The 228221-nt window shown below is 60.0% G+C and carries 205 protein-coding genes, 1 tRNA gene, 1 other RNA gene, 4 pseudogenes and 1 riboswitch (2 of these 212 cut by a window edge); of the genes and pseudogenes, 93 read left to right on the forward strand and 118 right to left on the reverse strand.

Annotation, left to right across the window (positions count from 1 at the left end):
* The 3 genes in view from PRZ03_RS08250 to PRZ03_RS08260 are tightly spaced (at most 18 nt apart) and all read left to right on the forward strand, a layout consistent with a single transcriptional unit that may run on beyond the window.
* Positions 1-875: the 3' portion of an ABC transporter permease gene (locus tag PRZ03_RS08250; RefSeq protein ID WP_263533728.1), read on the forward strand. 61 nt of this gene lie to the left of the window's left edge; the window shows 875 of its 936 coding nt (coding positions 62-936); its start codon lies beyond the left edge, outside the window; it ends in the stop codon at positions 873-875.
* Between the two features lie 18 nt (positions 876-893).
* Positions 894-1877 (forward strand): ABC transporter ATP-binding protein, encoded by a 984-nt coding sequence (locus PRZ03_RS08255; RefSeq protein WP_263533729.1) that lies wholly within the window; start codon positions 894-896, stop codon positions 1875-1877.
* Positions 1874-2860, forward strand: coding sequence for an ABC transporter ATP-binding protein (locus tag PRZ03_RS08260; protein WP_273599836.1), 987 nt, complete (start codon positions 1874-1876; stop codon positions 2858-2860). Before PRZ03_RS08255 ends, PRZ03_RS08260 begins: the two co-directional genes overlap by 4 nt.
* A 7-nt stretch (positions 2861-2867) precedes the next feature.
* On the opposite strand, the gene lptM is transcribed toward PRZ03_RS08260, so the two are convergent.
* A complete protein-coding gene (gene lptM / locus PRZ03_RS24055; RefSeq protein ID WP_409993940.1) occupies positions 2868-3077 on the reverse strand; it encodes an LPS translocon maturation chaperone LptM in 210 nt (69 codons plus the stop codon).
* 57 nt (positions 3078-3134) lie between these two features.
* Between lptM and cyaY the strand changes: the two genes are divergently transcribed.
* Positions 3135-3464, forward strand: a complete 330-nt coding sequence (cyaY, locus tag PRZ03_RS08265; protein ID WP_273600073.1) for an iron donor protein CyaY — start codon at positions 3135-3137, stop codon at positions 3462-3464.
* Here the strand turns inward: cyaY and PRZ03_RS08270 are convergent.
* Positions 3454-5838, reverse strand: a complete 2385-nt coding sequence (locus PRZ03_RS08270; RefSeq protein WP_273599837.1) for a penicillin-binding protein 1A — start codon at positions 5836-5838, stop codon at positions 3454-3456. The genes cyaY and PRZ03_RS08270 overlap by 11 nt on opposite strands.
* Positions 5839-6157: 319 nt before the next feature.
* Between PRZ03_RS08270 and PRZ03_RS08275 the strand changes: the two genes are divergently transcribed.
* The 12 genes from PRZ03_RS08275 (at position 6158) to PRZ03_RS08330 (ending at position 23885) form a co-directional block, all read left to right on the forward strand.
* Positions 6158-7195, forward strand: coding sequence for a pilus assembly protein PilM (locus PRZ03_RS08275; RefSeq protein WP_263534073.1), 1038 nt, complete (start codon positions 6158-6160; stop codon positions 7193-7195).
* Positions 7192-7851 carry a PilN domain-containing protein gene (locus PRZ03_RS08280; RefSeq protein ID WP_273599838.1) on the forward strand — a complete coding sequence of 220 codons (660 nt, stop codon included), beginning with the start codon at positions 7192-7194 and terminating at the stop codon, positions 7849-7851. Before PRZ03_RS08275 ends, PRZ03_RS08280 begins: the two co-directional genes overlap by 4 nt.
* A 7-nt stretch (positions 7852-7858) precedes the next feature.
* Positions 7859-8557, forward strand: a complete 699-nt coding sequence (locus PRZ03_RS08285; protein ID WP_263533733.1) for a type IV pilus inner membrane component PilO — start codon at positions 7859-7861, stop codon at positions 8555-8557.
* 20 nt (positions 8558-8577) lie between these two features.
* A complete protein-coding gene (locus PRZ03_RS08290; protein ID WP_273600074.1) occupies positions 8578-9081 on the forward strand; it encodes a pilus assembly protein PilP in 504 nt (167 codons plus the stop codon).
* Positions 9078-11264, forward strand: a complete 2187-nt coding sequence (gene pilQ, locus PRZ03_RS08295) for a type IV pilus secretin PilQ (RefSeq protein ID WP_273599839.1) — start codon at positions 9078-9080, stop codon at positions 11262-11264. Before PRZ03_RS08290 ends, pilQ begins: the two co-directional genes overlap by 4 nt.
* Before the next feature lie 65 nt (positions 11265-11329).
* Positions 11330-13765: an Ig-like domain-containing protein gene (locus PRZ03_RS08300; RefSeq protein WP_273599841.1), complete on the forward strand. Its 2436-nt coding sequence runs from the start codon at positions 11330-11332 to the stop codon at positions 13763-13765.
* Between the two features lie 17 nt (positions 13766-13782).
* Positions 13783-14343 carry a shikimate kinase gene (locus PRZ03_RS08305; protein WP_273599843.1) on the forward strand — a complete coding sequence of 187 codons (561 nt, stop codon included), beginning with the start codon at positions 13783-13785 and terminating at the stop codon, positions 14341-14343.
* A 57-nt stretch (positions 14344-14400) separates the two neighbouring features.
* The gene (gene aroB / locus PRZ03_RS08310) at positions 14401-15522 is read left to right on the forward strand and encodes a 3-dehydroquinate synthase (RefSeq protein WP_273599845.1); all 1122 of its coding nucleotides are present in this window, start codon (positions 14401-14403) and stop codon (positions 15520-15522) included.
* Positions 15523-15532: 10 nt separating this feature from the next.
* Positions 15533-16687, forward strand: a complete 1155-nt coding sequence (locus PRZ03_RS08315; protein ID WP_273599846.1) for a deoxyguanosinetriphosphate triphosphohydrolase — start codon at positions 15533-15535, stop codon at positions 16685-16687.
* Between the two features lie 69 nt (positions 16688-16756).
* Positions 16757-17479 carry a transposase gene (locus PRZ03_RS08320; RefSeq protein WP_273599848.1) on the forward strand — a complete coding sequence of 241 codons (723 nt, stop codon included), beginning with the start codon at positions 16757-16759 and terminating at the stop codon, positions 17477-17479.
* Between the two features lie 117 nt (positions 17480-17596).
* The gene (locus tag PRZ03_RS08325; protein ID WP_273599850.1) at positions 17597-22408 is read left to right on the forward strand and encodes a glutamate synthase-related protein; all 4812 of its coding nucleotides are present in this window, start codon (positions 17597-17599) and stop codon (positions 22406-22408) included.
* A gap of 10 nt (positions 22409-22418) precedes the next feature.
* Entirely contained in the window at positions 22419-23885 is a 1467-nt protein-coding gene (locus PRZ03_RS08330) for a glutamate synthase subunit beta (RefSeq protein WP_273599853.1), read from the forward strand.
* A gap of 25 nt (positions 23886-23910) precedes the next feature.
* Here the strand turns inward: PRZ03_RS08330 and PRZ03_RS08335 are convergent, their stop codons facing one another.
* The 7 genes from PRZ03_RS08335 to PRZ03_RS08365 all read right to left on the reverse strand — a co-directional run bounded on the left by PRZ03_RS08335 (position 23911) and on the right by PRZ03_RS08365 (position 32221).
* Positions 23911-24162 (reverse strand): hypothetical protein, encoded by a 252-nt coding sequence (locus PRZ03_RS08335; RefSeq protein WP_273599855.1) that lies wholly within the window; start codon positions 24160-24162, stop codon positions 23911-23913.
* A gap of 445 nt (positions 24163-24607) precedes the next feature.
* Positions 24608-28888: a pilus assembly protein gene (locus tag PRZ03_RS08340; RefSeq protein WP_273599857.1), complete on the reverse strand. Its 4281-nt coding sequence runs from the start codon at positions 28886-28888 to the stop codon at positions 24608-24610.
* Between the two features lie 49 nt (positions 28889-28937).
* On the reverse strand, positions 28938-29612 hold the full coding sequence (locus tag PRZ03_RS08345; RefSeq protein WP_273599859.1) for a pilus assembly PilX family protein: 675 nt from the start codon (positions 29610-29612) through the stop codon (positions 28938-28940).
* The gene (locus PRZ03_RS08350; protein WP_273599861.1) at positions 29606-30640 is read right to left on the reverse strand and encodes a PilW family protein; all 1035 of its coding nucleotides are present in this window, start codon (positions 30638-30640) and stop codon (positions 29606-29608) included. The genes PRZ03_RS08345 and PRZ03_RS08350 overlap by 7 nt, the downstream gene beginning before the upstream one ends.
* Before the next feature lie 9 nt (positions 30641-30649).
* Positions 30650-31156: a type IV pilus modification protein PilV gene (gene pilV, locus PRZ03_RS08355; protein ID WP_273599863.1), complete on the reverse strand. Its 507-nt coding sequence runs from the start codon at positions 31154-31156 to the stop codon at positions 30650-30652.
* A 13-nt stretch (positions 31157-31169) separates the two neighbouring features.
* Complete coding sequence (locus PRZ03_RS08360; RefSeq protein WP_273599865.1) at positions 31170-31787, reverse strand: GspH/FimT family pseudopilin; 618 nt, start codon at positions 31785-31787, stop codon at positions 31170-31172.
* A complete protein-coding gene (locus PRZ03_RS08365) occupies positions 31781-32221 on the reverse strand; it encodes a type IV pilin protein (RefSeq protein ID WP_263533748.1) in 441 nt (146 codons plus the stop codon). Before PRZ03_RS08365 ends, PRZ03_RS08360 begins: the two co-directional genes overlap by 7 nt.
* A 295-nt stretch (positions 32222-32516) precedes the next feature.
* Here PRZ03_RS08365 and PRZ03_RS08370 point away from each other — a divergent pair, with 295 nt between their 5' ends.
* The 6 genes from PRZ03_RS08370 (at position 32517) to PRZ03_RS08395 (ending at position 36476) form a co-directional block, all read left to right on the forward strand.
* Positions 32517-33353: an ABC transporter ATP-binding protein gene (locus PRZ03_RS08370; RefSeq protein ID WP_273599868.1), complete on the forward strand. Its 837-nt coding sequence runs from the start codon at positions 32517-32519 to the stop codon at positions 33351-33353.
* Positions 33350-34138 (forward strand): lipid asymmetry maintenance ABC transporter permease subunit MlaE, encoded by a 789-nt coding sequence (gene mlaE / locus PRZ03_RS08375; protein WP_273599870.1) that lies wholly within the window; start codon positions 33350-33352, stop codon positions 34136-34138. Before PRZ03_RS08370 ends, mlaE begins: the two co-directional genes overlap by 4 nt.
* Before the next feature lie 25 nt (positions 34139-34163).
* On the forward strand, positions 34164-34652 hold the full coding sequence (gene mlaD / locus PRZ03_RS08380) for an outer membrane lipid asymmetry maintenance protein MlaD (protein ID WP_273599872.1): 489 nt from the start codon (positions 34164-34166) through the stop codon (positions 34650-34652).
* Entirely contained in the window at positions 34649-35425 is a 777-nt protein-coding gene (locus tag PRZ03_RS08385; protein ID WP_273599874.1) for an MlaA family lipoprotein, read from the forward strand. The genes mlaD and PRZ03_RS08385 overlap by 4 nt, the downstream gene beginning before the upstream one ends.
* 73 nt (positions 35426-35498) lie before the next feature.
* The gene (locus tag PRZ03_RS08390) at positions 35499-36149 is read left to right on the forward strand and encodes an MlaC/ttg2D family ABC transporter substrate-binding protein (protein ID WP_409993941.1); all 651 of its coding nucleotides are present in this window, start codon (positions 35499-35501) and stop codon (positions 36147-36149) included.
* Between the two features lie 12 nt (positions 36150-36161).
* Positions 36162-36476 carry an STAS domain-containing protein gene (locus PRZ03_RS08395; protein WP_273599876.1) on the forward strand — a complete coding sequence of 105 codons (315 nt, stop codon included), beginning with the start codon at positions 36162-36164 and terminating at the stop codon, positions 36474-36476.
* On the opposite strand, the gene PRZ03_RS08400 is transcribed toward PRZ03_RS08395, so the two are convergent.
* Together PRZ03_RS08400 and zwf are read right to left on the reverse strand one after the other, a co-directional pair.
* A complete protein-coding gene (locus PRZ03_RS08400; RefSeq protein WP_263534075.1) occupies positions 36473-37330 on the reverse strand; it encodes a MurR/RpiR family transcriptional regulator in 858 nt (285 codons plus the stop codon). The genes PRZ03_RS08395 and PRZ03_RS08400 overlap by 4 nt on opposite strands.
* 2 nt (positions 37331-37332) lie before the next feature.
* Positions 37333-38778, reverse strand: coding sequence for a glucose-6-phosphate dehydrogenase (gene zwf / locus PRZ03_RS08405; protein ID WP_263533755.1), 1446 nt, complete (start codon positions 38776-38778; stop codon positions 37333-37335).
* 245 nt (positions 38779-39023) lie between these two features.
* On the opposite strand from zwf, the gene tal reads away from it, so the two are divergent.
* From tal to PRZ03_RS08420, 3 genes are read left to right on the forward strand one after another with little or no spacing between them, the layout of a single operon-like run.
* Positions 39024-39968 carry a transaldolase gene (tal, locus tag PRZ03_RS08410; RefSeq protein WP_273599879.1) on the forward strand — a complete coding sequence of 315 codons (945 nt, stop codon included), beginning with the start codon at positions 39024-39026 and terminating at the stop codon, positions 39966-39968.
* Between the two features lies 1 nt (position 39969).
* Positions 39970-41613 (forward strand): glucose-6-phosphate isomerase, encoded by a 1644-nt coding sequence (gene pgi, locus PRZ03_RS08415; RefSeq protein ID WP_273599881.1) that lies wholly within the window; start codon positions 39970-39972, stop codon positions 41611-41613.
* The gene (locus tag PRZ03_RS08420; RefSeq protein ID WP_273599883.1) at positions 41610-42221 is read left to right on the forward strand and encodes an HAD family hydrolase; all 612 of its coding nucleotides are present in this window, start codon (positions 41610-41612) and stop codon (positions 42219-42221) included. Before pgi ends, PRZ03_RS08420 begins: the two co-directional genes overlap by 4 nt.
* On the opposite strand, the gene PRZ03_RS08425 is transcribed toward PRZ03_RS08420, so the two are convergent.
* From PRZ03_RS08425 to PRZ03_RS08465, 9 genes are all read right to left on the reverse strand, one after another.
* Positions 42210-42401, reverse strand: coding sequence for a DNA gyrase inhibitor YacG (locus tag PRZ03_RS08425; protein WP_263533758.1), 192 nt, complete (start codon positions 42399-42401; stop codon positions 42210-42212). The genes PRZ03_RS08420 and PRZ03_RS08425 overlap by 12 nt on opposite strands.
* A 109-nt stretch (positions 42402-42510) precedes the next feature.
* Positions 42511-43266 (reverse strand): cell division protein ZapD, encoded by a 756-nt coding sequence (gene zapD / locus PRZ03_RS08430; protein ID WP_263534077.1) that lies wholly within the window; start codon positions 43264-43266, stop codon positions 42511-42513.
* A gap of 117 nt (positions 43267-43383) precedes the next feature.
* Positions 43384-43986, reverse strand: coding sequence for a dephospho-CoA kinase (gene coaE / locus PRZ03_RS08435; protein ID WP_273599886.1), 603 nt, complete (start codon positions 43984-43986; stop codon positions 43384-43386).
* On the reverse strand, positions 43983-44909 hold the full coding sequence (locus PRZ03_RS08440) for a prepilin peptidase (protein WP_273599888.1): 927 nt from the start codon (positions 44907-44909) through the stop codon (positions 43983-43985). The genes coaE and PRZ03_RS08440 overlap by 4 nt, the downstream gene beginning before the upstream one ends.
* Before the next feature lie 7 nt (positions 44910-44916).
* Positions 44917-46131 carry a type II secretion system F family protein gene (locus tag PRZ03_RS08445; protein ID WP_273599889.1) on the reverse strand — a complete coding sequence of 405 codons (1215 nt, stop codon included), beginning with the start codon at positions 46129-46131 and terminating at the stop codon, positions 44917-44919.
* A 23-nt stretch (positions 46132-46154) separates the two neighbouring features.
* Positions 46155-47876, reverse strand: a complete 1722-nt coding sequence (gene pilB, locus PRZ03_RS08450) for a type IV-A pilus assembly ATPase PilB (protein WP_273599892.1) — start codon at positions 47874-47876, stop codon at positions 46155-46157.
* A gap of 138 nt (positions 47877-48014) precedes the next feature.
* Positions 48015-50795, reverse strand: coding sequence for a CHASE domain-containing protein (locus tag PRZ03_RS08455; RefSeq protein ID WP_273599894.1), 2781 nt, complete (start codon positions 50793-50795; stop codon positions 48015-48017).
* Positions 50795-53104, reverse strand: a complete 2310-nt coding sequence (locus PRZ03_RS08460) for a PAS domain-containing sensor histidine kinase (protein ID WP_273599896.1) — start codon at positions 53102-53104, stop codon at positions 50795-50797. The genes PRZ03_RS08455 and PRZ03_RS08460 overlap by 1 nt, the downstream gene beginning before the upstream one ends.
* Before the next feature lie 31 nt (positions 53105-53135).
* On the reverse strand, positions 53136-54011 hold the full coding sequence (locus PRZ03_RS08465; RefSeq protein WP_273599898.1) for a phosphate/phosphite/phosphonate ABC transporter substrate-binding protein: 876 nt from the start codon (positions 54009-54011) through the stop codon (positions 53136-53138).
* A 233-nt stretch (positions 54012-54244) separates the two neighbouring features.
* Between PRZ03_RS08465 and PRZ03_RS08470 the strand changes: the two genes are divergently transcribed.
* Positions 54245-54610: a response regulator transcription factor gene (locus PRZ03_RS08470; RefSeq protein ID WP_263533766.1), complete on the forward strand. Its 366-nt coding sequence runs from the start codon at positions 54245-54247 to the stop codon at positions 54608-54610.
* A gap of 11 nt (positions 54611-54621) precedes the next feature.
* Here the strand turns inward: PRZ03_RS08470 and PRZ03_RS08475 are convergent, their stop codons facing one another.
* The 17 genes and pseudogenes from PRZ03_RS08475 to PRZ03_RS08565 form a co-directional block, all read right to left on the reverse strand.
* Positions 54622-55782, reverse strand: a complete 1161-nt coding sequence (locus PRZ03_RS08475) for a protein-glutamate methylesterase/protein-glutamine glutaminase (protein WP_273599901.1) — start codon at positions 55780-55782, stop codon at positions 54622-54624.
* Positions 55779-56396, reverse strand: coding sequence for a chemotaxis protein CheD (locus PRZ03_RS08480; protein ID WP_273599903.1), 618 nt, complete (start codon positions 56394-56396; stop codon positions 55779-55781). Before PRZ03_RS08480 ends, PRZ03_RS08475 begins: the two co-directional genes overlap by 4 nt.
* A complete protein-coding gene (locus tag PRZ03_RS08485; RefSeq protein WP_263533769.1) occupies positions 56389-57201 on the reverse strand; it encodes a CheR family methyltransferase in 813 nt (270 codons plus the stop codon). Before PRZ03_RS08485 ends, PRZ03_RS08480 begins: the two co-directional genes overlap by 8 nt.
* Positions 57202-57230: 29 nt before the next feature.
* Positions 57231-57779 (reverse strand): chemotaxis protein CheW, encoded by a 549-nt coding sequence (locus PRZ03_RS08490; RefSeq protein ID WP_263533770.1) that lies wholly within the window; start codon positions 57777-57779, stop codon positions 57231-57233.
* Between the two features lie 13 nt (positions 57780-57792).
* Positions 57793-60507 (reverse strand): methyl-accepting chemotaxis protein, encoded by a 2715-nt coding sequence (locus tag PRZ03_RS24160; protein ID WP_458296232.1) that lies wholly within the window; start codon positions 60505-60507, stop codon positions 57793-57795.
* Positions 60508-60572: 65 nt separating this feature from the next.
* Complete coding sequence (locus PRZ03_RS08505) at positions 60573-62294, reverse strand: methyl-accepting chemotaxis protein (RefSeq protein WP_409993947.1); 1722 nt, start codon at positions 62292-62294, stop codon at positions 60573-60575.
* Positions 62289-63059, reverse strand: a pseudogene (locus PRZ03_RS24060) (CHASE3 domain-containing protein); the annotation flags it as partial. The gene PRZ03_RS08505 and the pseudogene PRZ03_RS24060, both read right to left, overlap by 6 nt.
* Before the next feature lie 57 nt (positions 63060-63116).
* The gene (locus PRZ03_RS24065) at positions 63117-66002 is read right to left on the reverse strand and encodes a methyl-accepting chemotaxis protein (RefSeq protein WP_409993942.1); all 2886 of its coding nucleotides are present in this window, start codon (positions 66000-66002) and stop codon (positions 63117-63119) included.
* A 68-nt stretch (positions 66003-66070) separates the two neighbouring features.
* Entirely contained in the window at positions 66071-67582 is a 1512-nt protein-coding gene (locus PRZ03_RS24070; RefSeq protein ID WP_409993948.1) for a methyl-accepting chemotaxis protein, read from the reverse strand.
* 18 nt (positions 67583-67600) lie between these two features.
* Positions 67601-68560, reverse strand: a pseudogene (locus tag PRZ03_RS24075) (MCP four helix bundle domain-containing protein); the annotation flags it as partial.
* A 73-nt stretch (positions 68561-68633) separates the two neighbouring features.
* Positions 68634-71108 (reverse strand): methyl-accepting chemotaxis protein, encoded by a 2475-nt coding sequence (locus PRZ03_RS23955; RefSeq protein WP_338109598.1) that lies wholly within the window; start codon positions 71106-71108, stop codon positions 68634-68636.
* A gap of 18 nt (positions 71109-71126) precedes the next feature.
* Positions 71127-73397: a chemotaxis protein CheA gene (locus PRZ03_RS08540; protein ID WP_273599909.1), complete on the reverse strand. Its 2271-nt coding sequence runs from the start codon at positions 73395-73397 to the stop codon at positions 71127-71129.
* Positions 73388-73777 carry an STAS domain-containing protein gene (locus PRZ03_RS08545; protein ID WP_273599910.1) on the reverse strand — a complete coding sequence of 130 codons (390 nt, stop codon included), beginning with the start codon at positions 73775-73777 and terminating at the stop codon, positions 73388-73390. The genes PRZ03_RS08540 and PRZ03_RS08545 overlap by 10 nt, the downstream gene beginning before the upstream one ends.
* 39 nt (positions 73778-73816) lie before the next feature.
* Entirely contained in the window at positions 73817-74179 is a 363-nt protein-coding gene (locus PRZ03_RS08550) for a response regulator (RefSeq protein WP_273599912.1), read from the reverse strand.
* Positions 74180-74220: 41 nt separating this feature from the next.
* Positions 74221-74721 carry a hypothetical protein gene (locus PRZ03_RS08555; protein ID WP_273599914.1) on the reverse strand — a complete coding sequence of 167 codons (501 nt, stop codon included), beginning with the start codon at positions 74719-74721 and terminating at the stop codon, positions 74221-74223.
* 422 nt (positions 74722-75143) lie between these two features.
* Positions 75144-75668 carry an outer membrane lipoprotein gene (locus tag PRZ03_RS08560; RefSeq protein WP_273599916.1) on the reverse strand — a complete coding sequence of 175 codons (525 nt, stop codon included), beginning with the start codon at positions 75666-75668 and terminating at the stop codon, positions 75144-75146.
* A gap of 100 nt (positions 75669-75768) precedes the next feature.
* The gene (locus PRZ03_RS08565; protein ID WP_273599918.1) at positions 75769-76326 is read right to left on the reverse strand and encodes an HNH endonuclease; all 558 of its coding nucleotides are present in this window, start codon (positions 76324-76326) and stop codon (positions 75769-75771) included.
* A gap of 281 nt (positions 76327-76607) precedes the next feature.
* Here PRZ03_RS08565 and PRZ03_RS08570 point away from each other — a divergent pair, with 281 nt between their 5' ends.
* The 7 genes from PRZ03_RS08570 to PRZ03_RS08600 all read left to right on the forward strand — a co-directional run bounded on the left by PRZ03_RS08570 (position 76608) and on the right by PRZ03_RS08600 (position 84810).
* Positions 76608-77339, forward strand: coding sequence for a TetR/AcrR family transcriptional regulator (locus PRZ03_RS08570; protein WP_273599920.1), 732 nt, complete (start codon positions 76608-76610; stop codon positions 77337-77339).
* 28 nt (positions 77340-77367) lie between these two features.
* Positions 77368-79158: an acyl-CoA dehydrogenase C-terminal domain-containing protein gene (locus PRZ03_RS08575; protein ID WP_273599922.1), complete on the forward strand. Its 1791-nt coding sequence runs from the start codon at positions 77368-77370 to the stop codon at positions 79156-79158.
* Positions 79159-79211: 53 nt separating this feature from the next.
* Positions 79212-79649 carry a DUF2147 domain-containing protein gene (locus PRZ03_RS08580; RefSeq protein WP_273599924.1) on the forward strand — a complete coding sequence of 146 codons (438 nt, stop codon included), beginning with the start codon at positions 79212-79214 and terminating at the stop codon, positions 79647-79649.
* Between the two features lie 45 nt (positions 79650-79694).
* Positions 79695-82091 (forward strand): 3-hydroxyacyl-CoA dehydrogenase/enoyl-CoA hydratase family protein, encoded by a 2397-nt coding sequence (locus PRZ03_RS08585; RefSeq protein ID WP_273599926.1) that lies wholly within the window; start codon positions 79695-79697, stop codon positions 82089-82091.
* 75 nt (positions 82092-82166) lie between these two features.
* Positions 82167-83381, forward strand: coding sequence for an acetyl-CoA C-acyltransferase (locus tag PRZ03_RS08590; RefSeq protein ID WP_273599928.1), 1215 nt, complete (start codon positions 82167-82169; stop codon positions 83379-83381).
* A gap of 83 nt (positions 83382-83464) precedes the next feature.
* The gene (locus tag PRZ03_RS08595; RefSeq protein WP_273599930.1) at positions 83465-83995 is read left to right on the forward strand and encodes a DUF1569 domain-containing protein; all 531 of its coding nucleotides are present in this window, start codon (positions 83465-83467) and stop codon (positions 83993-83995) included.
* 50 nt (positions 83996-84045) lie between these two features.
* Entirely contained in the window at positions 84046-84810 is a 765-nt protein-coding gene (locus tag PRZ03_RS08600; protein WP_263557162.1) for an enoyl-CoA hydratase, read from the forward strand.
* Here the strand turns inward: PRZ03_RS08600 and PRZ03_RS08605 are convergent.
* On the reverse strand, positions 84794-85213 hold the full coding sequence (locus PRZ03_RS08605) for an acyl-CoA thioesterase (protein ID WP_263533784.1): 420 nt from the start codon (positions 85211-85213) through the stop codon (positions 84794-84796). The genes PRZ03_RS08600 and PRZ03_RS08605 overlap by 17 nt on opposite strands.
* A gap of 61 nt (positions 85214-85274) precedes the next feature.
* Between PRZ03_RS08605 and PRZ03_RS08610 the strand changes: the two genes are divergently transcribed.
* The 6 genes from PRZ03_RS08610 (at position 85275) to PRZ03_RS08635 (ending at position 91352) form a co-directional block, all read left to right on the forward strand.
* Positions 85275-87149, forward strand: coding sequence for an ABCB family ABC transporter ATP-binding protein/permease (locus PRZ03_RS08610; protein ID WP_273599933.1), 1875 nt, complete (start codon positions 85275-85277; stop codon positions 87147-87149).
* An 18-nt stretch (positions 87150-87167) separates the two neighbouring features.
* Positions 87168-88079 carry a LysR substrate-binding domain-containing protein gene (locus tag PRZ03_RS08615; protein WP_273599934.1) on the forward strand — a complete coding sequence of 304 codons (912 nt, stop codon included), beginning with the start codon at positions 87168-87170 and terminating at the stop codon, positions 88077-88079.
* Between the two features lie 117 nt (positions 88080-88196).
* Complete coding sequence (locus tag PRZ03_RS08620) at positions 88197-89093, forward strand: amino acid ABC transporter substrate-binding protein (RefSeq protein ID WP_273599935.1); 897 nt, start codon at positions 88197-88199, stop codon at positions 89091-89093.
* Positions 89094-89186: 93 nt separating this feature from the next.
* Positions 89187-89930 (forward strand): amino acid ABC transporter permease, encoded by a 744-nt coding sequence (locus tag PRZ03_RS08625; RefSeq protein ID WP_273599936.1) that lies wholly within the window; start codon positions 89187-89189, stop codon positions 89928-89930.
* Complete coding sequence (locus PRZ03_RS08630; protein WP_263533789.1) at positions 89930-90595, forward strand: amino acid ABC transporter permease; 666 nt, start codon at positions 89930-89932, stop codon at positions 90593-90595. The genes PRZ03_RS08625 and PRZ03_RS08630 overlap by 1 nt, the downstream gene beginning before the upstream one ends.
* Before the next feature lie 22 nt (positions 90596-90617).
* Complete coding sequence (locus tag PRZ03_RS08635) at positions 90618-91352, forward strand: amino acid ABC transporter ATP-binding protein (RefSeq protein ID WP_263533790.1); 735 nt, start codon at positions 90618-90620, stop codon at positions 91350-91352.
* Positions 91353-91494: 142 nt separating this feature from the next.
* On the opposite strand, the gene PRZ03_RS08640 is transcribed toward PRZ03_RS08635, so the two are convergent.
* Positions 91495-92853 (reverse strand): methyl-accepting chemotaxis protein, encoded by a 1359-nt coding sequence (locus PRZ03_RS08640; protein WP_273599937.1) that lies wholly within the window; start codon positions 92851-92853, stop codon positions 91495-91497.
* Positions 92854-93188: 335 nt separating this feature from the next.
* Between PRZ03_RS08640 and pyrC the strand changes: the two genes are divergently transcribed.
* The 4 genes from pyrC to PRZ03_RS08660 are packed head-to-tail and all read left to right on the forward strand — an operon-like array spanning position 93189 to position 97538.
* Positions 93189-94247: a dihydroorotase gene (gene pyrC, locus PRZ03_RS08645; RefSeq protein WP_273599938.1), complete on the forward strand. Its 1059-nt coding sequence runs from the start codon at positions 93189-93191 to the stop codon at positions 94245-94247.
* A gap of 59 nt (positions 94248-94306) precedes the next feature.
* Positions 94307-94999, forward strand: coding sequence for a DUF3025 domain-containing protein (locus PRZ03_RS08650; RefSeq protein WP_273599939.1), 693 nt, complete (start codon positions 94307-94309; stop codon positions 94997-94999).
* A 26-nt stretch (positions 95000-95025) separates the two neighbouring features.
* Positions 95026-96561: a S1 family peptidase gene (locus PRZ03_RS08655; protein ID WP_273599940.1), complete on the forward strand. Its 1536-nt coding sequence runs from the start codon at positions 95026-95028 to the stop codon at positions 96559-96561.
* The gene (locus PRZ03_RS08660; RefSeq protein ID WP_273599941.1) at positions 96516-97538 is read left to right on the forward strand and encodes an FHA domain-containing protein; all 1023 of its coding nucleotides are present in this window, start codon (positions 96516-96518) and stop codon (positions 97536-97538) included. The genes PRZ03_RS08655 and PRZ03_RS08660 overlap by 46 nt, the downstream gene beginning before the upstream one ends.
* Positions 97539-97601: 63 nt before the next feature.
* On the opposite strand, the gene PRZ03_RS08665 is transcribed toward PRZ03_RS08660, so the two are convergent.
* From PRZ03_RS08665 to PRZ03_RS08675, 3 genes are all read right to left on the reverse strand, one after another.
* On the reverse strand, positions 97602-98423 hold the full coding sequence (locus PRZ03_RS08665; protein WP_273599942.1) for a rhamnan synthesis F family protein: 822 nt from the start codon (positions 98421-98423) through the stop codon (positions 97602-97604).
* A 125-nt stretch (positions 98424-98548) separates the two neighbouring features.
* Positions 98549-99466, reverse strand: coding sequence for a cysteine synthase A (gene cysK, locus PRZ03_RS08670; protein WP_263533797.1), 918 nt, complete (start codon positions 99464-99466; stop codon positions 98549-98551).
* On the reverse strand, positions 99456-99755 hold the full coding sequence (locus PRZ03_RS08675) for a helix-turn-helix domain-containing protein (RefSeq protein ID WP_273599943.1): 300 nt from the start codon (positions 99753-99755) through the stop codon (positions 99456-99458). The genes cysK and PRZ03_RS08675 overlap by 11 nt, the downstream gene beginning before the upstream one ends.
* Before the next feature lie 50 nt (positions 99756-99805).
* Between PRZ03_RS08675 and rnpB the strand changes: the two genes are divergently transcribed.
* An RNA gene (gene rnpB / locus PRZ03_RS08680) (RNase P RNA component class A) lies at positions 99806-100182 on the forward strand.
* Here rnpB and PRZ03_RS08685 read toward each other — a convergent pair.
* Positions 100177-101136, reverse strand: a complete 960-nt coding sequence (locus tag PRZ03_RS08685; protein WP_273599944.1) for a Gfo/Idh/MocA family protein — start codon at positions 101134-101136, stop codon at positions 100177-100179. The genes rnpB and PRZ03_RS08685 overlap by 6 nt on opposite strands.
* Positions 101137-101237: 101 nt before the next feature.
* Here PRZ03_RS08685 and PRZ03_RS08690 point away from each other — a divergent pair, with 101 nt between their 5' ends.
* Both PRZ03_RS08690 and PRZ03_RS08695 read left to right on the forward strand, forming a co-directional pair.
* Positions 101238-102443 (forward strand): multidrug effflux MFS transporter, encoded by a 1206-nt coding sequence (locus PRZ03_RS08690; protein ID WP_273599945.1) that lies wholly within the window; start codon positions 101238-101240, stop codon positions 102441-102443.
* A 33-nt stretch (positions 102444-102476) separates the two neighbouring features.
* Positions 102477-103532 (forward strand): carbonic anhydrase, encoded by a 1056-nt coding sequence (locus PRZ03_RS08695; protein WP_273599946.1) that lies wholly within the window; start codon positions 102477-102479, stop codon positions 103530-103532.
* Between the two features lie 10 nt (positions 103533-103542).
* On the opposite strand, the gene PRZ03_RS08700 is transcribed toward PRZ03_RS08695, so the two are convergent.
* From PRZ03_RS08700 to PRZ03_RS08720, 5 genes are all read right to left on the reverse strand, one after another.
* Positions 103543-104277, reverse strand: a complete 735-nt coding sequence (locus tag PRZ03_RS08700; RefSeq protein ID WP_273599947.1) for a substrate-binding periplasmic protein — start codon at positions 104275-104277, stop codon at positions 103543-103545.
* A gap of 32 nt (positions 104278-104309) precedes the next feature.
* On the reverse strand, positions 104310-106619 hold the full coding sequence (locus tag PRZ03_RS08705; RefSeq protein ID WP_273599948.1) for an ATP-binding protein: 2310 nt from the start codon (positions 106617-106619) through the stop codon (positions 104310-104312).
* A 150-nt stretch (positions 106620-106769) separates the two neighbouring features.
* On the reverse strand, positions 106770-107339 hold the full coding sequence (locus tag PRZ03_RS08710) for a DUF1415 domain-containing protein (protein WP_263533804.1): 570 nt from the start codon (positions 107337-107339) through the stop codon (positions 106770-106772).
* A complete protein-coding gene (locus tag PRZ03_RS08715) occupies positions 107332-108420 on the reverse strand; it encodes a M14 family metallopeptidase (RefSeq protein ID WP_273599949.1) in 1089 nt (362 codons plus the stop codon). Before PRZ03_RS08715 ends, PRZ03_RS08710 begins: the two co-directional genes overlap by 8 nt.
* On the reverse strand, positions 108417-109613 hold the full coding sequence (locus PRZ03_RS08720; protein WP_273599950.1) for a M20 aminoacylase family protein: 1197 nt from the start codon (positions 109611-109613) through the stop codon (positions 108417-108419). The genes PRZ03_RS08715 and PRZ03_RS08720 overlap by 4 nt, the downstream gene beginning before the upstream one ends.
* Before the next feature lie 146 nt (positions 109614-109759).
* Here PRZ03_RS08720 and PRZ03_RS08725 point away from each other — a divergent pair, with 146 nt between their 5' ends.
* The 3 genes from PRZ03_RS08725 to PRZ03_RS08735 are packed head-to-tail and all read left to right on the forward strand — an operon-like array spanning position 109760 to position 113184.
* Complete coding sequence (locus tag PRZ03_RS08725) at positions 109760-111802, forward strand: molybdopterin-containing oxidoreductase family protein (RefSeq protein WP_273599951.1); 2043 nt, start codon at positions 109760-109762, stop codon at positions 111800-111802.
* Positions 111799-112860 (forward strand): aminopeptidase, encoded by a 1062-nt coding sequence (locus PRZ03_RS08730; RefSeq protein ID WP_338109599.1) that lies wholly within the window; start codon positions 111799-111801, stop codon positions 112858-112860. The genes PRZ03_RS08725 and PRZ03_RS08730 overlap by 4 nt, the downstream gene beginning before the upstream one ends.
* Before the next feature lie 3 nt (positions 112861-112863).
* A complete protein-coding gene (locus PRZ03_RS08735) occupies positions 112864-113184 on the forward strand; it encodes a polyhydroxyalkanoic acid system family protein (protein ID WP_263533808.1) in 321 nt (106 codons plus the stop codon).
* A 53-nt stretch (positions 113185-113237) separates the two neighbouring features.
* Here the strand turns inward: PRZ03_RS08735 and PRZ03_RS08740 are convergent, their stop codons facing one another.
* A complete protein-coding gene (locus PRZ03_RS08740) occupies positions 113238-113489 on the reverse strand; it encodes an acyl-CoA-binding protein (RefSeq protein WP_263533809.1) in 252 nt (83 codons plus the stop codon).
* 116 nt (positions 113490-113605) lie between these two features.
* Between PRZ03_RS08740 and PRZ03_RS08745 the strand changes: the two genes are divergently transcribed.
* Positions 113606-115027, forward strand: coding sequence for a wax ester/triacylglycerol synthase family O-acyltransferase (locus tag PRZ03_RS08745; RefSeq protein ID WP_273600077.1), 1422 nt, complete (start codon positions 113606-113608; stop codon positions 115025-115027).
* 14 nt (positions 115028-115041) lie between these two features.
* Here PRZ03_RS08745 and PRZ03_RS08750 read toward each other — a convergent pair whose 3' ends face one another.
* From PRZ03_RS08750 to PRZ03_RS08760, 3 genes are all read right to left on the reverse strand, one after another.
* Positions 115042-115392, reverse strand: coding sequence for a hypothetical protein (locus PRZ03_RS08750; protein WP_273599952.1), 351 nt, complete (start codon positions 115390-115392; stop codon positions 115042-115044).
* 214 nt (positions 115393-115606) lie between these two features.
* A complete protein-coding gene (locus PRZ03_RS08755; protein WP_273599953.1) occupies positions 115607-116380 on the reverse strand; it encodes a hypothetical protein in 774 nt (257 codons plus the stop codon).
* A gap of 18 nt (positions 116381-116398) precedes the next feature.
* The gene (locus PRZ03_RS08760) at positions 116399-117052 is read right to left on the reverse strand and encodes a TetR/AcrR family transcriptional regulator (protein WP_263533812.1); all 654 of its coding nucleotides are present in this window, start codon (positions 117050-117052) and stop codon (positions 116399-116401) included.
* Between the two features lie 171 nt (positions 117053-117223).
* On the opposite strand from PRZ03_RS08760, the gene PRZ03_RS08765 reads away from it, so the two are divergent.
* From PRZ03_RS08765 to PRZ03_RS08845, 17 genes are all read left to right on the forward strand, one after another.
* The gene (locus tag PRZ03_RS08765) at positions 117224-118144 is read left to right on the forward strand and encodes an ABC transporter ATP-binding protein (RefSeq protein ID WP_273600078.1); all 921 of its coding nucleotides are present in this window, start codon (positions 117224-117226) and stop codon (positions 118142-118144) included.
* On the forward strand, positions 118141-118914 hold the full coding sequence (locus PRZ03_RS08770) for an ABC transporter permease (protein ID WP_263533813.1): 774 nt from the start codon (positions 118141-118143) through the stop codon (positions 118912-118914). The genes PRZ03_RS08765 and PRZ03_RS08770 overlap by 4 nt, the downstream gene beginning before the upstream one ends.
* A gap of 100 nt (positions 118915-119014) precedes the next feature.
* The gene (locus tag PRZ03_RS08775) at positions 119015-119281 is read left to right on the forward strand and encodes a BolA family protein (RefSeq protein WP_263533814.1); all 267 of its coding nucleotides are present in this window, start codon (positions 119015-119017) and stop codon (positions 119279-119281) included.
* 60 nt (positions 119282-119341) lie between these two features.
* The gene (gene hisG / locus PRZ03_RS08780) at positions 119342-119980 is read left to right on the forward strand and encodes an ATP phosphoribosyltransferase (protein WP_273599954.1); all 639 of its coding nucleotides are present in this window, start codon (positions 119342-119344) and stop codon (positions 119978-119980) included.
* Between the two features lie 18 nt (positions 119981-119998).
* A complete protein-coding gene (gene hisD, locus PRZ03_RS08785; protein WP_273599955.1) occupies positions 119999-121321 on the forward strand; it encodes a histidinol dehydrogenase in 1323 nt (440 codons plus the stop codon).
* Between the two features lie 2 nt (positions 121322-121323).
* Positions 121324-122208, forward strand: a complete 885-nt coding sequence (locus tag PRZ03_RS08790; RefSeq protein ID WP_273599956.1) for a substrate-binding periplasmic protein — start codon at positions 121324-121326, stop codon at positions 122206-122208.
* Positions 122209-122308: 100 nt separating this feature from the next.
* Positions 122309-122533: a CopG family transcriptional regulator gene (locus PRZ03_RS08795; protein ID WP_263533818.1), complete on the forward strand. Its 225-nt coding sequence runs from the start codon at positions 122309-122311 to the stop codon at positions 122531-122533.
* Positions 122530-122976 carry a PIN domain-containing protein gene (locus PRZ03_RS08800; protein WP_273599957.1) on the forward strand — a complete coding sequence of 149 codons (447 nt, stop codon included), beginning with the start codon at positions 122530-122532 and terminating at the stop codon, positions 122974-122976. Before PRZ03_RS08795 ends, PRZ03_RS08800 begins: the two co-directional genes overlap by 4 nt.
* On the forward strand, positions 122973-124055 hold the full coding sequence (gene hisC, locus PRZ03_RS08805; RefSeq protein ID WP_273599958.1) for a histidinol-phosphate transaminase: 1083 nt from the start codon (positions 122973-122975) through the stop codon (positions 124053-124055). The genes PRZ03_RS08800 and hisC overlap by 4 nt, the downstream gene beginning before the upstream one ends.
* Complete coding sequence (gene hisB, locus PRZ03_RS08810; RefSeq protein WP_273599959.1) at positions 124052-124648, forward strand: imidazoleglycerol-phosphate dehydratase HisB; 597 nt, start codon at positions 124052-124054, stop codon at positions 124646-124648. The genes hisC and hisB overlap by 4 nt, the downstream gene beginning before the upstream one ends.
* Before the next feature lie 2 nt (positions 124649-124650).
* Positions 124651-125298, forward strand: a complete 648-nt coding sequence (gene hisH / locus PRZ03_RS08815) for an imidazole glycerol phosphate synthase subunit HisH (protein ID WP_273599960.1) — start codon at positions 124651-124653, stop codon at positions 125296-125298.
* Positions 125299-125319: 21 nt separating this feature from the next.
* On the forward strand, positions 125320-126063 hold the full coding sequence (gene hisA / locus PRZ03_RS08820; protein ID WP_273599961.1) for a 1-(5-phosphoribosyl)-5-[(5-phosphoribosylamino)methylideneamino]imidazole-4-carboxamide isomerase: 744 nt from the start codon (positions 125320-125322) through the stop codon (positions 126061-126063).
* 17 nt (positions 126064-126080) lie between these two features.
* Positions 126081-126842 carry an imidazole glycerol phosphate synthase subunit HisF gene (hisF, locus tag PRZ03_RS08825; protein WP_273599962.1) on the forward strand — a complete coding sequence of 254 codons (762 nt, stop codon included), beginning with the start codon at positions 126081-126083 and terminating at the stop codon, positions 126840-126842.
* Positions 126839-127462: a 16S rRNA (guanine(966)-N(2))-methyltransferase RsmD gene (rsmD, locus tag PRZ03_RS08830; protein WP_409993943.1), complete on the forward strand. Its 624-nt coding sequence runs from the start codon at positions 126839-126841 to the stop codon at positions 127460-127462. Before hisF ends, rsmD begins: the two co-directional genes overlap by 4 nt.
* Positions 127463-127504: 42 nt before the next feature.
* Positions 127505-128005 (forward strand): pantetheine-phosphate adenylyltransferase, encoded by a 501-nt coding sequence (gene coaD, locus PRZ03_RS08835; RefSeq protein ID WP_273599963.1) that lies wholly within the window; start codon positions 127505-127507, stop codon positions 128003-128005.
* A 10-nt stretch (positions 128006-128015) separates the two neighbouring features.
* Entirely contained in the window at positions 128016-128267 is a 252-nt protein-coding gene (locus tag PRZ03_RS08840) for a YfhL family 4Fe-4S dicluster ferredoxin (protein ID WP_263533827.1), read from the forward strand.
* A gap of 127 nt (positions 128268-128394) precedes the next feature.
* On the forward strand, positions 128395-128853 hold the full coding sequence (locus tag PRZ03_RS08845) for a DoxX family protein (protein WP_263533828.1): 459 nt from the start codon (positions 128395-128397) through the stop codon (positions 128851-128853).
* Here the strand turns inward: PRZ03_RS08845 and kce are convergent.
* The 7 genes from kce to PRZ03_RS08880 are packed head-to-tail and all read right to left on the reverse strand — an operon-like array spanning position 128843 to position 135723.
* On the reverse strand, positions 128843-129661 hold the full coding sequence (kce, locus tag PRZ03_RS08850; protein WP_273599964.1) for a 3-keto-5-aminohexanoate cleavage enzyme: 819 nt from the start codon (positions 129659-129661) through the stop codon (positions 128843-128845). The genes PRZ03_RS08845 and kce overlap by 11 nt on opposite strands.
* On the reverse strand, positions 129658-130053 hold the full coding sequence (kal, locus tag PRZ03_RS08855; protein WP_273599965.1) for a 3-aminobutyryl-CoA ammonia lyase: 396 nt from the start codon (positions 130051-130053) through the stop codon (positions 129658-129660). The genes kce and kal overlap by 4 nt, the downstream gene beginning before the upstream one ends.
* A complete protein-coding gene (gene kamE, locus PRZ03_RS08860; protein WP_273599966.1) occupies positions 130050-130820 on the reverse strand; it encodes a lysine 5,6-aminomutase subunit beta in 771 nt (256 codons plus the stop codon). The genes kal and kamE overlap by 4 nt, the downstream gene beginning before the upstream one ends.
* 1 nt (position 130821) lies before the next feature.
* Positions 130822-132369: a lysine 5,6-aminomutase subunit alpha gene (gene kamD, locus PRZ03_RS08865; RefSeq protein ID WP_273599967.1), complete on the reverse strand. Its 1548-nt coding sequence runs from the start codon at positions 132367-132369 to the stop codon at positions 130822-130824.
* A complete protein-coding gene (kamB, locus tag PRZ03_RS08870; protein ID WP_273599968.1) occupies positions 132350-133453 on the reverse strand; it encodes a lysine 5,6-aminomutase reactivase subunit KamB in 1104 nt (367 codons plus the stop codon). Before kamB ends, kamD begins: the two co-directional genes overlap by 20 nt.
* Positions 133446-134489: an L-erythro-3,5-diaminohexanoate dehydrogenase gene (gene kdd / locus PRZ03_RS08875; protein WP_273599969.1), complete on the reverse strand. Its 1044-nt coding sequence runs from the start codon at positions 134487-134489 to the stop codon at positions 133446-133448. Before kdd ends, kamB begins: the two co-directional genes overlap by 8 nt.
* A gap of 19 nt (positions 134490-134508) precedes the next feature.
* Positions 134509-135723 carry a KamA family radical SAM protein gene (locus tag PRZ03_RS08880; protein ID WP_273599970.1) on the reverse strand — a complete coding sequence of 405 codons (1215 nt, stop codon included), beginning with the start codon at positions 135721-135723 and terminating at the stop codon, positions 134509-134511.
* Positions 135724-135887: 164 nt separating this feature from the next.
* Here PRZ03_RS08880 and PRZ03_RS08885 point away from each other — a divergent pair, with 164 nt between their 5' ends.
* Positions 135888-136355 (forward strand): Lrp/AsnC family transcriptional regulator, encoded by a 468-nt coding sequence (locus PRZ03_RS08885; RefSeq protein ID WP_273599971.1) that lies wholly within the window; start codon positions 135888-135890, stop codon positions 136353-136355.
* 75 nt (positions 136356-136430) lie between these two features.
* Here the strand turns inward: PRZ03_RS08885 and PRZ03_RS08890 are convergent, their stop codons facing one another.
* From PRZ03_RS08890 to PRZ03_RS09005, 24 genes are all read right to left on the reverse strand, one after another.
* Entirely contained in the window at positions 136431-138176 is a 1746-nt protein-coding gene (locus tag PRZ03_RS08890) for an SUMF1/EgtB/PvdO family nonheme iron enzyme (protein ID WP_273599972.1), read from the reverse strand.
* A gap of 120 nt (positions 138177-138296) precedes the next feature.
* The gene (locus PRZ03_RS08895) at positions 138297-138836 is read right to left on the reverse strand and encodes a histidine phosphatase family protein (RefSeq protein WP_273599973.1); all 540 of its coding nucleotides are present in this window, start codon (positions 138834-138836) and stop codon (positions 138297-138299) included.
* Positions 138826-139623: an adenosylcobinamide-GDP ribazoletransferase gene (locus tag PRZ03_RS08900; protein ID WP_273599974.1), complete on the reverse strand. Its 798-nt coding sequence runs from the start codon at positions 139621-139623 to the stop codon at positions 138826-138828. Before PRZ03_RS08900 ends, PRZ03_RS08895 begins: the two co-directional genes overlap by 11 nt.
* A 77-nt stretch (positions 139624-139700) precedes the next feature.
* Positions 139701-141251 carry a DUF3369 domain-containing protein gene (locus PRZ03_RS08905; RefSeq protein WP_273599975.1) on the reverse strand — a complete coding sequence of 517 codons (1551 nt, stop codon included), beginning with the start codon at positions 141249-141251 and terminating at the stop codon, positions 139701-139703.
* Between the two features lie 151 nt (positions 141252-141402).
* A complete protein-coding gene (gene cobT, locus PRZ03_RS08910; protein ID WP_273599976.1) occupies positions 141403-142440 on the reverse strand; it encodes a nicotinate-nucleotide--dimethylbenzimidazole phosphoribosyltransferase in 1038 nt (345 codons plus the stop codon).
* Complete coding sequence (locus PRZ03_RS08915) at positions 142428-143228, reverse strand: ABC transporter substrate-binding protein (RefSeq protein ID WP_273599977.1); 801 nt, start codon at positions 143226-143228, stop codon at positions 142428-142430. Before PRZ03_RS08915 ends, cobT begins: the two co-directional genes overlap by 13 nt.
* The gene (locus PRZ03_RS08920) at positions 143225-144766 is read right to left on the reverse strand and encodes a cobyric acid synthase (RefSeq protein WP_273599978.1); all 1542 of its coding nucleotides are present in this window, start codon (positions 144764-144766) and stop codon (positions 143225-143227) included. Before PRZ03_RS08920 ends, PRZ03_RS08915 begins: the two co-directional genes overlap by 4 nt.
* Positions 144763-145773, reverse strand: a complete 1011-nt coding sequence (locus PRZ03_RS08925) for an aminotransferase class I/II-fold pyridoxal phosphate-dependent enzyme (protein WP_273599979.1) — start codon at positions 145771-145773, stop codon at positions 144763-144765. Before PRZ03_RS08925 ends, PRZ03_RS08920 begins: the two co-directional genes overlap by 4 nt.
* Positions 145770-146714 (reverse strand): adenosylcobinamide-phosphate synthase CbiB, encoded by a 945-nt coding sequence (cbiB, locus tag PRZ03_RS08930; protein ID WP_273599980.1) that lies wholly within the window; start codon positions 146712-146714, stop codon positions 145770-145772. The genes PRZ03_RS08925 and cbiB overlap by 4 nt, the downstream gene beginning before the upstream one ends.
* A 3-nt stretch (positions 146715-146717) precedes the next feature.
* Entirely contained in the window at positions 146718-147287 is a 570-nt protein-coding gene (cobO, locus tag PRZ03_RS08935; RefSeq protein ID WP_273599981.1) for a cob(I)yrinic acid a,c-diamide adenosyltransferase, read from the reverse strand.
* A gap of 17 nt (positions 147288-147304) precedes the next feature.
* Positions 147305-148606 carry a cobyrinate a,c-diamide synthase gene (locus PRZ03_RS08940; protein ID WP_273599982.1) on the reverse strand — a complete coding sequence of 434 codons (1302 nt, stop codon included), beginning with the start codon at positions 148604-148606 and terminating at the stop codon, positions 147305-147307.
* A 5-nt stretch (positions 148607-148611) separates the two neighbouring features.
* Positions 148612-149484: an ABC transporter ATP-binding protein gene (locus tag PRZ03_RS08945; RefSeq protein ID WP_273599983.1), complete on the reverse strand. Its 873-nt coding sequence runs from the start codon at positions 149482-149484 to the stop codon at positions 148612-148614.
* On the reverse strand, positions 149481-150485 hold the full coding sequence (locus PRZ03_RS08950) for a FecCD family ABC transporter permease (protein ID WP_273599984.1): 1005 nt from the start codon (positions 150483-150485) through the stop codon (positions 149481-149483). The genes PRZ03_RS08945 and PRZ03_RS08950 overlap by 4 nt, the downstream gene beginning before the upstream one ends.
* Before the next feature lie 10 nt (positions 150486-150495).
* Complete coding sequence (locus PRZ03_RS08955; RefSeq protein ID WP_273599985.1) at positions 150496-151395, reverse strand: ABC transporter substrate-binding protein; 900 nt, start codon at positions 151393-151395, stop codon at positions 150496-150498.
* Positions 151392-151961 (reverse strand): bifunctional adenosylcobinamide kinase/adenosylcobinamide-phosphate guanylyltransferase, encoded by a 570-nt coding sequence (gene cobU, locus PRZ03_RS08960; RefSeq protein WP_273599986.1) that lies wholly within the window; start codon positions 151959-151961, stop codon positions 151392-151394. The genes PRZ03_RS08955 and cobU overlap by 4 nt, the downstream gene beginning before the upstream one ends.
* A gap of 15 nt (positions 151962-151976) precedes the next feature.
* Positions 151977-153902 carry a TonB-dependent receptor plug domain-containing protein gene (locus PRZ03_RS08965; RefSeq protein ID WP_273599987.1) on the reverse strand — a complete coding sequence of 642 codons (1926 nt, stop codon included), beginning with the start codon at positions 153900-153902 and terminating at the stop codon, positions 151977-151979.
* 85 nt (positions 153903-153987) lie between these two features.
* Positions 153988-154226, reverse strand: a riboswitch (cobalamin riboswitch).
* Positions 154223-154708: a hypothetical protein gene (locus PRZ03_RS08970; RefSeq protein ID WP_273599988.1), complete on the reverse strand. Its 486-nt coding sequence runs from the start codon at positions 154706-154708 to the stop codon at positions 154223-154225. Its footprint overlaps the riboswitch before it by 4 nt.
* Positions 154705-155379 carry an aminoacyl-tRNA hydrolase gene (gene pth, locus PRZ03_RS08975; protein WP_273599989.1) on the reverse strand — a complete coding sequence of 225 codons (675 nt, stop codon included), beginning with the start codon at positions 155377-155379 and terminating at the stop codon, positions 154705-154707. The genes PRZ03_RS08970 and pth overlap by 4 nt, the downstream gene beginning before the upstream one ends.
* 86 nt (positions 155380-155465) lie before the next feature.
* Positions 155466-156086 (reverse strand): 50S ribosomal protein L25/general stress protein Ctc, encoded by a 621-nt coding sequence (locus PRZ03_RS08980; protein WP_263533854.1) that lies wholly within the window; start codon positions 156084-156086, stop codon positions 155466-155468.
* 168 nt (positions 156087-156254) lie between these two features.
* Positions 156255-157217, reverse strand: coding sequence for a ribose-phosphate pyrophosphokinase (locus tag PRZ03_RS08985; protein ID WP_263533855.1), 963 nt, complete (start codon positions 157215-157217; stop codon positions 156255-156257).
* 85 nt (positions 157218-157302) lie between these two features.
* Positions 157303-157379 (reverse strand) — tRNA-Gln (locus tag PRZ03_RS08990).
* 80 nt (positions 157380-157459) lie between these two features.
* Positions 157460-158479 (reverse strand): 4-(cytidine 5'-diphospho)-2-C-methyl-D-erythritol kinase, encoded by a 1020-nt coding sequence (gene ispE, locus PRZ03_RS08995; RefSeq protein WP_273599990.1) that lies wholly within the window; start codon positions 158477-158479, stop codon positions 157460-157462.
* Positions 158480-158505: 26 nt separating this feature from the next.
* Positions 158506-159045 (reverse strand): lipoprotein insertase outer membrane protein LolB, encoded by a 540-nt coding sequence (locus PRZ03_RS09000; protein ID WP_273599991.1) that lies wholly within the window; start codon positions 159043-159045, stop codon positions 158506-158508.
* Complete coding sequence (locus tag PRZ03_RS09005) at positions 159042-160850, reverse strand: tetratricopeptide repeat protein (protein ID WP_273599992.1); 1809 nt, start codon at positions 160848-160850, stop codon at positions 159042-159044. The genes PRZ03_RS09000 and PRZ03_RS09005 overlap by 4 nt, the downstream gene beginning before the upstream one ends.
* An 85-nt stretch (positions 160851-160935) precedes the next feature.
* On the opposite strand from PRZ03_RS09005, the gene mutM reads away from it, so the two are divergent.
* Genes mutM through PRZ03_RS09020 form a run of 3 tightly spaced genes read left to right on the forward strand, consistent with a single transcriptional unit; the run spans position 160936 to position 163109 of the window.
* Entirely contained in the window at positions 160936-161769 is an 834-nt protein-coding gene (gene mutM, locus PRZ03_RS09010; protein WP_273599993.1) for a bifunctional DNA-formamidopyrimidine glycosylase/DNA-(apurinic or apyrimidinic site) lyase, read from the forward strand.
* Positions 161754-162785, forward strand: a complete 1032-nt coding sequence (mutY, locus tag PRZ03_RS09015) for an A/G-specific adenine glycosylase (RefSeq protein WP_273599994.1) — start codon at positions 161754-161756, stop codon at positions 162783-162785. The genes mutM and mutY overlap by 16 nt, the downstream gene beginning before the upstream one ends.
* 15 nt (positions 162786-162800) lie before the next feature.
* On the forward strand, positions 162801-163109 hold the full coding sequence (locus tag PRZ03_RS09020) for a hypothetical protein (protein ID WP_263533861.1): 309 nt from the start codon (positions 162801-162803) through the stop codon (positions 163107-163109).
* Between the two features lie 4 nt (positions 163110-163113).
* Here the strand turns inward: PRZ03_RS09020 and rapZ are convergent, their stop codons facing one another.
* The 3 genes from rapZ to PRZ03_RS09035 are packed head-to-tail and all read right to left on the reverse strand — an operon-like array spanning position 163114 to position 166641.
* On the reverse strand, positions 163114-164040 hold the full coding sequence (gene rapZ, locus PRZ03_RS09025) for an RNase adapter RapZ (RefSeq protein WP_263533862.1): 927 nt from the start codon (positions 164038-164040) through the stop codon (positions 163114-163116).
* Complete coding sequence (gene recN, locus PRZ03_RS09030) at positions 164037-165731, reverse strand: DNA repair protein RecN (protein ID WP_273599995.1); 1695 nt, start codon at positions 165729-165731, stop codon at positions 164037-164039. The genes rapZ and recN overlap by 4 nt, the downstream gene beginning before the upstream one ends.
* A 34-nt stretch (positions 165732-165765) precedes the next feature.
* Positions 165766-166641, reverse strand: coding sequence for an NAD kinase (locus PRZ03_RS09035; RefSeq protein ID WP_263533864.1), 876 nt, complete (start codon positions 166639-166641; stop codon positions 165766-165768).
* An 82-nt stretch (positions 166642-166723) separates the two neighbouring features.
* Here PRZ03_RS09035 and hrcA point away from each other — a divergent pair, with 82 nt between their 5' ends.
* Complete coding sequence (gene hrcA, locus PRZ03_RS09040) at positions 166724-167743, forward strand: heat-inducible transcriptional repressor HrcA (protein WP_263534082.1); 1020 nt, start codon at positions 166724-166726, stop codon at positions 167741-167743.
* Between the two features lie 828 nt (positions 167744-168571).
* On the opposite strand, the gene PRZ03_RS09045 is transcribed toward hrcA, so the two are convergent.
* Positions 168572-169291, reverse strand: coding sequence for a hypothetical protein (locus PRZ03_RS09045; RefSeq protein WP_273599996.1), 720 nt, complete (start codon positions 169289-169291; stop codon positions 168572-168574).
* Between the two features lie 724 nt (positions 169292-170015).
* On the opposite strand from PRZ03_RS09045, the gene PRZ03_RS09050 reads away from it, so the two are divergent.
* The 7 genes from PRZ03_RS09050 (at position 170016) to PRZ03_RS09080 (ending at position 176296) form a co-directional block, all read left to right on the forward strand.
* The gene (locus tag PRZ03_RS09050) at positions 170016-170744 is read left to right on the forward strand and encodes a PEP-CTERM sorting domain-containing protein (protein WP_273599997.1); all 729 of its coding nucleotides are present in this window, start codon (positions 170016-170018) and stop codon (positions 170742-170744) included.
* Positions 170745-171158: 414 nt separating this feature from the next.
* On the forward strand, positions 171159-171884 hold the full coding sequence (locus PRZ03_RS09055) for an Lcl C-terminal domain-containing protein (protein ID WP_273599998.1): 726 nt from the start codon (positions 171159-171161) through the stop codon (positions 171882-171884).
* 1430 nt (positions 171885-173314) lie between these two features.
* Positions 173315-174016: an orotidine-5'-phosphate decarboxylase gene (pyrF, locus tag PRZ03_RS09060; protein ID WP_273599999.1), complete on the forward strand. Its 702-nt coding sequence runs from the start codon at positions 173315-173317 to the stop codon at positions 174014-174016.
* Between the two features lie 102 nt (positions 174017-174118).
* Positions 174119-174589 carry a hypothetical protein gene (locus tag PRZ03_RS09065; protein WP_273600000.1) on the forward strand — a complete coding sequence of 157 codons (471 nt, stop codon included), beginning with the start codon at positions 174119-174121 and terminating at the stop codon, positions 174587-174589.
* A gap of 105 nt (positions 174590-174694) precedes the next feature.
* A complete protein-coding gene (locus tag PRZ03_RS09070; RefSeq protein ID WP_273600001.1) occupies positions 174695-175270 on the forward strand; it encodes a hypothetical protein in 576 nt (191 codons plus the stop codon).
* A gap of 87 nt (positions 175271-175357) precedes the next feature.
* Complete coding sequence (locus tag PRZ03_RS09075; protein ID WP_273600002.1) at positions 175358-175759, forward strand: hypothetical protein; 402 nt, start codon at positions 175358-175360, stop codon at positions 175757-175759.
* A gap of 159 nt (positions 175760-175918) precedes the next feature.
* On the forward strand, positions 175919-176296 hold the full coding sequence (locus PRZ03_RS09080; protein ID WP_273600003.1) for a hypothetical protein: 378 nt from the start codon (positions 175919-175921) through the stop codon (positions 176294-176296).
* Between the two features lie 112 nt (positions 176297-176408).
* Here the strand turns inward: PRZ03_RS09080 and PRZ03_RS09085 are convergent, their stop codons facing one another.
* The 3 genes from PRZ03_RS09085 to PRZ03_RS09095 all read right to left on the reverse strand — a co-directional run bounded on the left by PRZ03_RS09085 (position 176409) and on the right by PRZ03_RS09095 (position 178392).
* Complete coding sequence (locus PRZ03_RS09085; RefSeq protein ID WP_273600004.1) at positions 176409-176648, reverse strand: hypothetical protein; 240 nt, start codon at positions 176646-176648, stop codon at positions 176409-176411.
* A gap of 152 nt (positions 176649-176800) precedes the next feature.
* Positions 176801-177190 (reverse strand): hypothetical protein, encoded by a 390-nt coding sequence (locus tag PRZ03_RS09090; RefSeq protein ID WP_273600005.1) that lies wholly within the window; start codon positions 177188-177190, stop codon positions 176801-176803.
* A gap of 590 nt (positions 177191-177780) precedes the next feature.
* Positions 177781-178392 carry a hypothetical protein gene (locus PRZ03_RS09095; protein ID WP_273600006.1) on the reverse strand — a complete coding sequence of 204 codons (612 nt, stop codon included), beginning with the start codon at positions 178390-178392 and terminating at the stop codon, positions 177781-177783.
* Between the two features lie 302 nt (positions 178393-178694).
* On the opposite strand from PRZ03_RS09095, the gene PRZ03_RS09100 reads away from it, so the two are divergent.
* From PRZ03_RS09100 to PRZ03_RS24080, 3 genes are all read left to right on the forward strand, one after another.
* The gene (locus PRZ03_RS09100; RefSeq protein ID WP_273600007.1) at positions 178695-180710 is read left to right on the forward strand and encodes a hypothetical protein; all 2016 of its coding nucleotides are present in this window, start codon (positions 178695-178697) and stop codon (positions 180708-180710) included.
* 113 nt (positions 180711-180823) lie between these two features.
* On the forward strand, positions 180824-182797 hold the full coding sequence (locus tag PRZ03_RS09105) for an AAA family ATPase (protein WP_273600008.1): 1974 nt from the start codon (positions 180824-180826) through the stop codon (positions 182795-182797).
* Positions 182794-183057: a thermonuclease family protein gene (locus PRZ03_RS24080; RefSeq protein WP_409993944.1), complete on the forward strand. Its 264-nt coding sequence runs from the start codon at positions 182794-182796 to the stop codon at positions 183055-183057. The genes PRZ03_RS09105 and PRZ03_RS24080 overlap by 4 nt, the downstream gene beginning before the upstream one ends.
* Before the next feature lie 148 nt (positions 183058-183205).
* Here the strand turns inward: PRZ03_RS24080 and PRZ03_RS09110 are convergent, their stop codons facing one another.
* Positions 183206-184555: an HNH endonuclease gene (locus PRZ03_RS09110; RefSeq protein WP_273600009.1), complete on the reverse strand. Its 1350-nt coding sequence runs from the start codon at positions 184553-184555 to the stop codon at positions 183206-183208.
* A gap of 431 nt (positions 184556-184986) precedes the next feature.
* On the opposite strand from PRZ03_RS09110, the gene PRZ03_RS09115 reads away from it, so the two are divergent.
* Positions 184987-186426 (forward strand): hypothetical protein, encoded by a 1440-nt coding sequence (locus tag PRZ03_RS09115; RefSeq protein ID WP_273600010.1) that lies wholly within the window; start codon positions 184987-184989, stop codon positions 186424-186426.
* Between the two features lie 399 nt (positions 186427-186825).
* Here the strand turns inward: PRZ03_RS09115 and PRZ03_RS24085 are convergent, their stop codons facing one another.
* Complete coding sequence (locus PRZ03_RS24085) at positions 186826-187026, reverse strand: DUF429 domain-containing protein (protein ID WP_409993945.1); 201 nt, start codon at positions 187024-187026, stop codon at positions 186826-186828.
* Positions 187027-187227: 201 nt separating this feature from the next.
* On the opposite strand from PRZ03_RS24085, the gene PRZ03_RS09120 reads away from it, so the two are divergent.
* Together PRZ03_RS09120 and PRZ03_RS09125 are read left to right on the forward strand one after the other, a co-directional pair.
* On the forward strand, positions 187228-191463 hold the full coding sequence (locus PRZ03_RS09120; protein WP_273600011.1) for an NACHT domain-containing protein: 4236 nt from the start codon (positions 187228-187230) through the stop codon (positions 191461-191463).
* 252 nt (positions 191464-191715) lie between these two features.
* Complete coding sequence (locus PRZ03_RS09125; protein WP_273600012.1) at positions 191716-192450, forward strand: SOS response-associated peptidase; 735 nt, start codon at positions 191716-191718, stop codon at positions 192448-192450.
* A gap of 514 nt (positions 192451-192964) precedes the next feature.
* Here PRZ03_RS09125 and PRZ03_RS09130 read toward each other — a convergent pair.
* Entirely contained in the window at positions 192965-193297 is a 333-nt protein-coding gene (locus PRZ03_RS09130; protein ID WP_273600013.1) for a single stranded DNA-binding domain-containing protein, read from the reverse strand.
* A gap of 328 nt (positions 193298-193625) precedes the next feature.
* Here PRZ03_RS09130 and PRZ03_RS09135 point away from each other — a divergent pair, with 328 nt between their 5' ends.
* Positions 193626-195287, forward strand: a complete 1662-nt coding sequence (locus PRZ03_RS09135; protein ID WP_273600014.1) for an SEL1-like repeat protein — start codon at positions 193626-193628, stop codon at positions 195285-195287.
* Between the two features lie 301 nt (positions 195288-195588).
* Here PRZ03_RS09135 and PRZ03_RS09140 read toward each other — a convergent pair whose 3' ends face one another.
* The 8 genes and pseudogenes from PRZ03_RS09140 to PRZ03_RS09170 form a co-directional block, all read right to left on the reverse strand.
* Positions 195589-196824, reverse strand: a complete 1236-nt coding sequence (locus PRZ03_RS09140) for a replication-relaxation family protein (protein WP_273600015.1) — start codon at positions 196822-196824, stop codon at positions 195589-195591.
* Between the two features lie 1204 nt (positions 196825-198028).
* A pseudogene (locus PRZ03_RS24090) lies at positions 198029-198127 on the reverse strand (PEPxxWA-CTERM sorting domain-containing protein); the annotation flags it as partial.
* A 246-nt stretch (positions 198128-198373) separates the two neighbouring features.
* A pseudogene (locus PRZ03_RS09145) lies at positions 198374-199171 on the reverse strand (hypothetical protein); the annotation flags it as partial.
* Positions 199172-199409: 238 nt separating this feature from the next.
* Positions 199410-200507, reverse strand: coding sequence for a PEP-CTERM sorting domain-containing protein (locus PRZ03_RS09150; RefSeq protein ID WP_273600017.1), 1098 nt, complete (start codon positions 200505-200507; stop codon positions 199410-199412).
* A 262-nt stretch (positions 200508-200769) separates the two neighbouring features.
* Positions 200770-201519, reverse strand: a complete 750-nt coding sequence (locus tag PRZ03_RS09155) for a PEP-CTERM sorting domain-containing protein (RefSeq protein WP_273600018.1) — start codon at positions 201517-201519, stop codon at positions 200770-200772.
* Positions 201520-201786: 267 nt separating this feature from the next.
* Entirely contained in the window at positions 201787-202890 is a 1104-nt protein-coding gene (locus tag PRZ03_RS09160; RefSeq protein ID WP_273600019.1) for a PEP-CTERM sorting domain-containing protein, read from the reverse strand.
* 90 nt (positions 202891-202980) lie between these two features.
* Positions 202981-203697, reverse strand: coding sequence for an Lcl C-terminal domain-containing protein (locus PRZ03_RS09165; protein ID WP_273600020.1), 717 nt, complete (start codon positions 203695-203697; stop codon positions 202981-202983).
* A 387-nt stretch (positions 203698-204084) separates the two neighbouring features.
* Positions 204085-204426 carry a low molecular weight protein tyrosine phosphatase family protein gene (locus PRZ03_RS09170; protein ID WP_273600021.1) on the reverse strand — a complete coding sequence of 114 codons (342 nt, stop codon included), beginning with the start codon at positions 204424-204426 and terminating at the stop codon, positions 204085-204087.
* A gap of 248 nt (positions 204427-204674) precedes the next feature.
* Here PRZ03_RS09170 and PRZ03_RS09175 point away from each other — a divergent pair, with 248 nt between their 5' ends.
* The gene (locus tag PRZ03_RS09175) at positions 204675-205889 is read left to right on the forward strand and encodes a phospholipase D family protein (protein WP_273600022.1); all 1215 of its coding nucleotides are present in this window, start codon (positions 204675-204677) and stop codon (positions 205887-205889) included.
* 243 nt (positions 205890-206132) lie between these two features.
* The gene (locus PRZ03_RS09180) at positions 206133-206759 is read left to right on the forward strand and encodes a hypothetical protein (protein ID WP_273600023.1); all 627 of its coding nucleotides are present in this window, start codon (positions 206133-206135) and stop codon (positions 206757-206759) included.
* Between the two features lie 249 nt (positions 206760-207008).
* Here PRZ03_RS09180 and PRZ03_RS09185 read toward each other — a convergent pair whose 3' ends face one another.
* The gene (locus PRZ03_RS09185; protein WP_273600024.1) at positions 207009-207380 is read right to left on the reverse strand and encodes an HNH endonuclease; all 372 of its coding nucleotides are present in this window, start codon (positions 207378-207380) and stop codon (positions 207009-207011) included.
* Between the two features lie 419 nt (positions 207381-207799).
* On the opposite strand from PRZ03_RS09185, the gene PRZ03_RS09190 reads away from it, so the two are divergent.
* The gene (locus PRZ03_RS09190; protein ID WP_273600025.1) at positions 207800-208294 is read left to right on the forward strand and encodes a hypothetical protein; all 495 of its coding nucleotides are present in this window, start codon (positions 207800-207802) and stop codon (positions 208292-208294) included.
* Between the two features lie 265 nt (positions 208295-208559).
* Here PRZ03_RS09190 and PRZ03_RS09195 read toward each other — a convergent pair whose 3' ends face one another.
* From PRZ03_RS09195 to PRZ03_RS09205, 3 genes are all read right to left on the reverse strand, one after another.
* The gene (locus tag PRZ03_RS09195) at positions 208560-209342 is read right to left on the reverse strand and encodes a hypothetical protein (protein WP_273600026.1); all 783 of its coding nucleotides are present in this window, start codon (positions 209340-209342) and stop codon (positions 208560-208562) included.
* Positions 209343-209545: 203 nt separating this feature from the next.
* Complete coding sequence (locus PRZ03_RS09200) at positions 209546-210076, reverse strand: hypothetical protein (RefSeq protein ID WP_273600027.1); 531 nt, start codon at positions 210074-210076, stop codon at positions 209546-209548.
* 139 nt (positions 210077-210215) lie between these two features.
* Positions 210216-210779 carry a hypothetical protein gene (locus tag PRZ03_RS09205; RefSeq protein ID WP_273600028.1) on the reverse strand — a complete coding sequence of 188 codons (564 nt, stop codon included), beginning with the start codon at positions 210777-210779 and terminating at the stop codon, positions 210216-210218.
* Positions 210780-211182: 403 nt separating this feature from the next.
* On the opposite strand from PRZ03_RS09205, the gene PRZ03_RS09210 reads away from it, so the two are divergent.
* Positions 211183-211806, forward strand: a complete 624-nt coding sequence (locus PRZ03_RS09210) for a hypothetical protein (RefSeq protein WP_273600029.1) — start codon at positions 211183-211185, stop codon at positions 211804-211806.
* A 451-nt stretch (positions 211807-212257) separates the two neighbouring features.
* Positions 212258-213724 (forward strand): hypothetical protein, encoded by a 1467-nt coding sequence (locus PRZ03_RS09215; protein ID WP_273600030.1) that lies wholly within the window; start codon positions 212258-212260, stop codon positions 213722-213724.
* 53 nt (positions 213725-213777) lie between these two features.
* Here the strand turns inward: PRZ03_RS09215 and PRZ03_RS09220 are convergent, their stop codons facing one another.
* The 8 genes from PRZ03_RS09220 to PRZ03_RS09255 all read right to left on the reverse strand — a co-directional run bounded on the left by PRZ03_RS09220 (position 213778) and on the right by PRZ03_RS09255 (position 220040).
* A complete protein-coding gene (locus tag PRZ03_RS09220; RefSeq protein WP_273600031.1) occupies positions 213778-214302 on the reverse strand; it encodes a hypothetical protein in 525 nt (174 codons plus the stop codon).
* Between the two features lie 319 nt (positions 214303-214621).
* Positions 214622-214819, reverse strand: a complete 198-nt coding sequence (locus PRZ03_RS09225) for a DUF7706 family protein (RefSeq protein ID WP_273600032.1) — start codon at positions 214817-214819, stop codon at positions 214622-214624.
* Between the two features lie 1104 nt (positions 214820-215923).
* Positions 215924-216673, reverse strand: a complete 750-nt coding sequence (locus PRZ03_RS09230; protein WP_273600033.1) for a type IV toxin-antitoxin system AbiEi family antitoxin domain-containing protein — start codon at positions 216671-216673, stop codon at positions 215924-215926.
* A 269-nt stretch (positions 216674-216942) separates the two neighbouring features.
* The gene (locus PRZ03_RS09235) at positions 216943-217638 is read right to left on the reverse strand and encodes a hypothetical protein (protein ID WP_273600034.1); all 696 of its coding nucleotides are present in this window, start codon (positions 217636-217638) and stop codon (positions 216943-216945) included.
* A 58-nt stretch (positions 217639-217696) separates the two neighbouring features.
* Positions 217697-217987, reverse strand: coding sequence for a hypothetical protein (locus PRZ03_RS09240; RefSeq protein ID WP_273600035.1), 291 nt, complete (start codon positions 217985-217987; stop codon positions 217697-217699).
* Between the two features lie 18 nt (positions 217988-218005).
* The gene (locus PRZ03_RS09245; RefSeq protein ID WP_273600036.1) at positions 218006-218488 is read right to left on the reverse strand and encodes a hypothetical protein; all 483 of its coding nucleotides are present in this window, start codon (positions 218486-218488) and stop codon (positions 218006-218008) included.
* Positions 218489-218566: 78 nt separating this feature from the next.
* Entirely contained in the window at positions 218567-218986 is a 420-nt protein-coding gene (locus tag PRZ03_RS09250) for a hypothetical protein (protein ID WP_273600037.1), read from the reverse strand.
* A gap of 361 nt (positions 218987-219347) precedes the next feature.
* Complete coding sequence (locus PRZ03_RS09255; RefSeq protein ID WP_273600038.1) at positions 219348-220040, reverse strand: hypothetical protein; 693 nt, start codon at positions 220038-220040, stop codon at positions 219348-219350.
* A 448-nt stretch (positions 220041-220488) separates the two neighbouring features.
* Between PRZ03_RS09255 and PRZ03_RS09260 the strand changes: the two genes are divergently transcribed.
* Entirely contained in the window at positions 220489-221154 is a 666-nt protein-coding gene (locus PRZ03_RS09260; RefSeq protein ID WP_273600039.1) for a hypothetical protein, read from the forward strand.
* A 12-nt stretch (positions 221155-221166) separates the two neighbouring features.
* On the opposite strand, the gene PRZ03_RS09265 is transcribed toward PRZ03_RS09260, so the two are convergent.
* Positions 221167-221493: a hypothetical protein gene (locus PRZ03_RS09265; protein WP_273600040.1), complete on the reverse strand. Its 327-nt coding sequence runs from the start codon at positions 221491-221493 to the stop codon at positions 221167-221169.
* A 310-nt stretch (positions 221494-221803) separates the two neighbouring features.
* On the opposite strand from PRZ03_RS09265, the gene PRZ03_RS09270 reads away from it, so the two are divergent.
* A complete protein-coding gene (locus tag PRZ03_RS09270; protein ID WP_273600041.1) occupies positions 221804-222976 on the forward strand; it encodes a hypothetical protein in 1173 nt (390 codons plus the stop codon).
* A 186-nt stretch (positions 222977-223162) separates the two neighbouring features.
* On the opposite strand, the gene PRZ03_RS09275 is transcribed toward PRZ03_RS09270, so the two are convergent.
* The 4 genes in view from PRZ03_RS09275 to PRZ03_RS23960 are tightly spaced (at most 37 nt apart) and all read right to left on the reverse strand, a layout consistent with a single transcriptional unit that may run on beyond the window.
* Positions 223163-226246 (reverse strand): type I restriction endonuclease subunit R, encoded by a 3084-nt coding sequence (locus PRZ03_RS09275; protein ID WP_273600042.1) that lies wholly within the window; start codon positions 226244-226246, stop codon positions 223163-223165.
* A gap of 1 nt (position 226247) precedes the next feature.
* Positions 226248-226550, reverse strand: a complete 303-nt coding sequence (locus PRZ03_RS09280) for a hypothetical protein (protein ID WP_273600043.1) — start codon at positions 226548-226550, stop codon at positions 226248-226250.
* A 37-nt stretch (positions 226551-226587) separates the two neighbouring features.
* Positions 226588-227466 carry a GIY-YIG nuclease family protein gene (locus PRZ03_RS09285; protein ID WP_273600044.1) on the reverse strand — a complete coding sequence of 293 codons (879 nt, stop codon included), beginning with the start codon at positions 227464-227466 and terminating at the stop codon, positions 226588-226590.
* Positions 227463-228221: the 3' portion of an HNH endonuclease gene (locus PRZ03_RS23960; protein ID WP_273600045.1), read on the reverse strand. Its footprint extends 471 nt past the window's final position; 759 of the gene's 1230 nt are visible here — the last part of the coding sequence; the start codon falls outside the window, past its right edge; its stop codon occupies positions 227463-227465. Before PRZ03_RS23960 ends, PRZ03_RS09285 begins: the two co-directional genes overlap by 4 nt.

Raw genomic sequence — 228221 nt, forward strand, 5'->3', positions numbered from 1 at the left:
TCTGGCATTCTTTCCGCTCGTCGCCGGTGGCGATGATGGCGGCGGTGATTGCCTTTGTTTGCATTTTCTGTGCGCTGTTTGCGGAATTCATTGCCCCGCACAACCCCTTTGATCTGGCTTCGCTGGAATTGATGGATGCGCGCCTGCCACCCGCTTGGATGGAGGGTGGTAGCAGCAAATACCTGCTCGGCACTGATGATCAGGGGCGAGATTTGCTGTCGGCGCTGATGTATGGCGCGCGTATCTCTCTCTTCGTCGGCTTTGCTTCGGTGCTGTTGTCGATGACGATAGGCGTTGGCTTGGGTCTGCTGTCGGGCTTTGTGGGCGGCAAGGTCGATGCCTTCATCATGCGCATCTGCGATGTGATGCTGTCCTTCCCGTCCATCCTGATCGCCTTGCTGATCGACGGCGTCGGTCGCGCGATGTTCCCGAACGCGCATGACAGCTTGGCTTTCCTGGTCTTGATTTTGGCGATCTCGTTAACCGGTTGGGTGCAGTACGCGCGCACGGTGCGCGGCACGACCATGGTGGAGCGCAACAAGGAGTATGTGCAGGCGGCCCGCGTGATCGGCGTGGCGCCTGGGCGCATCATGCGCCGCCATGTTTTGCCCAATGTCCTTGGGCCGGTGCTGGTGTTGGCGACCATTCAAGTGGCGGCCGCCATCATCACCGAGGCCACGCTGTCGTTTCTCGGAGTCGGCGTGCCGCCGACCAGCCCCTCGCTGGGGACCTTGATCCGCGTCGGCAATGACTTCTTGTTCTCGGGCGAATGGTGGATCACGATCTGGCCCGGTGCCATGCTGGTGCTGATCGCGCTGAGCGTGAACTTGCTGGGCGACTGGCTGCGCGATGCGCTCAACCCTCGCCTGCGTTGATAGTTAACTCTTTCCCTCATGACCCAAGCTCTTCTTGAAGTCCGCCATCTGCGGGTCGAATTCCCCACCCGCCACGGCACTTTGCTGGCGCTGGATGACATCAGTTTCGATATTGCGCCAGGCGAGATCCTGGGCGTGGTGGGCGAGTCCGGTGCCGGCAAGTCACTGACCGGCGCGGCCATCATCGGCCTGCTCGACCCACCGGGGCGTATCGCCTCGGGCGAGATCTTGCTTGAAGGCCGGCGCATCGATAACTTGCCCTACGACGAGATGCGCAAGATCCGTGGCCGCCAGATCGGTGCCATTTTTCAGGACCCGCTGACCTCGCTGAATCCGCTCTACACGGTCGGGCGTCAGCTGATCGAAACCATCACCACGCACTTGAACTTGAGTGAAGCGCAGGCGCGCAAACGTGCCATCGAGCTGCTGGAGCAAACCGGTATACCTGCGGCGGAAGCGCGCATCGACCAGTACCCGCATCAGTTCTCGGGCGGCATGCGTCAGCGGGTGGTGATCGCGCTGGCGCTGGCCGGCAGCCCGAAGTTGATCGTCGCGGATGAGCCGACCACCGCCCTGGACGTATCCATCCAGGCGCAGATCATTGCCCTGCTCAAACGCGTCTGCAAGGAGCAAGGCGCGGCGGTGATGCTGGTCACGCACGATATGGGTGTGATCGCCGAGACCTGCGACCGCGTGGCCGTGCTCTATGCCGGCCGGGTCGCCGAAATCGGGCCGGTGCACAGTGTCATCCATAAGCCTGCCCACCCCTATACCGCCGGCCTGATGGGTGCCATTCCTGTGATGGACGAGGACCGCGAGCGCTTGTTGCAGATTGACGGCGCGATGCCGCGCCTGAACGCGATTCCAAAGGGCTGCGCCTACAACCCGCGTTGTCCGCAGGTGTTCGATCGCTGCCGGGTCGAACGGCCGGAGCTGACTATCGTTGGTGACACCGGTGCCGCTTGCTGGCTGCACAGCGCAACTCAAGGAGTAGCCGTATGAGCGCGCCCTTGGTTGAGGTGAAGGATCTGGCGAAGATTTTCGATGTTTCGCCGCCCTGGTTGAACCGCGTGATCGAGCGCAAGCCCCGGCAGTTTGTGCATGCGGTAGACGGCATCAGCTTCAGCATCGAGCGTGGCAAAACGCTCGCCTTGGTAGGCGAGTCGGGCTGCGGCAAGAGCACGGTGGCGCGGCTGCTGGTGGGCCTGTATGAGCCGACCCGAGGCACGGTGATGTTTGACGGCATTGATACCGCGAAGACGCTGGCCTCAAGCGGCGCCCTGGCCCTGCGCCGGCGCATGCAGATGATTTTCCAGGACCCCTACGCGTCTTTGAATCCGCGCTGGAAGGTGCAAGACATCGTGGCCGAACCGCTGCGTGAGCATGGCTTGGTGGCAGGCTTGGAGGCGCAGCGAGCGCGGGTCGGCGAGCTGCTGACTTCGGTCGGATTGTCGCCACTGGACCGCGAGAAGTTCCCGCATCAATTCTCCGGTGGTCAGCGGCAGCGCATTTCGATTGCGCGTGCGCTGGCGACGCAGCCCGAGTTCTTGGTCTGCGATGAGCCGACTTCGGCGCTGGATGTGTCGGTGCAGGCGCAGGTGCTCAACATCATGAAGGACTTGCAGCGCAGCAATGGGCTGACTTATCTCTTCATCTCGCACAATCTGGCGGTGGTGCGGCATGTGGCGGATCAGGTCGGCGTGATGTATCTCGGCCGCTTGGTCGAGTTGGCCGACAAGGCCGAGCTATTCGCTCGGCCGCGACATCCCTACACGCGCATGTTGCTGGATGCGATTCCCGACATCCATATGACCGGCCGGGCGCGCACGCCGGTACAGGGCGAAGTGCCCAATCCGCTCAATCCGCCGAGTGGCTGCAGTTTTCACCCGCGCTGCCCGCTGGCGACCGAGCGCTGCAAGGTAGAGCGCCCGCTGATGCGTCAGTTCAAGGGCGTGGCGGTCGCCTGCCACGAGGCTAGCGCTTAAGCCTTCTTCAAGGCTTTGCCGGGCTGGACGCGGCCGCTGCCGAGGCCGCTGGCTCGGGCAGGCGCAGCGGGCCCTTTTGACCGCAGCCCTGTAGCAAGGCCGAACATGCCAGCAGAGTCAGCAGCAGGGCGGCCGGCCTGCGTCGTTTTGACCCTGTACGCGTAACGGCCAAGTTTGGCGGGAATACACTGACCAGCATCTTGTACGTTTTCATCATTGCGGAAGTTTATCGCCCATGTCTGCTCCTATCCCATCAACGCCTCCGGCCACACCACTGACTGACGTCGAGTACCTTGCCAAAACGCGGGCGATGCTGGATCACATCGAGGCCAAGATTGATGAATGGCTGGACAGTGATGTGATCGATATCGATAGTCATCGCAGCGGTGGTTTGCTGGAGTTGAGTCTGCCGGGCGGCAGCAAGATCATTCTCAACACCCAGGCCCCCTTGCAGGAACTGTGGATGGCCGCGCGCGCGGGCGGCTTCCACTTTCGCTATGTGGACGGGCTGTGGCTGGACACCAAAACCGGTGCCGAGTTTCTCAGCATGCTTGCCGCCCAGGCCAGCGCCCAAGGCGGTAAGCCGCTGAACTTCAGCGTTTGAACATATCGAGAATGCTTTTCTTCTCGTCTTCGCCGGCTGCCTTGGGCAGGTGAGCCTCGTCGTCACTGAGTGCAGGTACGCCATCTTTGCCGCTGAATTCGTCGAAGTACCACTCGCCGTTGACGTTCAACACACCTTCGGGCGCCGAGGGTTCTGAAACCGCCACGCCGCGCAGCGCAAAGCCCATGTATTCGATCCAGATCGGCAGCGACAAGCCTCCGCCGGTCTCGCGGTCACCTAGCTTGCGTGGCTGGTCGTAGCCAATCCAGACCACCGCCACCACTTCTTTTTGGTAGCCGGCAAACCAGGCGTCCATCGAGTCATTGGTGGTGCCGGTTTTGCCATAGATGTCAGGGCGCTTGAGCTGCGCCTGCGCCTTGGCGGCGGTGCCGCTGCGCGTCACTTCTTGCAGCAAGCTGGTCATCAAGAAGGCGTTTCTTGCTTCAATGGCCCGCGACTCTTCGCCCAGTTGGGTGGGCGGCGCCTCGAACAGCACGCGGCCCTTGTTGTCCGTCAACTTGGCGATCAGTTGCGGTGCCACCCGGTAGCCGCCGTTGGCGAACACCGCATAGCCCTGCGCCATCTGCATCGGTGTGACCGAGCCCGCACCCAGCGCCATCGTCAAATAGGCCGGGTGCTTCTCGGCCTCAAAACCAAAACGTGTCAGCCATTGCTGGGCAAAGCCGACGCCGATCGAATTGAGGATGCGGATCGAGACCATGTTCTTGGACTTGGCCAGGGCCCGGCGCAAGGGCATGGCGCCCTCGAAGGTGCCGTCATAGTTCTTCGGCTCCCAAGGCTGGCTGCCGGTGGTGGACGCGCTGAAGAACAGCGGCGCGTCGTTGACCACGGTGCTTGGCGTGAAGCCTTTCTCCAACGCTGCGGAATAGATGAAGGGCTTGAAGCTGGAGCCGGGTTGGCGCCAGGCCTGCGTCACATGGTTGAATTTGTTCTTGGCGTAGTCGAAACCGCCGACCATCGCGCGGATGCGACCGTCGCGCGGGTCCATGGCAACAAAGGCGCCTTCAACCTCGGGCAATTGCGTGATCGTCCATTCATCCTTGCCGCCTTTGGTGGACTTGATGACGCGAATCACGGCACCGCGGCGAATGCGGGTCTTGGGGTTGCCCTTGTCGCTTAAGCCCGAGGTCGCGGGTTTGAGGCCTTCACCGCTCAGCGTCAGGGTTTCGCCACTTTGCAGCGCTGCAACGACCTTGCGGGGGTCGGCTTCAAGCACCACAGCGGCCAACAACTCGTCATTGGCCGGATGGTCCGCCAAGGCTTCGGCGACACGCACGTCGAGGGCCTTGGGGTCCTTGGGCAGATCAATATAGGCTTCGGGTCCACGGTAGACCTGGCGGCGCTCGAAATCCATGATGCCGCGGCGCAGCGCCCGGTAAGCAGCCGTCTGTTCGTCCGAGCGCAGAGTCAAGTAGACGTTCAAGCCGCGCGTGTAAGCCTCGTCACCGTACTGGTTGAACATCAACATGCGCGCTGCTTCGGCGACATATTCAGCATGCTGCGGCGATTCACTGATCGGCTTGAAGACCAGTTTTTCGGCCTTGGCAGCGTCGCGTTGCTCTTCGGTGATGAAGCCGTTCTCCAGCATCCGCTCGATGATGTATTGCTGGCGGATGGTGGCGCGTTTGAGGTTGTTGATTGGGTTGTAGGCGGACGGCGCCTTGGGGAGCCCGGCCAACATCGCGGCTTCCGCGACCGAGATGTCGCGCAGCGGCTTGCCGAAATAGACCTCGCTGGCTGCAGCGAAACCGTAGGCCCGGTGCCCCAGAAAAATCTGGTTCATATAGATCTCGAGAATCTCATCCTTGCTGAGCGCGTTCTCGATTTTCAGCGACAGCAAAATCTCGTAGATCTTGCGGGTCAAGGTCTTCTCGGTCGAGAGATAGAAATTGCGCGCTACCTGCATCGTGATCGTCGATGCGCCCTGGCTGCGCGACTCGCCAAAATTTGCCATTCCGGCGCGAATGACGCCTAGATAGTCGACGCCGCCATGCTGATAAAAGCGCGCGTCCTCAATCGCCAGCACGGCATCCTGCATGCGCTTGGGAATCTCTTTGATGGTCAGGAAGTTGCGGCGTTCCTCGCCGAACTCCCCCAGCAAAACGCCGTCGCGGGACAAGATGCGCATGGGCAGCTTGGGCCGATAGTCGGTCAAGCCGCTGATGTCGGGCAGGTTCGGGTAAGCCATCGCCAGCGCCAGGGCGATCAGCAGCAGCCCCGAAAACACGGCGGCCAGCGTCAAACCAATCAGCCAAGAAACCGTGCGGCCAAGGACGGACAGGGCGGTGCGCCGGTGTACGGGTGGAGTCTCGGACGTGGGAGTTCGAGGGGCAGTCTTTTTGGCTTCGCTCATGGGCCTCCGCATTGGGTCGGCGGATTATAGAAAGCTCGCCCGGCAGTTCCCTGCAGCTCGGTGAAATGTCGGTGCGAAAGGGTCGATTTGCTGTTGTTTTGCTCAAGCTCTCGTTTCCCCCGCTTTTTCGGCCCTTCAGGCCGGCCGGAAGGCGTGTATGTTTCGCAACGTGGCGTTACTTGCTGTGACCTTGTTTCCGTAGGGCTCCAAGGTCTTTGCTGCTAGCATTCAAATAACTTATTAATAGTCCGGCGATAAACGTTGGGGGATTCACGTCGTGGGAATACTTGACGTCTTGAAAGGCCGTAAACATCCGGCCATGATTGGCCTCGATATCAGTTCGTCCAGTGTCAAATTGGTCGAGTTGGGGCGCAACGCCAGCGGCGAAATGGTGCTGGAACGTTTTGCGACCGAGCCGTTCGAGAAAGGCTGGATTACCGACGGCCAGATCGAGAAATTCGATGAAGTGGCCGACGCGGTGCGCCGCGTCGTGGCCCGCAGCGGCAGCAAAACCCGCGATGCGGTGTTGGCGATGCCGCAGTCCGCCGTCATTACCAAGAAGATCATGTTGCCGGCCGGTTTACGTGATGAGGAACTGGAGATTCAGGTTGAGGCCGAAGCCAACCAGTACATCCCTTTCTCACTCGATGAGGTCAGTCTGGACTTTTGTGTGATCGGCCCCAGTCCTACCTCTGTGGGTGATGTTGAGGTCTTGATCGCTGCTTCACGCAAAGATCGGGTGCAAGACCGCCAAGGTCTGGCCGAGGCTGCGGGCCTGCGGCCGGTGATTCTGGATATCGAATCGCACGCTTCGCGCATGGCGATGGGCCGCTTGATTGCCAATCTGCCGAATGAAGGTAAAGATGCTTTGGTGGCTTTGTTTGAGATCGGCGCCGATACGACCAGCCTTAAGGTCTTGCGCGACGACGAAATGTTGTACGACCGTGACCAGGCTTTCGGCGGCTCGCAGCTGACGCAGCTGATTTCGCGTCAATATGGGTTTTCTTTCGAAGAAGCCGAGCAAAAGAAACTCAACAACGATTTGCCCGAGGACTTCAGCACGGCGGTTTTGAATCCCTTTGTTGATAGCCTCTCGCAAGAAATTGGCCGTGCCTTGCAGTATTTCTTCACCAGCACGCCTCACCATAAAGTGCATTACGTGATGCTGGCCGGCGGCACGGCGACGCTGTCGGGCTTGAAGGAGCGCGTCACCGAGTTGACGGGTTTCGCCTGCATGGTGGTCAATCCTTTTGAGAATATGGCGCTGGGTGCGCTGATTCGTGAACCTAAATTGCGCCGTGAAGCACCGGCCTATTTGACGGCTTGCGGCTTGGCCATGCGGAGGTTCTTCCAGTGATTCTGATCAACCTGCTTCCTTACCGGGAAGAAAAGCGCAAACGTCGCAAGACCGCGTTCTTTGTCGGGCTTGGTGTCGCAGCCGCAGTCGGCGCCGCCATCGTCGCTGCTGCCTATATGCTGGTGCAGCATATGACCTCGGAGCAGCAGCGCCGCAATCAGTTCTTGACGGTGGAGATCGGCCGGCTTGACGATCAGATCAAAGATATTGCCAATTTACGCTCTGAAATCGAATCGCTGAAGTCGCGTCAACGGGCGGTTGAGGATTTGCAAACCGATCGCAATACGCCAGTGCAATTGTTGAACGAGTTGGCTCGCCACACGCCCGAGGGCGTCTATTTGACCTCGATTCGGCAGGCCGACAAGGTCGTCACCATCACCGGCATCGCGCAAACCAATGAGCGCGTGTCGGAGTTCTTGCGCAATACCTCGCGCAATTCAGAATGGCTGGATAAGCCCGAACTGGTCGAAATCAAGGTGGCGAATTTGAGTACCAACAGCCGCGATCAGAAACGTTTGTACGATTTCTCGATGCGGGTTTCGATCAAGGAGCCGAACCGCGAAGCAGGTGGCAAGCCCGGTGCGCCAGGTTCGTCGGCTTCGGGTGCGGCAGGTATGTCGGCTGCTGCGAGCCCGCTCGCGCCCAACCAGTCCTGAGGCAAGCATGGCGACCAAGGCGTTTTCAGTGAAGTTCGAGCCCGGAGTCTGGTTCGAGGGCGTGGCCGATCAGTTTCGTGGCCTGAATACCAGCGAGCCGGGGCAATGGCCTTGGGCGCCGAAGCTGGCCGCGTTTGCGGCGGTGGCCGTGCTGGTGATGGTGCTGGGCTGGGTGTTTATGTTGGCGGATGTGCAGTCGGCGCTGGACGCCGAGCGTGAGCGCGAACCCGTCCTGCAGCAAGATTACAAAGGCAAGCTGGCCCAGGCGGTCAATTTGCCTGAATTGCGCAAGCAAAAAAGCCAGGTTGAGGAATATGTGACTCAGCTGGAAAAACAATTGCCCGGCAAGGCCGAGATGGATGCGCTGCTTTCCGATATCAACCAGGCAGGCATTGGTCGCGGCTTGCAGTTCGAGTTGTTCCGCCCAGGCCAAGTGGTGGTGAAAGACTATTACGCCGAGTTGCCCATTGCGCTGCGGGTGTCCGGGCGCTACCACGACATCGGCGCTTTTGCTGCCGACGTTTCCAATTTGTCACGGATTGTGACCTTGCACAATTTGAACGTTTTGGCCCCCACCGGCAAGGATGCAGCCAGCGGCAACCTGAGCATGGAGGCGACCGCCAGAACCTACCGCTACCTTGATGCGCTTGAGGTGGCCGATCAGAAAAAGACTGCGGCCAAGGCTGCAGCGGGAGCCAAAAAGTGAAGGCGCGACTGATCACCGTGATGCTGCTGGGCAGTTTGTTGGTGGCTTGCTCGGCCGATATGGATGAGTTGAGCCAATGGATGGAACAGCAAAAACGCGAAGCCAAGCCCACCATCAAACCCCTTGTGCCGCCCAAGAAGTTTCTGCCGCAACCCTATGAGGCCGCGGCCGGTGTAGACCCCTACAGCCCTCAAAAGCTCAGTGTTGCGATCAAGCAGGAAGCGGCTCAGCCCAATTCTCTACTCAGCGCTGAAATGAATCGGCGCCGCGAGCCCTTGGAAGCCTATCCGCTGGACAGCATGTCCATGGTCGGCAGCATGATGCGCCAAGGGCAGCGTTATGCCTTGTTGAGAGCCGACAACCTGCTTTACCGCGTTAAAGATGGTGAGCATCTGGGTTTGAACTTCGGCCGGGTGATGAAAATTTCAGAAACCGAAATCACGCTGCGCGAGGTCGTTCAAGACGCCGCCGGTGAATGGGTAGAACGCACAAGTACCCTCCAGCTTCAGGAGCAGGGACGATGAAAATATTGCAGCAGGAGACATTCGGCATGGGCCATTGGCGCGCGTTGGGAATAGGTGTAGCAGCATTGTTCAGCGTATTGCTGGCGACGCAGGCGCAGGCTCAAATCAGTATTCGTTCAATCAACAGCGTGCAACAAGCGGGCGTAGAAGTGGTGCGCATCGAGATGTCGCAGCCCTTGACCGAGTTGCCCAAGGGCTTCACGGTGCAAACGCCCCCGCGCATCGCTATTGACTTGCCCGGCGTTGTGAACGGTATCGGCCGCTCCTTGGTGGAGGTCAATCAAGGCAATCTGCGCTCTGCCAATGTGGCCCAAGCCGGCGATCGCACGCGGGTGGTGTTGAATCTGCGCCAGGCTTCGGGCTACCGCGCGGAGTTGCAGGACAATGCTTTGTTGCTGGTGTTGGAGTCCGCGCCTGGTGTGGCCAAGAGCCCAGGCGAGCCGCTTCATTTTGCCGCCAGCTTGAATGCAGAAACGCAGCTGCTGCGCGATATTGACTTCCGCCGTGGCCAAGACAATGCGGGCCGCATTGTGGTCAATCTGCCCAGCAATCAAGTCGGCGTCGACATTCAGCAGCAGGGTCAGAATTTGGTCGTGGAGTTTTTGCGATCCACTCTGCCTGAGGGCTTGCGCCGCAAGCTCGATGTGTCGGATTTCGGCAGCCCGGTGCAGACGATCTCGACCTCGCAGGTGGGTGACCGCGTACGCATGGTGGTGGAACCCAAGGGTGCTTGGGAACACAGCGCCTACCAAAGCGACAACCAGTTTGTGCTGGAGCTCCGGCCGCAGAAGCTCGACCCGAACAAGTTGACGACCGGTCCCGGCTTTGCCGGCGATAAGCTGTCCTTGAACTTTCAGAATATTGAAGTACGCGCGCTGCTGCAGGTGATTGCCGACTTCACCAACTTCAATGTGGTCACCAGTGACTCGGTGACGGGCAATGTGACCTTGCGCCTGAAAGATGTGCCTTGGGACCAGGCGCTAGACATCATCATGCAGGCTAAAGGCTTGGGCCTGCGCAAGTCCGGCAATGTGCTGTGGATTGCCCCCAAGGACGAATTGGCTGCCAAGGAAAAACTGGACTTGGAGTCTCGCGCCCAGATCTCACTGTTGGAGCCTGTGCGCACGCAAGCCATCCAACTCAACTACACCAAGGCTGAAGAAGTGGCCAAGGGTTTGAATGGCCAAAATGTGGGCGGCAGTAGCAGCGGTGGCGGGGCCGGCGGCCAGAACTCTTCACGCATCTTGTCGCCGCGCGGCAGTGTGATGTTTGAGACGCGAACCAATCAATTGTTCGTGACCGATATCCCGGCTAAGTTGGAAGAAGTGCTGGCCATGATTGCCAAGATCGACATTCCAGTGCGGCAGGTTTTGATTGAGGCGCGCATTGTTGAAGCGGATGACAAGTTCGGCCGCTCTTTGGGTGTAAAGCTGGGCTTCAATGATTTGCGCGGCCAGCAAGGCGGCATACCGGGCCGCAATGTGGGCGGTAATCAATATGTGGTGGCCGGCGGTAACTACAACGGCGTTGGATTCAGCACCAAGCAGACGGGCGAAAACAACTTTGCCAACACGCAGTTTGTCAACTTGCCAGCCAATGTGTCCTCTGACGCTTTCGGTGGTGCAACAGCCGCAAACTTTGCACTGTCGCTGTTCAGTTCTACTGCTAATCGTTTCTTGAACCTTGAACTGTCGGCGCTGGAATCCGACGGCAAGGGCAAGATTATTTCCAGCCCGCGGGTCATTACCGCCGATCAGGTCAAGGCCTTGATCGAGCAGGGCGAGGAGCTGCCCTATCAGGTGGCCACGGCCAGTGGCGCAACCTCGATTCAGTTCCGCAAGGCAAATCTGAAACTGGAAGTCACGCCGCAAATCACGCCCGAGGGTAATGTGATTCTGAATGTGGACATCAACAAGGACAGCCGCGGCACTTTGACGCCACAAGGTTTTGCCATCAACACCAAGCATGTGCAAACGACGGTTCTGGTTGAAAACGGCGGCACGGTGGTGATTGGCGGCATCTTTACGCAAGACGAACGGGATGATATTTCCAAGGTGCCGGTCCTGGGTGACGTGCCATACCTGGGCAACCTATTCAAGACCAAGTCGCGCTCGTCGATAAAGACCGAGTTGCTGATCTTCCTGACACCCAAGGTGGTCAGTGATAGGGCAACCGTTCGATAAACGGCGACAAATAAATTGGGAGTTGCCGCATGAAATTGATGCGCGCATTGCAGGAGTAAGCAGAGATGAGTAGCAGTAAAACGTTTGAAAGCCTTGGCCACCGCTGTGCGCAAGCTTTGCTGGGCCTGGCTATGGCTGCGGTTTTGGCTGCATGTGGTGGTGGCGGCGGAGATGCCGGCAAACCGATTTTTCAAGATCCCAATACGCCGGTAACGCCGCCTGTGGCATCGAGCTTGGTGGACTTGGCCTTGGTGGTAGACAAGCAAACGGTGCCCAATACTGGCGCGGAGGTGGTCACTTACACCGTCACGGCGCTCGGAGCAGGCAATGCCGCATTGATTGGCGCAGAAGTGCCGGTTACGGTTGAAGTGGATGCCGGGGCCGTCGTGACACCTTCTGCCAAGACAACCGATAAGACCACGGCCAAGATAACTGCCGTCGTGGCATTGATCGATAAGACAAGTCGTACTGTCACATTGACGGCCAAGAGTGGCACTGTCAGCAAGAAGCTCAGTTTCAATGTGGTGGACAGTGTCACCGGCAGTGCCGTGGCGGATCTTTCGGTCGTAGTGGACAAGGTCTCTATCCCCAATACGGGCACCGAAGACGCCAGCATCACAGTCACGACGCTGGACGCGGCTCGGTCGGCGATTGGCGGCGTTGCGGTCACCATGCAAGTGGTCGATGTCGGTGATGCGGTGGTGCTTGATCCAGGTAACACGACGACCAGCGTGAGTTCCGGGCAACTGACGCGTCGCTTGAAACTGCAGAACATCAAGACCAAGCGAACAATTGCCGTCAAGGCTACCAGCGGGACCGTGTCGCGCACCATCACGGTGGATGTCGTTGATCCTCCGGCAGGCACCGTCTTGACTGCCAGCGATCTGACGCTGTCCATCAGCAAGAACAGCATCAATAACTCCGGCAGCGAAACGGTCGATGTGATTGCACGTGCGGTTGACGTCAATCGCAATGCTTTGGCAGGCATCGATGTAATCTTCCGGGTTGATAGTGATGCGGTGCTCACGCCAATCTCTACCAAGACCGACGCAAAAGGAGAGGTCAGGGCCACTGTGGGCATAGGTGCGAATCGCACCGTACGGACCATTACCGTGTCGGCCGAGAGCGGCACGCTGAAAGGTGTTCGTTTGTTGAGTGTGACCGGAGCAAAACTGCAGGCAACAGTTAATCAACCTAATCGCTTGGTGGGTGAGCAGGGCACGGTCGATTACAGCTTGTTGGATGTGAATGGCAGTCCAATCGATGGCGTAGAGATTGTCGCCACGGGCCCAGGTGCGGCCACCGGTCGTGGTGTGACGAATGGGCAAGGCAAGTGGACATATTCCTATAAGGCCGAGGGCAACGGAAAGATGTCGATCAAGGCAGTGGGCGGCGCTGGGGATACTCCGGTCGAATCCTTTGTTAATGTCGCCTCAAAGCCTGCCGCACTGGATCCGGCAGTGAAGATTTTGTCGGCAACCATGACCATGGATACCCTGGTGGTTAAAGTCAACGAGATTGGAAAAGACGTAAATCGAGCCGAGATCAGGATTTTGTTCCGCGGTGAAAAAAATGCGCCGATTGAGAATGTTCGTGTCCATATTGGATTGGGTGCGAATAATAGTTCGACCGATGGGCGTTTTAGCGTGAGTGAGAGTGATCCGCCATTGTTGTCGGATAAGAATGGTTTGGTTACATTGAGCTTCATTCCCGGAGAGCGCGCTAGCCCGACCGAGGGCGTAAAGATTCAAGGTTGTTATGGAAGAACAGACGATCTGGGTACGACGGCGAGTGGTTGTCTGAACGGCCTCGCGATAAATCCGGTGAACTTGACCATAGTCGAGACGCCCGTTTCAATCTCTATCGGCGGCGATGATGTACTCACGATTGGTGATGCCGGTTTGACCTATATTGCCAAGTTCACCGTGCTGGTTGTTGACTCGGCGGGTAACCCTAAGTCGGATGTCCAGGTTACACCGGTCGTTGACTTATTGGGTTATGGCAAGGGCTACTATGTATATGATGGGACCAGTAAGAAATGGGGCATTCCGCTGGATTTGACATTCGTGCCTATATTTCTGCAGTGCCCAAATGAAGATAGACTGGATCCTGATGGAGCAAGAAATGGCACCCTTGAGGCGGGTGAGGATATCAACGGAAATCTCCAGCTTGATCCTCGAAAATCAGATGTTTCAGTTGCTTTGGAAGGTAGTACAAAAACCGATAAGAACGGTTTGGCGACTTTGAGGATTGAATATCCAAAAAGTATGGCCTCTTGGGTTCGGTATATGATTAAGGTCAGTGCGCCCGGTGTACTGAGTCCACCAGCTTGGTATGGTCGCTATGAAGAGCGCTGGTTGCCGACATTGACTGCTGCGATCAAGAATGAGAGCGCACCAGCGTTTCAAATCAGCCCATACGGGATTGATACGTCCGGTTATGTCAATAGTTCGACCGATCCTTTGGTTCCGATCGGCGCCGGTTGCTTCAGCAAGAAGTAGTTTGCGGGATTAGTCGTTTGATCATCTCTCTCGTCGGCATGCCCGGCGGTGGCAAATCCACCGTCGGTCGTGCTTTGGCGCGCCAGTTGGGCATGCGCTTTGTCGATACCGATGCTGAAATTGAAGCCCGGCTGGGCGAGGCTATTCGCAGCTTTTTCGACCGCTCGGGCGAGGCGGCCTTCAGGGACATCGAGTCTGAAGTGCTGAGCGAGATACTCGCCCGGGAGGGCGAGTTTGTCTTGGCCACCGGCGGGGGGATTGTTCTGCGCGATGCCAATCGCGATTTGCTGCGCCGGCATTCCACGGTCTTGTATTTGCGCTCCACGCCGGAAGAGCTTTTTCGGCGCTTGCGCCACGACACCCAGCGCCCGCTGCTGCAGGTGCGCGATCCGCTGGCGAAGTTGCGAGAGCTCTATTTGCAGCGCAATCCACTCTATCGACGTTGCGCTCATTTCGTGCTGGAAACCGGCCGTCCCTCGGTCAACGGTCTCGTCAATATGGCGCTGATGCAGTTGGAGTTGGCGGGTCTGGTGGACCCTGGCCGAGTAGCCGCCACGGTGGGGGCGGAAAAGCATTGATGGGGGTTCCTTGATCGTCAGCCGTGTGAGTGCTCCTCGCCCCGTACACTTGTCGCTATGACAGCCCCCAAGACCCCTTCTTTCGCAGTTCAGCCTCAGATTGTTCCTATCGCTCTTGATGAGGGGCAGCGAGGCTATGACATTCTTATCGGTGCAGGCCTGCTGGATGAGGCTGCAGCTTGGGAGGGCCTGCCCAAGGCCGCTGCGGCCTTGATTGTCAGCAATGAGACCGTTGCGCCGCTCTATCTGGCGCGTTTACAGCTGCGTCTGGCTGCGCAATATGCGCGCGTGGAAACCGTGCTTCTGCCCGACGGCGAACGCTACAAGGATTGGGCATCTCTGAACCTGATCTTCGATCACCTGCTTGAGACCGCGTCCGACCGAAAAACCGTGCTGTTTGCACTCGGCGGCGGCGTGATTGGCGATATGACCGGCTTTGCGGCCTCGGTTTATATGCGTGGCGTGCCTTTTGTCCAAGTGCCGACGACCTTGTTGGCGCAGGTTGATTCTTCGGTCGGCGGCAAGACCGCGATCAACCATCCGCTGGGCAAGAATATGCTTGGCGCGTTTTATCAGCCGGCGCGTGTGATTGCCGATCTGGATACCTTGGACAGCTTGCCGCAGCGTGAGTTGTCGGCGGGTTTGGCCGAGGTCATCAAGTACGGGCCGATTGCCGACGCCGCTTTTTTGGCATGGATTGAGCTGAATCTTGACGCCTTGCTTGCGCGCGACAAGTCGGCGCTGGCCTATGCCGTCAAGCGCTGCTGCGAGATCAAGGCTTGGGTGGTGGGGCAGGACGAGCGCGAGCAGGGGTTGCGGGCCGTTCTCAATTTCGGGCATACCTTTGGCCATGCCATCGAAACCGGTCTCGGTTATGGCGAATGGCTGCACGGCGAGGCGGTTGGCTGCGGCATGGTGATGGCGAGCGATTTGGCTGTGCGTTTGGGCTTGATGCCGGGTGAGTTTTTGCCGCGTATGCGCACGCTGATTGAACGCGCTGGGCTGCCAGTTGTCGGGCCTGCTTTGGGTGCGCAGCGTTATCTGGAGTTGATGCGGGTCGACAAAAAGGCCGAGGGTGGGGCGATTCGCTTCGTTTTGCCTGAAGGGCTGGGCAAGGCCGGCATGCATGCGGCGCCCGATGACTTGGTGGCGCAGGTATTGGCCAGCCACGTTGCCTGACTACCTGGGTATGCCCGCAGTGCTTGTGCCTCAACTCGCGCCTTATGCCTGCGACCCTGCGCGCAGCCGCGGGCGCCGAGTCTACGAGACGCCAGCACCAACGCGCAGCGAATTCCAGCGCGACCGGGATCGCATCATCCACAGCACCGCATTCAGGCGCCTCGTCTACAAGACGCAGGTGTTTCTGAATCACGAGGGCGATCTGTTTCGCACCCGTCTGACCCATTCGTTAGAGGTGGCCCAACTGGGTCGCTCAATTGGCCGCAGCTTGCGCCTGGACGAGGACTTGATCGAGGCCATTGCCTTGGCGCATGACCTGGGTCACACGCCGTTTGGCCACGCCGGGCAGGATGTACTTGACGAATGCATGAAGGCCCACGGTGGCTTCGAGCACAATCTGCAGTCGCTGCGCGTTGTGGATAAGTTGGAGCAGCGTTACCCGGCGTTTGACGGCCTCAATCTGTGTTTTGAAACCCGTGAAGGTATTTTGAAACATTGCGCACGTCGCAATGCACTGTTGTTGGAGGCGGCCGAGCCGGGTGGGGTGGGTGAGCGTTTCTTGCTCGGCCAACAACCGAGTTTGGAGGCGCAACTCTGCAATTTGGCCGATGAAGTCGCTTACAACGCTCACGATATTGACGATGGTGTGCGCTCGGGCTTGTTGGCTTTGGAACAGTTGGAAACAGTACCACTGGTTCAGACCTATTTGCGCGAGGCGTTGCAGGCCTACCCTGGCTTGAAGGGCAAGCGACTGCTGGCTGAGACCATTCGGCGCATGCTCTCCGCGCAGGTGTACGACATCATTGACGCCACCACTGCGGTCTTGGTGGACCTGGCGCCGGCAGATGTTCAGGCGGTACGCGGGGCTGGCCCGCTGCTGCGCTTCAGCACCGAAATGCGCGCCGCCAGCACCGAGCTGAAGCGTTTTTTGTTCGCACAGCTGTACCGGCATAGCCAGGTTCAGTCCACCCGGCATCGCGCCGAACAAGTGCTGCGCGACCTGTTCGGCATCTACGCAGCCGACCCGCAGCAAATGCCGGCCGAGTATCTGCAAGAAATCGATCAAAGCGACCTACCGCGCGCTTGTGCCGACTACATCGCTGGCATGACAGATCGCTTTGCGATCAGAGAGCACCACCGATTGACTGGGCAGTCCTTGTTCTAGCAAGTCCTAGCAGGACTTTAAAATGGGGTCAGGTTCATTTATTGCGCCCCCTCAGCCGGGCGGATCCCCATGGCCAGACTCCCTCGCCTCATGCTTGCCGGGCAGGCGCACCACGTCATTCAGCGCGGTAACAATCATCAGCCCATCGTTCTCGACGATGCGGATCGCCAACATTATTTGAATCAACTGCATGAGTGCGCTGCGACGCAAAAGGTGGCGATTCACGCCTATGTGTTGATGGACAACCACCTTCATTTGCTGGCGACGCCCGAGGTGGATCAGGGCATTAGCCAGATGATGCAGGCGCTCGGGCGCCGCTACGTGGTCTGGTTCAATCACAAGTACGGCCGCAGCGGCACGCTGTGGGAAGGGCGCTTCCGGGCTGCCTTGATCGATAGCGAGCGCTACTTGATGGCCTGCATGCGCTATATCGAACTGAATCCGGTGCGGGCTGGCATGTGCGCAAGCTCCGAGGCCTACCCCTGGTCCAGTTGCGCCCATCATTTGGGGCGGCGCAGCGATCCTTTGATCAATGACCATGCCTTATTCTGGTCCCTGGGCAACACGCCGTTCGAACGTGAACTGGCTTATCGGGAGTTGCTGGATCAAGGGTTGCCCGAGCCAGAGCGCCTGCAGTTCCATGATTCGGCGATGAAGGGGAGGCCCATCGGTTCGGCAGAATTTTTGAAGAGTTTGGCCGACAAGACCTTGTTGCCGCTTGTGCTCAGGCCCCGCGGCCGCCCTAGAAAAACTCAATCGGAAGCCGAATTAAATCAACCTGACCCTATTTAAATGGGGTTGCTGGTGTGTTTTGAAAATTAAATGAACCTGACCCTATTTAATTTGACTTGATGACTTTGCTGCGCTGCAGTAACCTTCGGGCCGTAATGGATTACCGAGGACCGCGCCATGACCCGATCGACCCAGGCCGAAGCAGCATTGCAGCAAACGCAAGCGCTTGTGCAGCAACAAGCTGAAAAGCAAGATTTGGCCGCCCATGGCCTGTACCGGCCACAGAACGAGAAGGACGCTTGCGGTCTCGGCTTTGTGGCGCACATCAAGGGCCAGAAGGCGCACTCGATTGTTCAGCAAGGCCTGAAGATCCTTGAAAACCTCGATCACCGGGGCGCGGTTGGTGCCGACAAGCTGATGGGGGACGGCGCCGGCATCTTGATCCAGATCCCGGATGAGTACTTCCGTGCCGAGATGGCCCGCGCCGGCACAGGCCCCGATGGATCGGTGGGCGTGGAACTGCCACCCCCCGGCGAATACGGCGTCGGCATGATCTTCCTGCCCAAGGAGCATGCGTCGCGCTTGGCTTGCGAACAAGAATTGGCCCGCGCGATCAAGGCCGAAGGTCAGGTCTTGCTGGGCTGGCGCGATGTGCCGGTTGATGCCGAAATGCCGATGTCGCCGACCGTGCGCGCCAAAGAGCCCATCATTCGGCAAATCTTCATCGGCCGTGGCCCGGACATCATTGTTCCCGACGCCTTGGAGCGCAAGCTCTACGTCATCCGCAAGACTGCCAGCAGCGCCATCCAGGCGCTGCAACTGACCCACAGCCGCGAGTACTACGTGCCCAGCATGAGCTGCCGCACCATCATTTACAAAGGCCTCTTGCTGGCCGACCAAGTCGGCAGTTACTACAAAGACCTGGCCGACCCGCGCGTGGTTTCCGCCATCGCGCTGGTTCACCAGCGCTTCTCGACCAATACCTTCCCCGAGTGGCCACTCGCCCACCCATACCGCATGGTCGCCCACAACGGTGAGATCAATACGGTCAAGGGCAACTTCAACTGGATGCGCGCCCGTGAAGGCGTGATGAAGTCGCCGGTGCTGGGTGACGATCTGGACAAGCTCTACCCGATCAGCTTCGAGCACCAGTCCGACACAGCGACCTTCGACAACGCAATCGAGTTGTTGACCATGGCCGGCTATCCGCTGGCGCACGCCGCCATGATGATGATCCCGGAAGCTTGGGAACAGCACGAGATGATGGATCAGCGTCGCCGTGCGTTCTATGAATACCACGCCGCGATGATGGAACCCTGGGACGGCCCGGCCGCCATGGTCTTCACCGACGGCCGCCAAGTCTGCGCCGCGCTCGACCGCAATGGCCTGCGTCCGGCGCGCTACTGCATCACCGATGACGACTTGGTCATCCTCGCGTCCGAGAGCGGCGTGCTGCCCATCCCTGAGAACAAGATCGTCAAGAAATGGCGCCTGCAGCCCGGCAAGATGTTCCTGATCGACCTGGAACAGGGCCGCATCATTGACGACGAAGAGCTGAAGAACCAATACGCTAACGCCCGTCCTTATCGGCAGTGGATCGAGAACGTGCGCGTCAAGCTCGACGACATCGCGGTGCTTGACGCCAAGCCGGTCGCCTTTGAGTCGACGCTCTTGGACCGTCAGCAAGCCTTTGGCTTCACGCAGGAAGACATCAAGTTCTTGATGGCGCCTATGGCCATCAACGGCGAGGAAGCGCTGGGCTCCATGGGCAATGACTCGCCCTTGGCCGTCTTGTCATCCAAGGACAAGCCGCTGTTCAACTACTTCAAACAGTTGTTCGCCCAGGTCACCAACCCGCCTATCGACCCGATCCGCGAAGCGATCGTGATGTCGCTGAACAGCTTCATCGGCCCAAAGCCGAATCTGCTGGACATCAATGCGGTCAACCCGCCGATGCGCCTGGAAGTGTCGCAGCCGGTGCTGGACTTCAAGGACATGGCGCGCCTGCGTCAGATCGAAGCGCATACCCACGGGAAGTTCAAGCCCTATGAGCTGGACATCACTTATCCACTCGCCTGGGGCCATGAAGGCGTCGAGGCGCAGCTCGCTTCGCTTTGCGCCGAGTCGGTCGACGCGATCAAGAGCGGCCACAACATCCTCATCATCACCGACCGTGGTTTGAGCGAGAGCCGGGTGGCTATCCCTGCTTTGCTGGCGCTGTCCGCCATCCATCACCACTTGGTGCGCGAAGGCCGCCGTACGACAGCCGGTTTGGTAGTTGAAACCGGCAGCGCCCGCGAGGTGCATCACTTTGCCGTGCTGGCTGGCTTCGGTGCCGAGGCGGTTCACCCTTACCTCGCGCTGGAAACGCTGAGCGAGATCGCTGCCGGTTTGCCTGGCGATCTGTCGGCCGACAAAGCCATCTACAACTACATCAAGGGCATCGGCAAGGGCCTGTCCAAGATCATGTCCAAGATGGGCATCTCGACCTATATGTCTTACTGCGGCGCGCAGATCTTCGAGGCCATCGGCCTGAAGAGTGACTTCGTCGAGAAGTACTTCCGCGGCACACCGACGCAGGTCGGCGGCATCGGCGTGTTCGAGGTGGCCGAAGAAGCGATTCGCTTGCACCGCGCCGCTTACGGCGATGACCCGGTGCTGGACAGCATGCTGGACGCAGGCGGCGAGTACGCCTGGCGCGCGCGCGGTGAAGAACATATGTGGACGCCGGACGCGATCGCCAAGCTGCAACACAGCGCCCGCAGCGGCAAGTTCGACACCTACAAGGAATACGCGCAAATCATCAATGACCAGAGCAAGCGTCACATGACCTTGCGCGGCCTGTTCGAGTTCAAGTTCGATCCGAGCAAGGCGATACCGCTGGACGAAGTTGAGTCGGCGAAAGAAATCGTCAAGCGTTTCGCCACAGGCGCGATGTCCTTGGGCTCGATCAGCACCGAGGCGCATGCTACTTTGGCCGTGGCGATGAACCGCATCGGGGGAAAAAGCAATACCGGCGAAGGTGGCGAGGATCCTGCGCGTTATCGCAATGAGCTGAAGGGCATCAAGATCGTTGCCGGCACCAAGGTGTCCGACGTGATCGGCAACAAGGTCATCGCGGTTGATTACGAGCTCAAGGAAGGCGATTCGCTGCGCTCCAAGATCAAGCAGGTCGCGTCCGGCCGCTTCGGGGTGACGACCGAATACTTGGTCAGCGCCGATCAGATCCAGATCAAGATGGCGCAAGGCGCCAAGCCAGGCGAGGGCGGCCAACTGCCTGGCGGCAAGGTGAGCGAGTACATCGGCATGTTGCGTTACTCGGTGCCGGGCGTGGGCTTGATTTCGCCGCCGCCGCACCATGACATCTATTCGATCGAGGACTTGGCGCAGCTGATTCACGATCTGAAGAACGTCAACCCACGCGCCGATGTGTCGGTCAAGCTGGTGTCTGAAGTCGGCGTAGGCACGATTGCTGCGGGCGTCACCAAGGCCAAGGCCGATCACCTGGTGATCGCCGGCCATGACGGCGGCACCGGCGCATCGCCTTGGTCCTCGATCAAGCATGCCGGCACGCCTTGGGAGTTGGGCTTGGCCGAAACGCAGCAGACCCTGGTCTTGAACCGTCTGCGCGGCCGTGTGCGTGTGCAGGCCGATGGTCAGATGAAGACCGGCCGTGACGTCGTGATCGGTGCGCTCTTGGGTGCCGACGAGTTCGGCTTCGCCACCGCGCCGCTGGTGGCCGAAGGTTGCATCATGATGCGCAAATGCCATCTGAACACCTGCCCGGTCGGCGTCGCCACGCAAGACCCTGTCCTGCGCGCCAAGTTCACTGGCAAGCCCGAGCATGTCGTCAACTTCTTCTTCTTCATCGCCGAAGAAGCGCGTCAAATCATGGCTCAGCTGGGCATGCGCAAGTTCGATGAGTTGATCGGCCGCAGCGACCTGCTGGACACTAAAAAGGGCATCTCGCACTGGAAGGCCAAGGGACTGGACTTCAGCCGCGTCTTCCACCGGCCCGCGCTGGCGCTGGACGTCGCGCGCATCCACAACGATGTGCAAGACCATGGCCTAGAGCGCGCGCTTGACGTCAAGCTGATCGAGAAGTGCTTGCCTGCCTTCGAGAAGGGCGAGAAGGTCCAGTTCATGCAAGAGGTGACGAATGTGCGCCGCACCGTCGGCGCCATGCTGTCGGGCGAGCTGATTCGCCGCCGCCCCGAAGGCTTGCCGGACCACACCATCTTCATCCAGATGGAAGGCACCGGCGGCCAGAGCTACGGCGCCTTCCTGGCCCAGGGCATTACCTTCTACTTGATTGGTGACGCGAACGACTACACCGGCAAGGGTCTGTCGGGCGGCCGCGTGGTGGTTCGCCCCAGCATCGACTTCCGGGGCGATGCGACCAAGAACATCATCGTCGGCAACACCGTCTTGTACGGTGCGACGCGCGGTGAGGCATTCTTCCGTGGTGTGGCCGGCGAGCGCTTTGCGGTTCGCCTGTCGGGCGCCTCGGCGGTGGTCGAAGGGACTGGCGATCATGGTTGTGAATACATGACCGGCGGCACCGTCGTCGTCTTGGGCAAGACCGGCCGCAACTTCGCTGCTGGCATGAGTGGCGGCATCGCCTATGTGTATGACGAGGACGGCTTGTTCGCCAAGCGTTGCAACCCATCCATGGTGGCGCTCGACAAACTGCTGCCCGCCGCCGAGCAAGAAGCCACGGTCGACCGCGCAGTCTGGCACCACCTGGGCGAAGCGCCGGCTCAGACCGACGAGGCCATCCTGAAGAAGATGCTGGAAGACCACCACCGTTGGACCGGCAGCCAGCGCGCCCGTGATCTGCTGGACCATTGGGCCGATTCACGCGCCAAGTTCGTCAAGGTGTTCCCGCATGAATACCGCCGCGCTTTGGGCGAGATGCATGCCGCCAAGCAAACAGTCGAAACCATTGAGCAAGCCAAAGCGCCTGCAAGCAAGCCAGTCAAGGCCTAAGGGGAAAGTCATGGGAAAAATCACCGGTTTCATGGAAATCGAGCGTCTGGAAGAGGGCTATGAGCCTGTCAGTGCGCGCGTCAAGAATTACAAAGAATTCGTCATCGGCTTGAGCGCCGATCAGGCCAAGCTGCAAAGTGCGCGCTGCATGGATTGCGGCACGCCGTTTTGCAACAGCGGCTGCCCGGTCAACAACATCATTCCGGACTTCAACGATCTGGTCTATCAAGGCGACTGGGCTAACGCCATCACCGTGCTGCACAGCACCAACAACTTCCCCGAGTTCACCGGCCGCATCTGCCCCGCACCTTGCGAGGCTGCCTGCACGCTGAACGTCAATGATGACGCGGTCGGGATCAAGTCGATCGAGCACGCCATCATTGACCGCGCCTGGTCTGAGGGCTGGGTCAAGCCAGTGCTGCCCAAGGTCAAGACGGGCAAGACCGTGGCCATCGTCGGCTCCGGCCCGGCCGGCATGGCCGCAGCCCAGCAGTTGGCGCGCGCCGGCCATAGCGTGACGCTGTTCGAGAAGAACGACCGCGTCGGCGGCCTGCTGCGTTACGGCATCCCCGACTTCAAGATGGAGAAGAGCCACATCGACCGCCGCGTTGCGCAGATGGAGGCCGAAGGCGTGGTTTTCCGAACCGGCGTGCTGGTCGGCACGCTGCCTGCAGACTCCAAAGTCACCAACTGGGCCAAGGAAAGCATCAGCCCTGACGAGCTGAAGGCGCAATTCGACGCCGTGCTGCTGACCGGCGGCGCCGAAAATTCGCGCGACTTGCCCATGCCCGGCCGTGAGCTGAGCGGCATCCATTTCGCGATGGAGTTCCTGCCGCAGCAGAACAAGGTCAATGCCGGCGACAAGTTGAAAGGTCAACTGCGCGCCGACGGCAAGCATGTCGTCGTCATCGGCGGCGGAGACACTGGCAGCGACTGCGTGGGAACGAGCAACCGCCATGGTGCCAAGAGCGTCACCCAGTTCGAGGTGATGCCGCAGCCGCCTGCAGAAGAGGACCGGTCCATGACTTGGCCTTACTGGCCGCTCAAGCTGCGCACCTCCAGCAGCCACGAAGAAGGCTGCGAGCGCGAGTTCGCGATCTCGACCAAGGAATTCTTGGGTGAGAAAGGCAAGCTGACCGGCGTCAAGACCGTGCGGGTCGAATGGCAGGGCGGCAAGATGGTTGAAGTGGCCGGCTCCGAGCAAGTCATCAAAGCCGATCTGGTCTTCTTGGCCATGGGTTTTGTATCGCCGGTGGCGACCGTGCTGGATGCTTTTGGCGTCAACAAAGACGCCCGCGGCAACGCCAAGGCCACCACCGACTTCACAGGCGGTTACAAGACCAATGTGGACAAGGTTTTTGCCGCCGGCGATATGCGGCGCGGTCAGTCCCTGGTGGTCTGGGCGATCCGCGAAGGCCGCCAAGCGGCGCGAGCGGTCGATGAGTTCCTGATGGGCGGGAGCGACTTGCCGCGTTGATGGGCGTTTTGTTTAGCCAATAGGGCTATTCCGACAAACAGCGCTGCGTAGTCGCAATCGCAGGTTCCAGCGGGCGGATGTCCACCGCCTGCTGTTCCACGAACAGCACTTCAAGACATAGGCGTGCGCTTTGAGCTACTTGCCCTGCCATGCCGGGTGCAAACCGTGCTGTGGCCAGTCCGTCCTTGACGGCGGTGACGAAGGGCTCGTAGACCTGATCTCCGGCGCGCGCGTCGCGCAGTGCAGGTGGCAGGGCCAAGGTTTCAATGGAGCTCATGGCTCCAGTGGCATCAAGGCCAACCAAGACCCGCAAGCGTAGGCGCCCACCAGGCAGCGGCGCATCGGGATATGCGATCAGGACCTGATCTTGTTCGGCGGTCAGCAGCACAGGCCAGCTGTCAAGCTCGGCAGCCTGTGTTGTATCGCTTGCCTGGGCTTGGATGGTTTCTGCGGGAGCCGGCCGCTCATTCTTCGAGTTAGTCGCCCCAGGTTCAGGCGCGGTATGCGCTTGAAGCTGCAGGCCTTGCGGTGGCGGCAGCAATCTCAGCGCCGTTTGATGACTGCCGAACGAGCCACGACGCGGTGTTTCACTCGCCCCGCCCGACCCTTGCCATTTCATCGTCAAAAAGCCTGCGTGCAGTAGCAAGGCCAATGCCGCGGACCATAGCAAGCTTTTCGAATGAGTGTGGTGGCTCGGCGGCATCGGTGGGCGGCAATGCAGCTTAGTTTTGAATCAGGTCTCGCCAGGACAGACGTCGGGTGGCGCTGGTTGAAGGACTGACCGGCGCGGGCGTCGAGACCGTACGATTGTCCGACAGTCGGCTCACGCTGATCACCTTGTTATTGGGCAGCTTGATCAAGGCCGGACGCGTAGCGATCGCGTTACCCAGCGGGACACTGACGACGCCATTGGCGGTCGAAACAGGCGCGCCGGTGGCGTAGTCGAGAAAGTTGGCGAAGCTCGAACCACCGACCTTGCAAACATTGCCCGTTTCGATCACGTTGGAGTTGACCACCAAGGTGCCCAGTGCCAACTGTGGGTCGGTGTTGACGCGTTCGCGCGAGGAGGGCAGATCCACATACCAACCGCCGTCGCTGGCCAGATTGACGACCTTTGGCACTTCAACCGTACGCACATCCGTGCTTTCCACGCAGGCCGAGCTATTGGCTGGGCACTTCTTGCCGCCGGTGATGACTTGCTGCACAAATTTATTGGCCGGCAGGCGGGGGTCGCCAAAGTCGCTGGCGCTCAGTCTGTCCTTGACCGCGTAGATGGACTGCTGCTCGGCATCGCTCAGGTCAGACACGCCCAAGTAGCGGCCGGTGCCCACATAGACCATCGCGTAACTGCCGACTTGGCCCAGTTCAGGGCGTGACGTGATGGGCTGAGCCGTGCCGGCTTCATTCTTCAAAGTGGCGAGTCGTTGCGCGTTATAGCCTCCGCCGAGGATGCCGTTGACGTCGAAGCGCCACAAATTGCCGAACTCATCTCCGCCGTAGACGCGCTGCACGGTGTTGTCCACGTCACCGTTGTCGACCCAAGCGCGGATATGCGTCATGCCGCTGGCTGCGCCGGTGCCGCCGGCGCTGGTGGCGATGCTGCGTATCAATGTGCCGGTAGTGGCGTTGAGCACAAACAGCCGCCCCTTGCCGTCGCCGGGGGAGGTGTTGTTATAGCCTGACCCGAAGAACACCGCCCATGTGCCATCCTTGAGCTTGCCGATTTCGGGCTTGCCCATGCTCAGACCCAGGTTGTCGTCGGTGAACTCCCACAATGCTTTCGGATCTGCCGGGTCTGTCACGTCCAGTGCGTAGTAGCCCCGGCCGCCAGCGCCCAAACCGCCCACCAAGAGGGTGCGCCATTGCGTCCCGTCATAGACGTCTTGCACGGTCGGGGTGCCGTCCACGAAGTACTCGTGCTTGGTCGCGTATTCCATGTCTGCCAGCCGATAGAGCTTGGGCAGCATCAGCGTCGGGATGAAGGCCCAGGCCTCCTCGCCGGTAGCCGAATTGAAGGCATGCAGCATGCCGTCATTGGCGCCGACGTAAACCATGCCTGCGCGAGCATCGACTGTGGCCTTGTGGGTCTCGTAACCGGCGTCGGTGTAGGTGAATGAAGCCTTGTCTACAAAAACGGCTTCGGAGTTGACGATGTCACCGAGCAGATGGGCCCGCCGACGGAAGTACTTCAGGGGCTGGCCTACCTCGGTCAGCTCGCCTTCATTGCTGCGTTCGCCGCGCAAGTACTTCACCAGCGCCTCGCCGCCTGCGGCGGTTTGCTCGGTGTCGGCCAGGCAATACGGGCCAAAGCTGCAGAACTGGCTCAGTTCCCGGCCGCTTGTTTTGACATAGCTCTTTGAGAAAAAGTCCTTCTCGCTGGCGCTCAGCGTGCCCCAGGTGAAGAGCTTGCGCTTCTTTGACTCTCCTGCCGCGAACATATAGATGGTGCGGCTGGTGTTTGCATTGAGCTTGTCTCGCGCGGACCAATCGTAGGTGCTGCCATCAACAGTGCCGAACTCGATGTCGAGGCGCTGGCTTTGCAGTTCTCCCGACCATTCTCCCGAACTGAAGTTCGAGACGAAAACCTGGTTGTCGCCGGCCGCCACATTCGGGTTGCTGGTGGTGGCCGCAGCTGCCGCTTTGGTCTGTACGTCAATGGCCGCCAGCGCGCTGGCCAAGCCGGTGAAAAGCGTGGTCGGGTCGGAAGCGCTGAAATAGGTGCCATCGCCGTTGACCGCAGCGTGCCAAAGGTCATCGATCGTCGTCAGCGTGTTGCTGATTGGGCTCGGCCAGGTGCAGCTTCCTGTGGTCTGCCAGCTGCAGACGCCACCCGACGGGTTGGCGGGCGAACCTTCCCGCACCGCGTAGAAGTCACCGCTGGTGTCGGTTCGGTAGGTCGAGCGGAACTGCATATAGCCCGATGCGCCAAGACCCAGCGTGAAGGTCTTCATGTTCTGAACGACGTCAGCGCCACTGGGGCCGGCGCCGTTGCCGCATACATCGGTGGTGCCGTTCAAACAGGCAGCGCTGTTGTTGGCGCCTGTGCGCAGATCGGTCCTGAAGTAATAGGACGCCACATCGGCCAGGGTGTTGCCGGTGCCGGTGGTGTCCAGCATCGGGCGCGCCAAGGCGCTGTCTTGGTCGCCGATCTCGGTGCTGTTGTCGAGCTGCAGCGGATCACTGCTTTCATTCCAGAAGCCGTCGGTAGAGAGAATCGTGAAGTTTCTCTGGCAGGAGTATTCCATCGGGTCGGTCGTGGTGACGCCGTTGAGGCTGCTGCCGTTGTATTTGCCGCCATACAGTCGACCGGCCTTGGACAGCGCGCTGCGCAGAGGCGTCGAATTATTGGGTTTGGCCTTGTTCAGTTTGCTAAACCAGTTGGTTTTCTGCGTGCTCTCAAAGACGCCCAGATTGAGGAAATCGGAGCCCGTGTTGTTGTTGATGCTCATATAGCCAACGCGCCGGTTGTTGGTCACCGGCGCGAAGGCGCGGCTGGCCGAGGACTTCATCGATTGCATGCGCGTGTGATAGTAAGTCCACCAATTGGCGAAATTGGTCATCTCTTCGGCGTAGCTGCATGTCGCGCCGGCGCAGTCTTTGCGGCTGGCCGCTTTAGGGTAGGTTGTACGCGAGGGAATGATGTCGACGCGTTCGAAACTCCCCGGAAAGCCAGCCGGGATCGCCGCAACCTCCGGGACTTCTGCGGTGTAACCTGAAAATGCCACTGGGCTAGGTGAGACGGAGATGATGCAGGAGGAGTTGGAGCCCGCAGATCTCGTCATCGAGACCGAGCCGGTGAAGTCGCCGGCCGACAGCGGCGCCGAAATGGTCACTTTGCTGCTGCTGACCACCGCTGTGTAGCCGGTGGAGCCTGATCTGCTATTGATGCCGTCTCTGACTGATGTGGCCAGAGTGCCGGACGAGTTGGTGGTCCCGGTAGCGACGCCTCCGAGCAAGTCCACGCCGGTCACCACGACGCTGCCAATGCCTGCCTTCTTGCTGCTGCTGCAGCCGGACAATGAAAACGTGAATGAGGCCTTGGCGGGATTTGCCGGTACAGCGTCGACCTTGGCGACACCCGCCGACGCGTACTTGGTCGGATAGCGCGCCGCCGTGTAGACGTCGGTTCGAACTGCTTGGCAGCTACCCGCCGCCGGCGTGATGGCGCGTGCGTTGGTATCGCTATTGCACCAGCGCACCGGCGCCGGAATTGTGAATGCGCCACCCGCCCCAGACTGGCAATTGCGCAGATTGTCGGAGTCGCAATACTCGGACGGCAGGATGCGGTAGTAATGTGGGCCCCAACTTTGATTGGTCACAACCGTGGCGGCATCGGGCGCGCCCGTCGCCAGCTTGCCGGTGCCGCTGGCCGTGGTGGCGTTGAACTTGGTGTAGAGCTTGCCATCGACCCTGCCTGGCAAGACATAGTTGCCGTTGCGCAGGCAGTCGGAGAAGGTGCCGTCATCCACACACCATTCGGTGTCCGGATATTGGGTCAGCAGATTGATGCTGGAACTGTTCTGCACCTGGTAGGCGTCGTTGCGAACACTGGTCCAACTGGTCTGGCTGGCCAGGGCGGTGCCGGAGGCATCCACCGGCGGTAGATAGACGGTGGCCGGGTTGTAGGCCATGCCGTTGAAACTGCTGGTCAGGAAGGGCGGGTGGCCGCGCCTGCTGCCGAACGGGGCGGTGCCGCTCCAGCAGGTGGTCGAGGTGTTGCCGCCTTGGCAGCAGCTGTTGCCGAAGTCACCGGTGTAGGTGGCACCGGTGTTGATGCCGGCGCCCTTGGATCGGCACAGCCCGCCTGCCGTGTGGTCGGGCATGAAGTCGAAATCCATCGAGCCCGAGTCATCAAGGATGAATAGCAGGTTCGCTTTGACGCTTGTCGGCGAGGCGACCAGCAAGGGCGAGGAGGAAATGTCGGTCGCACGAGCGCTTGGCAAGCCTAGGCTCAGGGCAACCGCAAGCAAGGCGCCAAAGCGCAAGGAGTTGAAGAGTTTCATGGGAACCTCATGAGCGGGCTGATTCGGGCATGCTGCTGGGGACATAGCATCAGATTGCGACCACGGCTTGGACGAAGCTGACCGCATTGCGCGGGCCTTGGACACGCACCGTGATGCGGTAATAGGTCTGGCTAGGCACCAATAACTTGATGCCGCTGGATTTGCTGCTGGTCTGCGTTGACGAACTCAGCGTGGCCGAGCTCTCGCAATTGCTCGCCAGTGGGTCGCCGGCGAAAGCGCACAGCCTGTGAATGACGAAGGACACGGTATTGCCTGCGGCATCTACCGGCAGTGTGTTGACCAAGTTGTTGGCGACCAGCGTGGCATTCCAGAAAGCTTCCCAAGTTTGCTGTGTCACCGGATCGGGGTCAGCACGGGAGGCGCGGTAGCTATAGGGCTCGGCGCCGCCTGCTGTGATGTTCCCAAACAACTTGTTCGCGGGCGTCGGCGGCGCTGTGGGCTTCGCGGGGTCAATGGTCTGTTCGCGTGACTTTTGTTCCAGCCAAGCGACTGCCCGCTCGACGCCCATATCTGAGGATTGCGTGGCCGACTGCTGGAACGCCAAATTGCCGGCAACGCGGTTGCTCGTCAGTACCGAACGCATCAGACCTATGGTGGCCAGTGACATCGCGACCAAGACAATGATGGCCAGCAGCAGGACGATGCCGCGCTGCTGCTGGCGCACGGGCGCGACAGCAGCCGCATGGAGTTTTGAGTTCAACATCCCGTGGGTACTCCCTGCCAAGCCACATTGCGCAGCGGCACCGTGGTTTCAAAGGTCTTGTAGCGGTATCGTTTCCAGTTGCCGGTGAGTCCGATGGGCGCGCTGGCGCCAGCCGCCCAGGCCGGTGCAGAGGCGGTGACATCACTGGATTCGAGTTGGCCATTGCGGGCCACCAGCACCAAGCGTGTGGCCAGAATGCAGTTCCAGCCGGCCGCTGTGGTGGGTGTGGTCTGGTCATAGCCATCAAGCACGGCATCTGGGGGAAGGGTGCTGTCGCGGCCATATTCGGCCCGCAAACTGACCACGCCGTCCGCAACCTCAGCCCAGTTGGCTGCCGTGGTCAGGCGGCAGTTCTGGGTCAGGAAATCGCAAGTCGTCAGACGTCCGTTGCGCACCGCATAGGCGACGACGCGGGGAGTCGTGCCCCAGTTGTAAAGAGTGCCGTTGGCAACGCCGGCCGTGCCGAAAGCGACAGTGACATTCGGCGCCACAGGGGCAGCAGCAACATTGCTCAGCAGCAGCCCGCAAGGCGCTTGACGCACGGCTGGCGCGGCAATGACGAGGTCACCGACGCGAAACGCCGATGGTGTGCTGACGGAATAGATCGCCGCACCCGCCTGGGTATTGATGCGGTCGCCTTCGGGCGATCCCAGTCCGCTGCCGTAAACGATCAAGAGGGTATCGGTGCCGGCGTCGCCAGCAGGGATGTCGGCATGATTGATGGTCAAAGGCGCCAGCCCGTTGAGGGTGACACCGGCTCGCAGCAGCAAGTCGCAGTTCAGTAAGTTGGGGTTGGTCAGGCCCTGGCCAGCTTGGCGCAGGTCACGCTGCAGCACCGTCAAGGCGATCGCGCCAATCGTCTGGGCGTCGTCGCCGCCTGTGGTCGTACGCCGGGCACCCTCTGACATCTTGAAAACTTGCATCACGACGATCACGGCGGCCATCGCAACGACGATGCCCACCATCAGCTCTATCAAGCTGAAGCCCTTAGACCGCCTGTGGCGCTGTTGTAAGTATGTGGCCTGCACCTTGAACTCCTATTTGATTTCTGTGACCACAATCAAGTTGCTGGGCGGGTCGCCGCTCGGATCCGAAGGTGATTTCCAGCGCAAGGTAATGGTGACCCGGTTGCTTGGGGTCAGCCCAACGGCAGGTGCGCTGGCGCCGCCCCCGACCAAGGCGGGCAGCGGGTTGACCTGCGCGATGGTTACCAGCGGCGGGTAAGTCGCGGCGCCCGGCAGTGCGGCGGCCACGCGGGCCTTCCAAGCCGTGTACTGGGCGCCACCAGCGGCGCTTCCAAAGCCAGCCGTCAACGCGGCAAAGCTGCGGTTAGAGACCCACATGGTCCCGATCATTTCGTTTGCCAACAGCGTGGCGTCGGCTCGGTACTTGGCTTGGCCCGATTGTTTGACCGCATTTGCTTGCAGGCCTACCAAGCCGAGCACACCGAGTGCGAAGATCAGCAGTGCGACCAGCACCTCGAGCAGCATGAAGCCGCTGCAGCCGGCTGCAGCTGAACTTTGATGAAGGGTTTGGCGTGTCATTTTCTTCCCCTGCTCAGCAAGCTTGCGGGTCGCCGACGGGATAGCGGGGGTTGCACATCCGCACTTGGCCGGCGGGAGAGATAAGCACGCGCAGGCAGGTCAGGTTTCCGCCGCCGGCGGCACAGTCGTCATCGCTGTTGGTGTTGTTGACGTTAATGGTGATTGCTGCAGCTGGCGCTGGCGCCAAACGACCCAGGCCGTTGAAGATGACGTTGCTCGCGCTTGCGGTCACGGTGGTGTTGCCGGAGCCGTCACGGCCAGCGCGTGTTTGCAATATCGCGGGCTGAACGGTGTCGGACGGCGCTGAGTTGCAACTGCCCTCGACCGAGTCGTTTGCGGCACCGGCATCGGCCAGATCCACGACCCAGCTCGTACCATTTAGACTCAGCACGCAGGTCGCATCCACTGAACTGGTCAGCTGAAAGCGCACCGTCGTGTTGCGGGTGGTTGCCTCTGATTTGGCGTACTGCAGGCCCGACACGATGGACTCAGCAGTTGTGCGGATGCGGGTGTTTTGCAACCAAGTCGAAAAGGCTGGTGCGCCAACAGCCATCAGGACCGCAGCGATGGTGAGGGTCACCATCAGCTCGATCAGCGTCATGCCGCGAAACTGATGCTTCATATTCAACATATGCCGCCCTTCTTGGTCACCCAGCAACTGGTGGATGTACTCCAGCCGGAGGGCACCGAGCTGGTCGCCTTGCTGCCGGTTTGGTTGACAGTGAAGGTGAAGCCGGACATGGCGTCCTTGCCGACGGCTTGCAGGGAAAACGCCGTCGCGCTCGCGCTGGCGCAGCTGAAATCGAAAAACCTGCTGGTGCTGCTGTCGGTGGTGCAGCCCGGCGCATTCACATAGGTACGGTTGTCTTGGTAAAACTGCTCCATTTGCACTTGCAAGGTGGCTAAGCGGGCGGTGGCGTCCGGGATGCGGCCACGCACCACATAGTCGGAGTAAGCCGGAATAGCCACAGCGGCCAAGATACCGACGATTGCCACCGTGACCATCAATTCGATCAAGGTGAAGGCGCGTTGACGGGTCTTGGCGGCAGGCTTTTGGTGCTTCATGGTGAGAGTTCTCCGTTGCTTGGGTGAATTGTGGATGGGCTCGAATCAACTGGCTTGCCGCCCATCGTCACGATGAATGCGCTCATCGGCTCAAGGTTTTCAGTCGTGAAAATCTTCACGAAATCGACAAATTGTTTCAAGCGCGCCTTGCGTCGCGAGCCGCGCCACGGGGCAGACCGGCGTCTCGCGCGGGGTTTGCAAAAGGCCTCGACGGGCCTGGAAAGCAGCTACTCGTACTTTCCCCTATGATTGAGTTCTTTGCATCGCGGGGCTGCAGACCTCGGTTACGCGCCCCATGGCACTCAAGTCCCCTCTATCGGCAGATAACGCCGTGCCATTAATTGAATTGCGTGATGTCACCTGTGGCTACGGTGATCGGATCATCTTGGAGCAGGTCAATCTGGTCGTGCCTCGCGGCAAGGTGCTCGCGCTGATCGGCACCTCGGGCGGCGGCAAAACCACCGTGTTGCGCTTGCTTGGCCGGCAGATTCGCCCAATTAAAGGGCAGGTCTCGTTTGATGGCCTAGACATTGCGCCCTTGAACCTCACCGACCTTTACGCCGTTCGGCGCCGCATGGGCACTTTGTTCCAGTTCGGTGCCTTGTTCACCGATCTGTCGGTGTTCGAGAACGTCGCATTTCCCTTGCGTGAGCACACCAAGCTGCCCGAGGCCATGATCCGCGATCTGGTGCTGATGAAACTCAACGCGGTGGGCCTGCGTGGCGCACGGGATTTGATGCCGTCCGAGATTTCCGGCGGTATGGCCCGGCGGGTGGCCTTGGCACGCGCCATCGCTTTGGATCCCGATCTGGTGCTGTATGACGAGCCCTTCGCAGGTCTGGACCCGATTTCGCTGGGCGTGGCGGCGCGTTTGATCCGTGATTTGAACGACGCCCTAGGCCTGACCAGCATCATCGTGTCGCATGATTTGCATGAAACCTTCGCGATTGCCGATGAGGTCGCCATGATCGCCAACGGCCGGGTGGTGGCGCAAGGCACGCCGGACGAATTGCGGCGCAGTGAAGACCCATTGGTGCGCCAGTTCGTGGGTGCCGAGCCCGAAGGGCCGGTGCATTTCCATCAGCCGGCCATGCCTGTGATGGATGACTTTGGTCTGGGTGCGCGCGCATGACGATAATTTCAAGCAAGCTGGCGGGCATTGGCCGCGCGCTGCGAGTCAAGCTGGCCGATATTGGTGCGGCCACGCGTTTGTTTTTTCAGATTCTGGCCCGTTTGCCGCAAAGCCTGCTGCGCTTTGGTTTGGTGCGTGATCAGGTGTATTTCCTCGGCAATCACTCGGTGTCATTGATCGGGGTGGCCGGTTTGTTTGTCGGTTTTGTGCTGGCGCTGCAGGGCTATTACACGCTGCAGCGCTATGGTTCGGCCGAGGCGGTGGGCTTGTTGGTGGCCCTGAGCTTGGTGCGGGAGTTGGGGCCGGTGGTGGCTGCGCTCTTGTTTGCGGGCCGGGCCGGCACCTCGCTGACGGCCGAGATCGGCTTGATGAAGGCGGGCGAGCAGTTGACGGCGATGGAGATGATGGCCGTCGACCCGCTGACCCGGGTCTTGGCGCCGCGCTTTTGGGGCGGTGTGATCGCCATGCCCTTGTTGGCCGCTTTGTTTTCCGCCATCGGCGTGGTTGGCGGCTGGCTGGTGGCGGTGGTGCTGATCGGCATCGACGACGGCTCGTTCTGGTCGCAGATGCAGGGCGGTGTCGATGTCTGGGCCGATGTCGGCAACGGCGTCATCAAGAGCTTGGTGTTTGGTGTGACGGTGACATTTGTGGCGCTCTTGCAGGGCTATACGGCCAAGCCGACACCCGAGGGTGTGGCGCAAGCGACAACGCGCACCGTGGTGGTTTCTTCCTTGGCGGTGTTGGCACTCGACTTTGTGCTGACCGCCATGATGTTCTCGATTTAGTTTTTGTTGGAATTTGGAGTTGAGCATGCAACAAGCCTCCAGGCATGACGCAGCGGTTGGATTTTTCGTGCTCTTGGGCGGCGCAGCGCTGTTGTTCCTGGCACTGAAGGCCGGCAATTTGCTGAGCCTGAACTTTGACGAAACCTATCAGGTCAGTGCCAAATTCGACAATATTGGCGGTTTGAAGAGCCGCGCCTCGGTCAAAAGCGCCGGCGTGGTGATTGGACGGGTCGAGTCGATCACCTTTGACGACAAGACGTTCCAGGCCAAGGTCTTGATCAGTCTGAACAAAAAAGTAGCCTTCCCCAAAGACAGTTCGGCGAAGATCTTGACCGCCGGCCTGCTCGGCGAGCAATACATCGGCCTGGAAGCCGGGGCGGACGAGAAGAATTTGGGTCCAGGCGATGCGATCAAACAGACTCAATCGGCGATTGTGTTGGAAAACCTGATCGGTCAGTTCTTGTACAACAAGGCCGCAGACTCGGGTTCGGCCGCAGGAGAGGCCAAGCCATGAACGTTGCGGGCTTTCCGGCTGCGCACAACTTGCCGTGGCGAGCTTTACTGCTCTGCCTTGTGTTGGTCTTGAGCGGCTGCGCCAGCTTGCGCAGTGCCCCGGGTAGCGCCGGTCAAAAGCTCGATCCCTGGGAGCCGTGGAACCGCAAGGTCTTCGCCTTCAACGAATCGGTGGATGAGAATTTGCTCAAGCCTGTGGCGACCGTCTACAGCAATATCGTGCCTGCCCCGATTCGCCAGTCGGTCGATAACTTTGTCAACAATGTGGCCGACGCTTGGACGACCGTCAACCTGGTACTGCAGTGGCGCCTGAAGGCCAGTGTTGAGCAAGGTATGCGCTTTGCGGTCAATTCAACCCTGGGTTTTGGCGGCCTGATCGACATTGCGACCGAAGTTGGACTGGAGCGTAAATCCGAAGATTTGGGCAAGACTTTTGGCCGCTGGGGCACGGGCACCGGCGCCTATATTGTCTGGCCGCTGCTTGGCCCCTCCTCGGTGCGAGACACCTTGGCCATGCCGTTTGACTGGCAGATGTCGCCGGCCTTTTTGTTCCGCGACGGCAGCAGCAAGCTGGCGATTTACAGCCTGCAGACCATCAACGCACGGTCCAATTTTTTACGCGCCAGCGAGATGCTTGAAGGCATCGCTCTGGATAAGTACACCTTTTACCGGGACGCTTTCTTGCAGCGACGCGGCAATATCGGGACTGATGACGAGTTTGAAGTCCTGGTTCCCGAAACAAAGCCGGAGAGCAATCCGCAAGCTGGCCCCTGAGTAGCGCAAGTGAAACCAATCTTGGGCTGAGGCGTTGGATGCTTCGGCCTGTTGAAACGAAGGAACCGAATTGATGAACGCTAGCAAATTCTCTTTGACCAAACGTGTGTTCTTGGGCGCTGCCTTGGCGTCGGCCATGACTTTGGGTGCGCCGGCGATGGCGGCCGACGCCAGTGCACCGGATCTGCTGATACGTCAGCTTTCCTTGGAGACCCTGGAGGCCGTCAAGGCCGATAAGTCGATTCAAGGCGGGGACCTGCAAAAGATCATCGCTCTGGTGGACGGCAAGGTGATGCCGCATGTGAACTTTCAGCGCATGACGGCGTCGGCAGTTGGGCGCTTTTGGCGCCAGGCCACGCCCGAGCAGCAAAAGCGCCTGCAAGATGAGTTCAAGACCTTGCTGGTGCGCACCTATGCCGGCGCCTTGACCCAGGTGAAAGATCAAACCATCGCCCTGAAGCCTTTGCGCGCAGGAGCCGATGACACCGAGGTGGTGGTGCGGACCGAGATTCGCGGCAAGGGCGATCCGATTCAGCTCGACTATCGCCTGGAAAAGGTCTCGGGCGTCTGGATGATTTTTGATGTCAATGTGCTGGGCATCTGGTTGGCCGATCAGTACCGCAATAGTTTCGCGCAGGAAATCGGTGCCAACGGCATTGACGGTTTGATCAAGACCTTGGCCGACAAGAACCAAAAGGCCTCCAGCGCGGCGGTCAAGGTCTGAATGTCGGCCGATATGCTCAAACTCCCGGCTTCGGTGCGAGTCGACGCGGCGCCCGCATTGTGGGCCGGCCTGCAGTCCAGTCTGCGGGCCGAGGCGGCTCAAATCGTCAATGGCGCCGGCGCTGAGCTCAATGTTGATGCTGGTGAGCTGCAGCAGTTCGACTCGGTCGTGTTGACGCTCTTGCTCAGCGCCGCTCGCCTTTGCAAGGAGCTTGGCGTGCAGTTGCGGGTGCTGAATGTACCGGCCAAGCTGCAAGAGCTGGCGCGTGTTTATGGCGTGGCCGAACTGCTTTGGCCCGAATCGCCTGAAGCCGGGCAGGGCACTTAAACGTAGCGCTTGCTGCGCAGGTTCTTCTTGATCTCTTGCAGCATGGGCCGCAGGGTAGAGCCCAGACGCAGCGCCACGCCGGTCGTCAGGATGTCGATCGCGATCAGGTGCAAGAGCCTCGACACCATCGGACTGTAACGATCAAAATCCTCGGGGTGATCGACGGCCAGCAAGACCTGACCCTGGCTCAAGCCTACAGCCGCCAGCGGTGAGCCGCTGGCGGTGATGATGATGATGGTGGCGCCCTTTTTGCGCGCAATTTCGGCGGCGTCCAGCAGGTCGCGGCTGCGCCCCGAATTGCTGATGATGACGGCGCAATCGCCCGGCTGCAACATGGTGGCGCTCATCAACTGCACATGGCCGTCACTGCAGGCGGCGGTGTTGACGCCCAGGCGGAAGAACTTGTGCTGCGCATCCTGCGCCACGATGCCAGAGTTGCCCACGCCGTAGAACTCGATCCGGCGCCCATTTCGGCCAGCCTCGGCCAGCGCGTTGATGGCGATCTCGAAGGCATGGCTGGCGGCGTCGTTACGGTAATGCAGCAAGGCCGCGACCGCGTTGTCGACCACCTTGACGATCAGGTCGGCCGGCTTTTCGTCCTCGTCCACCGCCCTGTGCACAAATGGCACGCCCTCGTTGACGCTGCCGGCCAGCTTGCGCTTGAAGTCGGTCAGGCCGTCATAGCCGACGCTGCGGCAAAAGCGCACCACCGTTGGCTTGGAGACATGCGCCCGGTCGGCCAACTCGCTGACCGGCAGATTGGCAAACGAGCGCGCATCGCTGAGCAATAACTTGGCGACACGCTGCTCGGCCGGCGGCAGGGCGGGTAATGCCGCCTTGACTCGCTCCAATATGCTCACTGCTCTTCCGCCCATGCAAAGCCATCTCGTGCGACTAAGGCACTGGCCGCTGCAGGGCCCCAGGATCCGGCCGAATACGGACGCGGGCCGGTGCTGTCTTGCTTCCAGGCGTCCAGAATCGGCTCGACCCAGCGCCAGGCCTGCTCTTGCTCATCGCTGCGCACGAACAGGTTCAGGCGGCCGGCGATGGCGTCCAAGAGCAAGCGCTCGTAAGCGCCGACGCGATTGGCCGCAAAAGCCTTGTCGAAGTCCAGATCCAGTGACACCGGCGTCAATGCCTCGTTGTCCGCACCGCCCTTGTGGGCCAGCAATTGCAGCTCCAGCCCGTCTTCCGGCTGCAGCTTGATGACCAGGCGATTGGGCTGATTGGCGCCCGGGAAGATCGGGTGTGGCACCGGCCGGAAATTGATGACGATTTGCGCATCGCGCGCGGCCAGGCGCTTGCCGGTACGCAGGTAAAAGGGCACACCGGCCCAGCGCCAGTTTTGCACCTCGGTGCGCAAGGCGACAAAGGTCTCGCATTGGCTGTCGGCAGGCACTTTGGCTTCGTCCAAATAGCCGGGTACGGCCTGCCCGCCGTTGTTGCCGGCGCGGTATTGGCCGCGCACCACATCTCTGGCCACGCTTTCGACCGTGAAAGGCTTGAGCGAGCGCAGCACCTTGAGCTTTTCGTCGCGGATCGCGTCGGCGTTATTGGTCGACGGCGGCTCCATCGCGATCATGGTCAGCAGCTGCAGCGCATGGTTCTGGATCATGTCGCGCAAGGCGCCGGTGCCGTCATAGAAAGCGCCACGCGTGCCCACGCCCAGGCCTTCGGCTAAGGTGATCTGGATATTGGCGATGCTCTCGCGGCGCCACAGCGGCTCGAACAAGGCGTTGCCGAAACGCAGCGCCATCAGGTTTTGTACCGAAGGCTTGCCCAGGTAATGGTCGATGCGGAAGGCCTGCTCTTCGGCAAACACCGAGCGCACCACACGGTTGATCTCTTGCGCGCTGGCGAGGTCATGGCCAAGCGGCTTCTCCAGCACCACGCGCACGCGCTTCTCGTTCAGGCCGGCGGCGCCGAGCTGCTCGCAGATTTGGGTGAACAGATGTGGGCTGGTGGCTAGGTAGAGCACCACCGTGTCGGCCGCGCGCTCGCCCAACCATTCCTTCAAGCGCTGGTAATGCTCGGGTTGCGACAAGTCCATGCGGCGGTAATGCAGCAGCGCGGCGAACTTCTCGAACTCTTCGTCATTTGGGCGCTTGGAGCCGTCGACTTCCCGGAAGCGCTCTTTCAGCCATTCGCGGTAACGCTCGTCACTCATCTCGTCACGGGCCACCGCCAAAATGCGGCCGCCGGCCGGCAGCTTGCCGTGGCGGAAGGCCTGGAACAGCGCCGGCATCAGCTTTCTCCAAGTGAGATCGCCGGTACCGCCGAAGAAAACGAGATCGAATGACATGAGTCAGGCCTTATCTATTGCAGCGCGCCAAGAATTTTCAGGCGGCACTTGATGTAACTAAGTTTCTAGTTTTATGATGCCGGAGTTTCTTGCAAAGGTCAATACCGAAGTCCCTAGAGGCGGTGTTCATGGGGCTATTTCTTTTTTTGATCGTGTAACTGGCGTCCTTGTCTCGCCTATTGGCGAGGTGCGAACAGCGGTTCTAATACGGTCTGGCTAGCCTTTTTGCAGAAAGACAAACAATCATGAATCAACTGGACCAACTCAAATCCCTGACCACCGTGGTGGCCGACACCGGCAACTTCTTGCAGCTGGCGCAGTTTGCGCCGCGTGACGCCACCACCAATCCCTCCTTGATCCTGAAGGCGGTGCAGTCTGCCGACTATGCGCCGCTGCTGACCGACACGGTCGCCGCCCACAAAGGTTTGGCGCTGGACGAGATCGTGGACCGGGTGCTGGTGCGCTTTGGTCTGGAGATTTTGAAGGTGGTGCCGGGCCGCGTCTCGACCGAAGTGGACGCACGCCTGAGCTTTGACAAGGCCGCCACCCTGGCACGCGCCCGCCGCATCATCGGCCTGTACGAGGCCGCCGGTATCTCGCGCGAACGCGTGCTGATCAAGATCGCCTCGACCTGGGAAGGCATTCAAGCCGCCCGCGAATTGGAACTGGAAGGCATTCACTGCAACCTGACCCTGCTGTTCTCCTTCTGCCAGGCTGTTGCCTGCGGTGAGGCCGGTATCCAGCTGATCTCGCCTTTTGTCGGCCGCATCTACGACTGGTACAAGAAGAGCGCCGGTGCGGCTTGGGACGAGGGGCAACAAGCCGGTGCCAATGACCCTGGCGTCAAGTCGGTCGCGCAGATCTTCAACTATTACAAAATGCATGGAATCCAGACCGAAGTGATGGGTGCGAGCTTCCGCAATGTCGGCCAGATCCAGGCTTTGGCCGGCTGCGACTTGCTGACCATCAGCCCCGATTTGCTGTCCCAGTTGCAAAAGCTCGACGCCGCCTTGCCGCTGGCGCTGGACGCCGCTGCGGCCAAGCAGCTGGACTTGCCAAAAGTTTCTTTCGATGAAGCGGCGTTCCGCTTCGCCCTCAACCAGGATGCCATGGCGACAGAAAAGCTGGCCGAAGGCATCCGCCTGTTTGCTGTTGACTCGGCCAAACTGGATCAGATGATTGTGAGTTGATATGTCCTTGCCTTCACCCGTCGCATCGCGTTGTGATCAAAGCCCCGCTTGGGGTTTGCTGCAGCAGCATTTCCAGACCGCCGGCCGGCAGTTTGACCTGCGCCAGGCCTTTGCCGCCGACGCCGGTCGTTATGCCGCCTGGACACTGACGGCGCCCGAGGTGTTCGCTGATTTGTCCAAGAACCGCATCGACGCCGACACCCAGGCTTTGTTGCTGCAACTGGCCAGAGACTGCGGTTTGGAGGCCAAGCGCGATGCGATGCTGGCGGGTGAGGCTATCAATCTGACCGAGGGCCGCGCGGTGCTGCACACGGCGCTGCGTGCGCCGGCAGGCCCGGAATATTTGTTCAGCGAGGAGGTGCAAGCCTCGCTCAGCAGCATGCTGGCTTTTGCCGAAACGGTGCGAGATACGGCCAAGAGTGGCTTCACCGATGTCGTCCACATCGGCATCGGCGGCTCGGACCTGGGCCCGGCGATGGTGGTGCGGGCCTTGCAAGCCTACACGCAGCAGGGATTGAAGCTGCACTTTGTCTCCAACGTCGACGGCCATGATTTGGCGCCGGTGTTGCGCGACTTGAAGCCAGAGACGACGCTGTTCGTGATCGCCTCCAAGACCTTCACGACGCAAGAAACCTTGGCCAATGCCATGGCAGCCAAGGCCTGGTTTTTGGCCGCCGGTGGCACCGATGTGGCGCGCCATTTCGTCGCCACCAGCAGCAATACGGCGGCGGCCGGCGCCTTTGGCATCACGACGACCTTTGGCTTTTGGGACTGGGTCGGCGGGCGCTATTCGCTCTGGTCGGTCATCGGCCTGCCGATCGCCATCGCCATCGGCGCCGACAACTTCCGCGCGCTGCTGGCCGGCGCGCACGCGATGGATCAGCATTTCGCGCACGCGCCGCTGGAGCAAAACCTGCCCGTGCAGCTCGGCTTGCTGGACATCTGGTACCGCAACTTCCACGGCTTCAGCAGCCGCAGCGTCGCGCCCTATCACCAGGGCCTGGGTCGTTTGCCGGCCTATCTGCAGCAGTTGGAGATGGAGAGCAATGGCAAGGGTGTCGACCTTGAAGGGCAGACCCTGCCTTATGCAACCAGCCCGGTGGTCTGGGGTGAGGCGGGCACCAACGGCCAGCACGCCTACTTCCAGATGCTGCATCAGGGCACGGATGTGATTCCAGTCGAGTTCATCGCGGTCAAGACACCCAATTTCGGCGCCGAGGTGCAGGGTGAGCTGAAGACCTTGTTGCAGGACCAGCATCGCAAGCTCTTGGCCAATTGCCTGGCGCAATCGCAGGCGCTGATGCAGGGCAAGTCTTTTGAAGAGGCGCTGCAGGAATCGGCGCCGACGGCATCCAAAGAGTTGGACGCCGCGACCGTGGCGCGCCACCGCAGTTTCCCCGGCAACCGGCCGAGCACGACGCTGGTGCTGGAGCGGCTAACACCCAGTTCCCTGGGTGCTTTGATTGCGCTGTACGAGCAGCGCGTGTTTGTCAGCGGTGCGCTGTGGGGCATCAACAGCTTCGATCAATGGGGCGTCGAGTTGGGCAAGGCCTTGTGCGGAGCTTTGCTGCCGCGCCTGAGCAGCGGTGACACCAGCGGCCTTGATGCCTCTACCGCTGGACTCTTGAAACACCTGACGGCATGAATATCGTCTTTGATTTTGGTGGCGTGGTGTTTCGCTGGCACCCGGCCAGCTTCTTGGCGCGGGTCTGGCCGCATCGGGTTGCCGACCTGGAACAGGGCGCTACTGTGGCGGAGCAGTTCTTCGAGAACTACGGCGGCGACTGGGGCGCGTTTGATCAGGGTTTGATCGATGCAGACACTGTCATCCAGCGGATCGCCGCGCGTACCGGATGGCCGGAGGCCGAGGTCGCGCAGGTCCTGGCTGCAGTGCCGGATGAGCTGCAATTGCAATCAGATACGGCCGCGCTGATCACCGAGCTGAAGCAGGCCGGCCATCGGCTGTTCTACTTGTCGAATATGCCCGAGCCCTATGCCGATCATCTGGAGCAAGCTCACCCGCTGCGCGAGTGGTTCGAGGCCGGAGTCTTCTCGGGTCGTGTCAAGCATTCCAAGCCGCGTACAGAGATCTTCAAGATCGCGTCGGAACGCTTTGGCCTGGCGCCCGAAGCCTGTGCGTTTCTGGATGACCATCCGGCCAATATCGAGGCGGCTCACGCCTTGGGCTGGCAGGCCCTGCTGTTCACGACCGCCGCGCAGGCCCGGCAGGACTTGTCCGCCTTAATGCGGTAGCGAGTCGTCTTCCACCGGCGGGCTGGCTGGCACGGCGAAGCTCTCGCTGGCCCAGGCGCCGAGGTCGATCTGCCGGCAGCGTTCGCTGCAAAAAGGGCGCCATAGATTGCTAGGCGCAAAGATCGAGTCGCCGCCGCAGGTCGGGCAGCGGACGATCTTGGGTGAGGGGGCGGGTGTCATCGCGATGTTGTCTGTGTTGCCGAGTGGCGCCCATGGAACCGGCTTTGCCGGGTCATCGGGCGCGCCCCCTTGAGGGGGTGGCGCGAAGCGCCTACGGGGGTGGGCCAAGTCACGCGCACAGCGTCAGCTCGAAGCTGGCGTCCTGCTGGGTGGATTTGAGGCGGCCGTCTTCGTCCTGGCGCATCATGCGGATCGAGATCATCAGGCGGTGCCCGCTGATTTCGGGCACCAGGCCCAAGCTCGGGTCAATGCGCATGCGCAGCAGCTGGAATACCCGACCGGCGCCCAGACTTTGCTGGAATTGCCCGGCCACGGCCGCCACCTTGTGCGGTGTGCCGGAGTCACGCAGCAGGCCCAAGAGCACTTGCAGCGCTTCGGCAAGCGGCATCAGGCTCTGCGTCCACAGCATCAGGTCGTTACGCCGGCGCACCGGCAAGAACTGCTGCCAGGTGTAGTAGGCCGGCAGATCGAATTCGCAAGTGCCGCCGGGAATGCTGATGCGGCTGCGAATGCTCATCAGCCATTCATTCGTGCTCAGGCAGGCGCCTGCCTTGCCGACCAGTTGATTCAAGCCTGCATAGGCCTTGTCGATGCGGGCGATCACGTCGTCCAACAGCCCTTCGGCAACGCCGGGGTTGCCTCGATAGCCATTGAGCTGGGTTTTGTGACGCTCCAGTTCCTTGAGCAGATCTGACTTCAGATCGGCCCGCGAGGCCACATCGATGATCTCGAACATCGTGACCAGGGCGAAGTGGTGATCGAGCGGAGTTTCGCGCGCCATCAGCTGACCGAGGCGGTCGAACAGATGCTCCAGACGCAGCATCGTGCGGATGCTTTCGTTGAATGGGTACTCGTATAGGACCAAGGCGGTCATCCCTATCGATCAGCTTGAGGTCATGGCGCCGTGCACGCTGCACAGCTAACCCGCTAATTGTTTCACAGGCCGGGCAGCCTTAGCCAACAATGTCACGCTGGCTCGCGGTTATTTAGCAGGGTGCCAACGGTCGGCCAGGTGCAGGACTTGCGCTTTGAGGGCCCCGAGGCTCAGCCCCTCGTTGTAGATGAGGGCATCCGCACTGGCGCGTCGCTGGGCTCGGCTGGCTTGGGCTGCGAGCACAGCTGCGGCCGCAGCAAGCGTCCAGCCCGGGCGAGCAGCGACCCTGTCCAATTGCGTCTGCTCTGTACAGTCAACCACCAGCACCCGCGCAACGCGATGGCGCCAACGGCCGGATTCGACCAATAAAGGCACATCAAAGATGATCAACCGGGCGCCGGTCTGCTCGGCTGCCGCGCTCTCGGCCAGAGTCTGCGCGCCGATCAGCGGATGCAAAACAGCCTCCAAGCGCTGCTTTGCGCTCGGGTCTGAAAAGGCCAAATCACGCATGGCGACCCGGTTCAGGGCGCCCTCTGTAGTCAGCATCGCGGGGCCAAATTCGGTGGCGATGGCCGGCATGGCCGCTCCCCCCGGTCCGCTGAGCTGACGCGCTATCGCATCGGTGTCGATCACGGCCGCGCCGGCCTCACGCAAGAAATTCGCAACCGTGCTTTTGCCGCTGCCTATGCCGCCGGTCAAACCTATTTTCATGCCCAGCCGAGCCACCCGAGTACGCGTGGGGCACCGGCAAAAAGCACCACAAAACCGCCGCCGGCCAAGAAGGGGCCGAAGGGCACATAGCGGCCTTCACGCAGATTGGCATTCATCTTCATGCCAATGCCGACGATGGCGCCAATCACCGATGCGCCCAACACAATTGGCAGCACCATCTGCCAGCCGAGCCAAGCACCTAAGGCCGCCAGCAATTTGAAGTCGCCATAGCCCATACCCTCCTTGCCGGTTGCCAGCTTGAACAGCCAATAGACCGACCACAAAGACAGATAGCCGACCAAGGCACCTGTCAGCGCATCGCCCAAAGGAATGGTCAGGCCCAGCAGCGACGCGGCCAGACCTGCCCAAAGCAGCGGCTGATTGAGGGAGTCGGGTAGGAGTGTGGTGTCCCAATCGATCGCAGCCAAGGCCAATAAAGTGGCACCGAAGCCGCACCAAAGCAGTGTGCTGGGCTGTGCACCAAAACGCCAGGACAGGGCGGCAAAGAGCAGGCCGCAGCTCAGCTCAATCAAGGGGTAGCGGGCGGAGATGGGGGCCTTGCAGGCCGAGCATTTACCACCCAGCCGCAGCCAGCCAAGCAAGGGTAAGTTTTCATGCCAAGCCAGTTGATGGCCGCATTTGGGGCAGCGCGAGCGGGGCAGGGCGATGCCCAATGCCGGCAGCTTGCCCAGCCGTTCGCTCAAAGCGTTAGCGGCGCCGGCGAGCTTTTCGGCCTCCGGCTTGGGCAGGCCGCTGGCGCGGTTGAGTTCAGCCGCATCGCCCAATTGGGCGGCTGCATCCGCCAGCCACTGCCGCTCAAGAATCAGCGGTGTGCGGTGGATCAGCACATTGAGAAAGCTGCCTATGCACAGGCCGAGCAGACCCAAGACCCAGGGCGAAAGCAGGAATTCGTAGTCTTGCATGAGTGAATTAAACGACTTGTCCGAGTTTGAAAATAGGCAGATACATGGCCACCACAATGCCGCCAATGATGGTGCCCAGAATCACGATGATGAAGGGCTCCATCAAGCTGGCCAGCGCATTGACGGCCTCATCAACCTCGTCCTCAAAGAACTCGGCCGACTTGGCCAGCATATGGTCGAGCGAGCCCGACTCTTCGCCGATGGCGGCCATCTGCAAGACCATGCTGGGGAAGATGCCCGTGGCCTGCATCGAGGTGGTCAAGGCAGTGCCGGTCGACACGTCGCGTTGAATTTTCTCGGTTGCTTCCGAAAAAACGGCATTGCCGGCCGCACCGCCGACCGAGTCCAGCGCCTCTACCAATGGCACGCCGGCGGCAAACATGGTGGACAGCGTGCGGGTCCAGCGTGCCACCGCCGATTTGTAGAGCAGATCGCCAAACACGGGGATTTTCAACAAGATGCGGTCCATGGTGGCCTGCATCTTGACCGAGCGCTTCCATGACTGGAAGAAGAAATAAAGCCCGCCGCCGAGACCGCCAAAGATCGCCCACCAGTAGGAGACGAAAAACTCAGACATGGCGATAACAACCAAGGTCGGCGTGGGCAAGGTGGCGCCAAATGAGTTGAAAACGTCCTTGAAGGCTGGCACCACGAAGATCATGATCACGGCCACCACCACAAATGCCACCGACAACACGGCGATCGGGTAGGTCAGCGCCGACTTGATCTTGTTTTTGAGCGCCATGGTTTTTTCTTGATAGACCGCCAAGCGGTCCAGCAGCGACTCCAAGATGCCGGCCGCCTCGCCGGCTTCGACCAAATTGCAATACAGCGCATCGAAATACAGCGGGTGCTTGCGCAAGGCGGTCGACAAACTGGTGCCGGTTTCCACGTCTTGGCGGATGTCGCTCAACAGGCGAGTGAGTTGCGGGTTGGTGCTGCCGCGCCCGACGATCTCGAATGACTGCAAGAGCGGCACGCCGGCCCGCATCATGGTGGCGAGTTGACGGGTGAAGATGGCGATGTCTTTTTGCTTGATCGCTTTGCCGCCGCTGGTGCGGCGTTTTTTGACCTTGCTGACCAAGATGCCTTGGCGGCGCAGCGTGGCGCTGACCATGGCCTCGCCGCCGGCGCGGATCTCGCCCCGCACAATTTTGCCGTTACGGTCCTTGCCTTCCCACTCGAAAGTGGCTTCGTTAACCGGTTTGGGTTTTGTCGCCATATCCATCCACTCCCGGATTCAATTTATTCATTGGTGGCCGCCAAGACCTCTTCCAGCGTGGTCACGCCCAGCTTGACCTTGACCAAGCCGAACTGGCGCAGGTCGCGCACGCCCTCGGACCGGGCCTGCACCGCGATATCCATGGCCGAGCCTTCGGCCAGGATGATGCGCTGAATCGGCTCAGAAATTGGCATCACTTGGTAAAGTCCCACCCGCCCCCGGTAACCGCTGTTACAACTTGAACAACCGACCGCACGGTATTGCTTCCAACTGCCGTCCAATTCTTCTTCCAGAAAGCCCGCCCTCAGCAAAGCCTCACGCGGATATTCGGCCGGCGCCTTGCAGTTTTCGCAGAGCCGGCGCACCAAACGTTGCGCAGTAATCAGCAGCACGCTGGAGGCGATATTGAAAGGTGCCACGCCCATATTCAAGAGCCGGGTCAGCGTCTTCGGTGCGTCATTGGTGTGCAGCGTTGACATCACCATATGACCGGTTTGTGCGGCCTTGATGGCAATGTCGGCGGTCTCCAGGTCACGAATCTCGCCCACCATGATGATGTCCGGGTCCTGGCGCAGAAATGACTTCAGCGCGGCCGAAAAGCTCAAACCCGCCTTGTCGTTGACATTGACCTGGTTGATGCCGGGCAAGTTGATTTCGGCCGGGTCTTCGACGGTCGAGATGTTGACGCCCGGCTGATTGAGGATGTTCAGGCAGGTGTACAGCGACACCGTTTTGCCGGAGCCGGTAGGTCCCGTCACCAACACCATGCCGTAGGGGCGCGAAATGCAGGCGAGCAAGCGCTCCTTCTCGATCTTCTCGTAGCCCAGCGCCTCAATACCTAACTTTGCGGATGAGGGGTCCAAAATCCGGATCACGATCTTTTCGCCAAAGAGTGTCGGCAGCGTGCTGATGCGGAAGTCGATCGATTTGGCGCCGAACTTCAGCTTCATGCGGCCGTCTTGCGGCACCCGGCGCTCGGCAATGTCCAGCCTTGAGAGCACCTTGATGCGCGAGGCCAGCTTGTCCTTGATGGCGATCGGCGGTTGGGTGATTTCGCGCAGCTCGCCGTCGACCCGAAAGCGCACACGGTAGTGATATTCGTAGGGCTCGAAATGCAAGTCCGAGGCGCGCATATTGATCGCGTCGACCAGCATCTTCTGCAGAAAGCGCACGACCGGTGCATCTTCCACATCGCCGAGCTCGGCGGCTTCCGGCGCTGGACTGGCTTCGCCCTCATCGATGTCGAAGTCAAAGTCGCCGCCGGCCATGGACTCCAGCGTCTCGCTCGCGCTGCTGCTTGAGCCGGCCAGCATCTTGGCCAGCTTATCGTGCTCAACAATGATCCACTCAGGTGCTAACTGAGTGGCGAACTTGATCCGCTCCACCACTTCCTGATCGGTCGGGTCGGCGCCGCCGATGAAGAGCCGGCTGCCGCGCCGCCCCAGCACCACCACCTGATATTGCAAGGCCAGCTTGCTGTCGATGATGTTGTGCGGCATGCGCTGCGCATCCATCGCATTCAGATCGAGCAGCGGCAAGGCCAGCGCCGTCGACAGTGTGTGCGCCAAGTCGCTGGAAGACACCACGCCGGCCGCGATCACCGAGTTGACGAAACTGATCTTCTTTTCGCGTGCTTGGCGGGCCAAGTCCTCGGCCACCTTGGGCGCCAGCTTGCCCGCATGTACCAACATGCGTGCCACGCCCGAGAGGGCTGACTGGGGCGGTTCGGCCAAGGTGGCATCCATGGGAAAGGTGCTTCAGTCTAAAAATGTTTGCATTTCACACTGTAAACCGCCAGGCAGCGGCGCGCAGCATGTCAAGTGTGTCTAAGCTCACGATTAGGCCAGCACATCTTGAGTCATGGACGCCAGAACAACAAGGGTTTAGCCCGGTAGGAGCGTCGATTGAGGCGGGCTGAGCTCGGCCTGACTGATCGGCAGCAACACGCGCACCGTGCTGCCTAGCCCCGGTTCGCTGGTGATTTTCAGTTCTCCGCCTTGCAAGTCGAGGATGTCTTTGACGATGCTCATGCCCAGCCCGGCGCCCAAGACCGTGCCGGATTTGTCGGCGCGGTAAAAGCGCTCGGTGATGTGCGAGAGCTGCTCGGCGCTCATGCCGATGCCGTGATCCTGCACCTCGAAGCAAACTTGTGTGGCCGTGGAGCCAAGCATGCGCAACTGCACCGCGCCACCGGCGGGAGAATATTTGTAGGCGTTCGAGAGCAGGTTGCGCAACACATGCAGCACGCTGTTGGCGTCGATCTTGACGAAGCAGGGCGCCGCAGCCAGGTCGAGCTCCACCGCGGCGCGGCCCTCGGGCACTTCAAACTGTTCCACCGCCTGTGCCAGCACCGCACCGAGTTCGACTCGCTGCAAGTTGAGGTCCTTGTCGCCGCGCGCCTCCATACGCGCCAGGTCAAGCAAGTCATTGATGATGGCCACCATCACCTGGCTTTGGCTGTAGATCTTCTTCAAGAACTGCTTTTGCCGCTCAGGCGCCATATCGCGCGAAATCAGCAGCTCGCTGAAGCCGTAAATGCTCGCCATCGGCGTGCGCAACTCATGCGCAGCGGTATGCAGGAACTCGCTTTTCATTCTGTCGACCTCGACCTGGTGGCTGACGTCGCGCAGCTGCAAGACCTGTGCGATCTCGATGCTTTGGCCTTGGCGCAAGGTCAGCTCCAGCACCCTGTGCGTGGGCCGTTCGAGTTCGATCACATGGCTGGCCTCATGCAGCTGGGCCATGCTCACCCTCGCTGCAGACTCAGCCCCTTGTTGCGCCAGCAAGGCCAGCAAGGCGTCGGCCTCCAGGCCCAGCACGGCGGCGCTGCTCAGGCCGGTCAGCGTGTTGAAGGCCGGGCTGATGTAGCGCACCAGGTGCTGCGCATCGAAGGACACAAAGCCGTCCGGGCTGAGCGCAAAGATGGCGGCCAGTTGCTCGCTGCGCAGGCGCATCTCGGTCTCGGCCTGTTTTTGCCGGCTGATGTCGGTATGGATGGCCACAAAGCGTTCAACTTGGCCGCTGGCGTCGAGAAATGGTGCGATGGTGGTTTTGACCCAGTAGGCCTGCCCTTGTTTATTCAAATGACCCAGCTCGCCCGACCAGAGCTTGCCCCGAAAGATCTGCCCACGTGCGTCGTTCAAGGTCGCCAGTGACTCCGGCAGTGTGGCCACGATATCGAAGCGCTCACCCAGCAACTCATCTCTGCGGTATCCGCTGACCAGGCAAAACTCGTCATTGGCGTAAGTGAACAAACCTTTGGCGTCGGCGCTGGAGACCAGTGAGTGGTGCTTGAGGGTGTCGAGCAAAAACTGGTGTTCGCGCAGCGCGGCTTCGGCCTCGGTGCTGGCCTGGCGAAAACCGGCCGTCATTTCGTCGGCGATGAACAAGGCGCGGGCGCGGCCGATACCAAACAACCACAGCACCATCACGCTCATCATGCTCAGGGCGACCCCGCCCACGCCGGCCCAAAAAGGCTTGCCTTCGATCACCAAGGCGTCAAATTGATGGGTGCTGGTCAGCAGCAAGGTCAGCGGCTGCCCGCCAACGAAAATGGTCTGCGAGACCTGGAACATATGCTCTTGCTGGTCGGCGCCCGAGGCCGGGCCTGGTGCTTCCCGGGGGCGCTCGCCGTCAAGTTCAAACAGCAAGGCCGCAGGCACTGTGTTGCTGCCTTCGAACAACTTGAAGCTCAGCAGGCCTTGCGTGTTGTGACCGATATCGGCGAGCAGTTCGCTCAGCTTGATCGGCGCATAGAGCAGGCCGGCGCTGGCAGCCAAGCGCTGCGGCTCGGTGCTCAGTTCGGCGCCGATGTGATGCAAGGGCAAAAGAAACAAAAAGTCCGAGGATCGGATGCTGCTTTGCGGGTTGGGGATGGGCTTGAGAAAAGGTGTCAACGTAGCTTGCCCGCTGCGCAGCGCGCGCTCGGCGGCGGCGCGGCGCACCGGCTCGGCGCCAAGATCGAAACCCAGCGCGGGCAAGTTGTTCTCCAGCGGCTCGATGTATTTGACGATGAAGAGATCGGCGGCGTCACCGGACGTCGAGAGCTTGAGCTCATGTGTGCGTGTTTGTTCACGCTGCAAGAAGTTCTCCAACTCGTCCCGCTCGACTCGCTCGATGAAGCCGAAGCCGCTCACACCTGGGAAGTCCCGCAGCATATTGCGGGCCACCACATAACGCCTGAACTCATCTTCATAAAACTGCAGCCGAGCCTCGAACAGGGCGGCCAGCCCACGCAAGCCCTTGGCGGGCAGATCAAAGCGCAGCTTGACATCACCGGCCAGCAGCTCCACCAGGTGATCGAAGCGTGCTTGCGCGGTGCTTTTGACGCTTTCAATCTGGTAATGCACCAGGCCTGCGCTCAGCGTCAGGCCCAGCGCGAAGACGGCGCAGCAATTCAAAATCAGTGGGCGCAGGCGTCGGCCTACCCGCTCCGCCATGCTTTGCCTGGCCAGCCGAATGCCGCGCCACACCATCAAGGCGCAAACCGGCAATGTGTAGAGCAGCAGCTCCGCCCAAACGCCCAGTTCCCAACGCTGCTCCTCCAGGACTGCCCTGAGCCAGAGTCGCTGCAGCACATTGGCCAGCAAGAACAAGCCGGCCACTTCCAGCAAGACGCGCAGCGGGTAGGCCCTGCTATGAAGCCACTGCAAGCCCTGGCGCATCACGTGCCCTCTGTGAGCGAGGCATCCAGCCTTGGCAAGCTCAGGCGCACCGTGGTGCCTTGGCCGGGTTCGCTGCTCAAGCTCATCTGGCCGCCAAGCAGGTCAATGATTTCTTTGACGATGCTCATGCCCAGTCCGGTGCCGAGTACGGTGCCGGACTTATCGGCCCGGTAGAAGCGCTCGCTGACATGCGACAGCTCCTCCGGCGTCATGCCTATGCCTTGATCCTGCACTTCGATGCAGACGCACCTGCTGTCTTCGGCCGGGTCGGCAAACACCTGCACCCTGACTTCGCCGCCGTCGGGTGAGTATTTGTAGGCGTTGGAGAGCAAATTGCGCAGCACCTGCTGCAGCTTCTTGCGGTCCACATGGACCTGGACCTGTGGCAAAGCGAAATTCAGCAGCGGCGCGTTGCGCTCGGCCGGCGGCGGGTAGTCCTGCACCACCTCATCCACCAAGCTGTTGAGCTCGCAGCGCTCAAGTTCGAAGTCCTTGCCTCGGCGCGCTTCGATGCGGGCCAGATCGAGCAACTCATTGAGGATGGCGATCATCGCCTCGCATTGACGGTAAATGCGCGCGAGCATCAGCTTTTGCTTCTCGGGCGACACCTCGCGCGTCATCAACAGTTCGGTGAAGCCGTAGATGCTGGCCATCGGCGTGCGCAACTCATGCGCGGCGGTGGACAAGAACTCGCTCTTCATCTGTTCAACTTCGACCTGATGGGTGACATCGCTCAGGTGCAGCAGCTGCGAGACGTTTTTTTCTTGCCCCTCGACCTGGTTTTCCCCCGGCCTGCCTTCATGCAGGCTCAACTCCAGCACCCGGCGGGTCGGCCGCTCCAGCTCAATGCGCTGCTTGCCCTGGCGCAGCTGAGAGAACTCCAGTCGCAGCGCGCTTGGCGGGCAGTTGGCCGTCATTTGCTGCATCAGCTCATCTTCGTGCAGGCCCAGCCCGGTTCCGGCTGCGAGCCCGGCCAAACGTGCGAAAGCGGGGCTGATGTAACGCGTCACCCGATCGGCATCGAAGGACACAAAGCCGTCCGGGCTGAGCGCAAAAATGGTCGCGAGTTGCTCGCCCCGCTCGCGCAGGCTGGCCAGCAGGGTCTGCACCAGCTGCAGGACGGCGCTGATGTCGTCGCTACTGCCGCTGCTCTGCGTGCCGCTGGTAGGCGCCTGCAGCATGCTGCGCAAGGTCTGCAAAGCCCTTGCCCGCTCGCTCAACTCGCTCTGCAGGCGGTCCTCGAGCGCTTGTTGCTCGGTGATGTCCCGAAATGCCAGCACATAGCCGGCTACCTGGCCGTCTGCACCGCTGATCAAAGACACGCTCAGATCCAGCACCTTGAAGCGGCCCATGGCCTGTGTCTTGGTTTGAGCCAGGGCTTGCGCGTGGGCGGGGCGCACGCGCACAGTCCAGCTCTTGGCTGAGCCCGAATCGCGCGGCAGCTCGGCCGGCAGCTCGGGCACCAAGCTTTGAATCAATTGCCCCAATAGAGCCGCTTGCGTGCGACCCAGCATCTCGGCCAAGACCGGGTTGGCCAACATGATCAGCCCCGCTGCGTCGGTGGTGGCGATGCCGTCGCCGATGGCCGCCAAGGTGACGGCCGCCCGCTCACGCTCCAGCTGCAAGGAGTGCGCCGCTTGATTCAGCACCTCAAAGGTTTTGCGGAACTCCAGCGGCGCATCCTCCGACAGCATCGGGCTCAGGACCCCGCCCGCCACCTGCATCTGCTCACCAAAGGCCTGGATCTGGCCCAAATTGCCTAACCAGTGTTTCAGGGGCCACCAGACCAGGCCCAGGCTGGCCAGCAGGCTCAGGCCCGCCAAGCTCAGGGCGAAGATCGTCTGCTGCCAAAAATCGCTGGCGATCTGCTCGCTGTTGAAGTGCAGGCGCAGCACGCCATAGTCCTTGCCACCCGCAGCGATGGTGAGGTTGAGGTCACCGAGTTGCTCGTCGATGTCATGCTCCAACCAGAGCGGCGCCCGCGAGCGCGGCGTCGCGTGGGCGCGCCGCTCGATGCGCCCGCCCTTCAGGTCGATGAAGAGCGCGGCCCCGATGTCGGCATGTTTGGCGCTGCGCTCCAGGGCTCGCTCAATCGTCTCGTAGTCTCCGATCACGGCCGAATCGCTGACCACGGGCCCGAGCAGGCTGATCAGGGTATCGGCCGAATCTTGTGCGCTGTTGATGCTGTTGCTATAGCTGCGGGAGGCATACCAGCCCATCGCCCCGCCCATGAAGATCAGCATCGAAATCAAATAAAGCAGGAACACCCGCCCGATCAAACTGGACGGTAGCAAACGGCTGAGCAGCATGGCGGAGGATCAAGCCTGGAGGATGCCTTGCCTAGCGCAACTGCGCCGGGGCCGTCTGGTAGAACTTGCGATAAGGCGCGTACTCGCTGCCATCGGAGTTGATGAAGTAGGCCTCTTGGGTCAGACCAATATGCTTGGAAACCTCTTGCAAAATGGCCTGGCCTTTGGGGTCTTTGTGCATGCCGGCGAAGGCCTTGGCCACGGCCTGAACGTCTTTTTCCGGCACCTTGGCCGCAGCCATCAAAGCCAGGTCGTGCAAGGGCTCCGAGCTCCACAGCACCCGGAACTTCTTGCCTTCACGGCGGGCGTAGTTCTCGGCCAGCTGAGAGTTGACGCCGGCTGCTGCGACCCGGCCGCTGAAGAGCTGGGCCAAGGCGCTGTCGGTATTGCCGGCAAACACCACCTTGGCATCGACTTTTTGGTTCAAGAGCTGGGCGTAAGGCACTTTGTAGGACACAAAGGCCTCGGGGCCGGGGTAGACCACGTCTTTGCCGCCGAGCTGGGTCAGGTCGGTGATGGTGGACTCGGCCGGCACGATCAGCTGGCCGTGGATGGGCGGCGTCAAGCGGCGCCCGAAGACCTTCCAGCCGAGCTTGTCGCGTTCCGGGCTGAACAGATGGTTGCTGAAAACAAACTCCACCTCTTGGGCCAGCACATAGGCGGTGGTGTCGGCCGAAGTGCGGCCGATTTTGAGCACCAGCTTGACGCCGCTTTTTTCCGACACATAGGCGACGATGGGGTTCCAGTAGTCTGCCGACAAGGCGATGCTGGCTTGATTGACCGGCGAGAAGCGGTAGGCCTGCTCTTCGGCGGCCTGCGCTGTCAAGCCGCACAAGGGCAGGGCCAAGCCCAGTGCCAGCTTCATTGCCAAGCGCTTGGCGGCGGAAAAAACAGGGTTGGTCTTCATGCGACTTGGCTCCGGTCGGATTCTTTTGAGAAGGCGCGCAAGCTGCGCAGCCATGCGCGGCACGCTCCAGGTATACCCATGGCTTTCGGCCTCACTCGGTGCAAACTTTAGCCGGGCGAAAAGAGCTTGTCTTTCGGGTGCAGTTTGACCGATGTCAGACCGATTTGGTGGCCCTGTAACCGTAAATTTCAGGCATTATTCGAGGCAATGACTATTCGGTTCAGGACGCGTCTATGAAGAAGATTTTGATCGTTGAAGACCAGGACGAAATCCGCGAGCTGATTCGTGTGACCTTGGAGTTTGACGATTACGAAATCGACGAGGCGCCTAACGGCGATATCGGACTGGCCAAGGCCGGCAGTTTCTTGCCCGACTTGATCTTGTTGGACGTGATGATGCCCGGCGGGCTCAACGGCCTGCAGGTCTGCGAAAAGGTCAAGGCCGACCCGGTGATGCGTGCCTCCAAGGTCATTTTGTTGACCGCACGCGGGCAAGAAAGCGACCGTCAAGCCGGCTTGAGCGCCGGTGCCGACGAGTACCTGATCAAGCCTTTCAGCCCGATGGAGCTGATGAAGGTCATCGACAAGGTGCTGGCCTGAGCGGCGCAGCCTCATGAGCCAAAGCTGACAGCTCCCGGCGCCATACCGCTTAATTTGAGCAGAGCTGCGGCCATATCGCTCAAGGCCACCACATGCTGGGCGGCGCCGAGCTCGGCGGCTGCCTTGGGCATGCCGTAGACCACACAGCTGGCTTCATCTTGCGCCAAGGTCATGGCGCCGGCTTTGCGCATCTCCAACAAGCCGCGTGCGCCGTCGTCGCCCATGCCGGTGAAGATCGCCCCGATGGCATTGCGCCCGGCGCAATGTGCGACCGATTTGAACAAGATGTCGACCGAAGGCTTGTGGTGGTTGACCAGCGGCCCATCGCGCACTTCCACCACATATTGGGCGCCGCTGCGCTTGAGCTGCATATGCCGCCCGCCCGGGGCGACCAGCACGCGGCCGTTGATGACGCGGTCGCCATCCTTGGCTTCCATCACTTCCAGGTCGGTCACGGTGTTGAGCCGTGCGGCAAAGGAATGGGTGAACTTCTCCGGCATATGTTGCACCAGCACGATGCCCGGGCAGGTGCGGGGCAGTTGCTTGAGCACCGATTCAATGGTCTGTACCCCGCCGGTGGAGCTGCCGAAGGCAATCACGCGGTCTGTGGTTTCGGCCATGGCCATGGCGCTGATGGCCATGATGGGGGAGGGCCGACTCGCGCGGCCCGCACTCATTTGCTGGGTTTGCAGGCCTGAGCCCTGGCCGGCAATTTGACTGGCCATTTGCCCTGCCATCTGGCTGGGCAAGGCGCGCACATTGGCGCGCGCCGCTGCCCGCACCGCGCCCACCAGGCCATTGCCCGGGTCTTCCAGAAAGTCGCGCAAGCCTATCTTGGGTTTGGTCACAAAGCCGACCGCACCGGCCGCCAAGGCCTGCATGGTGGTTTCGCAGCCGGCCTCGGTCAGCGTCGAGCACATCACCACCGGCATCGGGTGTTCGCTCATCACGCGCTTCAAAAACGTAATGCCGTCCATGCGCGGCATCTCGACGTCCAGCACCAGCACGTCGGGCCAATCCGCCTCTAATTTGGGCCAGGCGAACAAGGGGTCGCTGGCGGTGATGCTGACCCGGATGCCGGCGGCCTCCAACAAGCCGCTGAGGTGCTTGCGCACCACGGCCGAGTCGTCAATGATGGCGACGCGCAAGGGCGCTTGGTTGGGTGCGCTCATTTGCGGGCGCCCAAGGTACCCGGCGCGCCTGGCGCTTGGCTGCGTTTGACCTCGACCCGGCCGCTGGCCAGATCAATCACGACGGTGCGCGGCACGTTGTCGCCGACATCGACATCCTTGAGCTGAAAGCCGTTGTTGTCGATCAAGGCCCAGCCTTGCTCGATATTGCGCTCGCCGACATTGAATTTGACGTTCATGCCGTCGGGCATGGTGTCGGCCCCGCCGTAGAGATGGGCGATGTAATCACTCGGCTTGGTGCCGGTGCGGGCGATGCTCTGCAGCAATAGCTCCACCGCCTCGTCTCCATAGCGGCCATCCAAAGGGCCTTGGCCTCGGCTGGCCCGGCTGGGCAAGAGGAAATGGCACATGCCGCCGTAGCGCTTAAGCGGATGCCACAGCGTGATCGCAACACAGGAACCCAGCAGGGTCTTGAGCGTGGCGCCCTGACCAAAATGCCATTGCCCCGGCATCAGATTGATGATTTGCGGGATCGCGTTGAGGGTTGAAAACGCCGACAGCGGAGCTTTCACCGCAGCGGCGGGGCGCACGGGCGGCGCATGCTGCCCGAGAGGTGTGTTCCCTGCCGCTGAATGGGTTGGCTTGTGCTTATGCATGTTGATAGATTGCCGGTGCTATAGCCTTGAGAGGAAGGTTCAGCGCCGCGAGTGACTCCGCATGTCCAGGGTATAGCACGCCGCCGGGCTTGAGTCGTTCGATCACCCGGGTGACGATGGCGGTTTTGGCGGGTCCGTCGAAATAGATCAAGACATTGCGTAAAAAAATCACGTCAAACATGGGCAAGGCCGGCAGCGTTTGCATCAGGTTGGCGCATTGGAACTGCACCCTGGCGCGCAGTTCGCGCTGAATCAAAATTTGCCCTTCGTAGGGCCCGAAGCCTTGCAGGCAAAAGCGCTTCAAAAAATCCTGCGGCACATTGCGCGCGCGCTCCATCGGGTAGAGGCCCTGGCGCGCACTCTCCACCACGCTGGTGGAAAGGTCGGTGCCGCGGATGGACCAGGGCCGGCTGCCCTTGTTCAGGCCAAACTTGTCGGCCAAGGTCATGGCGATGCTGTAGGCCTCTTCGCCCGAGGACGAGGCGCCGCTCCAGACCAAAAACTCCGAGCCATCACGGTGCGCCTCGGCCCGCTTGGCCAGGTCTTCAAAATGCTGCGGCTCACGGAAGAAATAGGTCTCGTTGGTGGTCAGCTTGTCCACCACGCTGACCAGCATGGCCTCGGGCATCTGCCCACGCACCATTTTTTGAACGAAGACATTGATGTCGTCTTCGCCCGAATCGGTGCTGAGCTTTTGCAAACGGCTTTGCACCAAGGCATGCTTGCTTTCGACCAACTTGATGCCGGAGATACGGTGGAACAGCGCCGTGATGGCGTTGAAGGATTCGACGGTGAGTTGGGACATGATGGCTGCGAGGGACTGTTTAGGCCTGTTCAGGCCAGCTGTGCATCGGCGATCAAGGCCGACAGTGCCACCGGCGACAAGACTTGATCTAGATTGAGCAGCGCCGCGTAACCACTCGCCACATTGACCATGCCGGCCAGAAACTCGCCCGCCACGCCCACGCCCAAGCTGGGCACAGGCTCGATCCGTTTGGAGTCCACGTCCAGAACCTCGAACACCGCGTCCACCAGCACGCCGGCAATCAAGCGGTCGAAGTCGTCATCGCCCTTGGCCTCCACCACGATGATGGCGGAGCGGCGGCCTATCACGGTGGGGCCAAAGCCAAAGCGCGCACTGAGGTCGATCACCGGCACCACCGCGCCGCGCAGATTCATCACCCCGCGCACAAAGTCGGGGGTCTGCGGCAGCGGCGTCATGCGCCCCACCTCGAGGATTTCGCGTACCGCCTCAATCGGCACCACCAGGGTTTCATGCCCGACGGCCAAGCGCAGCATCTGGCACATCGGGCCGGCAGCGGCTTGTTCGGCGATAGCGCCGCGCAGGCGGTCGGCCGGGGCTTCGCGTGTGGATCTGCTCATGCTGAGTCCTCAATCAAAAACGTTTGAAAAACGATTCATCCACTTCGCCCCCACCGGGCTTGACGGGCTTGCTCGGTCTGCCCTGACTGCTGGCGGCAGGGGCCGGGCTGGGTGAGGCGCTCTGTGTGTTGCCTTGTGAGCTGCCATGTGAGCTGCCGCTTGGCGCTTTGTATTGCTGCAACTTTTGCGCAACCGATTGAGGGCGCTTGGGCGCCGCCATGCCGGCCTTGCCTGGGGCGCTGTGATGGGGGCTGAACTTGTCGGCGCTGTTGTCGGTATGGCGCGCGGCCCTGTCATCGGCCAGCTTGAAAAAGGCCATCTGGTCTTGCAACTGCGCCGCTTGCGCCGACAGCTGCTCGGCCGTGGCCGACAGTTGCTCGGAGGCCGAGGCGGTTTGCTGCGTGGTGGCCGAAAGATGGTTCATCGCTGCATTGATCTGCGCCACGCCCTCGGCTTGCTCGCTGGACGCAGCCGAAATCTCCTGCACCAGCTCCGAGGTCTTCTGGATCGAGGGCACCATATTGCTGAGCAGCGTGCCGGCCTGCTCGGCCATTTGCACGCTATTTCCCGCCAGCGTGCCGATCTCCTGCGCGGCCACCTGGCTGCGCTCGGCCAGCTTGCGCACCTCGGCAGCCACCACCGCAAAGCCCTTGCCATGTTCACCCGCTCGGGCCGCCTCGATCGCTGCATTCAGGGCCAGCAAATTGGTTTGATAGGCAATGTCATCGATGATGGAAATCTTGGTGGCGATTTGCTTCATCGCCTCTACCGTTTGATTGACGGCTTGCCCGCCTTGTATCGCCTCTTTGGCCGCCTGCGTAGCCATGCCGTCGGTCAGATTGGCGCTGTCGGAGTTCTGTTTCACCGACGATGCCATCTCATGCAGCTGCGCCGTGGTCTCTTCGACGCTGGCGGCTTGCTGCGAGGCCGAATGCGACAGGCTCTGCGAGGTTTGTGACACCTGATCCGAGGCGCCGCTCAGCTGATCGGCCGCAGTGCGTACCTCGCGGATGGTGCTGCTGACGGTGTCGACCAGGGTGTTGAACTTTTCGCCCAGCATGCGGAAGAAGGGCTCCTTGCCTTCGAGCGGTACACGCTGTGCGAAGTCGCCATGGGTGGCGCCGTCGACCATGCCTCCGATCTCGTTCTCCACCGCAACTTCCAGCGTGCGGTCTTTCCACTCCACCACCGTGCCCAGGCGCACGCCTGCGCTGTCGTTGATCGGGTTAGCGGTCAGGCCGAAGGTGAGGCTGCTGACCTTCAACTCGGTCTTGTACTCGCCCTTCAAAGCGCCGAGCAGATTGCGCTGATGCGCCGGGTTACGGTGGAACTGGTCGAAGTTGGAGCCGACGATGGCGCGCGCATTGAATTGCGGCAAGACCTTGCGCAGCTCGCCCTCATTGCGTTGCATCATCTGGGCGGCCGAGGCGTTGTTGTAGATGATGTTGCCGTCGGGGTCGGCGATCATCACATTGGTGGAGCAGATGTCCAGTGCTTGCTTGACCCGCGAGTTTTCGGCCGCCAGCAAGGCCTCGCGCTCCAGCGCCGCCAACTCGGCCGTCATGTCCTTCCACTCGACCACAGTGCCCAGGCGTTTGCCGGCAGTGATCACCGGATTGACGATCAAGTCAAAGCGCCGCCCGCCTATGGTCAAGCGGGTTTTGTGAGCGCCTGTCAAGCGGTCGAGCATGCCGCGCTGATGGGCCGGGTTCTTGTGGAAACCGTCGATATTGGTGCCCATCAAGGTGGCCGCGTTGAAGTTCGGCAGGTCTTTGCGGATATCTGCTTCGGCGGCAGCCAGCATCGCGCGCAGCGAGGCGTTGCCGTAGATGATGTTGTAGCCGGGGTCGGCCACCATCATATTGGTGGCGGCCACATCCAGGGCCTGGCGGATGCGCTCTGCATCGTCCGCGCGTTTCTTGGTGTCAGCGAACTCGAAGCCCAAGCGGGTCTGTACACGTTTCAGCGCCAGCATCATGGCCGCTAACTCATCGCGGCCACTGACTTCGACGACACCGTCAAAGCGACCCTGGCCGAATTGCTCAAACTGCCCACCAGCCCGGCTCAGCGTGCTGCTCAGACGCACAGCGGTGGCTCTCAGGCCCCACGCACCCAAAAGCAGCAAGGCCAGCGCAGGCAGCCCCAACCCAATATTCATGTTCGGCCAGGCCAGACCCAGACCCAGACCGCCGGCGATCAGCAGCAACGCGCAAGACAGGGTTTTGCTGCCCAGACTCAAAGCCCCCAGGCTGCGCTGCAAGCTGTCGATCATGCCGGGACGCACACCTTGACCTTCACGTATGGCCCAACCCTGGGCCTTGCCTTCCTTGAACTTGCGGTAGAGCGCGTCGGCGGCGGCGACTTGCTCGCGCTCGGGTCGGGTGCGCACCGACATATAGCCGACCACCGCCTCGCCCTCCTTGACCGGCGTCGCATTGGCCAGCACCCAGTAGAAGTTGCCGTTCTTGCAGCGGTTCTTAACCAGACCGGTCCAGGGCCTGCCGTCCTTCAACACCTTCCACATATCGTCGAAGGCTTCTTCCGGCATGTCCGGGTGGCGCACCAGATTGTGTGGCTGGCCGATCAACTCGGCTTCCGCGAAGCCGCTGGCCTCGATGAAGTCATCGTTGATATAGGTGATGCGGCCCTTCAGGTCGGTGCGTGACACGATGGTCATGCCTTCTCTCAGCACATATTCCTGCTGAGTGACGGGGAGATTGCTGCGCATATTGCTGTCTCGCTTTCTTATTGCTGTTTTTCTCGCTCGCTGTGAAACCTGATGCGAACTTCCCTTCAGTGCCGGTTTGGCCTGCGTTTGTTGCCGGAGGCGGCAGCGGCAGCACCGTCATCATCGGCCAGCCTGAAAAACGCCATCTGCTCTTGCAACTGCGCCGCTTGTGCAGACAACTCCTCAGCCGTGGCCGAGAGCTGCTCCGACGCTGACGCCGTCTGCTGCGTCGCGGTGGAGAGGTGGTTCATCGCACCATTGATCTGCGCCACGCCTTGCGACTGCTCGCCCGAGGCGGCCGCAATCTCCTGCACCAGCTCCGAGGTCTTCTGGATCGAGGGCACCATATTTGTGAGCAGCGTGCCGGCTTTTTCGGCCAGCTTGACGCTGTTGGTGGCCAAGGTGCCGATCTCCTGCGCGGCCACCTGGCTGCGTTCGGCCAGCTTCCTGACCTCGGCCGCTACCACCGCAAAGCCCTTGCCATGCTCGCCGGCGCGGGCCGCTTCGATCGCCGCGTTCAGTGCGAGGAGATTGGTTTGGTAGGCAATGTCGTCAATGATGGAGATCTTGGTGGCAATTTGTTTCATCGCGTCGACCGTCTGGCCGACTGCTTGGCCGCCTTCGATGGCCTCGCGTGCCGCCTTGGTGGCCATGCCGTCGGTCACATTGGCGCTGTCGGAGTTCTGCTTCACGGAAGCCGCCATCTCCTGCAGCGAGGCGGTGGTTTCTTCGACGCTGGCGGCCTGCTGCGAGGCCGAATGCGACAGGCTCTGCGAAGTTTGCGAGACCTGATCCGAGGCGCCGCCGAGCTGATCGGCCGACACCCGCACTTCGCGGATGGTGTTGCTGACGGTCTCGACCAGCGAGTTGAACTTCTCGCCCAGCATCTTGAAGAACTCGGCCTTGCCTTCCAAGGCGATGCGTTGGGTGAAGTCGCCGCCATTGGCCGCGTCCACCATGGCGCCCACCTCGACCTCGGCCGCGAGTTCGGCCGTGCGGTCGCGCCATTCCACCACCGTGCCCAGGCGCTTGCCGTCGGTGTCCATGATGGGGCTGGCAATCAAGCGAAAGCTCGCTGCAGCGACCTTGATCTCGGCCACATGCTCGGTGGTCAATCGGTCGATCAAGCCGCGCTGATGGGCGGGGTTTTTGTGGAATCGGTCGAAGTTCATGCCGATCAAGCGGTTCGAGTCGAACTGCGGCAGCTGCTTGCGGATCTCGCCTTCGTTAGAGCGCAACATCAGAATCAGCGACTTGTTCATGAAGACGATCACGCCATCGGCATCGGCAATCATCACATTGCTGCTGGTCGCGTCGAGCGCCTGCTGCACACGGCGGCCTTCGCGGCCCATTTGCAGTTCACGCTCCAGCGCTGCCAACTCATCGGTGCGGTCGGTCCATTCGACGATCGTGCCGGTACGCGTGCCCTGGGCGTCTCGCACATGGCTGATGACCAAGTCCATGGTGCGTGAACCGAGCTTCAGGCGCGCATTGTGGGTGCCTTGCAAGCGTTCCAGCATGCCGCGCTGGTGGCTTGGGTTTTTGTGAAAGTCATCGATATTGCTGCCTATCAGTTTGCTGGCGTCGAAGCGCGGCAAGTCTTTTCGGATCTCGCTTTCGTTCTTCTGCAACATGGTCATCAGCGACTTGTTGCCGTAGATGATGTTGAAGTTCACGTCGGCCAGCATCACATTGGTGCCCGAGGTGTCCAGCGCCTCCTTGACGCGGCCGTTCTCGGCGCTGATCAAGGCGTCGCGCTCATTGCGTGTGCGCAACTCGGTCTGCATCACGGCCAAGGCGGCCAAGACCTTGCCCGGCTCGTCCTGCCCATCGGTCGGGATATCGTTGTTCAAATTGCCTTGGCCAATGGCGTTGGCGGTGGCGATGGCTTCTTGCAGCGGGCGGGTGACGCCGCGAGTGACCCAATAAGCCAAAAATGCGGCCAGCAAGCAGCCGATGATGGCGCCGTAAAGCAACACGGCCGACGTGAAATCGCGCAGGGATTCCATCGTCGCGTTGCGCGTGACCAGCAGGCCGCGCTCGGCGCCATCAAAGTCGGCCAGCATCTTGCGCATCGCGTCCATCTGGGTTTTGCCCGACCCGACAACGGCAATCACGTCGCCGTACTTCGACAGATTGGTGTCCACGGCGCGGCGCACGGCGATGCTGGATTCGACGGAAGTTTTCAGCCATTCCGCCTGCGCGCTAGCGATCTTGTCCAGCCTCACTTGCTGTTCCGCATTGTCGGAGGTCAACTTTTTGGCCTTGGCGTGAGCTTCTGAAAAGGCAGCTTTTCCTGCGATGAGGGGCTCTAGAAATTCATCCTTGCCGGCAATCATGAAGCCACGTTGGCCGGTCTCGATATTGACCAAGGCACCCAACATATTGCTGCCCTGTTCCAAGACCGCGCGGGTGTGTATGTTCCAACCGTTGGCCTCGGAGTAGCGCCCAAGGTTGACCCGGCTCAGCGCAATGACAGCCACAAGAATGATGACGACGAGCGTGAACGCGCCTGCCAACCTTTGTCCTACGCTCAGTTTGGATATCGACATTTTTAAGGCTCCAAGGGTGTGCCTGGGGGGCAGGAAAAAATTGGATCGAGGCAGAAATCAGCGCTTGCCGGGTCTGCGTTTGTCCTGGCTATGGTGACTGCTTGAACCGCCGTTTGAATCTTCTGCAAGGCGGAAAAAGGCCATCTGTTCCTGCAACTGCGTGGCCTGCGCGGACAACTGCTCGGCGGTGGCCGACAACTCTTCCGAGGCCGAGGCGGTCTGCTGCGTGGCGGTGGACAGATGATTCATCGCGCCATTGATCTGCGCCACGCCTTGCGACTGCTCGCCCGAGGCGGCCGCAATCTCCTGCACCAGCTCCGAGGTCTTCTGGATCGATGGCACCATGTTTGTGAGCAGCGCCCCTGCCTTTTCGGCTAGCTGGACGCTGTTGCCGGCCAAGGTGCCGATCTCCTGCGCGGCCACCTGGCTGCGCTCGGCCAGCTTGCGCACCTCGGCCGCCACCACCGCAAAGCCCTTGCCATGCTCGCCTGCTCTAGCCGCTTCGATCGCGGCGTTCAAGGCCAGCAGATTGGTCTGGTAAGCGATGTCATCAATGATGGATATCTTGGTGGCAATTTGCTTCATCGCGTCCACTGTCTGGCTGACGGCTTGTCCGCCTTCCATCGCCTCGCGCGCGGCCTTGGTCGCCATGCCATCGGTGATATTGGCGCTGTCGGAGTTCTGTTTCACCGAAGCGGCCATCTCCTGCAGCGAAGCGGTGGTTTCTTCGACGCTGGCGGCCTGCTGCGAGGCCGAGTGCGACAGGCTTTGCGAGGTCTGCGAGACTTGGTTGGATGCGCCGCCGAGCTGATCGGCCGACACCCGCACCTCGCGGATGGTGTTGCTGACGGTCTCGACCAGCGAGTTGAACTTCTCACCCAGCATCTTGAAGAAGGGCTCCTTCCCCTCGGTTTCGATGCGTTGGGTGAAGTCACCGCCATTGGCCGCGTCCACCATGGCGCCCACTTCAACTTCGGCCGCCAGTTCGGCCGTGCGGTCGCGCCACTCCACCACCGTGCCCAGGCGCGCGCCGTCGCTGCCCATGATGGGGCTGGCGGTCAAGCGGAAGCTGGCCGAGGCGACCTTGATCTCGGCCACATGCTCGGATGTCAGCCGTTCGATCAGCCCACGCTGGTGGGCTGGATTCTTGTGGAAGCGGTCAAAGTTCATACCGATCAAGCGGTTCGAGTCGAACTGAGGCAACTGCTTGCGAATCTCGCCCTCGTTAGAGCGCAGCATCAAGACCAGCGACTTGTTCATGAAGACGATCACGCCGTCGGCGTCGGCAATCATCACATTGCTGCTGGTTGCGTCCAGCGCCTGTTGTACGCGTTGGCCCTCGCGGCCTTTTTGCAGCTCGCGCTCGAGCGCCGCCAGCTCATCGGTGCGGTCGTTCCATTCCAAAATCGTGCCGGTGCGCTGCCCCTGAGCATTGCGAACATGGTTGATGACCAGATCAAAGGTGCGGCTGCCGGCTTTCAGGCGAGCCGTGTGCGGGCCTTGCATGCGCTCCAGTACGGCGCGCTGGTGGCTCGGGTTTTTGTGCATATCGTCGACCGTTTTGCCGATGATGTTGTGCACATCGAAGTTCGGTGCGGCTTGTTTGAAGTCGACTTCGAATTTCTTCAGCATGGTCATCAGCGCGCGGTTGCCATAGATGATGCGGTAATGCTCATCGGTCAGCATCACATTGGTGCTGGTGTTGTCCAGCGCCTCTTTGACGCGGCCGTTTTCGGCGCTGATCAAGGCATCGCGCTCAATGCGCTCACGCAGATTGCTCTGCATTTGGCCCAAGCTGCTGAGCAGATTGCCCACTTCGTCGCGGTTTTTGTCTTCGGTGTTGAAGGCCAAGTCGCCTGCGGCCACGGCGCGCGCTGCATCCACGGCGCGCTGCAAGGGTAGGGTGACCGAGCGCACAATCGCCGCGCCTAACAGCATGGACAGCAAGACCAATGCACCCAAGGCCACGCCGCCAACATTACGTTGCCAAGTCAAACTCTCTACGCGTTCGTGCAGCAACTGCTCCAGATTGTCAGTGACGGTTTTGAACAGCGCGAACTGCGCATCGGTCGCCAAAGTGCCTTGGGCGAACAGCTCAGCGGCGCTGATGCTGGGCTTGCCGCTAGCAATTTGTTGGTCGACTTGCTTGAGAAAAACTTCCGCTTGCCTTTGCGCGTCTTGGCTTGACTGGCCCAGTGTTTTAACTAGCTGAGGATCACTTTTCAAGGCCTTTTCCATTTGCCGTTGATTGCGTAAGCGCCAAAACTCAGACTTTTCCCGCAGATTGCTCAGAGCAGCCAATTCGTTAGAGCCAAGCGCTTGGCCATTGTTCAAGAGCTTGACCATGGCCGAGCCCTTGCCGCGCACCAGGGCGATGGACTCGGTCAGTTGCGGGATGTACTCAGCCATCGCGGTGATCAAAAAATAGGTCGCTTCTTCAGGGTCGAGTGAGAGCCCTGAAGCGTCGGCAATGCCTTCGATCAGCAGCAAGGTCTCTCCGACCAATTCGGTGTGCGCGGCGAAGCTGGCTGCGGGTTCGATGCTCTTGGCTGCCACCTGACTTTGTAATTTGAGCAAGCTCGCTTGCAACGCGGTGGCGCGCTGCAAGCTCGATTTGTAGGCGATTTGATCCGATGGGAAGGCCTTCACCAGCAGGTCGAATTGAACTGTCAAATCAGCCTGCGCGCTATTCAACTTGGACTGAGCTGCGGTGTCGCTGGCCAATACTAAGCCCGATAGGCCGCGCTGAATTTGCATCAAGCGGAGCACCTGTACGGTTGGGCGCAAGGGGTCGAGGCCATCATCTTCTGCAGAAGCGGTGTTCACTTGCTTCGCTAAGTTCTTCAGCACCATCGTGGATGGAACCCCGCAAGCCAGCAACGCGAGCACGGCGAGCAACACAAAGCGTTGCCAAAGCATGAGTTTGCGCAGCACTGAAAGCATGATCGGACTTCCTTCTTTTTTGACGATGATCTTGAGGGTGTGAAGGGTGTGCTGGGTCTTGGCTGGCTTCAGCGTTGGCCGCTCGATGGGCGGTGGCTTTGGCTGGCGGCAGAGCGGCTCGCCCGCGAGTCCTCGGCCAACTTGAAGAAAGCCATCTGCTCTTGCAACTGCGCAGCCTGCGCGGACAACTGCTCGGCGGTGGCCGACAACTCTTCCGAGGCCGAGGCCGTCTGCTGGGTCGCGGTGGACAGATGATTCATCGCGCCATTGATCTGCGACACGCCTTGCGACTGCTCGCTGGACGCTGCCGATATTTCCTGCACCAGCTCCGAGGTCTTCTGGATCGAGGGCACCATATTTGTGAGCAGCGTGCCGGCTTTTTCGGCCAGCTTGACGCTGTTGACGGCGAGGGTGCCGATCTCCTGCGCGGCCACTTGGCTGCGCTCGGCCAGCTTGCGCACCTCGGCCGCCACAACAGCAAAGCCCTTGCCATGCTCGCCGGCTCTGGCGGCTTCAATCGCCGCGTTCAAGGCCAGCAGATTGGTCTGGTAAGCTATGTCATCAATGATGGAAATCTTGGTGGCGATTTGCTTCATTGCGTCCACGGTCTGGCTGACCGCTTGACCGCCTTCGATCGCTTCCTTGGCCGCTTTGGTGGCCATGCCGTCGGTGAGGTTGGCACTGTCGGCGTTTTGCTTCACCGAGGCGGCCATTTCCTGCAGTGAGGCGGTGGTTTCTTCGACGCTGGCGGCTTGCTGCGAGGCCGAATGCGACAGGCTTTGCGAGGTCTGCGAGACCTGATCCGAGGCGCCGCCCAGCTGGTCGGCCGACACCCGCACTTCGCGGATGGTGTTGCTGACGGTCTCGACCAGCGAGTTGAACTTCTCGCCCAGCATTTTGAAGAAAGCGGCCTTGCCTTCGAGAGCCACGCGCTGCGAGAAGTCGCCCTGTGTGGCCTTGTCAACCATGCCACCAATTTCGTTTTCAACCGCTACTTCCAGCGTGCGGTCCGACCATTCGACCACCGTGCCCAGGCGCTGGCCTTGGCTGTCGTTGATCGGGTTGGCAATCAAGGAGAAGGTCAGGCTGCTGACCTTGATTTCGGTCTTGTACTCGCCCTTCAGGCTGCCCAGCAGATTGCGCTGATGCGAGGGGTTACGGTGAAATTGGTCGAAATTGCTGCCGACGATGGCGCGCGCATTGAATTGCGGCAAGACCTTGCGCAGCTCGGCCTCGTTGCGCTGCATCATCTGCGCGACCGAGCTGTTGTTGTAGATGATGTTGCCGTCCGGGTCGGCGATCATCACATTGGTGGAGCAGATGTCTAGGGCTTGTTTGACGCGCGCGTTCTCGGCCGCTAGGGCCAGCTCACGCTCACGTGCGAGCAGCTCTTGGGTCATGTCGCGCCACTCGACCACCGTGCCTAAGCGCTTGCCGGCGGCATCAACAATTGGGTTGGCGATCAGGCCGAAGTCCAGGCTGGAGACCTTGATCTGCGTCTTGTACTCGGTCTGCAGCTTGGCCAGCATGCCGCGCTGATGGGCTGGGTTCTTGTGGAAGACATCGATATTGGCGCCCATCAGCTGGCGAGAGTTGAAGTTGGGCAGCACCTTCTTCAATTCGGCTTCGTTGCCCTGCATCATCTGTGTGACCGAGCGGTTCATGTAGATGATGTTGAGGTCCACATCTGCAATCATCACATTGGTCGAGCAGACATCGAGTGCCTGCTTGATGCGGCCGGTTTCAGCGGCCAGCGCGGCGTCGCGGTCGTTGCGATTGCGCAGCTCGGTCTGCATATCGGCCAGCGAGGCCAAGACCTGACCGGGTTCGTCTTGGCCGTCGCTGGGGATCTGGTTGTTCAAGTCACCCTTGCCGATGGCGCTGGCGGTCTTGATGGCCAGGCCCAGCGGCCTGGTGATGCTGCGGGTGACCAGCCAGGCGGCGGCGCTACCCACAGCCAGGGCCAAGATGGCCAAGCCCATCAAGAGGCGCTGCGCCGACTGATAGGCCTGGTCTGAATGTTCAACATCGGCGGCCGCACGTTTGTCTTGCAGGGAGACGAACTCGTCAATCGCATCCTGCCAGAGTTTGGCGGCTGGGCTGGCCTGCTCCAGCAGCAGCTTGGTCGCTTCTGCGTCCTTGTTGCCGGTCGCCAACTCCATCACTTGATTGGTCAAGGGGCGGGCCAATGCAGCCTTCTCGCCAATGTGGGCAAGGGCTTTTTTGCCACCCTCATCGAAGGGCAGCTTCTCCAACTCTGCTCGTGCCGCATCGTATTTTTTGCGGGCCTCCTCAATCTTGACCCGCTCATGTTCAATAGCGCTGGCCTCGGTCAGCAAGATCATGCTGCGCGCGACGCGCTGGACGATGTGCACGCTCTCCGACATATGGTTGACCAAGGCCGTCTTGCGGTGCACATCGTGGACCAAGTGTTCCAGCGCCCTGTTGCTTTCTCTGACTTCATGCAGGCCCAGGCCGACGCAGGCTAAAAGCAGTGCCAGCACAAGTGCAAAAGCCAAGCCAAGTCTTTGTCCGACTTTGAAATTTGAGAGTGACATTTGTATTGTTCCAGTGCCGTGCTTGTGAACGAATGAGCAGGAGTGATCGACTTGGCCTGGCTCGGATTGGGTTTCAGCGTGTTCCTGGTCTGCGCTTGGTGTTGCTGCTGCCGCCTGTGTCGTCGGCCAGCTTGAAGAAGGCCATCTGCTCCTGCAACTGCGCCGCCTGCGCGGACAGTTGCTCAGCGGTGGCCGACAACTCTTCCGAGGCCGAGGCCGTCTGCTGGGTCGCGGTGGAGAGGTGATTCATCGCGCCGTTGATCTGCGTCACACCTTGCGACTGCTCGCCGGAGGCGGCCGCAATTTCCTGCACCAGCTCTGAGGTCTTCTGGATCGAGGGCACCATATTTGTCAGCAGGGTGCCGGCCTTCTCGGCCAGCTGCACGCTGTGGCTGGCCAGCGTGCCGATCTCTTGCGCGGCCACCTGGCTGCGCTCGGCCAGCTTGCGCACCTCGGCCGCCACCACGGCAAAGCCCTTGCCATGCTCACCCGCTCTGGCCGCTTCGATCGCCGCGTTCAGCGCCAAGAGATTGGTCTGGTAAGCGATGTCATCAATGATGGAAATCTTGGTGGCGATTTGCTTCATCGCATCCACCGTCTGGCTCACCGCTTGCCCGCCTTCCATCGCCTCGCGCGCGGCCTTGGTGGCCATGCCGTCGGTGATATTGGCGCTGTCGGAGTTTTGCTTCACGGAAGCTGCCATCTCTTGCAGCGAGGCCGTGGTTTCTTCAACGCTGGCGGCTTGCTGCGAGGCCGAATGCGACAGGCTTTGCGAGGTCTGCGAGACCTGATCCGAGGCGCCGCCCAGCTGATCTGCCGAGGTGCGCACTTCCTGGATGGTGCTGCTGATCGTGGCTATCAAGCCGTTGAACTTCTCGCCGATCTGACGGAAGAAGCCTTGCTTGCCATCGAGTGCGATGCGCTGGCTTAGGTCGCCGCTGGTGGCGGCGCTGGTCAGGCTGTCGAACTCGGCCTCGGCTGCGAGTTGGTCGGTGCGGTCCAACCATTGGCCCACGGTGCCTACAGTTTTGCCTTCGGCGTCGCGAATCGGTGAGGTGGTGATGTCGTAGTTGCGGCCGCCCAGCAGCATCGAGCTGTAGGCGGTTTCGCGCAGGTTTGTCAGGCGCTCGATGGCGGCAGCCGAGTCGCGGTAGAACATGCCGATCGAGCCGCCCAAGACGCGGTTCACGTCAAAGCCGGGCAGCTCGCTGCGGAAGGCAGCTTCATCGCGACGCAGCACCGTCATCAGCGCATCGTTGACGTAAACGATGGTGCCGTCCGCTGCGGAGATCCGCACCGGCATGGCCGCCACATCGAGTGCTTGCTTGATGCGGGCGTTCTCGGCTGCCAGCGCTTGTTCTGCCTGGCGGGCGGCCAGCTCTTGCGTGATGTCACGCCATTCCACCACCGTGCCCAGGCGCTGGCCGGAGGCGTCGATGATGGGGTTGGCCATCAGGCTGAAGTCCAGCTTGGAGACCTGGATTTGGGTTTTGTATTCGCTCTGCAACTTGGCCAGCATGCCGCGCTGGTGACCGGGGTTTTTGTGGAAGCCGTCGATATTGGTGCCTATCAACTGCCTGGAGTTGAAGTTGGGCAATGACTTTTTCAGCTCCGCCTCGTTGGCCTGCATCATCTGCGTGACCGAGCGGTTCATATAGACGATGTTGAGCTCGGTGTCGGCAATCATCACATTGGTGGAGCACACATCCAGCGCTTGCTTGATGCGGCCGTTTTCGGCCAGCTGCAGCGCGTCGCGCTCATTGCGGGCACGCAGCTGGTCTTGCATAACGGCCAGTGAAGCCAGCAGCCGGCCCGGTTCGTCTTGGCCGTCGGTCGGAATATCGTTGTTCAAGTCGCCCTGGCCCACGGCGGAAGCGGTCTTGATGGCCCGAACCAGCGGCTGCGTGATGCTGCGCGTGACCGCCCAGGCGGCGCCGATGGCGATGACAAAGGACGCCAGGGTCAAGCCGATCAGCAAAGTTCGGGTCGAGGCATATTCTTTGGCAGAGTCTTCTGCATCGGCGCGGGCGTCATCGACCTGCAGCTTGACGGCCTTGTCGACGGTGGCTTGCAAAGCCTTGCCGGCCGGGCTTGCCTGTTGCAGCAGCAGCTTGGTGGCGTCCTCGTCCTTGTTCAGTGTGGCGAGGTCTATGACCTGGTCTACCAGGCCGCGCGCCTTGGCGGCCTGGGCGCTGGCCAGTTCCAGGACCTGCTTGTCTTCATCGCGGGTCGAATTCTTGGCCAGTGCCTGCTGCGCTTGATCGAAGAGCTTGCGCGCCTCCATGATCTTCTTGCGCTCGCCGGCGATGGCATCGCTGTCGGTGTACAGAATCATGCTGCGCACGAGGCGCTGCTCGACATGGCCTTGTTCCGACATTGAATTGAGCTCCACCATGCGGCTGAAGTTCTCATCGATCACATGCTCGAGGGCATGGTTGGCGGCGGCCAAATCACGCAAGGCCCAGACGGCAGTGGCGGCAAAAAGCGCCAGTACCAAGGCAAATGCCAGGCCCAGTCTTTGGCCGACCTTCATATTCTTCAACACCATGATGCTTCCTTGCGACAGTTAGCGTTGCTTGTCCGGCAGAGCGGGTGTACTTGCCTGAACGGCACCCGCGCCATGGCGCTGGCCGCCCCTGATGGCGGCCGCGAACAGCCCCGATACATCCAACAAGAGTGCGACCTCGCCCGAGCCCAGAATGGTCGAACCCGCCAGCGCTTTGAGGTGCTGGAAGATGCCCGACAGCGGCTTGATGACGGTCTGGTGCTCGCCCAGCAAGCGGTCAACGATCAGGCCAACGCGGGTCGGCCCGTCGCGCACCACCACCACGCTGCGGCGACGGCCATGTTCGGCCTCATGGCCGCTTGCGCTGATGCCGTAAAAGCGGGCCAGATCCAGCCAGGGCAGGATTTCGCCGCGCAGGTCAAACGTGCCGCTGACGCGCCCGTTCTGCTTGGCGCATTCGGCCGGCACATCGATGCACTCGGACACCGCCGCCAGTGGCAGTACATAGTTGACGCCACCGACCATGGTCAAGAAGCCGTCGATCATCGCAAGCGTCAGCGGCAGCCGGATCTGCGTCAAGGTGCCGTGGCCGGCCGTGCTGCTCAGCGTGATGGTGCCGCGCAGCGACTCAATGCTGCGCTTGACCACGTCCATGCCGACGCCGCGCCCTGAGAGATCGGTGACTTGTTCGGCGGTGGAGAAGCCGGGCTGGAAGATCAGCTGCCAAACCTCGTGGTCGGACAGCACCTGGCCCGGTGCAATCAGCTCCCGCTCGACCGCTTTTTTCAGGATGCGATCACGCGCCAGGCCGCGCCCATCGTCGCTGACCTCGATCACGACCGCGCCGGCCTCGTGATAGGCGTTCAGTGCCAAGCGGCCGGCGGCGGGCTTGCCGGTGGCCAAGCGCTCATCGAAGGTTTCCAGGCCATGGTCCATGCTGTTGCGCACCAGGTGCATCAGCGGATCGGCAATCGAGTCCACCATGGACTTGTCCATCTCGGTGTCACCACCGCTGACGACCAGATCGACTTCTTTGCCGAGTTGCTTGGAGACATCGCGCACAACGCGCTGGAAGCGCGCAAAGGTTTCGCCAATCGGCACCATGCGCAGAGCCAAGGTGCCGTCGCGGGTTTCTTGCACCAGGTCCATCACGCGCTGGGTCGCTTCCAGCAAGACCTCGGCGCCTTCCTGGTGGGCAATCATTTGCGCGCCGGAGCCGGCAATTACCAACTCGCCGATCAGGTCGATCAATTTATCGAGCTTGTCGGCACGCACGCGCACAAAGCGGGTTTCATCGCCGGCACGGCGGTCGCGGCCCCCTTCGCGGCGCTCACCTTCACCGCTGCGGCGGTCGCTGACTTTTCTTTGCGCCCCTTCAGCGGGTGCGGCGCGGCGCTCGATATGGGGCACCAAAACGGGTGCTTCTTCGCTGGCCGGCGTGCCCACCACTTCGACGCGCAGATCGAAATGCATGCCCATCGCGCGCCAGCAGTCGAACAGGACGGCACGCGCCTCGGCGTCGTCGCCGCAGCGCAGCGTGGCGAGGGTCTCAAAAGCGGCCGGGGCGGCGTCGGGCGGCAGGATCTGGATGCTGCTGTCTTCGGCCGCGAACTCAAAGACGCGGGAGATGTCTTCCAGGCTAGCGGGGCTTTCAAAGCGCAGCTCAAAGCCCAGATAGCAGGCCTCGGCGTCGAGTGCCTCCAAGGCGGGCAAGGTCTCCGTCAGGGCAGTGATCGCCTTCACCTCGCCGAGGGTGGCCAGGTAGCGCAAGAAGGACAAGGGGTCCAGGCCATTGCGCAGCGCGTCCGCAAAAAAGCGCAGTGACAAATGCCAGTACTGCTGGGCTTGCGCCGCTGCAGTTGCGGCAGCAGGGGCTACAGGCGCTTCGGCAATTGCGGCAGGCGGGGCGGTGGCTTCGGGTGCGCCCAAGAGTGCACGCAAGCGGCTGGCCAGGGCGGCGCTGCTGGCGGCCACGGCCGGGTCGCTCTCGCCGCTTTGCACTTCGCCCAGCAGCAGTTCGATTTGGTCGCGGCTTTCCAGCAGCGCGGCGACGACATCGCCGTCCAGCTGGCGCTGGTTGGAGCGCAAGGCCTCCAGCAAGGTCTCTGCTTCATGGGTGAAGGTGACCACCGCGTCGCAGCCGAACATGCCGGCTGTGCCCTTGATGGTGTGGGCGGCGCGGAAGGCCGAGTTAAGGCTCTCCGAATCATCCGGGTTGTTCTCCAGCACCAGCAGGCCTTCTTCGAACTGGCGCAGCATTTCTTGCGCCTCGTCCAGAAAGCCGGCCCTGGCAATGGCCAGAATCTCGGCATCGTCGTCGGTCATTGACATGGGAGCTCCTCGCTAGCGGTGCCGCCTGCGCCCAGCTCTGCGCTGGTCGAAGGCCTCAGGTTCTTCAAGTCGGCACCCAGGCCGTAGCAGCGCAGCGCGGCCAGGACCACGGCACTCGGCGCCAGCAGCGTCAACTGCCGCTCGCGCTCTTGCATGCTGCGCTGCGTGGCCAGCAGCAACTGCACGGCAGAGCTGTCGAAATCGCTGACACCGCTGAGGTCGAGGCTGAGGTTGCGCCCATCCAGCCGGCTCAGGGTTTCCAGCAGCAGGCCATGGGTGTCGGCCGCTTGCGCAATGGTCAGCTCCGGGCCCAGGTCCAAGCTGTGTGGCAGGGCAGTGGCGGCTATATCGGCCGCTTGATCGTCATTCGAGTCCGACATGGCTTGCTCCGCTTGAATTCAACACAAGGCTGGCAGTGCTTACACGCAGAGCTTGTTGACCGCATCAACCAGTTGCGAGGGCTGGAAGGGCTTGGTGATCCAGGCCTTGGCGCCGGCGGCGCGGCCTTCCGCCTTCTTGGCTTCTTGCGATTCGGTCGTCAGCATGATCACCGGGGTGAACTTGTAGGCGGCAATGGACTTCACATGGCGCAGGAATTCCAAGCCGTCCATATTGGGCATATTGACGTCGCAGACGATCAGGTTGATCTTGCCGTCAAGCTTGGTGCAGGCGTCTTTGCCATCGACCGCCTCGATGACGGTGTAGCCGGCTTTCATCAGCGCCAATTTCACGACGGTGCGGAAGCTGCCGGAGTCGTCTACGACCAAAATGGTTTTACTCATGGTGGGTCCTCTTCTAGTGCTTGCTAATTTGCAGTGGGGAATCAAAAAAATTCGACGTTGTCTTGCCGAGGCGCTGGTGGCTTGCCGTGGTGGAACAGGTGTTGCTCTTCGGTCGTGAAGCTGGCCTCGAAAGCGGCCGCCCAAGCCTGCCGCTCGGCCTCGCCAGCGGTGTTCATATGGGGTAACTCGGCGCTGAAGCGCTCGATGTTTTTGTGCAGGATGTCGACCATCTGGGACAAGCGATCGGCGAACTGCAGGCCGTGCAAGGCGCGTTCACACTGGGCTTGGAGGTCGGTGTCGATTTGCTGCAGCGCTTCGGTGTGTGCGCTGTCGGGGGGGAGTTCGGCGAACTTGCTGTGCAGCTGATCCTGCAGCTCAAAAATGCTGGCGAAGTTGCTCAACAACTCGACCGAGCCGCTCTGCAGCGTGGCCTGAATCGCCTCCAACTGACGTGCCCAGATGGGCGCGATGTACTCGGCCATCGGCGCCACACCATGGGCGGCCGGGTCTGGATGCATTGCCGCTGCGGGGCTATGACTCATTCACTGCCTTTCAAGGACAGACCATGACTTATCGTTGCGGCTGGCACAACACCGCATCAGTTCGCTAGTTTCACCGCTGCGCACTCCCGGTGAAGCCAGGAAATGTGATCAATTTAACAAGCAATACGGCGGATGTAATCAAAAAAACTGTTCCCGCGCTGCCGGTGGTGCTCGCAGCAACGCCGCAGGCGCGAACGGCTCCAATAGACGGCCAAACAGATTGGACCGTCCTTAGCGCAGAACTATAAAAGGGTTGCCGAGCGGCGGTAATCGGACGCACACCTGAGTCTGTGGGCGAAAACACCTGAGGGCGGGCAGGCTCGGCGCATCCCGCGCCGGCCGAAAAATTTTCAGATCAGCGGCGCGCCCCGCTGGGAGCGCGGGGCGCGGCCTTCAAAGATCAGAGAGAGGTGGGTGCCGGCTCAGTGGCTGGCGGCGGGCGCGGCTTGCGGCACGCTGGAGTTCGCGTTGGCGCTGGCGGCCAACTCGGGCGCCCGCGTCACACGGGTCTTGCCGCTGGTGGTGATCAAAATGACTGCGTCACCGGGCTTGAAGCTGTCGGCGCCCTTGGCTTGCACGACGGCACGCCGCTCGCCGTTGCGCAGTTGCAGCAAGATCTCCACCGCTTGCTCCTGCGTGCCATTGCGTTCGATGGCATTGCCAATCATGGCGCCTGCGACAGCGCCCAGCACGCCAATGATCTGGCCCTCCACCCGGCCGCCGACCGTGGCGCCGGCAATGCCGCCGACCACGCCGCCCGCGACGGCGCCGCCACCGCTTTGCGAACCCTCGACCGTGACATTGCGGACCGACAAGACGCTGGCGTCAAGCACCTGCGAAAGGCTTTGGGTGTCGCGGCGTTGGATCACGTCCGGGCTGCTGGTCGAGCAAGCACTCAATGCTGCCAAGGCGATCAGGCCGGCTGTGACAAGGGCGAATTTCTTCATCTGACGGTACTCCAGGGAACTTGACTCCGCTCAACGCGGCGCAAGCGGCCGTCGTTGACAGACGAAGATTGTCGTTCAGGATCCGAAAGAGACCGGAGCGTCAGCCATGCAAGCGACTGGACCGCGGCACGCTGGCCAGCAAGAACTCCATCTGATCGGCCAAGATACGGCGGCCCCGCAGAATCATGTCTTCATGCAAGCTCGGCACATAGGGCAGATAGAGCAGGCTCATATGCGCCTCCTCGGGCAGGCGGCTGCCTTTGCGGCCGTTGCAGCCCCGGCAGGCGGTGATGCAATTCATCCAGCTGTCGGAGCCGCCGCGCGAGCTGGGCTGTATATGTTCGCAAGTCAGCGCATCGACGTGAAAGCTGTGGCCGCAATAGGCGCAGATATAGCGGTCCCGTGCGAATAACTTGGCATTCGAGAGTGCCGGGGCCTGGCGCCAAGCCCGACTGGGGACGCTGCCGCGCACCGCGATGATGGGGTGGACCTCGATGCGTGACTGCATGCCGGTGCGGCGCTGCAGGCCGCCGCGCATCACTTGGCAGGGGTCGCCCAAGGTCCAGGCCACGCCGTCGCTGGCGTAGATCGCAGCCGCTTCACGCGTCGTGATCCAAGCTTGTGGTCGACCAGAAATATCCAGTTGAAGCACGTCCAAGGCGATGACCTCCTAAGCGGAGCGTACTTCATTACCGCGCACCGACTCAAGTGCAATGCGGGCGAGGGCTGATCGGTGGATGCGAAGCCACGCTGTCAAAGCTCGGTCACGAAGACTGCCGAAACTATTGCGCCGCGTGAACTTCTAGGCGGCGGCCCCTAAAAATTTGCAGCAAATAGTTAGGCGTTCTTCTCCAAGTTTCTGCAAAATAGAACGATCGTTCGTTTTATTATGACGACCCTGACTTCACGAGAACATTGCCTGTGTCTGCTTTTGCACCCATGAACACCTCGCCTGACTCGGCCGCTGAGCCTGGGCTCAAGCCTGCGCGGGTGGTGCGTTCGCTGCAAAAAGGCATGCACACCCGCGCCATCATTCTGGAGGCGGCCTTGGGGCTGGCCTCGCATATGGGGCTGGAGGGCTTGTCGATTGGCGCCCTGGCCGATGTGACCAAGATGAGCAAGTCGGGCGTGTTCGCCCACTTCGGCTCCCGCGAAGAACTGCAGATCGCGGTGGTGAAGGAATATCACGCCAAGTTCGAGGAGGAGGTGTTCTTCACCGCCATCCGTGAGGAGCGTGGCCTGCCGCGCCTGCGCGCTTTGTATGAGCGCTGGGTGCGCCGCGTCTCGGTCGAAGTCGATTCGGGCTGCATCTATATCAGCGGCGCGGTCGAATTTGACGACCGGCCCGGCCCGGTGCGCGACGCCTTGGTCGCGATGGTGCGTGACTGGCATGGCGCGCTGCACAAGGCGATCGTGCTGGCGCAAGAGGCCGGCCATTTGCACGCTGACGCCGACGTCTACCAAATCTTGTTCGAGCTGCATGGGCTGATTTTGTCCCTGCATCACGATGCCCGTTTCATGCGCAACCCCGGCGCCGTGAGCCGTGCCGGCCTGGGCTTCGAGCGCACGATTCAGTTTTATGCCACGCCGCTGGGTCTGCAAGTTGACGAGCAGACCAAGCCCAAATCCAAATCAGCCAAACCTCGGGTCGCACCCAAGAAGCGCGCCTGATCTCACTAGTTTCAACCTGGAGTAAGACATGCCGATCTACAACCCCCCACTGCGCGACATGCAATTTGTGATGCACGAAGTGCTGAACGTGGTCGACGAGCTCAAAATGCTGCCGGCGCATGCCGACATCGACGCCGACACCATCAACGCGGTACTGGAAGAGGGCGGCAAGTTCGCCGCTGAGGTGCTGGCACCGCTGAACCTGAGTGGTGACTCCGAGGGTTGCAAACTGGACAAGGCCACCCATGAGGTGACCCCGCCCAAGGGCTTCAAGGAAGCCTATGCCAAGTATGTCGAGGGCGGCTGGCCGGCGCTGGGTTGTGACCCCGAGTACGGCGGCCAAGGCCTGCCGCTGGTGGTCAATCAGTCTTTCTACGAGATGATGAACTCGGCCAACCAGGCCTGGACCATGTACCCGGGTCTGAGTCACGGCGCCTACGAATGCTTGCATGCCCATGGCACGCCCGAGCAAAAGGCGATCTATCTGCCTAAGCTGACCAGCGGTGAGTGGACCGGCACCATGTGCCTGACCGAGCCGCATTGCGGCACCGATTTGGGCATGCTGCGCAGCAAGGCCCAGCCGCAAGCGGATGGCACATACAAGATCAGCGGCGCCAAGATTTTTATCTCGGCCGGCGAACATGACATGGTCGAGAACATCGTCCACTTGGTCCTGGCTCGACTACCCGACGCGCCGGAAGGCTCCAAAGGCATTTCGCTCTTCATCGTGCCCAAGTTTTTGGTCAATGCCGATGGCAGCATCGGTGCCCGCAACGGTATCTTCTGCGCCGGCCTTGAGCACAAGATGGGCATCCACGCCAACTCCACCTGTCAGATGGTCTTGGAAGACGCGGTCGGCACCTTGGTCGGTCAGCCCAACAAGGGCTTGGCGGCGATGTTCGTGATGATGAACGCGGCCCGCCTCGGTGTGGGTAACCAGTCACTCGGACTGACCGAGGTGGCTTATCAAACTGCCGCCGCCTACGCCAAGGATCGCATCCAGATGCGCGCGCTGAGCGGGCCAAAGTCGCCCGAGAAGGCGGCCGACTCCATCATCGTGCACCCCGATGTGCGCAAGATGCTGCTGACCGCGCGTGCCTACGCCGAAGGCGGCCGTGCGCTGGCCATCTATGTGGCCATGACGCTGGACCGCGCGATCAGCTCGGACGATGAAGACGAGCGCAAGGAAGCCGAGGCCGAAGTCTCGCTGCTGACGCCCATCATCAAGGCCTTCATCACCGACAACGGCTGGATCGCCACCTCGAATTGCATGCAGGTGTTCGGCGGCCACGGCTATATCCACGAGTGGGGCATGGAGCAGTTCGTGCGCGACTCGCGCATTAATATGCTGTACGAGGGCACCAACACCATCCAGTCGCTGGACCTGCTGGGTCGCAAGGTGCTGGGCGATAACGGCGCCAAGCTGCGCAAGTTCGGCGCCAAGATTGCCGCTTTTGTTGAAGCCGAGGGCACCAACGAGGCGATGCAGGAGTTCATCAACCCCTTGGCCGACTTGGGCGACAAGGTCACCAAGCTGACGACCGAAATCGGCATGAAGGCATTCGCCAACCCGGATGAAGTCGGCGCCGCAGCGGTGGACTATCTGCGCGTCGTGGGTCACCTGACTTTTGCCTACTTCTGGGCCCGCATGGCCAAGGTGGCTTTGGAAAAACAAGGCAGTGGCGACAAGTTCTATACCGCCAAGCTCTCGACAGCGCGCTTCTATTTTGCGAAGCTGCTGCCCGAGACGGCAATGCTGATTCGCACCGCGCGCGCCGGCCTGCCTTCCTTGATGGAAATGGAAGAAGAGTTGTTCTGATTCGCCAAGGCCTAACAAGCCCCTTTTGAGTTCAAGAAACCATTGGAGACACCATGAAATCACTGATTGCTGCTGCTGTTTTGAGTCTCGTTGCCAATCTCGCGGTGGCACAGGCCACGCCGGCGGGACTGTGGAAGACCTTCGACGATGATGGCAAGACCGAGAAGTCGCTGGTACGTGTGAGCGAGGTGGGCGGGGTCTATCAGGGCAAGATCGAGAAGATTTTTGATCCAGCCCGCCAGAATGCCAAGTGCGACAAATGCGAGGGTGAGCGCAAGGATCAGCCCATTCTGGGCATGGTGATTTTCCACGGTGCCAAGCAGGACGATGACGATAAGTCTGTCTGGAACGGCAGCGAAATCGTCAAGCCCGACGAAGGCAAGGTCTACAAGAAGATGCGCATTCAGTTGGCGGAAGGCGGCAAGACGCTGAAGGTTCGTGGCTATATCGGTTTTCTATTCCAGACCCGCGAATGGGTACGGGTCGAGTAAAGCTGAGCCCCCTGGCTTGTCTCAATACATTTAAGGAAAAGCAACGTGAGTCGTTTTCAAGTTCGTAAAGTCGCCGTGCTCGGCGCTGGCGTGATGGGCGCGCAAATCGCTGCCCATCTGGTCAACCTCAAAGTCCCGGTGATCCTGTTTGATCTGCCGGCCAAAGAAGGTGCCAAGAATGGCATCGTCACCAAGGCCATCGAGGGCCTGAAGAAACTCAAGCCCGCGCCGCTGGGCGTGGTCGAAGACGCCGCGCTGATCCAGGCCGCTAACTACGAAGAGCATCTGGCTCTGCTGGGCGAGTGCGACCTGATCATCGAGGCGATTGCCGAGCGCATGGACTGGAAGCTTGATCTCTACAAGAAGATTGCTCCCTTTGTTGCCGTCCATGCCATCGTCGCGTCCAACACCTCGGGCCTGTCGATCACCAAGCTGGCCGAAGCGCTGCCGGAAGAAATCAAGCCGCGTTTTTGCGGCATCCATTTCTTCAACCCACCGCGCTATATGTACTTGGTTGAGTTGATCAACACGCCGACGACATTGCCGGCGGTGATCGATCAGCTGGAATCCTTCGTGACTTCGGGCCTGGGCAAGGGCGTTGTGCGCGCCAATGACACACCTAACTTCGTCGCTAACCGGGTCGGTATCGCCGGCATGATGGCCACGATGATCGAAGCCGAGAAGTTCGGCTTGAGCGTTGATCTGGTCGATGACTTGACCGGCAAGAAGCTCGGTCGCGCCTCCAGCGGCACCTTCCGCACGGCGGACGTGGTGGGCCTTGACACGATGGCTCATGTCGTCAAGACCATGCAAGAGAATCTGAAGGATGACCCCTTCTATTCGACCTATGCAACGCCGGCCGTGTTGGCCGGTCTGATCGAGAAGGGCGCCCTGGGTCAGAAGACCGGCGCCGGTTTCTACAAAAAGGTCGGCAAAGACATCATGCGTCTGGACACGGCCACTGGCGAATACGTGGCCGGCGGCAAAAAGGCCGACGAGATCGTCGCTCGCATGCTCAAGAAGCCGGCCGCCGACCGCATCAAGCTGCTGCGCGAATCGACCAATCCACAGGCCCAGTTCCTGTGGGCCATCCTGCGCGACAGTTTCCATTACTGCGCCGTGCATCTGGACACCGTGGCCGACACCGCGCGCGAGATCGACTTTGCAATGCGCTGGGGCTTCGGCTCTAGCCAAGGCCCGTTCGAGCTCTGGCAACAAGCTGGCTGGAAGCAAGTGGCTGACTGGGTGGCTGAAGACATCGCCGCCGGCAAGACCTTGTCCAGCGCGGCTTTGCCAGCCTGGGTCTTCACCGGCCCAGTGGCCGACAACGGCGGCGTGCACAGCGCCGCCGGTTCCTGGAGTGCGGCCGAGGGTAAATTCAAGCCCCGCACCGAGTTGCCGGTGTATCAGCGTCAAGCCTTCCCCGAGGCCTTGTTCGGCGAAGGTTCTGTTGACGCATTGAAGGCCGGTACCGAGCTGTTCAAGAACGAAGAGCTGCGTGTCTGGACCTTGGACAACGAGGTTGTGATCGCTTCGATCACCGCCAAGCTGCACCTGATCAGCCCGACCGTGACCGAAGGCCTGCTGAAGGCGGTCGAGATCGCTGAAGGCTCTTACAAGGGCTTGGTGATCTGGTCGCCGGATGACGTGTTCTCGGCCGGCGCCAACCTCGAAGCGCTGATGCCTGTCTTCATGAAGTCGGGCGCCAAGGGCATCGCTCCGGAAGAGAAGAAGCTGCAAGACGCGATGCTGCGCATCCGCTATGCGAGCGTGCCGGTGGTGGCCGCGATGCGCGGCCTGGCGTTGGGCGGCGGCTGCGAGTTGGCTGTGCATTGCGCACGCCGTGTCGCGCATATGGAGAGTTATGTCGGTCTGGTCGAAGTTGGCGTTGGGCTCATCCCCGGCGCCGGCGGCCTGACCTATATCGCTCGCCGTGCGGCCGAGATGGCAGCGGCCGGCAATGCCAATGCCGACATCTTCGCCTTCTTGAAAGACGGCTTCACGACCGCCGCCACGGCCAAGGTCGCGACCTCGGCATTGGAAGCACGCAAGAACGGTTTCTTGCTCGACAGCGATGTGATCGTGCCGAACAAGGACGAGTTGTTGCATGTCGCCACGGCGCAAGTCAAGGCGATGGCTGAGTCCGGCTACCGCGCGCCGCTGCGGGCGCTGTTCCCGGTCGCGGGCCGCTCCGGCATCGCCACCATCAAGGGTCAGTTGGCCAATATGCGTGACGGTGGCTTCATCAGTGCGCATGACTTCTACCTCGCCAGCCTGATCGCCGATGTGGTCTGCGGCGGCGCGGTCGAGGCCGGCTCGCTGGTGTCCGAGGAGTATTTGATGTCGCTGGAGCGCAAGCATTTCTGCTCGCTGCTTGAGCACCCAAAAACTCAGGAACGAATCATGGGCATGCTGCAGACTGGTAAGCCAGTACGTAACTAATAGCCTTGAGTGACAGACCGCCCGAGCGTACTCGCGAGTAGCTCTGTCACCAACTGATCAAGAGGAAAGAACATCATGAGCAAGCAAGTTCAAGAAGCGTATATCTGCGCCGCCACCCGTCTGCCTATCGGCAAGTCGGGCCGGGGCTATTACAAAAACACCCGTCCGGACGAAATGCTGGCGCGCGTCATTCAAGCCGCCTTGGCACAAGTGCCGGGGCTCGATCCGTCCGCCATCGAGGATGCCATCGTCGGCTGCTCCTTCCCCGAAGGCGAGCAGGGCATGAATATCGCCCGTGTTGGCGCGGTGCTGGCCGGTCTGCCCAATACGGTCGGCGGCGTGACCGTCAATCGCTACTGCGCATCGGGCATCACTGCCTTGCAAATGGCCGCCGATCGCATCCGCATCGGTGAGGCCGAGGTGATGATCGCCGCTGGCGTCGAGTCGATGAGCATGGTGCCTATGGGTGGCTACAAGCCTTCCTTGTCGCCCGCCATCTTCGAGCGTGACGAAAACCTGGGCCTCGCCTACGGCATGGGCCTGACGGCCGAGAAGGTCGCGCAGCAGTGGAAGATCAGCCGCGAAGCGCAAGACGAATTTGCGCTGCAATCGCATCTGCGTGCCTTGGCCGCGATCGAATCTGGCGCCTTCAAGGACGAGATGACGCCGTTCGAGATCATCGAGCGCCTGCCCAATCTGCTGGACGGCTCGATCAACGAGCGTCGCCGCATGGTCGACACCGACGAAGGCCCACGTCGCGACACCACGCTGGAAGGCCTGGCCAAGCTGCGCGCAGTGTTCGCCGCCAAGGGTTCGGTCACGGCGGGCAACAGCTCGCAAACTTCGGACGGTTCCGGCGCCTTGATCGTCGCGTCTGAAGCGGCGGTCAAGCGCTTCGGCCTGACACCGCTGGCTCGCTTCGTTAGCTTCGCGGTGCGCGGCGTGCCGCCCGAGATCATGGGCATTGGTCCGATCGAGGCGATTCCTGCCGCCTTGAAGCTGGCCGGCCTGAAGGCGCAAGACCTGGGCTGGATCGAGTTGAACGAAGCCTTTGCCGCACAGTCGCTGGCCGTCTTGAACGACCTCGACAGCAAGGGCATCGTGCTGGACCGCAGCAAGGTGAACCCGAACGGCGGCGCGATCGCCCTGGGTCACCCGCTGGGCGCCACCGGCGCCATCCGTGCCGCCTCGGTGATCCACGGCCTGCGCCGCACCGGCCAGAAGTACGGCATGGTGACGATGTGCGTCGGTGCCGGCCAAGGTGCTGCCGGCATCATCGAGCGATTGTGAGAGCCCCCAGGTCGACGCCATACGTCGCCCACCCCCCGAGGGGGCGCAAGAAAGCTTGGGACGGCCCGGCGCTTTCTTGTGAGATGACGACCCGGCGAACGGTTTTACGCGGCGCGGCCTTGCTGGCTGGGCCGGCTCTGCTCGTCGGCTGTCAGGGCGACTTGAGCCCCGCCTTCGCGACCTGGAAACAGGCGCGCAAGGCGGTGTTCGAGTTGCTGTTCAGCCCGCCCAAAGTGCAAGACAACGCCTGGACCTTGGCGCAGCTGCTGCAGCATCTGGCGCAAAGCATCGAGTTCTCCATCAGCGGATTCCCCGAGCTGAAACCGGCTTGGTTCCGCTCCAGCGTGGGTGCTGCGGCCTGGGCCTTGTTCAACGCCCGCGGCAAGATGTCGCACAGCCTGGACGAGCCGATTCCCGGCGCGCCGGCGCTGGACGTCGAGCGCAGCCTGAAGTTTTCGGTGCAGCGCCTGCTCGATGCGATGGATGCATTTGCGGCGCACAAGGGGCCCTTGGCGCCGCATTTCGCCTATGGCCCGCTGAGCCGCGAAGAATATGAGCGCGCACACCTAATGCATTTGGCCAATCATTGGCAACAACTCGGCCGTGCATCCTGAGCGCTTGCGTCACAATCGCCCCGAAATTTGAAGAAATTGGAGACTGCCCCATGAGCATCAAAACTGCCGTCGTCAACGGTGTGGCCACGATTGAAATCGCCCGCCCCGAAAAGAAAAATGCCTTGACCCGCGTGATGTACCAGGAGATGGCCGATGCGCTGATCGCTGCCAACACCGACAAGACGGTGCGCGCGGTCTTGATCCAGGGTCAGCCCACGGTCTTCACCTCGGGCAATGACATCGAAGACTTCATGAGCAGCCCGCCACGCGATGAAGACGCGCCGGTGTTCCAGTTCATGCGCGCGCTGCTGGGTTGCGAAAAGCCCGTCATCGCGGCCGTCAACGGCGCGGCGATCGGCATCGGCACCACCATGCTCTTGCATTGCGACTTTGTCTATGTGGCCGACGATTCGCGCCTGGCCATGCCTTTTGTGGGCCTGGGCCTGGTGCCCGAGTTTGGTTCCAGCCTGATCGTGCCCAGCTTGATGGGTCACGCCAAGGCGGCCGAAAAGTTATTGCTCGGCGACCCCTTCACTGGCGCCGATGCGGTCGAGTGCGGCATCGCCAATGGCGTGCTGGCTGCCGGCGAAGTGGTGGCTTATGCGCGCCGCGTGGCCGAGCGCTTCAATGCCTTGGCGCCGAGTGCGGTGCGCGAGAGCAAGCGCCTGATGCGCCGGCACAGCGCCGCGCAGGTGATCGAGACGATCAAGGTCGAGGCCGAGATTTTTGGCGCCCGCCTGCGTTCACCCGAGGCGATGGAGGCCTTTCAGGCCTTCTTCCAAAAGCGCCAGCCGGACTTCACGAAGTTTGATTGAACTGACGCGGCTTGCCCGTGTTGTCGATCGCAACAAAGGTCAGCTGCGCCTCGGTCACCTTGACCACTTCTGGATTGGCCGGGTTGCGCTCGGCCATGACCTCGACCTGCACGGTGATCGAGGTGCGCCCGACGCGCACGATTTGTGAATAGAAGGACAGCAAGTCGCCGATCGACACCGGCTGCTTGAACAAGAACTCCTTCACCGCCACGGTCGCTACGCGCCCTTTGGACAGTCGGGCCGGTAAGACCGAGCCGGCAATGTCCACCTGCGCCATGATCCAGCCGCCAAAAACATCGCCGTTGTGATTGGCGTCGGCCGGCATGGGCATCACGCGCAAGACCAATTCACGCGGGTAGGGGCTTGTTGCCTCGGGGCTTGCTGGGGTGCTCGTATCGGTCATGGTGGTTCCTGAGAGAATTGCCTTGCCATTCTCGGCCACAGCTCAAGAATTAAAACAACACATGCGAAGTAGCCCCGCACTTCCTCCCCATTCAGGCGGCAACACCGCTGCGCTGCCGGCCGCCCCGCGCAGCGACTGGGCCACGATCAACAAGCTCTTGCCCTATTTGTGGCGCTATCGCTGGCGCGTCGGTTTTGCGCTGAGCTTTATGCTGTTTGCCAAGCTGAGCAATGTGGCAGTGCCGCTGCTCTTGAAGTCGCTGGTCGACAACCTGGCCATCAAACCTGGCTCGGCCGCCAGTGTTGCGGTGGTGCCCTTGGGTCTGCTGGTTGCTTACGGCGCGCTGCGCTTGATGACTTCGCTGTTCACCGAGCTGCGCGAGCTGATCTTCGCCAAGGCGACGGAGGGCACGGCGCGCAGCATCTCCTTGCAAGTATTCCGTCATTTGCACGCACTCAGTCTGCGCTTCCATCTGGAGCGCCAGACCGGCGGCATGACGCGTGACATCGAGCGTGGCACCCGCGCTGTGCATTCGCTGATCTCCTATTCGCTCTACAGCATCGTGCCCACGCTGATCGAGGTGACGCTGGTGCTGACGCTGCTGGCGGTCAAGTTCGACGCTTGGTTTGCCTACATCACGCTGGCGGCTTTGGCGCTCTACATCAGCTTCACCATCATCGTGACCGAGTGGCGCACCAAGTTCCGCAAGCAGCTCAATGAGCTGGACTCGGTCGCACACAGCCGGGCGATCGACGCCTTGCTGAATTACGAGACGGTCAAATACTTTAATAACGAAGACTTCGAAACACGCCGCTATGACGAAAGCCTGGAGAAGCTGCGCCGCGCGCAGCTGAAAGCGCAGTCGACCTTGTCACTGCTCAATACCGGCCAGCAACTGATCATCGCCACCGCCTTGGTTTTGATGCTGTGGCGTGCCACGGTCGGGGTGGTGTCCGGCACGATGAGCCTGGGTGACTTGGTGATGGTCAATGCTTTCATGATCCAGCTCTACATTCCCCTGAATTTTCTCGGCGTGATCTACCGCGAGATCAAGCAGAGCCTGACCGACTTGGACAAGATGTTTGGCCTCTTGGAGCGCGAGCGTGAAGTTGCCGATGTGCCTGGGGCTGCGGAGTTAGCAGTCAGTGGCGCGGCGGTGCGTTTCGAGTCGGTCAGCTTTTCTTATGACAAGGCGCGGCCGATTCTGCACGACGTCAGCTTCGAGATTCCGGCCGGCAAGAAGGTCGCCGTGGTGGGGCCGAGCGGCTCGGGCAAGAGTACGCTGGCACGCCTGCTCTATCGCTTTTATGACATTGACGCCGGCCGCATCACCATCGACGGGCAAGAGTTGCGCAAGGTGACCCAAAGCAGCTTGCGCCGCTCGATTGGCATCGTGCCGCAGGACACGGTCTTGTTCAATGACACTGTGGCTTACAACATCGCTTACGGCCGGCCCGGTGCGAGCCAAGCGGAGGTCGAGGCGGCGGCGCGTGCAGCGCATATCCACAACTTCATCAGTTCCATGCCCAATGGCTATGCCACCATGGTGGGTGAGCGTGGGCTCAAGCTCAGCGGCGGCGAGAAGCAACGAGTCGCGATCGCCCGCACGCTGCTGAAGAACCCGCCGCTGCTGATCTTTGACGAGGCCACTTCGGCCTTGGACTCAAGCAACGAGCGCGCCATTCAAGCGGAGCTGGAAGCTGCAGCGCAAGACAAAACCGTGCTGGTCATTGCGCACCGCCTGTCCACGGTGGTCGATGCGCATGAAATTCTGGTCCTGGAGGCGGGGCGTATTGTCGAGCGCGGCCATCATGAAGCATTGCTGGCGCAGCAAGGCACTTACGCTCGGATGTGGCGCTTGCAGCAAAGCGGCGGTGAGCAGGTGTTGGCTGCGCCGCCTGCCGAGCAGTCCGGGCAGGCCGAGCAGTCCGAATAGGCCAGATACACTGAGCACGTGGAAACCAAATGGCTTGAAGATTTCGTCAGCTTGGCCGAGACGCGCAGCTTTTCGCGCTCCGCCCAAGTTCGGCATGTGACCCAACCGGCGTTCTCGCGCCGTATCCAGGCGCTGGAGGCTTGGGCGGGGGTGGACCTGGTGGATCGCTCCTCCTACCCAACGCGTTTGACTGGGGCCGGTGAGACCCTGCTCGGCCAAGCGGTTGAGATCCTGAGCAATCTGCAGGCGACGCGCAATATGCTGCGCAGCCATCAGTCAGCCGGTCAGGACATGATCGAGTTTGCCGTGCCGCATTCGCTCGCCTTCAGCTTCTTCCCGCATTGGCTGATGGATCTGCGCCAGCGTTTCGGGGCGCTCAAATGCCGACTCAACGCGCTCAATGTGCATGACGCGATGCTGCAGCTGAGCGAGGGCAATTGCGATCTCTTGATCGTCTATCACCATGCCAGCCAGCCCTTGCAACTGGACCCTGAGCGTTATCAGATGGCCTCGCTGGGGCAAGAGACGCTGGCCGCCTATGCCAAGGCCGATGCCGGCGGCGAGCCGATGTTTCGCCTGCCCGGCCGGCCCGGGCAGAAGATTCCATTCCTCAGCTATGCCTCGGGCGCTTACCTGGGTCGCTTGGTCGAGTTGATCGCCAAGGCCTCGACCGTGCCGCTCAACCTTGATGCCATTTACGAAACCGATATGGCCGAGGGGCTGAAGGCGATGGCGCTGGAAGGGCATGGCCTGACCTTTTTGCCTGCCAGTTCGGTCAAAAAGGAGCTGGCCGCCAAGAATCTGGTGCGGGCTGCCGCTGCTGGGGAGTTTGAGCTGACCATGGAGTTGCGCATCTACCGTGAGCGTCCCGAGCTCACCCGGCGCAGCAAGCCAGCGGCCCAAGCCTTGTGGAAATTTTTGACCGAATAGTGCGTCAGGCGTACATGCGTGAAAACACGTATTCGACACAGGTCTCACCGGGGCGGCCTAGCCCCTAAGATGAGGCCTGAGATTTACATTGAATCCCTCATTCATTCCGGAGTGTTTATGACCAAGAAGACATTGCTCGTCCTGGCCCTGGCTGCCGTCGCAGGCATGGCCCAGGCTGAAGATACCTTGAAGAAAATCAAGGACAGCGGCAGCGTCACCATGGGTGTGCGTGAGTCCTCGGGTGCTTTGTCTTACACCTTGGGTGATGGCAAGTTCGTTGGCTATCACGTCGAGATCTGCGAGAACGTGTTGCGCGATGTCCGCAAGCAATTGGGCATGAGCGCGATGGCCGTCAAGTACCAGCCGGTAACTTCGCAAAACCGCATCCCTTTGGTCCAGAACGGCACAGTCGATATCGAGTGCGGTTCCACCACCAATAACGCGACACGGCAAAAAGATGTGTCCTTCGCGGTCACAACCTTTGTCGAGGAGGTTCGTATCCTTGTGAAGGCCAACTCCGGTATCAGCGCGATTGCGCAATTGAATGGCCGCAATGTTGCGACGACAACCGGGACCACCTCGGTGCAGACGCTGCGCAAGAACGAGCGCGCCACCGGCGTTGACTTCAAGGAAGTCTTCGGCAAGGACCATGCAGACAGCTTCTTGCTGCTGGAGTCGGGCCGTGCCGATGCCTTCGTAATGGATGGCGCAATTTTGGCTGGCCTGGTGGCCAAGTCCAAGGCACCAGCCGACTTCAAGGTGGTCGGAGAAGTGCTCTCGGTCGAACCCATCGCCATCATGATCCGCAAGGATGACCCGGCCTTCAAGAAGGCGGTGGACGACAGCATCAAGGCGCAGATGAAGTCCGGTGACATCGCCAAGACTTGGAACAAATGGTTCGAGCAGCCGATTCCTCCGACCAACACCAAGGTCGGCATGGCTCCCAACGAAAACACCAAGCACGCTTGGGCGAACCCTAACGACAAGCCGGCCGAGGACTACGCCAAGAAGTAAGTCGTTAGCGCTTTAGTACGCTGACCACAAGCAAAAAAGGCCGCCCGGCAAGCGCTCGGGCGGCCTTGTGTTTTATTCGACAGGAGAGCTGCCTTGGCAACTTGGGATTGGCAGGTGTTCTGCAGGGACACCATAGATCAGGCGGATGTGCCGCGCTGCTTTGGCAGTGGCGGCGCAATCACCTATCTGGATTGGATGATGTCGGCCTGGGGATGGACCTTGTCGGTGTCAGGTTTGGCGCTGATTTTGGCGCTCTTTTTTGGCGTGCTGATGGGCATTCTGCGCACCACGCCAAACAAGCGACTGGTCTTGCTGGGCGACGCATGGACCGAGTTGTTTCGCAACATCCCGGTGCTGGTGCAGGTGTTTCTTTGGTACTTCGTCGTGCCCGAGTTGCTGCCGGTGATGAAGCAGATCCCAAGCTTTTTGTTGGTGGTGTTGGGCCTGGGGTTTTTCACCTCGGCGCGCATCTCCGAGCAGGTCAAGGCCGGCATTCAAAGCCTGCCCAAGGGCCAAACCTACGCCGGTTTGGCGGTCGGCATGACGCTGCCGCAAACCTACCGTTATGTTTTGCTGCCGGTGGCCTTGCGCATCGTGATCCCACCGCTGACCAGTGAAGCCATGGGCATCGTCAAGAACTCGGCGGTTGCGTTTGCTGTGTCGGTGCCCGAGCTGATCATGTTTGCCCGCCAGGCGCAGGAGGAAACCTCCAAAGGCATCGAGATCTACCTGGCGGTGACGGGGCTGTACTTCGTCTCGTCGATAGCGATCTTTGCGATCGCCCGCTTTATTGAGCTGCGTGCGCGCGTGCCCGGCATGGTGGGGAGCAGCCAATAATGAATCTCGACTTTGCTTTTCTCTCTTGGGGCGTGGTCGGCAGCTATGTGCTGCAAGGCCTCTATTTCTCGATTCAGTTGACCTTGATCGCAATGGTTGGCGGGATTGCTTTGGGCACCGTCTTGGCTTTGATGCGTTTGTCCGGCAAGCCAATGCTGGCGGTGCCGGCGGCCGCTTATATCAACACGATGCGCAGCATTCCGCTGGTGATGGTGATTCTGTGGTTCTTCCTGCTGATCCCATTTTTGATCGGCCGGCCGCTCGGCGCCGAAATCTCCGCCATCGTGACTTTCACGCTGTTCGAGGCTGCTTATTACGCCGAGATCATGCGGGCCGGCATTCAGAGCGTACCGAAGGGCCAAACCTACGCCGGCTACGCAGTTGGCATGAGTTATGGGCAAACCATGCAGTTGGTGGTCTTGCCGCAGGCTTTCCGCAATATGTTGCCGGTGCTGCTCACGCAGACCATCATCTTGTTCCAGGACACCTCGCTGGTTTATGCCATCGGTGCTTATGACTTGCTGAAGGGTTTTGAGACGGCGGGGCGCAACTTCAACCGTCCGATTGAGACCTATCTGGTCGCCGCCGCTGTTTACTTCGCCATCTGCTTTGGTATGTCGATGCTGGTGCGCCGACTGCAAAAGAAGATTGCCATCATCCGCTGATGCTGGAGAGGAGATTTTTCAAATGATCGATATCAAGAACGTCAACAAGTGGTACGGCAACTTTCAAGTGCTGACCGACTGCACGACCAGCATCAAAAAGGGTGAAGTCGTGGTGGTGTGCGGGCCGTCCGGCTCGGGTAAGTCCACGCTGATCAAGACCGTCAATGCCCTGGAGCCGTTCCAGAAGGGCGACATCATCGTCGACGGCATCTCGTTGGCCGACCCCAAGACCAACTTGCCCAAGCTGCGCTCGCGCGTTGGCATGGTGTTTCAGCATTTCGAGTTGTTCCCGCACCTGAGCGTGACCGAGAACCTGACGATCGCTCAGATCAAGGTCTTGGGCCGCACGCCCGACGAGGCCAAGGTGCGCGGTCTGAAGATGCTCGACCGAGTGGGCCTGTCGGCGCACAAGGACAAGTTCCCGGGTCAACTCTCCGGCGGCCAGCAGCAGCGCGTCGCGATTGCGCGCGCGCTGTCTATGGATCCGATCGTGATGCTATTCGACGAGCCGACTTCGGCGCTCGATCCTGAGATGGTCGGCGAGGTGCTGGACGTGATGGTCAAGCTGGCCGAAGAGGGCATGACCATGATGTGCGTGACCCATGAAATGGGCTTCGCCAAGAAGGTCAGCCACCGGGTCATCTTCATGGATGCCGGCAAGATCGTCGAGGACTGCAAGCGTGAAGAGTTCTTCGGCCATCCCGAGCAGCGCTCGGCACGGGCGCGGGAGTTCTTGGACAAGATCTTGCAGCATTGAAGTCAGCGGCGCAGGTCCTGCTTGGTCGCTTGCGCTCAGCAGGGGCGCTTCTATACATGGGTGCGAAGTTCATAGACTGCGCCTTGCAACCCATCTCGCGATCAGAACGAATCGGTATCGCCCCGAGTTGTGACGGGCTTTACTAGACCTTGTAGACCCCGCAGCCGATCAGCAAATCGCCCGGCAAGCCTTGAACGAATGACATCTTCTCGTTGACCGCGCCGGAAGCGGGGTTGACGGTTTGGTAATCGACCCAGCCGCCGCCCTGATCGACGCAGTCAAAGCCGTCTTTCAGCAAACGCTGCCACTGCAAGCCTTGGACCTCGCGCAAATGCTTGCCCGTCAGCGCTGGGTTGGGGCCGAAGGCGGTGAACAGGCCCTGACGGTTGAATACAAAGATATACATATCGCGATCGAAGAACTCGCTGTTGCGGTCTAAAAAGCTGTTCACCGCCTTGCTCATGCCGGCGCGCTTGATCAGCGCGCAGGCCTTGTCGACCAGGGCTCTCGCTTCATCGGCGGCGCCCTGGCGCAAGCGAATGGTGCGCACCGCGCCGGTGAGCAGGGCCGTTCTTTGTTCCAGTTCGCGGGCTGCATGTGCAGAAGCGCCGACCATCTCGGCATTGCGCTGCGTCAAGGCGTCGGCCGCGTTCACCGCGCTGGCGATCTGAGCCAATTCCTTGCATTGCTCCTCGCTGCCCCCAGAAATGTTTTCAACCTGCTGCGCCAGTTCACGCACGCCCAGCACGATCTCGCCAAGCGCCTGCCCAACTTGCTCAATCCGCTTCACACCGGTCTCGACCTGTTCGGCCGATTGCGCAATCAGCTTCTTGACCTCGGCCGCCGAAGCGGCGCTGCGCTGCGCTAGATTTCGCACCTCGCTGGCCACCACGGCAAATCCGCGCCCTTGCTCGCCAGCCCTGGCCGCCTCGACCGCAGCGTTCAGGGCCAGGATATTGGTTTGGAAAGCGATGCTGTCGATCACGGCGATGATTTCGCTCATCTCGCGCGAGCTGCCTTCGATCTTGCGCACCTGGGAGACGGCATCTTGCATCAACGATTCCCCCGATTCGGCTACCCGGCGCATGGCGGTGGAGACCTTGTTGGCTTCGCGGGCCGACTCGGCATTTCGCTCCAAAAGACCGCCCAGATGCTCCATCTGTGCCGCGGCTTGCGATAGATTTTTGGCCTGTTGATCGGTGCGTTCGGCCAGATCGCGAGTGCCCCGGGCCAACTCGGAGCCGGCCATGGCGGCGATGCTGGCGTTGCTGCGAATCTGCGCCACCCGACTCGACAAGGAGGTGCACATCGCGTTGAAGCGCGCGCTCAGTCCGGGTAGATGCGCGGGGGCATTGTGGGACAGGTCCCCGCGCTCGGCGGCAGCCAGGCCTTGGCTCAGGGCCTGGTCTTCGGAGCCAGCTCGGGCAGCGCCAAGCATCCAACTCAGCCAAGCAGGGCGGGCATTCGATTTTCGACGGGCTTGCTTCGATTGTTCGGACATGGCAGTGGACCTGGATTTCTTCTGCTTTCTGAGGCGGAGGCGCTCAAGCCGGCACGAAAGCGCTTGTGTCTTTCGCATAGGCTCGAAGGCCGGGCACGCAGCAACTGACTGCGGTACACGAGCTTCGCCCACCTTAGCAAAGCCGCAGCCGGGCTCGTACCTGAAAAACGGCGCAAATCCCTTGCAAATCTGCGGCCCGGCCGCACCAAATTCCTCCAAAGGTCGAGTCCTGCGGCTGCTCAGGGAACGTAGCGGCCGCAGGACTTGTCTCAAAGTAAATGTTGATGAGCCAAGTTTTGACCCAGCGCATCATGGAGTTTTGGGACAATCCCCCCATGGCCCAAATCCCTACCCCTACCGCCGCTCCCCAGGAGCTCAGTCTCACCCGCCCCGACGACTGGCATTTGCACGTGCGCGACGAAGGCGCGATGCAGAGCGTGATTCCGTTCACGGCACGCCAGTTCGCCCGCGCCATCATCATGCCTAACTTGCGGCCTCCTGTGACCAGCGCTGCGCAGGCGGTGGCCTACCGCGAGCGCATCTTGGCGGCCGTGCCAGCCGGCATGAGCTTTCAGCCCCTGATGACGCTGTACCTGACCGACGTGACGCCGGTCGACGAGATCAAGCGAGCCAAGGATGCGGGCGTGGTGGCGCTCAAGCTCTACCCGGCAGGCGCCACCACCAATAGCGATGCCGGCGTGACCGATATCCGCAAAACCTACAAGACGCTGGAAGCGATGCAGCGCGAAGGCCTGCTGCTCTTGGTGCATGGCGAGGTCACCGACCCCGAGATCGATGTGTTCGACCGCGAGGCCGTCTTTATCGACCGCGTGATGCTGCCCTTGCGCCGCGATATGCCGGAGCTCAAGGTCGTGTTTGAGCACATCACGACCAAGGAAGCGGCCGACTATGTGGCTGGCGCCGATGCCTTCACCGCCGCGACCCTGACGCCGCAACACCTGCTCTACAACCGCAACGCCATCTTCACCGGCGGCCTGCGTCCGCATTACTACTGCCTGCCGGTGCTCAAGCGCGAGATCCACCGCCAAGCACTGATCAAGGCCGCCACCTCGGGCAGCCCCAAGTTCTTCCTCGGCACCGACAGCGCGCCGCATGCTTCGCAGATGAAAGAGAACTCGGTCTGCGGCGCCGGCTGCTTCACGGCCGCCTCGGCGATGGAGTTGTATGCCGAGGCTTTTGAGGCGATGGGCGCCTTGGACAAGCTTGAAGCCTTCGCCAGCTTCAACGGTGCCGATTTTTACGGTCTGCCGCGCAACACCGAGCGCGTGACGCTGCGCAAGCAGGACTGGACGTTGCCCAGTGCCGTAGCCTTTGGCGAGGCGCAGCTGAAGCCTTTGCGTGGCGGCGAGACGCTGAGCTGGAAGCTGCTCTGAACCCAAGCCTGGATTGGAGCGCCGCCTGGCTGGCGCCCTATCGCCAAACAGGCGAGGCCTTGTCGGCAGACATGGCGGCAGGCGCATCGGTTGCCGATGCCCTGAACAAGCAGTTGCAAGGCCGGCCGATTCGTTTGGCCCATGGTGATCTGCGTTTCGTGCCTCAGTCCGAGCTGCCCGAGGGCGAGGCCTACGAGGCCTTCATCCATCGCAGTGCCTGCGTGCCCACGCGCGAGAACCTGCATGACTTGCTCAACGGCCTGATCTGGCTGCATTGGCCCTTGCTCAAGGCGGGCTTGAATGCCGCCCATATCGAGGCGCTGAAGCGCAGCGGCGGCGTGCAGGCGCAACGCGGGCCTTTGCGCGATGCCTTGACGGTGGTGGACGAGAATGCCGCCCTGATGTGGGCACCGCCCGAGCTGTGCGAGGCCTTGGAGCAGCGGGATTGGCAGGGGCTGTTCATTCGGCTGCGGCCTTTGTGGGCGCAGGTGAGGCTAGATTTGATTGGCCACGCCTTGCTGGAGAAGTTGATGCAACCGCGCAAGCCGATTTGCGCCCATGTTTTATTGATGCCTATGGGCAGCGTGTCTACCCAGCAGGATGCCGCGCTCGACCCCGCGTGGTTGGCAAGCAAGCCATTTTTGCCGCTGCCGGTCCTGGGCGTGCCGGGCTGGTGGGCCGCCAATGAAGCCGAGAGCTTCTATGCAGACACCGGTGTTTTTCGCCCGGCAGCGCGCGCGCAAACCGGCTAGCATCGCGCACAGATGAAATGAGGGGGATGACCTTGCTGACAATGTTTGCCGCTTCGGGCGCGCGGCCAAGCCTGCGCTTCGGGCTCTTGGCCTGGCTGCTCTTGGCCGTGGCCATCGGGGCGCAGGCACAACAAGACCCTGGGCCCAAACCGCTAGCGGCGCCAACAGCGGCAGCACCGGCCGCCCCCGCCGCATCAGCGCCGGCTGCCGTGGTTTCGGCCAGCGCGCGGCGGATTTATGAAGATGCCCGGGCGCAGCTGCTGCAGATCCGCACGCTGCTCAAGACGCAGAACAGCCAGGCCTCGGTCGGCTCCGGGTTTTTGGTCAGTGCCGACGGTCATGTGTTGAGCAACTACCACGTCATCAGCCAGTTCGCGCTGGAACCCGAGCGCTACCGCCTGCGATTTGCCAGCACCGATGGGCAAGAGGGGGCTCTTGAGTTGCTCGACTTTGATGTGCGCCGCGATCTCGCTTTGTTGCGCGTGGTGTCGGGCAGCCTGGGCGGCTTGGACCATGGCTTGACCGGGCGTGGCGCCTTGACCTTTCGCCCTGCTGCCATGCCGCTGGCCAAGGGAGACCGCATCTACTCGATGGGCAACCCGCATGACATTGCTTTTGCCGTCGTCGAGGGTAATTACAACGGCCTGGTCGAGCGCAGCTTTGACCCGCTGATTTACTTTTCCGGCGGCATCAATCCCGGCATGAGTGGCGGGCCGGTGGTGGACGAAGAGGGCCGCGTGGTCGGCGTCAATGTGTCGGTGATGTCGTTTGCGCAGCAGATGAGCTTTCTGGTGCCGGGGCAATATGCCCAAGCCTTGCTGGAGCGCGGCCGCAAGGCCAAGCCGGTCACGGCGCCGGCTTGGCCGCGCTTGCGCGAGCAACTGATGGTGTTTCAAGATGAGTTGACGCAGCGCTTTTTGGCTCAGCCCTGGGCCAGCGCGGGCCATGCGCATTACCAGTTACCTGTGCCGCAGGAGCAGTTCATGCGCTGCTGGGGGAGGGGCACGCCGGCCGACACCAAGGGGCTGGAGTTTCAGCGCTCGCAATGCCGGATGGAGCATGCGGTGTTCGTCAATGATGCGATACAGACCGGCTACCTGGCCATGTCTCACGAAGCCTATGACGGCGCCAAGCTCGGCGCGATCCGCTTCGCCAAGCAGTATTCGGGGAGTTTTCGCAATGAGCGCCTGGGCCGCGAGGACAAGTTTCGCACCGCGCCTTTTTGCAAGGAGGAGTTCATAGAGGGTGGAGCCCCCATCCCCGACGCTGTGCGCCAGGCCCCCCGAGGGGGTGCGGAGAGCTCGGGGGCGGCCCTTCGCTCTCCTGGAGATGGCCTCCCCCTGCGCGCGGTCGTCTGCCTGCGCGCCTACCGCAAGCTGGCCGGCCTGCATGACTTGAGCGTGTTGGTCACCACGGTCGACGGGGCCACCGAGGGCGCGCTGGGCCGCTTTGACGCCCGCGGTGTCAGCTTTGACAACGCGTTGAAATTGAGCGCGCATTACCTGGAGGGCTTCGCGTGGATCAGCAAGAACAAGAACAAAGAATCGCGAGAATTGCGGTAATCGAAGTCCTTGGGCGCGACGGCCTGGTGCGCCAGGTGCAGCGCATCACGCGCTGGCCGGCTCGCATTGGCCGCTCCCCCAATTGCGAGGTGGTGCTGGATGACACCCATCTGGCCGCCGAGCACGCGCTGCTTCAATGGAACGAAGGTGGTGCAGCCAGTCTGGTGCTCATGCCGAGTTTGAACGGTGGCTGGCTGGGCGAGCGGCGCTTGCGGGCGGGTGATGCCGCAGCCCTCAAAGGCAACGCCACTTTCCAACTCGGCGCCAGCCATCTGCGCTGGCGCAGCAATGCCGAGGCCTTGGCGCCGGAGCAGCCCATGCAGCAACACCAGCAACGCGCCGCCAAGGTGGCCGGCGCCTGGGTGCCCGCGCTGCTATTGCTGTGGCTGGCCTTGTTGTGGATTGACCGCTGGTCCGAACTCAACCCCGGCTCGCCCTGGGTTGATTACAGCAGCGCCGTCCTGGGGCCCTTGGTGGTGATCTTGGGCTGGGCTGCGCTATGGTCCTTGGTGACGCAGTTATTCCAGCATCGCTTTCCTTTTTTCACCCATTTGCGCCGGGCCTTGATCGTCGTGACCGGCTTGCACTTGATTGGCATTGCAATGCCGCTGCTGGCTTTTGCGCTGTCCTGGCCGCGCTTGATGGTCCTGGATGCAGTGATCTTCCCGGCCGGCTTGGCGGCGCTGCTGTGGTGGCATGCCAGCCTGGTGTGGCCGCGTGCACGGCGCTGGTTGGCGCTGGCGGCGCTGTCGGGCTTGGCGACCTTGTTCGTGCTGACCGTGGCGCGCCGCCAGGAGCAGCAGTACTGGTTGGGCCCGGCCTATCTCAGCGCCTTGCCGCCACCTGCGTTGCGCCTCGTGGAGCCCAAGCAGCCGCAAGACTTGATCGAGGCGCTGCGCCCTCTTGAGGCCGAGTTGGCGCGCCAAGCCAACAAGGACAACGAGTCGCCCAGCACGGAAGGTGGGGGCGAGGAATAGGCTACAAGCTTGGTGTCTAAGGGCGGCGAAAGCCGCCCTGAGCGAGACCTTCGGCGGCGTACTTCAGCCGCGTTGAAACAGGCGCACGCCAGGTTGCGGGATAAATTCTGCGGGCACCGCACCGCGAAGCTGGCCCGTGCCGGCGTATCGGTCCAGGATGCTGGTCTTGATATAAGGAAAGCCGCTTTCAATGAGTTTGTTCCACCTGAGAATGGTGTCGTCCGAACTGTGCCGGTCATTTGACAAGGGTGGGAACAAGGCCATGCAGCTCAAGCCATGCTGCTTCAATGTCCCCGTCAGGCGGGTTTCGTAGACATCGATGACCTGGGATTTGCAGGGCAGGCTGAGCATCCGACTGAACACTCGTTGGGTCACCGGGTTCCTCAGTGCACTTGCGTTCAGAACGAGAAAATAGCTCTGCAAATGATGCTGTGGAGCCTGAACCTCGGTAAGCCCCAGTACATCTGCATCAGAGCCACGTGCACGCGCCATCAATTGGTCAAAGTGCTTGGTGTTGAGTGGCCCGACGATGCTGTCGTTGATGAGGAACAGGCGTGTCCAGTTTTGAGTGTCCTGGCATAAGGCGAACACTTGTGCCCAGGCGGCAAAGTCAAAGCCCACGTTTTCGCGCAGGTAAACGCCGCTGAGCCTTGCCAGCAACTGCTCCTCCAGCACGACATGCTCCGGCGCGAGCTCAGAATTCAAAATCAAGACGACCTTTAGCCCTGCACGCAACAGATGGTCCAGATGAACCTCAACATGGTGTTTAAGCTGCGGCTGCGTGGCATGGCTGACGAAGAAGCAGACCTCGTTGCTGAGCGTGCTCGAAAGCGGCTTGAGCGCGTGCAATTGCGCTTGCGAGGCCAGTGGTGCCGAATAGGCCAAGCCTTCTATCGCGGCGTTGAATCTTCTGAGCGAGGCGCTGTGCTCGCGTCTACGCACATAGGGCAACATGGCCTTGAAACTGCGGCGCCATTTGCGGAAGGTGTCGTTAAAGTTGCTCATACTCACTAAACCGGCAAGAAGCCCTCGATCGACAGATAGCGCTCGCCGGTGTCGTAGTTAAAGCCCAGCACCCGCGCGCCGGCGGGCAGCTCGGCCAGCTTCTTGGCAATGGCGGCCAGCGTGGCACCGCTGGAGATGCCGACCAGCAAGCCTTCTTGGGCAGCGCTGCGGCGTGCATATTCGCGCGCCTCTTCGGCCTCGACCTGGATCACCCCGTCGAGCAGATCGGTGTGCAGATTGGTCGGGATGAAGCCGGCGCCAATGCCCTGGATCGGGTGAGGCGCAGGCGCGCCGCCGCTGATGACCGGCGAGGCGCTCGGCTCAACCGCAAACACCTTCAAGTTCGGCCAGGCTTTTTTCAGCACTTGCGCGCAGCCGGTGATGTGGCCGCCGGTGCCCACGCCGGTGATCAAGGCGTCCAGGCCTTCGGGGAAGTCGCGCAGGATTTCTTCCGCCGTGCTGCGCACGTGGACGGCGATATTGGCCGGGTTCTCGAACTGTTGCGGCATCCATGAGCCTGGGTTTTCGGCCACCAGCTCTTGGGCGCGGGCGATCGCGCCCTTCATGCCTTTTTCGCGCGGGGTTAAATCAAAGCTGGCACCATAGGCCAGCATCAAACGGCGGCGCTCGACCGACATGCTGTCCGGCATCACCAGAATCAGCTTATAGCCCTTGACGGCTGCGACCATGGCCAGACCCACGCCGGTATTGCCCGAGGTCGGTTCGATGATGGTCGCACCCGGCTTGAGCAGGCCGCGCGCTTCAGCGTCTTCCACCATGGCCAGCGCGATGCGGTCCTTGATCGAGCCGCCCGGATTGCTGCGCTCGGACTTGATCCAAACCTGCGCCTGTGCGCCGAACAGGCGCTGCATGCGGATATGCGGGGTGTTGCCGATGGTGGCGAGAACGTTATCAACTTTCATGGGATTCACTCCTTGGGGATGATGGGTCGCGGCCGAGCAAGTGCAAGCTCGGGTGTTGTTGGGTCAAGAGCTGAAACATGGCAAAGATGGGCCCTGGCATATTGCGCGGGTCGCTGGCACTTTCAAGGGCCTGCCAAGTACGCGATTGCAGGCCACCGCGGCTGCCCGGCTGTACCGGGTAAGCCATGAGCTGAGCGGCTTCAACCTGGCTCAGGCCGGCGGCCAGGCGGGCGGCCTTGAGCTCATCACCGCTGGGTGCGGGCATGTCGATATGGGTGATCTTTGGCATGGCGGGGCTTAACAAACGAAGCTCGAATCGTAGGCGATAATCCTAGTTGTGAAGCAAGCTAGACCGCCGCTGGCCCGAGCATGGAAACATGGGGCTGGAGGAAGGTCCGGACTGCATAGAGCGGCGTAGCAGTTAACGGCTGTCCGGCGTGAGCCGAGGATCAGAGCAACAGAGACGAGTCGATCAAACGTGCCGGGTGTCAAAACTCGGCGGGACCGCAAGCGCAGCCTGCGGGATCGGGTGAAACGGGCAATCTCTACGCGCAGCAACACCAAGTAGGCCAGTATTGATGCGGCTCGCAGAGCTGGCGGGTAGGTGGCACCGAGCCGGGCAGTGATGCCCGGCCAAGAGGAATGGCGGTCACATCATCCCAGCCCGCAAGGGCATGGATGGTGCACAGAATCCGGCCTATCGGCTTGCTTCACTCTTTATTTTTGGATGGGTTCAGCAGCGACTCTATGGTTTGCTGCACAGCCAGGGCTTCGGCGTAGCCGGGCAGGCTGTGTGGGCGGCCTTCGATCATGGCCACCCATTGATCAAGTTGGTCGATTTGGGCAAGCTGTGCCGGAATTTGAGTCTCGCGGCCACGCTGCTCAATCTCGCTGAACCATTGCTTCAGTTCGAGCTCGCGCTCGCCGGTGCTCCATAGCATGCGGTTCTGGTCATCCATATCAACCTTGCCGCCTACCTTGCCGCTGATGCCTACCGCAACGCCGGCCACATCCAAGTCGGCACGCAGCTCGGTTTCGGCGCTGCGCCCGTCTTGGGGGTATGTGGCGACGCTGCTCAGTACCCTGGCCGGACCCAAGACGCGCTGCAGCACGAAGATGAAATGCGAGAGCACCTCGCGGGTGAAGCCGCCTTCTGCCCGTTCGCCCAGCCAAGCGCCGGCCGCCGCCTGCCAAGGGCGCGGCCAGCGGGCAAAGCTCACTTCAAGTTCAACCCGGCGCCAGTCCTCGCGCGGCGACGCCAGCAACAGGCCCAGGCCCTTGGAGGAGGCGAGGGCAAAGTTGACGGCAGCGCGTTGACCCTCAAGCTCGATGCGATCGATGCATAGTCGCGCTGCGGCGAAGTCCACCGTCAGCGGTTTTTCGCAAAAAACCGCCAGCCCGGCGTCAAAGGCCAGCTGCGTCAATGCCATATGCGGGGCCGGCGGCGTCGCGATATAGAGGCTGTGCAGGCCGGGCGCGGCGATCAATTGCGCTGCGCTGGTGGCTGCCTTCAATTGCGGGTATTGCTGTAGCGTCTTCGCGAGAGCCGCCGGATTGGCGTCCCAGATCAGCGTGGGCTGCAATTGCGGGTGCGCGGCCAGGCGCGCCAACATGCGCTGCCCCATCACCCCCAGGCCAATCACGCCGATATTCAAATGCTGATGGTTCATTGATTGTTCGCAGAGCAGGTGCTTTAGAGGGCGCCAGTTTAGGGCCGCCCTTACACTGAACAGCTGCTCAGAACATTCGCCTTAGTCGCGGCTCATCTTTTATGAATCCAGAAGCCGGTCATTTGTGGCGCGCCCCGCGTTGGGCCTTGGCTGTGTTGTTGGCCGGCTTGGGCATGATCGGGCCGTTTTCTATCGACACCTATTTGCCTGCCTTTGCTGGCATCGCTGCGGCTCTGCACGCCACGCCGGTCGAGATGCAGCAAACGCTGTCGAGTTATTTATTCGGCTTCGCGCTGATGAATTTGTTCCACGGTGCCTTGTCTGACAGCTTCGGGCGCCGCCCGGTGGTGCTCTGGGGCATGGCGGTGTTCACGCTGGCTTCGGTTGGCTGCGCCTTGTCGGGCAGCATCGGACAGCTGGTGTTCTGGCGCACGGTGCAGGGCATGTCGGCGGGTGCAGGCATGGTGGTGTCGCGCGCCATCATCCGCGATATGTTCCCGCCGTCCGAGGCGCAGCGGGTGATGTCGCAGGTGACGATTTTCTTCGGCGTTGCGCCGGCCATCGCGCCGATGATTGGCGGCTTTTTGTTCGTGCATACCGACTGGCACGCAATCTTCTGGTTTCTGGTCTTGGTGGGGGTGATTCTGTTCGTCGCCAACTGGCGCTTGCTGCCCGAGACCTTGCATGCGGACATGGTGCAGCCCTTTCATGTGCGGCCGCTGCTGCGTGGCTACTGGCAGCTCTGCTCAAATCGGCGCTTTATCTTGCTGGCGCTGGCCAGCGGCATTCCCTTCAACGGCATGTTTCTTTATGTCCTGGCTGCGCCGGTATTCGTCGGCGAGCATTTGAAGCTGGCGCCGACGCAGTTCTTCTGGTTTTTCTGCTTCGCCATCGGCGGCATCATGGCAGGTGCATGGTTGAGCGGCCGGCTGGCCGGCAGGATCAAGCCCAAACAGCAGATCCGGCGCGGCTTCATCATCATGTTTGTGTTCTCCTCGCTCAATGTGAGCTTGAACCTGCTGTTGCCGCCGAGCCCGTTTTGGGCCTTGCCGGTGATCGGTGCCTTCTCGTTCGGCTGGTCCCTGATGGTGCCGGTGGTGACGCTGCTGGCGCTGGATGAGGTGCCCGAGCGGCGGGGAATGGCGTCGTCGCTGCAAGCCTGTATTGGCAGCGCCGCCAATGGCGTGGTGGCCGGCGTGGTGGCGCCCTTGGTGATGCATTCCACCTTGGCCTTGGCGCTGACCTCGATGGGTTTGATGAGCATAGGGCTGGTGGCCTGGCTTGCTGTGAAGCGGCAGCTCAAATAGGCTTGCCGGCTCAAGTCTGAGCCAAATCGACCGATGACTAATGCCTCAGAGCGCACCGAGTTGCGGGAGCATGGCATGGCATTTGAATTCAAACAAAAGAGGGTGAGGATGCTCGCGCAAGCCGGCATCATCGCGCTGGTTTGCTGCGGCATGGGCCCGGCGCGGGCCAATGAGCCCAAGCCCAAGGCGGCGGCTTCTACTGCTGCCAAAGCGGACGGTGAAGAGTCTTTGGACGTGCTGCGCCAGCGCTTGGCCGAGCGCTTGAGCAATAAGGCGGAAGCCTCGAGCGGCGCGATGAAGGTCAAGAACGCCGGCGGCCATGATGAAGGGGGCAAGCCTTCTAAGTCAGGCTCGTCGGCCAAGGGCGTCAAGGCGGCCGAGCCAGCGGCCCATTCGGCCGCAGAGCATGTTCATTGGGGCTATACCGGCGACGGTGCGCCCGAGCGTTGGGGCGAGCTGAGCCCTGAAAACCGCCAATGTGCGATCGGCACTCGTCAAAGCCCGATCGACATCCGTGAAGGCATACGCGTCGATCTGGAGAAAATCAATTTCGATTACCGGCCGAGCAATTTCGCGGTGCTGGATAACGGCCACACGATTCAAGTCAATGTCTCACCGGGCAATGCCTTGCAGGTGATGGGGCGGCGCTTCGAGTTGCTGCAGTTCCATTTCCATCGCCCCAGTGAAGAGCGCATCAACGGTCGTCAATACGATATGGTGGCCCATCTGGTGCACAAAGACCCCGATGGCAAGCTCGGCGTGGTGGCGGTCCTGCTGGAGCGCGGGCGTGACCAGGCGCTGATACAGACGATCTGGAACAACCTGCCGCTGGAAAAGGGCCAGGCCTTGGCCGCACCCGGTCTGCTCGATCTGAACCAGCTGCTGCCCGAGGACCGCAGCTACTTCACCTATATGGGCTCCTTGACCACGCCGCCTTGTTCCGAAGGCGTGCTCTGGATGGTGATGCGCAGCCCGGTGCAACTGTCGGCGAATCAGATTTCGATCTTCTCGCGCCTGTATCCGATGAATGCGCGGCCGATTCAGGCCGGCTCCGGGCGTTTGATCAAGGAGTCGTCCGGCGGGCCTTGATCGGATCCCGTCAAGGCGTGTAGCCAAAGCCGGCGTAGATCTTCTTGATCACGCCTTGCTTGTCGAGGCTGAGCAGGCCGGCGTTGAGTCGTTTGACCAAGTCATCGGGCATCTGCAGATTGCAGGCCAGGTACATCTCGCTGCGTTTGAAGTTGAGCACCGGCGTGATCCCTTGAATGCCCTGCTGCTGCAGCCGGTACTGGCCGATCAAGCGGCCGGTGGCCCAGTAGTCGATGCGGCCCATCTGCAGCTTCTTGGGGTTGACCTCGTCCGAGGGGGCCACATCCACGCGGTGGCCGCGCGTTTGCAAATAGCTGACGATGGCGTCGCCCTGGTAGCTGCCTATGCGCGCATCCATCAGGTCCTCCAGCCGCGTGGGGCGCGGCTCTTGGATTTTGTCCGTGAGCGCGAACAGCGCCCAGTCGTTATAGACCAGCGGGCCTATCCATTTGTAAAGCGACTCGCGCTCCGGCGTGCGTGACATCGAATAGACGCAGGTATTGGGCTGGGCGCGCGCCATCGAAATCGCCCGCGCCCAGGGGTAGATGGTGACGTCGTGCGTCAGCCCGGCCTCGGCCAGCAAGGCCTTGACGATCTGGGTCGAAATGCCGCCGACCTGACCCTTGGCCTCGCTCATGTTGTAGGGCGGGTATTCCTCGGTGACGAGGCTCAGTTGCTGAGCACTGGCGGGCGCCACCAAGCCTAAACCCAGCAGACTCAAGGCCGTGACGATGGACTTGTACATGGCAAAGCTCCTGCTTGGCTGGCGGCGCAAATTCAGAGTGTGCGATGTTTTGCGTTGCGACTCAACCACATGTGCAAAGTGGCGAAAAGCTGCTCGGCGACCACGGGCTTGGCTACATGGTCGTTCATGCCGGCGTCCAGGCAACGCTGGCGCTCTTCGGCAAAGGCGTTGGCCGTCATGGCCAAAATCGGTGTGTGTTTGCCATGCGCGCTGCCGCGAATGGCGCGGGTGGCCGCCAAGCCGTCCATCAGTGGCATCTGCACGTCCATCAGGATCAAGGCGTAGTCGTATTCACTGGCCATGCGCAAGGCTTCTTGCCCGTCGCCGGCCACGTCAACGATCAGGCCGGCGCTGCCCAGCATCGCCACCGCCACCTCTTGATTGACGGCATTGTCTTCGGCCAGCAGCACGCGCGTGCCCTTGAACTGTTGCAGCAGCTCACGCGCCGCCACGCCCCGCGAGGCCTGCGCCGGAGGGGCCAGCGAAGCCATGCTGCTCTTGTCAATCTTGAGTGTGAACCAGAAGCGGCTGCCAAGGCCGGGGCTGCTCTGTACGCCGACCTCGCCATGCATCAAGGCGGCCAAACGTCGGCAAATGGCCAAGCCCAGACCGGTGCCGCCGTAACGCCGCGTGGTGGAACTGTCGGCCTGCTCGAAGTCTTGAAACAAGCGGGCCTGCGCTTCCTGGCTGATGCCGATGCCGCTGTCCTGAACCTCGAAGCGCAACTGCAAGGCGCTGCCCAAATCGGCCTCGATGGTGGCGGCCAACTTAACGCCGCCCTTGTCGGTGAACTTGACTGCATTGCCGGCGAAGTTGAGCAAGATCTCGGTGATGCGTTGGGCATCGCCGGTCAGTATCTGGGTCGTGAGCGGCTTGTCCACCTCGACTTGCACCTGCAGGCCTTTGTCGTTGGCGCGCTGCGCCAGCATGCTGGCAACGTTGTCGAGTACCTGCGCCACATTGAAGTCGCTGTGGCCGAGTTGCATCTTGCCCGCTTCGATCTTGGAGAAGTCCAAGACGTTGTTGATGATGGCCAGCAGATGCTCGGCCGCATCCGCCACTTTTTGCAGCCGCTGCTGTTGGGCCGGCTCGGTGCTGTCGCTTTGCACCAGGTAGGTCAGGCCGATGATGGCGTTCATCGGTGTGCGGATTTCATGACTCATATTGGCCAGGAAGGCGCTCTTGGCCAAGCTGGCTGCCTGCGCCGCCTTGGTCGCGTCAGCCAACTCTGCGGTGCGCGCCTCGACCAGCTCTTCCAGATGCAGGCGGTAGCGGACCAACTCCAGGGCATCACGCCGTTGATGCGAAATATCGGTCAAGAAGCCATGCCAGAGCACGCTGCCGCCCGGCTCCAACTGGGCGATGGCATTGCCGTAGATCCAGCGTTCGCTACCGTCATCTTGATGGGCTCTGAACTCTTGCTGCCAGGGTGTTAAGGCGCGCGCGGAGACCAGCAGCGAGTCGCGCACCAGCGCACGATCGGCTGCTGCAATTTGTTCAAACCAGGGCTCGGCGCTCAGCTCCAGCTTGGCGCCGGAGAGATTGAAATAGTCCTTCACCGCCTCGCTGATATAGGCGAAGGAGAAGCGGCCGTCCGAGCCCAGTCGCAGCTGGTAGACCACGCCGGGCACCGTCTCGGCCATGCCGCGCAGCCGCTCGATCAGCGCGCGCTGGGCATCGAACTGCTGCTGCAATGCATCGCGCATATGTTCCAGATGGCCGCCGAGCAAGCCGATTTCATCTTTGCGGCCAGCAGGCAATTGGGCACTGAAGCGGCCCTGCGCCAAGTCATTGGCAAAGCGGCCTAACTCGCGCAGGGGACGCATCAATCTGGAATTCAGCAGCGCCAGGATCAGGGCCAGGGACGCCAGCAACTGGCCGCCTACCGTGGCACCGTACAGCCAACGCTGACGCGTCAACGCAGCGGTGCTGAGGTGGTCATCGACCTCGATGCGCAAATGCCCAATGCGTGCCACGCCGCGAAAAATCTCGCGTTCACCCTTGACGCTGAGGCCTTTTTGGCGCTCGGGGAAACTCATTTCGATGAAGGGCGCGCCTTGCGAGGCGTCGCGCACCGTCACCCGCACGACATCGGGTGACTTCATGACTGCAGCCACCACCTCGCGGGCGGCGACCGTGTCCAGATTCCACAGCAGCTCCGGCAGGCTGCTGACCAGCACATCGAGCTTGGCCTCCAAGTCGCGCTGCAGCGCCGCCTCTGCGGCCTGCGGCTCGCGCAGGCCAATCAACAATCCGCCGACGATCAGGGCCGGCAGCAGCAAGCCAATGCTGGCGCCGAGCGCGATCGCTACGAACAGTGAGCTGGATTTTGTTCTGCTCAAAAGGGCCTCTTCAGTCTCGTCGAACACCGCAGCCTTACTGCTCACGGTGCCTTGATTTTCAAAGCCTTGCCCGACGTTTGGTGCGCCGATATGAGCTGCATTCTGGCTTGAATTGGGCGGCTTACGCTGGTTTTCTGATCGAGAGAGAAATCAGCCGCCGCTGACCTTCAATCCCAGTGCCCGCCAACCGTCCAAGCCCAGCTTCTCCAGCGTCGCCATATTGGCTTCGTAAATCGCGTCGGTATCGGCCATGGTTTCGGTGGCGCGTTCTATGCTCGATTCGCGCAGCAGATGCAGGGTCGGGTAGGGCGAGCGGTTGCTGTAGTTGCTGATGTCCTCGGGCTCGGTGCCGCCGAACTGATAGTCGGGGTGAAAGCTGGCGATCTGCAAGATGCCGTCCAGTTCCAGGTCTTCCACCAGCGCGTCGGCCGCGCCCAAAAAGTCATTGAAGTCGAGGAAGTCGGTCAGCACCAAGGGGTGAATCAGCAGCGTCGTCTCGACCTCGTCCGGATCGGCGCGCATCAGGCTCAAGAGCTCATGGGCCAGCTCCTTTAGCAGGGCTTCCGGCGTGGCGGCCTGGCTGACCACATAACGCAACCTTTGGTTGACATGCACGCTCTTGGCAAAAGGGCAGAGATTCAGGCCAATGACGGCTTTTTCCAGCCAGTCCTGGGTTTCTTCTTGAATGCTGGCGCTGCGGGCCGGGCTGAGTTCAGTCATGAGGGGTCAATCCTTTCAGGGCTTGCTCACAGGCCTCGCGGGCCTGGGCTAGCAGTTGCTGCTTCCACTCGTCGGTATCGACATAGAAAGCATCGCGAATTTGGTGTTTGATGGCCGCAGCCTGCTCGGCGGGTGCTTGCGGGTGCGCCTCCAGCCAATGATCGGCGCGCAAGGCCTGCAGCATGTCGGCTAAGGGCAAGGTGCCAAACTCGAGCGCGATGCCGGTGTACTCGGCCGCCGGGAACAGCTCGGGCACCACGCTCCACATCAAGCCGACCAAGGGCGCGGAGCTGGAGCTGCCGTCGGCCAGCGAGGTAACGCCCCGGCCCCACCAAGCCCGCGCACGGGCCAGCGACTGGCCATCATCGTGGCCGGCAAAAATGCGCTCGCCATGGCCGCTAGGCCCTAAGCCGGTGTGCAAGTCAATCCAGGCTATGGCCTCGGCGTCTTGAACATGCTCTTGCAAGACATGGCGCAAGGTTTGCTGGCTCCAGGTCTGGGCGCGGCCGCCGTAGAAGAGGCCCAGCTCATGCGCGTACTGCCCGCCGGTGACGGCTTGCTGCAGCGCCTTGTCGCCATGCAGCGCGGCGTAATCGCTCAGCACGGCCTCGTTGGCCGCGCTGGGCGGCCATTGCGCCGGGATCAAGGCGCTGGCGATAGCGTCGTAGCCGGCGTTGTGCGGCAGCGGTTGGTGAAAGTCATGCCAGTTTCGGTTCAGATCGACACCTTCTTGTGTCACCCGCCGCAGCCAAGAAAAGCCGTGCGGATTGAGTGCATGCAAATAGAGCACGCGAATGTCTTGTGTGGCGACTTCAGCCAGCCAGGTCGGGTCACTCAAAAGCCCCGTCTGTATGCCGCTGCCGGCGAAGCCTTCAACGCCGTGGCAAGCGCTGCTGATGATCAAGACCCTGCGGCTTTTGTTTGGGCCTTGGCGCACCACATCCAGTGCCAAGCGTTCGCCGTCGTGCCCCATCAAGGGATGCCAATGCGGCTCAGGGTCCAGGCCCGCGGCCTCGGCTGCGGCCAAGAACTTGGCCCTGGCCTCGGCATAGCTTTGCGAGAAAAAGCCCGCTGCGCTCATGGCCGGGGGCTGTTCAACCAGCGTTCGGCCAGTTGCACCCACATCGAGCCGCCCAGCGGGATCAGCTCGTCGTTAAAGTCGTAGCTGGGGTTGTGCAGGGTGCATGGCCCCATGCCATGGCCACCATCGCGGTGGCTACCGTCACCATTGCCAATCAAAAAGTAGCAGCCGGGCATTTCTTGCAAAAAGAAACTGAAGTCCTCGGCGCCCATGGTGGGCTCAAAAACATGCACATTGCTGCTGCCGACCATCTCGCTCAAGGCTTGGCGGACGAACTCGCTTTCCACCGGGTGGTTGATGGTGGGCGGGTAGTTGCGCCTGAACTCGAACTCGCAGCGCAACTCGAAGGCTTGCGCGGTGGCTTCGGCCATCTGCTGCATGCGCCGCTGAATCATGTCCAGCACCTCCAGCGTGAAGGTGCGCACCGTGCCTTCGATCACGCAGCTGTCCGGGATCACATTGGTGGCTTCGCCGGTGTGGATCATGGTGACGGAAATAACGCCGGCGTCGCTCGGTCGCTTGTTGCGGCTGATGATGGTTTGAAAGCCCTGCACCAGCTGGCAGGCGGCCGGCACCGGGTCAAGCCCCAGATTCGGCATCGCCGCGTGTGCGCCCTTGCCGTGCAGCGTGATTTTGAATTCATTGCTGGACGCAAACACCGGCCCGCTCTTGACGGCAAACTGCCCAGCCGCCATGCCGGGCCAGTTGTGCGCGCCAAACATCGCCTCCATCGGGAAGAGTTTGAACAAACCGTCCTTGATCATCTCGCGGGCGCCGCCGCCGCCTTCTTCGGCCGGCTGGAAGACCAGATAGATCGTGCCGTCGAAATTGCGCTGCGTCGCCAGATGCTTGGCCGCCGCCAAGAGCATGGCGGTATGGCCGTCGTGGCCGCAGGCGTGCATCTTGCCCGCATAGGTACTGGCATGGGCGAATTGGTTGTGCTCGGTCATCGGCAGTGCGTCGATGTCGGCGCGCAGGCCAATGGCGCGCGAGGAGCTGCCGCTCTTGATGATGCCGACCACCCCGGTCGTGCCCAGGCCACGGTGCACCGGGATGCCCCAGTCGCTCAGCGCCTTGGCGATCAAGTCCGAGGTGCGCTGCTCTTGAAAGCATAACTCCGGGTGTGCGTGGATATCGCGTCGCAAGGCGGCAATGCCGGGCGCGTCGGCCAAGATGGAATCGATCAGCTTCATGGTGTCTCCGTGAGGGGTGCATGCCTGGCGGTGGACCTGCCCGCACCCTTAAGCGCCAAGTTTAATGCCGTGCTTGAGCGCAAGCTCGGCTGCATTTCGATGGCCCTTCGCGTCAGCGTGAGCGGCCGATGTGCAATAGTTCGGCCATGCAAACCATCATCAAGGGTGCCTGCCCGCACGACTGCCCCGATACCTGTGCCTTGGCGTTGACGGTTGAGAACGGCCGAGTCATCAAGGTGCAAGGCCGCGCCGACCACCCCAGCACCCATGGCTCACTGTGTACCAAGGTGTCGCGCTATGCCGAGCGCACCTATCACGCCGAGCGAGTTCTGCAGCCCCTCAAACGCATCAGTGCCAAGCATGAGGCTCCGCGCTTCGAGCCCGTCTCTTGGGCCGCTGCCCTGACCGATATCGCGTCTCGCCTGAGTGCGATTGCCGCACGCGACGCACAAGCGGTGCTGCCCTATAGCTATGCCGGCACCATGGGCTTGCTGCAGGGCGAGGCGATGGCGGGGCGTTTCTTCAACCGCCTGGGTGCTTCGCAGCTGGATCGCACGATCTGCGCCTCGGCCGGCGCCGCCGCGCTGACAGCGACCTATGGCCACAAGCTCGGCATGCATCTGCCTTTCTTTGCCGAGAGCCGCTTGATTCTGATCTGGGGCAGCAACTCGATCGCTTCTAATCTGCATTTCTGGACCTATGCCAACCAGGCCAAGCGCGCTGGTGCCAAGCTGATTTGCATAGACCCGCGCAAAACCGAGACGGCCGATAAATGCCATCAACACATCGCGCTGATGCCCGGCACCGACGGCGCCTTGGCCTTGGGGCTGATGCAGCAATTGATCACGCAGGACTGGCTGGACCACGACTATCTGCGCGAGCATGTCGATGGCTGGGAGGGGACCGGGGGCCTGCGCGAACGGGCGCTGGCCTGGCCCCCTGAGCGGGTGGCCGAGGTTTGCGGCATCAGCGCTGACGAGGTGCGCGGCCTGGCGAGTGACTATGCGCAGACCGCGCCCGCCGCGATCCGGCTCAATTACGGCATGCAGCGGGTGCGCGGCGGCGGCAATGCGGTGCGTTTGATCGCCCTGCTGCCTTGCCTGACGGGGGCTTGGCGTCACCGTGCCGGCGGCTTGCTGCTGTCCAGCTCGGGCTGGTTTGCGCCCTATAAACGCGGCGATCTGGAGCGCCCCGAGCTGCGCGCCGGACGGCCCTCGCGCAGCATCAATATGAGCACGATTGGCGACGATCTGCTGCGTCCGGCCAGCCCCGAGTTCGGCCCGCAGATCGAGGCGCTGATCGTCTACAACAGCAATCCGGTCGCGGTGGCGCCGGAGTCACCCAAGGTGGTGCGGGGCTTTCAGCGCGCCGATTTGTTCACGGTGGTGCTTGAGCATTTCATGACCGATACCGCCGATCTGGCGGATTACGTCTTGCCGGCGACCACGCAGATGGAGCATCTGGATGTGCACACCAGCTACGGCCACACCGATGTCTTGATCAACGAGCAAGCGGTGGCGCCGCTGGGCGAGGCCAAGCCCAACACGCAGATATTTAGGGAGTTGGCGGCGGCCATGGGTTTCACCGACGCTTGCTTTGCCGACAGCGATGAGCAATTGGCGCGCCAAGCCTTCAGCAAGGACATCGACTTTGACGCCTTGCGCGCACAAGGCTGGCAAAGCCTGCCGTTGGCCGAGGCGCCGTTTGCCAATGGTGGCTTCATGACCGCCAACGGCCGTGCGCAATGCGGCGATGCCGATCATGTGCCGAATTACGAAAGCGCAGCCTCCAGCCCCGAGTTGGCGGCGCGCTACCCGCTGGCGATGATCTCGCCACCGGCGCGCAATTTCCTCAATTCCAGCTTCGTCAATGTGAAGAGCTTGCGCGATATTGAGGGCGAGCCGCTGGTGGAAATCCATGCGACGGATGCCGCCGCGCGCGGCTTGGCCGACGGGGCGATGGTGCGCATCTTCAACGACCGGGGCAGCTACCCCTGCCGCGCGCGCATCAGCACGCGGGCGCGACCCGGCGTCGTCAACGGCCTGGGGGTCTGGTGGCGCAAGCTCGGCGTGGCCGGCAGCAATGTCAATGAGGTCACCCATCAACGCTTGACCGATATGGGTGCGGCGCCGAGTTTTTACGATTGCCTGGTTGAAATCGAGGCCTGGGCGGGAGCCGGCGCGGCGTGAGCGTGTTCAAGCTGGTTTGGCTGGCGCCACTGGCGCTGCTCTTGAGCGCCTGCACGCAGAGCGCTTATCTGGGCCAGTCTGTCGGCGGCCATCTGAGCTTGATGGCGGCGGCCAAGCCGGTCGACAAGCTTTTGGCCGAGCCTGAGCTGGCCGCAGACTTGCGCGAACGCCTGCTGCTGAGCCAGCGCCTGCGCGACTATGCGGTGGATACGCTCAAGCTGCCGGACAACGACAGCTATCGCCGTTATGCCGACCTGGGCCGCTCGGCAGCGGTCTGGAATGTGGTGGCCACGCCCGAGCTTGGTTTGACGCTGAAGACCTGGTGCTTCCCGGTGATGGGCTGCGTCGGCTACCGGGGTTATTTTGACCGTGCCGAGGCGGACGCCTATGCGGCGCAACTGCGCGCCGAGGGCCTGGAGGTTCTGGTTTACGGCGTGCCGGCCTACTCGACGCTGGGCTGGAGCAATTTTTTCGGCGGTGATCCGCTGCTCAATACCTTCATCAAATACCCGTCGGGCGAGCTGGCCGGCATGCTGTTTCATGAGCTGGCGCACCAAGTCGCCTATGCGCCTGACGACACGCAGTTCAACGAGTCATTTGCGACCTTGGTAGAGAGGCGCGGTGCCGAGGCTTGGCTGCGCACCCATGCCAGCGCGGCCGAGCGCGAGGCTTTTGCGCTACGCCTGCAGCGGCGCGAGCAGTTTCGCGCGCTGACCGGCGAGTACCGGCGCCGTTTGGCCGAGTTGTATGCACAGGCCATCAGCGATGAAGCCAAGCGTGCCGCCAAGGCTGGCTTGCTGGAGGAAATGCGCCAAGACTACGCGCGCTTGAAAGCTGAGTCTTGGGGCGGAGATACTGCGTATGACGGCTGGTTTGCGCGTGCCAACAATGCCAGCTTTGCGCTGCTGGCGGCTTATTCCGACTTGACCCCGGCTTTTGACACCTTGCTGGCGCGCCAGGGTCAGGATTGGCTGCGCTTTTATGCCGAGGTCAAGCGCCTGGCGGCTTTGCCCAAGACCGAACGTCTATCCGAATTAATGAAGCAAACAGGAGACTAATCAATGGCCGATATCCATATTCACCGGGACCACGCTTTGGGGCTGGCGCGTGCACGCGAGATCGCTTGGGCCTGGGCCGAGCAGGTCGAAGCCAAGTTCGATATGGCGTGCACCGTGCTGGAGGGCGAGACCAGCGATACCGTGGAGTTCAGCCGTTCGGGCGTCAAGGGGCAGCTGATCGTGGCGGCCAAGCATTTCGAGTTGAGCGCCAAGCTGGGTTTTTTGCTGGGTGCCTTCAGGGGCACGATCGAGGGCGAAATTCAGAAAGAGCTCGATACTTTGTTGAGTGCGGCGCCGCTAAAGAAACCCAAGGCCAAAAAATAAAGCCGAGCTGAAAGGCTCAGCTCGGCTCGAATCGGCTGCGCCGAAGATGCGAATTACTTCAGCGACTCGATCAGGTCGATATAGCTTTGCTTGGCTTCGTCCTGGCTCTGGCCCTTGAGCTCGTTCCAGGCATCCCATTTCGCGCGGCCCACCATATCGGTGAAGCCGGGGCGCGAGCCTTCCACATCGCCGCTGCTGCCTTGCTTGAACAAGGCATAGAGCTTGAGCAAGGTCATATTGTCCGGGCGCTCCGGCAGCTGCTTGGATCCGGCCACCGCAGCATCGAATTGGTCCTGAAGGCTCATGAGTTTTCCTTGAGTAGTAGTGACAATCGGGATAGACAGCTTCAATGTTAACCAGCATTGTGTAGAGCGAACACACCAAATTCTAGGAGACTGTTTTGTCGCACGCGATTGAACGCATGTCCAAGGTTGACACCGCTTGGCTACGCATGGACACCGAGTCCAATTTGATGATGATTGTGGGCGTTTGGTATATCCGCCCGTCCATCACCTTGGAGGCCTTGAAGGAGCGCGTGCAGGCGCGGCTGCTGCAATACACGCGCTTTCACCAGCGCGTGGTCGAGGATGCGCTCGGCGCTCAATGGGTGGATGACGAGGATTTTGATATCGACCGCCATGTGGTGGCCGAGGTGCTGATGCCGGTGCGCGGCAAACCCGGCCAGCTTGGGCAAGAGGCCTTGAAGGAGCGGGTGGCAGAGCTGGCGATGGAGCCGCTGAACCCGGCGCACCCGCTGTGGCAGTTTCATCTGATCGAAGATTTGGGCGGCGACGGCGAGGATGAGCAGGCCAGCAGCGGCCTGATCATGCGAATTCACCACTGCATCGGCGACGGCATCGCCCTGACCTCGGTGATGATGTCCATCACCGACGGTGGCCGCACGCCGCCGAAGCGCGAGCAGCAGCCGCGCGATGACCGCGATTGGCTGACCGACAGCCTGCTGCGGCCGATGGCCGATTTGGCGATCAAGGCCATCGGGGCGGCGGGTTCCGGCATGGCCAAGTCGGTCGATGCCTGGAGCCATCCCCATCATCCACTGGATGCCTCGGTGGACATGGCGCGCATCGGCTATCAAGCGGTCAACGACGTGGCCGCTTTTGCCTTCATGCCGGACGACTCGCATACGCAGCTGAAAGGCAAGCCGGGCAAACGCAAGCGCGTCGCCTGGAGCAATGCCTTGCCGCTTGACGCCGTCAAGGCGGTGGGCAAGGGGCTGGGCGCCTCGATCAATGATGTCTTGCTCAGCTGTGTGGCCGGCGCCATAGGCAGTTACCTGCAGAGCAAGGGCGAGGTGGTCGCTGGCAAGGAAATTCGCGCCATGGTGCCGGTGAATTTGCGGCCCTTGGCGAATAGCTACCAACTGGGCAATCGCTTCGGTCTGGTGCCGCTGGTGCTGCCGATTGGCATCGACAATCCCGTCGAGCGCTTGTACGCGGTGAAGTCGCGCATGAATGATCTGAAAGGCAGCTTTCAGCCGGTGCTGGCCTTTGGCCTGCTGTCGGTGGCGGGTTTGTTGATCAAGCCGGTGCAGACGGCGATGTTGAACATCTTTGCCAAGAAGGCCACGGCGGTGATGACCAATGTGCCGGGGCCAACCGAGCCGCTGCAGATGCTGGGCTCGCAGGTCGAGCGGCTGATGTTCTGGGTGCCGCAGTCGGGTGACATTGGCGTCGGCGTCAGCATCCTGACTTATGCCGGCCGGGTGCAGTTCGGCTTGATCACCGACAGCACGCTATGCCCCGACCCCGAGGCCATCATCGATCGCTTCGAGCCGGAGTTCAACAAACTCCTGCTGTTGGCGATGATGCTGCCCTGGGAGTAGGGCAGCAGTTCGACTTACTTGGCCTTGTCGGCCTGGCCTGCCAGGTTGGGCTTGATATTGGGCTTGATATTGGGGCGGCCGGCAGCGGTCGGGTAGGCCGCCATAACGCGTGTCGGGTCGACGCTGGCCAGATAGCCGCTGTACTGTGCATCGTTGCAGCCGATCAGCTTGCCGTTTTGCTTCTCGCCGCGGTACTCGCCCTTGCTGTAGACGAATTGGTACTCTTTGGTAGCGCCGGCATTGGCTTCGGTGACAGGGGCCATCTTGGCGGCGCATTCCACCCGCAGTGCGGTCGCTTCAGGCGACTGAGCCATGGACAGGGCGGCCAAAGGAGTCAGGATCAGGGCCAACAATGTGCGTTTCATGATGTTCAAACCTCGGTGAAAAATTGCAGGTGGGGCTGTGAAGTGCTTGCCTTTGGCTCAAGCCAATTCGAGGCAAAGCGGCAGTTCAGGATGCACAGCTTAACCACAGTGGGACCTCTTCGCCACGCGTGAGTGCGGGGGGTAAGCGGCCTATTTCTGCCGCTGAGCGTGAAAAAGAGCACGGGCAAGCGCAGTTTGGGTCTGCGTCTTTATTTCAATCCTCGAGTTCTTCACGGGCCATCTGGACGTCGAGGTATTCCATCGCATCCATGGGCTCGCAAGCGGCCGCCTCGGCGTACAGCGCCTCGGCTTCCTTCATGCGTTTGTCGCCTTCCAGCATCACCAAGCCGTTGGCGCGCTCGATCATGGCGATGGCGCTGCCGGGGTTGAGCTTCAAGGCTTGCTCGAACATTTTGAGACCCGTGGCGCTGTCAGCGCCCTGTGTGCGACCCAGCAGTTTGCCGACCTTGTCGATCACCTCGGCGTGGAAGGCGCCCAGCGCGATATGGGCGTCGGCATGCTTGGGCGCCAGCGCTATGGTGGTTTCCAAGGCATTCTTGACCTTGCTGCCCAAACCCTGCGCCAGGGCCTTGGCCACGCTGATGCCCTGGCCGTAACGGCCTATGGCATAGGCTTGCCAGTAATAGGCATTGGGGTTTTTGGGCTCTTCGGCTTGTTGGGCGGCGGCGCGTTCGGCCACTTCGAGGAACATCTCCAGCTTGCCCTTTTCCTTCTTCTCCAAGTAGTTGGCGTAGATGGCCTGGGCCTTGTTCGCGACGCAGATGCCGGCGGTGCCGGCGGCCAGGCCGGCGTCATAGGCCTGCTGGAACTCGCCCGCGTGGAAGTGGATCCAGGCCGCCACCACGGCCGCGTCCTTGGGCCAGGGTTCCGCGTCCCCGGTGTGCAGGCGCGCCCAGTGCTTTTTCAGCGATGCCGGGCTGTATTGAAAGGCGCTGTTGTCATGCGGGAAGGCGGTCCATTTGGCCATTTTTGTCTCCGTTGGGGGCTACTGGTATTGATTGGCGAGTGCGAACAGATGCTCTTTGGAGGCGGGCTCCAGATAGGGCAACAACAAACTCAAGACATGGAAGGCGCCGCGCATCAGCGCAGGGCCGGCTTGGTCGGGCTCGAGCGCATGACGGGGGTCACGTACATATTCGAAGCTGAGCCAATAGCTCAAGAGCACCACCATGGCATTGGCCGTGGGTGGCGCCTCGCGCGCTTCCATTTTGAGCGCGCCACCATGTTGCAAACCCGCCAGCACCTGCCGCATGGCCTGAGATTTTTGGGTCAAGACGGTCTGGAAATGCATCTCCAGCCGCCTGTTCTTGGACAGTAAATCGTTCAAGTCGCGGTAGAGAAAGCGATGCTTCCAGATCAGCTCATACAGCATGTGGAAAAACAGCCATGCGTCTTCGACGTTAGCCACATTTTCTGCGGCCGCGAGCAAATCAATCAGCTCGCGCTCGTAGCGGTTGAACAGCGAGTTGATCAGCTCGTCTTTGGCCGGGTAATGGTAATAAAGGTTGCCGGGGCTGATGCCCAACTCGGCCGAGATCAGCGTGGTCGAGACATTGGGCTCTCCAAAGCGATTGAACAGATCGAGCGTGACTTCAAGAATGCGTTCGGCGGTGCGGCGCGGCGGTTTTTTGGTGGCCATGGGTCTGCTTGTCTCCTGGCTTGATTCTGGCATCAAGCTAGGGCCTTGCTCTAGGTAATTGGCTCCATAGCCACGCGTTCGTGGACGTGCAACAACCTTGGCTCGGCGCGTCTTGCCAGCTGTTCCTACAATCGCCCCATGCAATCTCCAGCTTCCTCCCATGCCGGCACCATGCCGGCCATTTCGTTTCAGAACGTCAGCAAAACTTATCGCGGGGGGCAGGTCAAGGCCTTGGACGGCGTGTCCTTTGATATTGCGCAGGGCGAGTTTTTCGGCCTGCTGGGCCCCAACGGTGCGGGTAAGACCAGCTTGATCAGCATCCTGGCCGGCCTGTCGCAAGCCAGCGGCGGGCGCGTGCTGGTGCAGGGCCAAGATGTGGTGAGCGACTTTGCCGCCGCACGCCGCGCGCTTGGCATCGTGCCGCAGGAATTGGTGTTCGATCCTTTTTTCAATGTGCGCGAGGCCTTGCGTTTCCAGGGCGGCTATTTCGGCGTGCACAACAACGAGGCCTGGATCGACGAATTGCTGGAGAACCTAGGGCTGGCCGACAAGGCCAATGCCAATATGCGCCAACTCTCGGGCGGCATGAAGCGCCGCGTGCTGGTGGCGCAAGCGCTGGTGCACCGCCCGCCGGTCATCGTGCTGGATGAGCCGACTGCCGGCGTCGATGTGGAGTTGCGCCAAACCTTGTGGCAGTTCATCGCCCGCCTGAACCGCGAGGGCCACACCGTCTTGCTGACCACCCATTACCTAGAAGAAGCCGAGGCGTTGTGCGGGCGTATCGCCATGCTCAAGCAAGGCCGGGTGGTGGCGCTGGAGCGCACCTCGGAGCTGCTCAAGGGCAGGGCCTCGACCATGCTGCGCTTCAAGACCGATGCCACGCTGCCAGAAAGCTTGGCCGCGCAGGCCCGCATGACCGGCCGTATTGTGCAGATCAAGGCGCATGACGCGGCCGAGGTCGAGACGATTCTGACCAAGCTGCGGGCGGCCAACTGCCCGGTTGAAGACCTGGAGATCGGCCGCGCCGATCTGGAAGATGTGTTCCTGGAAATCATGCAGGAAGAAGAACAAGACAAAGGAGTGCGAGCATGAGCGGCGCTATTCAATTGAAAGGCGCCGGCACGCTGTTCTACAAAGAAGTGCTGCGTTTTTGGAAGGTTAGCTTTCAGACCGTCGCGGCGCCGGTGCTGACCGCCGTGCTGTATTTGCTGGTCTTCGGTCATGTGCTGGAAGATCATGTCAAGGTCTACGGCACGGTCGGCTACACCAGCTTTTTGATCCCCGGGCTGGTGATGATGAGCATCTTGCAGAATGCTTTTGCCAATTCATCAAGCAGCCTGATCCAGAGCAAGGTGACCGGCAATCTGGTCTTCTTGCTGGTGACGCCCTTGTCGCACTGGGCCTGGTTCGTCGCCTATGTGGGTGCGGCCATGGTGCGCGGCATGATGGTGGGCTTGGGCGTGATGGTGGTGACGGTTTGGTTCGCGCCGCCGGGTGTCAGCCAGCCGCTGTGGATTCTGGCCTTTGCACTTTTGGGTGCGGCAATGATGGGCACCTTGGGCCTGATCGCCGGCCTGTGGGCCGAGAAGTTCGACCAATTGGCGGGCTTTCAGAACTTCATCATCATGCCGATGACGTTTTTGTCCGGCGTGTTCTATTCAGTCGGCTCCTTGCCACCGTTCTGGCAGGGTGTTAGCCACTTGAACCCGTTTTTCTACATGATTGATGGCTTCAGGCATGGCTTCTTTGGCGTCAGCGATGCCTCGCCCTGGCTGAGCTTGGCCGTGGTTGGCGGCAGCTTTTTGCTGGTGGCGGGCATTGCCTTGGAGCTGCTGCGGCGCGGCTACAAGATCCGCAGCTGAGTCGGCCAAATCTTCCACAAACTAGGACCCGCTCTATCAGTTGGTGCCAGAGCTACTCGTTGCCCTCGGGCGGTCTGGCACACAAAGCTAAAATGACTCAATGGCCGACCCTACTCCAGCTGAAGTTCAGCAATACATTGCCTCCGGGCTGCCCTGCCACCACTGTGAAGTCGAGGGCGACGGGCGGCATTTCTTTGCCACCATCGTCTCGGCCGAATTCGATGGCCTTAACCGTGTGCGCCGCCATCAGCGCGTTTATCAAGCCCTGGGCGAGCGCATGCGCGAGCAGATCCATGCGCTGTCGATGAAGACGCTGACGCCCGCCGAATGGGCGGCTGACCCGACGCCGCAGTCGTCGGCACGCTGATAAATTTTGCCCGCGGCCCAGTTCGCCGGGCGGTTCCGAATGCCTGTGAGTGCCCCACCCATGATCACCCTAGCCCTGTCCAAAGGCCGCATCTTTGAAGAAACCCTGCCGCTGCTCAAAGCGGCCGGCATTGAGGTGCTGGACAACCCGGAAACCTCGCGCAAGCTGATCCTGGCCACCAACAGCCCCGATGTGCAGGTCGTACTGGTGCGCGCCAGCGATGTTCCGACCTATGTGCAATACGGCGGCGCCGACCTCGGCGTGGCCGGGCGTGACGTGCTGATCGAGCATGGGCTGGACGGCATGTACCAGCCACTGGATCTGAACATCGCCCGCTGTCGCATGAGCGTGGCGGTGCGTGATGATTTTGATTACGCAGCAGCCATCAAGCAGGGTTCGAGAATCCGCGTCGCCACCAAGTACACGCAGATTGCGCGTCAGCATTTTGCCGACAAGGGCGTGCATGTCGACCTGATCAAACTCTATGGTTCGATGGAGCTGGCGCCGCTGACCGGGCTGGCCGACGCCATCGTTGATCTGGTCTCGACCGGCAATACGCTCAAGGCCAATCATCTGGTCGAGGTCGAGAAGGTGATGGAGATATCGTCGCGCCTGGTCGTCAACCAAGCCGCGCTCAAGCTCAAGCGTGAACCGCTGCGTCGCATGATCGACGCCTTTGCCTCAGCCACTCCAAAGTAACGCAAAGTAGATTCGTCAATGAAACTCCGCCATCTCAGCACCGCCGCCGCCGACTTTGAAGCCGAGTTTCAGCGCGTGCTGCATTGGTCGGCCGAGACCGATTCTGCGATCGAGCTGCGCGTGGCCGAGATCCTGGCCGATGTGCGCCAGCGCGGCGATGCCGCCTTGCTCGATTACACCGCCCGCTTCGACCATTTGCAGGCCGCCAGGGTGGCCGAGCTGGAGCTGACGCGGGAAGAATTGAAAGCCGCTTTCGACGCCATCACCCCGGCCCAGCGCGCTGCCTTGCAGGCGGCCGCCGAGCGGGTCAGGAGCTATCACGAGCGCCAAAAGCAGGCCAGCGGTCTGAGCTGGAGCTACCGCGATGAAGACGGCACGCTCTTGGGCCAGAAGGTCACGCCGCTGGACCGCGTTGGCATCTATGTGCCGGGCGGCAAGGCGGCTTACCCGAGCAGCGTCTTGATGAACGCGATTCCGGCCCAGGTGGCCGGCGTGCCCGAGATCATCATGGTGGTGCCGACACCGCGCGGCGAGAAAAACCCGCTGGTGCTGGCCGCAGCCTATATCGCCGGCGTGCACCGCGTTTTCACGCTAGGTGGCGCGCAGGCGGTGGCGGCGCTGGCCTATGGCACGGCGACGGTGCCCAAGGTCGATAAAATCACCGGCCCCGGCAATGCCTATGTGGCCAGCGCCAAAAAGCATGTGTTTGGCCAAGTCGGCATCGACATGATCGCCGGGCCCAGCGAGATTTTGGTCTTGGCCGACGGCACGACACCGCCCGCTTGGGTGGCGATGGATTTGTTCAGTCAAGCCGAGCATGACGAGATGGCGCAGAGCATTCTGCTGTGCCCGGACGCCGAGTACATCGCACTGGTACGAGAGGCTATCGACAGGCTCTTGCCCGAGATGCCACGCCGCGACGTGATCCGCGCCTCGTTGGAAGGGCGCGGCGCGTTGATCCTGACGCGTTCGATGGAGGAAGCTTGCGAGATCTCCAACCGCATCGCGCCCGAGCATCTGGAGGTGTCCAGTGCCAATCCCCATGCCTGGGAGCCGCTCTTGCGCCACGCCGGCGCGATCTTTTTGGGCGCATACACCAGTGAGTCGCTGGGCGACTATTGCGCCGGGCCGAATCACGTCTTGCCCACCTCGGGTACCGCGCGCTTTTCCTCACCGCTGGGTGTCTATGACTTCCAAAAGCGCAGCAGCCTGATCGAGGTCAGCGCGGCCGGCGCGCAAAAGCTCGGGCCGATCGCGGCCGAGCTGGCCTACGGCGAAGGCTTGCAAGGACATGCGCGTGCGGCCGAGATGCGGCTGCAAGCGACGCCAAGCTCGGACTGAGCATGAGCTGCAAGCGCCGTCAGTTTTTGCCGGTGCTGCCCGCGCTCTTGACGATGACGGCTGCGGTCCAAGCGTCACCTGCTGCTGCCCTTGTAGCTCCGCCGCTGCGTGTGGTCTATCCGCGCCCGGTGCGAGATGTCGATCGCAGCAGCTTGTTCCCGCTGCAATTATTGAAGCTGGCGCTGGACGCCTCTGGCGTGCGCTGCGAGCTCAGCGACTCCAAAGACCTGATGGTGCAAAGCCGCGCACTTAAGGAGTTAGAGGCGCCGCAGGATCATCTGCATATCGCGTGGTCCATGACCAGCGTGCAGCGAGAGCAGAGCTTGTTGCCGGTGCGCATTCCGATCTTCAAAGGGCTTTATGGCTGGCGAGTGCTTTTGATCAAGCAGGGGCAACAGGCGGCTTGGAGTGAGGTGGACGGGCTGGACGGCTTGAAGCGATTCACGCTGGTGCAAGGCCATGATTGGCCAGATACCGAGATCCTGCGCGCCAACGGCTTAACCGTGACCACGGGCTCTTCTTTTGCGGCCTTGTTCAAGATGCTCGATATGGGCCGGGCCCAGGCATTTCCGCGCTCGGTGCTGGAGGCGGGCTGGGAGCAGGAAGGCCAAAAGCAGCTGTTCGCCATCGAGCCCAGCCTGGTGTTGCATTACCCGACCGCGGTCTACTTTTTTGTACGTCCCGGCGATCAACGCTTGGCCGCTTTGGTCGAGTTGGGTCTGAACCGCTTGCTGGCCAACGGCGGCTTTGACCGTTTGTTCGACGCACACCATGCCGAGCCGCTGCGCCAAGCCGGCTTGCATAGGCGCCGCGTGATCGAGTTGCACAACCCCTTGTTGCCCGAGCAGACGCCGCTGGCGCGCAAGGAGCTTTGGCGCTTGCCCTAAGAGCTGCGATCGGCCTTGCTCAAGCACCTTGGGCGCGTCTTTGGTTGGCTTCAAGTCACACGAACTTCGTGTTTCACGAACTTCGTGTAGACTTCGGGCTGTGAAGAATGTGACCATCAGCATGGAAGACAGCGTCGCCGAATGGGCCCGTTTGGAGGCTGCGCGACGCAATACCAGCGTGTCGCGTCTGGTCGGCGAGATGCTGGCCGAGAAGATGCGCCACGATGATGCCTATGAGCGAGCCTTGCAGGATTGGGTGCACCGCGAGCGCACCTGGGCCTCGGATGGCGCCGCCTACCCCCAGCGAAGCGAGTTGAGCAAATGACTGAGCTGGTCTTTGTCGACACCTCAGTCTTGATCCTCAGCGAAGACGGCGCCGACCGTGGCGCCCGCGATCAAGCGATGAACTGGCTGCGCGAGCTCTGGCTGCGCCGCAGCGGTCGGCTCTCGACACAGGTCTTGAACGATTTCTATGCTTCGGTGACCACCCGCATCAGCCCGCCGATGCCCAACGGCGACGCACGCGCTGAAGTGCGCCGTTATCAGCGCTGGCAGCCCTGGGCCATCGATCATGCGACGGTAGAAAGCGCCTGGTCGATCGAAAGCCGCTTCGGCCTGCTCTATGCCGACGCCTTGATCGTCGCCGCCGCCAAGGCGCAGGGCTGCACCTTGCTTTTGAGTCTGGAGCTGCCTCATTTGGCAGTGTTTGACAGCGTGACCATCCTCGATCCGACGCTGCTCGGGCCGGAAAGATTGAACAACCCATGAATGCTGACCTGAAGCAGGCCTTGGCTTGCATACGCGACGATGTGCGTGCCTCCCAGGCCTACCCGGTTGCATCCAGCGCCGGCATGGTCAAGCTCGATGTCATGGAGAACCCGTTTCGCCTGCCACCCGAGCTGCAAGCCGCACTGGGCGCGCGCCTCGGCGCCGTAGCGATCAACCGTTATCCGGCCGAGCGCACCCAGGATTTGGCCGCCGCGCTGGCTCGTCACGCCGGCATGCCGTCGGGCTGTGCCATCACGCTGGGCAATGGCTCGGACGAGTTGATCAGCATGCTCAGCATGGCCATCAGCAAGCCTGGCGCCAAGATCTTGTCGCCCAGCCCCAGCTTTGTGATGTATGAGCTGTCGGCTCGTTATCAAAACCTGGGCTTTGTGGGTGTGCCGCTGCGCGCCGTTGATTTCGAACTGGATGGCCCGGCCATGCTGGCAGCGATTGCTGAGCATCAGCCGGCGCTGATTTACCTGTCCTATCCCAATAATCCGACCGGCAATCTCTGGGATGCGGGCGTGATCGCGCAGATCATCGAAGCAGCGCCTGGCTTGGTGGTGATGGACGAGGCCTATCAGCCCTTTGCCGCCAGTGACTCGATGGCGCTGCTGGCGCGCTACCCGCAGGTGCTGGTGATGCGCACCATGAGCAAGTTCGGCCTGGCCGGTGTGCGTATTGGTTACTTGATCGGACAGGCAGCGCTGATCGCCGAGGTCGACAAGCTGCGCCCGCCTTTCAATATCAGCGTGCTGAATGCCGAAGCCGGCTTGTTTGCGCTTGAACATGCCGAGGTTTACGCGTCCCAGGCGGCCACGCTGCGGGCCGAGCGCGAGCGGGTCTTCGAGGCTTTGCAGGCCATGGCCGGCGTGGAGCCTTTCCCGAGCCAGGGCAATATGATTTTGGCGCGGGTGGAGGATGCGGCCGCGACCTTTGCCGGCATGAAGGCACGTGGCGTCTTGATCAAAAACTCCTCCGCCGCTCATCCGCTGCTGGCCAACTGCCTGCGCATCACCATAGGCACGGCCGAAGAAAACCAGGCCATGCTGGCCGCATTGAAAGAAAGCCTCTCATGAGCACCGATCGCATCGCAGCAGTCAGCCGCAACACCAAAGAAACGCAGATCACCGTGCGCGTCAATCTGGACGGCACGGGCGAAGCCAAGCTCAATACCGGCATCGGTTTCTTCGACCACATGCTGGATCAGATCGCCCGCCACGGCTTGATCGATCTGGACATTCAGGCGGTGGGCGACTTGCACATCGACGGCCATCACACGGTCGAGGATGTCGGCATCACGCTGGGCCTGGCCGTGGCGCAAGCGGTCGGTGACAAAAAGGGTTTGACCCGTTATGGCCATAGCTATGTGCCGCTGGACGAGGCGCTGTCCCGGGTGGTGATCGACTTCTCTGGCCGGCCGGGCCTGGAAATGGACGTCAAGTTCACGGCGGGTTCCATCGGTGCCTTCGATACGCAGCTGGCCTTCGAGTTCTTCCAGGGTTTCTCGAACCATGCCTTGGTGTCGCTGCATATCGACAATCTGAAGGGCCATAACGCCCATCACCAGTGCGAGACGATTTTCAAGGCCTTCGGCCGGGCGCTGCGGATGGCGATGACGCTAGATCCGCGCTCCATCGGCACGATTCCTTCCACCAAAGGAAGCCTCTAGTCATGGCAAGAACAGTAGCTGTCGTCGACTACGGCATGGGCAATCTGCGCTCGGTCTCGCAGGCGGTGCTGCATGTGGCTGCAGGAACCGGCCTGGAGGTCGTCATAACGGCCAAACCGGACGAGGTCTTGGCGGCCGAGCGGGTGGTGCTGCCGGGGCAGGGCGCGATGGCTGAATGCATGCGTGAGCTGCGCGACTCGGGCCTGCGCGAAGCGGTGCTGCACGCCGCCGCCAACAAGCCCTTGATGGGTGTTTGCGTGGGCATGCAAATGCTCTTGGACCACAGCGAAGAGCAGGACACGCCGGGCCTGGGTTTGATTCCTGGCCTTGTGAAGCGCTTCCAGTTGGAAGGGCAGATGCAAGCCGATGGCAGCCGCTACAAGGTGCCGCAGATGGGCTGGAACCGGGTTCGGCAGTCGCAGCCTCATCCGGTCTGGGGTGAGGTGCCTGATGACAGCTACTTCTATTTCGTTCATAGCTTTTATGCCGCGCCGTTAGAAGCGCGCCACAGTGTCGGTGAAACCGATTACGGCGCTCGCTTTACCTCGGCCATCGCCCGGGATAATATTTTTGCCACACAATTTCACCCCGAGAAAAGCGCCGCCCATGGGTTGGCGCTGTATCGGAACTTCCTTGTTTGGAACCCTTGATTATTTTTAGCCGCTCCCGTCATGTTGCTGATCCCCGCTATTGACCTGAAAGATGGTCGCTGTGTCCGCCTCAAGCAAGGCGATATGAATGACTCCACCACCTTCGGCGAAGATCCGGCCGCGATGGCCCGCCGCTGGATCGATGCGGGTGCGCGGCGCCTGCATCTGGTCGATCTGAACGGCGCCTTCGCCGGCAAGCCGGTCAACGAGGGCGCGATCAAGGCCATCTTGCGGGAAGTGAATGGCGAGATCCCGGTGCAACTGGGTGGCGGCATCCGCGACCTCGACACCATCGAGCGCTATTTGGACGCGGGCCTGAGCTACATCATCATCGGCACGGCGGCGGTGAAGAATCCGGGGTTTTTGCAGGATGCGGCGACCGCTTTCGGCGGCCACATCATCGTCGGCCTGGATGCCAAAGACGGCAAAGTCGCAACCGACGGTTGGAGCAAGCTGACCGGCCACGAGGTGATCGATCTGGCGCGCAAGTTCGAGGGCTACGGCATCGAAGGCGTGATCTATACCGACATCGGCCGTGACGGCATGCTCAGCGGCATCAATATCGAGGCGACGGTCAAGCTGGCGCAGGCGTTGTCAATTCCGGTGATCGCCTCTGGCGGCCTGGCCAATCTGGCCGATATCGATGCGCTCTGCGCGGTCGAAGAAGAGGGCATCGAGGGCGTGATCTGCGGCCGCGCGATCTATACCGGCGATCTGGACTTTACGGCGGGTCAAGCGCGCGCCGACGAACTCGGCCTCGGCTGAGGGCTGCGAAAAAATCCATGCTGGCTAAACGCATCATTCCCTGCCTTGACGTGACCGGCGGTCGGGTCGTCAAGGGCATCAATTTTCTAGAGTTGCGTGACGCCGGTGATCCGGTCGAGATCGCCGCCCGCTACAACGAGCAGGGCGCCGACGAGCTGACCTTTCTGGACATCACCGCGACCAGCGACGGGCGCGATCTGATCCTGCACATCATCGAGGCGGTGGCCTCGCAGGTCTTCATCCCGCTGACGGTCGGTGGCGGCGTGCGTGAAGTCGCCGATGTGCGGCGCTTGCTGAATGCCGGCGCCGACAAGGTGTCCTTCAACTCGGCGGCCATCGCTAACCCGCAAGTCATACGGGATTCGTCCGACAAATACGGCGCGCAATGCATCGTCGTCGCGATCGACGCGAAGCGCCGCGCCGATGGTTCGGGCTGGGATGTCTACAGCCACGGCGGGCGCAAGAACGTCGGCCTCGATGCGGTCGCCTGGGCGCGTCAGATGGCCGACTACGGTGCCGGCGAGATATTGCTGACCAGCATGGACCGCGACGGCACCCGCAGCGGTTTTGACTTGGAATTGACCCGCGCCGTCAGCGACGCGGTGGCGGTGCCGGTGATCGCCTCGGGCGGCGTCGGCTCGCTCGAAGACTTGGCCGACGGCGTGCAGATCGGCGGCGCCGATGCGGTCTTGGCCGCCAGCATTTTTCACTACGGCCACCACACCGTCGCCGAGGCCAAGGCCTTGATGGCGGCGCGCGGCATTCCGGTGCGCTTGTGAATCGACCCAGATCCAGCACGGCAGCCAAGGCGATTTCGGCGCAAACGCAGAAGGCTGCCGGCGCTCCGCGCATGGGCGCCCGCGAAGTGCGCATCATTGGCGGGCAATGGAAGCGTTCCAAACTGCCGGTGGCCGACAAGCCCGGCCTGCGCCCCACACCCGACCGCGTGCGCGAAACGCTGTTCAATTGGCTGGGGCAAGACCTGGATGGCTGGCGTGTGTTGGACGCCTTCGCCGGCAGCGGCGCTTTAGGCTTTGAGGCTGCCTCGCGCGGCGCCACCGAGGTCTTGCTGTTGGAGCGCGACGCGGAATTGGCGCGCAGCCTGAGCACCAGCAAGCTCAGATTGAAGGCAGACCACCTACGCGTTGAATGCGGCGATGCCTTGGGTTGGATGGGGCGCTGTGCGCCGGCGCGCTTCGAGCTGATCTTGCTCGACCCACCGTTCCAGCAAGAACTGTTCATGCCGGCCCTGCGGGCGGCAGCACCCTTGTTGGTGCCGGGTGGTTTTGTCTATCTTGAGGCGCCCGACTTGATCGCTGCCCCAGCCGAGTTGGGCCTGGAGGCCTGGCGTTCCGGCAAGGCCGGCGCGGTGCAATTCCAGCTGCTGCGCAAGGTTTGAGTGACAAGGGATAATCGGGGCCACTGAATCCAGGAGCCTCGATTGACCTCTGTGACCCCTCTCACCGCCGTCTATCCCGGCACCTTTGACCCGATGACCTTGGGGCACGAAGATCTGATGCGCCGCGCCAGCCGTTTGTTTGAGCGGCTGATCATCGCTGTGGCCGCAGGCCATCACAAAAAGACCATGTTCTCCGTTGATGAGCGTTTGGAGATAGGTCGCGAGCTGGCGTCCAAATACCCCAATGTCGAGGTGCTGCCCTTCAGCGGGCTGCTGAGCAGCTTCGTGGCAGCCCAAGGCGGCAAGGTGCTGGTACGCGGCCTGCGGGCCGCCAGTGACTTTGACTATGAGTTTCAGATGGCCGGCATGAACCGCCAACTGATGGCCGACGTCGAGACGATTTTCATGCCACCTTCGGATCAATATCAATTCATCAGCAGCACCTTTGTGCGCGAGATTGCCAGCCTCGGCGGTGATGTTTCCAAGTTCGTGTCGGCCTCGGTGCTGCAGCGCTTGAAGAAGCGTCTGCAGACGCCGGGCTGAGGGGAACACTATGGCTCTAATGATTACCGACGAATGCATCAACTGCGATGTGTGCGAGCCCGAATGCCCGAACGAGGCGATTTCGATGGGCGAGGAGTTCTACCAGATCGACCACAGCAAATGCACCGAATGCGTCGGCCATTTCGACGAGCCGCAATGTGTGCAACTCTGCCCGGTGGCTTGCATCCCGGTCAACCCGGCCCATGTGGAAAGCAAAGAGACGCTGATGGGCAAATACTTGCGTTTGACCCAAATCGCCTGAGTTGCTGGTTTCACTTGGGCGTCAATTGGACGCCGATAAACCGTCGCTCATCGCCAAGGGGCTGGTTGGCGCGGCCTTGCATCTTTAGCATCCGCTGGTCTTTGCTAGCAAGCCCTCGGCTACGACCATGTCTTTCCTGAACCGAATCATCTCGCCCGCGCGCTTTGGGCCCGATCTGCTGCGGCTGGTCTTGTGCGCCATCGTCTTTGTCCATGGCATCTACCGTTATGACGAAGGCAGCCTGCCCATCATGGGCAAGCTGTTGGAACTCAGTGGCTTTCCCAAGGGTAGCGGCTACTTCCTGGCCTGTGTTGTGAACCTGGTTGAAACCTTTGGCGCGTTGTTTTTGGCGCTGCGCATCATGGTGTGGCCGCTGTGCGCGGCCTTCTCGGTGATTTACTTCACCGGCATCGTCATCTTCCATGCCCAAGCCGGCTTCTTTGTGGTCGGGCCGGGAACGGATGGCTGGGAATACAGCGCGCTGCTGATTACCTGCTTTGTGGCCGTGGCTTGGGACAACCGCAGCGACCGGTACTGGCCGCTCGGCGAAGCCGGTTGGGTCAAACCCTCAACCCTTAGCGTTTGATCCCCAGCATTGCCCGAGCTTCGTCTGGCGTGGCCACCGGCCGGTCCAACTGCTGCGCGATCAAGGCGATGCGCTCGACTAACTGAGCATTGCTGCGGGCCAGTTCGCCCTTGCGGAAGTAGATATTGTCCTCAAAGCCGACCCGCACATGGCCGCCCAGCACGATGGCCAAGGTGGCCAAGGGCAGTTGCGCCGCGCCAATGCCGGCCACCGTCCAGCTGCTGTCTGGCGGCAATTGCGAGCGCAGATACATCAAGGCTTCCGGCGTGCCGGCCATGCCGCCGGGGATGCCCAGCACGAAGTCGAAGTGCAGCGGGCCATGAACAACACCTCTTTTGAGCCAGCGCAGCGTCGTCGTCAGCATGCCGCTGTCGAAGATCTCGAACTCGGGCTTGACGCCGTATTCAGTCATCGCGGCCGCAAACACTTCCATATCGGCCGGATGGTTCATGAACACATCGCCGCCGAAGTTGACCGTGCCCATCGACAGCGTCGCCATCTCCGGGCGCAGCGTTACCGGAGCCAGCCGCTCTTGCGGCGTCATGCCGACCGCGCCGCCGGTGGACACCTGCACGATCACATCGCAGCGCTCGCGCGTCTTCTCGATGATTTGGCGGTAGATCTCTTTGTCTTGCGTCGAGCTGCCATCGGCCAAGCGGCCGTGCACATGGACGATGGCCGCGCCCTTGCGCGCACATTCGGCCGCTGCATCGGCAATCTCGTCCGGCGTGATCGGCAAGGCCGGCTGCTGCTCGCGCGTGACCTCGGCGCCGGTCAGCGCGGCGGTGATGATCAGCTTGCTGTTCATTTTCTTTGGAAGCCGACCGGCACCACACAAGTACCCGAAGCGCGGCAGACCACGATGGGCTGGGCTAAGACATCGGCGGCCGACACCTGACCCGCGACTTGAGCGGCGCTGATCACCTTGCGTGCCTCGAATACCATCTTGCGCGAGGACTTGCCCATGGACACGATATGCCCGACGGCTTCGATAAAGTCTCCGGCAAATACCGGCGCCAGGAACTCGACCTTGTCATAGGCAACGAACAAACCTTCATCGCCATCGCAGCGGATCAGCAGCTCGGTGGCCACATCGCCGAACAGGCCCAACATGCGCGAGCCGTCGACCAAATTGCCGGCGTAATGGGCGTCGTGGGCGCTCATGCGCAGCCGAATCAAGCTCGTAATTTGCTCAGTCATGCTGCTTTCCTCTTGATCCATTCGTGAATGGCAAAGGACGCGACATCCTCCGCATAGGTCTTGGTGCCAAACCCGGCGTCGTAGCCCAGCTCCTTGGCCAACTCATGGCTGATGCGTGGGCCGCCGACGATCAAGATCACTTTGTCGCGCAGGCCTTCGGCTTCGAGCAAATCGGAAAGCTTGGTCAGATTATCGAGGTGGATGTTCTTTTGCGTCACCACCTGCGAGACCAGAATCACGTCGGCTTTTTCTTCGATCACGCGGCTGATCAAGTCCTCCGAGTCGACTTGTGCGCCCAGGTTGATGGCGCGGATCTCGTGATAACTCTCCAAACCCTTGTGGCCGTTATAGCCCTTCATATTCATGATCGCGTCGATGCCGACGGTGTGCGCGTCGGTCTCGATGCAGGCGCCCACCACCACCATGCGGCGGCCCATTTTCTCGGCGATCAGCGCGTCAATGCCGGCCTTGTCCAGCACTTCGAACTCAGGCTTGGCGACCTTGAGTTTGCTCAGGTCGACCCGGTGCTTGCTCTGGCCGTAAACGACGAAGAAGGAGAAGCCGCTGCCCATCGCTTCGGCATGCACGACGGCAGGCTCCTCCAGGCCCATCTGCAGCGCCAACATCTTGGCGCCCTCCTTGGCGGTTTCGTCCAGCGGCACCGGCAAGGTGAAGGACAGCTGCACGCGGCCATCGTCCAGCGTGTCGCCGTAAGGCTTGACCCATTGCTCGGGAATCTGGTCGTTGATCATGATTTGTTCGGACATCTCACAGCCCTCCCTTCAACATCAAAGCAGGGAAGGGGTTGAAGTAGTCGGCCGCTTTGGCAATCACGCCGTCCAGGCCCTTGCCGCCGGTCGGCGTGCGCGAGATCTCGGCGAAAGTCCCCTTGCTGATCGCAGCGGGCAAGCCCGTCTGCTCGATCTGCGCCAGGATGGCTTCGGTCTCGGCCAGCACTTCCTGCGCCCGCAGCTCGATCTTGCCGCCGCGCTTGAACTCGATCTCGGAATTGAGATCCTTCATGGTGCCGAAGACATAACGCGCATTTTGAATGGCCAGGAAACGGTCCTGAATAAACGGCGTGTGGATCGCCTCGGTCATCATGCCCAGCAGATGGATGTTCTGGTTCGTCAGCGTGCTGACCACATTGAACAAGGTGTCCTGCACATGGCCCTTGAAGATATTGCCGGTCATGTGTTTGGTCGGCGGCATGTACTTCAGGCAGGCATCGGGGAAGACCTGGCGAACCAGCTGTGCGTGCGCGATCTCCCACAAAAAGCCGTTCTCCAGCTCGGGGTGAATCTCGAAGGCATGGCCCAGGCCCATCTGATCGGGCTGCAGGCCCGACAGATAGGCGAACTGCTCGTTGATCAGCTGCGAAGCCAGGACCGTGTGCGCGGCCTCATAGGCATCGGCCGTGGTCAGGTAATTGTCTTCGCCGGTGTTGATGATGATGCCGGCGTAGGCATTGACCATGCGCGAGAAGAACTGGTCAATGAAGGTGCGCTTCATATTGATGTCGCGGAAGATGATGCCGTACATCGAGTCGTTCAGCATCATGTCCAGCCGCTCCATCGCACCCATGGCGGCGATCTCGGGCATGCACAGGCCGGAGCAGTAATTGGTGAGCCGGATGTAGCGGTTCAGCTTCTTGCCGACCCCGTCCAGCGCCGTGCGCATCAGGCGGAAGTTTTCCTGCGTCGCATAAGTGCCGCCGAAGCCTTCGGTGGTGGCGCCGTAAGGCACATAGTCCAAGAGGCTCTGGCCGGTCGAGCGGATCACCGCGATGATGTCGGCGCCTTGCTCGGCGGCGGCGCAGGCCTGCGTCACGTCTTCATAGATATTGCCGGTGGCAACGATCAGATACAGCCAGGGCGTTGGCGCTTCGCCATTACTCTTGATCTCGGCGGCGCGGTAGCTGCGCTGGCCGGCGATCTGCTCGCAGCGGCTTTGCGCCTCGGCCTCGGCCTTGCGGCGAGCGGCCGCGCCGTCTTTGGGGGAAGTTAGCGTCAGCGTGCCGGCGGCCACGGCCTCGGCCACGCCTTGCGCGCTCAAACCCTGCTCCAGCATCGCGCCGGCGACGATCCAGGCGGAACCATGTTGCAACAGGTTTTGCTCCTGCAAATGGCTGACTAGGCGGTTCGGCAGCGGCACATAGTTCTCGTCGACACCGTCCACACCGAGCAAGCGCAGCGTGGCGCGCTCCACCGTCGTGGTGGTGAACTGGCTCATCTCGTCGAAAACGCTGCGTGCAATGCGCCGCGCCGATTCGCGGGCGCGGTCTATCTGCGCGCTATCAAGTTGAAGTTGCGACATCGAGGCCGACTCCTTGTTCTAGTTGTTGTAGTTGTTCATTCAGCACCACGTCACAGACGTCGTAGCCGGGGAAAGAATCGATTGAGCTGGCAAGGAACTCTGAGCCGTCGAAGCTGCCGCCCATCGGTGAAAAAGGGTTCAGCGTCAGGCCCAGGATGCGAATGCTGCGGTAGCCATAAAGGCTGCCGCCTTGTTTGCAAAAGGCCTGCACATCGAGCGCATCGACAAAGAGCTTGGTGCCGTCGGCCACGACGATGTTCAGGCCCGGCTTCATAGCCCCCAGGCTGGACATCGCGCGCCAGAGCTGGCGGCCCACCGCACCGCTGACGGCAATGGTCCCCACGTCTTGCTCGGCAAAACCCATCAACACGGAGGCCGCATTCAGGCTGGCAATCTCGGCCTGGAACAGCGGCGAGCCGTCGCGCGCCCAGATCGCCACGCCGCCCTTGTCAAACAAGTCCTGCACCCGCGCTCCCAGTTCGGCCGGCACGCGCGCAATGCCCAGAATCGCCAGGCGGTCGCGGGTCTTGCGGATCACGTCTTGAATGCCGCCGCCAATCGCAGCTCCTGTGGCCAGAATCACGCCGTCGGCAATTGCCGGCGAGGCATGGTGACTGCGGCCCAAGGCGCCGTCCAGCACCACCAACTCGCAGCCGGCCTGGCGCAGACGTTGAATGACCTTCAGTTGATCGCTGCTGCGCGAGGCGCCGGCGATCTCCATCTCGCCGTATTCCAGCGCCTTGATGATGACGATCTCGCCCATCGGCGAATCGATGCCGGTTTGGCCCAACAGCTTGAAGCGCAGTTTGGAACGCACCAAGGTGTCGCGCGCGGTCGCGACCAGGCTGCCGGGCCAAATCAGCACTGGGGGTTTGGGGAACAAAAAGACCTGATCGCGGTCCTCGCCGTCGCGCCCGATCGAGGTCACGCCGACCGCCACCTGCGCGGCATGGGCCTGCGCCAAGACATGGTTCAGTGCCACCGTCTTGCCGGTGTTCTTGGCCATGCCCATCACGGCCAGCGTCGCTATGCCGCTTTGCCGGATGCGACTCCAGAGCGGCGATGAGGCTCCGAAACTAGACATATTGCTCATCGAACAGTTGGCGCAGCTTGGGGCTCTCGCGCAGCAGCGCCAAGGCGAACTTGGCATGGTCGCGCGCGTAGCCATTGCCGACGATCATCTCGATGTCCTTGCCCACACCCTCGGCGCCCAGGGCGGCGGCGGTGAAGCTGGTGGCCATCGAGAAGAAGTAGATCTTGCCGCCATCGCGTGTGGCCAGGATGCTGGCCATCTCGGTGTTCTGGATATTGACGCAGTTGATCACCACATCGGCCATCCGCCCGCCGGTCACGGCGCTAACGGCTTCCATCAGCGCCACCGCATCGGTCGCGTCGACTTGAAGGGCATGGTCAACCCAGCCCAGCTCGCGCATCCGTTCGCAGTCTTTGGCGAACGGCGAGACGCCGATCACCAGCCCGGCCGGGCCGACGCGCTTCTTGGCCTCGTACACGCACAGCGTGCCCGACTTGCCACCGCCGCCGATCACGACCACGGTGTGGCCGGCCTGCACCAGCCGCGCGGTTTGGGCCGGCGCACCGGCCACGTCCAGGATCGCCAGCGCGACGTTCTCGGGAATGTCGGCCGGCAGCTTGGCGAACAGGCCGGTTTCGAACAAGACGGCACGGCCTTCGATCTCGATCTGGTCCTTGTCCAGATGAATCTTCTTGACCGCATCGATGCGCAGCGGCGTCAGCGACAGCGACACCAGCGTGGCGATTTTGTCGCCAACCTCAAGGTCGATCTTGCCCGCCAGTTTGGCGCCTATTTGCAGCACCGTGCCTATCAACATACCGCCCGAACCGGTCACAGGGTTGTGCATCTTGCCGCGCTCGGTGACCGTGCGGCGCACGATCGCCTCGACGCGGGCCACATCACCCGCAGCCTCTTTTTTGATCTGCGTGAAACTGGCCGAATCGATGTTCAGCGCCGACACGTCGATGAGGATTTCGTTGTCGAAAATCTCCATCGTGTTGTCGATCTTCCAGGCGGGCTGCGGCAGCACGCCCTTGGGTTCGATGACGCGGTGGATGCCGTAAGGCGAAGCAGTCGTCAGAGTCATATGTGTCGCCAACGCTGAATCAGTTGCTGCGAGTAGGCAGACTGTAGTTCTGTCCCAGCCCCGGCATCTCGACCGTCTTGCCGGCGTAGTTGCGGCACTTGATCGTCGTGCCCGTGCCGTCATCCAGCACTTCTTCTTTGACATAGCTCGGGATGATGGGCAGCTTGCCCAGGCCGCCCAGGCCGTCGACGATGAAGGTCGGCACCGCGGGGCCGCTGATCCAGCCACGCAGGCCTTCGTACAGCTCGATCATGCGGTGATGCGGCACGATGAAATGGTGGGCACCCTCGACCATATCGGTCGAGTAGACGTAATAAGGCCTAACGCCCATCTCGATCGACTGCATGAACAGCTCACGCATCACTTCGACGTCATCATTGACACCCTTCAGGCAGACCGTTTGCAGGCCCATCATGATGCCGGCTTTTTGGATCATCTTGACCCGCTCGCGCAGCAGCGGAGTGATTTCCTTGGGGTGGTTGATGTGGATATTGACCATCTGCACCCGGTGCTTTTCCAGCACCGCGCAAAGCTCGGGCGTGATGCGGGTGGGCAGCTGCACCACCATGCGCGAGCCCATGCGCAGGAAGCGCACATGCGGGGCGCGGCGGCGCAGCTCGCCGAGGATGTAGTCCAGGCGCTCGTCGGTGAAGGTCAGCGGGTCGCCGCCGGACAGCAGCACGTCCTGGATCAGCGGGTTGCCGGCGATGTAGTCGATCGAGGCCTCGATCTCGTCCTTGTGCACCGAGCCGGCCGGCTGCGAGACCATGCGCTTGCGGGTGCAAAAGCGGCACAGCGTCGCGCAGGTATTGGAGACCAGGAAGAGCACGCGGCGCGGGTAGCGGTGCACGATGCTGGTGCCGGGAATGGTGTCGCCTTCTTCGCCCAGCTGATCCAGCATGGTGGCGAAGCCGGGTACGGTTTGCTCGTGATGGCTAGGCAGGTATTGCAGACGGATCGGGCAGGCCGGATCGCTCTTGTCCATCAGCTGCGCCATATAAGGCGTCAAGGCCACGGCGAACTTGCTGTAAACAGTCTCATCGACGTTCTCGACGCCGTCCAGCACGCCGTTCAGCTCGGAGTGATGGGTGTAGCGACGGGCGAACTGCTTTTGCCAGGACTCGGCACGCGGGTCGTAGGCGTCCAGCTCAGGGCGAGTCAGTAGCTTGCCGCTGGCGCTAGCGCTTAGGGTCGCGGTGGAAGGGGCTTTGATTTCTACGACTTTTTGCAACATGTGATGTCTCCTGGTGGTCCCCTGATTGCCCATGCGCGGCCTGAGGGTATTGCAGGAATTCTAGAAATCAGTTCGGCCGATTCCTACGCGCATAAAGGCGTTATCGCTCCGATTTTGTCGGTCATAATGACTGACATAAATGCAAAGTGAATGGTGGTCCGCAAGTGGCAACAGGAAATCCGGGAGAACCCGTAGCGGGTCTGGACGGGCTGGACAGGCAGCTTTTGGAGTTGTTGCGCGTCAATGCGCGGCTACCGGTCGTCAAATTGGCCAAGGCCTTGGGCTGCGCGCGCAGCACGGTGCAGTTGCGGCTGAAGGCTTTGGAGGATGGCGGGCACATTACCGGCTACACCATCAGCGTCGCCCAAAGCCGGGCGCGGCCGGGCATCAGGGCGATGGTCTTGATCACGGTCGATTCCAAGCTGGAGCCCGAGGTGGCGCGCGAGCTGACGCGCCGGCATGAGATTCACAAGCTCTATGCGGTCAGTGGGCGTTTTGATTTGTGCGCGATGCTGACGACGGAGTCGACCGAGGAGCTGGATACGCTCTTGGACCGGATTCGGGCGATCAAGGGCGTAGTCGATACGGTGTCGACGATATTGCTGAGCAATAAGTTGGATAGGCCGGAGTAGGGGGGGCGACAGCCGCAGGTCTTGACGGGGCGTCTTGCAACTAGCAAGCGCCCCACCAAGCAAGCCAACTCCGAGTTAGTCGGTCAGATCCGCCGAGAACCAGTTGAGTTTGGAGCCCAGGTCGATGGCCCGAATACGCAGCACATGGCGGCCAGCCTCCAGTCGAATCGGGCCAGCCCCGGCCACGGTCTGCCAGTTCTTGAAACCACCCGTTGCGGGCACGGCCTGCTCCAGCACGGGCTGCCCATCCACGCTCAAGGCCAGACCCTTGCTGCCGGGCAGGCTGGCGACGCGGAAAACGACGCGATAGTTGCCAGCACGCTGGACCTCAATGCTGTATTCGGTCCAACTGTCCTTGGCCATACCGGGTGCTCCACCAGTCAAGTTCAAGCCAGCTTGGCCGCCTGCGTCGTCCATATCCTCTTGCGGCGCGACCTTGCCGATGGAGGCCTTGTCCATCCGGTTGAAGTCCTCCGCCTGAATCCGGCCTGGCAGCGCATGCACCTGGTCGGCCGTCAACACCGGCGCACTGAACTCACTGAAACGATCGCGGTTGACGGCCACTACCGCATAGCTGTGCTTGCGCGCCTGGGAGGCCTCATCCACATAGCGCTGCGCCTTGACGGCTGAGGCAATCCGCACAAAATCGCCGCCGACGCTGTCACTGCGGTAGACGTGATAGCCGAGCACCTTGGGATCGGGGCTGGCAGCCCAAGTCAGCTGAACGTTTCCTTTGTCTCCACTCTGCGTCAGCTGCAAGCCCAGCGGCGGCTGCGGAAAGGGCTGCAGGCTTGCGCGGCGGGCCCGTTCCACGGCTTGAGCCTGCGCTAGCGCTTTCTCGAATGCCAGGGCGGTCGGTGCCGAGAGCTTGTCGGCGGGCTTGTCCAGACTCTGGGCCAGACGGAAGCCTTCAATCACCCCCACCCAATCGAGCGGCATCGCGCCGCGCTGGGTGGCTGTGTTGCCGCGCCAATGCCAGGCGCCGCCGCGCCCGACGCGTTGCTTGCAGTCGCCGTCCAGCCGTGGGCTGCCGTCTGCTGGTGCACCCTCGTAGTTTTCGCTCCAGCAATCTTGCAAATACTCGGACACATTCCCGATCAGGTCGTGCAGCCCCAGCGGGTTGGGCTTGTACATGCCGACGATGCTGGCAAAACCTGCGCCGTCATCGCAGGGCGAAATGCCCCCCATAAAGCCCGTGTAGCTGGCGCCAAAGCGTTCTAGGCCGGCATGCTCGGCCGATTGGTCGGACACATTGGCGAACTCGCAGATGTGCTTCTGGTCGACGTCGTCACCGAAGGGGAAGCCGGCCTTGCCTTTGCCCGCGCTGGCCGCGTACTCCCACTCGGCCTCGCTGGCCAGGCGGTAGCTCTTGCCGGTTTGCTCCGCCAGCCATTTGGCATAGGCGTCGGCGCCGGCCCAGCCTATGCAAACCGCCGGTTGGAACTCGCTATTGGTTAGCTCGTTCTTGTCCCAGGAACCGGGTGTGGGCCCTTGGCCGAACCAGCCCTGATTCGGCTGATGTATGCATTGGTCGGGCGCCTTGTAGCCGGTCGCTTCAATGAAGCGGCGGAATTCGGCCACGGTGACTTCGTACTTGGCCACCTTGAAGGCTTTGATCTTGACCTTGTGGATGGGCAGGGCGCTGGCGTCTTGCACGGTCTCGCCCATATAGGGTTTGCCGCCGCCCATTTGGAATTCGCCGCCGGGGACGGTCACCATCGGCGGCTCGATGTAGGCAGCCGGTGCAGGAGTAGCTGCAGCAAAGGCTTGTTGGATGCTCAGGCCAAGGAGCGATAGGGCCAGGATGTGGGGTGTGTTCATGCCCTCATTCTGCGAATTCGTCGGCCGGCCCGCTGGGCCAAGCGACGAAAGCGCCTCCAATGCGGATGAACTCGTTTGGGCTGCGACGAGTTCGGCGCGATGCTGACGCATGCGCAAGCTCTACAGCCGCCACAAGTCCCCATAGCGCGGCGGTTTGGGCCAAATTGCAGCAGTCGGCAAGACCTGACCCTGCTCGGCCCGCCAACGCCGCGCCAGCATCCAACCGCCGTGGCTGATCACCAAACAAGCACCAGCTTGCGGCTGCCAGTTACCGGCGCGCACCAGCAGCTCGGCGAGCGTCTCGCCGTCGCCCGGCGCGTAGGCCACAAAGTCGGCAACCCAGGCATCGACCTCGGCGCGCGCGATCTGCTCCCAGGCGCGGCCATCCCAAGCGCCGAAGTCCAGCTCCAGCAAGGCCGAGTCTTGCTGATGGCGCCAGCCCCAGGCCTTCAGCCAGGCGCCGACTTCGGCACAGCGGCGTAGCGGCGAGCTATAGATGATTTTGGGCAGGCGTTCACGCTGCGCCAGCTTTTGAATTCGCCTGGCCAGGCGTTTGCTGCGCCGCCAATGCACCGGTAAGTCGGTGCCGGCGCCTATGCAGCGGCCGGTCGCTCCGTCGGGCCGTGCATGACGCCACACCCACAGGCCTTCAGAAGACATTCAACAGGGCCAAAAAGCTCAACAAGACGCCCAGCTCTACCACTTGCTGGGTGGCGCCGAGGTTGTCGCCGGTGTAGCCGCCCAAGCGGCGATCCAGCCAGCCCTGCATATAAAGCGTTAGGCCGGCGGCGCTCAAAAGGGCGAACATCAGGCTTGGCAACAGCTGCGGCATCAAAACCAGCAGGCCCAGGCCAGCGGCCATGACCCAGGCAAACGCGATGCTCAGCGTCAGGCCATTGGCTTGCGTGGCCAGCGGTTTCGCTTTTGCGTGCTCGGCGTCGCCGGCATAGCTGAGGCTGTGCATCAGCCAGACCGGTGCGGCGCGCGAGGTGCCATGCGCCCAAATCGTCAGCAAGGCAGCCAACTCCGGGCTGGCTTCAATAAGTGCCAATAGCGCCGCGGCCTTCAGCCCCAGCATCAAGATCAGGCCCAGTGAGCCATAGCTGCCGATGCGCGAGTCCTTCATGATGGTCAGCGCGCGCTCGCGGCTGACGCTGCCGCCCAGACCGTCGCAGGTGTCGGCCCAACCATCTTCGTGGAAGCCGCCGGTCATCCAGACGCTGGCCGCCATGCTCAGGCCCACGGCGACGGCGGGCGGCCACACCCACAAGGCCAGCCAGAGCACCAGGCCGGCGAAGGTGCCTATGAACAAACCTACGGCGGGGAAGTAGCGCGCGCATTGCTGCAACCAGATCGGCTCAAATCCCACCCAGGCCGGCGTTGGGCAACGGCTGAAGAATTGCAGGGCGATGAAGAAGAGACGCAGTTCGTGCAGCAAATAAGTCATGGAAGAAGGGGCGACCCCAAGTCAGGGTGGGTGCTCAGGCAGGCCCGCACTCTACCTCGACCCATGACGTTGTGCGCTCAAGCGTCCGGGTAGCGCCTGTAGATCTCGTGCACGGCATCCAAGTTGTCAAACAGTTGCTGCACCAGGCCCGGGTCGAATTGCTTGCCGGATTGCTCGGTGATATAGCCCAAAGCGGCATCGAATTCCCAGGCCTCTTTGTAGCAACGCCCACTGACCAAGGCATCAAGCACATCGGCCAGCGCCACGATGCGCCCGGCGATATTGATCTGGTCGCCGATCAGGCCGCGCGGGTAGCCGGCTCCGTCCCAGCGTTCATGGTGCTCATGCGCAATGATGGCGCCGAGTTGCAGGATGCGTTTATCGGACTTGCTGAGTAGCTCGAAGCCGATGCGGGCGTGGGTTTGCATGACTTCCCATTCCTCGGCGTCGAGCTTGCCTGGCTTGTTCAAGACTCGGTCCGGAATGCCGATTTTGCCCACGTCATGCAGCGGAGCGGCTTGCCGCATGAATTCGACGTCACTGGCCCGCATGCCCGAGGTCTCGGCCAGCAAGGCGGAGAGTTCACCGACCCGTCGCACATGGGCGCCGGTTTCCTTGGAGCGGCGCTCTACCGCTTCGCCGAGTATGAAAACGGTCGAGCGCTGGGTTTCTTGGATTTCCTCGCGCAGCAACAGCGACTCATAGGTGATGGCGACATTGGCGCAAAAGATTTCGAGCAGTTCGCGTGCTTGCGCGTCGACCGGGTCTGAGAACTGCATATAGAGCAGGGTCTCGTTGTCGGTGCTGCTGCGGTAGTAACCGATGAAATGGTGAGCGTCAAAGTAGCCGGTCTGGTCGATCAGCGCGCGATCCAAGGCGGTTTTGACTTCGGGCGGCAGATTGCAGATTTCGTCATCGACCAGCAGGCGCGAATAGTCAGCGGTGGCGGCCAGTACCTTCAGATGACCTTCGCAGTTACTGGCCGCATAGGCCGAAACCCGGCTGGCACACAGTGCCCGCGCATCCATGCCCAGCAGATGAGTCACTTGCTCCAGCACGGCCGAGGCAAAGCGGCGCAGGTTTTGCGAGTCATAGACGCGCGTAATCGCGTCGATCGAGCGGCGCAGCGCCTGGCGCGACTGCTCGATGATCATGATGTCGCGGTAGCTGCGCAGAGCCGCGTAAAACACCGTGATCAGCTTGCGCTTGGTCAGTTCGGTTTTTTCTTTGTAGTCGTTGATGTCATAGGTCTTGATGACATGCTCTTCCGGCGCCTGGCCCGGTTGCCCGGTGCGCAGCACGATGCGCACATGGTTGTTCTTCAACTCATCGCGGATGTAGCGGGCCACGTCCAGGCCGGCATGTTCGGACTCCATCACCACGTCGAGCAGGATCAAAGCCACATCGTTGCGTGATTTCAGCAACTCGCGCGCTTCGATGCCGCTGTAGGCATCGAGGAACTGCAGACGCCGACCCGAAAACTCAAAGTCCGCCATCACCAACTGCGTCACCTGATGCACGGCGACGTCGTCGTCCACAATCATCACCACCCAGGGCTCAAGCGGCTTCGGCGCCGCCTCGTCGCTGTCCGGCGCCGGCAATTCGTCTGCAAAAACCAAGTCTGTCATGGGACGCCTTTTGTTTGAGCGGGGCGGAGCTGCTTGCAGGCAGCAGCTCCGAAGCTAGGGATTGTGCGAAAGCTATTGCGCTGATTATGGCCATGCTTTGGCCGAAGTAAACAGGGATATGGCAGGAATCCCGTGCAGATTCAGCGGCAAATCAAGCTTGCTGACTGACCCCCGCCGACTCGAAGCTGGCCATCTCGCTCAGAATCAGGCAAGCCGAGCTCAGCAGCGGCCAAGCCAGGGCCGCTCCCGAGCCTTCGCCCAGGCGCAGGCCCAAATCCAGCAGCGGCTCAGCGCCCAGCGCCTCCAGCATCAAGCGGTGCCCCGATTCTTCCGAGCGGTGTGCAAACACGCAACGCTCCAGCACGGCCGGCTGCAAAGCGGCCGCCACCAGCACGGCCGCGCTGGCGATGAAGCCGTCCACCACGATCACGCGCCGCTCCAGTGCGGCTTGCAGCACCGCGCCCACCATCATGGCGATCTCAAAGCCGCCAAAAGCCGCCAGGGCTTGCAGCGGCTCGGTGGCTTGCGCGTGGCGCTGCAGCACGGCGCCCAGCGTGTCCAGCTTGCGCTGCAGACCGGCGTCGTCCAGGCCGGTGCCGCGGCCGGTGCAGCGCTCGACGGCCAAGTTTTGCAAACGCGCCAGCAGCAGCGCAGCGCTGGAGGTGTTGCCAATGCCCATCTCCCCCAGCAGCAAGGCATTGCCGGGCTGCCTGGCCAGCAAGGTCTTGCCGGCTGCGATGGCCGTGGCGCATTGATCCGTCGTCATCGCCGGCTGCTCCGCGCTGTCCGCCGTGCCGGCGGCAATCTTGGCGATGAGCAGGCCGGCGCGCGGCGCGAAGTCATGCGCGACGCCGGCATCCACCACCGTCAGCTTCAGACCATGCTGGCGCGCCAGCACGCTGACCGCCGCCCCGCCGGCCAGAAAGTTCTCCACCATCTGCCAAGTCACATCGCTGGGGTAGGCCGACACACCGCGCCGCGCCAAGCCATGGTCGCCGGCAAACACCATTAACTGCGGCTCGCGCAAGGCGGGCGTCTCGCTGCCCAGGATCAGGCCGATGCGCAGCATCAGGCGCTCCAAGTGACCGAGGGCGCCCAGCGGCTTGGTCTTGCCGTCGATACGGCGCTGCAGGGCAGCACTCAGAGCGGGGTTTTGCAGCGAGGGGATTTGGGGGATCAGGTTTTGCATATAGGGATAGAACTGTCTGAGACAAAAGCTTGGATGGCGGCCAGCACTTGGACGGCCCCGCGTTCGATGGCCATAGGGCCGGGGGCCAGGATGTCGGCCGATTTGATTTCAAGCAGGCGCGCGCCCAGTTCGGCAAAGCCCGGGCGAGCCAGAACCTTGTCCGGCACAAAGCGTTTGCCGCACCAGCTGCCGAGAATCAGCTCCGGTCTGCGGGCGAGGATGTCCTCGGCGCTCACGATGCGGTCGCGCGCCAAGCCGGCACGCGCCTTGTCGGCAAAGATGTCTATGCCGCCGGCCAATTCGATGATTTCACTGACCCAGCCGATGCCGCAGATGATGGGATCGTCCCACTCCTCGAACAGCACGCGCGGTCGGCGCGGCAGCAGCGCGGCTGCGGCGGCAATGCCGTCCTGGCAGGCTTGCAATTGTTCACACAAGGCTTTGGCTGCGACCTCTTTTTCGACCAAGTCGCCCAGCCGCAGCACCATGGCGTGGATTCCTGCCAGGTCGCGGTGGTTGAACCACAAGGTGGCCAGGCCGGCTCGCTCGCACTCGTCCAGCAGCGGCCGCTGCAGGTCAGAAAATCCGATCACCAGATCCGGCTGCACCGCCAGGATCTTGTCCAATTTCATGCTGGTGAAGCCGCTGATCTTGGGCTTTTCCTGGCGCGCCTCGGGCGGGTAGACGGTGTAGCCGGAGATGCCGGCGATATGGTGTTGCGCGCCCAGTCGGTAAAGCGTGTCGACCGCCTCGGTGGACAGACAGGCAATGCGGCGAGGCACGCTCATGGCTGGGCCTCTTGCTTGAGCAATCCCATCAGCACGCCGGGCTGAAAATGCTGTTCGATGAAGTCGGCCAGGCCGTCGAAGACCGCGTCCAGCCCCGGCTGCTCGGCGCCGAACAAGGCACGCATGACCGCGTCTTGCTCGAACAGGCCGTGGGCGTAACAGCCCAGCACCGAGCCTTGGCTCCAGCCTATCGCGTCACCGAGCTCATTGCGCACGGCGACCACCGCGGCGGCCATGGCCGGATGCTGCGCGGTGCGGCCGTGATGAATCTCATAACCCGCAGCCTCGACGCCCGCGAGCGCGCCCCAGGGCTCGGCGAGCGCGCCGAAACGCAGCGCGCAAGGCTTGAGGAGTTTGTCCCGCTCAAACTGCGTGACCAGTGGCAGCAGACCCAGGCCGGGCGCATTGCCGTCGAGCTGATAGGGGTCGAGCAGACTTTCACCGAGCATTTGCAGGCCGCCGCAGATGCCCAGCAGCGCCTTGCCGGCCGCCGCATGTTGGGCAATGGGCAGATCGAGCTTTTGCGAGCGCAGCCAAGCGAGGTCGGCCGCCACCGCCTTGGAGCCCGGCAGGATGATCCAGTCGGCGCCTTCTAGCTGCGCCGGCGTGCGCGCCCAACTCAGGCGCACATTCGGCAGCGAGCGCAGGGGCTGGAATTCGTCCAGATTGGACATGCGCGGGTAGGCGACGATGGCGATCTTCAGCCCGCTGCCGGTCGGTGTGTCGTCAAAAACTCCGTCCTCTTCGGGCAGGCCGTGGCCGCGCCACATCGGCAGCACGGCGACGGTGGGCACGCCGGTCAGCGCCTGCAACTGCTCGGGTCCTGGCGCCAGCAGCGACGCGTCGCCTCGGAAGCGATTCAGCACATAACCCTTGATCAAAGCGCGCTCATGCGGGGGCAGCAGCTGATGCGTGCCATAGAGATGGGCAAAGGCACCGCCGCGGTCGATATCGGTGACCAACAAGCAGGCGGCTCGGGCCTCCAGCGCGCAGCGCATATTGACGTAATCGCTGCTGTGCAGATTGATCTCGGCCGGTGAGCCTGCACCCTCAATGACGACCACATCGTTCTCGGCCAGCAATTCATGCAGGGGCGGCCGCGCACGCAGCCAGAGCAACTCGCTGCGCTGGCGCCAGGGCATATCGGTCAGGGCGCTGTCCACCTCGCCTAGCACGATCACCTGCGAGGCAGTGTCTTTTTCGGGCTTGAGCAAGACCGGGTTCATGCGCACCTCGGGTGTGCGGCGCGCGGCCAGCGCTTGAAAGTACTGCGCCGAGCCGATCTCGCCCATACGTCCGTACAAGCCGGCGCCGAGCGCCGGGCCGCTCCCAAGCGAGGCCGCGCCCCCTCGGGGGGCCGCCTGCGTACCCGCAGGCCAGGGGCTCATCACGACGCGGGCGTTATTGCTCATGTTCTGCGCTTTGTAGGGCGCGACTTTGAGGCCTTGGCGGGCGTAGTAGCGGCACAGCGCGGTGGCCAGCCAGCTTTTGCCCGCGCCGCTGGTCGTGCCCAGCACCATCACTGCCTTGGCTGTCATGTTTGCAATTCCTTCAGCGCATATTGCAGCGCATGTTGTGCCTCGGGCATTTGAGTCGACAGGCGCACCCAGCCGGGCAGGCCAAAAGATGTCGCATCGCGCAGCTTGATGCCGCGCTCGCGCAGCGGGCCCAGCAAGCCCGCTTGGCCCGGCTTGGCCAGCCAGAAGTTGGTGCATGTGGGTCGCTGCTGCCAACCCAATGCGGCCAGCATCTCCCGCTGATCAGCACGCCAGGTGAGCAACTGCGCCTTGGCCTGGCGCAGATGGCTGAGCGTCGCGTCGCTATGCCAATGCATCAGCAGACTGAGCCCCTCGCTGGACAAGACCCAGCTGGCTGCGAGGCCTGCCACTTCAGGACTCAAGCGCCCCGAGGCCGGCGCCAGCAGATAGGCCGCCCTCACGCCGGTCAGGGCCAGCGCCTTGTTGGGGCAGACCAGGCGCCAAGCTTGTTCCGCCATGGCTTGAGGCAGGCAGTTGGTGCCGTCCAGGCGCAGGGGCTTATAAGCGCAGTCGATCGCCAGCAGCGCGCCGCTGCGCTGCAAGGCTGCGTCCAGGGCGAGCCAGTCGGCGGCCTTGAGGCTATCTCCCGTCGGGTTGCAGGGCTCGCACACCCACACCAAGGCGGGCGTTCGCAGAGCCTGGCTCAGCTTTTGCACGTCGGCATAACGATGCACCTGCAGGCCCAGGGCGCTTGCCGCCGCCGCATAGTCGCCAAAACCGGGCTGCGGTACCCAGACCTCGCTCAGACCGCTGAGCCGCGCGGCCAAGCTCAGACGCCGTATCGCTTCGGCGCCGCCCGAGGCCGGCAAGACGCGGTGAGTGCCCACCTCCTCGGCCGCAGCGAGATGCGCGCGCAGTGCCGCGTAGCTGGGGTCGGGGTAGCGGCTGCGGTCGGCCGTCAAGACCGCCTGCAGCAAGAGCGGCGGCGCGCCCAGCGGGCCGGCGTTGCTGGAGAAATCAAAGGCAGCAGCGGGGCCGCTGTCGCTGCCGCCATGCTCTGTATTCACAGGCCACCTCTCAATGCAGCAGCGCCCAGCATCAGCATCAGTGCAGACGCCAGCATCGCTTTGAGCGCCAGGGCTTGCGCGCGGGCGATGTCGCCGCTGGCCGCTTCGGCGCCGGCCTCGTTCAAGACATAGACGCCCGGCTTGGCCAGGCGCAGCTGCAAGCGCAGCGCCATCGCGGCCATCGGCCAGCCGCTATTGGGCGACGGCGTCTTGCGTGCTTGCCGCCACAACGCTCCCATAAGCGGAGGGCGCAGCCCCAGTAGAGCCAAGCCGGTGATGCGGGCCGGCAGCCAGGACAGCACATCGTCGGCACGGGCGGCCCATTTGCCGGCCCATTCCCACTCGCCCCGATAGCCCCACATCGCATCCGCCGTGTTGGCAAAGCGGTAAATCGCAGCCCCCGGCAGGCCGGCCAGCATGAACCAGAACAGCGGCGCGACGACCGAGTCGTTGAGGTTCTCGGCCAGGGTTTCGATCGCGGCCTCGCGCACCTGTGAGGCATTCAAGTTGCCGGTATCCCGGCTGACCAGACGCGCCAAGCGAGCCCGACCGGCCGGCAGTGATTCGGCCAACGCCCGCTCCACCGCGCCGACCTCGTCGCTGAGCATTCGCCAGGCCAGCATGGGCTTCAAGAGCAGGCCCAAGAGCAGCGCGCAGCCCAGCAAACCCACCCAGCCCTCCCAGGGCTTGAAGGCATAGATCAGCGAGGTCTCCAGCAGCGCAGCGAGCACGCCGATATTGAGCGCGCCGACCCACCAGATCACAGCGCCAGCCGTCAAGGCGGCGCTGGGTGCCAGCGTCAGCAGGCGCCTGGAGAAGAGGCCCAAGAAGCGACCAAAGGCCACCACTGGATGCCAGCGCGCCGGCGGCTCGCCCCAGGCGCGGTCAACGCATAGCGCGACCAGCATGGCAAGCGGCAATCGCCAGGGCATCAGATCCATTCTTCAATCCTCGATGCCGCGCTGCGCCGGCACACCGGCCTTGAAATGATGTTTGACCAAACTCATCTCGGTGACGGTATCGGCCAGCGCAATCAGCTCATCCGGCGCGTTACGTCCGGTCAAGACCACATGCACATGGGCGGGGCGCTCGCGCAGCGCCTGCAAGACCGGCTCCAGCGGCAGCCAGCCATAGCGCAGCGGATACATGATCTCGTCCAGCACGACCAGGAAATGTTCGCCGGCGCGAATCGTCGCCTCGGCGCGCGCCCAGCCATCACGCGCCAATTGCCCGGAGTGCTCCAGGTCCTTGCTCTTCCACGAGAAGCCGTCGCCCAGACCTTCGATCGGCACACCAAGCTGCTCGAACATGCGGTGCTCGCCGAAGCGGGCGCTGGGCACCTTCATAAATTGATAGATCTTGACCGCCTTGCCGCGCCCATGGGCGCGCAGCGCCAGGCCAAAGGCGGCCGTGCTCTTGCCCTTGCCGTCGCCGGTGTGGACGAAGATCAGGCCGCGGCGTTCGGCGGTCGGGATGACGCGTTCGCGATCGACGGGGGGGGCAATGATTTCCATGGATTTGTAGCGCCGGTTCAGCCGGCAAACTGGGTGCTGAAGAAAGCGGCAACGGCCGCCGGGTTGGAGGGGAAGTAATGGTGGATATAGCTGGCGCGCAAGCTGCCCTGTTGGTAGAGCGCCTCAGCGGCCCTGCCTGCATTGGGATTGCTGGCGATGGCGATAGGCGGCAGCGGCGTGACCAGGCTGGAGTAGTGAAAGGTATGGCCACGCAATTCACCCTCGGGCCAGCCAATGCTTTGCAGCCCTAGGGCCGAGAGCTTTTTGTTCATCAAGGCTTGACCCGGCAAGATACCGGCCATGGGGTGGACTTGGCCATCGCCGTCGGTCAAAGAAATGCCCAGGCAAAGCATGCCGCCGCATTCGGCCAGCAGCGGTTTGCCGGCCTCGCAATGTGCGCGCAAATCGGCAAACAGGCTCGGGTGCTCGCGCAGCGTTTGGGCATGCAGCTCCGGATAGCCCCCCGGCAGCCAGAGCGCGTCGCAGTCGGGCAAGTCCTCACCCTTGAGCGGCGAGAAGCTCAGCAGCTCGGCGCCGAGCTTGCGCAGGCAATCCAGATTGGCCGGGTAGATGAAACTGAAGGCCGCGTCCTGGGCGACCGCAATGCGGCGGCCTTGTAAAAGCGGCGGGGTGGCGGTCGTCTCCGCGGGCTCAAAACGCAGCGAGGCAAACTCGAAGCCGGGTTTGACCGCCGCGCCCCAGGCATCGGCCCAGCCGTCCAAGAGTTCGTCCAGCCCCGGCAGCTCGATCGCCTGCACCAGGCCCAGATGGCGTTCGGGCAAGGTCAAAGCGGCATTGCGGGGCAGGGCGGCGATCAGGGGCAAATTGGCGGGCAGGCCCTCACCGACCATCACGCCATGGCCGGCGCTGCCGACCCGGTTGGCGACCACGCCGCATAGCTTGATATCGCTGCGGTACTGCTGCAGCCCCAGGGCCAAGGCGCCGAAGGTCTGCGCCATCGCCGACGCGTCGATCACGGCCAGCACCGGCAAGCCAAAGGCAGCCGCCAGATCGGCGCTGCTGGGCGCGCCGTCGAATAAGCCCATCACGCCTTCGACCAAAATCAGATCCGCCTCAAGAGCCGCCTCGGCCAGCAAGGCGCGGCAATGTTCCAGCCCGCCCATGAAGAGATCGAGTTGGTAGACGGCATGGCCGCTGGCGCGCTGCAGAATCATGGGGTCGAGATAGTCGGGCCCGGTCTTGAAGACGCGCACCTTCAGGCCCTGGCGAGCATGCCAGCGAGCGATGGCCGCTGTGATGCTGGTCTTGCCCGAGCCCGAAGAAGGCGCGCTGATCAGCAGCGCTTTGCAGGTTGTCATCGTCGTCATTCGCTTGCCCGCTTCAGCGGCAAGACATTGGTATTGGCATTGATGAATGCTTTGGGCTCCGAGCGGGCCGGCGCCAGCGCAGCGGGCAGGGCCAGCCACTGCCCCTGAACCTCGATCAAATGCAGGCGATCGTCGAACACCGCCTGCAGCGCTGCCCTGGTGTCGGCCCTCTGCGGCGCGCCGTGGCTGCTGACGCGGCCGGCCTGCATCACCACCAGGCTGTCGGCCTGCAAGGCCATATTGAGCTCATGCAGCACGCTGACCACGGCAACACCCGAGGCGACAAGTTCGCGCACCAGGCCTAGCCAGTCGGCTTGATGGGGCGGGTCAAGATGGGCCAGCGGCTCGTCCATCAAGAGCACCTTGGCTTGCACGGCGAGTGCGCGCGCCAGCAGAACGCGTTGGCGCTCGCCGCCCGACAAGCGGCCCAGCGGGCGTTCCCGCCAGTCCCAGCTCTGGGTCTGCTGCATCGCCTGCACCACGGCCGCATGGTCGGCGCTGCTGGGTGGCGCCAGCCAGGCCTGATGCGGCAGGCGGCCCAACATCACCACTTCATAGGCGCTCAGCACATCGGAGCTGGCTTCGTTCTGGCCCAGCCAAGCCAGTTGACGCGCCCGTTCACGGGCCGCCACTGTGTTCCAGTCCTGCCCAAACAGCTGCACGCGGCCGCGCATCGGCAGCAGGCCCGCCAGGGCACGCAAGAGCGTGGACTTGCCGGCGCCGTTGGGGCCAACGATGGCAGTCCAGGCGCCTGCTTTGAGCTGCAGGCCGATCTCGCCCAGCACGGGCTGACCCTGCAAATGCACGGACTCGATCAGCGCGCTGAGCGCATTCGTTCCGGCTGAGTCTTGGGCTGAAGCTGACTTCATGTGCGAGTCTCCAACATCGGTTTGCGGTGCATCAACCAGAGCAAATAGGCACCGCCCAAGACGGTGGTGACCACACCGACCGGCAGCTCCTGAGGAGCGACTAACCAGCGCGACAAGATGTCGGCCGCCAAGAGCAAGGCGCCGCCGGTCAGGGTCGAGAGCAAGAGCAGCCAGCTGTGTGTGCAGTGCAGGCGGCTGCGCACCAGATGTGGAGCCACCAGGCCGACAAAACCGATCAAGCCTGCTTGCGCCACCGCCGCGCCGGTGGCCAGGGCCAGCACGCCGATCAGCAGCAGCCGTATCGTTTGCAGGCGCACCCCCAGCGAAGCGGCGGTCGATTCGCCCAGCGTCATCGCATCAAGGGCGCGACTGCAGGCCATGGCCGCAAGCAGGCACAGCAGCAAGAGCGGCGCCATGATGAGCACGCTGTTCCAGCCCAAAAAGCCGGTGCTGCCCATCACGAAGGCCTGCATGGGCCGCATGATGTCCGGCGCCAACATGATCATCAAGGTGGTGGCCGAGCCCAAGACCACACCGACGATGACGCCGGCCAGCAGCAAGCGCATGGTTTGCTCCACCCCGCGCGCCAGCACCAAGGTCAAGAGCACCGCGCCGATCGCGCCAAAAAACGCCGCGCCGGTCAAGCCCATGCGCAGCCACAGCGAGGCTGCCGCCGGTGAAGTGCCGGCCAGGACCAGGAGCAGGGCCACGCCCAGGCCCGCGCCGGAGGATGCGCCGAGCAGATAGGGGTCGGCCAGAGCATTGCGGAACAGCCCTTGCGCCACCGCGCCGGCCAGGCCCAACAAGGCGCCGGCCACCCAGGCGCCGCTGGAACGAGGCAGGCGGATCTGCCAAAGGATTTGCTGCTGAATGGCGTCGCTGCTGTCCAGCCAGCTCAGGCCAAAGCCGGTGCTGCCTACGGCAACGCCGAGCAACACCAATGCGCTGCTGATCAGCGTTAGCGCCAGCAGCAGAGTCAGCGGTTTGCTTGAGCGGCTCATGCGGCTTGGCTCATGGCTTTGCCAGCGGCTTCGTCTTGGTGACGGCCAAGCCGCGCAAGCAACGTGCCATCCAGCCGGCAGCCTCGCCCATGCGGGGGCCGGGGCGGCCCATCACCTCGGACTCTTCTTTTGCGAACACGCACAGGCGCTGTTCGCGCAGCGCGCGTATGCCGGCCCAGCCTGGGCGGCTGGGCAGATTGACCGAGCTGCGCTGCGCCACCATGATGATTTGGGGATCGGCGCGAACGATGAACTCGGGGTTCAGTTTCGGAAAAGGACCCAGCTCCTTGCCGACGATGTTTTTAAGCCCTAAGCGCGCCAATGTCTCGCCGATGAAAGAGGACTCGCCGGCCGCAAAGGGCGCGCTATCGACCTCGTAGTAGACGCTCATGCCCTTGACCTCGGCCGGTACGCTGGCGGCTGCTTGGGCGATCGCCGCATCGATACTGAGCCAGACTTTTTGCGGTTCACTCACGCCCAGCATCTCACCGACCTTGCTCAGCACGCGCCTGACATCCTCTTGGCTGCGCGTTTCCAGCACCAGCACCTTCAGACCTAAGCTGCTCAGCCGGTCTTGCACCCGCGAGGAGGGCGCGACTATCACCACATCGGGGCGCAGGGCCACCACGGTCTCGATTTGGGTGTCGTCCAGGCCGCCCAGCTTGGGCAGCTTGTTGACCGATTCGGGGTAGTTGGAATAACGATCTACGCCGACCAGCCGGTCGCAGGCGCCGAGTGCACAGACCGTTTCGGTCAACGAAGGCTGCAGCGTGATGATGCGGCGCGGCGGCTCGCTCAAACGCAAGGTGTGGCCGGCGTCATCGACGATGTTGATGGGCGCGGCCACGGCATCAGTGTTGGCGCCAAACACTGCCGCAGCGAGCAGAGCGGCGGTGATGATTCTGTTCATGGTTTGCGTCCTTGCTCCACCGGCCGGGTCCAGGCCTGGCCGGCCACCATCAGGGTCAGGTCTTGACAGGCTTGCGCCACTTGCTGATTCAAGCGGCCCAGCTCGTCCACATAAAAGCGCGCCTCGCTGGACATCGGCGAGACGCCCCAGCCGACTTCGTTCGAGACAAACAGCACCGGCGAAGCGAGCTTTGGCAAGACATCCAGCAGCGCTTGCAGCTCGGCCTCCCAAGCGGCCAGATCGGGCGTGCCTGACATGGGCATCAGCCAGTTGGTCAGCCATAGGGTCAGGCAGTCGACCAGCAAGAGTCGCTGAGGTGCGGCATTAGCCTGCAATGCCGCCGCCAGCAGCAAGGGCGACTCAACGCAAGCAAAACCGGCGGGCCGATCTTGCTGGTGGCGCGCGATGCGGGCTTGCATCTCGCTGTCCAAGGCCAAGGCAGTGGCGATCACGCGGACTTCCTTGTCCGGCCCAGATGCAGCCCAAGCCAGCGCCAGCCTCTCGGCCTGGCGAGACTTGCCGCTGCGTTGGCCACCGACGATCAGGTGATGAGCTGACGCTGCCATGATCGCCTTGCCTGCTTAAAGGGACACGCCGTGGCGCAGTCCGATGAAGAACTGACGTGGCGCGCTGGCATAGCCGCCGGCTGTTTGATATGCCTTGTCGAGGGCGTTGTCCAGCTTCAGCTGCAGTTGCAGATCGCGACCCAGCTTGTATTGGGCATCCAGACCCAGCAAGGCATAACCGCCCAAACGCTTGGTGTTGGCCGCATCGTCATAGCGCATGCCGCTGGCCACAACCTGGGCGCCCAAGGTCCACAGCCCCAAGTCGGTGTCGGCACGCAAGCTGCCATGCTGCTTGCTGCGGCGGGTGAGCAGCTTGCCGTAGTTTGCGTAGCCCGGGGTGTCGGTGACGTCCTTGGGGGATTGCAGGTCCAGCGAGCCGCTCAGGCGCAGGCTGCCAACAGCGCTTGCTCCCGTCAGCGTCAGGCCTTGCAGGCGTGCTTGGTTGACGTTTTGATAGCAGCCATACTCGCTGCGGCACAGGCCCGGCGCGCCAAAAATGATCAGGTTGTCGACCAGATTGCGGTAGACGGTCAGGCCCAGCGCGTGCACGCCTTCGCTGAACTTGAGTCCGATTTCAGCGTTCTTGCCTTCTTCGGCGATCAGCTTGGGGTTGCCATAATCGCTGAAACGCTGGTACAGCGTTGGCGCGCGGAAGGCCGTGCCCAAGGAGCTCAGCACACGCCATTGTGGTGTGACTTGGTAGCCGATGGCCGCAGTGCCGGTATCGCTGCCGCCGAACTCGCTGTCCTTGTCATGGCGGCCATGCAGTTGTAGCGACAGCGGACCTGATCCCCAGATGTAGCCGGCACCAATAGCATCCTGGTGGCGTTCGGCCCTGCCCGGCGTCGGGCTGGCGGAGAGACCGCTGTTGTTGAGCCGGTCTTCCCTGCGTTCCAAGAGAGCGTTGATTTGACCATCACCGATTTTGTAGCTGCCGTTTAAGCTGTAGCTGCGCAGCTTGGTTTCGGTCAGGTAAGGGCTGGGCCGGGTTTCGTAGCGTTCCATCGATTCACCGACGCTGAAATTGCTGTTCAGCTCGGGGTTCCACTGGGCCGTCCAGCCGGCCCGCAGGGCGCGGGTATCGGAGAGGGTCTGGTCATCGGTTTTTGGCTTGGCGGTGGCGTCGTACTGCGCATCGACATGGCTGTTCAGGCCGGTCAGCTCCAGTCTATGAGCGGCGTTCAGCTGAGCGCCCAGACGCAGGCTGGCGTTGCGGTTGCGGTAGCCGTCGTCGTCGGGGGTGAACTTGGGGTCATTCAGAACGGGGCGTGCATTGAAGCCATTGCTTTGCTCTGCGGCCACCGATACGGCGTAATCCACGATGCCGCTGAGGCCGCTGATGGCCGCGTCCAGCTTGACCAGGCCGAGGTTGCCTGCGCCCAAGCCGAGGTCGACCTGTGGCCGGCTGTCGCCCTTGCGGGTGAAGATCTGCACCACGCCGCCAATTGCATCCGAGCCCCAGATGGCGCTGGCTGCGCCGCGCACGATTTCGACGCGGTCAATTTGAGCCAGCGGAATGGCAGCCCAAGATGCGCCGCTGCTGGCCTGCGAGTCGATGCGCTGGCCGTCGATGATGACGACGGTATGGCGGGTGTCGGCGCCGCGTACAAACATGCTGGTGTTGGCGCCTGCGCCGCCGTTTCGGACCATCTCGAAGCCGGGTTGGCTGCGCAAGAGATCGGCCAGGCTGCCGATGGCTTGGCGCTCGATATCGGCACGGGTCAATACGGTCACATCGGACAAGACCTGGCCGAGTGCTTGCGGGCTGCGCGTCGCGGTGACGACGACACTGCCGAGTTTGTTGGGGCCGGGCCCGGGGCTGGACTGAGCCCAGGCTGCGCTTTGAACGAGGCTGGAAATTAGCGCAAAAGCTAAGGGAGCCGTCGCGGACGAGGTCGCGCGAAAGGTGGGGCGTGGAAGACGCCGAGCAGAAGAAGTCATCAGGGAAAAGGCCAAACAAAGCAACCAGACATCAGCTCACCCGCTGAGGGTCTGAGGAACGGAATACCACGATCAAAGATGGTCGCGGTTCTCCACGTTGTTGGCCGGTATCCGGGCTGGTGGAGCGAAACCTGTGTCCTTCCCAGCGCTTGAAAAGCACCAGTGGAATATTGACAGGCCTTGAAACGCTGACGCGTTCCGTCCACTTACCGTTGCGGGGACAGCTCAGTTTGGGCTTGCTCCGTGGGAGCGTTGCCGTTCTGATTCCCGTTTAACTGCGCAGGCTTGAAGTTCTGCACGAGCACCAACAGCGGAAGATTCTAACCGGCCTGCTTGTCCCCATTTGGCGCTTTCGGCGTTTTTGGAGGTTTCGGGGCTTTGGGCGCTTTAGGGGCGTGAGGCGCCTTAGGTGCATGGGTCGACGCAGGCGTTTTGGCGGCAGGAGAGCTGGCTGTCGCGCCCGGCGCCGACCCAGCAGTTTTGAGCCCGTCAATGCCGACGGTGGCGCCATTGCGCCGCCTTGCGTCGGCCTCAAGCTTCAAGCGCGCTGATTCCATACCATTGGCGCGTTTGGCGTCGGCCGCCACCTGCTCTTTGTTGGCCTTGGCCTGGCCGGCGCTTGGCTGATCGAACTGCAGCTGCGAGCTGCTCGCCGGCAGTTGACTCGGGCAGGGCGAGTCACGTAGATCGCGGCCTTCGGCGCCGCAGCGGTAGACGGGTATGCTGCGGGTCGTGGTTTGCGCCGCACAGACGCTGACATAAGTCGTTAGGAGGACTGTCAGAACTAGGTGCGGCCTGAGCTTCATGGCAGGCGCTCGTTCAAGGGTTGAGGCTTGGTGGCCGGTTTGACTTCTGCCGTGGCTTCGGGAGTGGCGGGTTTGGCCGGCTTAGGTCTTGGCGGCTTGGCGTGAATTTTGGCCAGGGCCTTGTCCATCTGGCCCGAGAGCATCAACTCGACCGAGGCCATCGATTTATCAATGCAGTCATCCACCAGTTGACGCTCGGCCAGCGGCGGCTTGCGCAGCACATAGCCTGCCACTTCGTCCTTGTGACCGGGGTGGCCTATCCCTAGGCGCAAGCGCCAAAAATTGGCCGAGCCGAGTTGGGCCTGCATGTCCTTCAAACCGTTGTGGCCGCCGTTGCCACCACCCTGTTTGAACTTCATTTGACCCGGCTCCAGGTCAAGCTCGTCATGAATGGCCAGAATTTCTTCCGGCGCAATCTTGAAGAAGCGCGCCAAGGGTGCGACCGACTTGCCCGACAGATTCATAAAAGTCATCGGCTGCAACAACCAGATGGGCCCCGGCGCGCCTGGCGCGTTGTTGACCCTGGCACAAAGGCCGAAGTAGTTGCGCTCGATCTGAAGCGAGGCGCCGAGCTTGCGCGCCAAGCTATCTACCCACCAAAAACCGGCGTTATGGCGGGTGTGCTCGTATTCGGTGCCCGGATTGCCGAGGCCAACAAAGAGTCGAATCATGTTTTGATTTTATGGCGCGGGTCGTAGAACGTAAAAAGGCCCCGCAGAGCAGGGCCTTTCGAGCAAGACAGAGAAGGAAGAAAGACTTACTTCTTCTTCTTCTTCTTGCCGTCGTCCACAGGAGCTGCGGCAACGACGATGATTTCTTCAGCGGCTGGATCAACCGGTGTAGCAACCACGGGGTTTGGCTTGCCGTGTGTGACGACCTTGATGCCGGCTGGCAATGTCAGGTCATTGACGTGCACCGAGTGACCCTTTGTCAGGCCGGCCAGGTTCACTTCGATGAACTCAGGCAATTGCTGGGCCAAGCAGGTGATCAGCAATTCGGTGATCACGTGGTTGACGGTGCAAGAGTCGGTCTTGACAGCGGCCGAAGTCTCTTCGCCCACGAAGTGCAAAGGCACCTTCTTGGTGATCTTGGTCGTGTTGTCAACGCGCTGGAAGTCTGCGTGCAGAACTTGCGGCTTGTACGGGTGCATCTGGAAATCGCGCAGCAGCACTTGCGAGACGGCGCCGTTCAGTTCCATCTCGAGGATGGTGCTGTGGAAGGCTTCCTTCTTCAAGGCATGGAACAGCGCGTTGTGATCCATTTCGATCATCGCTGGTTCGCCGGCGGCAAACACGATACCTGGGACGCGGCCAGCAACTCGCAGGCGGCGGCTCGCTCCGGTCCCCTGCAACTTGCGGTCAAAAGCTGTGAATTTCATAGTGACTCCAAAAAGGCTGAACACCCCTGAGGGTGTTCATGGTGCTGAACGCCCTTGCGGGTGTTCATGGTGTTGAGCGCCCGCGACCAGGCTGCTCGGGATGTGCGGTCTTGCGACCGCGGTTCAAACCGTCGCCAAGGTTGCCCTCGGCCTCAGTTCAAATTTTGTTCAGAAGTTGTTGTTCTGTTCGCTGAACAGGGACGTGACCGACTCGCCGTCCGAAATCCGGCGGATCGTCTCGGCGAACAAAAATGCCACCGACAACTGGCGAATCTTGCCGCAGGCCTTGGCCGCGTCGTTCAGAGGAATCGTGTTGGTGATGACGACTTCGTCGATCAGAGATTTGGAGATGCGCTCAATCGCAGGGCCCGACAGAATCGGGTGGGTGCAATAGGCAAACACGCTCTTGGCGCCTCTGTCCTTCAAGACTTCAGCGGCCTTAACCAAGGTGCCTGCGGTGTCTATCATGTCATCCATGATCACGCAGTTGCGGCCATCGATCTCACCGATCACATGCATCACTTCGGACACATTGGCGGCTGGGCGGCGCTTGTCGATGATGGCCAGATCGCAACCGAGTTGCTTGGCCAGGGCGCGTGCACGCACCACGCCGCCGACGTCGGGGCTGACCACCACCAAGTTCGAATAGTTGCGGGCCTTCAGGTCCGACAACAAAACCGGCGAGGCGTAAATATTGTCGACCGGGATGTTGAAGAAGCCCTGGATCTGGTCGGCGTGCAAGTCCATCGTCAGCACGCGTTCGACGCCGACTTTTTCCAGCAAATCGGCCACCACCTTGGCGCTGATCGGCACACGGGTTGAGCGTGGGCGGCGATCTTGGCGGGCGTAACCGTAGTAGGGGATCACGGCGGTGATGCGGCGAGCGCTGGCGCGCTTCAGGGCATCAACCATGATCAGCAATTCCATCAGGTTCTCGTTCGTCGGCGAGCAAGTTGGCTGAACGACGAAGACGTCGCGAGCGCGGACGTTTTGCTGAATCTCGACGGTGACTTCACCATCGGAGAACCGACCGACCAAGGCTTTGCCGAGGTCGAGGCCCAGATGGGTAGCAATTTCTTGGGAGAGAACCGGGTTTGCGTTGCCGGTGAAGAGGACGGTATTGAGTAGCACGAGCCATCCTTTTTAAAAGGACCCGTGGCCAGCCAGCGTGTCCGGGGTATTTCTTAAAGACCTAGCGTCTTAGCGCAAAAAACTTTGGCAGGGGAAGAAGGATTCGAACCTTCGCATGACGGAATCAAAATCCGTTGCCTTAACCAACTTGGCGACTCCCCTACACAGGACACAGCAGAGCTGCTGCACCCTATAACTTGTCTGCAATTCCTTCGAAGATCTTCTCTAGAAACTGCTTCAGCTTATTTTTCATCAGCGGCCCAACCTTGCAGTGGGTGCCTATCTAAGCTGCGGCAAATTCTACCAGACCAATCTGCAGGTAAACCCTGCAATCTCGAAAAAATTTTCTGATTTAACAGATTTTCTTCCTGCTCATTCGCTGGAGTTTTAACTCTGGCGAATACTGCGCTGCCGGAGCCCGTCATTCGACTATTGCCAAACTCGGATTCCAATATATGCAGTGCTTGAACAACTTCGGCGCAATTTGCTTCGGCTGGTTTTTGCAAGTCGTTTCTACCGAAACTTCTTGTTGAGTCGCCGAGTAACTTTGCAATTCCTTCGTTATCCAAACTTATCAATTCTTCGTGATTCACCGCTAGGTGATTAAGACCCACCGTTTGGTGATTCTCCGAGCTTTCGCTCGTTTTTTCAGCTGAAGAATTGTTTGCAGGAAAGCCCGCTACTATAGCCACGTTTTTTGATCTTGCCAAGAGGGGGCTCGAAAAAATTTCTTGAGTGGAGATGCTCTGGCTCGGTTTGAGGACGGCAAACGTCAGTGGAGGCAGCTCTATCGGATGAAGGATTTCACCGATGCCTTCTACGAATGCGTGGCTGCCGCCGAGGAAGAATGGCACATCTGCACCTAGCTTCAGGCCCAGGGGCATCAGCGTGGCGAGGGGCCAGTTCAGCCCCCAGAGCCGGTTCAGGGCGAGCAGCGTGGAGGCCGCATCGCTGGAGCCGCCGCCCATGCCGGCGCCGGCCGGAATGCGTTTTTCGATCTGAATATCTACGCCGTAAGTGCAGCCGCTTTGGGCTTGCAGCAGGCGCGCTGCGCGCAGGCACAAATCATCGGGCGGCAGGCTGGCGCCCAGGTCGTGGCGCAGCAGGTGGCCGTCGCTGCGTCGCTCGAAATGCAAGGTGTCGGCCCAGTCGATCAGCGTGAAGATGGACTGCAGGAGGTGGTAGCCGTCCGGCCTTTTGCCCACCACATGCAAGAAAAGATTGAGCTTGGCCGGAGCGGGAACGTCGTAAATGGCTTGCATGAAAGAAAAAGGGTCGGGAGTTTGGTTCAGGGCTCGACGCGGGCGCGCAGCGTCACTGCGGGCTCGGCCGAACGGGTTGCCACGATCAGGCCGTCCTGCAGGCCAGCCAGGTCGATTCGCCAGCCAAGCTGGCTGAAGCCGACGCCGTCTTGCCAGATTTCGCTGGGTGTTTGCGGCCAAGGGCGGCCGCGCAGCCAATCAAACAGCGCCGCCACCGGAATCGCTTCGCCCAGCAGTTCGCGGGTCAGCGCGTCAAGGTCGGCAAAGCTGCGCTCGGCGCCAGGCGTTTGCAGCATTGCTTCGCCCGGCCCCCAGCTGGCGCGGGCAAGCAGGCTGCCCAGCGGCGTGCTCAGTTCCAGTTGACCGGCGCGCGGGTTGCCGCTGAGCTCAAAGCCAGCATTGCCGCCTGAGGCGCGGCCGGTGCTGCCGGCCACTTGCACGCTGAGTCTGCCGCTCAAGCGTACATCGCCTTCGGCCCGGATCTCGGCGGGTTTGGGTGCGACCGTGGCGCAGCCACTGAGCAGCAAGCTAGCCGCCGCAAAAAGCGTGATGAGGGTATTTTTCATGGCTGGGTCTTGAGACGTTTGACGGTTTCGCGCAGCGCTTCATTCTTGGGGTCGCGCAGCGCTCCTTCGCTCCAGATGCGCTGTGCCTCTTCGCGTTGACCGCCGATCCACAAGACCTCGCCCAGATGGGCGGCGATTTCTGCATCGGGCCTGGCGGCATAGCTCAGGCGCAGCAAGCGCTGCGCCTCGGCCAAATTGCCCAAGCGGTATTCCACCCAGCCCATGCTGTCGAGAATAAAGGGCTCGGACGGTACGAAGCTGAGCGCCTTGGCGATCAGGCTTTTGGCTTCGTCCAGCCGTACATTGCGCTCGGCGAGCGAATAGCCCAGCGCGTTGTATGCGTGGTGATGATCGGGCTTGATGGCAATAACCTTGCGCAACAAGATCTCCATCGCATCCAGTCGGTCGAGCTTCTCGGCCATCATCGCTTGTTCGTATATGAGGTCGGGGTCATTGGGAAAGCGCTCAACGGCTGTTGCCAGCACCTGATGCGCCGCCGACCAGTCCTGTGCGTCGCGCAGCAGCTGAGACTCGGCCAGCAGCTTGGCACGCAGTTCTTCCGGACTGGTTTCGGGCAGTGCCTGCAGCAGTTGGCGAGCTTCGCTCAATTTGCCCTGGCGGGCCAGCAAGGAGGCGCGCCGAAAGCTGGCTTCCAGCTGGCGCTGCGGCAAGTCCACCTTGAGCAGCCAGGCATCGGCCGCTTTGAGGTCGCCGCGCATTTCGGCCGCTTGAGCCAGCAAAAGCCAAGTTTGTTGCCGCGCTTCATTTGTGGCTTGCGGGTCCGTCTTGTCCTCGCCTTCACCCTCCGCCTTGAGCTGATCATTTGCTGGCGCTGGCTTGCTGTCTTCAAGCTGCCTCAGATACTCGCGCAAAGCCTTTTCCGCAGCGTCTGCGTGGCGCAGGTCCAGCTCCAGCGTGCCGAGCGCAAACCAGGCGCTGCTGGTGCTGGGTGAGGCCAGCGTGATGGCGCGAAACTCGCGCGCCGCTTCGGCCGGTCTTTGCGCACGGGCCAGCGCGCGGCCATAGGCTAGGCGAAGCGCCACGTTGTCCGGCTTGGCTCGCAGGCGCTGGGTGATCAGGGCCTCGGCCTCGCTTTGTTGTGGCAGCAACTCCAGGGCCAGCTGCATGGGCTGATCAGACAGCGGCGCGAAGCCGTCGATTTCTTGGGCCAGGGCCAGCGCGCGTTTGCTGTCGCCGGCGGCGATTGCCAGCCGGGCCAAGGCTGTCTTGGCGGCCAACTTGGTAGCGTCCTCTTGTGCAGCATTGTTCAGAACCGGCTCCAAGGCGGCCAGCACGCGCTTGGGTTCCGGGGCGCGTTGAAACAAGCCTGGCAGCGGCTCCAGCACGGCAGACCGCTGAGCCTCCGGCGTGAGGGCCAGCAGTGAGCGCAGGGGCTCCACCGCATCAGCCGGGCGGTTCAACAAGGCCAGCAACTGGATCACCATATGGTGGGCGGCGCTTGATTTGGGTTGCGACTCGCGCCAGGCTTTGGCGGCAATCAAGGCCTGATCGCCGGCACGGGCCTGCAGCGCGATATTGATGACGCGCTGAAACAAAGCTTCATCGCCGGTGCGGCGCGCCGCGTCCAGCAGTACCTGATAGGCAACACCGGGCTGGCCGGTGTTCAATTCCATCTCACCCACCAGCAATTGGTAGAACAGCGGTGCGTCCATCTCTGAATTCATGGGCGAGGGCGCCGCCGCCGCGGGCGTGGCGCCGGCCCGCGCGTGCGGGCTCAGCAGACTGGCCAGCAAGGCGCCGATGGCGAAGGCCCCGGCAGCGTTGCGGCGAAATTTCTCGGGCATGAAGGCTCCTGCATCAATACAAACCTGGCTCAGCGCTGACGGGCCGAGAGGTGAGGGGGCATTCTGCCCCGATATCATGCAGGCCATGCCCGAGCTCCCCGAAGTCGAAGTCACCCGCCGCAGTTTTGCCGACGCCATTGAGGGCGCCACCGTCTTGCAGGCGCGCCTGGGCAAGCCGCTGCGCTGGCCGCTGGGCTTGGGGCCGGAGCAACTGACGGGAGCACGGGTCGGTGCAGTCAGCCGGCGTGGCAAGTATCTGTGGCTGCCCTTGTCAAGGCCGGCGGCCAGCGGCGGCCTGCTCCTGCATCTGGGCATGTCAGGATCACTGGCCTTTACCCCGGGCACTGGCGCAGCGGCGGCCGGCGCCCATGATCATTTCGACTTGCAGACCGATCGCGGCCTCTTGCGCCTGACCGACCCGCGCCGCTTCGGTGCGGTGGTCTGGTCCGAGGCCTTGGCAGCCAACCCGGCTGCCAAGCTGCTGGGCGGCTTGGGGCTGGAGCCCTTTGACCCTCGCTTTGACGGCGCCCATCTGCATGCGGGCTTGAGCGGGCGGCGGGTCGCCATCAAGCTGGCCTTGTTGGCCGGCGATATCGTCGTCGGCGCCGGCAATATCTATGCTTGCGAGGCCTTGTTTCTGGCCGGTATTGATCCGCGCCTGCCTGCCTCCAAGCTCAGTCGCCCGCGTGCCCAGCGCTTGGCCCAAGCGGTGCGCGGGGTGCTGGCGCAGGCCTTGGAGGCGGGCGGTACAACCTTGCGAGATTTCAAGGACGCGCATGGCGTGGCCGGCAGTTTTCAGATGCAGGCGCGCGTTTACGGCCGGGAGGGCCAGCCCTGCCTGACTTGCGGCACCCCCATCCGGCGCATCGTGCAAGGCCAGCGCTCCACTTTTTTCTGTCCTCAATGTCAAAAGCGATAAACCTGCCTCAGCAATTTGCGCCGACCTTGGTCGCTTGGCAGCGCAGCCATGGCCGGCATGAGCTGCCCTGGCAAAACACCCGTGACCCTTACCGCGTCTGGCTCTCCGAGATCATGTTGCAGCAGACGCAGGTGGCAACGGTGCTGGGCTATTACCAGCGCTTTTTGGAGCGCTTTCCCGAGGTTGCCGATCTCGCTGCGGCCAGCCTGGATGAGGTGTTAGCACTTTGGGCCGGCCTGGGCTATTACAGCCGCGCGCGCAATTTGCATGCCTGTGCGCAGGCGGTGGTGCAATTGCATGGCGGGCAGTTCCCCGGCAATGCGGCCGCGCTGCAAACCCTGCCCGGCATCGGCCGCTCGACGGCAGCGGCTGTGGCGGTGTTTTGCTTCGGCGAGCGGGTGGCGATTCTGGACGGCAATGTCAAACGGGTGTTGGGCCGCTTGCTGGCTTTTGAGGGCGACCTCGCCAGCAGTGCCGAAGAAAAACGTCTCTGGGTCTTGGCCACCGAGTTGGCGCCTGCCGAGGGCATCGTGGCTTATACGCAGGGCTTGATGGACCTGGGGTCTTCGATCTGCAGCACGCGCTCGCCGCAATGCCTGCTGTGTCCGGTGGCCGATTTATGCGCCGGTCGGCTCGAAGGCGACCCGACTAGCTACCCCATCAAGACCCGCAAACTCAAGCGTGGTCGGCGTGAGAACTGGTGGTTGTGGTTGGAGCGTGAGGGTCAGGTCTTGCTGCAGCAGCGGCCCGCCACCGGCGTGTGGGCGGGTTTGTGGAGCTTGCCGCTTTATGACGACGAGGCCGCCCTACAAGCGGCCGCCGACGCCGTCGGCGCCAAGTTGGAAGTGATGCCGCGCATCAATCATGTGCTGACTCATTTTGATTGGATACTGCACACCCGGCGCGGTGATGTGCTCACCACGGCAAATGATGCTGAGCCCGGTGGCGTGTGGGTGGCACGAGAACGCTTGGCCGAGTACGCGTTGCCGGCGCCCTTGAAAAAAATGATTGCTTGATCCAGGCTTGAAGCTATGAACGCTGCTACCAAAAATGCTGTCGAATCCGCGCTGGTCGCCTTGTTGGCGGCAGCTTGCTGCCTGTGGTTTTTGATCTCGGCCGCCAACGCCGAAGGCGAGCCGTCGGCCGCTCTGTTGACGTTCTTGAGCCTGGGTATTGCGGCCGGGCTGATGGCCCATTGGGTCTTCATGGGCCAAGCCTTGAAGCGCAGCGGACGGCGCTTATTGCCCTGGATGCTGGCCCTGGTTTTGCTGGCGCCTTTGGCTTCGGTGGCTCTGCTGGTGCTGCTGTATTCGGACGACGAAAAACAACAGCAAGTGTGACCGCCTACTTGGCGTCCAACTCACGGTGCCGTTTCAGCACCTGGCCATGGTGCGCGAATTGTTGCGCCAAAGTTTCCACCAGATAGACCGAACGATGTTGGCCGCCGGTGCAGCCAATGGCCACCGTCAAATAACTGCGCTGATCGGCGGCAAAGTTGGGCAGCCATTGCGCCATGAAAGCACCGATCTGACTCAGCATCAGGTTCACCTCGGGCTGGGCCGCCAAGTAGTCGGCGACCGGCTGGTCGCGCCCGTTGAGAGGGCGTAACTCCCGCTCGTAATAGGGGTTAGGCAAGACGCGTACATCAAACACAAAATCGGCGTCACTGGGCACACCATGCTTGAAGGCAAAGGACTCGAACACCAGTGTCAGCGAGTTACCGTCCACCACGACCAGATCGCGCACCCAGGCGCGCAGCTGTGCAGGGCGAAGCTGGCTGGAGTCCAGCACGGTGGACTCGGCGCGCAAGGCGGCTAGCAGCTCGCGCTCAAGTGTGATGGCCTCCAGCAGCGCCCGGTGGCCTTCGTCCTTGCTTGTCGCGTTCTGCTCTTGACGCAAGGGATGGGGCCGGCGCGTTTCCGAGAAGCGGCGCATCAAGGTCTCGGTGTTGGCATCAAAAAAGATAGAGCGAATCGCAACCCCGTCGGCACGCAATTGCTTGAACAGGGGCAGCAACAGCGGTAAGGAGCCGGCGCTGCGCACATCCACCGCAATCGCGACCCTGCGCTCGCCGCGCTGTTGCTCAAGGCGCAAAAAGTCCAGCAAGAGGTCGGCCGGCAAATTGTCGACACAGAAGAAACCGGCGTCTTCCAGCGCGTGCATGGCCTCCGACTTGCCGCCGCCGGACATGCCGGTGACCAACACAACATTGCTTTGTATCGCCGCGTCCTGGGCTGCGGGTTCCAGCGGCTGGGCTGATAGGCGGGTCATGACTTGGCTTTCTTTGATCGCGTTTTGGTGGAAGGGGAAGCGGACAGGTCGAGCATCTCCTGTGCATGGGCCATGCTGGTGGACGAGAGGCGCTCGCCCCCCAGCATGCGGGCAATTTCGGCCACACGGGCTTCGCCCGCCACGGCCTGCACCGTGCTCAGCGTCAGGCCTGCGTGCTGGGCTTTGGCAACCAGCAAATGCTGATCCGCACAAGCCGCGACCTGAGGCAGATGGGTCACGGCCAGTACTTGGCGCTCGCGCCCTAACTGCTTCATCAGGCGGCCGACGATTTCGGCCACAGCGCCGCCGACACCGGCGTCGATTTCATCAAAAATCAAGGTGCCCACACCTCCGCTGTCTTGCTGGCAGGTGGTGACGGCAATGGCCAGCGCGATGCGCGACAACTCGCCGCCGGAGGCCACCTTGGCCAAGGGTCGAGGCGTGCTGCCGGCGTGCCCGGCGACCAAAAACTCGGCCGATTCCAGGCCAAAGCTTTGTGGCTGCTCTTGCTTCAGCAGGCTGACCTCGAACAGGCCGCCACTCATGCCCAGCTGCTGCATCGCCTGCGTGATGGCGGCGGCCAGTTTGGGCGCGGCATTGGCGCGCTCGCGGCTGACGCGCTGGGCTTCTTGCTCGAACATGCTGCGCGCAGCAGCCAAGGCGGCGTTCAGCGCGGCCAGATCGGTGGCGGCGTCAAGTGCTTGCAATTCGCTCTGCCATTGGCTCAGCAAGTGCGCCAGTTCAGCGGGAGGGCGGCGGTAGCGGCGGGCCAAGGTCAGCCAGGCGGAAATGCGCTCGTCCAGCTCCTGCATGCGGGCGGGCTCCAACTCGGTGCCGTGCATATAGGCGCTTAGCGTATGGCCTGCGTCTTGCAGCTGCGCTTGCGCCCCGCGCAAGGCTTCGACGGCCGGCAGCAGTCGGGCGTCATAGTCCAAGACCTTCTCAAGCAGGGTCAGGGCACCGTCGGTCTGCGATTCGGCGCTAGGCTCGGCTTCAGTCAGTGCATCCAAGGCGCCGCGCACCGCGTCCAGCAGCGAAGCGGCATGGGCCAGGCGTTGATGTTCGGTGTTGAGGGCATCCCATTCATCCAGGCCGGGCGACAGCCTGGCGACTTCGCCGATTTGCCAGGCCAGCCGTTCCCGCTCACGTAACAAGTCAGTCTGGCGAGTCTCGGCGGCGGCCAAATTGTCGCTGGCCTGCTTCCAGGCGCCGTAGGCCCGACCCAAGGCCGAAGTATCCAGACCGGCATAGTTGTCCAGCAGTGCCCGCACGGCCGGCGCGCGGGTCAGGCCTTGCCAAGCGTGCTGGCCGTGGATGTCCAGCAGGCTGTCGGCCAGTTCGCGCAACTGGGACACGGTGGCCGAACTGCCATTGATCCAGGCGCGGCTCTTGCCCTGTGAGTCGATCACGCGGCGCAGCAGCAATGTGCCGCCGCCGTCCTCAAAGCCGGCTTCTTCTAGCCAGTCGTTCAGATGGGCGGGGCGGTCAAATTCAGCCGAAATCTCGGCCCGCGCCGCGCCTTCACGCACCACGCCGGCGTCACCCCGGCTACCCAGCGCCAGTTGCAGCGCATCGACCAGGATCGATTTGCCGGCGCCAGTCTCACCGGTCAACACCGAAAATCCGGCAGCGAAGTCCAGCTCCAGCTCGGGCACGATGACAAAGTCGCGCAGGTTCAGGCGGCGCAGCATTAACGAGCCCCCGATCGCATTGCAAAGGAGTTCATCAACTCACTCCCTCATACCAGCGCAGCTTTCTGCGCAAGGTGGCGTAATAGCTCCAGCCCTTGGGATGCAAGAAGCAAACCTTGTGGGCCGAGCGGCGCACGCTGATGCGGTCACCATGCAGCAAGCTGGCCAGGCTTTGCATATCGAAATTGACGCTGGCGTCGCGGCCGGCAACGATCTCCAGCGTCACATCGCCGGTGTCCGGCAAGACGATGGGGCGGTTGGACAGCGTGTGCGAAGCAATCGGCACCAGCAGCCAGCCGGCGATGCTGGGATGCAGAATTGGCCCGCCGGCCGACAGCGAATAGGCGGTAGAGCCGGTCGGCGAAGCAACGATCACCCCGTCGGCCCGCATATTGGCAACGAACTCGTCGCCAACATCGATGCGCAACTCCACCATGCTGGCCGTAGCACCCCGGCTCACCACCACATCGTTGAGAGCCAGTCCTTCAAAAATGCTGCGCTCGTCGCGCCAGACTTCGCCTTCGAGCATATTGCGATGCTCCATCTCGTAGTCGCCGGCCAAGATGGGTGGGAGCGCTTCGCGAAAGCGCTCCATCGAGATGTCGGTGATGAAGCCCAGCCGCCCTTGGTTGATGCCCACCAGCGGCACGCCAAAGCGGGCCATCTCGCGCGCGAAACCCAGCATCGTGCCGTCGCCGCCGACGACGATGGCCAGGTCACATTGCGCGCCCAACTGCTCATTCGACAGCGCGTCGTAATTGGTCATGCCGGTGTTCAGGGCGGTCTCTTGTTGAAGAGAAACGTCGAGGCCTTGCCGAGTGACGAACTCGGCAATCTCCTCAAGAATCGGGCGTATGCCCAGGGCCTGATGCTTGCCCACAATTGCCACATGCTGGAAACGTTTGGCCATAGCGCGGAATTACACCACAGCACTATGACGTTACGGGGAAGCCCGCGTACTGGCCATGCAGCAGGAACCTACAATGCAAAGCATGCTTGACGAGCGATCCAAATCACTGCTGAAAACTCTGGTCGAGCGCTATATCGCCGACGGCCAGCCCATAGGCTCCCGCACGCTCTCCAAGGCCTCCGGTCTGGAGCTGAGCCCTGCCACCATCCGCAATGTGATGGCGGATCTGGAGGAGCTCGGCCTCATCGCCAGCCCCCACACCAGTGCCGGGCGCATCCCGACCGCACGCGGCTACCGCTTGTTTGTCGACACCATGCTGACGGCGCAGCCGGCCCTGCTGGGTGCCGATGCCAAACCCATAGACACGCAGCTGCAGCCCGACCAGCCCCAGCGCGTCATCGCCAGCGCGGCCCATCTGCTGTCCAGCCTGTCCAACTTTGTCGGCGTGGTGACGGCGCCGCGCAAGCCCGGTGTTTTCCACCACATCGAGTTTTTGCGTCTGGGCGATAGGCGCGTCTTGGTCATCATGGTGTCGCCCGACGGTGATGTTCAGAACCGTGTCATCTTCACCGCCCAAGACCTCAGCCAAACCGAGTTGGCCGAAGCCAGCAATCGCCTCAACGCCCATTACGCGGGCCTGAGCCTGGAGGCGGTGCGCGAGCGCTTGAAGAACGAGGTTGACGAGTTGCGCGGTGAAATCGCCAGCTTGATGAGCGCGGCCGTGCAAGCGGGCACCGAGGCCATGGCCGATGAGGAAGAGCGGGTGGTCATCTCCGGCGAGCGCAACCTGCTCACCGTGCAAGATTTTGGTAACGATATGGGCAGCCTGCGGCGCTTGTTTGATGTGTTTGAGCAAAAGACACAGCTGATGCGCTTGTTGGACGTGTCCAGCCGCGCCGAGGGTGTGCGCATCTATATTGGTGGCGAGAGTCAGGTTGTGCCTTTCGAGGAGCTGTCCATCGTTTCGGCGCCCTACGAGGTGAATGGCCAGGTCGTCGGCACCTTGGGCGTCATCGGGCCGACGCGCATGGCCTATGACCGGATGATTCAGATCGTTGACATTACTTCCAGAATGATCAGCCAAGCGCTGTCGCAGAAGTAGCCGGCGCGCGGCGTTAAAGCGCTCCTATACAATCGCGCGCTTCCGCTGTAGCGGTGGAAGCGAAGAAACCCCCAGGGGGCCGTTAGCTCAGTTGGTTAGAGCAGAGGACTCATAATCATCTCTACTAACAAACTGTGATGCTGCTGAATGTAGTGTTCATCGTTGTTTCAGGGCGGTATTGGTTGGAAAACGATTTTTGCTTTCCACCTACTTTCCACTTTTTAATGCGCCAGATTAGGTGCAAAGGGGCGGAAAGACCAAATGGGGTACAATCTCAGGCTGTGAAAAGTGGGCCGTTAGCTCAGCTGGTCAGAGCAGAGGACTCATAGCGAAAGTTGTGACCATGGTAGGTAACTACCATTGGAAAACCGGGTGAACTCAGGGAAACCTAAAGCGCGAAAGTGCCACGGCAATCCTGAGCCAAGCTGAGGCTACAGCCTCAGAAGGTGCAGAGACTAGCGGAGGGGTAGAGTCCCCTTAATAACCGCCTCGAGCGCCCGGCACCCCACCGCATTTTGCGAGGGTGATGAGATAGTCCAACCGTGAGGGAAACCTTGCGATAGTTGAATCCTTTGGTCCGCGGTTCAAGTCCGCGACGGCCTACCACTTTCACTAGACATACAGAGAAGATTCCCCTTCCCTAAGCCCCCGGCGCCTCCTGCGCGCGGACAGGCAAGCTGGGGATTTCTCTTTTTGTAGCGAGCCCGCAGTCTTTCAAGTACTGTGGAGTTGATTCGCCCAAAAAAAATGTCCCGCCGACATCACGCCAGCGGGACAGAAATCATTCAATCATTCGAGGCCCGGCGCCACTTGCCTTTCCTCTTGACATCAACATCCAGCCCCCTCGTTCTGACCCCCAGCCTCACCTGGGTCCGCTTCATCGAACATTGGTGGCAACAGCAACGCCAGGCACACATTTGATGCCAATGGCAACCCTTCAATTGGCTTCGAGCTCAGCTCTTCAAATTGCCTTGACGCGTAAGCGACTGCCTCATTCATGAAGTCATTGATTTCAACTTTGGAAGGCATGTCGCTCCAGTCCTCAGCTCGAACGTCACCCTCTTTGATTTCAACAATCAAAGTGATGTCGTCGTCGAAGTCCTTGCAGGTTAGATTGAGCCTGAGCTGGGCACCTGCCTGCACATCTTCTAAGATTGTCCGCATGGTTTTGCCAACAAGCGGAATGGTTAGCCGATGCTGCCAATCGTTGCCCACATCGTGAGCGAGACACAAATAAGCGCGGCCAGATGCTTGGCGGTCAATGAACACAGTGCCAAAAGTCTCGGTTTCAACATATCCCGCCTCCGCCCACATTTGAGTGGGGATGTTTGCAAATATCGACCAACACGCTCTCTGCGGTTGCTCCATGCCGCGACGCCGGGTTGGCGTCTCGATGTCCGCTTCACGAACTATGTACGCGAGTTGAAAACGAGTCTGCCCTTTGACGATTGATGCCGGGACCAAATTCCCACTTTGAAAACTACTCCACTCGCTCATTGCCTGGAGTCCTCTTGCCTGTGCTTTTGTCAGCTTGCCCATTGATTTCATACGTGTCCTCTTTGTCGCGCCAACATTGACGCGTTCAACGTGTAGTGACTGGGGTCAAAGTCAGTGGGCGGACGGGCGCGCAGCGGGCCTCATCGGCGTATTTCGACGCCAGTGGCGGGGGAGTGCTTGTGCGGCAAATTCGCAGGCTACTGCTGGCTGAATTAAGGCGCTTTTGTGCTCAAGGGGCAGTAAAGGGCGAAGCTAGCCGGATAGGTGCGCCGCCTTGATGTGAATTCCGTCTGAGGACTTGAATTCGCGGTGAGCTTTTGCGTTGGTGGACAGTGCCACGGCGAATACGCGAAGGGCCTGTTTGGTCCTTTCCTGCCTTGGAATGCATCTACACGTCCTGTGCGTATTCCGCTCAACTTGGCCAGCTGTTCCGATTTAAATCAGCTCGGCATTGCGATGTAGCCATGCAAAACGAAAGTCCGTGCTGGCTGTTTGATTTATGCGGATATATATGGACCTTTGTGCCCTTCGAAGTCATACAGGCCTCGGCGCGCGCAGGGCAAAAGTCAGGGACCGCCACGCTTTCCAAGCTAAATCAGACGGCGGCCTTATAGATAGTGTGAGCTTAGGTTCTTTGCGCCTACCCCCCCCATGTAGTAGGGGTAACTGATGCGTTATGTCGAACCTACACTCTTGACGCCCCGTCGCATGGTTGACCTGTTGAGGAACAAGTGATTGGGTTTAAAAATTTGTATCCATACACAGGGAACAGACAATGCGGAACTTGATAATGAAGAAGTCCTTGCAGATGGCAGCGCTTCTAGGTGCATTGACCTTGGCGAGTGCGGCAAATGCAAACGGCGTGCCGGGTCAAGGCTCATGGGAAACCACGCTGCTAGCGCGTGACCTAGACGGCAACCTGGTCAATGGTCCGGAGGCCTTTTACGACACAGCCCTTAACGTCACCTGGTTGCGTGCCGGTAGTGCCAGCGCTATGAACTGGTCCACAGCTAAAGCCTGGGCCGAGCAAGACCGCTTCGGCTTGAGCGGTTGGCGCTTGCCGACAACCCACGTCACCACCGCAGATGGCAGCTGCGATTATTCCTATTTCGGTGGCACCGGCTGCGGCTTCAACCCCGACAGCAGCGTAGCCACAGGCAGCGAAATGGCGCATCTGTTCTTTCAGAGTCTGGGCAACAAGAGCAGGTACATACCGGGTACTTTGGACGACCAAGCGGGCTGGGGCCTCTCAAACACCGGTGATTTCAAAAATCTGCGGTCCTACAGCAGCTGGTCCGGTACGGTGTACGCACCGCAGTCGGGTACCGCGTGGTTTTTCAGTCTCGGTTACGGCAGCCAGGCTAATTTCAGCAAGGACCAAAGTTTTTACGCCCTGGCTGTACACCCAGGAGATGTGGTCGCGGTGCCGGAGCCACAAACATGGGCCTTGACACTGATTGGCTTGACTGGCCTGTTGCTGTCACGTCGGAGGCGGGTAGCTTGAGGCTTTGACGCTTCGGTTCCTTTGGCATATTTTTTAAGGAAGAGTGGAGGCGCTAGCCCCCACTCTTCCTTTTGCACGCCGATTGTTCGTTAGCAATGGCTACAAGGTAGCGGCTGGTGGACGCGCGGAAAAGCACTTTGTAGTCGGCCATCACGGACTGGACCGTGCCTGCAGCAGTCATACGGAATTTGGCACGCACATGAGACAAAACGTAAGGGCTAGCTCGGGTCCCAATCTGAATATGCATGCGGATTTGAAAAAAGGAAACTAGGTTTTTGCACCTCCCCCCCATGTAGTAGGGGTAACTGAGACGTAATGCCGCCCCTACACTGCGGGCGCCCTGTCGCATGGTTGACCTGTCGAGGAGCAAGTGATTGGGTTTCAAAACTTGTATCCATACACAGGGAAAAGACAATGCATACCTTGATGATGAAGAAGTTCTTAAAGACGGGCGCAATGCTGGTTGTATTGACCTTGGCAGGTGCGGCGAATGCAACCGGCGTGTCGGGTCAAGGCACATGGGAAACCACGCTGCTAGCGCGAGACTTGGACGGTAACCTTGCCAACGGCCCGGAGGCGTTTTACGACACCGCCCTTAACGTTACTTGGTTGCGTAACGCTAGCGCTAATGGCATGGCCTGGTCCGCCGCCAAAGCCTGGGCCGAGCAAGACCACTTCGGCCTGAGCGGCTGGCGATTACCGACGACCCATGTCACTACTGCAGATGGCAGTTGTGATTTTTCTGCAACCGGCGGAACAAGCTGCGGCTACAACCCCGACAGCAGCGTTGCAACGGGCAGCGAAATGTCGCACCTGTTTTTTCAGAGCCTGGGTAACAAGAGCTTTTACGTTCCTGGTACGACGAATGTTCAAGCCGGTTATGGCCTGACAAATACCGGCAATTTCCGAATGCAGTCCGCCGACTATTGGTCCAGTACGGAGTCCGCGCTGTATTCCGGTAGCGCATGGTTCTTCGGTACCCCCGACGGTTTCCAGGGCTACAGCGACAAGAGCGAAACTTTGTACGCGCTGGCTGTGCGCTCTGGAGATGTGGCCGCAGTGCCAGAGCAACAAACATGGTCCCTGCTACTGATTGGGTTGACTTGCCTGCTGCTGGTACGTCGTTGGCGGGCATCTTGAGACTTTGACGCTTCGGCCCATTTGACTTTTTCAGCGGAATTGGGGGTACAAGCCCCAATCATAATTTTGCAAACCGATGTCTCGTGATGAGTGTCTGCCTTTTAACGGTGGGCAGATGTTCGGTATGGGCTTGAACAGTCGCTCAGAATCGCGGACCAGCGAGAAGCATTGAACGCTGCCTGCCTTGGCGAAATAGAACTGGATTTGCTGTCTCGGATTGGGAGCTTAGTTTGAATCGAATTCGGCGTCCTCGTGACCTGGAATATGCCTTTCTCAAACTGAACCACGAAACGCCAAGTAGCTGCTGCTCCGGCTAGCATCGTACGAGCACCAGCGCATTCTTTGTCGTCAAATGCCTGGGGCTCCTTTCATTCTTTCTGCGCAATAAGAACTTCATTTTCTTCCCAGCGCTCTTCAACTACGCCCGCTCCGAATGCTGGCTTGCCGGCCGGTTTCTACCTTGGAGCACATCAATTCGTGCCGTGCGTATTCCATTAATGTCGCCACCTGTCCTGATTCAAATCAGTCAAGCATTGCGTTGTCGCCAAGCCAGACGAGAGTCTGTGTCGGCGATTTGATTTCAATGGACCTGAATGGCTTTTGTACCCGCATTGGCTATTTGGCGTCACCCTGATGGCCCGTTCGTCAATGAGCACAAAAAGTGGGAGAACCTCAAGCGATACACTCAATTCAAGCCCCGCGACTTGCATCGAGGTAACTTGTAACAAGAGCGGCAAAACTCAAATCTGATATTTGCCGTTTGCCTTCTGAAATCAATCACTTTCAGGCTGTTTTATCCGACACTCCGATGTTATTGCGCTCTCGGGCGCGGTACACAACTGTTAGCCATCAAATGCAAAGTTGTCCTTTTCGAACATTGGCGGGGTTGGCAGTCTGGTTCCTTGCTGCGACCGCATTCGCGTCGGATGGCCCCGAAGTCGCTACTGCCACACCCTGGGTTTGCGGCGGGGACTTTCCCCCTATCGCAGCACGCCCGATAAAGTTCACTTCCACCAGTTGGACTGGCATCGGTATGGACGCTCAATTGCGGCAAGAATTGGGTGACCTCATTGAAAGCGCGAACAGGCATTTCTCTCCTGAGACTCTTTGCGCTTCTATTCGACAAAACCGAGCTACAAAGGGTCGACATGCCAGTCGCGCAGAGTCAGGCCGGGTAGCTTATGTTCGTGAGTTACTTGGTAGGCTGGGTATTCAGTCCGAGGTTCATCCAGGCGACCAGCTCAAATTTCCAGCAGTAGAACAAGCTTTGGAAGTCGAGCTCCTACCATGTCAGTGATTGATACCCTTACGTTCGAGCCGATTCGTGACGTCTGGTCCCTCCAGGCCCCCATTTCATTCTGGGCCTTCCGCGCCCAGCCGTCGCTCGCTGCTCAACTTCAACGTCTTGCCCGCACAGCCACATTGCCGCCATGTTCGCACAAGTAATCGTTGCCCTAGACTTTCCCAGCCGCGCTGATGCCATTGCCCTCGTCGACAAACTTGGGCAAGACTGTTCGGCGTATAAGGTCGGACTCCAGCTTCTAACTGAAGAAGGCCCCGAAGTTGTTCGGGAGCTTGTGGGGCGAGGCAAAAGTGTCTTCCTTGACCTGAAGCTACATGAAATTCCCAACTCGGTCTCCAGCGCAGTTCGCGCCGCCGGCAAGCTCGGTGCTGGCATGGTCACGGTACATGCAAGCGCTGATTCGGCTGTGCTGCGCGCAGCGGTCGCAGCGGCGACCGATTACCCGCAACTCAAAGTGCTAGCACTCACGGTCATAACTAGCCTTACAGACAATGAGCTTCCCGAAATCGGCCTGGCGCCTTCAGTTCGGCTGCAGGTAGAACGGCTCGCGAAACTCGCTGCAGTTTCAGGGTGTCATGGCGTTGTGGCGTCGGCTAACGAAGCCACGTACATCACAACGCTTCTGCCAGCAGGCAGTTTGATTGTCACGCCTGGTATCCAGCTTGCCGGCGCCAGCTCCAACGACCAGGCACGTGTTGCCACACCTGCGTTTGCGCGCCAAGCAGGAGCATCACACGTAGTCATCGGCCGGTCCATCACCCAAGCAGAGAATCCAAAAGCGGCCTTTGCTTCAGCCTTATCAAGCATGGGAGCAAGAAATGCGGGCTAGTCGGGCGTTCGAGCCGACTCGCAACGGCTGGACACTTCAGGCCCCCATTTCATTCTGGTCCTTCCATGGCCAGCCGTCGCTCGCGGCTCAACTTCTACGGTAATGCCACACTTCACGATTTTTCTCCTGCTGCTGTTTCTCGGCTTGCCAGTTGCTGCAGTTGGCGAGTGTCTACGCAGCCCATCTAGCTCGGCGCTGGCTCTGTACGAAAAACACCAGGATTTCATTTTCACTGGCGCGCCTTCACCACCGTTGGGTGAAGCGCTCGCCAATGCGGTCGAAGCAAACCTGGCTGAGCAGCGGCGGACTGGCAGCTCAGGGTTCATCGATTGGAACTATTGGACTGATGCGCAGGATGGCGAACAATCACGCTCCGCCAAAGTAACCTTTGCCAAGGTGAAGGGCGCGCAAGCGCAAGTGCGCATTTCTTACTACTTCCTTCTTGGCCCTGGTGAGAAGCAAATGCTGAAGCAAGCGGTTGTCCAGTTGTCTCGTACACATCACGGTTGCTGGCTGGTCGAAGACGTACTGCGCGGGCAGAGGTCAGTTATGTCTTACCTGGAGAGAAATTGACACATAACCCGCTCAACATGACATACAACGGCATGCCTCCGCAGAGTCTCATTTCATACTGGCCCAGCGGCGTCCCGCCGTTGTGTGCCGGTTAGCTCGAACGTTATGAAACGACTCGGTCTCTCCGCTCTTTTGTTGCTTGCCTGCGCTTTCGCTTTCGGAGCAACAGACGAAGATGGTTACAACGAATACACCATTCGGCCAGTCGACATTCCGTCTGACGCACCAATGTTTGAGAAATTTCCTGCGGAAGTATTCGCCGGAAGTAACGCTGCACCAATCCTGCACGGTGACCCTAAGACAAGAATGTTTCGTTCGCGCCTTGCCCGGTGGGCAAAAGAAAGGCCAAATTTCGCAGGTCACTACATTCTTGCAACGTGGGGCTGTGGCACGGAATGCACCCAAATATCAATCATCGACGCCCTCACAGGAAGAATTTACCATCCTCCCGGGGTATCAACCAATGTTGCCGTGAACGTCCATGAATCACTGCTGGAAGGCGGCGGCGACTTGTGGCACGCTGCTGGCGCAATAAAGTTCAAGCCGGATAGTCGGCTGTTGATTCTCATCGGCATGCCAGAGGAGCGTGTCGAGAATCGAGGCGTTTCCTACTACGTATTGGAGAACAACAAGCTGCGCCGTATACGCTTTGTACCCAAAGCATGGTACCCATCATCATGACGCCGAACCCTACGCTCAACCGGCCTGCGCGAAAATCGCGCAGGCCGGTTACCTAACCGTTATGCCCATTGGGCCGAGGGAAAACCAATGATTCGTTCTCTATTATTATTTGCAGGATTGGCTGTTTCTGGCGCAACATACGCAGTCGACTCGTGTGCAGTTCAAGCCATTCGCTTGATGTCGCAGGGTAGGCTCTCTGAGCTTTCAGCTATGTTTACGGCGCCGGGTGAGGATGTAGCTCGTGGCCTCGCGCAGTTGGCAAGTTTTGTCGGCCCTATCGAGGCGGTGTTACCGCTTTCCCGTCAAACTGATGGCGTGTACATTCGGAAGTCCGTTGCAGTTGATTCGCTTCCTTCAAGTTACAAGTTCGACGGTAGTTGGGCGGTTGCGACTAGTGGAAGCGGGGGGCGCTTTGAGTTCCAGGCTTCATCCGAGCCGGGCTCATCCTGTAAGTTGTTTGCCTTGCACGTTGACAAACTCTCCAAGTGACTTGTTTTCTTCATGCGGAGAAATGGCATAGCCCTTCGCTCAATCGGACCTGCGATGGCATGCCGCCTTCGGGCCTCATCTCATTCTGGCCCTTCGGTGCCATGCCGTCGCGGGCCGGTTAGCTCGAACGGTTAGTCTCAAAACATCGTCGGACCAAGTATGCGCATTTTCGTTCAAGCAGTCACAGTTGTCGCCTTGCTGGCGTTTCTAGGGCAGAGTGCAGTCGCTGCTGATTGGTCATTTTGTGGCGCCGCTACCGCGCCAGGCAAGCCCGCTGAATTCGAAATTGAATTCACCATGTTCACGGAAGCCAACATAACTCAATTCCTTGCCAGTGCTAAGGACAACGGGTTCTCGACGAAGGTGCAAAGAATCGAATCATCTGGTGAGAAAGCTCGTTGGGTTGTAGTTGCCACTTTGGAATCTTTGCCGCCCGCAGGCAACGTCACTAAGCGGTTGGATGCTGTGCTCTCGGCCATTCCGCCTGCGGCCCAAAAGTATTCCTGCTCTGTCCGGCAGTCGGTTAAAACACAATGAAACATTGGGCTAACCAATCAACCGGACGCTACACGGCTTGGCGCCGTCCGGGTCGTGATTTCATTCTGGTCCTACCAGCGCCAACCTGTACCGCGCCGGTTAGCTCAAACGTCTAGACCGTAATGCGCAGTTTGCTCGGATTCCTGCTCCACCCAAAGATATCGCTCTGGAAGTACTGCCTGTGCCTGGTGCCCTTGGCACTCATTCCTTCAGCAATCGTCATCGCGTTGGCGACCTTGATAGCTGAAGCCGCAGGGCTGAACGCCGCAGCCCATTCGGCGCCTTCGAGGGATGTCACGTTTGGCAACGTCTTTGGTGCCGTCGTCTTTTCACCAATTGTCGAGACGTTCATGCTCGCTGGCTGCTCAAAGTGCTGTCGTCCACATCACTACATCCTGCTGTATGTGCTGCCTTTTCGGCTTTGTTGTGGGGTGCCTTGCACGGGCTGTTCGGGGCGCTCTGGTTCTTCGGAACTGTATGGGGATTTTTTGTGTTCTCCTGTGGCTACATTACTTGGCGCCACACGTCATTTAGGCAAGGGTTCTTGGCGGCTTGCCGTGGCTTTTGCTGCAAACGTCCGGCGCTGCGCTTTTCAATCAGCATTCCAAATTCAAGGGGCGTGAGCCTCAGGGTACGCTGCCGGTCCTGCTCCTGCACTGCCGCCTTCTGCGCTTCTAGCGTGATTTCGGCAAGCTCAGCCCTGAGCAGGGTGGCGAACTCAGGGGCATCCAAGAACGCTTGAGCTTTTTCTCCCTGCGCCCTGCTCAAACGAGCTTCGAAGGTCGGCCCTCCAATTTCGTTCCTCGTTCTGAACTGCCCAAAAGCGGGAAGTCGAACAATCAGCCGCACCACCGCTTCAAGCGCGTTCGGCTCAGCGTCGCTCGTCTTGGTCAAGAGAGCGCCAGGCGCCCCCAAGGTAACCACGAACGAGGGAGTAGGGCTCCCGTCAGTAGAGGAATTGCAGTCTGTCATCAACATATCCAGTTTCTGTTTTTGGTTGCATTGGTTTCAAAGGCACACCACCGGGAAGGCAATGGTTGGACTTCGGTCCCGTGCGTCGGCTTGTTGCACGGCAGTGAGTTTTGTCGTCTATCAGTGCCGACCAATCGAATAGCTATCGTTGTTAAATTCCCTACCTCATCAACGATTTGGCTTCGAACTACCAGCATCCCGATTTCAAAGGACCTATATCGTTAGACTCTTGAGACTCTGTTTTGTGTCAAGTGAATTGGAGGCGGGCGTGACTAAGTTCACGTCAATGTCGCTATTGTTTTTTGAGGCCAAGAAAATCCCGGCTTTCGAAGAGTTGCTTCCAAAGAAAAATCCCACCACCTTTTCAGTGGCGGGATGTGAATCATGTGAAAGCGGGCAATTGGCAGTTCCTCAGTTCACAAGCCCACGGCACTGCAGTGAGGCGTGGCCAGTCAATTCCAAGGCGACGGCTTAGCTGCTCCCAACTCTGAAGCCTGGGTGTCTGATGTGAGCTAAACCGCAACGACTTGCCTCATGCACTCATCAACGTCCATTCCGACCGCTAGGACGAGCACATCGTGGACGTCAACTCCTGGAATCAAGGAGTCCAACGAATTTGGAGCCACCTGCGCCAAGGTCATGTTGACCAGCATCACTGCGCTCAAGGGCGTTAAAACTGCGGTCCTGAGAATGTGTTGCAGCTCCGGGTCGGGCGCAAATTTAACGTTCACTTCATACAGGGTCGCCAGCTCTGCGTGCTCGCGGAAAAAGAGGAGTTGAACTGTTTCGTTAGCATTCGCGTCATTTACGAGTTGCTTCACTTTTGGATTGCTTGCGAGCATGACGCAGCGCACTTGAGTTGTGCCGGTCTGATAGGCGAGTATCAGCATTGCATCAAGCTGGTCCTCGGTAGTCATCACGGTGAGTCCGGCGCGGACCGTTTCGCTTTTATGCGATTGATTTGCGGTTTCGAACTTTGCGGCTATCCAATTTGGAACATGCGCTGCGATACATCGCCGGTGGAAGTGCCCGGTGTCCGAGCTCGGTCCATCGACGCTTTTAGCGTCGAGAATTTCAGCGGTTCTAGCTCGGCTGAGCATCTTTATGTGGGTAAGCCAATCCATAGAGGTGTCCTGTTGAATAAATGTTCTAGGGACTTCGTATAGCGACCTCTATTAATTGGCTGAGTGCGTTGCTGGTAGTCCATCATTGGGGTGCCATCGCGGCTGTGCGTAGTACCGATGGATGAAGACCTATGGCGGTAAAGATGTCGTGGACCTTATGCTCTTTGAAGGGCTTGTTTGGTACCCGGAGGATTTCGCAGGCGAAAGTTGGTCCAGCTAGCCGCGAGCGGTACGATGCACGAACTGTTGAGACGTTATGCCAACAGTGCTTACATACAAGACCCAAAAATGGGGGGCTAGCCATGCAGGTAGACATCGTCGGGCGGATACGCAACCTTCAGTTGCCTGTCACGCAACCTCTCATTCCGCTCTTCGAATGCCTCGTGAATTCCATCGAGGCCATCGAAGACGCCGGCATTTCAGATGGCCGTATCGACGTGTACTTGGAGCGAGAGGCGCGTCAGGTGGCGCTGTCTGGCAATGAGGAAACCACCCTGGCGGCTATCCGGGACGTAACCATCGTCGACAACGGCGCTGGCTTCAATGACGGCAACGTTCGTGCGTTCTTCCTATCTGACTCGACACGCAAGGCCAATCGTGGAAACAAGGGCATCGGCCGGTTCACCTGGTTGAAAGTGTTCCGCGAGGCCGCCATTGACAGCACTTACCTGCAGGACGATGGCGATTGGATGCGTCGGACCTTTAGGTTCGTCTTCACGATGGATGGGGTTGAGGGTGACGAAGTCAACGATGCCGAGGTGAAGAAATGTCGCACGTCGGTGAAGCTCACCGGCTTGCGGACAGAGTACGAAAAGCACTTTCCGAAGTCTTTGGACACCATCGCCCACAAGGTCATAGACCATCTACTCATCCACTTCGTGGGCGGCCGCTGTCCTCAAATCACTCTTCATGACGCCGACGGTCAGTCGTGCAATCTGAACCACATTTTTTATGAGGAAGCGAAGGAGCGAGCTCAGGACGTGACATTCAAGCTCAAGGGGCACGATTTCAGAGTCACCGTGCTGAGGTATCAGTCCAGCGCCGTCAAGAACCATAGCATTTCATACTGCGCCAACCAGCGTGAAGTGCTGGGTTGGAAGGCCGGAAGGGCTATACCGGACCTGCAAGGCCGTCTCACTGATGACAATGGTGACCAGTTCGTTTTCCGCACTTATGTGGTCGGCCCCTACCTTGACTCTAAAGTCAACGCTGAACGGACGGCCTTCATGTTCATGCAGGAGGCCGACCTCAACTTTCCCGAGGAGATGACCCGGGAGGAGCTTGATGACGAAGTTGTTCAGGCGCTCAAACAGGTCGCCGAACCGTACACGTCGCAGCTGCGTGAAGAAAAGCGGCAGGCCATTGAAAGCTTCATCCAGCAGGACGCTCCGCAATACCGGTTCCAGCTTCAAGAACGCTACCGGGACCGGCTTGAGCGAATCCCGGCGAACGTGTCGAGAGACCAGCTCGATATCGAGTTGTATAAGACGCAGAAGGATATTGAGCTGGAGCACCGTCAGCGCGCGGCTGAAATCAAAAAGGTGCCCCTCGACACTGCGGCTGGCTCCCCAGAGTACGCAGCTCTGTATCAGCAGTACCTCGATGAGGAGAACGAACTCGGAAAGGCTGCGCTGGCCAAGTACGTTGTGCATCGGCGCACCATCCTCGAGATGCTGGACACCGCCCTTAAGGTCCAAGAGTCTGGTGCGTACGCTCGGGAAGACCTTGTGCACAGCCTCATCTATCCAATGCAGGCGGACTCTGAGGTTGTCGAGTTCTCTCAGCAGAACCTGTGGGTCGTCGACGAGCGTCTTGCCTACCACTCATACATGGCCTCGGACCTGCCGATGAGGAGTTTGAAGGCGGTCAACGCGTCCGGCGGCGACGAGCCTGACCTAGCTATCTTCAACACCGCTCGGGCGTTCTCCGAAACGAAAAGCCCTTACCAGTCGGTAGTCATCGTTGAGTTCAAGCGGCCGGAGCGCAAAGAGTACCCGGCAAAGGACGAAAATCCCGTGGAGCAGGTCCTGCGCTACGTTCGGAAAATCAAAGAAGGCACGGCCAAGGACAAGGACGGCAAGACCATTAACGTCGGCTCTATTCCGTTCTACGCCTACATCCTCTGCAGCCTTACGCCGCGCATCAAGTCTATTGCCGACAACCACGACTTCGTCAAGACACCCGACAACGAAGGCTACTTCAGGTACCACCAGTCGGCAGGCTGCTATATAGAAATCGTGTCCTACGACAAGGTGCTGAGCGATGCCAAGAAGCGCAATCGGGCGTTCTTTGAGCGGCTGCAGATACCGATGAACTGAATCGCCTGCGGCATTCCGCTGTGCATGCAAGTCCGCATGCCTACAAGTCCAAGGAGACGAGTTCGGCGAAGATGCCAGCCTTCCGTAGCATTGTCATTTTCAGAGGGGAGAGCATGAAGCTAAATTCATTCCGCGTTCGCAATTACCGAAGCATTCTGGATTCCGGATGGGTCACTCTTGATGACATGGCTGTCGTAGTCGGCAAGAACGAGTCTGGGAAGACCTCGTTACTTAAAGCACTTTGGAAATTCAATCCTTTTCAGGAGGAATCCTACAACCTCGACCGTGAATGGCCTCGCGGCAGGCGGAAGGAGCGGGATGCAAAGTTCGAGGTCGTCACCTGCAGATTCACCTTCGATGCGAAGGAGCTGGCGGCACTCGCGGAAATCGACCCACGATGTGAGCTGAGCAGCGTTGAACTTGGGCGCACCTACGATGGCGAGTGGCATTGGAGGTGCCAACCGCAGGTTCCTCCGAAGACGCGAGATGGTGCGTCGGCCGACTATCTGCTTCAGCAGTTGGTGGCAATTCAATGTAAGGGCCAGCCTGCTGACCTTGCGATGGTACTCAGCACGGTGCTGAAGGCATCTCGAGAGAAACTCAAGGCAGCTGACACTGCCGCCGCTGGGATTTTGGTTTCCGAGCTGAAGGGCCAACTCGTTGAAGCGGCCACACTCAGTGGTGATACCACCCTAGCTCAAAGTCTGGGAACGGCCTGTGACGAGCTGTCACAGAAGATGACCCAGGCACCCAGGGACGAGGTGTGGATACTTGTGCGCTCATGGATGCCTACGTTCATCTACATGGACGACTGGCTCTCCTTCAAGGGTACGGCGCATCTCGACCAAGTCAAACAGCGCAAAGACAACGGCCAGCTGAAGGACGACGACCGCACCATCATCACTATCATGGAGATGGCTGGCCTCGACCTCGACGAGGAAGTGCAGAAGGGCGCCCAAAACGACCGCGAGCAGCGCATGCTTGACATGAATGATGCAAGCCAAACCTTAACTAACGAAATCGCCGAGCGCTGGTCTCAGAAGAAGTACGAAGTGCAGTTCCAAGCTGACGGACACCACTTCATCACATTCGTAAAGGACGAGGCCTCCAAGGCGCTAGTGCCGCTTGAGGAGCGGTCGAAGGGCTTCCAGTGGTTCTTCTCTTTCGACATGAAGTTCATGTACGAGACGGACGGCGACTTCGAGGGCGCAATCATCCTTCTCGATGAGCCTGGTCTGCACCTTCATGCCGCAGCCCAGCGTGACTTGCTGGCACGCATGAAGTCGTATGCAAAGAGCAACCAGCTCATCTACACGACTCATCTTCCATTTATGTTGGACATGGAGCGACTCGACAACATCTGGGTCGCCGAAGACAAGCCGGGCGAGGGCACGAAGGTCCACAACGAATGGGCTGCCGCGGATGCCGACGCGCGCTTCACGCTGCAAGCGGCGCTCGGATTGTCGTGGGCCCAGTCATTGTTCATCGGCCAGAAGAACCTCGTCGTAGAGGGAGTGACTGACTTCTGGTTCCTGTCGACGATGTCGACCCTGCTCAAGGAGGCGGGGGAGGTTGGGCTAGCAGATGAGCTTGTCATCACGCCGGCGGGCGGGGCTTCTAAAGTTGCTTACTTGGCCACGTTGCTCAAAGGCCAGGAGTTGAAGGTTTCCGCGCTCCTTGACTCCGACGAGGAGGGGCTGAAAGCAAACAAGCAGCTCGTTCACAACTGGCTGCTTCGTGACGGCGATGTCTTAATGCTGGGCAAGATTCTTGGGCGCCCTGGCAACGTCGCCATCGAAGACCTGTTTGATGAGGCTCACTACTTGAGTCAAGTTACTGCGGCTTATTCCAAGGAGCTTCAAGGAAAGGCCCTCAAGCTCCCAGCGATGCCCGTTGGGTCGATTGTCGACCGGCTCACGTCTCATTTCGAAGCAAAGGGAATGGCCTTCAACAAGGGGCGCGTTGCAAAGTGCATCATGACTGACTTAGCGACGAAGAAGGCTACTGACATGCCGGCTCCGACCGTCGAGGCCTTTGGCAAAGTCATATCCGCTGTAAACGAAGTCGTATCCCGCTGGAGTATGTGAGGCATGTCAGCTGCTACAAGCAGGACCGCTATGGTCGGCAGGTCTGCCGACTGAAAACGAGTGCAGGGAAAGACGCTGCGGACATCATGCTTTCAGAGGGTCTGGCCAGGTACCCGGAAACATATGTGCATGAAGACCAGCCAGTCGACCGAGAAGGGTATCGACGCCTTCACGCTGAAGCCCATGGGGCGAAGCGCGGTCTGTGGTCGGAGCCGGACCCGATGTCGCCGAAGGCGCGCCGGCAGCGCAGACAGGCCTGATTGACCTGCCGGTAACAAACGCACGGCCAATCAGTTGGCTGGAACCGCGTTGCCCTGGCTAGGTTTTAGAAGTGTGAAGGCGACCTGAGTGAGGTGGCGGTGGTTTATGCCGCTGCCCTTTGGCTAATTAAGGGCGCGCGAGCTGATATCAACGCGAAATCCGACGGGCAGCCAGGCGGTCGAACTCCTTGCTATGCCGCTCGAGGTATGCGAATTGAGTGGCAGTTGGCCTTGTTAGCAAGTCTGCGAGTGGCCAATGGTGCGCTCGATGTTCTGCGAGTCGCGGCGAGCATCTGATGCGCCCGTCTTGGTCAAATGTAATGAGGTGCCGGTCGAAGAGTGCGTCCAGGTCGGGTGAAAGCAAGAGCCCGTTGTCCGGGTCGAGCCGCTGTTCATCGGTCTCGCATTTGCTCCAAGCGAGTACGTGAGACGCCCGAAGCGCAGCACCAAGGCGAAGGCCGCTGACCGCACATTGCCCCTGGAAGCGCTCAAGGAGTGAGGTGCGGTATCGTCCTTGTCCGCGGCGAGCCTCTATGAGTCGCTTGTAGCGCGCAGGATTGGTGGCTGCAAATTTGGCTCTGATGAGCTTCTCGTCGCGCTCTCGCGTTGCTTCGCTGCCGAGGTCTTCTGGCGCTCGGTAGTATGGGTCGAGAACTGACGCGTTTCGGTGAATCAGAGTCAGGGCAGTATCGAAGTCCGTGATACGGATGTACTTGTTGCCAGACCTATCAGCAAGCTCGAGATGGCTTGGCTCAACACCGTGCTCAAGCGCGAACGCAGAGAGGTCAGCTTCGTCGAAGTCGTCCGGAACGGCTTGCTCCGTCCGCTGCTCGGTGGCAACAATCACGGCCAATCCTATGAGGTGTCGCTGAGGCTCCTGGCTGCCGTTCGATAGGTAGGCGATGTACTTCCCATTGGACTCGACGCGGATAGTCCCTTTTTTCCGGTCCAGACGGTTCTCATCCTTGCTGATGCCTCGTGGAAAAACGTCGAAACCTTCCGACTGGAGTTGCGCAAGCAGGTCACAGGCAAGCGGTACTTCGTCAAGACGTGTGCCGGTGTAGCCCTCAGATTTCATGGACTCGATGAAGGCCCGCCGTTCGTCTGGCGTCAGCCGAAGGGCGCCACATTGCTTGAGGAGCTGTGGAAGGCCATATCGCTCTGCCGGTTCTGGGGAAATTTCGTGTGCGGAGCGTCCCGTCCAGTATTGCCGTGCGGAATGGCCTGGAGTGACCTGCATCCCTGGTGTGGGCAGCCAACTGACACGGATTGGCGTACCGCTGGTGGCCAGTGCCTGAACCCGACCAATAGCGAAGATACGTGCTTGCCGTCCATCGAAAGATGCAAGCAAGACGCCATCGCCCGCGGCGAGCTTGTCGAGCACAAGCCGGTCAGTGTCGTCGAGGTCGACGCGCGGCTGCGACAGCCGAAGCTCCCCGGTCACAAGCGATGCTTGAGTAGCTGCTTCATCGGAGCATTCGAACTTCCAGAAATCCATTGCGGTCCCTATGTTTCGTTGGTCGGCCACCTTCAATCTGAGAAGGTGAGCTGGAATTTGTCATCGGTGGATTGTGCACAAAGGCAACGGTTGCGCGTAGGCTGTCGGAGAGGCGCCTCGATTAACCCGAATGAATGACTCAGAAGCTCGTAAAAATTGCGGGCTGGCGACCACTTACCAATTTGCTACACCTTGCGAATCCTTTTCGTCTGCAGCCAAAACCGCCTCCGCAGCCCCACAGCCGAGCAGGTGACTCAAACTAAGCCTCACATTTAAACACCCCTCGCTACATCCCCCAGCAGCAAGCACGGTGCGAGCTGCATAGGCAACGCCCCACCTCTCCCAATGCTTGCAGGCGAAGAGAGGTAGGGCGCAGCGGGGGTTACTAATGGCTTGTATAGCAACCGGTCTCCCGCGCGGGGGAGACCGAAATGGCGCAACTCGCGCACGCGTTTGATTTCAACGAATGCATCGAGGAGGCACTCGACTATCACGACCCAAATCGACCAGGATTCGTTTCAGTCATGGAAAAACAGGCTGACGGCCAGATGCGGCAGTCCTCTTTCAAGCTTGTTGATTTGCCGGGCCGACTTGTCCAACTTCGAGAGTCTGGGCGAGACGCATTCATTGGTCAGAACGAATTTTGGAAGCCGAATAGGCAGGCCATCAACGTCTGGAGGATGACAACTCAGTTTGTCGACCTCGACACGTACAACGTTCCAGACCTTGCGTGGCGACTGCCAGAAACACAGCGCGACATGCTGCTGCAGTTCATTGACGATGAGGGCTTGCCGCCGCCCAGCGTCATCCTATTTTCAGGTCGAGGCCTGCAGGTGAAGTGGCACCTTGCAGGGGCTTTGCCGCCGCGGCGAGCTGTACCTCGATGGCAAGTGGTACAGGATGAGCTCTGCCGGCGATTCACGAAGTTTGGTTCTGATATCAAAGCTCGTGATGTCTCCCGTGTTCTCAGAGTCGCCGGGACAGTGAACACCAAAAGCGGTGAGCTCGTGCGGATTCTTTACCGCGGCAACGTCTGTGCAATGGGTGGCGAGCGCATGGCCAATGGCGGCGTTGGATATGACTTCGATTTGCTTGCAAATGAAGTCCTCCCATGCTCAAGAGTCGAGCTTGCTGCCAACGCCGAAAGCCGAGTGCGCCTGCAGGAGGAGGGCGAGGCTGAGTCAGCACGAAGGCGAGATGCGGTTCGTGAGCGGCTTGCGGTTGTTGATGGCGGAAATTCGGCCACGCGGAAGAAGTCATCTTCTGCGAAAGGCTTGGTGGCAACTCAGCTTGCCTGGGACCGTCTTGAGGACCTTCGAAGCCTCAGCGAACTGCGGGGCTGGACGAGCACTGGCGCGCCTGCAGGTCGACGAGACATGATGATGTTTTTGTCAGCATGCTTTCTTGCTGACTCGAGGCTTTGCATTGATATCAATCCGCAGTTGAAGTCGCTTGCCAGCGAATTCGCGCCGACCTGGACTGTGGCTGAGCTGGCCTCTTGCACTTCGACAGCGTTGTCCCGAGCCGCTGCAGCTGAGCGGGGTGAAAAGGTGCTCTTCGGTGGTGCCGAGGTTTGCCCACGGTACAGATTCAAGAACTCGACTTTGGTCAATCTGCTTGATATTTCGCCTTATGAGCAGCGCCAATTGCAAACAATCTTTGGTCCAGATGAGGTGCGGCGACGGGACCGGGAGCGGAAGGCTAGGCAACGGTTGGAAGCAGGGTGTGAATCAAGGGAGGCCTACCTGGCCAGGGCGGCTGAAGCTGCAATCAAGGCGCGGAGTTTGAAGGCAAATGGGTTTACTCGCTCGCAGATTGCGGCGGCTCTTGGGGTTAGCTTGGCTGCCGTCACAGGTTACTGCAAAGGCTGAATCGGGTGGGGGTCAAAGTTGTTCCGTACATATGGTGGAAGTGGCGAAGCCAGCGGGCTGGTTGACGCCATTCCTTGTACAGAGTGGCTGAACAAAACCCAGTTGCGTTGACGGCTTCTTTCTAATCCAGGGGCGGTTGAACATAGCCCAGATGCGTTGGTGGCTTCTTTCCATTCCCGGGTCGGCTGAAGGTACCGGCCGTTCAGGGACTTCTACCCTTGTTGAGGGCGGCTTCAACTACTTCCAGGCCCTTGACCGAGGGTGGAGTCTTCTACCCTTGCAAAGGGGCTTGAAGAGCTCAAAGGGCCGGACTGCGGCTTCACCGTGCAAGGTCGGCCGCAACCATTCAAGCCAATGTGGGCGCTCAAAATTCCAAAGACTTTCTGAGTCTGTCGGGCCTCAGTACATAACTGACCACGTGTTGTGTGTTCGAAACGGCTGGAAGCCAATGGGTATGTCGATACAGATTCGCGTCGCTTCTTGGTGGGCCGTAAGCAGCTCATTGATGGTGCCGAAGATGCCGTACCGCAATTCGCCATCGACTTCTGATACGGCTATCCATCCTGCCTTGCATCCATCAATCCCGACAAATGAACTCACTCGAAATCGCCCTTGCTTGCTGACGTTTTCCCAGCCTATCCTGCACTGTGATGGCGAGAAAAACAATGTCTGTTGATGAATGCCGGTAACCAGGGTAACAGCCTATATTTATGCACCCGACGAGCAGGAGCGTTGGCTAATGAGCACAGCCAGAAGTTAGCCCCTGACGGTGTGTGCTCGCCGTGCGGTTACCCTTGCAGAATGTTCATAGACCTACACCGCACATTCTCTGTACCTAACGAATCATCCGGGACCGATAAGGAGGAGGACTGGGCCTTCTACTTTGGTCAACATCGGGGCCATAGGACTTGGAGCGAGCTACATGCAGCCCCACTGGCCATCATTCTCGGTGAGGCCGGAATTGGCAAGACCGCTGAATTCCAGTTGGAAGTTGACCGCCTAAGCAGTAGAGGCGAAGCTGCATTCTTTCTTCCTCTGAACCAGCTCACGGACGGGGACTCCTGGGCGCTCGCGATGACAGGGCGGCAGTCTGCCTACGACAGCTGGGTGGAATCAAGTCAGGTTGGCTACTTCTTCTTGGATGCGGTAGACGAGGCGCGCCTACGTTCTCATGCAGACTTCGAAAAGGCGCTAGCAGTGGTCCAACGCGCACTGGAACCTTACTTTTCCAGGGTTCGAATCGCCATCTCTTCCCGAGTCACTGATTGGTTTGTACCTGCAGTTCAGGCTGCGGTTGACCGCCGAATCACCTCTCGCCTCGCCCTCTCGTTGAGCGCGCGTGTGACTACGCCTGACTTGGACGAGGTAGTTGATGCAACGACGGTCTGCGTGACGGCCACGACAGCAAAGGTTGTGGAGCCCCTTGTTGTCGCGCTAGACCCTCTATCCATTTCTGAGGCAAAGCGATGTGCAGACGCATTTTCCCTGCTGGAACCGCTGCAGTTCTGGATAACGGTGTCTGAGGGTAACTATGAATTCATGGCCACACGCCCATTGGACTTGCGTTGGATGGTCGCCCTGTGGAACAAGCGTCGGACGCTTGGAGCGTACCGTGAGTTGATGGACGCCAACATTGATAACCGATTACGAGAGTTCAACGAAAGCTATGTGTCGTCTGGCGAGGCCTTGTCCGTTGACCAACTCCGGGAAGGCGCCAGGGAACTGGCCGCAGCCGCAGAGTTCGGGAACTGTGCGTACTTCGTTTTGGAGACTGGTGCGCTGCCCGACGCAGGCGAGCTAACTCCCCAGTCGATATTGCCCAACTGGGGGCCTCAGGAAGTGCGGCGGCTCTTGGCAACCGCAATCTTCGACGAAGCCAGCTATGGTCGCGTCAAGTTCCACCACCGGTCCATCCGTGAGTACATGGCCGCCGAGTGGACCGCAAACCATATGAAGACCGGTGTACCGCTCTTGCGGCTTCAAGAGCTATTCGTTGGGCGACCTTTTGATGCCCCGGTGGTGGTCCCGGCGCGAAAAGCTGTCCTGAGCTGGCTGGCTACGCTCAACGTAACTGCTCGGGAGTGGGTCGCCCGGGAACATCCAGAGGTCTTTCTTTCCGATGGCGACCCACAGGGATGGGATGCGCGTTCTGCGGAACTTGCATTTGCACGATGCATGGAGGCATCGAAGGTCGGCTTCCGCCCGGATTGGCACCAGAGCGCGAGCGTGTGCATGAGAATTGGTCGGGCGCTGCCCTCGGGAGTAGTGGCTGCCGCGCTGGCCGACACAACCCTTCCTGGAGAATTCAAAGCGTTTTGCTACCAGGTCGCATCTCACGCGAAGCTGGTCGACTGCACTTCGGTAGCACTCGCAGACTACCGTGACGCCTCAGCACCTGGATGGCAACGCGTCCTGGCACTGAGTCTCCTCAAGCAGGTGGGCACGGACACCCACCGCCAGCAAGTCTTAGCGGACTTGAAGGCGCGATGCTTTGCAACCAACGAGCTTGTCGCCCATTCGCTGACGGTAGTCAATTGGAAAGGGCTTACTGTTTCCGAGCTTGTCGACATCTTCATAGCAACGCAAGACGAGGCTGATTACGGTTCCGGCCCGTTGGCCCGGCTGTTCAAAGACGACCTACTGCCTGAGACCGACCTGGCTTCTGCGGCGACTGTTCTTGAAGCTGTAATAGCAGCCCTACCTCGACCAACATTGGGTAAGCGTTTCGCGCGATTTCCAGAGTCAGACAGACCCGAGAGAGCGTGGCTGCTGGACGTGCTTCCCGAGTCCTTCGAAAGGGTGCTGTCCCTACTACCTCCCACATCGACTGACTACTTTGCTGTTTGCATGGAGGCGGCAGAACAAGTGGAGGCTCAGCGTGATTCAGGCTTCATTGACGCGGAGGAGTTCAAACGGTTGCAAGCAGCCATCGCCTGCCGCCCAAAGCTCAGATGGGATATTGCTCTTGCGATAGCGCACTCGGAAGACATCCAGGCATCGGTCAGCCGCCTGACATGGGGGTCGAGCTGCTTGATTGCCCTGGGCGAAACCGACTTACCTGAGTTGACCCGTCTTGCCAACGATTCTTCCTTGCTGTCGGCCGACCGCGATGTCTGGCAGGCCGTGGCCATCGAAGTCGCCTTCCGGAAGTTGAATGGCCGCGCTCGAACCCTGGCGCTCCGCGTCCTCGGCCCCTTTTCCCTTGGTGCACCAAGGACACTCCTAGTCGACGCTGAATATCGTCGTTATCGAGTCGGGGTTAAAACGCGGCGTACCTGGCGACTGAGGGAGCTGCGGCGGAAGGCGGAAGCTGCAAGTAAGCTTAGTGATTTCAAGGTAAAGGCCACCGCACACTTGTCCGGCATCGCCAGCGGCACTGACAGCGGCTTGATACAGCAACTCCTGTTGCATTCCTATAGTTTGTCAGGCAGAAACGACTACTCGAAAGTTGACTTCGATGCCCTGTCAGCGAGCTTGAGCTCAGAGATTGCCGAAGCCTTCAAGGACGGCGTAAAGGCCTTTTGGTCCTCCATCGTACCCCCTGCACCTTCTTCGTTCGTGGAGGGTAGGGTGCCTTGGATAGCGTTGATTGGACTGGCCGGTTTGCGCTGCTCCCTCGATGAACCAGGGGCGATTTCCTCCCTTCCTGCCTCGGAAGTCTCCAAGGCTGCACAGTTAGCCGTCTGGAACTCAAACGGCCCGCCCGATTGGTTCGAAGCACTCGTAGAGTCGCACCGGAGCGCGGTAGAGGCGGCTCTCGTTCCGTGGCTGGCGATGGAAGCGCAGGCTGCTACGCCGGGAAATGGAGTGAGGGGAGCGTTGGAAATGGTCCTGCGCTGCAAATCAACAGTGCGTATGGGCCTGGTAGCGCCTTTGGTACCCCTGGTAAATAGTAGCCTCGTTCCACGGCCAGAAAGTCTGAAAGAACTCATCAAGGCCATGCGGGAAGATTCTCTTCTGACTTCGGGCGAGGTCTGCACGCTATGCCTGCACAAGTTGGAGGCTTCTACGGCTGGTGAGCTCGACATGTTCTGGCTGCGAATTTGGATGGAGGAAGACGCCATCGGTGCGTGGGCCTGGTTCCGTGGGCACGTCGCTTCTTTGGCCTCGCCTACTAATGGCACTGCTTTCGCGAGTGCCATGGGCGACCTGAAGTGGCTGGCGGCGCCAATTCAAAAGGCTCAGGCGGACTTACTTTTAGAAGTTTTTTCCCTGCTCCGCTCGCATCCGCCGTCAGTTACCTCGACCTCGGATGACGATGACAGCATCTTCTTCGGCCCACCCACGAAGCGCCTATGCCAAGCCATTGCGAATCTCTTTGTTCAGGTTCGTGGGTCAGTTGGACACAACGGCTTGCTGGGTTTGACAACAAGGACCACCGACCCGGATGAGCTGCAGCGGCTGCGCGGTCAAATTTTCGAGCATGGGGCCATTGACGCGTCCGCGGGGGTAATGCGGGCGGTTGATGAACTCCGTAGCATCGCATCGCCTTTCCAGTCCGAGCCGAAGACCGAAGCTCAGCTCTACGACCAAGTCATTGCACGGCTCGAAGAGATTCGCAAGAACATTGAGGAGGGGCCATTCAGCGAGCGCGACCTCTTCAGCTGTGGAATGCCGGAGAAGTACCTCCAGCGATGGCTCGCGGCGAAGTTTCGGGAGACTCAGAACCGACGCTTCAGCGTGCACCGCGAGGAAGAGGTCGACGACGACAAGATGACAGACGTCCAACTGAGCTGCCCTGCCGGCAACGTCTGCGTCGAACTCAAGCCAGTAGACACGACGCGATATTCGGCCGCCACATTGACCGACACACTGAGAACTCAGATTGTTGGCCAGTACCTGAAGGGGACGAATAGCAGCCACGGCATCCTCGTACTTTTGCAACTTGATAACAAAACATGGGACATCCCAGGTGGAGCGAAACGGCAACCATTCTCGGCATTGTTGACTTACCTTGAGGGCCAGGCGAGCGTCATCAAAGCAGAGTCACCTGGCGTCGCAAAATTGGCTGTGTTCGGTATGCGGTGTGTTACTTGAAAGGGGCGCAACTTGCGGGAATGGCATTGGCACTGATTTTCAGCTATGGACACTTAGCTGCAGGAGGCCAAGTTCAGGAACGTTCCCAAAGCGGGCAATCACCTTTGCACCGTGCGTTCTCGCAATCAGCCTTTGAGCATTTCGTTGGACGAATGTCTGCGGCACCTTTCGAAGCTGCCGAACAACAAATTAGGGCGTACTTCCATCAGGTCTACTGGCGAGGCTTTGCCCAAAGGCTACAGTCATTGGTCAATGTGCAACCTCTACAATGTCAGCCCCAAGGAAGAAGTCGAGCGCCATTTTCGCGCGGTCGTGAAAGACCCCGAGGGCTACCCTCAGGCGCCGGTCGGCCCCTACGGGCGTGGGGTGTTCATCATCAGCGCGGACACTCAGGCTGAAGGCCGGGTGGCGGTGAACGGGCAGTGGGGCATGGTGCCGCCGCGCTCGCGCCACCCCCGACCAGCGGGGCGGGCTATCTTGACCAACAACGCGCGCATCGAGTCGGTGGCCGAGCGGCCTACGTATCGGGAAGCCTGGCTCAGCGGCCGACGCTGCCTGATTCCGGCACAAAGCTACCAAGAGCCCAACTGGGAGACCGGCCGCAACATCTGGTGGCCGCTGCGCCGAGCAGATGCTCGGCCCTGGGCACTGGCCGGCATCTGGTCCGAGTGGCGGCACCCCGAGACGGGTGAAGTGCTGCCCAGCTATTCGATGCTCACGCTCAACTGCGACTCCCACCCCCTGCTCAAGCGCCTGCACAAGCCCGACCCGGCCTTGCCGCCCGAGGCGCAGGACAAGCGCGCGGTCATGCACATACGCCAGGAAGACTGGCAGGCTTGGCTGCGCGGCTCAATCGCGGAGGCTCAGGCCTTGCTGGCGGCGGAGCGCCTGCCGGCGTCGGAGGAGTTCGACCTAAGTCCGGCCGCGCATACCGATGGCCTGCGGGCCCGACTTCGCGCGGGGCCGCCGCAGGGTAGTTTGTTTTAGAGCGAAGCACATCATGCAGCTGGTCTGGGGTGATGGAGGTGGGGGCGTTGTGCAGATGGGATTGGTGTGCGAATGCGCCCGGTGCACCGGATGGCGGCGCCAGAGGCAGCCCAGCCTCGGCCGCAGGAGCTCGGGCGCAGTTCCCGCCATGCGACTCTACGAGATGAGCGCCATCTATCCATCCCGCCTTGCATCCATCAACCCGACAATCGTGCTCACTCGAAATCGTCCTTGCTTGTTGACTTTTCTCCTGCAAGTCCATCGCGTTGATGTCGAGAAAGAATAGTGTCTATAGGTGGCTGGCGGTAACGAGGGTAACAGCCCACAGCTGCCTTGTTGCCTAGTCCTTTGATTGGTCCCCTGGTGTCATCGAAGTAACCGCTGGCCGCGACAGCTGTTGAAGCTATTGCAGACAAAAGCCATTTCTCATTGTTGGCAACCGAACCAAGGCACCTTGCTGTTCCCAAAGAAAAAAGGCCACTCAATGAGTGGCCCCCTTTGAAATCAATGTCTATCAGCCCGCTGCTGCAGCTACTGCTGCCACTTCTTCAGCCGCAGCTGCCGCTTTCGAAATCTTCGCGGCTTCAAAAGCGATGATGAGCAATGTCCCCGCCGGCTTGCCTTCGTGGGAAAAGTAGTAGTCAACTTTCAGCTTGCCAGTCACGCGAACGAAGTCGCCCTTGGTAAGTTTTGGGTCCTCCGGCTTCATCATCCGAACGGTGTACCAAGTGGGAAACTTGTCGATGCCAGCTTGGCTCTCTCCAACCCGAAATTCCCAGTAGACCTTGCCTGAAGCCTTTGCCTCTCTTCGAATCGGGTCGGTTCCAACGTTTCCAAATGCTTGCATGAGTGTCCTAAATCAGTCGACGGACCTGTTGCCGTCAAAACGTATAGGAACCCCTGTTCAAGCCGTAGGCGTAGTGTTCATCGACAGTGAATGGGCAAGCTTTCATTCCTACGAAATTCCGGCAGCCAGCTTACTAATGCTTGGTAATCACCCCCCAAAACAGTGCCTAAACACCGAACAGGTCTATAGACCGCTGAACAACCATCTAGCCCGCTGCTACTCACACAGAGTTCAGTTTGATGACCGCAATCAAATCAATATCGACGCACCCTAACGCTGACCAGCTGAACGCAATGCAGAATAGGCGTTAACACAACAGGGAGCCCGAATGCGTTGCTTGAGAGTTTTGACTGTTGCACTGCTGCTCGCGGCCGCAAACACTGTGGGGGCGGATGCCTTTAATGATGCGGGTGTCGCACACACGAAAGGCGACTTTGCAAAAGCTGCCCAAGGATTTAAGGTGTCTGCCAACCAGGGTAATGCCAGTGCTCAGCTCATCCTCGGCATTATGTATACCCAAGGTCAAGGCGTACCTAGGGACTACCAGCAAGCGATGGTCTGGTTTCAAAAGTCTGCCGAGAAGAGCAATACTGAAGCTCAGTTCCAACTCGGCGAGATGTATCGTAAGGGTCGGGGCATACCCAAGGATGACAAGCAAGCAGTTGGCTGGTATCGAAAGGCTGCAGAGAAAGGCCATGTCGACGCTCAGTACAACCTCGGCGTGTTGTATTTCGATGGCCTGGGTGTACCCAAGAGCGACAAGCAAGCGGCGGCCTGGTATCGCAAGGCTGCAGAGCGGGGCCATGTCGACGCTCAGTACAGCCTCGGCTTGTTGTATTTCGATGGCCTGGGTGTACCCAAGAGCTTCAAGCAAGCGGTGGCCTGGTATCGCAAAGCTGCAGAGCGGGGCCATGCCCATGCTGCGTTCGCCCTTGGCTTGATGTATACCCAAGGTCAAGGCGTAGCCGAGGACGACCAGCAAGCCATGGTCTGGTTTCAAGATGCTACAGAGAAGAGTTATGCCACGACTCAGTCCCACCTCGGCTATATTTTCGTCAAGGGTCAAGGCGTAACTCAGGACGACAAGCAAGCGGTGACTTGGCTTCGCACTGCTGCCGAGAATGGCGATGCCGACGCTCAGTTCGAACTCGGATTAAGGTATGCCATTGGTGACGGCGTACCCAAGGACGACCAGCAAGCGGCGGGCTTGTACCGAAAGGCTGCCGAGGTGGGCCTTCGCGACGCTCAGTTCAACCTCGGCGAGATGTATTCCACTGGTCGGGGCGTACCCAACGACGACCAGCAAGCTGTGGGTTGGTATCGAAAGGCTGCCGAGATAGGCTATGCCAAGGCTCAGTTCCAACTCGGCGAGATGTATCGCAAGGGTCGGGGCGTACGCAAGGATGACAAGCTAGCGGCGGCCTGGTACGAAAGGGCTGCCGAGAAAGACCATGTCGACGCTCAGTTTCAACTCGCCGTAATGTATCTCACTGGACAAGGCGTAACTAAGGACGACAAGCAAGCGGAGGCTTGGTTCCGCGAGGCTGCTGTGCTGGGCAATGCCAAGGCCCAGTCCCACCTCGGCAATTTTTACGTTAAGGGTCAAGGCGGAACTATGGAAGACAAGCAAGTGGTGGCTTGGCTTCGTAAGGCTGCAGAGAATGGCGATGCCGCCGCTCAGTTCTACCTCGGATTGCGGTATGCAATTGGTGAGGGCGTACCTAACGATGGCGAGCAAGCGGCGGGCTGGTATCGAAAGGCTGCCGACCAGGGGCAGGCCACTGCTCAGTACTACCTCGGCGAGATGTATCGCAAGGGTCGGGGCGAACCCAACGATGACCAGCAAGCGTATTTTTGGTATTTGTTAGCAAGTGTTGGCAATGACAAAGAAGCGGTCAAAATTCGCGACAGTGTTGAAGCCCGCTTAAGTCCACAGCAACGCGCAGCTGCCCAAGCTCAAGCGCGAGACTGGACTGCGAAAAGGCCATAGGCGGCGCGCATCACTGGCGCAGGCTCTGTGCTCTTGGCGGAGGCGGTCTCCTCCAAGTTTCTCTATGCCGACATGGCTTGTATAACGACTAGCCCCACAAAGAACCCACAAACGACAAACCCTGCGAGGTGATTCATAAATTTGGGCTCGAGGTTACCAAGTATTCTTTCCTCATGGCCATTTCGATAATTCACGAAATGAAAGTTGTGCATATGCAAAATGTCTAAAAAACAGTCTCAACCACGTTGATTAAGATTTTTCTGTCAGTCGTTGATTTACTTTGTTAGTGGTTGCTGAATTTTCATTGTCGCGGCACAAGTAGCGGTGAGCTCAATCCCGCCCATTGTTCGCAATCCTTGGGTCGTCGATATGGCAAGTAGTTCTCACTGAACCATCCAGCCGTGGAAAACTTGTTTCTTGCATCCATCCGAACCCTTGGCAGCCATGTTGGCAGCAGCTGAACAATAACGTGGCCCAGTCGGTGGTCTTTCAACTTTACGCGGCCGTCCGGCAGGGCGTCCTCCAAAGCACCCCAGACTTCAAAGATGCCAGGCTCAACTTCGCGGAGGTGCTTGCGTTGGTGAATCAAGACCTCAGTGTTATTGGCCTTGCCGACGGCGCGCAAAACCGCGAGGGCGCGGAGTTCGATGCGTTCTGAGCGGCATAGCACGACAACCCGGCGGAGGCTTTGGCCGTCTTGCAGCCGCCTCCCTACTGCGACCGCGAGGGCGGCCAATGAAGACTCGCGGTCTGCACCCCTTTTGCTTCGGTCTATTTCGTACCAGGTGACCCCGTCTACCTCAACTGCTAGAGCATCAGGCCTGAGGATTCTCTTGGCTGTCTTCTGTGCTCTTGTGACCTCTACGTTTAGTAGGCCTTGGATAGCCGGGGATTCGCGCTTTCTGCCTGCATTGAGGGCTTGCATGACCTCGCTTTCTGTTTGCGCTATGAGTCCACGAGCTTCGCTCGCCAAAACGATGAATTGCAGCCAAAGGCGATGCTCTGGATTGGTCATGTCGCTGGTTCTGCGCACGGATGACGCGGCATCGATGCCGGCGTCCCCAAGCAATTCGGCACCTTTTTGCGTGAGGCCATAAATTGTCTGAAATCGTTCAGTTTTGTATCGACGAATCAGCCCGGACTTCACCATTCCCCTCACTGCTCTCTGGGCTGCAGTCAAAGAAGCTTTGAAGGAGGAGCGCTCCGGAAAGCATAGTGCTGCTACGTCCAATGTGCGCATCACTCGAAACCTATTCAACATCGCCAGTGTCTTGAGCCTAATGCTTGACTTCAGCTCAGTTGTTGAGCGCTCTGATGTGATTCCTCGGGTCGGCCTCTTGGGAACGGGTTCAAGTTCCGCGCAGTGCTTTCCTGGCGCTACTACTGGGGTGTCACCGGGCGGCACTATCGGGATGGCCGCATTGTCCTCATTGGGCGTAACGGTATTGTTGTGCGGTGTGTGTTGTTCGGCCTGCAGGGGTTCCGAGTTATCGGCGATGGGCTGGACTTTTTGTTCTTCGGGGTGAGACGGTTTCATTGGCGAGGCTCCGTAAATGGGCGTTTTCGGTTGGGCTGTTCGGCCTTGGTGACACCAGCGCTTGTGCTGTGTACTTCCGTATAGCGACCGTGCCACCCGCAGCCAAAAGGCTGCACACCACGCACAAGAGCTGCTGCTGTTTTGTCTTGTCGAGGGCAGTTGAACGTCAGCAAAAGGGCAGGGGGCAGCTGTTCTTTCCCCTTATGCCTCCTCGCTCGCCTTGGGGCTCGCGTCAACAACGTTTTCGTCGCGACGTACGCCCAAAGCTGCTGTTCTACCGACCGGCTGCGCCGGTGCGAAACCGCCGCCGTCCCAAAAGGCTTTTCCAAAATTTAACGTGTCTTCTTGGGACGGCTTGCTCAACTGTTCCTTCACCATGCCCTGCAGGCCCGGCTACCCTTCGTTTCGTACCTAATGTCTCTCGACGAAACGACGGGGCCCTCGCCGGATGCAGGCTCACAGCTAACGCAGTTCGCCGTTCCTCGAGGGCGGCATGCGCAGGGACGGCGGCGGTTTCGCACCGCCTTGCCGGCCCAGTCGCGAGCTACTCTGCTTTCCTTGCTGTGCCGCCAATGGATGAGTCCGACCCATGCACGCTTCATCTGTGCATCCAATGGCCACGGCTGGACGCCGCGCCGCGTTCCGGCTGGTCAGTCAAGGCTGGGTGTTTGGTGTCATCGGGCCAGGCGTTGCTCACAACTGTTCACCCTATGGTGAGGGCTCCATCGATGGGCGCTGCTCTAGTGTGAGCAATGAAAAGCGTATTGCGTGGGACGCGGCTTTTGCGCCAGTGGTGGTCTGTGACCTGTACCCCTGTGGGCAATAGAACTTGCTTGCTGGTGGCTGGAGAAGCCAGCCGGCTGGTGTTTATGAAAGTTGACTTGCTTTTGGATGAAGGAGCCCTCGCTGGGGCTTGGCAAGCAGTGGCTGTCTTCAAGGGTTGAGGTGTCCCAGTCAGCCAAGGTAAGTGTCGTCGTTTCCAATGAGTTCGCACTGTGCTTTGACCACCACTCAGCATGCGAGGGTATGGGAGGACCGCTGAGAAATAGCTCCCAGGTTGGAATCAGTTCTGCTCGCAGCACCAGTCGAACCAATGTTCCAGTGCTTGTTCCATACCCCTTCGTTTGAGAAGGCCCATAGAGCTTTCGCCCATGAAAAAACCGGCCATTTAAGCCGGTTCTGTCGTTGGGCCGAAGCCAGGAGATTACTGCTGCTTGATGCGGCGTCGAGCGATGCCAGCGACTAGGCCAAGACCGGCAAGCATCAGAGCGTAGGTTTGTGGCTCGGGGACCGGGTTTGTAACGGCCATTAAGAAGCCTCGACTTTCCTGGGTCACCGTGTTGTAGGCGTTGCCCGCTATCCAGCCTGCATCGTTGATATCTACGGCACTCCATAAGACCCAGCCAGCCTTGACGAGGCTGGCGTCAAGGTAGGAATGTAGGTCGATGACGGTAGTGCCGTTCCAAAGCGTTGCATGGCCATCTGAGTAGCCCACTATCTGACCAGAGGTGTTAATAGCGTAGGCCTCGCTAGAAGCACCTCCGAGGGTTCCCAAATCAGTTGCTACTGTGCCATTCCAAAGCGTCGCGTGTACTGCAGTATCACCAGTGATTTGAGAATAGCCCACAACTTGCCCAGCGTTATTGACGCCAAAGGCCATGCTGGTGGTTCCACCAAGGGTGCCCAAATCTGTTGCGCCTGTTCCGTTCCAAATTGTCGCGTGCACAGCGCTACCTGCTGTGCGGCTATAGCCCACCACTTGACCCGCATCATTCAGGCCAAAGGCTTGGCCGTCTAAGACGCTGGAGCTTCCCAGAACTTTGATTACTGTGCTGTTCCATAGCGTAGCGTAGCGTTTTAGGGGCTCGCCGTACCCAGAGGTGAAGGCCCACCCTGCAATTTGGCCCGAGTTGTTGATGCTGTTTGCGTCGCTATGCGACCCGCCAAGGGTGCCCAAGTCGGTTGCTATTGTGCCGTTCCAAAGCATTGCGTGGTAGTCGCTGCCGCCCGTACCGGCGTAGCCCACCACCTGTCCGGCATCATTGATGCTGTTGGCCATACTGATGGGCCCACTCGGGGTGCTCAAATCAGTTGTTATCGCACCGCTCCAAAGTGTTGCATGTCTGGAAGCATCGCCTGCAGTGTAAGAGTAGCCCACAACCTGCCCAACGTTGTTGATAGCTTTGGCAACGGCAATGGTGCCTCCTAGCGTATCCAGCAGCGTTGTGGAGTAGCTCGTTGCGCAAGCAAGTCCGCCAAAAGCAAGCGAAGAAATCGCAATCGCGATTTGGCTGCAAATTCGAATTTTCATTGTTCTCATCCCTGAAGTTAGGCGGTGGCCTGACATAGCCCCGGCGCATAGTACGTTGAGAGATTATTGTTTTTGGCTGCTAACGTTGAAAGTCTAGGCAGCACCCCGCGAATGAGGGGGCACTCCAATGAAAATGAAGGGATTCGGTGCCAGTGTCGGTGGCGCATGACTGGGCCTCGAGCCGATAGAAGACCTAGTTGATAGTCGTAAGCACCCGCCAATGAAAAAACCGGCCACTTGAGCCGGTTCTGTTGCTTGGCAAAGGTCCAAGGCCTTACTGATGCTTACTGCGGCGGCGAGCAACACCAGCTATGAGGCCAAGACCGGCAAGCATAAGGCCATAGGTTTGTGGCTCTGGCACAGGCGCCAATGTTAGCAGGAAGGCCTTTCTATTACTGGTCCCGACTTGATATGCAGAACCAACAATAGAACCACTGTCATTGATTCCATTGGCAACGTCAAGGACCCATCCTTCGCTCACCAACTCTGGTTCAAGGAAAGTATTCAAGTCTGTAGCGACCGTACCATTCCAAACAACCGCATGCGATGTAATGTCACCACTCTTGGAGGAGTAGCCAACCACTTGTCCTAGATTGTTGATTGCACCGGCATAGCTTCCATCTCCGCCCACTAAAGTTCCTAGGTCCGTTGCGACATTGCCATTCCAAATCACAGCATGAAACGAACCAGAAAGAGTAGCCGAATAGCCAACGACATTCCCGTCATTGTTCACCCCCGTTGCGTAACTGACGGCTCCCCCCAGAGTTCCTAAGTCTGTCGCAGTAGTCCCAGTCCAACTAGTCGCATGGAATGTTCCGAATCTGTTTTGAGCTGCGCCCACAACTAGACCCATTTGATTAATGCCAGTGGCAAAGCTCATCTCACCTCCTAGCGTGCCAAGGTCAGTTGTTGATGTACCGTCCCAAACAATTGCATGAAGCAAACGTCCACCACTATGGGATTGACCAACGATTTGGCCTTTATCATTGATTGCAGTTGCTCTACTTCCAAGACCGGAAGGCGCTGTCAATGCAGTCACCGTTGTGCCAGACCACATAACTGCCTGAAAGGATGTGGCTCCGACCACTTGCCCAGCATTATTGATTCCGCGCGCAAAGGCATATTCGCTTTCAAGTAAAGACAGGCTATGTGAAGCAGAAGCGCTCCATTCGGCTGCGTGACTTGTCCCGCTACCTTCAGTTGGGCTGGAGTACCCGACAATTCGGCCCTCGCTGTTGATGCCATAGGCAATGCTGTTTGTCCCGCTGAGTGTGTCCAGTAGGGTAACTGAGTACGTTGCCGCACAGGCAAGACCGTTGAATGTAAGCGACGAAATCGCAATCGCAACTTGGCTATGCAGTCGATATTTCATTGTTCTCATCCCTGAAGTTGCACGTAGGCCTGACATAGCCCCGGTGCATCGTATGTCGAGGAAGGTGCTTCTCGGTTGCCATCGGTCAAGTTGGCCGACTACCCCCCCCTGAATGGAGGGGCCAGCAAGTTTTATGGGAACGATTCCGAGCTCAGCGGTCGCGTATTCAGAGCCTGAGCTGCAGTCCTTCGCCATGGTAGTCGTAAGCATCTTCCCATGAAAAAACCGGCTACATGAGCCGGTTCTGTTGCTTGGCAGAAGCCTAACGGTTTACTGCTGCTTGCTGCTTGCTGCTGCGGCGAACAACGCCAGCGATGAAGCCAAGGCCGGCAAGCATCAGAGCGCAGGTTTGTGGCTCTGGGACAGCGGAGGCTACATCACCTGGTCGGACAGCAAGGGCATAGAGCGGAGTGCCCTTGTCAGGGTCGTACTGAAAGCCTGTGTACGTGCCAAAGGCTAGTTGAACTTCAGGCATGGACGCTGCGTAGGACCAATATGCGTCGGATTGCAAATTCTCAAAGCCACCGGCGTTGGTGAGCCCGTACACACTTTGTTGGCCACCAGTTGCGGCAGATATTAGAGACTCGTTGCCAAGGCTCCGAAAGAACCAATGCGCCATCTCGCTGCCTGATGTGACGCTACTGTCAAGTTTGTAACCGCAAAATCCCCCCAACGTCAGCTGCGATATGCATACGTTGACGCCGCCTGGGCCTGTCCAGACGTTCGGCCTGAAGAAAGTAGGTAAACGCCAGTAGCTCAGTCCAAAGCGAGGCTGTTCTGCCCAGGTCTTTGCTTCCAACAGGCCCATACGGTCGGTACTGCCCGCACGCAGCCAAGTGACGTTTAGGTCTGTGTCGTAGAAAGCTTCCGGCCCGTTGGCAGTGTTGCCGTCCAAGTCGCGAGCTTGCAGCGTGGTCTCCCAGGTACCCTGACCGGGAACACCGGCAGCATGGCTGCTAGCCGCAAACGAAAATAGTGCAATAACCACGAGGCCAGTAAATCGAATTCTCATTGTTCTCATCCCTGAAGTTATCTGGCGACCTGACTTGGCCCCGGCCCATATTACGACGGAGGAGGCCGCTTCTTGGGTACTAACGGTCAAGTTAACTGACTATCCCCCCTGGGTAGAGGGTATGCAAGCCATTTTGAGACGAATACGAGCGCAGCGGTCCCTCATGCAGAACCCGACTCGCAGTCCTCTGCTAGGGTAGTCGAAAGCACCCGCCTATGAAGTATCCGGCCACTTGAACCGGTTCTGTCCTGACGCCGAAGCCTGATGTTATTTCTGCTTGCCGCGCCGACGGGCAACGCCAGCTATAAGGCCAATACCGGCTAGCATCAGGGCATAGGTTTGCGGCTCTGGGACTGCAGATATAGCGAGGATAAACGCTCGGCTATCGCCGGTCTTGCTATTGGTGGCCCGCCCTACTATAGACCCAGCATCGTTGACACCGAGGGCCAAATCCAGATACCAGCCTGCACTCACTAAATCTGCGTCGAGGTATAGGTTCAAATCGGTGACATTGTTTCCATTCCAGAGGGCGGCGTGAGTGGCACCACCGGCAATTCTGGAGAAACCCACTACTTGCCCATTGTTGTTTATTCCAAAGGCTAAGCTGCTCTCGCCACCAAGAGTGCCCAAATCGTTGACTGTTGTGCCGCTCCAAAGGGTTGCGTGCACGGCGCCATTGCTTTTCATAGTCCAGCCGACTACCTGCCCAGCATTGTTGATGCCAGTGGCTCGACTTGCGATACCATGGGTGCCCAAGTCTGTGGCCGTCGTACCATTCCAGATGGTTGCTCGAAAACTTTGGTTATCGGGGGTGTCTACATACCCGACAACTTGCCCCGAGCTATTAATGCCTAAGGCTTCACTGTTAACGCCAGGAGGGCCTAAGTCGATGGCCAATCCTCCAGAAGTATCCCAGCGATATGCGTGGGACTTGTCACCATAAGAAGACCAGCCAACCATTTGCCCTGCATCGTTGATGCTCGACGCTTTACTGTATTGTCCACCGCTAAAATAGGTGGTGGTTGAGCCATCCCAAAGGGTTGTGCGAAAATCTACAGTACTTGACGGGCTCGAAGTCCCCGCGACTTTCCCAGAGCCATTAATACCTAATGCTTGACTGTAGCTGGTGCGACCAGGAACAAATTTGCTCAAGTCCGTGGGCGTTGTGCCATTCCAGATGGTCGCACGAACGTCGCCGCTATCGTCTATGTAGCTTGCAGTGCCTACAACTTGGCCAGCGTTGTTGATGCCATATGCTGTGCCGTATTTTCCGTCAAGAAACGTCGCCACATAGTTTGTCGCTTGAGCGGCGCCACAGATAAAAATCGATGCAATTGTGATTGCAATAGAGCCGTGAAGTCTAACTTTCATTGTTTTCATCCCTGAAGTTGTCCGGTGGCCTGACATAGCCTCGGCGCATAGTACGTTGAGAGTAGTTGCTTTTGATTGCAATCGGTCTATTTATTGGTGGTTGCGGCGGTGGGCAACTCCAGCGATGAGGCCAAGACCGACCAACAACAGTGCATACGTTTGTGACTCCGGGACGGATGAAATCACATCCCCATCTCGCACAGCCAGGGCCGACATTGAAAGGTTGAAGCTACTAGGGCCTTGAACTCCGCGGTCTACGCTGAAGCTCCAAGCTTGATTCGAAGCAGTCTCGTAAACTGACCCAGACCAGTAGCCGTCGGGCCGCAAATTTTGAAACCCGCCAGTATTTGATGGACCAAAGCCGGATTGAAAATTGATTGTGCCGGGTACGTACATACTTTTGTTGCCCAGTGTTTCAAAGAACAAATGAGCCATTTCACTTCCCGTCGAAACGCTGCTGTCGGGGTTGTACCCGCAATCAGTGCCTCCTGTCAGTGCCCAATCGCATCCAGGCAAACCTTTGTCAATTGTCGTTGGCAATCTCCAGCCTCCCAGGCCAAACCGATTTTGTTCTGCCCAGTCCTTTGCCGTCGCCCAGGATATTGTGTTGGTGGTGCCGAGTCGCAACCAAGTAATGTGCAGAGCAGAGTCATAAAACGCTTCTGGTCCGTTGGCTACACTGCCATCAAGGTCACGTGCTTGCAGCGTTGTTTCCCAAGTGCCTTGGCCGGGAATGCTCGCAGCATTACCGGACCCGACGAACGAAGCCAAAGCCATGGCCACCAGGCCAGTCAATCGAATTTTCATTGTTCTCATCCCTGATGTTGTACGTAGGCTTGACATAGCCCCGGCGCATAGTACGTTGAGCGATTGTTGTTTTTGGCTGCTAACGCTGAAAGTCTATGCAGCACCCCGCAAATGAGGGGGCACTCCAATGCAAATGGAGGGGTTCGGTGCCAGAGTCGATGGCAGATGACCGGCCTCGAGTCGATAGAAAACCAACCTGATAGACGAAAATAGCTTTACCTGGTTTATCTGCCGCTTAGGAAGCTCGCTCAACGGCTCCTGCCGACTGAATTCCCGCAAGTCAACGCTCGTGAGGAACATCGACTCGTCCTAAGTCGAACACGCATGTTTGAATCTAGGCTTGCGTACGTTTCATCCGAGAGCGACCCCATCTAAAGCCTGCGTTGACTACCGTCCGGCACCAGACCTTGCCAAGTACGGCTCGACTTTTCTTTGCAGCAACTCGACCAGGGCATCTTCCATAAATGCATAGTTGTCAGGAATGCCTAGGCATGCCACCCGCTTGCCGCTCAACTGAGCACGGAACTTCTCAGCCAGCTTTCGCTGATGCTGCTTCTCCATGACCAATATCAGGTCGGCCCATTCGACCAGCTCTGATGTCAAAGGGTTCCTCGCGCCCCTGTTTGTTCCTGCGGAGGTGCACTCAACGCCAGGCCAAGTCGAGAAGACTTGTTCTGCAGTTGGGCTGCGGAGTTTGTTTTGACTACAGACGAAGAGGACATGCAACAACGGATAGGTTCCCTTGGAAGGAGTGGCCCAAACGTGCCTTGGACACAAATATTGGCGCCGATTGGTAAAACGAGTAGAGCAACCGGTTGACGCTTAGAACTGTCGAACGATTGTTAACTACCAGTGTCGATGTTTGAACGTTAAAGGCTAAGCGATAAGCAAATGTAGAAGGGAGAGATTCCTCTGATGTGAATTGTCAAAATTGCAGTTGACAATGGGCCAGCACAACACAAATTTTGGGAGCGAAGATGAAAATAAGCATGTTGACCGAAGGGCAGGCGACGCGCACGGTTGTTGACTTAGTTAGAGCGTGCTCGCGGTTCGATGTCGCAGTGGCTTGGGCAGGCTCCAACCCGGTTGTCGAAGCCATGTTGGCCGCGAATCTCAAGCTTGGAAAGATGGTCATCGGTACCCACATGTACCAGACCGACCCGGAGGTTCTGCGTGCATTCATGCCAAACAAAGGTGCGCGCTGCATGCCTCCAGATGGGCGCCTATTCCATCCGAAAGTCTATATTTTTGAGACAACCGACGGTCTGAGCGCTGTTGTCGGGAGCCACAATCTTACTGGTGGTGCGTTCGGCGGCAAGAACATTGAAGTCAGTGTGTTGATTGAAGGGAAGGCAGATAGCGAGGTGTTTACCAGCTTGGTTTCCTTTATCAAATCAAGTTGGAGCTCGGCGGAGGAGATAGACGAGGATGAGTTCCTGTTCGCTTACGAAGCCCAGTATCGGCTCAACAAGGCCAAACGCGGAACCCTAGAAAGATTCAATCGATTGAAGAAGCCCAGGGTTGGAGCAAAGACATCGCCGCTTCTATTGACTTGGGCGAAGTTTATAGAGGGTGTCCGTAACGATGAGCACCATAACTTGGATGGACGACTTGCCATCCTCGAGCAAGCAGGTGCACTGTTCTCGCAGTATTCTTCCTTTGCGGCAATGCCAGTTTTTGAGCGAAAGGCAATTGCGGGGACATATGGAACTGTTGAGCCGCAGTTTGAAGACCTTGAGTGGGCTTGGTTCGGTACGATGGCGGGACAAGGAGACTTCAAAAACTTAGTCATTGAGTCGCCCGAGTTGCTTTCCGAGGCCTTGGACCAAATTCCTGTGGAGGGAGAGGTTTCTAAGGAGCATTTTGATGCGTTTGCGATTGCCTTTAACTCGGCCTTCGAAGGCAAGTCGCACATTGGCGGTGTACCGACAGCTTCTCGCCTTTTGGCGATGAAGCGTCCCGACTTCTTCGTTGGAGTGACAGGCGCAAACAGAGAGGGAATATGCGCTGCATTCGGCTCCGCGCCGTCGACATTGTCTTTAGACAACTACTGGAGCCGAATAGTCACTTCAATGCAGAACAGTCCCTGGTGGTGCGCAACAAGACCAAGGACAGCGTTAGCAGGGCGAGTTTGGGACAATCGGGCTGCACTGTTGGACAGCATCTACTACGACCCATCTAGCAAGAAATAGGTAAAGTCAATTGGCGACGTGAAGCCATACTTGATGGGATAGCGTTCAGCATTTTTTCCTCGGTAGGCCGCTGCAGTTTGCTGGACGCCCCTCAGCATCACCAGCTTTTGACAAGCCCCGAGGTCCCAGCATCAACTGCTTTGCGCCAGTTGGTAGCGGGGCAGGTCAAGATGAAGGAACTCGCAGGTCCGTTTTTTTGCACCCAGTAGCTACACAAGGTATCACTCACTACTGGAGCTCCACTTGCAAACAAAACGTCGCGGCAACCGCGTCCTCCTCATCGAGTCCACCTATGTCCGCAAGGGCGTTGAAGGTAACTCTCACGGTTTCACCCGCCAGACCCAGGTGTGCAGCTTGCCGTGGGATTCGCGAGTTATTCCAGATGACCTTGCAGCCAGTCTCACACCCGAGCAACGCCAGCACCTGATGGACCGCGTCGTCGTCCCGGCCCAGCGGCGGGAGGCTCAACGGAAGGCTGATGAGGATGCCCACAAGGTGGACCCTGTTTGGCGCATCAAGGAAGCACACAAGCTCGTGCTGGAAGCTGCCTCCCTGGGCAAGACCAAGGCTGTGCCCCTGGCTGCCATCAATCAGCTGACAGAGGCAGTGCATGGTCTCGCCGGCAGCTCCTCAGCCCCGGTAGTCCCACACGAGAAAGAGGGCGACCCTTTGGTGTCAGCAATGGCGTCAATCCGAGCTGCAATCAAAGCAGTTGACGCCGGACACTACGGCACTGCGCCGGCGACAGGAGTGCGTGAAACGAAGACCTACCGCCTTTGGCAAGAGTTGTTTTCAGCGGTGGGTGGCAATGGCCAAGATAGCTTGATGCGGGCGTTGCAACGGTGTGGGTTCGTTAAGACAAAGGCCTAACGCGTCAGTCTGCGTTGACCAGTTCAAGAGCGCCCTTGTTCAGGTTTGGTGCAGCCAGTTGTTCTAACAGGGGTTGGCTATCCAATTCAGGTTGATTCAGCTAGGGAAGGTCTAATGCTTCTTTCCGCCGGTGGTTACGTCCTGTCAGGCGTTTTCTCTGAGCAGACTTTCAGTACCGCTGAATAGCACAACGTTCGAATTAACAGGCGCTGCCAGGCGCCCCGTTGAACGGCTTAGCTGCTTTGCTGCTCAATTCTTTTGCTCCTTTTGACCGTAAATTTTTCTCCAGCGCAGAACCCATGCCATGTGATTTGCAGATTCATGACCGTGTGAATAGGAGAACGTATCTGGGCCTGCGACTACCTTACCTCGGTAGTTGCCTTCCTCATGCACGTGATAGTGGCAAGAGTCTTTTGCTTTCCTGTATGTGTCGGAGCACAGCACAACGCAATTATCTTCATCATTGCCGCCGCCCAGCGCCTGTGGTTGGACGTGATGAAAGTGCATTGAGTTCATCTCGGTTTCCTCGATGAGTTCATTTAAACCGAACCCGCACTGAGCACAAACTCCTTTCTGCCTTACAAAAACGCGAGCCTTGACGTCTTTAAAGAATTTAGCCATGTGTCCTCCAGTGGTTGCCCTATGGCACATGGGCTGTTTCTTTCTACAGTTTCGAATAACAGTCAAAAACTTCACCTAAATTCTGACCCGCCCTGAGTCAGAGGACGCCCCCTAGAACCTATAAAGTGATTTTTCACCATTGAGATGACTTCAGGAATTGCGCTGTAGACACTGAGCTGCCTCACAATCATTCGTTCGGTATTTCGTGTTCTGCAAGGTAGTTTTCTTGGTCGACGTACCGGCGCATAACTAATCTTTTAGGCGGACCCATAGCGGCGTGTGGTCAGCTTGGACGGTCGATGTCTCATGGGATTCCTTGCGCCTTTGTCTTGTCAGGCGCAGCCATCTTGCGAGACACTAGTGTTCATTTCCGTATTAAGAGTCTCGAGTTATTTTTTGTGCTTCTGAAGGAGTTTTGCATGGGCGCGGTTCAAGACTACATTGACCTTTTGGCATCCGGAGACAAACAGAAAATTAACTGCGTGCTAATGGGGGCCGGAGTTGGTGCTTTGGGTGGCGGGGTAGCTGCAGGCCTTGCCTTCGCCCCAGCTAACGCCGTGCCAGTGGCTGGTCAGGCTTTCAACGCTACAGCCGCTGGAATCGGAGCTGTATTGGGAGCATTGTCTGCGGCCAAGATGGCATATGGAGCGTGTGGGGGCAGTTCCACCAAGGGCGACTTTGACAGGACGCTCGACCAGGGCAAGATTGAAACCAGCATGCTCAATAGCTACGAGAGCGAGCTAATCAAGAGCTTCAGTCTTTCGGCTGGAGACGCTAGAGTGCTTGCAAAGGCCGCAGCTGTCTATTCGTATCAAAATCCATCTACATCGCTCCCCGACGCTTCATCAGCCGAGAAGAAGAATGCAGTTGTATTTCTTCTGAACAAGCTCGCGGCCGAGTATGTGACTGCTTAAAATTTCATGTCGCAACGGTTGCGCGGCGCCGAGCTAAATGCTGCACATGACAGACTCACCTCCGCCGCTTCGCCGTCACGGTGAGGGTGAACGTTGAACGTCTGCAACCGGACAGTTGGCCGAATGCTGGGAATGGAAACTGTCAAGTCGCCGGGTATCTTTCGACGGTCTGGGTCGAATCTAAATGGGCTGACACTTGGAGTCTGAACACCCGGCCACTTAGGACTAAAAAATGTCCTCCCCTCGGCCTTATTAGGCTTCAGTCCTAGTCGGCAGCGACCACCACGGCTTGAAGCTCTTTCATGACTCGAAGCCGCGAGGAAGCCATCTTGCCGCCCTTGTATTCAATTGCCCGCCCTGATACTTCAACCTCGCAGAGCACAAGTTGCTTACCTTTCGAAACAGAGTCTAAGAAGGTATGGCCGCGTTCTGTAGCGGCAATCGCCAGTTCTTGGTCATCGTAGTAGTAGAAGCCCCCGCCGTGGTCGTCTGCCACTGCTTCTTGACGCCATATTCCAATCTTGTATTCAGAGTCGTCAAAAGCGCTGAGCAGGCGTCCGTCAGGGTCTTTTGCCAGCACCTTGTACGCCCAAGAGACTGGCACCGAGGGCTTCTTGCATTTGACTTCAATCTTGCCCAAGTAGTGATTGACCAACTGGCTGAGCGCGGTTGTGTTCTTGGCACGCTTGGAGCACGTGTTGTTTTCAATCACTGTTGCCGTCAACTTGCGATTTGCTTTGAGGACAAGGTAGTACGTCTTCGAGCTCCTGGTGTATCCCTTGCGCGTATCGCGCCAGAAGGTTCGAGCTTGGACAATTAGTCCTTTGACACGACCTCTGAAAACAAGAACGTCATAGATGTCGAGGTTCAGGCACTCGTACTCTCTTTTAGAAAAGGTCTGGTACGGGGCTGGAAGCAAGCTGGCTTTGACGCTGTCGGCAATGAATGCCTGCGCATCTTTGCGAAGCGTTGGAGACAGCGACGAGGCTGTATCGAGAGCGCCGTACTCGTCGCGGGGCAGTGGTTGTGCTGGGTTGGCTTGTTTCATGACCTGATTCCTGTTGAGGTGGAATCAGGTCTAGGACCGCATGTTTATATCTGGTGATGGAGCCCATCAAAATTCTCGCCTTGCAACTGCTTGGTGCCGAATTGAAAAGGGCGGTCCTCCTTGAAGAGACCGCCCCTTGATGCCAATTTTTGGAGCCTGGCGATAGCTGAGATTAGTCAGCTATCGCAGGCCCTATGCTGAGCTCACAGCAACTGAATCCCTCGTGCGGCAAGTGCGTCCTCAATGTTGAGGCCGGCCCTCATGTCCGTGTTCCAGAGGTGCTCGAGCACTTCAGCGAGAACTGCGCGTTGAACCGGGCTCAACCCTCGCAGTTTGTTAATGAGCTGAGCAACATCTGACGACTCGTAGTCATCAATTTCGATTCCCAGGTGGTCGCAAAGGTCGGAGGCAATAGAGTTGAATTGGTCGGGGATGAATATGTCACCCTGATGGCAGTCGAGCAACGCAATCACATCTGCTTCTGTGAAAAGCTTTGAGAGGGATTTGACTGAGTTTTGAATAATCCACTCATAGCGTGCGACAGCCAAAATCGCACTGACGGAGCTGCTCGGCGAGTTTTGAAACATTGTCTTCCCGGCGAGGTACTTCGATGCGTACCACGTTGAAAACGAATAGGCTTGCTGATACTCGAATGGCAGAGGCTTTTCCGTGCTGCTGATTTCAGAGTTGATTTGGGAGATTTTCTGTTCGAGTGCGGTAGTGATGTTTGACATGCAGTTCCTTGAAGTGTTGTTGAAGAGATGCAGGAGTGTCTGTCCTGTATACCATTAGACTAACGAGGTCCGTTTTTGTGTCAACTATTTTGAAAATATTTTTCGGACCAGGCCTGGACGTGAATCGCAGGGGAATTTTTCAACCAGCCTTAAGCAAAAAATCGAAGTTTTCTAGATAATCTTCAAGGTCAAGATTGGATGCACCTCTCCATGCGCATTCGCAGATATCAAACAAAGCTTCGTTTTCAAGCATATCCAATTGAAGGAGCTTTTTAAGAAGTACATGCAGGTCGCATTCATCGGTAAGCTCGCAGTACAGGTCGATACCATTGCTGTCTGCAACGACAACAGCCATCGAGCAACCAGGCCGCCAATCCCATATTTCTGAGCATGTTGTGCTGAGCATTGTTGCGAATTCAGCATGCGTAAACAGGTCTGAAATATTGCGACGTGCTTGCTCGATGAGGTCAAAGTACCTTGTTGATGCTTGCGTAATGACAAGTGCCTTCGAAACGCTTCGCCGACCCCAGCCAGTTCGCAGATGAACCCCATGTTCAATTTTTGCTAGACGCTTGTGGTGCAGGTAATCGGCACTTTCATTGAGTGGCTCCTGGTTGCGAATTATTCCTATCAATCCTTCCGATTTCTCGGATTGGCGGTTCACTTTTTTGATGCTGGTGGGTGTCTTAATTGCTTGTGGCATAGGCTTTCTTTTCGTAAATGAGTGGTACAGGTTCATGTGGCACTGGCCGTTTCTTTGATTAATTTTGTTTTTGCCGTTTGGATTCCCTTCGTTGGACTTTCAGTTGCGTAGAAAGATGAGTTTTATTCAATCCTTTGCGATGCAAGTTGGTGGGGAGTGCTAAGTCAGTGGTGTTCAACATAAGCACCAGTTGTTGCCTTCATATTCATTAGACTCACGAGCCCCATTTTTGTGACAGCAATTTTTGCGAAAATTCAGCGGAGCGTGAATATTCCGTATTTGTCGATTAAATTCGGTATCTTTTGCTCAGGGGCCTTGCTAATTAAGAATAATTTTTGGCGAATTAATCATGTTGCTATACGTAGTTCATGCATTTGCATGAGACGGACGAATAGGAAACAAGTTGAACCAAGCAAAGCCAATGAACGCTGCCAATATCAACCGGGACAGCGCAACAGAACTGTCTATGGAGACGGAAGACGAGCGTGGTCGTCGCCTTTATGCGGCTCAAGGCGGACCACTGATTGCCTGGCTTTTTGATGAGGCTCGGCGCCGGGGTGAAGACCTGAACGTGATGGCCCGAAAACTGGGCGTGACGTACGGCTATATCAATCAGCTGAGAGTCGGCATGCGCTGTACCGCCCACATCAGCCAAGACGTGTCGGATGCATGTGCTGCATACCTTGGTGTGCCAACGATTGTTGTCAAAGTAGTGAGCGGCTCTATAAAGGTCAGGGACTTCATGTCCCCGGTCTTGAGCGAGGAGCAATCTGTCAACAAGGCGATTTCACGAATGCTCGATGACCCGCAAATCAGATTGATGATTCCCGTTGACCTGATGGCACTACCTGCTGAGGCGAAGAAAGCGTTGGTACTGCTCTACGCTGAGAAGGTGGACGAGGACATTTTTCGAGTGGGTGACCTTCCGGAGATGGTGCGAAAGCTCAAGGCGTGCGTCGATGCCCGTGAGGTCCGTTTGGCTGAAGTGCTTGTTGAAGTTCCGAGCGGGTCTGAAGACTTGAGTTGAATAGGCACTGAGGGAGGCGTTGATTTCTGATTTGGGCGGACCTTGTGTCCGCCCATTTTTTGCTGGCGTTCAATCGCCGCAAGGGAGTGAGTGGTCCTTTTCAAGACCAGGCTCTGTTACCGGCGTTACTCCAGTTGCCGTCCATGCGGGTTCAGACATAGGAATATCGACGCGACGAGAATGGCGCACACCTGCCGGTCCGGCTTCCTCTGACAGTAGTCAAGATGACGGGTTCATTGGTCGTCTGGATTTCAGGGCCGTTTGAACGATGAGCTCCTCGCGCGCCAATTGTTTAAGGTAAGCTCTTGCATGGTGTTCGTCGCACACCATCCGCCCGCATCGGAAAACCTGCCAGAGCGACCTGGAATTTGCATCACCACCTTCATAAACACGACTCTTTGCAAGCGCAGGTCGAGCGGGCCGCCCCTTCGTCGTTTGTTTTGGAGTGCCTGTGAACACCCTTTTCCCTACCAAATCCTCGTTTGATGATGTGGTGCGCGACCTCGACCTGAGCTTTCGCGTCACGATGCTGCGACATGAGCCTGCTGAACTTGCTGCGCTCCTCACTCAGCGCATCAAGCTCGCTGCGAAGTACCTTGTTAGAACAAGCCACGCGCCCCACAGCAAATCCCTTGAGGTTGTTGCCCAGGCTCTCCGATTCTCCGACTGGCACCATCTGTCGACACACCTCGCGCGCGCTGTAGAGCCTGACCTAGCAAAGGCTCCGCATGCCTGGCTTGACGCACTGAGCCCTACGCTTTTGATACTGGTTCAGCCTGAGGCTGACGTCACGATGCCTGAGGCACAGCTCCAGGCCTTTGAGCGTTTCGGCCAAACATTGGGCATGCTGAGCGACACACCGACACAGGACGTCCTGGATGACGTTTGTGCGGCTCTGTGCGGCGGCAAGACTTGGCATGAGGTGCGAGCCCGAAGTCCTATGAGGGCCAGGACGGCGCTGTATCAATTCTTGGTAGATGACGGCGATGGGGGTGAATATTCAGAAGCTTCGTCTACAGCCACGGCAGGGTACTTCGAATGGAGTCCCGCTTGTTACGAGCTCGTTGAGGAATTGGACGGCCAATGGCAAGGCTACGACGACTTCACTAAGCCGCAGCAGAAGCGAGCGCGCAAGTGGGTCGAGGCAGCTCTGATTGCACAGCCGGGGTTCTTGGAAGCCGGTCTCGCTTTGGCTTCAATGCAGTACGACGCCGAAGAGGAGGGCGCTTCAGCCACTTTGGAGCGCTACATCAAGCAAGCCGAGGCGCTCATTCCTACCGGGTTCAAAGGCCAGATTCTTTGGAGTCAGGTTGGCAACCGTTTCTATCACCGGATGCTGTGGCTCAGGCTTGAGATGCACGTTGAGGCTGGTGATTTGAAGTCAGCGGTGCGGCTCGCTCGCAAACAGCTGAGGCTCAATCCTGCTGACAACTTCGGCATCCGTTTCGCGTTGCCGTTGCTCCTACTTGAGCTTGGGGACTATCCAGCCGCCAAACGGGCGTTGAAGGGCCTTGCCACTGACGCAGGCCAAACTGCTTCGGCGATTCGCGCTTTCACCGAGTACGCCGCAGGCAATCAACAAGGCTTCCGAACAGAGCTTGTTGATGCCCTGATTTCTTTGCCCTGGTTACGGGTGTTCCTGTCCGGGCACCGGGCGACGTTGCCCGACGGTGACGACGGATTCCGCGGCATGCAGCCGGACCTCGAGTTGTTTATTGAATTCGCCAGTTCAGCTTATGGTGCTGTGCCAGGCTTGATGGCCGCATGCAAGAGTTTCTTGGCAGAGCCTGTAGTCTTCGCTGTCGAAGCAGAGCTGAGGTCGTATTGGATGGCCTATGACCGAAGAGACTGCCAAAGGCAAGGCTCGTTCGAGGAATGGGTCGAGCTCTGCAGGGATGCAGCAAGACGATTGGCCTAACCCCTTGGCAGGTGCACGGGGCGGGCAGGGCGGTTCTTGCGAGCCTGGTGCGCCTACTTACCAGCCTCTTTACCCTTGACTGGAGCGAGTGCTTTCGCAGCCTCACAGATGCACTCGACCATATTCACTGCAGCCAAAACAAAATACTTCTCAGCTTCGGTTTTGATGTCAAGGATGTCAATTTGACCGAGTTCGCCAAAGACGAATGCAATCAAATGGGGCTCTGGATGACTGCTGGTGAAGTCGGCAACGGCTTCAGATGTCTGCACGGAACTGAGGCCTTCAACGAAGTTGATTCGTCCTACAACGCGCTTCAAACAGCGTTCTTGCATGTCCTCTGAGATGACGGGCCAGACCAGTCCTGTGTCTTTCATTGCCTGGAAAAATGTCAGCAAGAGGTTGACCAGAACATCGAGCTGCTCCAGTGGCGTGCCGTAGCGCTGCTGGACAATCACGGATGCCAGCAGGTTCGGCTGCTGAGCAAATACCTCGTTAGCAAGCTCTGACTTTTCTTCCAGCGTCATGCGGCCGACAGTTTTGACAGCGTTGACGAGGATTGATTGGGTGATGATGGACATGGGGCTATTGTTTGAGGTCGAGTCAGGAAAATCCTGAGGACGCAAGTCTATGACTTGGCGAAAATACCTTGACCGGCGCACCATGCAATTGTCTGGGGTGATGGACCCGCCGGGTTCAACGAGCCCCCATCGATTTCGACGCAACGATGGGGGACCGAAGACTTAGCCCAGCGGCAGATGGCCATTCGGCAACAAGGAAGCCCTCGGTTACCTACTTGGTAAATCTAAGAGCCCTTTACCGACAAGCTAGGCCGCGAATACTGACAACAAGCAAACATCTCACCAACGTGAAGCCAAAACAACCGCCACCGTCTCGATATCAGTGGGGAGCAAACCCAGCCTTCGCCAGCCCCTTGGCTAGCTGCTCACAAGCGTCTCGCATCTGATATGCCTCGTCCCTGTCCACCGAATATTCGGACCAAGTATGAAAGCAATTTCGCTTCATTAACTGCGCCAAGGCCAAAGCCTCGGCAGGGACCAGTTCAACGGAAACGGTCAACTGTTTTTGCTCATTCATGATGTTCCTCAATGTTTTTGCGGTTTGGTTAGTTTATTAATCCCCATGAATAGTTCAATATATTGCGCGAATTTCTTGCTATTTGCCTTGAATAACTCACGAAAAATGTCGACTTGAAAATGACCGGAAGTCGTGATGGAGCCTGACCAGCCTGCTTTGAAGTGGAGAGGCCCCTGTTGAAAATACATACCCCTAGGCAACCGCTAGCGCTGATTTCAACACCAGCCCAGCCACCAATCGCTCCTTTCTAAGTAGAAAGTCCGGCCAACTTTCAAGCGTTGCCGTAGGGTTTTGTGATTCGTGCTGTGAAAGCTCCAGCAAATAGCCTTTAGAGCCGTTCAAATCGAAAATACCGTAGCCATCGGCCCTGTACGAGGGTAGAACAGTAGCCGCTTCCGCTAACCCCTGCCTATTTTTGTAGCAAAAGCGTGGTGATTTTTCCCCGCTTCGAGCCGCCAGACTTGCCGGGCGTGCCAGTTCATCTGCCAGCTCGTTGAACCGGCACGCGCCCCACCACTTTTCACCGCCAGCGTGGTAATTTTTCCCCGCTTCTACCCATGAGACCTGGCTGACTTGGCGGCTCGTGCCAGTTGGCGTGCCAGTTCGTGCCAGCTTGTCAAACCGGCACGGAGGCCACCGTTCTTCGCAAAAAACGTGGTGATTTTTCCCCGCTTCTCCCGAAAGCAGCTGCCTTAAAACCGACGTCCTCCCCTCGCGATGGCCCCCGAAACGGAAAAAATCACCACGAAACGGCAAAAACCGTCACAAAGCGGGGAAAAACCACCACGTTTCTTCAGTCTGCCTCTTTTGATAGCAAATCAAAGAAACACTAGGCTGCAAGACACCTGTTAAGAGGTATCGTCCGCTCCAGCCAGCACTTATCCCCTGAAATTGTTAACAACTTCTGCTGCCTAGTACGCAAATCTTCAGCGTTAGTAAAAAAGTTATCCACAAAATTCAGCCCCATTCGAGGGTAAGCCCTATAAACGCCTCCTTCGAGGGTTAGCGTTAGGCGGCCCCGACATGTACAACATCGGGGGGGGGGACTACCGTGTGCCCGCTGACCAAGCAAATGGGGCGCAAGGGTAGAGACGTATGTTTGGTTCATTTCTTTCTACTCAAGGTGAGTCGGTCGCCGGTACGGCCTACGTTGACCCAACGGTCCCCACCGCCGATTCGCTTGCTGTGCTTGAGCGCTAGCGTCGTCCAGGGGAGGGCCAGTTCATCCGCAATTGCATGCGCAAGCCGCACCACCTTGATGCGAGTTAGGTGCGACAAGAGGTCTTCGAGAACGTCGGTACGCAGCATGCGCGCGCTCTCTACCAAATGCTTGGCCTCTTCCAAGGCCTGCCGCTTACCGACGTCGCTCAGCAGTTCCAGAATTGCTCGCTCTGGGGTTGACACTCGAAGGTCAGGTCGACCAACTGGTAGCGGCGCGATGCCCAGGTCCATCGGTGTCTCCGCATCAAACAGATGCGTCGCTTGGTAGTGGGCAGGAAACTGCTCGGTGAACCACGCGGGTAGTTTGGTGGAACTGTCACCCCACAGAGAAATTGTTTCTCGATGAGTTAGGTTGTGGCGAAAACCTCGCAAGTTCAACGCGGTCTTGCCCCCTATGTGCAGGCCAGAGATGAGCGTGCCCAGGCTTGCCAGGCTGGCGTCGCGCTCAAGAGTGTCTCCCGGCAGTCCGTATACCCCGTGCCCGATTCGGCGAAGCCAGCCGTCCTTGGCAAGCCGCGCCGCATGTTTTGCAGTCAGCCCTTTCTGTGCGAGCCACGCCGTGGTCAACGGCTGACCCCGAGGGGTCTCCGCCAGCAATGTTTTGAATGAAAAAGTTTTAGAAGTTCCTGCCACAGGGGAATTATGGTAGAAAAAATATGCGTTAGCTTCCCAATTGAAGCGATGTTCAGGCGAGGCCAACGCAGGGTCGTCAATCTCCTTGGGCCACTATTCCAATAGGGCCAACGCGTTCAGTCCGGCCGTGCCGGCTTATCGCCTGAAATCGACCCTCTTCACTGTGCCTCGTCGGCCCTCGCCAAGCTCATGGTCATCAGCGCAGTAACACCGCATTTAACGCAAAAAGGCCCCAAATCCGGGGGCCTCTTGTAATCAATACGGGGCGCTTATTCAGCCACTTCCTCTGCCCCTTCACGCTCGGCTTGCGCTGCCTTCAATTTGTCGGCGTACAACTTCCCCAGCTCTGCCAATAACGCGTAGGGCAACTCCCCGCCTTCCGCATAGTGGGCCAGCAATTTACGGGCAATCTCATCGCGCAAATCGCCTGCATCGACAATCGCGTGAGCCTCGCTGGCTGCCTCGGCCTCGTAATCCTCTGCCGCCGCTTGCAGCGTGCCGAACTGCACCACGTGCTCCAAAATATCCGTAGCGTGTGTCCCGCCCAGGAACCACTCGACATTGCCATACCCCGCCAGGTTTGAGCCGTCCTGCTCCAGCTTGTCCAGCATGTCCTGCAGCTCTTGCTCTGCCGGGTCGAAGCCCTCGTACTCGTCCAAACGCCCGACCTGGGCATTTTTCAGGACAATTTCAAGCATCTCAATAACGCGGGGGTTATTAAAAAAGTGAGCCAATGCCTCGCCCGTGAGCATCGGATTTAGCGCCCAACTCCGGAAGACCCCCCGACGCACTGGGCGTGCTCCGCTGGCGTTGGTATCAGAGTCAATCCAAACCCGCCCATCTTGTAAGCAAAGTTCGCCGGTCGGGTTGCCCCCGTCGCCGGGGGCAAATGGTGCCAATTCGGTGGCGTCTATTTCGAAAGCGAAAACTAATTCTGTCGTGTCGGGGGCTCTAAAGTTTTCCACTAATTTCTCCGGTGTTTTAGTTGTTTGGTGCTGCAATTGTTTTCAATGGGCGGGGCGCTTATTCGACGGCAAAGAACCCGCGGCCGCTATAGACAACCCGGCTCTTTCGTTTGAGGGTTTCCCAGTCGTCACAGCTGCCGCCCTCAATCAATCGATAGGCCGCTTCTGTCAGTGGGTATACCACCAAGTAGTCGTAGATATTGGTCACCTCCTGCGCATCGGCGCGACATTCGCCCACGCTTTCGCCCAGCCCGTACATTACGTCCCCGGGGTTTGTGTCGTAACTTAGGAGTCCGATGCAATAGCCACGGTCCAGGTCTTTGTTATTAAATACTGTTGCTGCGTTCATTAATATATCTCCAGTTTTTTAGTTGTTTGGTGCTGCAATCTTGTCCCGCACAATCTGCGCTGCTGCCAACTCGCCAGGGCATGCCTTCCTCAGCGCGACCAGCTCCGGGTCAGGCAGCTCCCCGCCTGCCGCGTAATGGGCCAGCATGCGCTCCGCGTCGCCCGGGAACAGCAGCGCGCGGCGTGGTAAATGTGCGGGGAGTGGGCGGGGTTTGGCCGCTGCTGGCGGGGGCGCTGCGGCGCGTACCAATTCGTCCAGGTTGGCGGCGATGTACTCGGCGGCTCCGCGCGCGCTGGGCACCGCGTGGATGTCCATCCCGTGCAGAGTGCGGCCGCGTGTTCGGCCTTCGTCGGTGACGCGCATCGCGCCAATCACGTACCGCTCTCCGTGGTAATGGTTGTAAGCGCCAGTGCTGATATAGAGATTAATGCCTTGCGCCGTTAGCGCTGCGTTGACGGTGTCAGTGGTGCAGCGCTTCGGGGGTGTAAAGATTAAAGTCATTTTGTTGCTCCAGTTTTTAGTTGTTGGTGTTGAATTGTTTTCAAAGGGGGCCCGCAAAGCGCGGGGTGTTGTAATCAATTAGGCGCGCGCCACCCACTCCCCTTCTTTAATGTCCCAGTACTCGAAAAACTCACTTTCAAACCAATCCGGCACACCCTCCCCGCGCGCCCCTGCAATCAAGTCTTCTAGCGAGCAGTGCGTGTAATCATCCCCATCGCCCCACTGCGCCCACTGGTTGCCGGCCACCACCCGCACGCGAACCCCAATTTCGCCTTGCCCTGCATTTCCCCTCGCGCAGTAATCCGGGCCTTTTTCTTCCAAAAACTCAGCAGTCTCTGCCGCAGTCTCGTGGCCCTCCCACGTCGTCATTTTGTCGAAAAACTCAACAAATAATTTCTCGGCGGTGTTGTTCTTGCGGGCCCGCTTACTGCCCTTCAGCTGCTCATAAAGCGCCACGTATTCAGCGGCGGTGTACTTGAATTTAATGCTATTGTTCATGGTAAAGCTCCAGTTTATTAAATGATTAAAGGGTTCGAGGGGGCGGGCAATCTTGCACCCTACTTAACGTATAGGCAATAGTTTTATACGTTGTCGGGATTTCGGCTACTATTTTCATATTTAGAGTAAGTAGCACTCTTAAACTAAGTGCTCATCTCTAAGGTGGACAAAGAGGGCCAGCAATTGCGGGGGTGTTGGCCTGTGAATTGCCCGCAAACTTTGGGCGGTTCTGTGAGTTAAAAACTTTTTGCAACTAAGGGCCTGACGGTTCGAGGTTGGAGAATGAGGGGCGGGCACCCTTCGTTAGACTCTTGAGACCCGTTTTCGTGTCAATGTATATTAGATGTATCACCCTAATATATCAAACGAGGCCCAGCATGGCGGGGTCTAAGCCCAGCAGCCGCGCCCTCCGGGCGCAATCTGGCAACAGTTTTTCTAGCAGTTCGAGAACGCTCAACGAATCACGGGCGGCCGTGGCGTGCGCCAGCCGCTCAGTGAGGCGCTCAGACTCAGCCACGACCGTCGCTTTCTTGCGCTCAAGAATCAGTGCTCGCTCAACGTGCGGGGAGTCTTTGGCGTTGCGAACTGTTCGCATCATCTGATAGTGAGCGTTGTGATGTGCCCGCAATGCAGCGATGAAAGCCTTCAGCGTCTCGTATCGATTGAAAGAGTAGTCCAGCGCCCAGTAGTCGCGGCCGAACGTGCCAGGTTCCGGAATTGGTGGCAGGTTTTGAGCGCAAAGGGCGGTGTTGAGCAGCTCGGGGGCTTCGAGTTCGGAGAGTTCGGAGATTGAGCGCAAAGCCAATTTGCGGGCAGTTTTGCGGAGACCGCTGACGTTGTTGCGGGCCGTGGGCGTGTAGGGCAGCGGGGGTGGTAGCAGGTCGATGAGGTCGGGGGCGGCTTGGAGAAAGCGGACAAATGGCGGGGCTTGGAGGGGGGCGGGCTTGGTCTGGTTCGCGGGGTATGAGTTGGAAACAGCGGCAGCCGAAGGGGTGGGTGCGAGGCCGTATTTGTGGGCAAGAAGTGCGGCGGACTTGATGGCTTTTTTGGACATTTCGGGCTTTCAGGAATTGGCTACTGGGCGAAGTGTTTTTGGCTACAAACTGGTACGTTCGGTAAAGTGCCCCGGTTTATATGCGCCTCTTTTTGTGGCAGGCGTGGTGATTTTTTCCCCGCTTCTTCTTTGCCCAATGTGCCGCCGTGTGCCAGATGTGCCAGTTCGTGTGCCAGTTCGTGCCGATTCGCTCAACTGGCACGCGGGCTGCTCTTTTTGCAGCAAAGCGTGGTGATTTCTTCCGCTTCTTCCCCGCCCAATGTGGCGCTGTGTGCCAGATGTGCCAGTTCGTGCCGGTTCGTTGAACTGGCACGCAGGCTGCGCTTTTTGAAGCAAAGCGTGGTGACTTCTCCCCCGCTTCTCCCGCCTGAGAAGTAGCCAAAAACAAGACAACGTATAAAACGCCTCGCTATAGGAAAGGTCACCAACTACTTTATGTGCCTTTCAAATGAGCTATCTACTTACTCAGCAACTCTCTCCGCCCAATACCCGGTCTCCGGGACTGCCACGTGCAGCAGTTCATGAGTTCGAAACGTCGGGTCTCGGCCTCGCACCCTACCGCTGCCTTGGTGTCGAAGCGGGCGAAGGGGAGTGCGCACATTGCGGAAAGAAGCTTAAATGGCTGTTCGCAATCGAATCCGCAAATCGAGTTTTGAGCATCGTGGGTTCCACGTGCGTCGAGAAGTCGCACCTTTATCTCTACCTGCTTGATGGGTACGCGACTGCGCTCAACGCAAAAAAAGAGCTCATGAAGGCGAGCAAGAAGGCGTCGCTTGCGAAGACACGGACTGCAAAAAACGCTCAGTTAGCCGCGTCCAGTGCGCACATCGGTGAAGCTGGACAAACGGTGTCGTTAAGGGTGCGCTTCTATGCTTTTATCCCTACTGCGTACAGCACCCTTTGCAAGGGAGAGACCGAGGACGGTTGCGTGGTTTCGTGGTTTGCCGGGGGCAAGGGTGACACTTTTGACTACAGCACGCTCTCGCTACTGAAGGCCCACAATGACTTCGTAGAGCTTTACGGCACAGTTGCAAAACACTCAGAGTTCGATGGAATAAAAGAAACGAACCTGAAAGGCGTTGCGTTGCCTCGTGAGTTTTGGCCGAACAGTTGAGCCATTCATTCATTACTCCGCGCCGCGGTCCTCTGCAACTTCAGCGGCTAGGACGCGGGCCTCTACTTTGTAAGCGTGGAGGCGATAGGCGCCCGTTTCGGCGTCCGCTGTAGCAGCGACAAAGGCATCAACGAGCATCGTGCCGGGGCGGGTCGTAGGCACGATTTGCTCCGTCTTGTCCGAATTCTTCAGTGCCTCAGCGGCGCGTTTGATTTGGACGGCACGGCCGGGCGCTAGCCATTCGGCTACGTGCACAAAAGCTGCCACGAGCTCGTCGAGCGAAGAAAAGTGCGCTTTGTAATTGAAGCTGGCGGGCAGGGGGTGTTGGGGAAAGTTCATTTGAAGAGTCCAAAAGTTGTTGTTGACTCTTCGTATAGCGAGGCGGTTTTTTCGTTGCCTTGTTTTTGGCTACACCCCTGTCAAGACGGAAAATGGCACCTCTAACTTTCGCAACAGGTACGTGAGTTAGGACGCAAAGAACTTGAATCAGGGAGGGGGCCGTGCGTAGCGTAGCTGAACAATCCCAGATGCCAACTGGTTCGGCTAGGGCATCTTGCAACTGCATGCGCGAGCCTGTCAGCTCTGTCATCCATTCCCATCGTGCAATCGTTAAGCTGGGCGAGAATGTAAAAAATACTAGGGAGTTTGAATGACTAATCGCAAGGGTTTGCGCGTAGCACTGCTGGCCGTTACATTAATTTTTGTTGGGTCAGCTGGAGCACAAACAGCTAAGTGGGAGCCAGACTTCCGATTCCCTGGTACGTTTTTTCCGTCGTTTGCCATTTCAGCTTCAGGCAGAGACGCCAAAGGGCCAGTTGACTCACCACAGGCCTATGGTTTTCTCGGCTCTGGGTCTCTTGGGGTGAAGGTTAGCGATGCCCCGGCTGGCGCCAAGCTCAAAGTCCAAGTCGAAATTCCGGAAATCGGCGTGAGTGGAGAGATTGAAACCACCGGCGACGGAAGGCCAAAGCTTGTTATCCCGCGCCTTGCATGGAGTCAGTCGAGGCTTGCTGCGATATCACAACCCCTGTCTTCTGAGGCCGTCTTTCGTGTCTTCGTGGATGGAGTTGCATTGGGCGAGGAGCGCCGCGCCGTGCGCATTCGCGCCATCAACGATTCTCCGTTGAGAGCCTGTCGACAACCTAACCAGTGCAGCGACTATTCCCCCTTCGTGGCAGCTTTCGTCAATGAAAACAACCCGGGTATCGACGGGATACTGCGTGCAGCATTGGACATCCCTGCGATGCCCGTGAAGCAGTGGATTGGAACCCAGGGGACAGAAGACCAAGTGCTAAGGCAGGTTTGGGCTATCTGGTATCTTTTCCAACGGAATAAGGTCACCTATTCGAGCATCACCACTGTCTCCGATGCGCGGCAAGACTTGTTTTCCCAGACGATTCGGCCGATGTCACAGGCTCTTCGGACTCAGCAGGCGAATTGCATCGACGGTACGGCATTGTTTTCGTCTATCTTGAGAAAGATTGGCATTGAGCCAGCTATCGTGCTGATTCCAGGTCATGCGTTCCTTGGATTCTTCACTGACCCGCAACAACAGAAGCTAGTGTTTCTTGAAACAACGATGCTGAATGACGCACATAACCCGTTCAACCAACAGGGGCCTTCAAAGACGGGAACTGCCCTCGCAAAAATGTTGGGGACTGACGTTCACATGCAGAAGAGTTGGCAGTCGTTTATAGAGGCACTTACTGAAGGTCAGCGTAAGTACAGTGCAGCGGCTCAGAGCTTTGGAAAGCAGCCCGGTTTCATGATTGTTCCCGTGTCGAAGGCCCGTGAATCTGGCATTCTTCCCTTGCCTCTCTAGAAGACGTAACGGTCATCGACGTCAGTGCTATTCCTACGGAAGGTCTAGTCAGCTTGACGGATTCTATTTCGGCAGTTGATTAAGCAACGAGGGCGCGCAACTGAGCAGAAAACTCTTTGCCCTGCCAAATCAACAGCCTATGAGAGCAGCAAAGCATGAGCATCCTCGCAAAGCTGGATTGCTAACTTAAGCACCTTTCTGAAACTGCTGCCAAACCATCTTTGCCAACATCCTCTGCATGACGCCAAAGACTCGGCTGTCCTTGAGTAACTGGTCAGCAATGCTGTTCTGAGCATCCTTGGCGTCAATGACGACGTCCATGAACGCATCCTTGAAGTCACCCATCGAGAATTGCTCTTCGGAGTTGTTCACTGCCTGCTCTGCCAGCGCTTCATTGGCCATGAGGTGGCCCTTCCATGCCGTCACTGCGCCGATGAAGTCAGCTTCGGTGATTTCACCGGCGAAGAGGTCGTTCATTTTCGAAACGATTTCGCGGAGCTCTTTGTGCTCATCCTCAGGGCGTGCACCACTGCCGGCCTCGCTGACACCAGGCAGCTTGATGATTTCAGCCTTCTCAAGGTCAAGCTTCTGCTCACCAAGGCGCTGCAGGCGGTAATGGGTCAGCTTCACATCTGAGTCCAGCGAAAGGGCTTCGCCTCGCGCGGCCTCTGCCAGCCTTGGCATCAGATTCTTGCCAAACACGAAGAGCTTCTCCAACTCAGTGTCGTTGTACGGGACGATTTGCGACAGGAATTCATACAGTCGCAGGAACGAGCCTAGGTCCTTGCGGAAGAGGTCTTGCTTCTCCTCTTCAAGAGCTACGAAACGGTCAAATGCAGGCTTGAGCTGGGCATGAAGGGCGCCCTGGTTTTTGACCTTTGGACTGAAGAACGCCTCTGAGAAGGCCTCAACCTCGGTCCAGAAATAGACGTTTGCTTTGTTGAGCTTGTTCAGCAGTTCATGAACTATGTTCGGGTCGGTGACGTCCTCAATCTGGGCCGTACGGTAGTAGGGCTGGAAGCTTTTGAGAATCTCTTCGGGCTTGTTCACAAAATCCAGCACGAAGGTGTCGCTTTTGCCAAAGCACATACGGTTGAGGCGTGACAAGGTCTGGACGGCGAGTACGCCAGAGAGCCTTTTGTCGACATACATTGTGTGCAACAGCGGCTGGTCAAACCCGACCTGGTACTTGTTGGCAACCAGCAAGATGCGGTACTCATCCAGCTTGAACGCCTCAGAGGGCTCTTGCCCTTTGATTGCAGGGTTAAGCGAGCTTTCATTGAACTCGCCTTCACCGGAATCCGGGTCGATGACTGAGCCGGAGAACGCCACCAGGGTGTGCAGGTCAAGATACTTTTGTTCGCGGATATAGCGGTCGATGGCCAGCTTGTAGCGGACAGCTGCCTTGCGACTGTCTGTGACCAACAAGGCCTTCGCTTTGCCGCCAATTTTGCCTGCCACGTGCTCGCGGAAATGCTCCACGATGACCACAACTTTTTGCGAAATGTTGTGAGGGTGCAGCTTGGCGAAACGAGTCAGGGCCTTGCGTGCCTTTTGCTGTGGCACGACCTTGCTGTCGTGAATGGAGCCAAGGTTGTAAAAGGTCGAGTAGCTCGTGTAGTGCTTGAGCACATCAAGAATGAACTCCTCCTCGATGGCTTGGCGCATCGAATACACATGGAAAGGGATGGGCTTGCCGTCTTCATCCTTGCGACCAAAGAGTTCCAAGGTCTTGGCCTTGGGTGTCGCTGTAAAGGCGAAATAGCTCACATTGGGCGGTCGCTGGCGACCTTCGACCACGCCGTTGATGATGTCTTCCGTGGTGATGTCATCGGGGTCGATTTCGACATCGGCGTCAACTTCCACTTCCACCTGTTCGCCTTCCAGGTCGACAACAAGCGTCTTTTTCGGGGAGCCCTTGGTCAGCGCGCGCTTGAGTTTGGTGGCAGCAGACCCGGACTGGCTTGAGTGGGCCTCGTCCACGATGAGCGCGAAAGAACGCGTGCCAAGGTCATTGACCGTATCAAGGATGAAGCCGAACTTCTGCAAGGTGGTGACGATGACCGGCACCCCGTCGTTGAGCGCCTTGGCCAGCTGGGCACTGTTGTCGCTGATGGTTTGTACGACACCCTTCTTGTGCTCAAACTGGCTGATGGTGTCCTGCAGCTGTTTGTCCAGAACCCGGCGGTCGGTGACAACAATGACGGTGTCGAAGACCTTTTTGTCAGCGTCGTCGTGCAGGTTGGCAAGCCGGTGGGCGGTCCACGCAATGGAGTTTGACTTGCCGGAGCCTGCCGAGTGCTGAACCAAGTAGGTGTTGCCGGGTCCTTCCTCGGCGGCGCACCTGACCAGTTCCTTGACCGCAACCAGTTGGTGGAACCGGGGGAAGATGAGCGACTCTTTGCGGATGACCTTGCCTTTTTCCTCGACCTCTTTGACTTCAAGGTGCATGAAGTCACCGAGGATTTCAAGCAGCGTGTCCCGCTGCCATACAAAGTCCCACATGTAATACGTGGGGTAGCCCTTGCCTTTGGGCGCAGGAGGGTTGCCGGCACCTGCGCTGAACACATCGACGCCGTCCGGCTTGCCCACATTGAAGGGCAGGAAATGCGTAGCTTCGCCTGCGAGCTTTGTGGTCATGAAGACCAGGTCGGTGGAAACAGCGAAGTGCACCAGCGCGCGTGACTTGAATTGAAGCAGAGGCTCCAGTTCCTTGGACTTAGGGTCCTTTGGGTGCCGGTCGTTCTTGTACTGGTTGATGGCGTCCTTGGCGCTCTGCGTGAGGTCGGTCTTTAGCTCGGACGTTGCTACCGGGAGACCGTTGACGAAGAAGGTTAGGTCAATGCTCTTCTCGTTGTGCAGGCTGTAATGCAGCTGACGGATGACGGTCAGGCGGTTCTTCTTGTAGGTTTCGAAGAGCTTGGCATTCTTGCGGTGTGCCGGTTTGAACTGGCATAGCGAGAATTTGGAGTCAACGTCCTTGAAGCCATGGCGCAGGACGTGCAGCGTGCCATGGGTGTCCAGTTGCTTGGCAACCCGTTTGACGAACATGTCATCGGATTTGCCGTTGTGCCAGCGTTTGAACTTGGCCCATTCGGCCGGCTGGGTGTCTTTGACGTAGCTAAGCAGGTCGTCCGGGTAGATGGCCAACTCGCGCGAGTAGGACGTGGCGTCCTTCAGGTGCGTTCGTATGTCCCAGCCGTCGGCTTGCAATTGCGAGCAAAGCTCGTCTTCGAAGACTTTCTCGGTGTGAATGCCAGCAGTCGCCATGTCAGTTGCCCACCTTTCGGTAGGTGAGATTCATCGCTTTTGCTGTCGTCGGATTGACGAGCTCGAAGCGAACAGCGGTGCCTTTCATCAATCCGTCTTTGTAGGTCACAAGGACCGACTTGCCTTCGGTCTTGTAGCTGACCTTTTCAATCAAGCCCATGGACTCGGTTTCACCGTCTCTGAAGGAGATTTTCAAAGGCATGGCGCCGGCTGCTTGCCAGGTTCCGGCCAAGGGCCCAGGAGAAGAATCGCCGCACGCGGCTAGCAGAAGGCTCAATATCAGAGCCGAGAAGATTCGAAACATTGACACTCCCTGGAATTCTTTTGATTGGTGAACGGGTCTAGCTCAACTCGTCGGGTTCGGCAGTGACCCGTTTGAGTTCGTGCAGCGTTTTGCCTGCAGCATTCTTCCATTCATTCCATCCGTTAGCGGTACGGCCCAACAAAGCGACGGCGGCTCTGCTTGGTGACCTGAAAATGTGGTCTTTGGTCAGAGTCACTTTGTCACCGTCTACGACAAAATGACCAGCCTCAATGAACCTTTCACGGAACCGCTCATCTGCTGTACCTTTGATGGACTGGACGCTTTCCCTGCGGCCGGTCGAATCTGCAAGCAGTACGAAGCCTTCTTCCGTGTAATACCCACGGCCGTCGCAACCTGACCCTTTCAGGAACAGCATCTCGAGGCCTTCGCTGGCGGGTTCGATTGGCTTCACGGGTTCAAACAGGGGGAAGCCAAGTGTTGCCAGCAAGGTCTTCGCCGTGTCGTAGATTTCGTAGCAGTCTGCTTCCAAAGGGGCTGGAGTGAAGGGGCGGCTCGCGTTGTTGCCGTTCGTGGTGATGTATCGCCCGGCCTTCTTGGCCTCCTGAAGGCTCCACCATTCAAGGAACAGCGTATGGGTCTGGGTGAAGCTCTGGGTGCGGGAAATCACGACCAACGCCCGCTCCCAGAAGTCCTTTTCCTGGTTGTGACTCCGGAAGCGCATCGGGAGGTCGCTGGTCTGGCCAACATAGACCTTTGGGTCTTCAGCATCATTGCCCTGACCCACCAGGAAATAGACCGCAACCTGCTTGCTCTCAGGCATCTTGAGAAACTCACCGAGCAAGCTGCGGGGCACTTCAAGGACCTGAACAATGCGAGTGGTCAGCTCAGCGACTCGAACGCCGCGCGGGTCGCCGCCGGGTAGATAGATTTGGATGGTCTGGGGGCGTTGGCTCATGGCTCGAATCCGTAAAGCATGCGATGGGCTTTTAGATAAGGAATATGCTGCGGTTGTACGAACCTAAGCTTTGCATTGGTCGGAATGCCCAAGACTGCAAAGGCTTCAGCATCAACACATTCTTTTGTCAGCATGTGGCCGTTGTCAGCAAATGCGATTAGCCCTGCATCGAACAGTTTGTCCACGTGAGCTGCCAGAAGCAGACCATTGAATTCATCAAGGCGCTCGCGGTTATCGCATTGAGACCAAGGCTTGGCATGTGACGCAATCAGGACCTGTGCAATTGAACATCCGGTTAGCGAGCATCTTCCTCTCCATACTTCCAAGAGCTTGCTGCGATAGGCCCCTTGTCCTATTCGCGCATCAACAAGTGCCTGCCTGACAGTAGCGGTTACGTCTGCGCACTGAGGGTCATCCGCGACCTCAATTGCTGCCGCATTCGCGAGGTAGCACCCGTATGCAGGACGAGGAACCCAACCGACTAGGTAGAGTGCTTCAACGAGAGGCGCCCGCAAAACCCAAACCCAATGCCCAAGCTCATCACGTTCTGGCTTGCCAAGTTTGGCGATTGCTTGGGTCTGCTGGTTCAGTCCATGAATATCGAAGTGGTCTGAAAACTTGCGACCAAGTGCACCGTATTGCATGTTCGCGGACTGGAACTTTGCATACCCACCGAGTTCAGCAAGCGACAGCATTGACAAAGCGTGAAGCGTAGCCTTGGCGTGGCCAATAAGCATGGCCTTCTGGGCTGTTGT

Origin of the sequence: Roseateles albus, from assembly GCF_028595345.1 — a bacterium.
Lineage (GTDB): Bacteria > Pseudomonadota > Gammaproteobacteria > Burkholderiales > Burkholderiaceae_C > Paucibacter_A > Paucibacter_A albus.

Coding starts and splice junctions, on each gene's coding strand:
- PRZ03_RS08255 (WP_263533729.1), top strand. CDS start 894: ATGACCCAAGCTCTTCTTGAAGTCCGCCATCTGCGGGTCGAATTCCCC.
- PRZ03_RS08260 (WP_273599836.1), top strand. CDS start 1,874: ATGAGCGCGCCCTTGGTTGAGGTGAAGGATCTGGCGAAGATTTTCGAT.
- lptM (WP_409993940.1), bottom strand. CDS start 3,077: ATGATGAAAACGTACAAGATGCTGGTCAGTGTATTCCCGCCAAACTTG.
- PRZ03_RS08270 (WP_273599837.1), bottom strand. CDS start 5,838: ATGAGCGAAGCCAAAAAGACTGCCCCTCGAACTCCCACGTCCGAGACT.
- PRZ03_RS08275 (WP_263534073.1), top strand. CDS start 6,158: ATGATTGGCCTCGATATCAGTTCGTCCAGTGTCAAATTGGTCGAGTTG.
- PRZ03_RS08285 (WP_263533733.1), top strand. CDS start 7,859: ATGGCGACCAAGGCGTTTTCAGTGAAGTTCGAGCCCGGAGTCTGGTTC.
- PRZ03_RS08290 (WP_273600074.1), top strand. CDS start 8,578: ATGCTGCTGGGCAGTTTGTTGGTGGCTTGCTCGGCCGATATGGATGAG.
- pilQ (WP_273599839.1), top strand. CDS start 9,078: ATGAAAATATTGCAGCAGGAGACATTCGGCATGGGCCATTGGCGCGCG.
- PRZ03_RS08300 (WP_273599841.1), top strand. CDS start 11,330: ATGAGTAGCAGTAAAACGTTTGAAAGCCTTGGCCACCGCTGTGCGCAA.
- aroB (WP_273599845.1), top strand. CDS start 14,401: ATGACAGCCCCCAAGACCCCTTCTTTCGCAGTTCAGCCTCAGATTGTT.
- PRZ03_RS08315 (WP_273599846.1), top strand. CDS start 15,533: ATGCCCGCAGTGCTTGTGCCTCAACTCGCGCCTTATGCCTGCGACCCT.
- PRZ03_RS08320 (WP_273599848.1), top strand. CDS start 16,757: ATGGCCAGACTCCCTCGCCTCATGCTTGCCGGGCAGGCGCACCACGTC.
- PRZ03_RS08325 (WP_273599850.1), top strand. CDS start 17,597: ATGACCCGATCGACCCAGGCCGAAGCAGCATTGCAGCAAACGCAAGCG.
- PRZ03_RS08330 (WP_273599853.1), top strand. CDS start 22,419: ATGGGAAAAATCACCGGTTTCATGGAAATCGAGCGTCTGGAAGAGGGC.
- PRZ03_RS08335 (WP_273599855.1), bottom strand. CDS start 24,162: ATGAGCTCCATTGAAACCTTGGCCCTGCCACCTGCACTGCGCGACGCG.
- PRZ03_RS08340 (WP_273599857.1), bottom strand. CDS start 28,888: ATGAAACTCTTCAACTCCTTGCGCTTTGGCGCCTTGCTTGCGGTTGCC.
- PRZ03_RS08345 (WP_273599859.1), bottom strand. CDS start 29,612: ATGTTGAACTCAAAACTCCATGCGGCTGCTGTCGCGCCCGTGCGCCAG.
- pilV (WP_273599863.1), bottom strand. CDS start 31,156: ATGACACGCCAAACCCTTCATCAAAGTTCAGCTGCAGCCGGCTGCAGC.
- PRZ03_RS08360 (WP_273599865.1), bottom strand. CDS start 31,787: ATGTTGAATATGAAGCATCAGTTTCGCGGCATGACGCTGATCGAGCTG.
- PRZ03_RS08365 (WP_263533748.1), bottom strand. CDS start 32,221: ATGAAGCACCAAAAGCCTGCCGCCAAGACCCGTCAACGCGCCTTCACC.
- PRZ03_RS08370 (WP_273599868.1), top strand. CDS start 32,517: ATGGCACTCAAGTCCCCTCTATCGGCAGATAACGCCGTGCCATTAATT.
- mlaE (WP_273599870.1), top strand. CDS start 33,350: ATGACGATAATTTCAAGCAAGCTGGCGGGCATTGGCCGCGCGCTGCGA.
- mlaD (WP_273599872.1), top strand. CDS start 34,164: ATGCAACAAGCCTCCAGGCATGACGCAGCGGTTGGATTTTTCGTGCTC.
- PRZ03_RS08385 (WP_273599874.1), top strand. CDS start 34,649: ATGAACGTTGCGGGCTTTCCGGCTGCGCACAACTTGCCGTGGCGAGCT.
- PRZ03_RS08390 (WP_409993941.1), top strand. CDS start 35,499: ATGAACGCTAGCAAATTCTCTTTGACCAAACGTGTGTTCTTGGGCGCT.
- PRZ03_RS08395 (WP_273599876.1), top strand. CDS start 36,162: ATGCTCAAACTCCCGGCTTCGGTGCGAGTCGACGCGGCGCCCGCATTG.
- zwf (WP_263533755.1), bottom strand. CDS start 38,778: ATGTCATTCGATCTCGTTTTCTTCGGCGGTACCGGCGATCTCACTTGG.
- tal (WP_273599879.1), top strand. CDS start 39,024: ATGAATCAACTGGACCAACTCAAATCCCTGACCACCGTGGTGGCCGAC.
- pgi (WP_273599881.1), top strand. CDS start 39,970: ATGTCCTTGCCTTCACCCGTCGCATCGCGTTGTGATCAAAGCCCCGCT.
- PRZ03_RS08420 (WP_273599883.1), top strand. CDS start 41,610: ATGAATATCGTCTTTGATTTTGGTGGCGTGGTGTTTCGCTGGCACCCG.
- PRZ03_RS08425 (WP_263533758.1), bottom strand. CDS start 42,401: ATGACACCCGCCCCCTCACCCAAGATCGTCCGCTGCCCGACCTGCGGC.
- coaE (WP_273599886.1), bottom strand. CDS start 43,986: ATGAAAATAGGTTTGACCGGCGGCATAGGCAGCGGCAAAAGCACGGTT.
- PRZ03_RS08440 (WP_273599888.1), bottom strand. CDS start 44,909: ATGCAAGACTACGAATTCCTGCTTTCGCCCTGGGTCTTGGGTCTGCTC.
- PRZ03_RS08445 (WP_273599889.1), bottom strand. CDS start 46,131: ATGGCGACAAAACCCAAACCGGTTAACGAAGCCACTTTCGAGTGGGAA.
- pilB (WP_273599892.1), bottom strand. CDS start 47,876: ATGGATGCCACCTTGGCCGAACCGCCCCAGTCAGCCCTCTCGGGCGTG.
- PRZ03_RS08455 (WP_273599894.1), bottom strand. CDS start 50,795: ATGCGCCAGGGCTTGCAGTGGCTTCATAGCAGGGCCTACCCGCTGCGC.
- PRZ03_RS08460 (WP_273599896.1), bottom strand. CDS start 53,104: ATGCTGCTCAGCCGTTTGCTACCGTCCAGTTTGATCGGGCGGGTGTTC.
- PRZ03_RS08465 (WP_273599898.1), bottom strand. CDS start 54,011: ATGAAGACCAACCCTGTTTTTTCCGCCGCCAAGCGCTTGGCAATGAAG.
- PRZ03_RS08470 (WP_263533766.1), top strand. CDS start 54,245: ATGAAGAAGATTTTGATCGTTGAAGACCAGGACGAAATCCGCGAGCTG.
- PRZ03_RS08475 (WP_273599901.1), bottom strand. CDS start 55,782: ATGAGCGCACCCAACCAAGCGCCCTTGCGCGTCGCCATCATTGACGAC.
- PRZ03_RS08480 (WP_273599903.1), bottom strand. CDS start 56,396: ATGCATAAGCACAAGCCAACCCATTCAGCGGCAGGGAACACACCTCTC.
- PRZ03_RS08485 (WP_263533769.1), bottom strand. CDS start 57,201: ATGTCCCAACTCACCGTCGAATCCTTCAACGCCATCACGGCGCTGTTC.
- PRZ03_RS08490 (WP_263533770.1), bottom strand. CDS start 57,779: ATGAGCAGATCCACACGCGAAGCCCCGGCCGACCGCCTGCGCGGCGCT.
- PRZ03_RS24160 (WP_458296232.1), bottom strand. CDS start 60,507: ATGCGCAGCAATCTCCCCGTCACTCAGCAGGAATATGTGCTGAGAGAA.
- PRZ03_RS08505 (WP_409993947.1), bottom strand. CDS start 62,294: ATGCAGACCGAGTTGCGCACACGCAATGAGCGCGACGCCTTGATCAGC.
- PRZ03_RS24065 (WP_409993942.1), bottom strand. CDS start 66,002: ATGCTTTCAGTGCTGCGCAAACTCATGCTTTGGCAACGCTTTGTGTTG.
- PRZ03_RS24070 (WP_409993948.1), bottom strand. CDS start 67,582: ATGGGCGCCAATATCGATGTCTTCCACAAGAACCCAGCCCATCAGCGC.
- PRZ03_RS23955 (WP_338109598.1), bottom strand. CDS start 71,108: ATGGTGTTGAAGAATATGAAGGTCGGCCAAAGACTGGGCCTGGCATTT.
- PRZ03_RS08540 (WP_273599909.1), bottom strand. CDS start 73,397: ATGTCAATGACCGACGACGATGCCGAGATTCTGGCCATTGCCAGGGCC.
- PRZ03_RS08545 (WP_273599910.1), bottom strand. CDS start 73,777: ATGTCGGACTCGAATGACGATCAAGCGGCCGATATAGCCGCCACTGCC.
- PRZ03_RS08550 (WP_273599912.1), bottom strand. CDS start 74,179: ATGAGTAAAACCATTTTGGTCGTAGACGACTCCGGCAGCTTCCGCACC.
- PRZ03_RS08555 (WP_273599914.1), bottom strand. CDS start 74,721: ATGAGTCATAGCCCCGCAGCGGCAATGCATCCAGACCCGGCCGCCCAT.
- PRZ03_RS08560 (WP_273599916.1), bottom strand. CDS start 75,668: ATGAAGAAATTCGCCCTTGTCACAGCCGGCCTGATCGCCTTGGCAGCA.
- PRZ03_RS08570 (WP_273599920.1), top strand. CDS start 76,608: ATGAACACCTCGCCTGACTCGGCCGCTGAGCCTGGGCTCAAGCCTGCG.
- PRZ03_RS08575 (WP_273599922.1), top strand. CDS start 77,368: ATGCCGATCTACAACCCCCCACTGCGCGACATGCAATTTGTGATGCAC.
- PRZ03_RS08580 (WP_273599924.1), top strand. CDS start 79,212: ATGAAATCACTGATTGCTGCTGCTGTTTTGAGTCTCGTTGCCAATCTC.
- PRZ03_RS08590 (WP_273599928.1), top strand. CDS start 82,167: ATGAGCAAGCAAGTTCAAGAAGCGTATATCTGCGCCGCCACCCGTCTG.
- PRZ03_RS08595 (WP_273599930.1), top strand. CDS start 83,465: ATGACGACCCGGCGAACGGTTTTACGCGGCGCGGCCTTGCTGGCTGGG.
- PRZ03_RS08600 (WP_263557162.1), top strand. CDS start 84,046: ATGAGCATCAAAACTGCCGTCGTCAACGGTGTGGCCACGATTGAAATC.
- PRZ03_RS08605 (WP_263533784.1), bottom strand. CDS start 85,213: ATGACCGATACGAGCACCCCAGCAAGCCCCGAGGCAACAAGCCCCTAC.
- PRZ03_RS08610 (WP_273599933.1), top strand. CDS start 85,275: ATGCGAAGTAGCCCCGCACTTCCTCCCCATTCAGGCGGCAACACCGCT.
- PRZ03_RS08620 (WP_273599935.1), top strand. CDS start 88,197: ATGACCAAGAAGACATTGCTCGTCCTGGCCCTGGCTGCCGTCGCAGGC.
- PRZ03_RS08630 (WP_263533789.1), top strand. CDS start 89,930: ATGAATCTCGACTTTGCTTTTCTCTCTTGGGGCGTGGTCGGCAGCTAT.
- PRZ03_RS08635 (WP_263533790.1), top strand. CDS start 90,618: ATGATCGATATCAAGAACGTCAACAAGTGGTACGGCAACTTTCAAGTG.
- PRZ03_RS08640 (WP_273599937.1), bottom strand. CDS start 92,853: ATGTCCGAACAATCGAAGCAAGCCCGTCGAAAATCGAATGCCCGCCCT.
- pyrC (WP_273599938.1), top strand. CDS start 93,189: ATGGCCCAAATCCCTACCCCTACCGCCGCTCCCCAGGAGCTCAGTCTC.
- PRZ03_RS08655 (WP_273599940.1), top strand. CDS start 95,026: ATGACCTTGCTGACAATGTTTGCCGCTTCGGGCGCGCGGCCAAGCCTG.
- cysK (WP_263533797.1), bottom strand. CDS start 99,466: ATGAAAGTTGATAACGTTCTCGCCACCATCGGCAACACCCCGCATATC.
- PRZ03_RS08675 (WP_273599943.1), bottom strand. CDS start 99,755: ATGCCAAAGATCACCCATATCGACATGCCCGCACCCAGCGGTGATGAG.
- PRZ03_RS08685 (WP_273599944.1), bottom strand. CDS start 101,136: ATGAACCATCAGCATTTGAATATCGGCGTGATTGGCCTGGGGGTGATG.
- PRZ03_RS08690 (WP_273599945.1), top strand. CDS start 101,238: ATGAATCCAGAAGCCGGTCATTTGTGGCGCGCCCCGCGTTGGGCCTTG.
- PRZ03_RS08695 (WP_273599946.1), top strand. CDS start 102,477: ATGACTAATGCCTCAGAGCGCACCGAGTTGCGGGAGCATGGCATGGCA.
- PRZ03_RS08700 (WP_273599947.1), bottom strand. CDS start 104,277: ATGTACAAGTCCATCGTCACGGCCTTGAGTCTGCTGGGTTTAGGCTTG.
- PRZ03_RS08710 (WP_263533804.1), bottom strand. CDS start 107,339: ATGACTGAACTCAGCCCGGCCCGCAGCGCCAGCATTCAAGAAGAAACC.
- PRZ03_RS08715 (WP_273599949.1), bottom strand. CDS start 108,420: ATGAGCGCAGCGGGCTTTTTCTCGCAAAGCTATGCCGAGGCCAGGGCC.
- PRZ03_RS08720 (WP_273599950.1), bottom strand. CDS start 109,613: ATGAAGCTGATCGATTCCATCTTGGCCGACGCGCCCGGCATTGCCGCC.
- PRZ03_RS08725 (WP_273599951.1), top strand. CDS start 109,760: ATGCAAACCATCATCAAGGGTGCCTGCCCGCACGACTGCCCCGATACC.
- PRZ03_RS08735 (WP_263533808.1), top strand. CDS start 112,864: ATGGCCGATATCCATATTCACCGGGACCACGCTTTGGGGCTGGCGCGT.
- PRZ03_RS08740 (WP_263533809.1), bottom strand. CDS start 113,489: ATGAGCCTTCAGGACCAATTCGATGCTGCGGTGGCCGGATCCAAGCAG.
- PRZ03_RS08745 (WP_273600077.1), top strand. CDS start 113,606: ATGTCCAAGGTTGACACCGCTTGGCTACGCATGGACACCGAGTCCAAT.
- PRZ03_RS08750 (WP_273599952.1), bottom strand. CDS start 115,392: ATGAAACGCACATTGTTGGCCCTGATCCTGACTCCTTTGGCCGCCCTG.
- PRZ03_RS08755 (WP_273599953.1), bottom strand. CDS start 116,380: ATGGCCAAATGGACCGCCTTCCCGCATGACAACAGCGCCTTTCAATAC.
- PRZ03_RS08760 (WP_263533812.1), bottom strand. CDS start 117,052: ATGGCCACCAAAAAACCGCCGCGCCGCACCGCCGAACGCATTCTTGAA.
- PRZ03_RS08765 (WP_273600078.1), top strand. CDS start 117,224: ATGCCGGCCATTTCGTTTCAGAACGTCAGCAAAACTTATCGCGGGGGG.
- PRZ03_RS08770 (WP_263533813.1), top strand. CDS start 118,141: ATGAGCGGCGCTATTCAATTGAAAGGCGCCGGCACGCTGTTCTACAAA.
- PRZ03_RS08775 (WP_263533814.1), top strand. CDS start 119,015: ATGGCCGACCCTACTCCAGCTGAAGTTCAGCAATACATTGCCTCCGGG.
- hisG (WP_273599954.1), top strand. CDS start 119,342: ATGATCACCCTAGCCCTGTCCAAAGGCCGCATCTTTGAAGAAACCCTG.
- hisD (WP_273599955.1), top strand. CDS start 119,999: ATGAAACTCCGCCATCTCAGCACCGCCGCCGCCGACTTTGAAGCCGAG.
- PRZ03_RS08790 (WP_273599956.1), top strand. CDS start 121,324: ATGAGCTGCAAGCGCCGTCAGTTTTTGCCGGTGCTGCCCGCGCTCTTG.
- PRZ03_RS08800 (WP_273599957.1), top strand. CDS start 122,530: ATGACTGAGCTGGTCTTTGTCGACACCTCAGTCTTGATCCTCAGCGAA.
- hisC (WP_273599958.1), top strand. CDS start 122,973: ATGAATGCTGACCTGAAGCAGGCCTTGGCTTGCATACGCGACGATGTG.
- hisB (WP_273599959.1), top strand. CDS start 124,052: ATGAGCACCGATCGCATCGCAGCAGTCAGCCGCAACACCAAAGAAACG.
- hisH (WP_273599960.1), top strand. CDS start 124,651: ATGGCAAGAACAGTAGCTGTCGTCGACTACGGCATGGGCAATCTGCGC.
- hisA (WP_273599961.1), top strand. CDS start 125,320: ATGTTGCTGATCCCCGCTATTGACCTGAAAGATGGTCGCTGTGTCCGC.
- hisF (WP_273599962.1), top strand. CDS start 126,081: ATGCTGGCTAAACGCATCATTCCCTGCCTTGACGTGACCGGCGGTCGG.
- PRZ03_RS08840 (WP_263533827.1), top strand. CDS start 128,016: ATGGCTCTAATGATTACCGACGAATGCATCAACTGCGATGTGTGCGAG.
- PRZ03_RS08845 (WP_263533828.1), top strand. CDS start 128,395: ATGTCTTTCCTGAACCGAATCATCTCGCCCGCGCGCTTTGGGCCCGAT.
- kce (WP_273599964.1), bottom strand. CDS start 129,661: ATGAACAGCAAGCTGATCATCACCGCCGCGCTGACCGGCGCCGAGGTC.
- kal (WP_273599965.1), bottom strand. CDS start 130,053: ATGACTGAGCAAATTACGAGCTTGATTCGGCTGCGCATGAGCGCCCAC.
- kamE (WP_273599966.1), bottom strand. CDS start 130,820: ATGTCCGAACAAATCATGATCAACGACCAGATTCCCGAGCAATGGGTC.
- kamD (WP_273599967.1), bottom strand. CDS start 132,369: ATGTCGCAACTTCAACTTGATAGCGCGCAGATAGACCGCGCCCGCGAA.
- kamB (WP_273599968.1), bottom strand. CDS start 133,453: ATGTCTAGTTTCGGAGCCTCATCGCCGCTCTGGAGTCGCATCCGGCAA.
- kdd (WP_273599969.1), bottom strand. CDS start 134,489: ATGACTCTGACGACTGCTTCGCCTTACGGCATCCACCGCGTCATCGAA.
- PRZ03_RS08880 (WP_273599970.1), bottom strand. CDS start 135,723: ATGTTGCAAAAAGTCGTAGAAATCAAAGCCCCTTCCACCGCGACCCTA.
- PRZ03_RS08890 (WP_273599972.1), bottom strand. CDS start 138,176: ATGAACACACCCCACATCCTGGCCCTATCGCTCCTTGGCCTGAGCATC.
- PRZ03_RS08895 (WP_273599973.1), bottom strand. CDS start 138,836: ATGTCTTCTGAAGGCCTGTGGGTGTGGCGTCATGCACGGCCCGACGGA.
- PRZ03_RS08900 (WP_273599974.1), bottom strand. CDS start 139,623: ATGACTTATTTGCTGCACGAACTGCGTCTCTTCTTCATCGCCCTGCAA.
- PRZ03_RS08905 (WP_273599975.1), bottom strand. CDS start 141,251: ATGACAGACTTGGTTTTTGCAGACGAATTGCCGGCGCCGGACAGCGAC.
- cobT (WP_273599976.1), bottom strand. CDS start 142,440: ATGCAAAACCTGATCCCCCAAATCCCCTCGCTGCAAAACCCCGCTCTG.
- PRZ03_RS08915 (WP_273599977.1), bottom strand. CDS start 143,228: ATGAGCGTGCCTCGCCGCATTGCCTGTCTGTCCACCGAGGCGGTCGAC.
- PRZ03_RS08920 (WP_273599978.1), bottom strand. CDS start 144,766: ATGACAGCCAAGGCAGTGATGGTGCTGGGCACGACCAGCGGCGCGGGC.
- cbiB (WP_273599980.1), bottom strand. CDS start 146,714: ATGGATCTGATGCCCTGGCGATTGCCGCTTGCCATGCTGGTCGCGCTA.
- cobO (WP_273599981.1), bottom strand. CDS start 147,287: ATGGAAATCATTGCCCCCCCCGTCGATCGCGAACGCGTCATCCCGACC.
- PRZ03_RS08940 (WP_273599982.1), bottom strand. CDS start 148,606: ATGACAACCTGCAAAGCGCTGCTGATCAGCGCGCCTTCTTCGGGCTCG.
- PRZ03_RS08945 (WP_273599983.1), bottom strand. CDS start 149,484: ATGAAGTCAGCTTCAGCCCAAGACTCAGCCGGAACGAATGCGCTCAGC.
- PRZ03_RS08950 (WP_273599984.1), bottom strand. CDS start 150,485: ATGAGCCGCTCAAGCAAACCGCTGACTCTGCTGCTGGCGCTAACGCTG.
- PRZ03_RS08955 (WP_273599985.1), bottom strand. CDS start 151,395: ATGAACAGAATCATCACCGCCGCTCTGCTCGCTGCGGCAGTGTTTGGC.
- cobU (WP_273599986.1), bottom strand. CDS start 151,961: ATGGCAGCGTCAGCTCATCACCTGATCGTCGGTGGCCAACGCAGCGGC.
- PRZ03_RS08965 (WP_273599987.1), bottom strand. CDS start 153,902: ATGACTTCTTCTGCTCGGCGTCTTCCACGCCCCACCTTTCGCGCGACC.
- PRZ03_RS08970 (WP_273599988.1), bottom strand. CDS start 154,708: ATGAAGCTCAGGCCGCACCTAGTTCTGACAGTCCTCCTAACGACTTAT.
- pth (WP_273599989.1), bottom strand. CDS start 155,379: ATGATTCGACTCTTTGTTGGCCTCGGCAATCCGGGCACCGAATACGAG.
- PRZ03_RS08980 (WP_263533854.1), bottom strand. CDS start 156,086: ATGAAATTCACAGCTTTTGACCGCAAGTTGCAGGGGACCGGAGCGAGC.
- ispE (WP_273599990.1), bottom strand. CDS start 158,479: ATGCAAGCCATTTACGACGTTCCCGCTCCGGCCAAGCTCAATCTTTTC.
- PRZ03_RS09000 (WP_273599991.1), bottom strand. CDS start 159,045: ATGAAAAATACCCTCATCACGCTTTTTGCGGCGGCTAGCTTGCTGCTC.
- PRZ03_RS09005 (WP_273599992.1), bottom strand. CDS start 160,850: ATGCCCGAGAAATTTCGCCGCAACGCTGCCGGGGCCTTCGCCATCGGC.
- mutM (WP_273599993.1), top strand. CDS start 160,936: ATGCCCGAGCTCCCCGAAGTCGAAGTCACCCGCCGCAGTTTTGCCGAC.
- mutY (WP_273599994.1), top strand. CDS start 161,754: ATGTCAAAAGCGATAAACCTGCCTCAGCAATTTGCGCCGACCTTGGTC.
- PRZ03_RS09020 (WP_263533861.1), top strand. CDS start 162,801: ATGAACGCTGCTACCAAAAATGCTGTCGAATCCGCGCTGGTCGCCTTG.
- rapZ (WP_263533862.1), bottom strand. CDS start 164,040: ATGACCCGCCTATCAGCCCAGCCGCTGGAACCCGCAGCCCAGGACGCG.
- recN (WP_273599995.1), bottom strand. CDS start 165,731: ATGCTGCGCCGCCTGAACCTGCGCGACTTTGTCATCGTGCCCGAGCTG.
- PRZ03_RS09035 (WP_263533864.1), bottom strand. CDS start 166,641: ATGGCCAAACGTTTCCAGCATGTGGCAATTGTGGGCAAGCATCAGGCC.
- hrcA (WP_263534082.1), top strand. CDS start 166,724: ATGCTTGACGAGCGATCCAAATCACTGCTGAAAACTCTGGTCGAGCGC.
- PRZ03_RS09045 (WP_273599996.1), bottom strand. CDS start 169,291: ATGAAATCAATGGGCAAGCTGACAAAAGCACAGGCAAGAGGACTCCAG.
- PRZ03_RS09050 (WP_273599997.1), top strand. CDS start 170,016: ATGCGGAACTTGATAATGAAGAAGTCCTTGCAGATGGCAGCGCTTCTA.
- PRZ03_RS09055 (WP_273599998.1), top strand. CDS start 171,159: ATGCATACCTTGATGATGAAGAAGTTCTTAAAGACGGGCGCAATGCTG.
- pyrF (WP_273599999.1), top strand. CDS start 173,315: ATGTTCGCACAAGTAATCGTTGCCCTAGACTTTCCCAGCCGCGCTGAT.
- PRZ03_RS09065 (WP_273600000.1), top strand. CDS start 174,119: ATGCCACACTTCACGATTTTTCTCCTGCTGCTGTTTCTCGGCTTGCCA.
- PRZ03_RS09070 (WP_273600001.1), top strand. CDS start 174,695: ATGAAACGACTCGGTCTCTCCGCTCTTTTGTTGCTTGCCTGCGCTTTC.
- PRZ03_RS09075 (WP_273600002.1), top strand. CDS start 175,358: ATGATTCGTTCTCTATTATTATTTGCAGGATTGGCTGTTTCTGGCGCA.
- PRZ03_RS09080 (WP_273600003.1), top strand. CDS start 175,919: ATGCGCATTTTCGTTCAAGCAGTCACAGTTGTCGCCTTGCTGGCGTTT.
- PRZ03_RS09085 (WP_273600004.1), bottom strand. CDS start 176,648: ATGAACGTCTCGACAATTGGTGAAAAGACGACGGCACCAAAGACGTTG.
- PRZ03_RS09095 (WP_273600006.1), bottom strand. CDS start 178,392: ATGGATTGGCTTACCCACATAAAGATGCTCAGCCGAGCTAGAACCGCT.
- PRZ03_RS09100 (WP_273600007.1), top strand. CDS start 178,695: ATGCAGGTAGACATCGTCGGGCGGATACGCAACCTTCAGTTGCCTGTC.
- PRZ03_RS09105 (WP_273600008.1), top strand. CDS start 180,824: ATGAAGCTAAATTCATTCCGCGTTCGCAATTACCGAAGCATTCTGGAT.
- PRZ03_RS09110 (WP_273600009.1), bottom strand. CDS start 184,555: ATGGATTTCTGGAAGTTCGAATGCTCCGATGAAGCAGCTACTCAAGCA.
- PRZ03_RS09115 (WP_273600010.1), top strand. CDS start 184,987: ATGGCGCAACTCGCGCACGCGTTTGATTTCAACGAATGCATCGAGGAG.
- PRZ03_RS09120 (WP_273600011.1), top strand. CDS start 187,228: ATGTTCATAGACCTACACCGCACATTCTCTGTACCTAACGAATCATCC.
- PRZ03_RS09125 (WP_273600012.1), top strand. CDS start 191,716: ATGTGCAACCTCTACAATGTCAGCCCCAAGGAAGAAGTCGAGCGCCAT.
- PRZ03_RS09130 (WP_273600013.1), bottom strand. CDS start 193,297: ATGCAAGCATTTGGAAACGTTGGAACCGACCCGATTCGAAGAGAGGCA.
- PRZ03_RS09135 (WP_273600014.1), top strand. CDS start 193,626: ATGCGTTGCTTGAGAGTTTTGACTGTTGCACTGCTGCTCGCGGCCGCA.
- PRZ03_RS09140 (WP_273600015.1), bottom strand. CDS start 196,824: ATGAAACCGTCTCACCCCGAAGAACAAAAAGTCCAGCCCATCGCCGAT.
- PRZ03_RS09150 (WP_273600017.1), bottom strand. CDS start 200,507: ATGAAATATCGACTGCATAGCCAAGTTGCGATTGCGATTTCGTCGCTT.
- PRZ03_RS09155 (WP_273600018.1), bottom strand. CDS start 201,519: ATGAGAATTCGATTTACTGGCCTCGTGGTTATTGCACTATTTTCGTTT.
- PRZ03_RS09160 (WP_273600019.1), bottom strand. CDS start 202,890: ATGAAAGTTAGACTTCACGGCTCTATTGCAATCACAATTGCATCGATT.
- PRZ03_RS09165 (WP_273600020.1), bottom strand. CDS start 203,697: ATGAAAATTCGATTGACTGGCCTGGTGGCCATGGCTTTGGCTTCGTTC.
- PRZ03_RS09175 (WP_273600022.1), top strand. CDS start 204,675: ATGAAAATAAGCATGTTGACCGAAGGGCAGGCGACGCGCACGGTTGTT.
- PRZ03_RS09185 (WP_273600024.1), bottom strand. CDS start 207,380: ATGGCTAAATTCTTTAAAGACGTCAAGGCTCGCGTTTTTGTAAGGCAG.
- PRZ03_RS09190 (WP_273600025.1), top strand. CDS start 207,800: ATGGGCGCGGTTCAAGACTACATTGACCTTTTGGCATCCGGAGACAAA.
- PRZ03_RS09195 (WP_273600026.1), bottom strand. CDS start 209,342: ATGAAACAAGCCAACCCAGCACAACCACTGCCCCGCGACGAGTACGGC.
- PRZ03_RS09200 (WP_273600027.1), bottom strand. CDS start 210,076: ATGTCAAACATCACTACCGCACTCGAACAGAAAATCTCCCAAATCAAC.
- PRZ03_RS09205 (WP_273600028.1), bottom strand. CDS start 210,779: ATGCCACAAGCAATTAAGACACCCACCAGCATCAAAAAAGTGAACCGC.
- PRZ03_RS09220 (WP_273600031.1), bottom strand. CDS start 214,302: ATGTCCATCATCACCCAATCAATCCTCGTCAACGCTGTCAAAACTGTC.
- PRZ03_RS09225 (WP_273600032.1), bottom strand. CDS start 214,819: ATGAATGAGCAAAAACAGTTGACCGTTTCCGTTGAACTGGTCCCTGCC.
- PRZ03_RS09240 (WP_273600035.1), bottom strand. CDS start 217,987: ATGAACGCAGCAACAGTATTTAATAACAAAGACCTGGACCGTGGCTAT.
- PRZ03_RS09245 (WP_273600036.1), bottom strand. CDS start 218,488: ATGACTTTAATCTTTACACCCCCGAAGCGCTGCACCACTGACACCGTC.
- PRZ03_RS09250 (WP_273600037.1), bottom strand. CDS start 218,986: ATGAACAATAGCATTAAATTCAAGTACACCGCCGCTGAATACGTGGCG.
- PRZ03_RS09255 (WP_273600038.1), bottom strand. CDS start 220,040: ATGTCCAAAAAAGCCATCAAGTCCGCCGCACTTCTTGCCCACAAATAC.
- PRZ03_RS09260 (WP_273600039.1), top strand. CDS start 220,489: ATGAGCTATCTACTTACTCAGCAACTCTCTCCGCCCAATACCCGGTCT.
- PRZ03_RS09265 (WP_273600040.1), bottom strand. CDS start 221,493: ATGAACTTTCCCCAACACCCCCTGCCCGCCAGCTTCAATTACAAAGCG.
- PRZ03_RS09270 (WP_273600041.1), top strand. CDS start 221,804: ATGACTAATCGCAAGGGTTTGCGCGTAGCACTGCTGGCCGTTACATTA.
- PRZ03_RS09275 (WP_273600042.1), bottom strand. CDS start 226,246: ATGGCGACTGCTGGCATTCACACCGAGAAAGTCTTCGAAGACGAGCTT.
- PRZ03_RS09280 (WP_273600043.1), bottom strand. CDS start 226,550: ATGTTTCGAATCTTCTCGGCTCTGATATTGAGCCTTCTGCTAGCCGCG.
- PRZ03_RS09285 (WP_273600044.1), bottom strand. CDS start 227,466: ATGAGCCAACGCCCCCAGACCATCCAAATCTATCTACCCGGCGGCGAC.